We start from the raw sequence: 230,686 nt of genomic DNA on the forward strand, positions 1-230,686 counted from the left end.
CATATTTGCTGTCACGGCCACCCCGCACAAGTCAGCAATGACCCTGAATATCTGGCGCTATTCGGTCGCCGCCACGCCGAAGCCGTTGCGCTGTACCAACACGATCACGACCACCAACACGATATTCACGGTGATGTCGTTTGCGAGCACCATCACCATGATTGATATTCTTCTCTTCGCGCTAATGGCGGGCTTGTTAGTGGCCGCCGCCTGCGGCCCCTTGGGCGCACTCGTCACCTGGCAACGTATGGCTTACTACGGCGATACATTGGCACACTCAGCGCTACTCGGCCTCGCCCTTGGCTTGGCGCTGCAGGCCAACCTACAGTACAGCGTTCTGTTTACCTGCCTATTTATCGCCACCGTATTATTCGCCTTGCAGTGGTGGCGGAATATCGCCTTGGATAGCCTACTAGGCATTCTCTCCCACAGCAGCCTGGCCTTGGGCTTGGTTTGCCTGTCATTTATCGACAACCAAAGCGTGGATTTAAACGCCTTCTTATTTGGCGATTTGCTCGCTATTTTGTCGGAAGACTTAGTCAACTTAGCGATTATATGCGCGCTCGTTCTGGCACTACTCTGGCGTTACTGGCCTGCGCTTGTCGCGATCAGTGCACACGCGGAGCTAGCAGAGATTGAAGGACTTGCGGTTAAGCGGCTACGGCTGCTATTGATGCTGATGGTCGCTGCCACCGTTGCTGTAGCAATGAAAATCGTCGGCGTTTTATTAATTACTGCAATGCTCATTATCCCCGCCTCAGCGGCGGCCAGAGTTGCGCGCAGCCCAGAACAAGCTGCGCTACTAGCAACACTTGTTGGCGCAATTGCGGTGTGCGGTGGTTTAGCAGGAGCGTGGTACTGGGACACCCCAGCCGGGCCAAGTATTGTCTTGACCGCGGGGTGTTTATTTGTACTGGGGCAATTCGCGCCGGGGTATCGGCGCAGCAATTAAACCGGAGCCATATTGCGCTCCACGCGGTCTAGTTGTATTCGCGAATAGACAGGAATGCGCGCTTTAGTTTACTGATTTCCAGAGGTGCTTTAAAGAATCCCACCGAGTGCCCTTTTGGATTCACCAATGCAATATTTGCGCTGTGCTCCACCTGATAATTACTGCCGCCACCAGGGACTTTGGTAAACGGAATATTCAGTGACGTCGCAAAGCGGTGGACCTCGAGAAAATCGCCGGTAATTCCCCGAAACGCTGGATGAAAGAAGTCTAAATAGCTGTGCAGTTGCTCTGGCGTATCCCGTGCGGGATCCACACTGGCTAGCCAGATTTGCGTATCGGCCTGTACCGCTGGCTCCAATTCTTGATAAAAAGCCTTTAACTGGGCGAGGGTAGTTGGGCAAACATCCGGGCAGTAAGTGAAACCGAAGAATATTAGGTTCCACTTGCCTTCCATCGACGTTGGCGTGAGCGCTTCGCCACGGTCATCGAGCAAACTGAAATTTGGCAATGTTCGCGGATTCTCATAGAGATAAGCACCCTGAGATTTAAGCTCCTCCGCCGTCATCATTCGCGCGCGGGTCGCGGCGTAAAAAAATCCTGCCACCAGCACAATGCCCATTGCGACAACCGCGAGAACCGTCATTCGGATTCCGCGTTGACGTTCTGCAGCGCCATTACCAGTGGATGTTGTATCGTCTGTCATCGCATTTCAACCTCAAAAATACTCACTGCTGGTAGCAAGTAATGATCTAAAAGCATGATCATAAACAGCGCCATCAGGTAAATAATCGAATATTTGAAGGTCGCCATCGGCGCCTTCGGATTTTTACCCCGCAACAACACAATCGACCAATAGAGAAAACCCACTCCTAAACAAACGGCACCGAGCAAATACAAGGATCCACTCATACCTGTTGCAAAGGGCAGCAGTGTCACCACGAACAATAAAATGGTGTAGAGCAGGGTGTGTAATTTGGTATAGGCAATGCCGTGGGTAACCGGCAGCATGGGAATATCTACCTTGGCGTAATCGTCGCGACGATGGATGGCCAAAGCCCAAAAATGTGGCGGCGTCCAAATAAAGATTATTAGCACCAGTAGCAATGCGTGACCATGCACTTCATTGGTGACAGCGGTCCAGCCAAGCAGCGGCGGGGCTGCACCCGCAATACCACCAATCACGATATTTTGTGGTGTGGCCCGCTTCAAATACAGGGTATAAACCACCGCGTAACCAAGCAAGGAGGCGAGGGTCAACCACGCGGTAAGCGCATTGACCATAATCAACAAAATGGCCATGCCCGCAATACCAATTACCGCTGCAAATATTCCAGCATTACGGTTTGTCACACGGCCTTGAGCAATAGGACGATTGTGCGTGCGGGCCATAACCAAGTCGATCCGACTGTCGACAAGGTGGTTAATAGCTGCTGCCGCCGCGGCGCAGAGGGCGATACCGAGGTTGCCAAATATTAGCGCATTCCAAGGTACCATGCCGGGCACCGACATAAACATACCGATCACCGAAGTAAGCAACATTAACAAAACAACATTGGGTTTACAGAGTTCGTAATAATCCCGCCAGGTCGCTGCCAATTGTGGCTGTGTCATACTCGAACTCCCTCACGGTTAACCACCGCTGTAAATACCAAGTAACTGATGGTCACTTGGCTAAGCAATAAAATTGCACCGACTAAATTGTGTGCAACCGCCACGCCTATCGGGAAGCTAAATTCAATATTGCTAATGCCCAACGCAATTTGCACAATCAAGATCATTAACATGCCCGTAGCCGCCGTGCGAGCCTGTGCAATACCAAGCCCACGTAATTTGAAAAACAGAAAGATTAAATACGCGGCTGTCACCATAGCGCCGATTCGGTGGCTGAAATGGATCGCCACCCGTGCCGCGTTATCCATGGTGCCACCCAAATAGTTCGGTCCAATATGCTGCGCTATGTTAAAGCCCTCACGAAAATTCATTGGCGGCAACCATGAACCTTGGCACCGCGGGAAATCCGGGCAGGCGATGTCCGCATAATTTGCGGTAGTCCAACCACCAAGGGCAATCTGACAAACGACAACAACTAAACCCATCAAAACTAAGGGTTTTAGAGCCTGTAACTTAGCTTCACTTATCGCCGGTATTTGCCAGTGCTGATTATTCAAACGCAGGGTCAACAGCCACAGCAAACTCAAGGTAGTGAAGCCGCCGAGAAGGTGGGAGGTAACAACTTGCGGCCACAACTTTAAGGTGACCGTCCACATACCAAACATGCCCTGTAATATGATAAACGCCAATATAAACAAGGGCAGTTTTAGTGGCTGTTCTGGTTTGCGCTGACGCAAAGAAAAAACGACTAGACCAATCGTTAACAGTCCAAGGCTCGATGCCAAATAGCGGTGAATCATTTCCGGCCAAGTCTTATCGTGCTCCACCGGCATATCCGGGAATGCTTCATTGGCACGCGCTACTTCATGGTCAGCAGTTGGCCACAGCACATGGCCGTAGCAGGTTGGCCAATCGGGGCAACCTAAGCCTGCATCGGCCAAGCGCGTGAATACCCCCATCGCCAAGACAATTACTGCGACAAAGCAGGAGAAGAGCGCTAGACGGAATCCTGCTTTGCGCTGCGCTGCGGTGTTAAATATAGCCATCGTTCTCTACCGTGTATTCTTTTGCTAGCAGTTTTGCGCCAACTATTTGATCAGGCGCCCCATATCTTTAAGCACATCCTTACCCAAACTAGTCAGGGTAAGCTGCTCCATATCTGCCGCGCGATAATACATCATCACCCAGCCCATAGGGTCTACTATGTAAAAAGTACTTGAATCAAATGGGTTAATATCAAGATTCTTCAAGTTGCGTAAGAATACTGAGCCATCAGCCTGTAGCACGGTCATATCACTGTGCTCAGCTTCTAGGAAATCACGTAATTGCGGCGATAACGGGCCATCGGTTGCAAGATAAATACGCTCAACGCGATCCACTTTTTTACCCATCGCGGTATGAGTCTGGCGAGTGAGGTAGAGCATGCGCTCGCAGGCATCCCGGCAATCACGGCCACCAACAACCATAAATACCCAGCGAGACTCGGCGCGGTTAAACAGAAACTCACTACCATCGCGAAGCGCCGGGTGTAAATCACCGAGCTGCATTGGCGGATTAATAAGCACACCGCGGTTAACCGTTGTGAAGGAAATAATATCTTGCTTAGCGAGATAAAATACCGCGCTGGAGAGCAGAATTACGGCAATCGGAATAGTTAATATAATGGTAAGCAGTTTTTTACTGCGCTTGGTTTCGCTCGGTAAGGTCATTGATCTTCGCTCTCTTTGCTTTTACGTCGCTTCAGCAGTTCGCCTAAATTACTGTTGCGAAAAATAAATATCAGCCCCAGTGCTAGCGCCATGGCAAACCATTGCACTGCATAGCCGGTATGTTTGGCTGGTGTTACATTGACGACCATTCGCTCAACTTCAAGGGCGCCATCACTCCCTTCCACTAGCCGCAAGGTCGTTGGCAATAGCGTCGGGAATTCGCCGTTCAAGTCATCAAGATCTAGCCATTGCTTACGGCGAGGCCATGAATCCGTTACAAGCTCGCCGCCTAAACTAAATGCCTTTTCTGTATTGCGGTACAACTCACCATGAATTTGGAGCCGAGCACTGGGTATTGCGACCCTTGGTAATGTTTGCCGCGATGGGTCACCTGCAAGCCATCCGCGATTGACCAAGAGCTCGCGACCATCAGCTAACGTAAAAATCGCCATTATCTCATAACCGAATCGACCATGAGAAATCCGGTTATCCAACAACCAATAACGCTGGGGGTCAAATTCGCCGGTTGCGGTTACTGGCAGGTAATTTTGATATTCAGTGACGTTTCTTATTGCGACAGGTGCGAGATTCCGTCGCTGCTCAAAATCGGCCAATAATGCAGCTTTCTCGTCAGCCCTGCGCAGCTGCCAAAATCCCAAACTCAGTAGAATCGGCAAAATCAGTACAATCGCGAGCACGGACTTCCAGTCAAACTGCCATTGGAATCTGCTGGGCGAAGGCCGCATTTTTCAAATCCTATTGTGTATACTGCGGCGAACTATTGAAGAGGCTCGCCAGCATGTGGTTAAAGATTGTCATCGTTGTGCTTTTCATCGGGCTAGTAATTAGCCTGTTCAGCGGTTTGTTTTTTCTCATACAAGATAAGGGTAGGACCATGCGCACTTGGCAATCACTGAGTGTGCGCTTGGTACTTGCGGTAATGCTAATGGCATTTATCGTCTATGGTTTTTACACCGGCCAATTGGGCTCAAAAGCACCCTGGGATCAGCGCCATGGACAAGATGCCCCAATCACTCAGCAGGCTCCCTAAAACCCCATATACGACTTGGCCGTTAAGACCTATCTGCAATGCAAATAAACCTTAACGGCCAGCGTTACCATCTCGTCAGCAGTAAATGATTAGAGAATGTAAACAAACAGGAATAAGAAGACCCAAACTACGTCAACAAAGTGCCAGTACCAAGACGAGGCTTCAAAGCCAAACTGGTCATTTGCACTAAAGTGACCTTTGCTGGTTGAGCGCAACCATTGTACCAACAGCATGAAGGTACCCATCGCCACGTGGAAACCGTGGAAACCGGTCAACATGAAGAAGGTGGTACCGTAAACACCACTATTCAGGTGAATGCCGTATTCAAACAGTGCTTCGTGATATTCCATGTACTGTAAGTATAGGAAAGTACAACCCATAGCAACGGTGATAAATAACCACACATTGAATTTCTTACGGTCATTTTTCTTCATCGCCACATGTGCAATGTGACAGGTAAAGCTCGAAGCCAATAGAATAATGGTGTTATACAACGGCAACCAATGGGCAATATGGGCAAAACCGGGGAAAGACAAGTCCTTTTCAGCGCCGGTAAATACACCGTTATTCGCCAAGTGACCCGCCGCTGCTTGCGCCTGTACACCGCCAATCGCATCTTGCGGTGTAGTCAGCATAGGCCAATTGTATTCAAATCCGGGCCACAACAAACCATTCATCGCACCCGCGTCGCCTTCACCAGCCAACCAAGGCCCAGCTAAGTTACGGATGTAGAACAGGGCGCCAAAAAAGGCACCAAAGAACATAACTTCAGAGAAAATAAACCACTGCATACCCAACACATAAGAGTGCTTAAGCTGCGCACTGTTCATGCCTGCACGGTTTTCCCGAATGGTAATGCTAAACCACGTGAACAACGTCGCGGCGAGCCAAATTAAACCAGCAAATAAAATAAAACTGGAATTTGTTTCTTCACCGGGGCGGTAGCTGTTGTCGTTGATAAAGCTGGCTGCACCGAAAACTGTGGTGGTCATACCTATCGACGCGCTTACAGCAAGCTTACTACTGTCGGGTACGTAATATGTTTCGTACCCGGTTTTGCTTTGACCTGCCATTGTTAAGTCTCCATTCTCTCGCTAGAGAAAAACTCTCTTACTTATTTAGACGCCGCAACAGAGTCCTGTTTCGCGGCCATCTCGGTTACATCAAATATCGTGTAGGACAAGGTAATCACGTGGATATCTTCTGGTAAATCGCGATCAATAATAAACTGCAACGCCAAGTCGGCGTCGGCTCCTGCTGCCAGCGGCTGCTGGTTAAAACAAAAGCATTCGGTTTTATGGAAATATTCAGCGGCGCGGGACGGAACAAGACTGGGAATTGCCTGTGACACCATATAACGATCCTGCGTGTTCTTCGCATAATACGTTACATGTGAGGATGCACCGGGGTGTACCTCAACTTGGCTGGTGTTTGGCGAAAACTCCCAAGGCATTGCTTCATTGTTTTGCGCAACAAACTGCACCTTGACGGTACGGTTTGTATCGATTTGACTATCAACTACCGTATATTGCTGGCCGGTTTTACCGTTGATGCCCAACACCTCACAAAGTGCATTGTAAAGCGGGGGCATCACCCACATGGCAAAGGCAAACATGACCACGACCAAACCCAGTAACTTAATACTTAGTTTTGCGATGTTTTTGTCTGTTACTTGCGCCATGTTACACGAGCCTCTTTATTTCACTTCTGGCGGTGTAGTAAAGGTGTGGTATGGCGCGGGCGTGGGCACTGTCCATTCCAATGTTGTACCACCTTCCCAAACTTTTGCGTCGGTAACTGGCTTGCCGTGAGTAATTGTTCTAACGATATTGAACAAGAACAACAGCTGGCTAGAGCCGTAGATAAACGCACCGATGGACGACATCATATTAAAGTCGGCGAACATCAGATTGTAATCTGGGATACGACGCGGCATACCAGCCAGACCCACAAAGTGTTGTGGGAAGAAGGTCAGGTTAAAGCCGATAAACGAGATCCAGAAATGGGTCTTACCCATAGTCTCGTTGTACATCTTACCGGTCCACTTTGGAATCCAGTAGTACACAGCAGAAGACAACGCGAATATCGCACCAGCAACCATGGTGTAGTGGAAATGGGCTACAACAAAGTAGCTATCATGGTACTGGAAGTCAGCGGGCGCAATCGCCAACATCAGACCAGAGAAACCACCAATAGTGAATAAGAATACCTTCGCAATAGCGAACAACATAGGCGTTTCAAGGGTAATCGAACCCTTGAACATGGTGGTAACCCAGTTGAATACTTTTGCAGCTGTCGGTACCGCAATCAACATAGTGGCGTACATAAAGAACAGTTCGCCAGCAATCGGCATACCGACCGTGTACATATGGTGAGCCCATACAATAAACGACAGGAAGGCGATCGATGCTGTGGCGTAAACCATGGAGTCATAACCGAACAGCGGCTTGCGCGAGAAGGTCGGAATAACTTCAGACACCACACCAAAAGCAGGCAGAATGATGATGTATACTTCAGGGTGACCAAAGAACCAGAATACATGCTGGAACAATACTGGATCACCGCCACCTGCGGCAGAGAAGAAGCTGGTGCCAAAGTGAATATCCATCAGCATCATCGTTACTGCGCCCGCCAGTACTGGCATAACCGCCACTAACAAGAATGCAGTAATCAACCACGTCCATACAAACATTGGCATCTTCATGTAAGTCATACCAGGCGCGCGCATGTTTACAACAGTAGCAATGATGTTAATAGAACCCATGATCGACGAAATACCCATAGCGTGAATCGCAAAGATAAAGAAGGTCACGCTTGGTGGCGCATAAGTCGTCGACAATGGCGCGTAGAACGTCCAGCCAAAGTTTGGACCACCACCGTCCATAAACAGGGTAGAGGCCAACATCAAGAACGTTGGTGGCAATATCCAGAAAGACCAGTTATTCATCCGTGGCAAAGCCATATCTGGCGCGCCAATCATCAGCGGAATCATCCAGTTAGCCAAGCCGACAAAGGCAGGCATAATGGCGCCGAAGACCATGACAAGACCGTGCATGGTCGTCATCTGATTAAAGAATTCTGGCTGCACAATTTGCAGGCCAGGCTGGAACAATTCAGCGCGAATAATCATGGCGAACGAGCCGCCAAGTAAGAACATCGCAAAGCTGAACCACAAGTACATCGTACCAATGTCTTTATGGTTGGTGGTAAATAACCACCGAGTTAAACCTTTAGCAGGTCCGTGATGAGCACCCATGGTGTATCCCCCTACTGACCTTTCTTGAATTTGTAAATGTCAACTGGCTGCAACATGTCGCCCATGTTGTTGCCAAACGAGTTGCGCTGGTAAGTGATAACCGCAGCAAGATCAACTTCGTTAAGCTGACTACCAAACGCCGGCATCGCAGTGCCAGGCACACCATGAACAACAACTTCCATATGTCCTTTCAAAGGACCAGTCGCTATCGGGCTACCTGCAATTGCTTTACCAACGCCACCTTCGCCGCTTGCGCCGTGACAAGCTGAACAGCTGCTGGTGTAAACATTCTTACCGCGAGCAACCAATTCATCCAAACTGAAATCTTTCGCCATCAGCTCTTTGATTTCAGCAGCAGCAGCTTGTTTCTCGGCCATCCAAGCGTTGTATTCTTGCTCTTCAACCACATTCACAACAATAGGCATAAAGCCGTGGTTGCGACCACAAAGCTCGGCACACTGACCACGGTAAACACCGGTTTCAGTCGCTTTCGTCCAAGCTTCATTGATAAAACCGGGAATCGCATCGCGCTTAACGGCCAAAGCCGGTACCCACCAAGCGTGCAATACGTCGTTGGCAGTAACTAAGAAGCGAACTTTTTTGTTGACCGGAATGACCACTGGCTCATCGACTTCTAACAAATAGTTAGAACCCTTTTCCTCAGTGTTGGCAATTTCTGCACCATCAGTCAGCAAATTTGAGAAAAAGCTAACATTGTCGCCATTTGGATTGATGTACTCGTATTTCCATTTCCACTGATAACCAGTGATCAAGATATCGAGTTCAGCGTCATCGGTGTCGTAGATTTCGATCAGAGTCTTAGTAGCAGGAACCACCATAATCAACAGGATCAGAAACGGAACGATAGTCCAGACAATTTCCACTTTGGTGTTTTCGTGGAAGGTCGCTGGTTCAGGATGACGGTCTTTACGGTAGGCAAATACCGAATAAAACATCACGCCAAAAACCAAAATGCCCGTTACGACGCAGACGTAGAAAACCCACATATGCAAATCGTAAATTTGATGACCAACCTCGGTGATTCCAGGGGTCATATTAGTTTGCCAACGCGCGCCCTCTTCGGCCCATGCGCCGGTACTAAAAAGGCTTAGCAGCATTAGCACAGGACTAAGCGCCAGCTTTAAAAGCCGTCTCGCTTGTAAATACATCTCCCGTGTCTCCATGTATAGTTGAATAAAGACCCCGCCGCTAAACCTGCAGTTGTTGCTATACACAATATTTACCCCGCCATGGAACGCAATCGCTAAATTGGACTCTGAAACAGGCAAAGACAATTCCTCTCAGCCAGCCTAGCGGCCGAATTAAGGATTTATCTGTTGTTATTTGTGCAGCGCAAACCCGCTTAGAATGCTTTGGGTGCGACAAAACGCCGCAATTATAAACCCGTTGAATACACCAGCGCTACTGTGCTGCACCCTAAAGCACAATGATCCAAGCCTTTGTCGGCATTATTTTCCCGCCATATTACTAACTAAAGTGCTCTGGCGAGCCATCAACCACAAGATATAGACATAAATCTAATTGCAAGCAATTAACATCTCGCGTTAACCCGGCCCTGTTTTTGTGCAATTCACCTGCATCTCGCCTCAAATAAAGGCTTAGATTTGGTGAGAGCGGCGACGCACGCTACAATCCAGCACAATCCAACATTTGAATAGCAATGCCGTATAACACCAATCCTGAGCTAAAAACCGGTATTGCACCCCGCGTGTGGGCATTAGCGTGGCCGATGATTTTGGCCAATCTGTCGGTACCTCTGCTAGGTCTTGTCGACACAGCGATACTCGGCCATCTCAGTGACAGCCGGTACCTAAGCGCCGTGGCCATAAGTACCAGCTTATTGGCGTTTCTGTATTGGGGCTTTGGATTTTTGCGCATGGGCACCACCGGCGCTAGCGCCCAACTTTTAAACAAGCCCAAAGACGCCAACGCCTTATTGTTAAAAGCCGCTGCGCACAGCCTATTTATCGCCCTTTGTATCGGGATCGGCGGATTAGCACTCAGCGATATTGGCCTGCGCCTAATGAACACCCCTGAATCACTGCAGCCTTTAGCGCAAAGCTATTTACATATTCGCCTGTTTAGCGCCCCAGCGGTGCTATGCACCTATGTCATAGTCGGCTGGCTAATAGGCCGGCAACAAACACGCTGGCCACTGATTATCGCAGTCACGACCAATGGCGTGAACATAATACTAGACTGGATTTTTATCGTTGGCCTAGAGATGAGTAGTGATGGTGCCGCGCTCGCCAGTGCCATCAGCGAGTACTGCGGGCTAGGTATTGGTCTCTGGGCCGTGCGCGGCGCGCTAATCGCGAGTTTTAAGCAAGGCCTGCGATACAGCTGGCAATACGGGCCCGCACTAAAGCAGCTACTCAATAACAATGTGCACCTTTTTATTCGAACTGCCGCGCTGTTATTTAGCTTTGCGTTTTTTACTGCGCAAGGCGCTGTCTTTGGCCAAAGCACCTTGGCCGCGAATGCAATTTTACTGCAACTTATGCTGGTCAGCGCCTACGGCATGGATGGCTTTGCCCACGCCGCAGAAGCCATGGTGGGCGAGGCATACTCCCAAGGCAAGCCCAACGCTTTACTAAGAATCTGCCAATGTTGTGCGCGTTACTGCGTCGCCACCGCACTTATTGCCAGCGCACTGTTATGGCTAGGCGAAACCGCTATCCTGGCCCTGATGACCGACATCGACGCCGTTCAACATATCGCCAGCCAGCACTACAACTGGCTTATCATATTGCCATTGCTGTGCGCCCCCAGTTACCTGCTAGACGGTGTTTTTATTGGCGCCCTAAAAACCCAAACCATGCAATGGACGATGCTTGCGAGTGTTGCGCTGGTATATCTTCCGGTATGGCTTATAAGCAAGGAACTCGGAAATCACGGCCTATGGCTGAGTTTCTGCGCCTTTAATCTTGCGCGAAGTATCAGCCTGGGCCTATTTTTTAATCGCGCGATATTGCGGCCCATCGCGGCCCGCTCTTAATTCACTGCAGCAAAATCAATCTCATCAACCCACAGCAAAAAGTCCGTGACGCCCACATCCATACCTTGCTGGCTTAGCAACGTGGTCAACTGGCCTCGGTGGTGGGTTTGGTGATTAAAAAAGTGCTGCAAGACCAAGCCAAAGGGTTTGCAGAAATGAGCGTCTTTACTGTTTTTATAGGCAAAGCGCCGATCAAAATCTGCCTCCTCCAGCACTTCTGTCCATTGGCAGATAGCCGTGTCTAGGTTCTTACGGACCGGCAACAAAGCATCCAACTGCGAATACACAATCTGATTCAATGCCTGGGGCGTTTCTATTAATTCGACCATGTCCAAACAAGTAGCTTCGTTAAATGGCGGCGCAGCAAAGCGCTTCAGCCACATTACATCTGCCACATAAAGATGGTTGAAGGTACCCAGTATCGACTGAAAAAACGCCCCCATATTGCTGCGTAATTGGTCGTCGTCAAGTTTGCAGGCAGCGGCAAACAGCCGCTGATTCATGTCGCGATTATATCGCCCCATAAGAACATATTGCTGCTGGCGACTCATGATTTAACCCTCAAACGCACAACACCCGACGTTTTGACCCATCACCACAAATAACATTAGGTGAATACCTTTGGTATTTAGCACACTAAATTGGCCACCGCGGTTTTGATAAATGCTTCGCTACGCAGCGCTGCGGCGCCCGCCAAATCGCGATTTGGCAAAATCAAAAACAAGTCTGCATGCCGCTCGCCGCCCTCAACCATTGGTAGCGGCTTTATTAAGCCGCTCGCCAGTTCATCGCGCATGGCCACCGCGGGCAGCCACGCAAACCCGACACCTCTGGACACTGCATTGATCGAGGTATCCATGCGACTAACCGTAAGTCTTTGCGCCGCATCTAACCACCCCGAATCCCGTTGGCGCCGCACACCCGAGTCCCGCACCACAATCTGCCGAAACGGCCGCAAGTCACGGTAATCTAATTCCCGGCCCAATAGATGAAGAGGGTGATCGTGCTTGGCCACCGCCATAAACTTGATCCGCATTAAGTGATCCCCCAAAAAACCCGGCGGCACAATACCGGTAATCGCCACGTCACAACGCCGCTCTAGCAGGGCCTCTTCAGCGCCGCTGAGCACCGATTCAATACATTCAATACGAGTATTTGGGCAGTGCGTACTGAGATCATCGAGACAATCCAGCATTACCCCAGAGGGAAACAGCGTGTCACAAACAATGCGTAATTGCGGCTCCCAGCCCGCCGCAACCGATTTCGCGGACTTTTCAAGACGCAGCGCCTCGTCAATCAACGCACGTCCGCGGCGGTATAACATTTGCCCCGCCTCGGTTAGCTCAGCCTTGCGGCCACGAATTTCAAATACGCTCACCCCCAGCTGCTCTTCCATTTTCTGGATGGTGTAGGTCACCGCCGACTGGCTTTTATGCAAAACCTCGGCGGCGCGGGCATAGCTACCTTCGTCAACCACCGCCAAAAAGCAGTGCCACTGCTCAAGACTCGTTCTAGGTCCGCTCATACATCTAAATTCTTGATTGGTTAGGCCAATAAATTGCGCTTTTTAAACAACTTTATCAATAGTTTAATGAGCTCAACAGCACGATATCTATCGCTCAAATAGGAGTCACCCACGATGAAAACGATCCTCCAGATTAATAGCAGCCTTTTTGGCGAACAAGGCCAATCAAGCAAAATGGCTAATGAATTTGTTACTAAGCTGCAAGCGCGTAGCGACGCTAGCAAGCTGCTCCGCCACGACTTACACGCCACGCCCTTGCCACACCTCGACGGCCAGCGCTTTTCCGCATTCACCACCCCCGCAGCTGAGCGCAGCGCCACTCAGCAAGCGGTTGTCGCCGAGTCCGATGCCTTAATAAATGAATTGCGCGAGGCTGACATTATTGTGCTCGGCATGCCGCTCTATAATCTTGGCGTGCCGTCTACCTTTAAGGCGTATATTGATCACGTTGCTCGCGCTGGTGAAACATTCCGCTACACCGCGAACGGCCCGCAGGGTCTATTAGAAGACAAAAAAGTTTATGTTTTTGCGGCTCGAGGCGGAATCTACGAAGGCACTGCAATGGATACCCAGAGCGCCTACATCCGCCATATATTCGGTCTTATGGGTATTCAAGATATCGAGTTTATCTACGCGGAAGGCCTAAGCAAAGGCGGTGACGTCGCTGAGAAATCGCTGGCTGCCGCACAGGCGCTTATTCGCCAGAAAGCCGCGTAGACCAACGAGGTGCAAGACCTGTAAAGCCGTAAAGCACTCGTGTCGATCAACATCAATTTAGGAGCTGCATCATGACTAGCCGTAGCGTATCTCGAATCATTCCGGCCCAAGCCACGTCAGACGGCGCCGGCGTCAAGCTCAAGCGCAGTCTTGGCCAGTCGAATGGTGCTCGCCATGATCCGTTTTTAATGCTGGATGAATTCTTTTCCGACGAGCCCGCGGACTACCTCGCCGGCTTTCCATCGCACCCCCATCGCGGCTTTGAGACCGTCACCTATATGCTAGACGGCCATATGTTGCATGAGGATCATTTAGGTAATAAGGGTCACCTCAAAGACGGCGGCGTGCAGTGGATGACGGCCGGGCGGGGCGTCATCCACTCGGAAATGCCCCAGCAAGAGGCTGGCCGAATGCGTGGTTTTCAATTGTGGATAAATCTGCCCTCCGCAGAAAAAATGCGGCCAGCTCACTACGAGGACATTCCCGCTGACAAGATCCCAAGACTGTCGCTTAATAACGGCGGAGAGGCGGTCCTGATTGCTGGCCAGTGCCAGATCGACGACCAACTAGTGCAGGGTTATATTAATGGCCTCGATGGCCAACACTTGAGCACTGACCCGATCTATATCGACCTCCGACTCAAAGCCGGGCAGACCAGCAAGATCGCTTTATCTGCAGCACACAATGCCTTTGTCTATGTTTATGAGGGCGAGGCCATTATTGGCGAGCAGGTGATTGCCAGCACCACCAGTGCGCTATTGAGTCAGGGCGACGAGCTGTTGATTACAGCCAGCGGTGATACTCGGCTACTATTATTGGCGGCCAGCCCCATTGGCGAAACCGTCGTGCAATATGGTCCCTTTGTCATGAATAGCAGCGATGAGATCGAGCAGGCTATGCGCGATTATCGCGACGGCGTGTTAACCAGCGGCTGATCTCGGATTATAGTAGTGATGAGTTCAGCCATGGAACAAATAGCCGCGGTCGGGAGTCACACGGACTTTGGCTATTAACACTGCGCCATTGCTGAAAATAGGCGTAAGCTATGCTTAGCTAGTGGGCACAGTGATTGCTTTACACAACTCATCACACAAAAGGAGTGATTTATGACAACCTCAATGCTCGTTAGGGACGTGATGAAAACACCATCGCCTGCTGTAAAGCAGGGTACCGATCTCGGCGAGGTCGTAGAAACCCTATTAAAACATGGTGTGTTTGGCTTGCCAGTGATCAATGATGACCGTGAATTGGTTGGCTTTGTCTCAGAGCAAGACTGTATTCATTCAGTACTGGTCAGCAGTTATCACTGCGAGGGCGCACCTATTGTTGACGACGTTATGAGTCGTGAAGTTTTGGCCGTCGACGCGGATTCGTCGATTATCGATTTGGCACAAAAGATGGGCAAGCTCAAACCCAAATCTTATCCCGTAACAGAAGACGGCAAGTTGACCGGCCTCATCACCCGAAGCGCAATTTTAGCGTCGCTATGGGCTAATCGCGCCAGCTGCGACATACCCAACGACAAGCAATAAACCCAAAAGCGAACTAAGCCGCCACCTGAGTGCGGCTTAGCAAGAGAGCAACTCATGCCCAGCAAATTTATTTGCGCGATTTTTTTCAGCCTTTGTTTTGCCAATAGCAGCTTCAGCGCTACCCTGAAAGACCTCCCGTACGGACTCGACAAAGCCCAGGCGCTCGACGTTTACCTGCCCGACACTGAGCTGGCCAGCAGACCAATCGTATTTATGGTGCACGGTGGTGCTTGGCGCATTGGCGACAAAACCAACCATAGCGTTATAAAGACCAAAGTTCGGCGTTGGGTAAAACAAGGCTGGGTAGTTATATCGGCCAATTACCGCCTAATCCCCGCAGCGGATCCCTATACGCAAGCTGAAGATGTTGCCACCGCCCTGGCCTATGTACAAATTCACAGCGCGGAATGGGGCGCTGATGCCAGTAAAATTATACTGATGGGCCACTCCTCTGGCGCTCACTTGGTGTCCTTATTGGCAACAGATAAATCGCTTGGTGAAAAGTTTTCCTTAAAACCGATACTCGGCAGTGTGTGGCTCGACAGCGCCGCGCTCGATGTCATAGAAATTATGCGAAACCCACACTCGCGGTTTTACGACAAAGCGTTTGGCGACTCAGCTGATTACTGGCGAAAAGTTTCTGCTGTTGAATACCTCCATAAAGACATCAAACCCATCGCGCTAGTCTGTTCCAGTCAGCGCGATGACAGCTGCCCGCAGGCTCAGGCCTTGGCAGATAAGGCCACGCAATTGGCGGTGCGCACCAACATCATTACGGTTGACCTCAGCCACCACCAGATTAATGCCACCTTGGGCGACAACACCCCTTATACCTGGCAGGTAGAAGACTTTATGCGCAGCCTCGATCCCGCACTAAACGCCTATCTCAAGCCAACACCTTAACTAAGGCTGTTTTTAGCAATGCAGGGAATTGCCGAAATTGTCGTGCTCACTGCAGGTGCTGGCGCCTGTATTCCACTGGGTGGCTACATCGCCAGCCGCACCCGTATTAAACAGCAGTGGCTAGCACGCGAATTTCGACACGCAATAATAGCCCTAGGCGCCGGTATTTTGCTTGGCGCTGTTGCCATGGTGCTCGTACCCGAGGCCCTACAGCATCTGCACTTTGCCCCGTGGTCGACACTGTTACTGCTCGGTGGCGGCTTACTATTTTATGGTTTAGAACGCTTTTTAGACATACACCGCCACAGTGCGCCGCAATTTACCGGGATGCTACTGGACTTCCTTCCCGAATCACTCGCATTAGGCGGCCTTGCCGCAGCCGGGGCCGACGCTACCGTCTTGCTTGCCCTACTGATCGGACTACAGAACTTGCCCGAAGGGTTTAACGCCTATAAAGAACTCCGCGAAGCCAAATATCCAAGTAATAAGGTACTCATGCTAATGCTTGCTCTCGTGCCACTTGGGCCGGCCGTCGGTTTAGTGGGATACTATTTTCTCGGTGATCTACCCCAAACACTGGGCGCTATTCTCTTGGTCGCCAGTGGTGGTATTTTGTACCTGATTTTTCAGGACATAGCGCCCCAAGTACAACTGCGCAAACACCGCGCGCCACCACTTGCTGCGGTCATTGGTTTTGCTTTGGCCATGTTAGGCAGTATGCTTAGCCATTAATGATGAATAAGCGGACGCGAGCGTTTTTCAACGCGGAGCGGCTCGCGAAAATTCCTGCAATTATCTGTAAACGCAGGGAGCATTATCATCGGCAATTTGGTCGAACATCAACACGCCACCTCACTCATCACAGAGCCTTATTATGCGCTTGTTTGTACTATTACTGTCCGTTACCTGCGTTCTTACGCTTAGCGCCTGCGGCACCTCGAACTACGATCAATCGCGGGAGTGGCGTCTACAAGAATGCGAAAAAATTCTAGATGATCACGATCGCGGCCAATGTAAAACCAATACACCACACTACAAATAATCGAACCTTCGGGTATCGCCAGCATATGCACGAAGCAATGTTGACAGTGAACAAATAGTGCTAAGCTCTGATCCACAGCTCGCTCCGAGCCCCACGTTCACGGCTCGCTCTAACATCACACCCTTGAGGGAAAAACATGGCAGAATCTAAATACGACATCGTGGTATTCGGCGCCAGTAGCTTTGTTGGCGAAATTCTCTGCAATTATCTTGCGGGCTGCAAAGAGGAGCCTGCACTTCGCTGGGCTATCGCGGGACGTTCCGCCAGCAAGCTAGACGCCGTAAAGGCCAAATTAGGGATCAACGATCTCGAGGTAATCATTGCCGATGCCAGCGACGAAGCTGCCTTGCGCAATTTATGCAGCCAAACCCGCGTCGTTACCACAACCGTCGGCCCGTACGCCTTGTACGGCGAGACCCTAGTTAAAATTTGCGCCGAAACCGGCACTGACTACTGCGACCTCACCGGCGAAGTTCAGTGGATCCGCCAAATGGTCGACCGCTACCACAGCACTGCCAAAGCATCTGGCGCGCGTATCGTGAACTGCTGTGGCTTCGACTCTATCCCATCAGATCTCGGGGTTTACTATACCCAACAACAGAGCACAGAATTGTTTGGCGAAAACTGCAACAAAATTCAAATGCGCGTTAAAGCCATCAAAGGTGGATTATCTGGTGGTACTTTTGCCAGTTTGATCAATGTCATGAAAGAAGCCTCCGGCAACCCGGCACTGCGCAAAGAAATAGCCGACCCTTATTCACTTTGCCCTGACGAAACCACTAAAACTCGTCAGGTAAATCCCGGTCTCGCCCAAAATGATACGGCATCGAAGAGCTGGACCATTCCTTTCATTATGGCGGCGATTAACACTCGGGTTGTACAGCGTACAAATCATTTACTGCCGCAGGCCTACGCCAAACCATTCTTATATGACGAAGCCATGCAAGTCGGCAGTGGCCTCGGTGGTCGGCTCCGCGCATCCGCCATGGGCGGTGGTTTAGCTGGCTTTATGGTGACGGCAAGCTTAAAACCCGGACGCTGGATACTAGAGCGCCTATTACCAGCACCTGGCGAAGGCCCAAGCCCAGAAGACCAAACAAATGGCTACTACGATCTGCGCTTTTACGGCAGCACCGCCAATGGCAAAAACTTAATATGCAAAGTCACCGGCGATCGCGATCCCGGCTATGGCTCTACAGCAAAGATGCTCGGCCAAGCCAGTATTTGCCTCGCGCGGGATATCGAAAAAGCCGAAGTCAGTGGTGGCCTATTAACCCCGGCCAGTTGCTTTGGCAATGCCCTGATCGAGCGCCTGAAAGCTTATGCAGGTTTAAGCTTTAGTGTAATTGAGTAAATAATACTTACATCCCGCGCGGTGAATCACGCTTTTATTCGTCATTTTTTTGCAGATAGAGCATCACGCGCGGGGACCTCCTTGCCAATCATTCATAGCTACTGTCAACGCACAGCAGCCCCTTAAGCAATGACCTTGTTACAAAACGCTTTTACGCATTTGTATATCTACGCAGATATACATATAAATTTGCGCTGTAAATTTCAAGGTTACGTACTTGCGTAATTTACAATAGGCACAAAAGGAAATTCTCGGAACCCGAATACAATGGTCAAGCAAGTGGCAAGCACCGACTTTCCCGACTAGTATTTATCTAAACATAATTTAATAAGACCTAAGTTAGGAGTTATAAAAATAATGACTTATCGTGAACTCGGACAATCGATACGGTTCCCAGTCGTTCTGTTATCCGTATTTTTACTTATATCATGTGGCGGTGGCGGTGGCGGTGGCGGTGGCGGTGGCGGTGGCGGTGGCGATGAAACACCGAGTGATGTCAGCCCACAGAAAAAAGCATATTTCATTGACTCTGGCGTATCTGGATTAGAATACAGTTCCCCTAGTTATCAGGGCCTTACTGATAACAATGGGGGCTTTCTCTATAAATCTGGGGAATCAACAACATTCAGTTATCATGGGTTATTGCTTGGAAGTGTCGTTACCGGCGTAAACAGTGCCGTATTTTCTCCACTGGATTTATTTTCCACTACTGATGTGAATAACCAGTCCGTTAAAAACACACTCGTATTTTTGCAATCCCTAGATACTGACCAAATCGCTGGCAACGGCATCAGTTTGACCGGCTTTAGCTCTTCAAATGAACCCGATTTTTCTTCACTAGAAATAAGTAGCGCCACTTTTCAAGATGATCTGGTTTCTGCACTCGAAAGCACCGATAGAACAATACCGTTGATTTCGGAATCAGATGCGCTGGCACATTTTAACAACACAATGATCACCCTAAATGCCACCACTTTCTTGGAGGGACGCTGGATAACTCGAGACGCAAAATATGGCGACGTGAACGCCGTATACACCTTTTCAGAAAACGGCACTTTAATGCTATCTGAATTCGACAACTGTGCGAATAACGAGACGTCTTGGAGCGCAACAGAAGCGCATGCAAAACGAAACTGTACAGAAAGTAGCTATTCAATGACCGCTGTTCTAAACGGGAAAGATCTCGCTATGACAGGAGATAATTTTAGTGATAGCTGCACTATCATCTCTTCTTCACCCTACTTCATTGAAGCAAACTGTGAATTTGAGGGGAGCGAGTTAGGCTCAGAACTAACCAGATTTGAACGCGACATTACCGAGCTAAATAATAAGCTTGTCGCGAATAAATACCGTGAAATTGAAGCGAATACGCTTAGCTACACTGAGCTAACATTTAACCCAGACTTGACGGGATCATATCATTATGTTGATAGCGATGATGTTATTAGCTTGGACGATACCGGGGACTTCGATTGGACAACGAGTTCTTCTGAATTGACTTATTCGGGAGTGGATGGCGCAAATTCAAATTTTGCAGGCACGCTGGCTTTTGGTGAAGATGTGAAAGGCGCATGGAATAATACAACGAGTATTTTAATTCCGGACTTTGACGACCGCCTAATAAATAATTTCTTCAGCTATGGAAGCCTTATATATGTTTACGACGCAATCAATGGTAACTGTAAGTCCCTGTACAATTTCAGCAATGTATTCGAAGGAACTTCTCAGGGGCTGCTCGCAAAACATCAAAATGGCGGAAACAACCAAGATGTATGTGACTCCAGTGGCGGCTTGCGTTCTCCTGACGGAAACTCGCCGGACGATTACACCATTTTAATCAGTGACACGAATAACGGTGCATTTGTGATAGAAAAATCTTCTGATGGTAGTTACCGGGAAATTTGCTGGCCAGTATCTTACTCAACGACATCTGATGCTGGAAGTATCGCTTTTTTAGCTTGCTCGATAAATGAACTACCGTTTACGTTCGAAATTTGGCGGTCTTTGTAACTGCCTAGGCATCCATCGGTATAATTCTCGATGCCTAGACAAATTCTACCCTCCGATGATGAAATCTCCCTATAGCGCAGGGGAGATTTCATTTTATGATTAGCATCAAAAAAGTAAGAAGCTTGCACTCCATTTTCCTTACCAGATCATACGGGACAATCATAAGTTAGTTTTTTGAGTTGTCGCGGATTCAGTTCAACTGTATGTCATGCCTGATATCTCGGCCGCTTTAGTGAATTGAAATCATTAGTTTGGTTATTTGAATTCTTTACGCTTGTTACTAAATTTATACGCAAAAATACGTCTACGCGCGACCTGCTGAACCAAAGAACAAGACGTAGTGGGCTACCAGCGGCTGGTGTAGAATGAAATAACATGTACCGTTGAATGCTTAGAAGGGCAAGTCAAAATCACACGCCACATAGTAGACGTAAAAAAGTGAAATACAACGAGGGTAACTGGGCGATTTGCCCGAAATGCCAAGGACGTGGAAACCGAAACCGAAGGCTTCGCAAAAAAGTGCGGCTGCTATATCTGCAGCAACTAGCTGAGTTTGAAACGCGCAAAGGCGAGGGACCGACGCCTATCCGCCCGAGGGGCCACTTGGAATCGTGCACGCATTGTGCGGGCTGTGGCTTGATTCCCGCTGCAGCCCCCACAACCCCCGATAAAGAAAACTACCCCCACGTCGCGATAATCGGCGGTGGCATCGGCGGGGTCGCACTCGCGGTAGCGTGTTTACACCGCGGCATTCCATTTACCCTCTACGAGCGGGACGGCAGCTTTGATGTACGATCCCAAGGTTATGGACTGACCCTACAACAAGCGAGCAAAGCTATCCAAGGGCTCGGCATTTTCACTTTAAAAGAAGGCGTTATTTCAACACGTCACCTTGTACATACAACGGCGGGCAAGGTACTTGGCGAATGGGGGATGCGAAAGTGGACACAGCCCGGTGCCAAAAAAACGGCCAAACGCACCAATGTGCATATCGCCCGGCAATCTTTGCGTCTCGCCCTGCTTGATCAGCTCGGCGGCAACGACGCGGTGCAGTGGGGCCACCAGCTAGTCGATTTAAAAGAGCGTAATGATGGCGCCGTTGCGTTGAGTTTTCACGCGAACGGCAAGTTGAAGCACGCCAAGGCCGATCTTGTGGTCGGAGCCGACGGTATTCGCAGCGCTGTGCGCGGCTTACTGATTGGCGAGGAGACACCCTTACGTTATCTCGGTTGTATTGTGATTTTGGGCATTTGTCCTTTAGCAGACTTAAACGGCCTTGAAAGTGAATTACTGGATTCGGCGACGGTTTTTCAAACAGCCAACGGCAATGAACGCATTTATATTATGCCCTATGCCGCCGATTCGGTGATGTGGCAATTAAGCTTTCCCATGCCAGAACACGAGGCCAAGGCTTTGAGTGCCCTGGGGCCGCAAGCACTTAAAGAAGAGGCCTGTCGAAGGAGCCAGTGGCACGACCCGATCCCGCAAATTTTAACGGCAACGCAGTTGGCTAAATTATCAGGCTATCCGGTATATGACCGGGAATTACTCACTGCGGAGCAACTGGAGAAAGGCGCGGCGCTGACCCTTATTGGCGATGCAGCTCACCCCATGAGCCCCTTCAAAGGCCAAGGTGCGAATCAAGCACTTCTCGACGCGATTGCGCTGGCTCGGGCAATCGCAAAAGGCTGTGGCGCTTTCACCCAATGGCGTGAAGTGGGAATAAGAAAAAGCGTGTTAGCCGAGTTTGAGGCAGAGATGTTGACGCGTAGTGCGATAAAAGTTGAAGGTTCTGCAGATGCTGCCGCATTCCTACACTCGGATAGTGTACTCCATGAAAGCGATGAACCGAGGGGACGGACTCGAAGCTAGTACGCATTTCCCGCTTTCTGAAGTCGCTTCTATACTACATACTAATAATCAATCTAGTATCATAAATGATCGATATTAAGAGGCTTTAACCATGACATGGAATATATTCGCCAAAACCTCGCTTCTCCTAGTCGCACTTTTTCTCAGCACGACAGCTTATGCCGAACCAGCATGGATTGATGTGCGTAGCGAATTAGAACACCGCATAGACAGCATCAATGGCGATGTTCGAATTTCACACGGAGAAATTGTTCAGGAACTCAGCAAAATCCTTCCTGATAAAAACGCTGAAATTCACTTATATTGCCGTAGCGGCGGGCGCGCAGGAAAGGCCATGGCCGCATTACAAGCGGCTGGGTATAGCAATGTATCTAATGCTGGCAGCATTGACGATGCACGTAATCAACGCGGCCTAAGTCATTAAGGGAGAACCTTATTTGCGCCTTTTCACAAGGTGTTTAATCGCCAATCTGTAACGGTTTGGTGCCGATTTGGCTGTCATCTGTTTGCCAGCTAATCCGGATATCTAGACGCTCTTGATGGCTATCTTGGCTAGCGGTCACCTTCAGTTTTAACAAGCCCTCTGGCGCTAGTAAGATATCGCCATCGTCATCACTAAAACTTAATTTGCCCTTAGCCAAGCCTTTATTAATGGCTTTGAGTAGATCCTGAATGGTTTTCGCGTCTTGCAATGATTCATGACGAAAACTGGCTTTCCCTTGGCGCATATAAACTTATCCTTGCTGTAAATAGCTCGCTGGCTCAAATACTTTGGCGGCGGGGTAATCAGCGCTAATACCAATAACTTGGCCCTGTGGATGCACAATCGTCACCCCATAGCCAATACCATCTAAGCCCTCTTTTTTTCGGGAGTTTCGATCCATAGTGGTATCACTTTCTATGTGCAGCATACCTTGGCGCAACATTAATCTTTGGCCGTTATGACGATTGCGATGACCATGCACTACTGCGTGAATCCCTTGCTGGTAAGCACATACAACGCCCTCATTGGTGAAGGGCAAATCGACTGCGCGGTATTTAGTGCGCATGGTGTTTGCCAGAGGACCGTAGTAAAAATCGAATAGATCATTTTTTATCAATTTCCGGTATTCGCGGTTAAGCCCGCCAAGTCCGCACTCGGCCATGGTCTGAACGACTTTGTCGTCTAGGCCCGCGTGGATAAACAAATATGACCCTGATTTATAGGCGAGCTGCATGTCTCGAAAGAACCACGAAAACTCGCCCTTATTGCTCAAGAATAATTTTCGGCAATGCAATGCTGCGGCGTACACCTCACGCAATGTCAGGCCAACGTTCGCACAGGCTTTTTCAAAGCTGTCCATTTTCTTGCGCATGCGTTCTAGCTCGCGGCGAATCGCTTCTTCGCTAACGCGCTCTGCGGCTGCCAAGGGAAATTCGCTAAACCATTCTGCGCTGGGAAACAGTGCAGTACGACAAGTATCGGCATCAGGAATACTGGCCAACGCCTTTGGGTTGTCACGCAGGTAGAGATCAAACACTTCGCGAAACAACGGCATAACTTTGGCGCCCATGCGCACAAAAAGATGATCAGTTTGCGGGCTGCTCTTTAGTTTCATCGCCCGCAACCCCATAAGCAGGCGCACATCGTGATTACCTGCCAAGATTTTTACTGCCGCGCCCGTTTTAATGAGCTGCCGCACCTTGCGCAGCAATTCCAAATTACTGGGGCCTTTGTCTAAGCAATCGCCGCCAATCACAAACACAGCATCTTTTCCGCGCTTAGTTAAACTCAATTTTCCAGCTGGATTATCTTTGATCGCACCAGAAGCCCGCAGAGAATACATAAACGCATCGGCGTCAGCATGAGGGTCTGCAAAGAAATACACCGTGCGCTTGGGCGCCTTCCAATCACAAACGCTCGCGCCAAATTGCACCGATTGACCTAAGAGCTCGGCATCTGCATTATCAGCGGGGTCTTTACCCAACTGCCACGCCACAACCGCGCTAGGCCGAACTACCGCCGGAGTTGAGTCGCTATCGGGTAGGCGACGATCATTGTCTTGTGGCATAACTCAGCCTGTATGGTGAACACGTATTCTTTAATATTGGTTTATCTTTATATTACATAGAGATGACATTTAAATTACGGTGTGTTGCGCGGCACTCTAATCTTGAACCTCTTCCTTGGCACCACGTAGCTTCCAGCTTCCGGAAAAATGCTGCCAGCGACCAGCACCAAGATGCTCTAAGACGATGGGCTGACAGTGATGCATACTTAAGCCAGCAATATCATCAAACTTCAACACACCTAAATGGTAGGCCGCATGGCGAAATGCCGCGCCATGGCCAATAAAAATCTTTAGACCGTCTGTTGCACTGGTTTGTGGCGATGCCAGCGCATCCATTTGCTGTTGGATATGGCTGGCAACGCGCTGCCCCGCCATCATCAAGGACTCAGCGCCCAGCAGCGGCAATTGAAAATAGCTATTGCACTTCCAATCGGCAGGTAGCGCCGGAAAACGTGGGTCTTCATCAATAATTTGGGCAATGGCATCGACACTTAAATTGGCCGCGCTGCCCAAGCCACGTTCTGCTAGAGCATCATAGCTAGCAAGACTCAACGCTGCGCGCTTGCTTACCTTTTTATTGGCCTGTAGCGCCGCAGAAAACAAGCTTGCGGTTTGCCAAGCTCGCAGTAGGGTAGAGCAATCAATTTCCGCCTCTAATTGCCAGCGATGCTGGCCGCTCAGCGCGGCAAGTACAGCCGCGCCATCTCGCGCTTGATCACAACCGTACTCAGTTAAGGGAAAGCCTTGGTGCGCACTCGGGGTATTCGCAAGTTGCCGGTATTCTCCGTGACGAACGAGGGCGGCAAATTGGCGTGGCATTATCCAACTCCTAGACGTGGCATTCTTCGGTCGCCATTGGCATATTTAATTTCGCCGATAATAAATACCGCGCTGCGCTAAAGTCGCGGCGGCCACACACTTCGTAAACCGGCACACCCGCCAAGGTCTCGAGATATTGCTGTTCATTTATCGACTGCAAATCATCTTGAAAACTACCATCAGCGCGCTGATAAAACGGACCAGATGATTTAACTATAGCCGCAAGTAAATCTCGGCGTTGGTTTAGGTTCACGGAATTTAGTTGGGTTTGCTCGACACTGTCGCCCTGCCAGTTAAGCACAACAAAACCCGCTAAGCGCACTGGCGCATTGCTTATTCGCCCGGCGCCATAAAGTGATTCGATGTCGGCATCGTATTTTTCTTCCAAGTCCCACAAGGTATTTTTGGGCATGGCCAACAACGCAGTTCGTCGCGGCGCTGGAATCATATTTTCTAAGCGCGGATTGTGAACGATGGTACCTGGATTAATACGCGGTAATTTTGGCACGCCAGCCGCGTAACTCGCCAGCGAGGTCACGCCCGGCATCTTTTTAATAAACAAGCGGTCGTTGCTAACAAATTGAATTGCGGGGTTCTCCATCATTTGCAGCATTAAAGTGGATTTACCACCACCAGAAAAACCCGCCAGACCGAAAGCTTGACCATCGCAAACAATCCCCGCTGCGTGACAAATTAGCCAGTTGCGCTGCTGCAGCCAATTCATATATTGGGCAATAATAAAATTGATCACCTGATTGTCGTTGCGTACGCAAGGTCCAGCGGCAAGAAGTAAATCTGTGCTTTGCAAAAACACCATTCCGGTGCGGACTTTGCGCAGCAGTCGCGCATTATCGAGATTGATGTAGCTGTCTTTGCGGCCCTGTTTATTCCCTTCGCGACGCCAATCAACAAACCTCAGGTCTACAGTGGGTTCATCACGGTCAATCGCTATCAGCTCAAGCGGAGCATGTTCAAAAGCAGATACAATATGGCCAAAATAATCAGCTAATATCTCGAGCAAAGTATCGGAATTACTCCGCACCCGCAGGCAGAAATCGCCCATTTTTAAATCTAAATGTCGGGCATTAACGGAGTGGCCACCACAAAGTGTATCGGCAAGGTCTTGCAGTATTTCAGAGTTAGGCATTATCGACGTAGTTCCTTGAGTATATAGTCACTATACGCAGCCGCGGCGTCGATGCCAGCCCCTTCTTGTACCCCACGAAAACCACCAAAGGCTGATACCTCAAAAACAATGGGACCGGTGTCCGTTTCGGCAATATCAACGGTGGTAAAATCCATTTTAAAGGGCGCTTGAGCGCGATGGGCTAAGTCGATTAGCGCTTGAGGCGGCGTATACGCTTCATAACGGCCGCCACTGTGTATAGTGGTATTCCACGCATCACCCTGATTCACCCGTGCATAACAAGCTAAAAATTCGCCGCCCAAAAATGCCAGACCCAAATCTCGACCAGGCAGCGCAATTTTGCGTTGAATATACATCGTGGGATTGCTTGCTTGAAAATCAGCAATCGTGGCGCGCAGCGCACCGTCTGGCAGTGTGCTGTTAATAATACACATACCTCGCGCCTTGGTAGAAAAAAGCGGTTTAAATACCGCACTGCCAAAGTCCCTGACGGTCGCCACTGCACTGCTGAGACTCTCGGTAATCACGGTGTCGGGCATCGGGATGTCGGCCTTGCGCAAGGTAACCGTGCAGCTCAGCCGATTGACCAGGCGCAACATTTGCTCCGCACCACTAAACACCCGAACACCACGATGCTCAGCCATGCGCAATATTTCTAAACGATCGATCGTATTCGGACTGTACTGGGTGCTAATTTTTTTTACTACAATGCCGTCTAATGCGCCAAGATCGACGTCGCCAGCCACTAGGGTATTACGGCGTAAGTCCAAAGATACTTCGGCCATATCAATTAGCAGCCGGTAACCGGTGCGCTCGGCCAGGGCATCGGCCAATACTTCACTAGACCATTTTCCAGGAATGCCAATAACGGCAATTTTTAGATCATGCACGAAAAATATCCTTTACCGCCAGGCTATAACCCGACATCTGTTTAGGGTCTAGGGCCAGCAGCTGCTCTAGCAAATAGCGCGCGCGCAAAAACATGCTGCGGGCAAGGCTCTTATCAAGAATAAAGCGGGTTGAACTGACAAATGAACGCGCTAAGCCGAGTGTTAGACGTAGATCAAAACTGTCGTCTTTTTGCTCCATGGCATAGCGTCGACTGCTCTCATAGAATGCCGTCGCTACGCTAAGAATACGCTGACGATGTTCAACATCTAAAATTTGTAACCGGTAGTTTGATACCATAAACACGGAGATATCTTGCACATAGTCAGTGTAGCGCGAACGGTGTAAATCGATAAAATTAATACGCTGCTCTAGCGGGTCATAAATAATATTATCGATATTAAAATCGCCGTGAATATACACAGCAAACGGCGCTTTTAACTCGCATTCAAATTCCATGGCACGGACCAGCAACTGGTTGAACGAGGCGATTTCTAAACCGCACAGTTGCATATCGCTATGCCGAAACTCAGGGTGAATAGTGTAGACATCGGGTAGTCGCACAGCCAATTGCTGCATGAAATTGGCAGCAATGACTTTTTTGCTGTGGGTTTCCTGCCACACCGAGCGCAAAGTCATCTCCAGATGCTGCAGAGCCTCATTGATTAGCGCTGGCGACTCATTAAGTACGATCTGCTCGAAAGTGAGGCCAGGAAGATGTTCAATTAGCAGAGCGGCTGATTGGCCGCGCTTTTGATATGACAAAATTTTTGGCGCGAGGCCTGGGTAAATTGTATTCCAGCTATCAAGGCCTTTGCGCTCACCCTTAAGCTTGCGCTTTTCACCGTCCTTAAAAATACCGAGAAAATCATCTTCGCTTGCAGACGTTGTAATTGCAGAAATAGCACTGCCAGATCGGGTTTCCGCAATAGCCTTAATTTTTAACTCATTTACGCGTTCACCAACAGCCATACTCTCTATGCTGGCCTGTAAGGTATTAAAACGTTCAAAGTTTACTGTTTGACCAAGATTAGCCGAAATAATCGCTTCGCTGATATCTAACAACACATCGCCCATTTGTTCAATACTATGGGCCACAAACAATGAGCAAATAATATCGTTGGTATTGTCTTTTTGCTTCAACGCGGCGACATGGAAACGCAGTAATTTAAGGTAATCCCGGTCAAGCTTGCTTTCAACCTGAGCAATTTTTAGTGCAAGATCACTATCGCTTTCTAACACCGCTTTTTCAATTAGATCCAGGCCACGTCGCAAACGCTCTAACATGGCCTGACAATCTTCGGCTGCGAGTATTTCCCTGTTATCCACATAGGATATTTGCTTTACGCAATCGCGGCAGAGTTCAGCGATTCGATCTAGCTCACCGGCAGTAAATTCTACTGCGTGCAGTTTATGCACAATAATATCATTTTCAACACTGCCACTTAATTGGCTGCGGCAACTGCGGTGAATACGCGATTTTAAATTGTGGGCATAGCCGCTGCGATCAAATATTCTTCGCGCTAATGGCGCTTCCGGTGCGGCGATATAGCGATGTAATTTGGCCAACTGAGAATCTACTTCAATAATCAGAAAGCGGAAATTATCACTAATGCTTTTACTCAGTGGCATACTGAATTATCGCGAACAACAGCGCTATTCAAAACTAATGGCCTCATGGACTTACAATACTCTTACATCAAAAAATTTGGGTTCATTTTGAAGCAATCCTGCACGCCTGTCTGTTACAAAAATGTGACAGACAAGCTCTACCGGGCATTGATACGACGATGTTTTCCACTTTACCTGAAACAGTCATATTTTAATTGGATAATACCTTTCTTTTGCCCGCAACTTACAAAACGTCCAGAGAAACGAGTTCATGCCAAGCGTAAAAGTGACAAGGAGCGTCGATATTCCTGATTTATTGCGGATAAGTCGCTACTACAAAATGCCAGAACTAGGACCAAAACTGCTGTTTTTTAGTGGCGGCTCCGCGTTGAATGGTTTATGCCGCGAGTTAAAAAATTACACACACAACTCGATTCATTTAGTCACACCCTTTGATTCTGGTGGCAGCTCGGCCAAGCTAAGACAGGCTTTTGCGATGCCGGCTATTGGCGATTTGCGCAGCCGCTTAATGGCCTTGGCAGATGAATCCGTACTTGGTCACCCTGAAATTTACACCTTGTTTAATTACCGGCTTCCTAAAACCGGAAGCAACAAGGACTTACAGCTCGAATTGCGTCAGTTAGCGCAGGGTTTGGCGCCACAAATCGTGGATATTAATAACCCTATGCGCCAGCTTATTTGCAACTACCTGCAGTTTTTTTGTGATGCTATGCCCAAAGAATTCGACCTGCGTGGTGCCAGTATTGGCAATCTGATATTGGCTGGTGGTTACTTAAATAATCAGCAGTATTTAGACCCTATTATTTTCCTATTTTCTAAGCTGGTCAATGTACAAGGCACAGTACGCGCGGTGGTAAATGACAATTTACATCTGGGCGCGGTACTGCGTGATGGCACGGAGATTATTGGTCAGCACCACTTAAGTGGCAAAGAACAACCACCGCTAAGCTCCGCAATTGAAACCCTGTTCCTCTCTAGCAGCCGCGACCAACAGCAAGTAGCGAGTCCTAGTTTGCGTAAAAAGAACCGCAAACTGATCGCCACTGCCGAGCTAATCTGTTTTCCGCCCGGGAGCTTTTACTCTAGCCTAATCGCAAATTTAATACCCAAAGGTGTAGGCCGCGCAGTGGCCGCCAATGACTGCCCTAAAGTGTATATTCCCAATTTGGGCTACGACCCAGAACAGATCGGGATGACCCTCGAGGGCATGGTTTCCGGCTTATTACAGCAACTACGCAGGGATTTTGAGGGAGAGGAGATCGAGGGTCGCTTGCTCGATTTTATTATTATCGACAGTAGGAACGGCGACTACCTTGGGGAATTATCGAAAGCATTTTTGCAGGCGAACGATATCGTGCTTATCGACCTTAAATTAATAAGCAAACACAGTGCACCTTACTACGACAATCAATTGCTAGTGTCAGCGCTGCTGTCTCTAACTTAACACAACGAATTCAAATACTGGTCCATCAAGCCTAGCGTATCAACCAAACGTACCCGCGTCCCGCTCACTGACCCAAAGGAGTGCTTCGTCTTTTTGCAGAGCAGTAAAATGTTCTATCTCTATATTGGGAAAGACACGCGTTATTAGTTGAGTACCGCGATTAAACCAGCGCGGTTCACCCACTATCGCCGTACGCGTGAAACGATTTATGTATTTGGCTAAGAACTTAAATTCGCGCAATAAGCCTCGTATGGTAAAGCCGTCGAAATGTTCAAGCTCAATAAAAACACCTAAATATTCTTCGCTCGCAATCTTGTTCTCAACCTCGGCCAGTATTGTTTCAATATCAGTGTGGTTTACCTTGCCGGATACCCTAACACCCACAACGTGAGTAAAAGGAAGCGGTAACAGCTCCAGCATTTTCTATTCCTCCATAAATTAGTTACTGCAAGTATAGGCAAGTTAAAGCGAAAAGCGTTCCTAAATTATTAACTTTCGCAATTAGGCATTCCGCGCAAAAGCGCGGTTAATGGTCATTGCGATCACGGCCATCGCGAGGGTCGATTAACGACACCACGTGGATCTCGTCCTCGTGCGCTAGCGCTTGTTCCCCGACGCGTGGTGTATTGACCCTCGTTGCCGGCTCTTCAATTTTACCGGTGTCGTCACGAATAGATTCCTTAAAACCACAGCGCACACATTCCCGAATTTGTTCAAGATCCGAAATTCGGTACATGACTGTTTTGTCCATTTCTGCGCACTTAGGGCAGACTGCGCCAGCAATGAATCGACGTTGATTAAATACGGTGGCCATCGAATTAAACTCCTTTACCTGCAGTAATGCCCGCGTGACGTAGCAGGGCATCGTTCGCTGGCGCCCGACCCCGGAAGTTCTTAAATAGCACCGCAGCCTCCTCTGAGCCGCCGCGTTCGAGTATTTCCTGACGGAATTTTTCACCGACCTCGGGATTCATCACGCCTTGTTCCTCGAACAAAGAAAATGCATCGGCAGACAAAACCTCCGCCCATTTATAACTGTAGTATCCTGCGGCGTATCCACCAGCAAAAATATGCGAAAAACTGTTCTGGAAGCGATTAAATACCGGCGGCTGAAACACGGCCACTCGCTCACGGATTGTTTGCAGCACTGCGTCTACTTCACCTTCACTGCTTATGTCAGCCTGCATATGCAAACTGAAATCAAACAAAGAGAACTCGATCTGCCGTAGCATTTGCATCCCGGACTGAAAGTTTTTAGCAGCCAATAGCTTATCGAGCATATCGACGGGCAGCGCTTCACCGCTTTGGTAGTGTGCGGAAATATCCGGAATCACCGACTTTTCCCAGCACCAGTTTTCTAAGAACTGGCTGGGCAGTTCTACGGCGTCCCAGGCCACGCCGCTAATACCCGACACGCTGAGGCAGTCGATTTGGGTGAGCATGTGGTGCAGGCCGTGACCGAACTCATGGAAGAGAGTGGTCACTTCATTGTGGGTAAGCAGCGATGGCCGCTCGCTAGTCGGCGGCGAAAAATTACACACCAAAAACGCCACAGGCTGCTGTACCGTGCCGTCATCCAAGATTCGCCGACCGCGAGCGTTGGCCATCCACGCGCCACCACGCTTGTTATTGCGGGCGTATAAATCTAAATAAAAATGCGCCAGGATCTCGCCGCCCCGGGAAATTCGATAACACTGGCCGTCGTCGTGCCAGAGATCGACAGCGTCGACGGCTGCAATCTCAATATCAAAAAGCTGACCGCTTATTTTGAATAGGCCGTTGATAACTTTTTCTGCGGGGAAATACGGGCGCAACGCTTCTTGGGAGATTGCGAAGGAGGCTTCTTTTAATTTTTCACTAAAATACGCCACATCCCAAGCTTGTAAGTCGCTGACGCCGTGACCAGCAGCAAATACTTGCAACTCAGCGAACTCACGCTCAGCCATTGGTTTACTCGCTACAGCCAGCTCTTCTAAAAACCCAATAACCTGCTGATTCGACTCTGCCATCTTGCTCGCCAAGGAGTAGGCAGCGTAATTACTGAAACCCAATAACTTTGCCTGTTCTTGGCGTAGCTGAAGTATTTCTAGCATCAGCGGGCCGTTATCCCACTTGCCCGCTTGGGGACCAAGTGCCGAAGCGCGCGTTACATAAGCCTGATAAAGTTCTTCGCGCAAGGCGCGGTTATCCGCGTATTGCATAATCGGCAAGTAGCTGGGAATGTCCAAACTCAGCCGATAACCGCTATAACCCTTCACGCTGGCCGATTCTCGGAGATTATCCAGTACCGTCGCGGGCACGCCGGCCAAATCCGCGGCGGATTCAATATGTTTTTCCCAGCCGTCGGTGGCATCAAGTACATTGTTAGAAAACGCGGTCGACAACTCACTTAAGCGCTGAGCGATGGCCGAAAAGCGCGCTGCATCGTCGCCCTCCAAGGCGACCCCTGAAAGGGTAAAATCGCGGAGCATATGGCGAATGGCCTGTTGGCGCGGGCCATTTAAAGCGGTAAATTCTGCGCTGTCAGCCAGTTGTTTTACTCGCTCAAACAACGGCCGATTCTGACCCATTTCACTGTTATAAGCAGTAAGCAGTGGTAGGCAGGCGCTGTAAGCACTGCGCCAAGCGTCGCCGCTCAATACACTGTGACAGTGACTTAGGGGCGCCCAAAAGCGACCAATTTGGTCGTCGATCTCTTCAAGCGGCGCCATTAAATTCTGCCAGCTCGGCTCAGCCGCGCAAGCCACTACCGCTGCGACACTTTGGCGCGTGGTATTTAGAAGCGCCTCACAATCGGCGGCTAATTGCTGGGGGTCGAGACTGGAAAACAACGGTAAACTATTGGCAGTCATAACAACTGAAACCCTGTAATAATGGCAGATAATGCGCCCAGTGTATCAAATCCAGTGGCCGCTTAACGCCTGTATTTAAGCCGATACCGCGAATAACGGACGGCGCATAAACCCTAGGGAAGAGATGGAGACAAATTGATGACTTACAAGGCCCAAAATTACGTGCGCCGCTTTGAAGAACACCAGCCCAAACTTGCCGGTGGGGTTTTTATTGATCCCAGCGCGGTGGTGATCGGTGATGTTGAAATTGGCGCCGACAGCTCGGTTTGGCCCAATACCACAGTGCGCGGCGACATGCACCGCATTCGCATTGGCGCGCGCAGCAGTATTCAAGACAATAGCATTTTACATATTACCCACGCCGGCCCCTACAACCCTGAGGGTTTCCCTTTGACGATCGGCGACGAGGTGACGGTTGCCCACAGCGTGACCTTGCACGGCTGCACAATCGGCAATCGAGTATTAATCGGCATGGGTAGTATTGTGATGGACGGTGCGGTAATTGAAGACGACGTGGTGATTGGGGCCAACTCGCTAGTGCCACCGGGCAAACGCCTAGCCAGCGGCTGGCTCTATGTCGGCAGCCCCGCCAAGCCAGTACGTGAACTCAGCGAGGGCGATGTTAAGTACTTTAGCTATAGCGCCAACAATTATGCCAAGCTCAAAGACCGCCATATTGCGGAATTGAACCGGGATTAAAACTAGACCGAATGAGGGGTGTTAAAACACCCCAGCGTCGTATGCTAGGTAAGCAATGTAGGCAACGTAGATACACAGCAAACCGCCGCCTTCGAGGCGAGTGATGCGCCGCGCTTTACTCGGGCTGCGCGCCACCAAAAAGAAAATTCCGGTTAGCAATAACATTACAGGGTAATCGCGGCTCATTACGGCTGCGTCTATAGGTCCGGGTGCTAATACGCCGGGAATCGCCATTACGCCAAGCAAGTTGAATAGGTTAGAGCCAACCACATTACCAATGGCAATATCGTGCTCATTCTTGCGCGCTGCCGCCACCGAAGCCGCTAGCTCGGGTAGGCTGGTGCCAATTGCCACTACAGTCAAACCGATAATTAAGTCGCTCAAACCAAAGAAGTGGGCAATATCTACCGCCGACCATACCAATAAGCGCGCAGAGCCAATCAACAGCACGAGACCAAGTAATAACCAGCCCAAGGCCGCTTTAATCCCCATGTCTTTGGGTATCTCTGCTGCAAACTCTGCTTCAATACTGTCACCACTGCTGTGTTTCGCTTCCCACAGCTGGCGGACTATCACCGCAGCAAAACCAAACAGCAAAATACTGCCGTCCATCAGGCCAAGTTCGCCGTCGCGCAGTAAAAAATAGCCACCGAGCATAACGATAATCAGCAGAGGAATTTCCCGGCTAATCAACTTCGACTGCACATTTAAGGGAATAAGCAGAGCGGTAAGACCCAAAATCAGCGCAATATTGGTGATATTGGAACCCAGGGCATTACCCACTGCCAAGCCAGCTTGGCCGTCACTAGAGGCAATAGCCGACACCAGCATTTCCGGCGCGGAGGTACCAATACCAACAACCAAAATACCGATCACCAGTGGCGAAATTCCCAATATATTGGCTGTCGCCGACGCCCCCAGCACAAACCGATCTGCACTCCAAACCAATAACACCAGCCCAACAATCAGGGCTACTACGGTTAATAACATAAACTAAATTCCTAGCCTTGGGGTGTACTTAAGCGGAAAGAGATTGGCGCATCATTTCTATGACCGGCTTGGTGTCCGGGCGCACGCCGCGCCAAATACAAAAAGATTCTGCCGCTTGCTCAACTAACATCCCCAAACCATCTGACACTGCCCACGCGGTTTCGCCGGCAGCCCATCGCATAAACGGTGTGGGGTTAGCGCTGTACATCATGTCGTAGGCGCAGCCATCATTGCTGAGGATATGCGAAGGCAGTGGCGGCAGATCACCACTCATGCTCGCGCTAGTGCCATTAATAATTAAATCAAACTGACCGCTGGCGAGATCGGCATAGCTACATCCGGCGATTGAACCCAACTTTTCGAACTGCTGAGCCAATTTTTGCGCTTTATCTACCGTGCGATTGGCAATAAGGATTTGCGACACGCCCTTTTTGAGAAGCGGCCCTAAAATACCTCGCGCGGCGCCGCCAGCACCAAGCACTAGAATGCGCCGCCCTTGTAATTCCCAACCCAGATTATCGTGAATATCTCTGACCAAGCCGACGCCATCGGTATTGTCGCCATAGATACTGCCGTCGTCTTGAATCGCGAGGGTATTCACCGCACCAGCACGGCGGGCGCGGCCACTGAGCTGATCGGCAAATTCAAAGGCATCTAACTTAAAGGGCACGGTGACATTTAAGCCTTTACCACCATGAGCAAAGAACTGCCCAGCCACCTCTGCAAAGCGACCAAGTTCGACTTTGTGCGCACGGTAATGCAATTTTTGCCCCGTTTGCTCAGCAAAAGCCAGGTGAATCTGCGGCGATTTACTCTGCTTAATGGGGTTCCCATACACCGCATACTGATCTAATTTATCCATAAAAAAGGGTACAACCTTTTATTTTAGGTATCGGATTCCGATATTTCATACTGCTTGCCCTCATTGTGGGGCCAGCCAATCTCGCACCGGCAAAAACACTGACGTCAGTGCCGCTTCCGGACTATTCTCATCAGGTTGCCAATTATACTCCCATCTCACCAGCGGCGGCAGGGACATCAAAATTGATTCCGTGCGGCCACCACTTTGCAGGCCAAACAAGGTGCCGCGGTCACACACCAAATTAAATTCAACATAGCGGCCGCGACGATAAAGCTGGAAATCACGCTCGCGCTCACCCCAAGCGGTGTCTTTTCGACGCTGAACTATGGGTATATAGGCCGCGGTGTAGGCATTACCAATCGCCTGCATAAACTCAAAGCAGCGCTGAAATCCGCCCTCATTAAGGTCGTCGAAGAATAGACCACCCACCCCCCGCGCCTCTTGACGATGGGGCATATAGAAATACTCGTCACACCATTTTTTGTAACGTGGATAGACCTCGTCACCAAATGGCGCACAAGCGTCAAACGCCGTCTGGTGCCAATGACGACAATCTTCTTCAACACCGTAGTAGGGGGTTAGATCGAAACCGCCGCCAAACCACCACACCGGCTCTTCACCAGGCTTTTCAGCAACAAAAAAACGCACATTGGCGTGACTGGTCGGCACATGCGGGTTGAGGGGGTGCATCACCAACGACACCCCCATTGCTTGATAACTACGACCCGCTAGCTCCGGCCGATGCGCACTCGCCGTACCCGGCATTGCGTCGCCCTGAACATGAGAGAAATTCACACCGCCTTTTTCAAATACCGCGCCGTCGGTAATCACGCGGCTGCGACCACGGCCCCAATCGTCTTCAACAAAATCAGCTCGGCCATCAATCGCGCTTAGCTGCTCACATATACGGTCTTGTAATGACAAAAAAAACTGTTTTACTGCTTCAATATCAATACCTTGCATTGTTTCTCCCCTGTGACTACTTGCCACACTTAATCAAGCACCACGCAAATACTGCCCGCTAAGGGCGTCGCGAATACCAGTGGGCTGCGCTAAGCCGCCAGTACGACCAGGTAAATAATAATCAATCGCCGAGCGGAAATAGCGTTGCGCATCGGCCTGACTCCGAGCGGGCTCAAGCCCAGCAGGGTTCGCCGAAGTCGACACGAGACAGGTATTGGCCGCCTGACATAAGGCTACGGTGAGCGGATGATCACTGACGCGAATCGCCACACTGTGATGATCACCGCGAATCCACTCTGGCGCCCAAGCGAAATCTGGCACCACCCACGTATTTGGCCCGGGCCAACTGGCGATTATTTTTTCTTGCACCTCTTCCGACAGCAGCGGCAGAACACCCTGAAACCGCGAGACGTGGTCGGCGACCAACACTAAACCTTTCGCGGGATCTCGCTGTTTTAATAGCAATATCCGCGCCACGGCGGAGGCACTCCAAGGCACACAGGCCAAGCCCCACACGGCTTCAGTGGGATGAGTAATAACTTTACCGGCACGCAGCAGAGCTGCTGCGCGACGCAGACGATATTGGGCAGGTCGATGCATCATAGATAATCCACAGTATGGGCAATCGCTTGTAATGACCGAAACGGAACGCGGCCAGAGTATACAGGCTTTTAAGGCAAGAATTTTGAATAAATCATGACCGCCGGACACACCCGCTTAACGACTACGCTGCCAAGCGCCCCGGAATTGCTCAACCCAGCCGTCGACCTCAAGGTCACTGAGAATACTCAGCAATTCCGCGATCGGCAAACCTAGGTCTTGCGCTAGGGTATCAATATCAATGGGATCATAGCCAAGCGCGCGGTATACAGGGGAGTCAGTCTGAACGTCCAAATCCGAGTAAGTGTCGTCCGAGGCCGCAGCTCCGCTAGCACCGGCCCCATCAAACCAAGCACTGAGCTCTTCTAAAATATCATCGAGCTGCTCCACCAGTTTGGCGCCCTGCTTAATTAGACTATTACAGCCACGACTCGCGGGATTGTGAATTGAACCGGGAATTGCAAATACCTCGCGATTTTGCTCAAGCGCCTGTCGCGCCGTGATTAAAGAGCCACTGCGCAAGGCAGCCTCCACCACCAACACCCCGAGACTCATTCCGCTAATTATTCGATTTCGGCGCGGAAACTGATGGCGCAGAGGCGGACTCCCTAGCGGCAACTCGCTTATTAACAGGCCCTCATGGGCAATTTGTTCATACAGCGCTGCATTGCTCCGGGGGTAGCACTGATCTACACCCGTTCCCAATACCGCGATAGTGGACGCGCCGCCAGTCAGTGCGCCGAGATGCGCGGCACCATCAACCCCTAGCGCCATACCACTGACGACGGTTAAGCCAGCACGGCTCAATGCATTGGCGAAGGCCTGTGCATCGCCGCGGCCAATTCGACTAGGGCGCCGACTGCCCACCACCGCAAATAACGGCTTATTCAATAGCTCACGCCGACCACGATAGTAAAGCAGCGGCGGGCCATCGTAGATTTCTTTCAGTAGGGCGGGGTAGCTGTCGTCGTGCCAACATAGAACATCGACATTGGCCTTGTGCAGCGCTGCAGCAATCTCCTGCTCGGGGGTGTTTCTCGCCAATACCTTTTCTAAGCGATCGAGGTGTTGGCGGCTTAATTTCAGCGCAGCGAGCTCCGCCTGCGGCAGGTCGAAAATATACCGTGGATGGGTAACGCGACTAATTAAGCGCCGGAAATTAGTTGGGGGTAGTTTTAGCGTTTGCTGAGTTAACAGCCACAGGCAGGCAAAATGTTCCACTGTCGCATCCTTGCGATCAAAAAAGCGGCCTGATGAAACAGGCCGCCGATGTATGTCCCTATGGGTTTTTAACTTTGTCGCCCACTTTTAGAGGCTCTTCCGCTTTTAACACCAAGGCATAGCTTACCTTTTCAAAGCTGCGGAATACCATGAGTAAGCCGGCACGCACATCCGGCGCTTTAACCCGCTCATTGGTAACCGGGTCAGTTACCACCACACCCGTCGTGTAAATTGCCATCACATCGCCGGGCACAACCTGATTGCGCTCACCTAAATTCAAGGTCACCACGTCCATGCTACCAATTTGGGTTAAACCACCCTCAACCGCAACAATAAAGCCATTGGTATTATCCGCTGGCGCCTTAGGCTCAAACCGTGCGTGCAACTGCCGCACTTCAAGTGGCATAAAGCGGTCAGCGCGACGAATCTCTTGAGTACTGCGGTTCAAGGTCAGTGTGGCCACGTCTTTTTCTGTCGCCAATAGGTTCGCCGTCCCAATATCAATGGCTTCAACACCGAGTATTTCACTCGTTAGCGGATCTTGGTAAACCTGACCCCGGCGATAGATGCCGTAGGTTTCATCGCCGCTGAAATCGCCGCGACCCAACACTTGGTCGCCTGCGCCAGCAACAATATTGCCGCGCTTGCCAGCCAACACATAGGGCGCAGCGGCCAATTCGGCATCGGTTACGACTCTACTACGCGTAAGGAAAGGGGCGATAACATCTAGCGGTATCGCTGGAATAGCGTCTTTGATGTCGGAAATGCGCATTTGCGGTGTGAGCTTCACAATACCGTCGTTAGGCCCAGGATTACGCACCAGCACTGGCTTACCGTCGATCCACATCAGTTTTAACACGTCACCGGGGTAAATTAGGTGCGGATTTTTAACCTGCGGGTTGTAATGCCAGAGTTCCGGCCAATACCACGGGTCGTTCAAAAACATCGCTGAAATATCCCACAAGGTATCGCCCTTAACCACGACATACGTTTGCGGATGTCCGGCTTTCAAAGTGAGCACATCGCCAGCCTGGGCAAACGCCATCAGCAGGCCTAGACATACTCCCATTACCGTGTTCTTCATAATCACTTCCTATAGCACTCTGATCTGGTCGCCAATCGGCCTGCAAAATCGCAAGAATCAGGCATTTATTAAACGCTCGCTGTATAATATAGAGGATACTCTGCAACAGGCGAATGATTTGTGGAGTGTAATGTGCACTCAATCATCATCTTAGCAATACTTACACAACTTACACGAGAAATGGTCACAAACTGTTATGGCTGTACTTGAAATCCTCGAATTTCCCGACCCAAGACTACGTACCGTCGCAAAACCGGTCAAAACCGTCGATGATCGCATCCGCAAGCTGATCGACGACATGTTCGAAACCATGTACGACGCCCCCGGTATTGGCTTGGCCGCCAGCCAAGTCAATGTACATGAGCAAATCGTGGTAATCGATACCAGCGAAGATCGCAGCGAGCCACTGGTCTTTATCAATCCAGAAATTAGCGTATTGGATCAAGACACCTTTCAGTACGACGAGGGCTGCCTGTCTGTACCAGGCTATTACGAAACCGTAGAGCGCCCACAACACGTGCGGGTAAAGGCCCTAGATCGCAATGGCGACGCCTTCACCATTGAGCCTGAAGGGCTGCTGGCAGTGTGTATTCAACACGAGAATGATCACCTACTTGGCAAGTTATTTGTTGATTACATCTCACCGCTTAAGCGCAACCGTATTCGCAGTAAAATGGTCAAACTTCAGAAGCAAAAAGCCGCGGACAAACCATGAGTACATCGCCTTTGCGACTAGTGTTTGCCGGCACGCCTGAGTTTGCCGCGCGGCACTTACAAGCGCTGATTGATGATGGTCAGCACCACATTGTCGCCGCGTATACCCAACCAGACCGGCCCTCCGGGCGCGGTAAAAAAACCCAGCCCAGCGCGGTCAAACAATGTGCTACAAAGGCGGGAATTCCGGTATTTCAACCGATCAATTTTCGCGAAGCCGCTGACCGCGAAATCCTCGCCAGCCACAACGCCGACCTAATGATTGTGGTCGCCTACGGCCTGCTGTTGCCGCAAAGTGTACTCGATATTCCCCGCCTAGGCTGCGTGAACGTTCATGGCTCCTTGCTACCGCGCTGGCGCGGTGCAGCGCCGATTCAACGCGCCATTGAAGCTGGTGACCAAGAAACCGGTGTGACAATTATGCAAATGGATGCCGGTCTCGATACCGGCGCCATGCTCAGTAAGATCAGCTGCTCGATTGGCCCAACAGACAGCGCCGCTGACTTGCTAGAGCGCCTTGCCGATTTGGGCGGCGCCGGTTTGATCGACACCATAACCGCACTTGCTAACGGCCAAGCCCGGCCTGAAGTACAAGATAATACGCTCAGTAACTATGCCCCCAAGATAACGAAGGCCGAAGCCGAGATAGATTGGCGCTTAGATGCCATGAGTGTGGACCGTAAAATACGCGCTTTTATTCCGTTTCCGATTTGCTATACCCGCTTCGCCGCCAGTCGCCCGGATGAGCGTATAAAAATCTGGCGCGCCCAAGCAGAAAGTAAGCACGCACATGGCCACACCGCTGGCGTCATTATCAGCGCCGACAAGGCCGGTATATTGGTGGCCTGTGGTGACGGCTGTCTGCGTATTCTGGAACTGCAAATGCCCGGTGGCAAAATTCTCGCGGCAAGAGATGTGCTAAATTCCCGCGCCGAGCAATTTGCCCCCGGCACCTGTTTTGCCAACCAAGGCGCAGTATGAAATGTCCTAGAGTTGCGGCGGCGCGCTGCCTCGCCAGTATTGCCCAAGAGGGCAGCTCGCTGTCTCGACAATTGCCACGAGGTGAGCAAGATCTCGACCCCGCCCAACGGCCACTCTATCGCGAGCTATGCTACGGTACGCTTCGCTACTACTGGCGTTTGGATGCCGCGCTAAAGCCGCTATTCAGTAAGGGCCTTAAGCCCAAAGACAGTGATGTAAAAATGCTGATTTTAATCGGCGCCTACCAGCTTTTTTACACCCGAATTCCACCCCACGCCGCCATCAACAGCGCCGTAGAAGGCTGCCGCAGTCTCGGCAAGAAATGGGCGGCTGGCATGGCTAACGCCATACTGCGCCGCTGTCAGCGCGAACAAGCAAGCTTATTTGCCGATCTAAAACCCGCTGTGGAAGCTGCGTTTCCGGCCTGGCTTTATCAAGCACTCGCCAAAGCGTGGCCTGATCAACTTGCTGAGATTATCACCGCCAGCAATGCGCATCCGCCGTTTTGCCTGCGCCTTAATCGCCAGCATCACGATCGTGATGCCTATTTGCAAAAACTGATTGAACTCGATATGGCAGCCAGCCCCTGTGAGTTCGCCCCCTATGGGATTCGTCTTGAGCAAGCCTGCGGAGTAGATAAATTACCCGGCTTCAACGAGGGCCATATCAGCGTCCAAGACGAAGCCGCGCAATTGTGTACCGAGTTACTCGATTTACAGCCCGGCCAGCGTGTATTAGATGCCTGCGCTGCACCCGGCGGTAAAACCGGCGCCATCCTTGAGGCCCAACCGGCGTTAAGGGAGCTGGTCGCCCTCGACATTGATGAGCATCGTCTGGATCGAATCAATGAGAATTTACAACGCTTGCAGCTCAAAGCCAGCCTTGTTGCCGCGGATGCTGCCGACCTCGACAGTTGGTGGGACAACAAGAGCTTTGATCGCATCTTACTTGATGCACCCTGTTCGGCGGTCGGTGTTATTCGTCGCAACCCGGACATAAAGCTCAACCGCATGGTGAGTGATATTGCGCCGCTATGTCGTTTGCAGGCGAATTTACTCGAAAAGCTGTGGCAGTGCTTAAGTCCTGGCGGCTTATTTGTGTACGCAACCTGCTCATTACTACCCGCGGAGAACGAGGAGCAAATAAGTGCATTTCTCAGTCGCGAGTCTAGCGCTGAACTGATGCCCCTCGATGTCACGTGGGGCGAAGACCGCCAGGGCGGTCGGCAGTTATTTCCCCAGGAACAGGGCCACGATGGCTTTTTCTACGCTCTGTTACGGAAAAAACGGTAAAAGTGGCCATTGAGTGCCACACTAGATGAACACACAATTAGTGAATAACAGCGACTGCGCAGGCGATAGCGAACAATGAAAATCATAATTCTTGGTGCAGGGCAGGTCGGCGGTACCTTGGCGGCAAACCTGGCCAGTGAACACAATGACATCACCGTAGTAGACAGAGACCCTGAGCGGCTGCGCGAACTACAAGACCGTCTTGATATTGGCACGGTAACCGGCCAAGCCTCGCACCCCGATGTCCTAGAGCGCGCCGGCGCCGCCGATGCCGATTTATTGATCGCGGTAACCAATAGCGACGAGATCAATATGATCGCCTGTCAGGTCGCCTACACCTTGTTTCGGACCCCAACCAAAATTTCCCGCATTCGCTCCAACGCCTACACCAGAGTTGAAAAGCTGTTTGGCAATGAAGGCATTCCAATCGATGTTTTTATCAGTCCAGAAGAACTGGTTACCCAATACATTAAGCGTTTATTGCAATACCCCGGCTCATTACAAGTGCTGGACTTTGCCGACGGACTGGTGCAGCTGGTCGCCGTAAAGGCCTATTACGGCGGCCCAATGGTCGGCAACGAATTAGCGGCGATTCGCGATCATATGCCCACCATCGACGCCCGGGTTGCCGCTATTTTCCGCCGTGGCACCGCGATCATGCCCAGCGGCGATACGGTCGTAGAAGCAGGCGACGAAGTGTTTTTTATTGCCGCCAAAAAGAACATTATGCCGGTAATGAGTGAATTGCGCCGCTTGGATACGCCGTATAAACGCCTAGTCATTGCAGGGGGCGGTAATATCGGCGAGCGTCTAGCAAGGGCTGTTGAAAGTCGCTATCACGTGAAAATCATTGAGCGTAGCTACGACCGTTGCCGCGCCTTGTCAGAGCAATTATCGAAAGCCATTGTACTCCACGGCAGCGCGTCGGATCACGACTTGCTCGCCCAGGAAAACATCGAAGAGACCGACGTTTTTCTTGCCCTTACGAATGATGACGAAGCGAATATTATGTCATCACTGCTCGCCAAACGAATGGGCGCGAAAAAAGTCATCACCCTAATTACTAATCCCGCATACGTGGATTTAGTACAGGGCGGCGATATTGATATCGCCATTTCTCCCCAGCAAATAACGATAGGTAGTTTGCTTACCCACGTGCGGCGCGGCGATATTTACAATGTTCACGCCCTGCGACGCGGCGCTGCCGAAGCCTTAGAAATTATAGCCCACGGTGATAGCCGTTCGTCTAAAGTCGTTGGCCGACGCTTAGATGAAATCGTTCTACCTGAAGGCGTTAGCATTGGCGCCCTAGTCCGCGGTGAAGAAGTGCTTATCGCTCACAGCCATTTACAGGTGGAGCCAGAAGATCATTTAATTTTATTCCTTGTCGATAAAAGTAAAATTAAGTTAGTCGAAAAACTCTTTCAAGTCGGGTTTAGTTTTTTCTAATGACTAACTTCTCAGTAAAAGGTACGCCATGCACCTGAGTATTATTTGTCGCATAATCGGCATGCTGTTAATGATATTCAGCCTAACCATGGCTGTTCCCGCGGTGCTGGCTATTGTCTTTGGCGACGGCGCGGTAATGGCCTTTGTATGGGCTTTTGTACTGACCTTTTGCAGCGGGCTATTACTGTGGATTGGCAATCTGAAACAACGCCACGAATTAAGCATTCGCGACGGTTTTTTGGTTGTCTCTTTATTCTGGACGGTACTTGGCCTTTTCGGTGCGTTACCTTTTTATCTCGCCGAGAGCCCCGGGCTTTCGGTCAGTGAATCGGTCTTTGAATCCATTTCCGGGCTCACCACTACCGGCGCAACGGTCATCACAGGCCTTGATGACTTACCTATTTCAATTTTATTTTACCGCCAATTTTTACAATGGCTAGGTGGAATTGGCATCATCGTTATTGCGGTTGCCATCCTGCCCATACTCGGCATTGGTGGCATGCAGTTGTATCGAGCCGAAATACCGGGACCAGTCAAAGACAACAAACTAACGCCCCGCATTACTGGCACTGCCAAAGTCCTGTTCTTAATGTATCTATCCCTAACGGGCGTCTGTGCACTCGCGTATTGGCTAGCCGGAATGAGTATTTTTGATGCCATTAGCCATTCGTTTTCCACCGTAGCGATTGGTGGTTTTTCAACCCACGACGCCAGCATGGGGTATTTTGATAGTCCGCTGATTTTAATGATTTGCAGTGCGTTTATGCTTTTTGCCGGCATGAGTTTCGCTATACACTTCCACGTTTGGCGGGCCCGTTCACTCAGGCATTACTTCCGGGATTCAGAGACCAAGTTTTACTTATCCGTGGTCGGCATTGCGATCGCTATTATTTCGATTTATTTGTTTACTAGCGGTACCTACAATCTTAACGACAGTATAGTTCACGGCATATTTCACACAGTATCAGTGGCAACCACCGCCGGTTTTGGCGCCGAAGACTTCTCTATTTGGCCAAGTTTTTTACCTGTTGCAGTGATAATGCTGTCATTCATGGGTGGCTGCGCGGGCTCCACCGGTGGCGGTATGAAAGCCGTTAGGATTATGTTGGTCGCCAAGCAAGGCATTCGCGAAATGAACCAGCTAATTCACCCTAATGCGGTTATTCCCCTAAAAATTGGTGCTCATCGCGTTGAAGCGAAAATCGTAAGCGCAGTGTGGAGTTTTGTCGGCGTATATATGATTTCTTTTATCATCATTACCTTGGCAATGATGGCCTGCGGACTCGACTCACTCACTGCATTTTCAGCGACCGCCGCTGCGATCAATAATATGGGGCCAGGCTTAGGTGACGTTGCCGCAAGCTACCGCAGTGTGAGTGACACCGGAAAATGGATTTTGTGCTATGCGATGCTACTTGGCCGCTTGGAGATTTTTACGCTACTGGTATTGTTAATGCCCGCATTCTGGCGACGCTAGGCAATGGTTAATCATCTCGCAGCCGCAGATAGTAGAGCCAAATGGAATCAACGGCACCAGCAGCGCAGCATGCCAGTGCCTGCGTGCAGGGTACTGCAGGAACATTGCGACTTACTACCCGCCAGCGGAACGGCACTAGACCTCGCCTGCGGCTTAGGCGGCAATGCTGTCTTACTCGCCAAGTCTGGGCTATCTTGCACGGCACTGGATATCTCTGATATTGCCCTTATTCGCCTGTACGATTATGCCCAAGAGCAAAAATTATCCATCCATACAGAACTAGCGAATATCGAAAATGACGACTTCACCCTAGCGCCGCAGTGTTACGATGTTATTGTCGTAAGTTATTTCCTTTATCGGCCTTTATTCTCGGCACTCGCCGCTGCGCTAAAGCCCGGTGGCTTATTGTTTTATCAAACTTTTGTAAATGCCGGTGTGAAGGATCAAGCTGGGCCCAAGAATAAATCCTTTTACTTGAGTGAAAGGGAATTACTGTCACAGTTTCAAAATCTAGATATAAGATATTATTGTGAACGTGCAAATGACGACGGCCTTAATGCAAGTACGGTAGCGGAATTAATTGCATGCAAACCAAATGCGCTAAAATCACTGCAGTGAGAAATCACTTTTATTTAGCTAGGTAAACCATGGGTTATCTTGTTCTGGCAATTAGCTTGTTAATTTCTGTCGCACTTGCGGCAGCGAGCTATTTCGGCCTTAAAACAGACTATCAACCTGCACTTTTGGCCTTAGCGGTACTCACTAGCTGTACTGTATTGTTGAGCTTTTCTTTCTGTATATACCTCGAGTTACAGCGCGGACGCACGCGAAAAATACTCGCTGAGAATCGGAAACTAACATTGCTTCTTGAGCATGGTTCCTCTGCAATGCTACTGCTCAATACTGATTTAGAACCCGAGTACATCAATTACCGCCATCCCAGTATCGAAAAACTTGGGCTTGATCATTCTTCACATGCTTTCGACATAATGAAATGGGAAAAGTATGTGTCAGCCGAAACGAAGGCACTAATTCGCGAGGCTATAGATGATGGCCTTACCTGGCAAGGCGAGCTATGGTTCGGTGACGCAGATCAAGCCCAATACTTGCAAACGACTATATCGCCCGTCGTGAATAGCGAAGACCAGCTCCGCAAGATTGTAGTCTGTTGCGATGATATTTCCGAACACAAAGCCATTACTGATCGTCTGTTTATTCGCGAACACTATAATGTTTTAACGGGCTTACCTAACCGACAATTTGCACTGCGCAGCTTGCATTCTGCGATCGATAAATGCGCTGCGTCAAAACATGAATTTATTATTGTTCATATTGACTTGGATCGTATTCGCTATATCAATGAATCCCTCGGTCATCATATTGTCGATAAGATTTTTATTGAAACAGCAGAGCGCCTACGCCGCTGTGTTCGTGACGAACATATTCTCGCTCACCTTGGTGCTGATGAATTTTTAATCCTACTCGACGCCAGTAACTGCCATGATGAAGCCAGTATTCTTGCCGAAAGCTTGTGTGATCGCTGTCGTTCACCCTTTTACATTGAGCAACATGAAGTCACTATTTCTGCCAGCATCGGCCTCAGTCAATATCCACAGGATGGTAGCGATGGCAACACCCTAATGCGCAGGGCTGAAGCGGCCATGTTCAATGCAAAAAGTCAGGGCGGCGATCGTTTTTGTTTTTACAATGAAAGCATGAGTGATCAAGCTGATCGACGCTTAGAGTTAGAGAACCAACTCCGTCATGCCATTACTCGCAATGAATTTGTATTGAATTATCAACCAGTTATCAATCTTCGCAATAATCAACTGGTGGGTGTTGAAGTACTTTTGCGTTGGCAAAATAGTGAACTTGGTAATCCCGGACCCGATGAATTTATTCATATTGCCGAGCACAGCGGGCAAATTATCGCGATTGGCACCTGGGTTCTAGAACAGGCCTGCCAGCAGGTCATGACTTGGTCGCGCGCCGGCTTTCCGGCGTTGAATGTCGCGGTGAATATTTCCAGCAAGCAGTTTATTGACGGCGATATACTGGCCAGTGTTGATCGTGCGTTAAAGCAAAGTGGCTTACCCGCTGCGCAGCTTGAGTTAGAAATCACTGAGGGCCTGCTACTAAACGATACCCCGGCTATTCGCGATATCTTTAAGCAGCTCAAGGCTCGCGGCGTACACCTGTCGCTTGATGACTTTGGTACTGGGTACGCGTCCTTAAGCTATCTTAAACGTTATCCCTTCGACACCCTTAAAATCGACCGCAGTTTCGTTAACGATATCGACAACTGCCAAGACAGTATCACGCTAACCAATGCGATTATTGCCATGGCTCATAGTTTCGACATGCGCGTTATTGCTGAAGGCGTTGAAAACTTGAATCAACGCCGCATTCTCCGCGAACGCCATTGTGATATGGTTCAAGGCTACCTCTATTCCCCCGCCTTACCCGCCGATCAATTTTTAGAGTGGGCAAGCCGTTACGGCGAAATGCAGTATAGCAGGCACGTATAGTACAAATACCTACGGTAGTCGTCGGCCTTGCAAACACAACTGTGTTTATATACAGTACAAGCAACCGATAAATACCGTTCAACAAGCAGACGAGGTGGAGTATGGCGGTAGTAGCGAAGTGGATGTGTGACAGGGACAACAGTATGTTTGACAACAAAAAAGATGCCGACGCCTATGACAAAATGCTGGAGCTGGCTGAAGGTTTTACCGCCTTGCTGCAAGAACATATTCCTGGCGTAGACGAGACCCAAGCTGAGGAATTTGGCATATTCCTGTCTAAGAACAAAGAAGCGGTGATGCTTGCCTGTAAGGGCAGGGTAGAAGCGCTAGCTGAGATCGACAATGACGCTGCGCCCAGCAATGTTAGCCCCTTGGCAGCGCAAGCTTAAGCTCACCGTTTTAATAAGCGTAGCCCAATCGCTACGCTTTTGTATTACTGCGATTAGCCTATTTAGCCCGACTGTCTTTAATCAGCTCGTATGCCGCCTGTATTTCTTGCGCCTTCTCTGTCGCTATTTTCATCATGTCTTCAGGCACGCCCTTGGCAATTAATTTGTCTGGATGGTGCTGACTCATTAATTTTCGGTAAGCGCGTTTTATTTCAGCATCGCTCATCGACTCAGTGACACCAATCGCTTTGTAGGCCGCCGCAAGTTCGCTGGCACTATTCTGGCCAGATCGCTGACCACCGCCAGTGCCGCGCCCATGAAACTGACGCTGAGCCATAGCCATCTCGAGAAGGCGCTGAAATTCCCGCGCAGACACACCAAGATACCCTGCAACCCGCAACAGTATGTCCTTTTCGGCGGAATCAACTTCACCGTCGGCCAAAGCCATGGTCAATACCGCTTCCAAAAGCATTTGTCGTAACAATGGCTGAGTTTTTGCCACCAACAAAAAATCAGAAATCTGCGGCGCCAATTCGAAATCGTCAGCACTGCCTTCTTTAAAACGCGTTATTGCCTCGGCACGGCGCGCACCAGTCAAACCAAACTGCGCAATAATCGCTTCTGCTTGAGCAACTTCAGATTCACAAACCCGACCGTCGGCTTTAGCAACGTGTCCCATTACCCTAAACACGGTGTCGAACAACACGCCCTGAATGCGCTCGCGTTCGGCGCCATAATTAAAGCCCATTGCTTGTTTAAGGCCGCGATCAAAGAATACGCCTACACCAAAGCCCAATAGCGCAAAAAGTGGGCCGCCCATCAAAAAGCCCAAAAACGCGCCTATAAATTTCGCCATTACCATCATTCCTATTAAATCTGAGGGCCGATCATAACAAGTCGCCATGGCTGTCGGCTAGAATCATCCATAGCCTTAGCCCACAGCCTCGCAACTCTGTATAATTCCCGTCTTTGTTAAATCTATGGGGAAGACCGTGAGCAAGGCAGACGTCAGCACCTTTCAAGGGCTAATCTTGGCATTGCAGCAATACTGGGCCGAGCAAGGCTGCGTGTTATTACAGCCACTGGACATGGAAGTGGGTGCGGGCACCTTTCACCCCGCCACCTTTTTGCGCGCTATTGGTCCAGAAACATGGAACGCAGCCTATGTTCAGCCTTGTCGTCGACCTACTGACGGTCGCTACGGCACAAACCCCAACCGCCTGCAGCACTATTATCAGTTCCAGGTCATTATGAAGCCTTCCCCGGCCAATATTCAGGATCTGTATTTGGATTCATTGAAAATGCTCGGCATTGATCCCCAGGTTCACGATATTCGCTTTGTAGAGGATAACTGGGAATCGCCAACCCTCGGCGCCTGGGGTCTAGGCTGGGAAGTTTGGCTCAATGGAATGGAGGTGACGCAGTTCACCTATTTCCAGCAAGTCGGTGGCCTAGAATGCTATCCGGTTAGTGGGGAGATCACCTATGGCCTAGAACGTATTGCCATGTACCTCCAAGGCGTAGACAGTATTTACGATTTAGTTTGGACCAAAGGCCCGGCGGGCAATGTCACTTATGGCGACGTTTTTCATCAAAACGAAGTTGAGATGTCGCACTTTAACTTTGAAGAGGCGGATGTCGAGCAGCTGTTCAAGCAATTCGATCACTGTGAATCCGAAAGTCAGCGCTTGATTGAGAAAGGGCTTCCGCTGCCTGCTTACGAAATGGTAATGAAAGCCTCACACGCGTTTAACCTATTAGACGCCCGGCATGCGATATCGGTCACTGAGCGCCAACGTTTTATACTACGCGTGCGCAGCTTAGCGCGCGCAGTAGCGCAAGCCTATTTCGATGCGCGCCTAAAACTCGGCTTCCCGCTGGCACCAGAACATCTGCGTGACGAAGTGTTGGCAGCTGCTGCGGAGAACAAATAATGAGCACACGTGATCTATTAATTGAAATTGGTACCGAAGAGCTGCCACCCAAAGCGCTTAAGGGTTTGTCCGCGGACTTTAGCACAAGCATCAGTAATCAACTGAACGAAAGGGCTCTAGGTTTCGCGTCGCTGAAGAGTTTTGCTACTCCTCGCCGTTTAGCCGTACTTATTTGTGATTTGGCTGAAACCGCAGCCGATCGCAAAATAGAAGTCTGGGGGCCACCAGCGAGCGTCGCCTTTGATACCGACGGTAATCCCAGCAAAGCAGCCCTAGCATTCGCAAAGAAAAACCAACTCGATAGCAGTGATCTCAAAAATCATATAGCGAACGATGGTAAGCAAGACAAACTCTGCCTTCGCAGCGTCGTTAGCGGTGACCAAACCACAGCGATTGTTGCACAAATCACCAATACCGCATTAGCGGCATTGCCTATTGCAAAGCGCATGCGCTGGGGTGCGTCGCGTGCTGAATTTGTCCGACCGATACACTGGCTTACCATTGTGTATGGTGAAGAAGTTATTGGTGAAACGATTTTTGATTTACGTGCGGATCGCTTAAGCCGTGGTCATCGCTTCCATTGCAATGAAAGTTTGTCGATTACTAGCGCAGCAGCCTATGAGGCAATTTTACGGGACCAAGGCAAAGTAATCGCAGATTACGATACCCGTCAGCAAGACATACGCGAGCAGGTTACTAAACTCGGCGAATCACTAGGTGGTAAAGCTATAATTGATCCAGATCTTTTAGATGAAGTAACCGCACTTGTTGAATGGCCCGTGGCACTGGCAGGGAGCTTTGAGGAGCGCTTTTTGAAAGTACCACCCGAAGCGCTTGTTTCATCAATGAAAGAGCATCAAAAATACTTCCATGTTACAGATTCTAACGGCAAACTTATGCCGAACTTTATTACCGTTGCCAATATAGAAAGTCGTGACCCACAGAAAGTAATCGACGGCAACGAGAGGGTTATTCGTCCGCGCCTAAGTGACGCCGCGTTTTTCTTCGAAACGGATTGTAAAACCAGTTTGGAAACCCGTCGCGAAAAACTACGCACGGTTGTTTTCCAGGCAAAGCTTGGCACTATCTTCGACAAGACTGAACGCGTCGCGTCGTTAAGCGCTGCTATTGCAAAACTTCTTAACACCGACCCGAGTAGTGCGGTGCGTGCGGCGAACTTATGTAAGAGTGATCTGGTTACCGAGATGGTACTGGAGTTTGACGACCTACAAGGGATTGCTGGGTACTATTACGCGCTAAACGATGGCGAAGCAGAGGATGTCGCGCTGGCAATGAATGAGCAGTATATGCCGCGCTTTGCCGGTGATGTATTGCCACAAACCCTCACTGGCACTATTGTCGCACTAGCCGACCGACTCGATACCATCTGCGGTATTTTTGGAATCGGCCAAATCCCAACTGGCTCAAAAGATCCTTTTGCATTGCGACGCGCCTCTCTTGGTGTTCTGCGATTGATCACGGAAAACGGTCACGATCTCGATTTACAACAATTAATAGACCTCGCCATAGCGCAGCACAGCACCATTACGCCTAGCGAAAAACTAAGTGCTACGGTGCTGAGTTATATTCTAGAGCGTTTGAAAGCAGGTTACGAAGACAGCGGCATCGCCACCGAAGTCTTTATGGCCGTTAGTGCCAAACAACTAAGCAAGCCCTTGGACATAAACCAGCGTGTTAACGCGGTACAAGCGTTCACAAAGCTAGCAGAGGCTTCCGCGCTTGCGGCCGCGAACAAACGGGTATCCAATATATTGGCCAAAGTGCAGGGTCAAATTCCTACTCAGATCGATGAAAATTTATTAGTCGAAACAGCGGAACAAACCCTGGCGCAGCAACTCAATAAACAGCAAGCTACGGTGATGCCATTGTTTGCCGAAGCACGCTTTGAAGAAGGTCTAAAGTCACTCGCTAGTCTACAATCAGCCGTTGACGACTTCTTTGACAAAGTCATGGTAAACGCGGAAGACCCGGCGCTTAAGAATAACCGCTTAGCGCTTCTTTCTCAGCTCCAGGGCTTGTTTCTCGAGGTCGCAGATATATCCCAGCTGGTTACTGCTAAATAGCCAGCACTGCCCTTGTATAGCGTAAGTCAGTACAAGGGCAGCTGCCGTAAAAGGGTATTTATTTAAGGTTTATGGACAGGATTCTTAATGACGCTTTTGGCAAACTCAATCTATGCTCTACGGTCAGCGCTGTTTTTTATCGGCTTTGCCGTAGTCACCATTTTTATCAGTACTAGTGGAATACTATTCACCTGGTTTCTACCATTTCACATCCGCGGTCGGTATTTTGTATTAGGGAATGCCGCCATCATATTTTTACTTAGGGTGTGCTGTGGCGTTAAAACCGAGATTCGCGGTCAGTTCCCAACTCAAGGCCCATTTGTCGCTATGGCCAAGCACCAAAGCCAATGGGAAACCTTTTACTTACAGTGGCACTTATTTCCAGTAGCAACGGTAGTGAAACGCGAGCTTTTAAACATTCCATTTTTCGGCTGGGCACTGCGCTTTATGAATGCCATCGGCATCGATCGCAGCAACCCTAGGGCCGCTATGCGCCAAATAAGTGAGCAGGGCCTTATTCGTCTAAAAAACAATTACAGTCTGCTTATTTTTCCAGAAGGTACCCGAACTTTACCCGGTGTACGGGGCAAATACGCCCGTAGCGGCGCGAGCATCGCCATCGCGGCGAACGCGCCAGTAGTGCCAATCGCCCACAACGCCGGTTTGGTATGGCCAACAAAAAGTATGTTAATCCGTCCCGGCACCGTCACCGTTGTAATAGGGGAGGCCATTGCCAGTAATAATCGAGAAAGCCGGGAATTAACATTAGAAGTGGAAAACTGGATAGAGGATCAATGCGCTAAAATATAATCGCGGCAATCTAGTTAATCAAAGCTATAGCCCTATACAAAAAAAGCCCAGTCTTTAGCTAAGACTGGGCTTTTTTTGTTATATCAAAGCTTAAATATCGAGGTTCGCAACCTTCAACGCATTGGTCTCAATGAACTCCCTGCGAGGCTCAACATGATCACCCATCAAGGTGGTAAAGATTTGATCTGCCGCTACGGCATCTTCAATCGTTACCCGCAGCATACGTCGCGCATCTGGGTCCATGGTAGTTTCCCATAACTGCTCTGGATTCATCTCACCCAAGCCTTTATAGCGTTGAACATTTAGTCCACGCTCTGCTTGCGCCATTAACCAGGTAATTACCTCTGAGAACTCGGTAACCTCAAGGCGTTTTTCACCGCGCTGGATATAAGCGCCGTCTTCAAGTAAGCCATTGATACTGTCACCTAAGCTGAGTATCGCTTGATAGTCAGCAGACTTGAAAAAATCACGCCCGAAGAGGTAGTGATCACTTACTCCGTGGGAAATAATATCCACGCCAGGCAAGAAGATGTGCAGCTCTGGGTCTTCCATTATCCGCACATCGTAGCGGTGCTGTTGATCTTTTTGTTCGAGCTCAACCGTTACTTCAGCTAAAGCTTCACACCACGTCGCAACCAGGGCTCGATCAGCTAAATCTTCTAATGACAAACGCGGTAAATAAGTTAGCTCACGCAATATACCGGCAGGGTACAGGCGGGATAGTCGGCTTATTATTCCATCGATTTTACGATACTGGGTGATCAACTCTTCGAGACCAGCACCATTTATAGGCGCCGCTTCTGGGTTGACATATAAGGCAGCACCTTCTAAGGCATTCTGCGTCAGGTAGTTCGCAAATGCCGGTTCGTCTTTCAAATACTGGTGCTGTTTACCACGACCTATTTTAAACAGTGGCGGCTGGGCGATAAATATATGGCCATTTTCGATTAATGACGGCATTTGTCTAAAGAAAAAGGTAAGAAGTAGGGTCCGAATATGCGATCCATCAACATCAGCATCCGTCATAATAATAATGCTGTGGTAACGCAATTTCTCGAGATTGAATTCGTCTTTGCCTATTCCACAGCCTAGTGCCGTTACGATAGTGCCGACTTCTACAGAAGAAATCATCTTATCAAAGCGCGCTTTCTCAACGTTTAAGATCTTACCTTTTAGTGGCAGTATCGCCTGGGTACGGCGGTCGCGACCCTGTTTCGCTGAGCCACCAGCAGAATCACCCTCGACCAGATACAGTTCAGAAAGAGCGGGGTCTTTCTCTTGGCAGTCGGCAAGTTTGCCGGGTAGGCCGGCAATATCCAAAGCACCTTTACGGCGTGTCATTTCGCGTGCTTTACGAGCAGCTTCGCGCGCGCGCGCGGCATCCAACATTTTTTGGACTATTAGCTTTGCTTCATTTGGGCTTTCCATAAGGAAGTCGCCAAACTTAGCCGTCATCGCCTGTTCAACAATCGTTTTTACCTCACTAGATACCAATTTATCTTTAGTTTGAGATGAAAACTTAGGATCCGGTACTTTCACAGAAACTACCGCTGTCAGGCCTTCACGGGCATCGTCGCCAGTCGTAGCAATTTTTGCCTTTTTCGCAAGGCCCTCGCGCTCGATATAAGTATTCAGATTCCGTGTTAAACCAGCGCGGAAACCGGCTAAATGTGTACCGCCGTCGCGCTGAGGGATATTGTTTGTAAAGCAATACAGATTTTCTTGGAAGCCATCATTCCACTGTAGCGCAACTTCAACCACAACACCGTCCTGCTCGGTGGTGAAATGAAACACCTTATTAACCGGTGTTTTATTAGTGTTTAAATACTCAACAAATGCGCTTAAACCACCTTCATAGCAAAAATTTTCATTCTTACCATCACGCTCATCAAGTAATTCAATTTTGATCCCGGAATTAAGGAAGGCTAATTCCCTAATACGCTTGGCTAAAATATCAAAATGAAATTCAATATTGGTAAACGTCGCGGCTGACGGCTTAAAGCGAATTTCAGTACCTGATCGCTCTGTATCACCAATGATCTTCAAGGGCTCTTGAGGAACACCGTGCTTATATAGCTGTTCGTGCACTTTACCGCCACGACGAATCGTCAGCATCAGTTCCTCAGAGAGTGCATTAACAACTGAAACCCCTACACCGTGTAAGCCACCAGAAACTTTATAAGTGTTGTCATCAAACTTACCGCCAGCATGAAGAACGGTCATGATTACTTCGGCAGCCGTTACACCCTCGTCGTGCATTTCTGTGGGTATTCCGCGACCGTCATCCGTAACCGAAACGGACTCATCAGCGTGAATAATGACCTGTATCTTACTGCAATGCCCCGCAAGCGCTTCGTCGATAGAGTTATCAACGACTTCAAACACCATATGGTGCAAGCCTGATCCGTCATCGGTGTCCCCAATATACATTCCGGGGCGTTTCCTTACCGCATCCAAGCCCTTAAGTACTTTGATGCTTGAAGAATCGTAAGCTCTATTCTCTGTCATTTATAAAACCTCGTACGCCTGTAAAATCAGGCAAGAACTTATTGTTGTTCTGCAGCACAAGCTGCCAATTCATTTATCTGGAGAACATTTATCGCTTGTAAACCCAATCTAGGAGCTTACTTGCTAATATCAGTTACCGCTCAAACCAAAGCTTCAACGTTACCGTGTTCCACGTGAAACCTTTTTAGTGAGCGTCCACCACACCAATCATCGCGCAAATCACTTGCTTTGACTGCCGTCGCAAACACCTGAACATCTAACTCAACTAACGCTGAAAACACGGCACTGCAGCGCCCCTCATCCAATTCTGCCGCTAAATCGTCAATCAAAAACACTGTCGGTATGCCTTGGCTTAACAGTACTTTTGATTGCGCCAACTTCAAGGCACATACTATTGTTTTTATTTGGCCGCGCGATAAAACCTCGCCCGCTCGCAATCTTCCACACCGCAAATCAATATCCGCACGATGGGGCCCATTTCTCGTGAACCCAGATTTTAAGTCTTGCGCCAAATCTAATCGCAATGCCTCAGCAAAACTTACTGAGTCAAAGTCTTTCCAGCCGCCGCTAAACTCCAAGCTAAGTGCTGGAACACTCTGCGCGACAGCCGACGGTTTATCATCAGCAGAGGGGAGCACACAATTCGCCAAAAGCTGGCGATAAACCCCGTCAAATACGGCCGCCAATTCTTTAAAATGGCGCAGCCGAGCAGCTGTAATTAACGTCGCTGTCGCAGCTAATTCAGCGTCCCACGGCGCTAAGACCGAGGCCTCTATATTACCACGTCTGAGCAGAGAATTACGCTGTTGTAACGCCTTCCTATAACGTGGCCACAACTCATAAAACCCTGAATGTTTCACGTGGAACACTCCCCAGTCTAGAAACTGCCGACGTACGCCTGGGCTACCTTCTAACAACTCAAAACTAGCAGGGTTAATAACTTGGACGGGAAGCACTCCAGCTAGCTCACCCACTGAAGCCAGTTTTTCACCATTAACTTTAACAAGAACCAAATCTTGGCGCGAACGACGAACACCTATCGAGCTTAATGTGTCCGAAGACTCCGTAGCAGGGCTAAATTGAGTATCAAACTCGCCACGAACTGTTAACGAATCCTCGTTGAAGGAGATAACTGTTTGCATTTTTCTAGATCGAAAGGAGCGCGTTAGCGCTAAAGTATGTACCGACTCAAGAATACTGGTCTTCCCACTACCATTGAGACCATGAATGAAATTAAAATCATCAAGGTTCTGCATTGCAGTAGCTTTCAAATTTCTAAAATTATGAATGCTGAGTTTACGTATGCGCACTTAACAAACACCAGCTATAAAACAAAAGGGCCCGAAACAAAAACGGGGTAGAGCGGAGCTACCCCGAATTTTCGTGATACTAAAACAAACCAAAAAAAAGCTAAGATCAAGGCAGACTCGATAACAACCTTAAAGCCGCATCGGCATAACAACATACTGACAATTACTACCATCTGCTTCCGCTTCTTCAACTAATGCCGAACTATTCGCGTCAGACAGAGAAAATTTCGCGGTCTCACCGTGTATGGCCGATAGAACATCGAGCAAATAACTAACATTAAAGCCTATCTCTAGTGTTTCGCCCTGATAATCGACCGCTAGCGTTTCCTCCGCCTCTTCCTGCTCAGGGTTATTCGCAACAATACGCAGCTCGCCGCTGCTAAGCAGCATTCGAATGCCCCTGTATTTTTCATTCGACAGAATGGCTGTACGCGCAAACGCCTGCCTCAAATCTGCCCGCGAACCTAAAACCACCTTAGTACTGCCGCGTGGCAAGACACGCTCATAGTCAGGGAACTTGCCGTCTATTAACTTTGAGGTGAATGTAAACTCCGTGGTGATAACCCTAATGTGGTTACTGCCTACAATGACTTCCGCTTCTTCGTTTTCATTTATGAGTAAGCGCGCAAGCTCGACGACGCCTTTGCGTGGCACGATCACTTGGGTCGTTTGGTCTACATCTATATCACCGGCGAATGTTGCCATCGCTAAGCGGTGCCCGTCTGTTGCAACCATACGCAACTGATCTTTAGTCAGCTCAAACAACATCCCATTGAGATAATAGCGCACGTCTTGCTGCGCCATCGCAAAACTCGTACGCTCGATCAACCGCTTTAAATCGCCCTGTTTTAGCCTAAAGGCTTGCCCACCTTTAGCTTGCTCGACACTTGGGAAATCGTTAGCGGGTAGGGTAGAAAGCTGAAAACGACTACGACCCGACTTAAGGATTAATTTCTGATCATCTAATTGAAAACTAATATCAGAACCATCGGGAAGGGCCTTACAAATATCAACCAGCTTCTTTGCCGGAATCGTAATTTCACCAACGCTCTGAATAGCGTCTTCGGCCAAAATAACTCGACCTATAAGCTCTACTTCCAGATCAGTACCGGTTAAGGCTAGCTCTTGGCCAGTTAAAACTAACTGAACATTCGCCAAGATTGGCAGGGTTTGCCGGCGCTCAACAACACCCGCCACTAGATTTAACGGCTTTATTAACGCTTCCCGCGAAATCGAAAATTTCATGCTCTCGGTTCCTGTTCCTTTTCATAAATATCAAGGTTAGTGGCCTTAAGATTAATCCCACCAACAACACCCGACCATAGTCTTACTTTATTATATAAAAGCACTTTAAGACATCAGCTTGTGAGTAGACGAATCAAATTTTGATAATCTTCTCGCATATCCCCATCTGTTTCCCGCAGTTCTTTAATTTTCCTGCAGGCATGTAGCACAGTAGTGTGATCTCGGCCACCAAACCCCTCACCAATTTCGGGCAGGCTATGGTTTGTTAACTCTTTCGAAAGCGCCATCGCAACTTGCCTAGGGCGCGCCACCGACCGACTCCGCCGTTTCGACATCAAGTCTGCCATTTTAATTTTGTAATACTCCGCAACAGTTCGCTGAATATTATCCAAGCTAACTTGCTTGTCTTGCAGAGCCAATAAATCTTTTAAGGACTCTTTGATAAGCGGAATATCGATTGGCTTCGCCATGAAACGCGAACTCGCAATTACGCGTTTGAGCACACCTTCTAGCTCACGTACATTCGAGCGCACCCGCTGAGCGATGAAAAAAGCCGCATCAGAGGGTAAATCGGTTTTATCTTGCTCAGCCTTTTTTAAGAGTATCGCAACGCGAGTTTCAAGCTCTGGCGGCTCAACAGCGACTGTTAACCCCCAACCAAAACGAGACTTTAAACGCTCCTCTAAACCCTTTATCTCTTTAGGGTAGCGGTCACAGGTTAAAATCATTTGTTGACCACCCTCAAGAAGGGCGTTGAATGTATGGAAAAATTCTTCCTGCGAACGATCTTTACCAGAAAAAAACTGAATATCATCAATCAGTAAGGCATCGACTGAACGGTAATAACGCTTAAATTCGTTTATCGCGTTTAATTGCAGCGCCTTAACCATATCCGCAACAAAACGCTCCGAGTGCAAATAAACCACCTTTGCATTGGGGTTCTGTTGCATTAATGAGTTACCAACCGCATGCATTAAATGGGTCTTACCCAGCCCAACACCACCGTAAAGAAATAAGGGGTTGTAACCGCGGCCAGGATTACTGGCTACTTGACTAGCAGCGGCTCTCGCTAATTGGTTCGACTTGCCCTCAACGAAGGTATCGAAGGTATATCCTTCCATCAACGAACTTTGGTGACGTATACCGCCTTCAACCTCAACCTGGCGATTGCCGCCAATTGACTGTGGAGAGGTAATAATTGCCGGCGAGACTGGTTTCACCAAATTGGAAGCTGGCTGCGATGGCGCCGACGACTGGCTCGATGGCGCCCCAGCGGAGAATAACTCTCTATTTGCGCCGCTACCCGAAGAGGCCGGCATAGCCACATTACGCGGAGCTACACTGCGACCCGACGATAACTGCCTATCAATAACACCTAATTCAACCACCATTTTACGATCAGGTGGTGACAGCTCAGTCACCAATTCCAATATCCGAGCAAAAAAGCGATCACTCACCCAATCTCTAACAAAACGATTCGGCGCAGAGAGCGAAATAAGATCCCCAGCAAGTTCGACCTGCAAGGGTCTAATCCAAGTATTAAATTGCTGAGCTGGCAATTCGTCTTGCAAATGCGCAATACATTTCTGCCACGTAGCTTCCGACAACACTGTTCTCCAAGTTCGCTTTGAAAATTAAAACCTGCGTATTTCTTACTTTCGACGCAATTATTTATGCTCGCGACGGGTATCCGTAAACGGTATTACACTTGTTAACAAACCCATTTTTATAGTGAGCCATTCTACCGTTCAATAACAAAGTTATCCACACAATACCCATTTTTTTATTTAAGAGGAAAATAAAAAATCCTTCTTATTCAACATGATAAAGAAGGTAACATCCCAAATTAAGGCAAACACGACACAAGTATTTCTCTGTGGATAAAGTTGTTTCCTGGCTGTGGATAAGCTCTTAGTAATCTGTGACTGCTTCATTCACATGAAAATAACACAATCCACTTACCCAACTGCGACAAATCATTGCTATTAAAGGCAATGTCCACTAAAATTCGCGATCCGATTTTTCGCTGTATTGGGTCTTTAAATCCAACACAGCGCCGACTGATGCGTCGGCTAATTTAGCCAAGGTTAAAGATCATGAGTAAAAGAACATTCCAACCAAGCAACCTGAAAAAAGCCCGCAACCACGGTTTCCGCGCACGCATGGCTACTAAAAACGGTCGTAAGTTGATCAACCGCCGTCGTGCCAAAGGCCGCGTTGTACTGTCAGCTTAATTTAGATTTGTAATATCACTGGCAAGGCAGTGAATTTTCAATTTGAAAAAACACTGCGCTTGTTAAATGCCAGCGAATACCAAGCGGTGTTCGATGAGTCACGCCTGAAAGTTTCTTCGGCTGAGATCTTATTCTTGGCTCGAAAAAACGATCTTGATCGACCACGACTCGGCTTGGTCATAGCAAAAAAGAACGTGCGTCTATCTGTTCAGCGAAATAGAGTGAAACGCAATGTTCGCGAAACCTTCAGACTGTGTCAGCACAAACTGCAAGGTATTGATGTTATCGTGCTTGCTCGGCGTGGCCTTGACCAGCTTGATAACAAACAAATGCAAGAAATCTGTAATCAGCTCTGGCATCAATTAGAAAAACGAGCTGAGAAGCGCTTCCGTCAGCGAGAGGGTTAAATACTATGCAGCGGTTGCTTATCGCCTGCATTACGTTCTACCGCCTGTTTATCAGTCCTCTGATGGCTCCGCATTGCCGTTTTTATCCCAGTTGCTCACACTACGCCATAGAAGCAATTCAGCTCCACGGCGCTAGGCGTGGCGGCTACTTAGGCATTAAACGCCTGCTCCGTTGCCACCCCCTTAGCAGCGGCGGCTACGATCCTGTACCATCCTGCCACTGTCATTCAACCGAAACCAAACTTTCAAGGCATTCAAGCAATGATTGATATTCAGCGCTATCTCCTTATCGCCGCCATCGCTGCCCTCTCTTTTATGTTATTGATCGAGTGGAAGAATTTTGAGGGGCCTGAAACCATTATTGCCAGCGCCCCAGCGGCAAACAAAACTGTGTCACCAGTTACCAGCAGCAGTGACAGCGACTTACCCATATTGAGCCAAGATGCCGCAAGTACCAGCTTACCTGAGACGACCGGCACTAGCAGCGGCTTCGTTAACGTCAGCACCGATGTATTAAATGTAAAAATCGATCTCCATGGCGGTGATATCGTTTACGCCGGACTGCCCGCGTATACCGCAGATCTTGAGTCAGACGAACCGTTTGTCATTCTCGAGAGTAATGAAACACGAGACTACATAGCCCAAAGCGGTTTGATCGGCCAAAATGCGACGGATACCGCCAAAGGTCGTCCGCAATTTAGTAGCAAAATCGACAGCTACGAGCTGTCCGAAAGTAACGATAGCATCAATATTGATCTTCACTATCAGTACAGTGATCAAATCAACATCGTAAAACGCTTCCATTTCAAACGTGGCGAATATCTGATCAATATTGAATACCTGATCGACAATCAAAGCGATTCGGTATTCCAAGCGAGCTTCTTCGGTCAATTAAAACGAGGAAACAGCACAGACCCAAGTGTCGACGGTGAAGGTGGCATGTTCGCGATGAAGCCCTTTATGGGCGTCGCGTATGCCGACAACGAAGATAAATACAGCAAATTGGCTTTCGGTAAAATGAAAGACAAGCCCTTGAAAACAGCTGTAAATGGCGGCTGGATTGGCATAATCCAACACTATTTCTTAAGTGCTTGGATACCAAACCCTGATAGCGTTAACGAACTAAGCACCATCGTAACCAAGCAAGGTATTAATATTGCCCGGGTTACTAGTGCAGCCGTTACTGTTCCCGCCAACAGCCAAGGTAGCGTTGCATCCTCCTTTTACACTGGCCCGAAAGACCAATACCGACTACAAGAAATCTCACCTGGCCTGGAACTTACCGTCGATTATGGATTTTTATGGTGGATTGCCCAGCCACTATTCTGGCTACTCACTAAAATTCATGGCGTGCTCGGCAACTGGGGCTTTGCCATTATCGGCTTAACCATGCTCGTAAAGGCCGCCTTTTTCCAACTCAATGCCAAGGCCTTTACCTCTATGGCCAATATGCGCAAAGTTCAGCCAAAGCTCGTTGAACTTAAAGAGCGCTATGCCGACGACCGTCAAAAGCAGTCTCAGGCCATGATGGAACTTTACAAGACCGAGAAAATTAACCCTCTTGGCGGCTGTCTACCTATGGTCGTCCAAATGCCGGTATTTATGGCACTGTATTGGGTATTAATGGAAAGTATTGAATTACGCCATGCGCCGTTTATTTTGTGGATTCAAGATTTATCGGCAATGGATCCGTATTTCATACTGCCACTGATTATGGGCTTGTCGATGTTTATTCAGCAGCGCCTAAACCCACCACCACCAGATCCAATGCAAGCCAAGATAATGCAGTGGATGCCGGTGGTTTTCACCTTCTTCTTCCTGTTCTTCCCAGCAGGCTTAGTATTGTACTGGGTCGTTAACAATACCTTATCTATTATCCAGCAATACTTCATTACTAAACGTATCGAAAAGAGTGGGCTTCCCACCCGCTGATTGCACATTATGCAAAACAGCTACCAGGATACTATTGCAGCAATCGCGACACCGCCCGGTAAGGGTGGTGTCGGCATCATTCGGGTGTCTGGTCCCAAAGCCAAAGAAATTGGCCAACGCATATTGGGCAAAAAAGACTTAAAACCTCGCTATGCTCACTACGGCAGTTTTCTCGAAGCCAGTACCGAGGGCCCAAAGGCTCTAGATCAAGGCATCGCACTCTACTTCCCCGGTCCTAATTCCTTTACTGGCGAAGATGTACTCGAACTACAAGGTCACGGCGGGCCAGTGATACTTGATTGCCTGCTCCGCGAGGTCATCAGCACCGGTGCAAGAATGGCTCGACCTGGCGAGTTCTCAGAACGCGCGTTCCTCAATAATAAAATCGATCTCGCCCAAGCTGAAGCAATAGCAGATCTTATCGACAGTGCCTCAGAACAAGCTGCGCGGCAGGCATTACGCTCACTGGAAGGCGAATTCAGCAAAGAAATTAACTTACTGGTGGAAGCCATCACTCAGCTTCGTATTTATGTCGAAGCCGCAATCGACTTCCCAGAAGAAGAAATCGATTTTATTAGCGACGGCCGCGTCAGTAGTGAATTAAGTCTCATAAAACAGAATCTCGAACGCGTCTTTGCCTCCGCTAAACAAGGCAGCATCCTACGTGAAGGCATGACCGTTGTAATCGCTGGTAAGCCAAATGCCGGAAAATCAAGTTTACTGAACGCGCTTGCTGGCCGAGAATCTGCCATTGTTACAAATATAGCCGGCACCACTCGAGATGTACTCCGTGAGAATATTTTAATCGATGGCATGCCCCTACATATTATAGATACCGCTGGGCTAAGAGATAGCGATGACCTTGTCGAACAAGAAGGTATCAAGCGCGCATGGGCAGAAATTGCCAAAGCAGACCGAATACTACTCGTGATTGATAGCCAACAAACTTCAGTAGACAATCACGAGATTCCCGCCGACTTACAGCCCTTCATTGGCCAAAACAAACTCAGTATTGTTTATAATAAATGCGATCTTTCTGGCCATAAAATAGCAATAGACAACAGCGATGTTTGCCGTATATATCTCTCCGCAAAGCACGCGGATGGCATCGATCTACTCCGTGAACACCTCAAAAGCTGCGTTGGGTTCAATGACGGCGACACCACATTTATTGCTCGCCGCAGACATATAGAAGCACTCACAAAAGGTCGAGAACATATTCACAGCGGCGAACAACAACTCATCCACTACAACGCTGGCGAACTATTAGCCGAAGAATTACGACTAGCCCAGCATGCATTAGCAGAAATCACAGGCGAATTTAGCTCAGACGACCTTCTCGGTCGAATTTTCTCCAGCTTCTGTATCGGTAAATAAGCACAAGCGCATACATCCAAGCATAGTCAAAATCCTACTTTTAACGCTACACTTAATGCTATTGAAATCGTTAAGGACAGCAGATGTTCAGTGGCAATAATAAATACTATATCCCCTTAGCTATAGTCGTATTAAGCGTAGCAACACCACTCCAGGCAGATTTTCTTTCCAGTGATGATCTCCCCATTGTATTAACACCCGCTAGGCTGAAGCAAAATCGCAGTGACGTTCCTGCAAGTGTCAGTGTTATTGACCGGGAAATGATAAACGCATCCGGCCTACGCGAAATTCCAGAACTCTTCAGGCTTATTCCAGGCACCTCAGTCGGGGCACGAGACGGCTGGAATTACGTAGTGAGCTACCACGGCAGCAATTACCGCGACTCGCGGCGTATGCAAGTATTAATCGACGGTCGCTCCGTTTACCAAGCCGGTCTTGCCACTGTCGACTGGAACGACATCCCAATCACAATAGAAGACATCGAACGAATTGAAGTAGTACGTGGGCCATCTACCGCCAGTTACGGCGCAAACGCCTTTCTCGGGGTAATTAATATCATTACACGACACCCAGCAGACATCGCCTATTTACAAACCAGTATCCAGCGGGGCACAGAAAATACCGAAAACTACAGGATAAGTCACGCCGACGAATACCTTGGAGGACACTATCGAGTAACGATCGCCAGTCGCCATGATGACGGCTTCGATAAAAAGGAAAACGGCGAACAGCGACTCGACAGCAAGACTCTTCAACTCATTAATACTCGCTACGAGCGTCAAATAAACAGTACGAGTCTTAGTCTAAATTTAGGCTACAAAGAAGGGCGAGTAACAGATGACTTTTCAGATTTGGATGTCACCCCCCCAGACACCTACGTCGATGATTATTATTTTTCGTCAAGGATTGAAACCGAACTATCCGTTTTTCACCATCTGAAAATTCAATACGACTATTCCGGCCAGCAAGCAATTCACCGCTGGACAGCAATGATTCCACCTTACTATACTAATTTACAGGACAATCCTGCGCCATTTATACTCGTCGACGCCAACGAAGATATTCGCGTTAATCGTCACGACATCGATATTCAAGACACCTACGTCTGGAACAAAAGTTTAACAAGTGTCGCCGGCGTCCACCTAAAGCAATCCAGAGTAAGCTCAGAGACTTACTATGGTGGCACACTAAAAAATAACAATTACCAATTTTTTTACAATATAGAAAAAAAATTATCAGAAAAATTTACAGTGAACAGCGGCGGATCTTATGAATATGAAGAAAATATTGGAAAAAACTTCTCACCGCGATTATCACTTCATTATCATCTAAATCAAAACAGTAGTTTCCGCTTTATTTATTCTGAGGCAATAAGAACTCCCGATTTATTAGAAACATCGGCGGACTGGACGTATACCGGCCGCAATGTAAGGCCAGCCAATGGTGGGCCAACTACCGCGGTGCTACTCCAATCAGCAGAAGGTAACCCAAATTTAGAACCTGAGTTAATACAATCGCGAGAAATAGGGTATTACGGAATTTTTAAAAATCACAATCTACAATGGGATATCAAGCTGTTCAGTGATCATTTAAAACAACTAATGTCGAATTCCATATCCCTTGAAAGATTTGACCCTATTAATGATAGCTACCTAAAACAGCGTGGAATAGAAACTGAGATTGACTACCGCCCAAGTAATAAATGGCTTTTCCACGCCAGTTACGCGTACATAAAAGATGAATCAAACACAGCAACAGAAACCTCTTTCACACCACGAAATTCCGCTAGCGCCTTATTAAGTTATAAATACACACCAAGTATCCAATTTTCATTATCAAAATACTACGCAAAAGAAATTGGCACATCAGGTAATAAATTCTCGCGAACTGACTTTAAAGCGAGTAAAACATTCAATTTAGCAGGCAGTGAACTAGAGTTAAGCTACAGTGGTCAATATCGCAACGACGACGACAGTGAATTACTAAGAGACAATATTTACACATCAAAACTACGACAACTAGTATCGATAGAATTTAGCTACTAAGTATTGCAAGGGTCAGGGATACGCCTCTTGAAAAATTTATTCTATGGAATAGCGCTATACCTAATTTTGATACCACAGGCTTATACACAAAATCAAAAGCCAGTGGTAGACCTTATTTTGCCTGCCGAAAACTCAGAATTAGAATACATATCAACGAAACTATCTGAAAGCCCATATTTCATTGTTAATAGTTATATAAACTCTATTCCCGACACCGATCATCGAGGGGAAATACTTTTAATCATCTCTGATAAACTACTTCCTCTATTAGAAAATGAAACTTACTCGGCAAAATTCGCACTTTACGTAAATTCAATAAACTACCAAAAATATAATTACAATAAAAGTGCTGCTATCTACTCAGATCAACCATTGCATCGCCAGCTATCTTTACTAACTAAAATAATAAGTCATAAAATTACAGTTGGCATCCCTTATGAAAGCGATGATTATAAAAAACAAATTGAGTTAGAAATAAATAATTTCAAGGAAATTGATTTCCTTATTGTAAAAACAGAAACTAATAAACTTAGATCAATAAACAAAATAATTCAAAAAAGCGATGTTATTCTCGCCACCTCAGAAAGCAGTATCTACAATTCACAAAATATTAGATCGATATTACTAAGCAGCTATCGCCACCAAAAACCGATCATCGGCCCAACTGAAGGATTTGTTAAGGCTGGCTCACTAGCATCAGCGGCAACAGATTCGGATCAGTATATTACTGAAATAATTAGCATGATTAAAAATTATTCAGAGAGCGGTTTAATACCTGAATCTAGGCATCCAAATAGTTTTAGTATGAAATTTAATTTAAATGTTGCTGAATCACTCGGAATAAATATTCCGAAAAAGATACAAACAACCGACAATAAAAGGATGACTGATAAATGAGGCTCAGTCATTACTTCGGTAAAAACACAATATTCAAACAAATTTTAGTCGCGACATTAAGTCCAGCTTTAATTATCTTTTTGGCCTTGTTTGCTTATTCACTATTTGCCAGATTACATGATGCTACCCAAAGCCAGAATGAAATCGCGAATCGTATTGCTGAGAATATCGCTGCTGTTAGCGAGCTCGCAATTATTAGCGGCGACGACGCTCAACTTTTGGATATTATGCAATCAGCACTGGATAACGATATAACGTCAATTACTATCTACAATGCGGAAACTAAAAAACACCTTATTCTTAATAACGACCAGAACAAAAATACTAAAGAAAATGAGTTAACCGTTCCAATAATTCAACACAGCATTCCTTTAGAAGATTCAATAACAGGAGAAAAAACAGGAGCCTTAGAAGAAAGGTTAATAGGTACCGTTAGCCTAAAGCAATCTCGTAACAAATTAATTCTATTGCAACAACAAATCATCAAGGTATCTAGCTTAATCGCATTAGTATCTATATTAGTGTGCATCAGTTTTGCTTGGTTTATTAGTCGACGATTTTCTAGACCTCTTGCAGAAATAAATAACTTTACAAAAAAAATTACAGCAGGAAATTTTTATAAGAAGATTGAAAATATCAGTTCCGGCGAACTCGGCGAATTACAAAGTCATATAAACAACATGGCAATTAGCATCGAACAACAACAACAGGAATTACAAAGAAATTTAGAAAACCTTAAAACAGCCAAAGAAGAAGCAGATAAAGCAAATTTAGCTAAAAGCCAGTTTCTCGCTACCATGACGCATGAATTAAGAACGCCACTGAACGGTGCTCTAGGGATGATGCAGCTATTATCAACGACCGAGCTAAATGCCGATCAAAATCATTATTTATCAATAGCAAAAGAATCAAGTGAGCTGCTTTTAAATATCGTCAATAATATTCTCGATTATTCAAAGATAGAAAAAGGTGAGCTACAGCTGCAAGAGGTCTACTTTAATATTATCGAGATCTTTGACAACATCCTCACGCCACTACGCTATGAGGCAGAGAGAAAAGGGCTCACTTTTACAATACATAGCGACCCTCAACTAAAAAACACCTGTGTATTAGGTGACGATATTCGTCTTCGGCAAATACTACTCAACTTGGTCGCGAATGCCGTTAAATTTACTCACCAAGGCCATATCAACATAAGCTTGAAAGCAGTCGACATTGGCCAAAAGCGGATATCCCTGGAGCTAATTGTGAGCGACACCGGTATCGGTATTAATGAGGCCGACCAAAAAATTATCTTTGAAAGCTTCAGGCAAGCAGATGGCAGTCATCGACGGCAATACGGCGGTTCTGGCCTTGGCCTGGCTATCGTTCGCCGCCTTTGTGAATTAATGAACGCAGAGATCTCTCTATCGAGTAGTGAAGGCAAGGGGTCAGTCTTTACACTTCGATGGTCCTGCCTTTACAAAGAGGTTGGCGATCGTAATCTCCAGAAAATCGACGAAGAAGCGCTTTTTACTGGCAAAAAAGCACTTATTGTCGAAGATAACCCTATAAATCAGCTCCTAGTCGACAATATTTTACAGCGCTGGGGTATGACAACCGTCACTAGCAGTAATGGCGCAGAAGCAGTGATTGCAGCAAATAATCAACACTTCGACGTTATTTTAATGGATCTACAAATGCCAATAATGGATGGCTTTGAAGCAACAATCGCCATTCGGAGCCAGGAACAGCAGCAAAGAACACCGATTATTGCCCTAACTGCGAATAACTTTAAGGACGATAGTGACCATTGTTTCCGAGTCGGTATGGACGATTTCCTTAGCAAACCGGTATCACTAAGCAATTTTAAGAAGAAAATGCAGTTTTGGTTAAGCCAAAGGCTTGGGACAAGCACTAATGAAGATGTGGATAAAAGAGCTGAATAACCGTCATTATTCACAGGTGATTTCAAAAGAGAAAGTTGTCCACATTTCGTCCACAGACCCTCCCCATGATCCTGACAAGCTCCTTGTGGATAAAACACCGACTTATCATTTCAAAAAACCATTAAATTTCAACAGTTTAGTATACTTATCAACAAAATAGCGCTTCTTAATAACTACATTAATAATAAAGAACCTAAGATATATTACATATATATACATATATATTTATAAACCAATACATTGATTAAATTTTCACCAATTCATTGCAGGTCTCAGGGATACCCGTATAATTTCGCCTCTTCTCGTTTCCTCAAAAATAAGGTGTTTCGTGGATTATCCGCAGCATTTCGATGTTATTGTCATTGGTGGTGGTCATGCCGGTACTGAGGCCGCACTCGCAGCCGCACGTATGGGGTGTGCAACCCTGTTATTGACCCACAACATCGAAACCCTCGGTCAAATGTCCTGTAACCCAGCGATTGGTGGAATTGGTAAAAGCCATCTCGTTAAAGAAATCGATGCGCTGGGCGGCGCAATGGCGAAAGCGACCGATCTTGGCGGTATTCAATTCAGAGTATTAAATGCCCGAAAAGGGCCAGCGGTTCGCGCCACACGCGCCCAGGCTGACCGCGTTTTGTATAAAGCGGCAATACGTACCATCTTAGAAAATCAGGCTAATCTCGCTATTTTCCAGCAAGCGGTCGATGATCTGATAGTAGAAAATGATGAAATACGGGGTGTGGTAACCAATATTGGCCTTCGATTTTTTGCTAAAAGTGTCGTGCTTACAGCAGGTACCTTTCTTGGTGGCAAAATACACATTGGCTTGGATAATCACAGTGGCGGTCGAGCGGGTGATCCACCATCCTTAGCCCTAGCATCGCGATTAAGAGAATTACCTTTTCGGGTAGATCGGCTAAAAACGGGTACACCACCACGAATTGATGCAAAAACCGTTAATTTTGACGGCCTCGAAGCGCAGTGGGGCGACACTCCACGGCCAGTAATGTCGTATTTAGGCAACCGTAATCAACATCCCGAGCAAGTATGTTGCTGGATAACCCACACAAATGAGCGGACACACGAGATTATTCGTGGCGGCCTTGACCGATCTCCCATGTACACTGGGGTTATCGAAGGTATTGGCCCTCGCTATTGCCCTTCGATTGAAGACAAAGTACATCGCTTTGCCGATAAAACCGGTCATCAAGTTTTTATCGAGCCAGAAGGCTTAAATACCCACGAGCTTTACCCTAACGGCATCTCCACGAGTCTGCCCTTTGACGTGCAATTAAATTTAGTACGCTCCATCAAAGGTTTTGAAAATGCCCATATGACCCGCCCGGGTTACGCCATTGAATACGACTTTTTTGAGCCAAGGGATTTAAAATACTCCCTAGAAACAAAATTTGTGAAAGGCTTATTTTTTGCTGGGCAAATAAACGGTACTACTGGCTATGAAGAGGCCGCGGCACAAGGCTTATTAGCGGGTGCTAATGCTGCCCTGTTAGCGCAAGGCAAAGAAGCTTGGTGTCCCCGTCGGGATGAGGCCTATATCGGTGTCTTGGTCGACGATTTAATTACGATGGGTACCAAAGAACCTTATCGAATGTTCACATCCCGCGCCGAGTATCGCTTGCTCTTGCGTGAAGATAATGCAGATCTACGCTTAACTGAAAAAGGCCGTGAACTCGGCTTAGTGGACGATCAACGCTGGGCCGCTTTTTCAGCAAAACGCGAAAATATTGAAATTGAACGGCAGCGATTGGCTGAGTGCTGGGTCCAGCCTGGTAGCAGTGAAGCAGCTATTTTGGCTGAAAAAATCGATAAGCCATTAAGTCATGAATACAATTTGCTCGACCTACTGAAGCGACCAGAATTGAAATACGTCGATCTGGCGCCGTTTGCCCATGGCGAAATAGGCACGGTTGACGAGCAAATAGCGGAACAGATTGAAATTGGTGTGAAATACGCGGGTTACATCGACCGTCAGCAACTCGAAATCGACCGTTTACGGCGTTATGAAGACACATGTCTACCTGTGGATTTTGATTACAGCATAATCGAAGGCCTATCTAACGAAGTTAAGCAAAAGCTCGGCAATACCCGGCCGCAAACCTTAGCGCAGGCTTCCCGCATACCGGGCGTTACCCCTGCAGCGGTGTCCTTACTGCTTATTTATTTAAAGAAACGCGGTTTGTTGGACAGGAAATCAGCCTGAGTGGATGTTTTAGAAAAGACCCTAATAGCAGGAATTGAGACACTTGGTTTAAATGTCTCTGCTACCCAAAGATCGCTTCTGCTAAGCTATGTTGCCTTGCTCCACAAGTGGAATAAAGCGTATAACCTAACGGCAATCCGCGATCCCGAACAAATGGTTACTCGCCATATACTTGATAGCCTGAGTATTGCGCCGTTTATGGCAGCGAAACATTGTTTAGATGTGGGTACTGGCGCGGGTTTACCAGGCATACCGCTTGCGATTCTTTTCCCAGAAAAGCAGTTTTCACTGCTCGACAGCAACGGCAAGAAAACGCGATTTTTGATTGAAGCAAAATTACAGCTCAAATTAACAAATATCAGTGTTCATACCGACCGGGTTGAAGGGTTTCATAGTGAAGCGTTATTCGACGGTATCGTGTCGCGGGCCTTCGCTTCACTGAAAGACATGGTGAATGGCTGTGAAGCCCTGCTCAGCCCAGACGGAAAGCTTTATGCAATGAAAGGCATTTTCCCGGAAGGGGAGTTGAGTCAATTGCCAAAACACTTTATCGTCGAGCATTCACACGCGCTGTCGGTGCCTGGCGTAGAAGAAGCGCGGCACTTATTGCTCATTGGCCGGCACTGATTAATCTGCCTATCACACAAACAACAGGGATATTCCGTGGCCAAGGTATATGCAATTACCAACCAGAAAGGTGGCGTGGGCAAAACCACGACCACCGTTAATCTGGCCGCGTCTCTGGCTGCAACCAAACGCAAAGTTCTTTTAATTGATCTCGATCCCCAGGGTAATGCCACCATGGGCTGTGGTGTTAATAAAGCGCAACTAAGCCATTCGGTATACGATGTTTTGGTCGCAGGCCGCAGTATTGCCGATACCGCTGTTGCCGCGCCGGACTGTGGTTTCATGGTTTTGCCCGCAAACCAAGATCTAACCGCTGCTGAGGTTGAGCTTTTAAACGAAATTGGACGCGAATTTCGGCTACGTGAAGCCCTAGTGCCAATCCTGGATGATTACGATTACATTCTAATCGACTGCCCACCATCTCTTAATATGTTAACAATCAATGCCTTAGCAGGATCCCTTGGGGTTATTATCCCCATGCAGTGTGAATACTACGCACTAGAGGGCTTAAGTGCGCTGATGACAACGATTAATCGCGTAAAGCAGCTGATTAATCCAAAACTGGAAATTGAAGGTATATTGCGTACCATGTTCGACGGTCGCAACAGCCTTACTAATCAAGTTACCGACGAGTTACGGCGTCATTTTGGCGAAAAATTATACAGCACGGTTATCCCGCGCAATGTCCGTTTGGCCGAAGCGCCAAGTCATGGCTTGCCAATTCTCTTTTACGATAAGCAGTCGAAGGGGTCGTTGGCCTATTTGGCTTTAGCGGGTGAAATATTGCGGCGCGCTGGCAAAACCGAAACCGCCAGCGATGTGAGTGCAAACGAACAGCTTGGACATAGTCATGGTTAAAAAAAGAGGTTTGGGTCGCGGCTTAGACGCCTTATTGGGTGAAGCCTCGACACCGGTAAGCATACAGCCGGAAAAAGTTAATGAGGCGCCGTCAGCTGCGTCAGCCGCCGATGATAAAAAAATACCGCTCGACGGCAGTTTGCGAAATGTCCCGATTGAATTCATGCAGCGGGGCCGCTATCAGCCGCGTCGCGATATGCAGCCTGAAGCACTAGAGGAACTCGCCAACTCGATCCGCTCTCAGGGAATAATGCAACCAATTGTAGTTCGCCCAATCGATGGCGGTCGCTATGAGATTATTGCGGGTGAGCGTCGCTGGCGTGCTTGTCAATTAGCAGGATTAGACACGGTTCCGGCATTAATCCGCGAAGTCCCGGATGAATCCGCTGCCGCGATGGCGTTAATCGAAAACCTGCAGCGTGAAGACCTAAATCCCATGGAAGAAGCTTTAGCCATGGTGCGTTTGCAGAAGGAATTTGAATTAACCCACGCTGAAATAGCGCAGTTGGTTGGGAAATCGCGGACGACGATTACAAATTTACTGCGCCTAACCGGCCTGCGGGAAGAAGTTCAGACCCTACTTGAGAATGGCGATATTGAAATGGGCCATGGCCGCGCTTTATTGGGGTTGCCGCAAGATGAGCAGTCCGCGGCGGCATCCACGGTTGTCAGCCGCGGATTATCAGTACGGCAGACCGAAGCGCTAGTGCGTCGCTTAGTTGATGAAAAAACCAGTAGCAAACCGACCAAAGCATTGGATCCAGATATAAAACAATTGCAAGAGAGCCTGTCCGAACGATTAGGCTCCCCTGTGGCGATTCAACACAGCGCAAAAGGCCGCGGTACGGTCAGTATTAAGTACAGCAGTCTTGATGAATTAGACGGTATTTTAAATCACATTAAATAGCGTATTTAGTGTGCACCATAATAGAGCTACACATTATATGGTGTTAATAATGCGGATTAGAGGGTGTGAAAGAGGATAAATTCTTGATTTCTATGATTAAAATAGATTTCGTGAATATATGACTTTAGTACCATACGCACTGAAATTGGTTGAACATTAACCATATTGCACCTATAATTCGCCCCGCTTTTTGGACAAGCAGTGCAGGCTTAAAATCAGCCTATTTAAGGCAGTGATGGTGGCAATATGACAGCAGATCGACAGCGGAAAATCCCGCGCACTGCTCATCAAATAGCCAGACCGCCACTGCTGAAAATATACGGATTACAAATTGCAGTTGTGCTTTTGGCCAGTGTCACAGCACTCCCCCTAGATAAGGTTGCGGCCTATTCTATTGTGATTGGGGGAATGATTTCCGTTATACCCAATGCGTATTTTGCGCGCCAAGTATTTCGATACACAGGCGCGGCTTACGCACGCGAAGTCACCCAGGCTTTTTACCGGGGTGAGTCGGGGAAATTTATAACGACACTGGGTTTATTTGCGGCAACATTCGCTTTTGTAAGACCTTTGCAGGTGATTGTCTTATTTTTAGCATATCTGATCGTTATGCTGCTGAACGCGGTATTGCTCGCTACGCATAGGCGCGGTGTACAAACAGCGTAAAAATTAGCTCAACGCATTAACATTTACGAGAGAGACACATGGCAGCTGAATCACAGTCTACCGTTGGTTATATCCAGCACCATCTTACGAATTTAACGTACGGCAAGCTTCCGGCTGGCTACGAGCGTTTAGATGAATCAGGACATGTTCACGAAGTATTGACGACAGATACTTGGACCCTCGCTCACAGTGGCGCTGAAGCGTCAGATATGGGCTTCATGGCAATCCATGTAGACTCAATGCTGTGGTCTATCGGTCTAGGCTTTCTGTTCTTAATGTTTTTTGCTCGGATTGCTAAACGTGCGCACAGCGGCGTACCGCGCGGTGCACAGAATGCGATTGAAATGATCATCGGCTTTATCGATAGCACAGTAAAAGACGGCTTTCATCACAAAAACGCCATGATCGCGCCAATGGCATTGACCATCTTCATGTGGATTCTTCTGATGAATACCATGGATTTGGTGCCTGTCGACTGGATTCCCGCGTTTATGGCTTGGGTAACAGGCAATCCGCATTTCTTCTTTAAAGTCGTGCCGACCACAGACCCGAATGTGACCTTGGGTATGGGCTTTACGGTATTTGGTTTGATGGTATATTTCACTATCGCCAAAAAAGGCTTTATGGGTTTTGTGAAGGAGCTTACCCTGCACCCTTTCCACAGCCCCAAGTGGTATGTGAATATTATTTTGATCCCGATTAATTTCGCACTTGAAGCGATCTCGTGGATCTCAAAGCCTATTTCTTTAGGTCTGCGACTGTTCGGCAACATGTACGCAGGTGAAATGATCTTTATTCTTATTGCAACTATGTTTGGTGCGGGTTTAGTACTAGGTATATTTGCTGGTGTTTTGCAGTGGGCGTGGGCAGTATTCCACATCCTTGTAATCACCCTACAAGCATTCGTCTTCATGGTGTTAACCATCGTCTACATGGCAACGGCACACCAAATTGAAGAAGAAGACCAGTTTCACTGATTACCATTTTTATTAACTTAAAGTTGAAAGTAGGAGAACTACCATGGGTTTAGCACTGATCGCTGTTGCTTTGATGATTGGTTTTGGCGCACTGGGTACGGCCATTGGCTTCGCTATCCTCGGCGGAAAATTGCTTGAAGGTTCAGCTCGCCAGCCAGAATTGGCTCCAATGCTACAAGGTAAAATGTTCCTGATCGCCGGTCTGCTCGATGCAGTTCCAATGATCGGTGTTGGTATCGCAATGTACGTTCTGTTTGTTGTTGTTCCTGGTCTGCCTGCTTAATTGCTCGCTACGACAAAACATAGACAGCAAATTCATACAGCAGAGGTATCGGCGTGAATATTAATCTCACACTGATTGGACAATCGATCAGCTTTCTGTTCTTTGTATGGTTCTGCCACGCTTTTGTGTGGAGTGCCCTTCGCAAAGCAATGGACGAGCGTGAAAAGCAAATCGCTGATGGTTTGGATGCCGCAGACCGCGCTGGCCGTGATCTTGAGTTAGCTCAAGAAAAAGTCGCCAAGCAGCTGCGCGAAGCGAAAAGTGAAGCAGCAACTATTATTGATGCTGCTAACAAACGCGCTAGCCAAATCGTTGAAGAAGCTAAAGACGTGGCACGTGCTGAAGGCGAACGCCTGAAAGCCGCCGCCGAAGCCCAGATTGAGCAAGACGTGAATCGCGCTAAAGAACAGCTGCGCTCACAAGTTGCTAAACTGGCCTTGGTCGGCGCGAGCAAAGTGCTGGAAGCATCTATCGATGAGTCTGTTCATAAAGACATGGTCGACAAGCTGGCAGCAAGCCTGTAAGCGGAGTTGATCATGGCGGAATTAAGTACAACAGCTAGACCCTATGCCAAGGCAGCTTTCGAGCACGCTTTGGCGTCTTCAGCATTGGCCGAGTGGTCAATTATGCTGAATACCGCAGCAGCAGTTGCTCAGCAACCGGGCGTTCAAAAAGTATTGAGCTCCCCGGCAATGACAACCGCTCAGCAAGCACAGGCATTTATAGATATCTGTGGTGATACATTTAATGCTGGCGGCGAAAATTTCATCAAGATACTCGCAGAGAACAAGCGACTGAGCCTGCTTCCAACAATCAGTGAATTGTTTGAAGCGCAGAAGGCGATTCAAGAAAAAACCGTGGATGTTGAAATTGCCACCGCGTTTGCCTTGGACACAGCCTCTGAGCAGCGTCTTGCCGAAGTTTTAACTAAGAAATTGGCTCGCCAAGTGAATGTTCACTCCCATGTAGACGCCAAGTTAATCGGCGGCGTGGTGATTAAAGCAGGTGACTTGGTGATAGATGGCTCGGTGCGCGGTCGCTTAGCGAAACTCGCTGAAGCATTAAATTCCTGAGCGTTTAAAGAATAGGATTGAGGAACAGAGCATGCAGCAACTGAATCCATCCGAGATTAGCGATATTATCAAACAGCGCATCGACAATTTAGATGTGTCTGCGCAGGCCCAGAATGAGGGCACGGTAGTATCGGTATCTGACGGTATCGTACGCATCCACGGTTTGACCGATGTGATGTACGGCGAAATGATCGAGTTTGAAGGTGGCCGTTTTGGTATGGCACTTAACCTTGAACGCGATTCGGTCGGCGCCGTAGTATTGGGCGACTACCTTGGTATCGCCGAAGGCCAGACTTGTAAATGTACTGGTCGTATTTTGGAAGTGCCGGTTGGTCCGGAATTGCTTGGTCGCGTTGTAGACGCACTGGGTAACCCGATCGACGGTAAAGGCCCCATCAACGCAAAATTAACCGATGCAATTGAAAAAGTTGCTCCAGGTGTAATTTGGCGTAAGTCGGTAGACCAGCCAGTGCAGATCGGTCTTAAAGCTGTTGATGCCATGGTGCCAATCGGTCGCGGTCAGCGCGAACTGATTATCGGTGACCGCCAGATCGGTAAAACAGCAATTGCTATCGACGCTATCATTAACCAGAAATCATCTGGTATTAAATGTGTGTACGTAGCGATTGGTCAGAAAGCCTCTTCTATTGCCGCCGTTGTGCGTAAATTAGAAGAGCACGGTGCAATGGACCACACAGTGGTTGTTGCGGCGACAGCTTCTGATCCAGCTTCTATGCAGTTCATCGCCCCCTTCACTGGCTGTACTATTGGTGAGTACTACCGTGACCGCGGCGAAGATGCATTGATCATTTATGATGATTTGACCAAGCAGGCTTGGGCCTACCGTCAAATCTCCCTGTTGTTACGTCGTCCACCGGGTCGTGAAGCTTACCCTGGCGATGTATTCTACCTCCACTCTCGTCTACTTGAGCGCGCTGCCCGTGTTTCAGAAGATTACGTAGAGAAATTCACCAACGGTGAAGTAAAAGGTAAAACAGGTTCATTAACGGCTCTGCCTGTTATCGAAACCCAAGCGGGTGACGTTTCAGCATTCGTACCGACCAACGTTATCTCCATCACCGATGGTCAGATCTTTGTTGAAACCGATATGTTCAACTCAGGTATTCGTCCTGCGATGAACGCCGGTATTTCGGTATCGCGAGTTGGTGGTGCAGCACAGACAAAGATTATTAAGAAATTGTCTGGTGGTATTCGTACTGCATTGGCTCAGTACCGTGAATTGGCAGCGTTCTCTCAGTTCGCATCTGACCTAGATGAAGCGACAAAAGCTCAGCTTTCACAAGGTGAGCGTGTTACCGAACTGATGAAGCAGAAACAGTATAGCCCCCTCAGCATTGCTGAAATGGGTCTGTCATTGTACTGCGCAAACGAAGGTCACCTGAAAAACGTTGATGTTGCTAAGATTCTCGATTTTGAATCAGCAATTTTATCTTTCGCCAACGCCGAATACGCTGCGGTAATGAAAGAAATCAACGACAGCGGTAACTGGAACGCAGAACTGGAAGGCAAGTTCAAAGAACTCGTTGAAAAGTTCAAGGCAACTCAGACTTGGTAAGACGTTAAGCTGCGCGTAAGCGCAGCTTTTCTGCTTGAGGATTGTTGAATCATGGCAGGTGCAAAAGAGATACGCACCCAGATATCCAGCATCAAGAGCACGCAAAAAATCACTAGCGCCATGGAAATGGTTGCGGCGAGTAAAATGCGTAGAGCTCAAGATCGCATGGAATTGGGTAAACCCTACGCACGGCGCATGCGCGCGGTGGTGGGTCATATCGCCAATGCTAATCCAGAGTACCGTCATCAGTATATGACTGAGCGGGAAGTTAAGCGCGTCGGTTTCGTCATTGTTTCTACAGACCGCGGCCTGTGTGGCGGCTTGAACACCAATGTGTTTAAGAAAGCGATCAAGGCAATGAAAGGCTGGTCTGACAAGAACGTAGAAATTGATTTGTGCTTAATCGGCAGCAAGGCTGGGGCATTTTTCAAGAGCTACGGTGGCAATGTTGTTGCCGCTGCAAAAGACATGGGCGAAGCGCCCAGCGTTGCTGATTTGATTGGCAGTGTAAAGGTTATGCTCGACGCTTACGGTGAAGGCAACATTGACCGCCTGTATCTGGTTGGTAATGAGTTTGTGAACACTATGACTCAGAGCCCATTTGTAAGCCAGTTGCTGCCTCTGGAAGCAGAGCAAGATGACAGTTTAAAGCATCACTGGGATTATATTTACGAGCCCAGCCCTGAAGAATTACTGGAAGGCTTATTGACTCGCTATGTTGAGTCACAGGTTTACCAAACAGTGGTTGAGAACGGTGCCTGTGAACAGGCTGCAAGAATGATCGCGATGAAGAACGCGACTGACAATGCCGGCGATATTATCGACGGTCTGCAGCTGGTTTATAACAAAGCACGTCAGGCAGCTATTACCCAGGAACTGTCAGAAATCGTGAGTGGTGCAGCGGCGGTATCGTCGTAAGTATTTTCACCACTGAAACAGAATTTGATTATTTAAGGTTTTGAAGAGGAACCGGACATGAGTAGCGGACGTATCGTACAAGTTATCGGCGCCGTTATCGACGTGGAATTTCCACGCGATGCGGTACCACAGGTCTATGATGCACTGTTGGTTACTGACAGCGGTCTAACCCTGGAAGTGCAACAGCAATTAGGAGACGGCGTAGTTCGCACCATCGCCCTCGGTTCTTCTGAAGGATTGCGTCGTGGTCTGGACGTTAGCAACACTAACGACAAGATCAGAGTACCTGTAGGTATTGAAACCCTCGGTCGGATCATGGACGTTCTTGGTAACCCCATTGACGAATGTGGCCCCATCGGTGAAAAAGAGCGTATGCCGATTCACCGTAAGGCGCCGGCCTACGAAGAATTAGCGTCATCTAACGAGTTGCTGGAAACAGGCATCAAAGTTATCGACTTGGTCTGCCCGTTCGCACGGGGTGGTAAAGTAGGTCTATTTGGTGGTGCTGGTGTTGGTAAAACCGTCAACATGATGGAATTGATCAACAACATTGCAACCGAGCACAGCGGTTTATCTGTATTTGCTGGTGTTGGTGAGCGTACTCGTGAAGGTAATGACTTCTATCACGAGATGCAGGAAGCCGGCGTTGTAAACGTTGAAGACTTCAGCAAATCTAAAGTAGCGATGGTTTATGGTCAGATGAACGAGCCACCGGGTAACCGTTTGCGCGTTGCACTGACTGGTTTGACCATGGCTGAAAAATTCCGTGACGAAGGCCGTGACGTACTGTTGTTCGTTGACAACATCTATCGTTACACCTTGGCCGGTACCGAAGTATCTGCACTGTTGGGCCGTATGCCTTCAGCGGTAGGTTACCAGCCAACACTGGCAGAAGAGATGGGTGTTCTTCAGGAACGTATCACCTCTACTAAGACGGGTTCTATCACTTCTATCCAGGCGGTATATGTACCGGCGGATGACTTGACTGACCCATCACCAGCAACCACCTTTGCTCACTTAGACTCAACTGTTGTATTGAGCCGTGACATCGCTGCTAAAGGTATTTACCCCGCGGTAGATCCACTGGACTCAACGTCACGTCAGTTGGATCCACTGGTTATCGGTACTGAGCACTATGAAGTGGCTCGCGGCGTACAGAACGTTCTGCAGCGCTACAAAGAACTGAAAGATATTATCGCCATTCTCGGTATGGACGAATTGTCAGAAGAAGACAAAACGACTGTTGAGCGTGCCCGTAAAATCGAACGTTTCTTGTCACAGCCTTTCCATGTTGCTGAAATCTTTACCGGTAGCCCAGGTAAGTACGTGTCTCTGAAAGACACCATTATTGGCTTTAGCGGTATTCTGAACGGTGACTACGATCACCTGCCAGAGCAGGCTTTCTACATGGTTGGTACTATCGACGAAGCAATCGAGAAAGCGGCTAAACTGTAAGCTCGCGCAAGCGAGCTTTACGCCTGAGAGGCTAAAATATGGCTATGACTATTCATTGTGACATCGTTAGTGCTGAAGCAGAGTTGTTCTCTGGTCGCGCTAAGCTGATCGTTGCAAACGGTACTCAGGGTGACCTGGGTGTGACTTATGGTCACGCGCCGTTGCTGACATCGCTTGAGCCCGGCCCAGTACGTATTGTGCAGGACAACGGCGAAGAGCTGATCTTTTATGTTTCTGGTGGTTTTCTTGAAGTACAGCCCAACGTGGTTAGTATTCTTGCAGACACCGCTATCCGCGCTGGCGACCTCGACGAGGCTGCAGCATTGGAAGCACAGAAACACGCTCAGCAAGCAATGCTGAATCAGAGTGGTGATATCGACTACTCTCGTGCAGCAGCGCAGTTGGCAGCAGCAACTGCTCAGCTCCGGACTTTACAGCAAATCCGGAAAACACTGAGTAAATAATACAGCTCTGCTGTATTAAGAAAAGGGCGGCTCTGGCCGCCCTTTTTCGTTTCCGTTACTATTTGCCGCTACAATAAAGTATCAACTGCATATCGCGCTGGGATAAGGGCTAAACAATGACATTAGAAGTGGTGATATTAGCGGCCGGGCAAGGTAGCCGGATGCGTTCAACACTCCCAAAAGTACTGCATCCCATAGCCGGAAAAAGCATGTTAGCCCATGTCTTAGAGCTTGCTAAGGCCGTTGTCAGTTCTCAGACCCATGTGGTTGTCGGACACGGCGCCGACCAGGTTAAAAGCTTGCTAACAAACGCCAATATCAAATGGGCACTGCAAAGTGAACAAAAAGGCACGGGTCACGCGGTAGCACAGGCATTACCGGCGATTAGCGACGACGCGCAAGTACTTATTCTCTATGGCGATGTGCCTTTAACCAGCACCGCTACAATCGAACAGCTTATTTCTCGCGATCCTTCGTCGCTAGGAACCGAGCAACTTAATCTACTTACGGTGGAATTGCCGAATCCTAGCGGATATGGGCGTATCGTTCGCGATAGCAATGGCGATGTAGTCGCTATTGTTGAACAAAAAGACGCGAGCGCAGAGCAGGTTAAAATAAAGGAAGTTAACACCGGGATTATGTGTGTCACTGCGACCGCCTTAAAGCGGTGGCTACCGAAGCTCAGCGCTGATAATGCCCAAGGCGAATACTATCTTACCGATATCATCGCGATGGCAGTGAGCGACCAAGTCGCAATCAATGTCTGCCACGCCGCGGATGCAATGGAAGTCCAAGGCGCGAATAATCGAGTCCAGCTTGAACAGCTCGAACGCTATTACCAAAGGCGCTACGCGACACAACTCATGATTCAAGGTGCTAGCTTAGCTGATGCCGGCCGTATAGACGTACGGGGCAGTGTTGAGACGGGTAACGACGTCTATATCGACATCAACTGCGTATTTGAGGGTAAGGTAGTGATTGGCGACAATGTCCGCATTGGCCCAAACTGCCTGATAAGCGACTCGACCATAGCAGCCAATGCCGAGATAAAGGCCAACTCGGTGTTGGAAGGTGCGATTGTTGGAGAGGGGTGCAGTATTGGGCCCTTTGCCCGATTGCGTCCTGGTAGCATTCTCGCCGCAGAAGTTAAAATTGGGAATTTTGTTGAAACTAAAAAAGCCAATATTGGTATTGGCAGCAAGGTTAGCCACTTGAGTTATATTGGCGACGCCGAGATTGGCCCCGACGTTAACATTGGCGCGGGCACAATCACCTGCAACTACGACGGCCTAAACAAGTTTAAAACCACGATAGCTGAGGGCGTATTTGTTGGCTCAAATACCGCGCTTGTCGCACCGGTATCGGTAGGTAAATCCGCTACAATTGGTGCCGGCTCAGTCATCACTGGCAATATTGCCGAGGGTGAATTGGCGGTAGCACGAAGCAAACAACGTAATATAAGTGGTTGGCAACGGCCTAAAAAACTCCCCCGCGATTAAATGATTAATTAAGGAAACCAGACTATGTGTGGCATTGTTGGCGCGGTCGCGCAACGTGAGGTTCCTGGAATTTTGCTCGAAGGTCTATTCCGTTTGGAGTACCGAGGTTATGATTCTGCGGGCATGGCCGTTATTACAGCCAACGGGAAAATAGACACACGTAAAGAAGTTGGCAAGGTACACAAACTCGAAGAAGAGCTTCAATCCAGCTCATTATTAGGACACGTCGGGATCGCCCATACCCGCTGGGCGACTCACGGCCAACCGTCCGAAATCAACGCACATCCCCACTTATCAGGAGATATCGCCCTAGTACACAATGGTATTATCGAAAACCACGCCGAACTGCGCCAACGTTTAGAAAAACTCGGCTATAACTTTGTCTCACAAACAGACACTGAAACCATCGTGCACTTGATGCACTATCACTATCAACAACAGGGCGATTTACTCGCCGCCTTGCAGAGTACCATCCCAGAGCTAGAAGGCGCTTACGGTTTAGCGGTTATTCATGCCAGCGAACCGCAACGCATAATCTGCGCGCGCAAGGGCAGTCCTTTGGTAATTGGTGTTGGTATTGGTGAGAATTTTATCGCCTCAGACCAACTAGCATTACGGCAAGTAACCGACCGTTTCGTGTACCTCGAAGAAGGTGATATCGCGGAAATTTACACAGACAAATACATCATTCGCGACCCAGATTTTAATTTGGTGTCGCGTGATATTACGCAAATAGATACCGCGGCGGAAACAACTGACAAGGGCAATTATCGCCATTACATGCTCAAAGAAATTTACGAGCAACCCGCAGTAATACAGCGCTCACTATTGGGTCGACTTGGTGCTAAGAAAATATTGGCTGAGGCCATGGGTGCTAGGGCTGAAGAAATTTTAAAGACCGTATCATCTATTCAGATCGTTGCCTGTGGTACCAGCTACCACGCCGGTATGGTTGCCAAATATTGGATTGAAGGCTTGGCTGGCGTACCGTGCCGAGTGGAAGTCGCCAGTGAATTTCGCTACCGGAAATTTAAAGTCCAAGATAACACCTTGTTAGTTACCATCTCCCAATCAGGCGAAACCGCAGACACCTTGGCAGCGCTTCGTCTGGCCAAAACTCTCGGCTATTCAGCAACGCTAACAGTGTGTAATGTGCGACAGAGTTCGTTAGTTAGAGAGTCAGATTTATACTTGATGACCGAAGCGGGGCCAGAGATCGGCGTAGCTTCTACCAAAGCATTTACAACACAATTAGTCGCATTGCTATTTTTAACTGTCGCCTTAGGTCGTCATCATGACATGACCGAAGCGGAAGAAAATGAAATAGTTAGGGCGCTGCATCAGTTGCCCAACTTACTCACCGAAACATTGGAGTTAAATAAAAGTATTCAGAGAATGTCGAACGCCTTCGCCGACAAACACCACGCGTTATTCTTGGGCCGTGGCGCGCAATGGCCAATAGCGATGGAAGGTGCACTTAAACTCAAAGAAATATCTTATATTCATGCAGAAAGTTACCCAGCCGGAGAATTAAAACACGGACCATTGGCCTTGGTTGATGCCGATATGCCGGTTATAGCGGTGGCGCCAAACGATGTACTTTTGGAAAAATTAAAATCAAATATAGAAGAAGTCCAAGCCCGCGGCGGCCAGCTCTTCGTGTTCTGCGATAAAGCCGCAGGATTCACCGCCGCTAAAGGAATGGATATTATCGAACTCCCTCATGTTAGCGACGCTATTGCCCCCATCATATACACCATTCCGCTGCAGTTACTTTCCTACCATGTGGCAATACTAAAAGGCACAGATGTCGACCAACCAAGGAATCTTGCAAAATCGGTTACGGTTGAATGAGTTAATAGTTAAAAAATAAATATTCAAAACTAAATGAACTGCCCATTGCTAATAAAATAATTTAAAACAACGATGGGCAGTATAAGATATTTATTTGAAAAACATTAGATAGCTATACTGAGTACGACTTTAAGTGTCTTATCTATTTTTTATAAAAATATAATCTTAGAAAATTTCTTGTTGAATGATAAAAGCCAATCCTTTGGTTGGGGTTTCAAATCCCAAGTTCTGATTTAATTAAAATATATCTTAAAAGTGCGGTCTGAATTACTTAAATGCATTCAAGCTAAAATACCAGTCTTGTTGGATTCGACGTACTCACTAAGGTATTCATCTCAATGGAATTTTCCCCAACACCGGCCGAATCACGACAATAAGAGGCAAGCCAATGACTGACCACACTACATTTTCGAGCTTTCGATATGAGGTTAAATCCTATGTCGCACATATTGTTTTGGACAGGGCTGAAAAACGAAACTGTCTGACTCGGGATTTTTGGTATGAGCTGCCACAGGCTGTAAAACGCGCTGAAAGAAATCCAGATGTTCGCTGCATATTGCTTCGCGCTGAAGGCAGTATTTTTAGTTCCGGTATCGACCTCGGGGTGCTAGACGGTTTAAAAACGATGGGTGATGGTCTGGAGTTTTCGCGAAAGGCCGATCATTTACGGCGTACGGTGTTGTCGCTTCAGGATTCTGTTTCCAGTCTTGAAAATACCCGCTTGCCGGTGATCGCTGCTATTCAGGGCCTATGCATTGGTGGTTCACTTGATCTGGTTTGTGCAGCAGATATTCGGATTGCAGAAACCGGTGCCAGTTTTACGCCCATGGAAATGGACCTAGGTTTTGTTCCAGACATGGGCACCGTGCAGCGCTTAACTGCGACGCTGCCTTACGGCGTAGTGCCAGATTGGCTGTTGGATTGCAGAACGCTTTCTGGGGAAGAGGCTAAACCCATCGGCTTTGTGTCGCGGACCTGCGCAAATGCTGCTGAACTTGAAACCATGGCAATAGACTTAGCCGAGCGAATTGGCCAGCGTTCGCCGGTAGCCACAATGGGTGCCAAAGAGATTATGAAATTTACTAGGGACCACGGTATCAGCGCTAGCTTGCGCTATAACGCTGCTTGGCAAGCTGGGGTTTTTCCTGGGGATGATATCGACAAGTGTATTGCTGCGCGACAAAACAAAGCATTGCCAACTCACGAGGGCATGGCAGATGATTTGGCCTTGTTTGGTATGGAAGATTCGGGATCACGCTAAGTAGCGCTGTGCGCTTAATAGAGCAGATAGCAAAAGGCCGGGGAGTCCCCGGCCTTTTGCTTAGTGTAAGCCTCCTATTTAAGGTTGCTGTTGCTCATCTTGTAGTGGCCCGATAATTTCTTCCAAAGCGGCTTGATAGGCCTCTGGATCTAAATCTTCGGGTGGGGAGGCCGCATAGGCGGCGATAGCGGCTTTTACGCGAGCATTGAATTCGCTAAGCGTGCTGATTTCACTGATTGGTGAAGGGCTAATGTCAGGTGGTGCACGGTGTAGCGTGGCTTGCTCGTAGTCGTAAGCAATGCCAATACCGGTACCCTCGTCGAACTGGCGAACAAATATTTCCATGCCGCGGGGAACGCCAACGGAATCATCGAAGCCGACCGGCACAACGATGGAACCCATTTGTGTGGTAGAGCCAAAGTCACAGGTTCTGCCGCCACTGGGGCCAGGTGAGAAGACCAAAGCATCCACACTCACGGTACCGCCATCATCTCCAATGACGGGATCGCCGTTAATATCTTTAACTACATCCATTTCTGCGGTGACATAGGCGCGCATATTAACGATAGCTTGTAACTGAGCTTCTGTTGCAGCTTGGTTGGGATCACCCAGAGCAGTTAAGGCGAAAAGCCCTGCCGTTCTAGGGCCAACCCGGCCTGACTCGACAATGCCTTCCAGTCCGTAGCACTGGTCGTCGCGGTCGTGGGCTGATTCCTCGCCATCAATAAGAACAGCCGTGCTGCTTACGCAGCGGCGTGCACTGGTGCCACCTTCAGATTCAAACATGGCAAAGTATTCGTTCATATCGTAATGGCTGGAGCCGGCACTTAGTGACGAATAGTTGGGAAGGTAAATTGGGTATACCTTGGCACCCAACTCTTCCATTTTTGCTACCGCTGCGGCGATCAGTTCGCCCTGCGTACCGGTTCCCGCCGCGTCAGCATTGCCACCGAGGTCGCGGACAATTCCGATATTGCGGCCAGCGAGTCCGTGTAAATCGCGATCTAAGAACTGTGCATAACTTTCTGGGCGTTGTTCAGCAGGGAAGGCCGCCGCTTTGGGGTCGCGAGAATCATACTTGCCCATAGCAGTAAGCATCAGCGCTGAATCGGTCACGGTGCGTGTCATTGGTCCACCGGTATCACGGCTGTGCGCCAGTGGGTAAATACCGTGCTGAGAAACAACACCAAGACTTGGCCGGATACCAACGAGTCCACCTACCGAAGACGGATGTCTAATCGACTGACAAGTATCAGAACCCGTGCCACCCAGCGCGAAGTTTGCCGCTAGCGAAGCACCAGTACCAGAAGAGGACCCAGCAGGGCTCTCGGAGGTATTGTAAGGATTGCTTACCTGAATGGCGCGAGCAGAGAAGCCAGTGGTGAAGTAGGCGAACTCATCTTGGTTGGCTTTACCAAGTATCAAAGCCCCTGCTTCACGCAAGCCATGAACAGAATTGGCATCAACACCTGCCTGGTGTCCTAGCATAGAGTAGGAACCTTGCGTTGATGGGTAATCAAAGGTGTCGTAGTTGTCCTTTAGCAACACCGGCATACAGTGCAGGTAGCGATCGCCAATACCACCATCGCTCGCATACAGCTCATCTAAAGCCGCTGCTTGCTCAAGGGCATTGGGCATAATCGCCAGCACGCCAAAAATGGGTAGGCCGCCATTGGGTTGTGGATTGTCGTTATAGGCAAGGATACGGTCGATGTACATCTGGGTGATATCAACACAGCTTAAAGCTTCGCCGTTTTCATTCACTTGCACGCCGGCCAAAGCCTCGTGGACATCGGCTGTGGTTGCTTCTACTAAATGAAACAAGTCATCGCGAACACCGTCGTTGTCATCGTCAATATCTTCATTATCACCAATACCATCGCCATCAGCGTCGGCAGTCTCGGTGCTGTCATTGGGGAAGGCATCGCTGTTGTCACCAACGCCGTCCCCGTCAGAGTCTTTGGTTTCTGACGCATCTTCAGGAAAAGCGTCGGCGTTGTCGCCCACACCGTCACCATCCGTATCGCTAGTCTCAGTTGAATCGGTCGGGAAAGCGTCTTGGCTATCTGATACGCCGTCGCTATCAGAGTCAGCGAGTAGAGGATCGGTGCTGAGTGCCTGTTCATCAGCGTCGCTTAGACCGTCATTGTCATCATCTTCGTCGGCGTTGTTGCCAGTACCATCGCCGTCAGTATCGACCGATTCAGAGTCGTCTTCCGGGAAAGCGTCACTGTTGTCGCCAACGCCGTCACTGTCAGTATCTTTGGTCTCAGTTGAATCATTAGGGAAAGCGTCGCTATTGTCGCCAACGCCATCGGAATCCGTGTCTACTGACTCAGAAGAATCGGTCGGGAAAGTGTCTTGGCTGTCTGAAACGCCGTCGCTATCTGTGTCGGCGATTAGCGGATCGGTGCCGAGAGTTTGCTCATCGGCGTCGCTTAGGCCATCGTTGTCGTCGTCGCTGTCAGCATTATTGCCGATGCCGTCACTGTCGGTATCGATCGTTTCGCTAGAGTCAGTCGGGAAGGCATCCTGGCTATCTGAAACACCGTCGCTATCAGAGTCAGCGCGCAGCGGGTCAGTGCCGAGAGCCTGCTCGTCAGAATCGCTTAAGCCATCGTTGTCGTCATCGTCGTCACTGTTGTTACCAATACCATCCCCATCGCTGTCTACTGATTCAGAGTCATCTAAAGGAAAGGCATCGTCACCGTCAGACACACCGTCTGAATCGCTATCAGCAAGCAGCGGATTAGAGCCGTTGTCGACTTCATCGCTATCGAGAACACCATCGTTGTCGTCGTCCAGATCACAGGCGTCACCACGGGTGTCGCTGTCGGTATCTAGCTGATTGGCATTCGCGTCGGCGGGGCAGTTATCCACGCCATTTTTAATGCCGTCGTCATCGCTATCTTGTTCAGCCTCCGCAAGCGCGCAACCCTCGGCGTCTACATCTAGTCCCGCTGGGGTATCTGGGCAAGCATCTACCGCGTCATTTATGCCGTCATTATCTGTGTCCGCGCCACCATCAAAGTCAAAGGAACCGTCGGACAAATCCTTGCGCGTTTTAGCTAAGTGCTCGTCTGCCGCGATTGCAGAGATTAAAGTGCGATCATCATTATTTGCTTCTTGTGCAAATGCACTGGCGCTGGATGAGTCAAAGTCTGCAGGGTCGACATCAAAGTCGGCAAGTGCCATGTCGAGTGAAAGAGTTTTATCAATCACCAGTGAAGATAGGCTAATACCGTTGTCTGGGTTGCTGTCTTCATCAAGGGTCAGCAGAACGCGGGCAATATTGGTTTTGGCGTTTTCTGAGCCGATGAGATCGTCTAAGGTTATAAACTCGCTGCCAAGGGCTTCACCTATTTTCAGTGATCCTAGGAAGAATGAAACCGTTTGCCCTTCCAAATAATCAAAATTACCGCCGATGTCTGTGAGGGGAAGATTTGCATCAGCGGTCGAATTTGGTGCAAGGGCATAAAAGATGCCCTTAACTGGTGAGTCAATAAGCTGGCCAGTGGTCGCCTCGCCATAATCTATGCTTCCGTCTGGGGAAGAACTTCCGCCACTACTGCCACCACAGGCGGTCAAAAAAATACTTAAGCTACTAACAACTAAGATATGGCGCATTAATCTACTCCGTTACAACAAGATACGGTGACGCAAGTCGGTGAGAACAGACATTAAAGTCTATAAGTTACATCTAAGCAGGTTTTGTGCCATAGCGCCGCTACACAGCGGTATCGCGATAATACGATTAACCTTGCCGTATATTGGCTTTGTCAGCTTTTACTGGAATATTGGCTGGTAAGGGCTTGCAGAATGCAGCGCTGAAATCACAACGCAGATACAGATACCGTTCGGTATAAAACAGACAACGCACCGGTGTTGAATTAGGCTTCCGCAGCCCACTAAGTGATTGCCTCTGGGACAGTTCAACCGCAAAGCGGCTGCAGGTTATCTACCTCTTCCAAATAGTTATTTTACGAACACTTAGGCGCAAAGCATTTCCAGTGGCGAGCTGGTAAACTGCTTCGCCAAACAACGCTTAGCTTGGCAGATCATGGCTCCCTTGTTCCGTAATCCTTTTATTCTTTTATGTATCGTCGCTTTGCTTTGGGGTGGCAATGCCGTGGCCGGTAAATTAGCGGTGGGTCATGTGTCGCCAATGCTGTTAACGTCGCTGCGTTGGCTGTTTGCCTGCTTGTTTATTGTGCCTTTTGCGTGGCGCGACGCTAAGCGCGAATGGGCTGTTATTTGCGAACACCGGCTTAAATTGTTTTTGTTGGCGGCTTTGGGTTTCACGGCCTTTAATGCGCTGTTTTATTGGGCCTTAAATTACACCAGCGCGATCAATGTGACCATTGAGCAGTCTGCGATGCCCTTGGTGGTGTTTTTGGGCAATTTTCTGTGGTTTGGTTTACGGCCGGTAAAATTGCAATTGCTTGGCTTTAGTTTGACCTTGTGTGGGGTCCTCATTACGGTTGCCCACGGCCAGTTGTCGAGTTTGCTAAGTTTAGATTTAAATCGCGGTGACGCGCTTATGTTAATGGCCACGGTGCTCTACGGTGGTTATACCGTGGCATTGCGATATCGGCCACCGCTACATTGGCGCAGCATGATAATGATGTTAGCTTTGTTTGCCTTTGTATCATCGCTACCTTTTAGCGCCTATGAGTATTGGGCAGGCCATGCGGTGTTACCCGACGCCCGAGGTTTTGGCGTGGTCTTGTATATTGCGATATTTCCCTCACTCATCGCGCAATCCCTATATATGCGCGGCGTAGATTTGATCGGCGGAAATCGTGCAAATTTATTTATTAATTTGGTGCCTGTGTTTGGCTCACTGCTTGCCGTTTTAATTCTGGCAGAGGAATTTAAGACCTACCACTTTCTTGCTTTAAGCCTCGTGGTGGGTGGTATCTTGCTGGCCGAGCAGGGCGTTAGACGATCTACAGGCCGTGCATAAATGGCCTTATTCACTTACAAAGAGACATTGGGTATTAAGAATTTAAGCACACACACTATCGCCAGTGACGCGACTTCTGACCCGACAATAAGTTGTTCTAGCTGCAAGGCATCGTGTTGTCGTTTAGAAGTGATGTTAATAACCGAGACCGGCGTGCCTGAGCAATATATTCAGCGTGACGAGTGGGGTGGTGAGGTAATGGCGCGGCTAGACGACGGCTGGTGTGCGGCCTTGGACCGACACACCATGTTGTGCTCTATCTATGAAAACAGGCCGTTCATTTGTCGAGAATTTGCCACCGGCTCCTACGAGTGTTTAAACGAGCGTGAACCGATCGACGCCTAAAGTATAACTAAGTGATTGGGCAGCTCATTCTTTTTGCTCGTCGCGGGAATCTGGCGCTGTAGTTCTACACCGCAGGCCTCTATGCATTCCACAAATCCCTTGGCAACATCGCCACGGCGAACCTGTTCGGTAAACTGCTTAACAATACTTTCCCAATAGCTGTCGGGTATCCGCGATGAGATACCGCGATCGACCAATATTTCGACATAACGCTCGGCTTCGGACACAAAAATTAATATCCCGGTTTCGCCGTTGGTGTGGTGTAGATTTTGTTCCAAAAATTGCCGGCGCGCCAAATTACTTGCCCGCCAGTAGCGAACCTGCCGGGGAATAAGCCGGTACTGTAGCGCCGGTATTTGAAACAGCAGCGCAAGGCCAATAAACAAAACCCACTGACTCAGAATAAGTTGATGTGGGCTCAGCCACTCTGGGTAGTAGTTGATTGCGCCGGGCACTAACAGACCAATAAGGCTGGCCCACAGCAGTGGAATATAACGGTAATCGTCGGCCTGCCGGGCCAGCACGGTGACCAGCTCGGCATCGGTATTGTTCTCGACACGCTGGATCGCATCGGTGAGTAACTGCTGTTCTTGGGTATTAATTAGCGACATAGTGAATTCCGTATTAGCTCTCGAGTTTCAGTATCTTGGCCTGGGATCGATTAGGGCTTTACCAGCCACCCGATGCACCGCCGCCGCCAAAGCCGCCGCCACCGCCGCCGAAGCCGCCACCTCCAAAACCACCGCCGCCAAAGCCGCCACCGCGACCACCTAATGCTGCGCCGAGTAAGGCGCCACCCAGAAAACCACGACTACCGCGGCCGCCGCTCATCATCATAAAGAGAATAACCAGCAACAGCAGGCCACCCAGTTTTGGCGGCGATTTTTTCCCGCTTTGCTGGGCTTTCGGAATTGCCGGGGTTTTGCCGTCAATAATAAGCACCATGGCCTCAACCGCGGCCTTTACGCCGCCGTCAAAGTCGCCGCTTTTAAATGCCGGGGTTAAAATTTGCTGAATAATTTGCGCGCTGCGCGCATCGGTCAACAAGCCCTCTAAGCCGTAACCAACTTCAATGCGCATCTTGCGTTCTTTCATCGCAATAATCAGCAGGGCGCCATTATTGGTATCTTTTTGACCAATGCCCCAGTGGCGGCCCAATTGAAAGCCGTAGTCGCTAATTTCATAACCCTGTAAGTCGGGCAGGGTAACAACCACAATCTGATTGCCAGTGCGTTGCTCCTGCGCGGCCAGCTGTTGATTCAGGTTTTGCTCGGTGGCGGCAGACAGCAGCTTGGCATTGTCGACCACACGGCCACTAAGCTTGGGAAATTCCGGCTCGGCGGCGAGGGCAGACAGGCTGAACAGCAGGCTGCATACGAGTATTAAAGGCGTTAGAAATAAGCGCATTAAAAGTTAACCTGGGGCGCTTCTTCCGCCTTCGGTGCGGTGGCTTTAAAGGTTTCACGCTCTTTTAGCTCGCTGTACATCATGCTGTGCCAGATTTTGCCGGGAAAAGTGCGAATCTCGGTGTTGTAACGGCCTACCGCCAGAATAAAGTCGCGGCGGGCAACGCTAATGCGATTCTCGGTGCCTTCCAGCTGCGACTGCAGCGCCAAGAAGTTCTGGTTGGATTTTAAATCGGGGTAGCGTTCCTGAACCATCATCAAGCGGCTTAGCGCGCCGCTGAGTTTGGCCTGGGCCGCCTCAAACTGCTGCAGTTTCTCTGGGTTATCTAAAATGCTGGCATCAACCTGCATGGAGGTTGCCTTGGATCGAGCCTCAATCACGGCAGTGAGGGTTTCCTGCTCCTGTGCGGCAAAGCCTTTCACGGTAGAGACTAAATTGGGGATAAGATCGGCACGGCGTTGATACTGATTTTCAACCTGCGCCCAAGCGGCTTTGGCCTCTTCGTCTAAGCGGGGAATATTGTTAATACCACAGCCGCTGAGTAGTAGGCTGGCAAAGAGCAATATAAGCAGTGCGTGACTGCGGCGGGCAAAGGACGATGTAGCTGCTTGCATGATTCAGGCCTCAAGGAACGAACAAGCCCTCATGGTAACACTGTCGACGCACACCTGCAGAGAGCGGCATTTGCCCAACGCTGCAGGGAGTGTATTACGCCACGCGGCGCAGACGCTTTCTGCCAGTGGCGGGCGCTTTGGGGAAGTTCGGCGCCGTTGGCTCCTGCTTGCGCAGTAAATAATCGATGATCGCTTCGCGAATCTTTTGCTCGCCGCCCTCTATGCCCTGATTGCCAAACAGGCGATTAAACTCAAACACATAGGGGTGGTCGCCAACCATGGCAATATCAAAACCGGCGTGGTCAATGTCCAGCGTTTGCGCTAAGTGCAGGGCCAGATTCACCGCTTGCGCGGGCACCGCGCTTTGCTCAATCACACCGCCTTTGGCGACATTATTATAAAATCCTTGGTCCGATTGCAGTCGCCAGTAAGCGCTCACTACCGTGTCGCCGATAATAACAACGCGAATGTCACGGTTTATGGGCAAGTATTCCTGCACATACAAAACATCGGTCTTTTCCAAATACGCGCGCCACTCGGCGCGGTTTTTTATCAACCAAACACCGCTGCCCTGAGACGCCTTGGGAAGCTTAGCAACGAAGGGCAGAAGCATAAGCTCCCACAACGCCTCCGCGTTACTGGGCGTATTGGCCCGAATCTCGGTATGGGGCGTATTCGCTGGCGCGACCATCTCAAAGGCGCGAGTCATCTCAATTTTATTGTGGCCAAGCAGGTAACTGGCTTGGCTGGGGAATACCCGCGCTTTAAGGCCGTAAATCAAGGCGTTGAGCTGCCAGTACTCGGGGTATAAAACCCAATCGGCGGCACTAATCTCGTCGCGATGCTTAAAAATCTGCTCGGGTTTTAACTGCTTAGTGTCGTTAAAGCCAAGGGTGCGAAAAATATCGAATGAAATCCATGCCATGATTGACTACAGAAAATTGAGGAGCGCCTTTATACGGTCTAAATGCATATTCGACAATATGCCCAAATTGGCATTTATTGGCTTTGCCGCAGGGGGTGACCAAAAACTCGCTGTGCGAGTCACCATAGCGATGGCCAGACACCTAAGTCTCGTCATTGTAAGTGTCACGTATCGTCTTCTGAACTCCCGTACCGTCATTCTGAACTTGATTCAGAATCCGCATACCACCGACGTAATTCATACCCCCATATTAGATCTTAGATCAAGCTTGTTATCTCAAAGAATATCGATCAATAAATGGTGAAAATACTGGCTTTCCATTAACAAGCTGGCCATTATTTATAGGGGACGTAAACCCCCTAAAGCCCACCCCATCACTGACCCTAAAAGGAGTATTTATGTCAGAGGATTCCGTACCAACCGTTTCAGTCGAGCTATCAGACTACGATAAAGCCGCTAAACAAAATGCTATTATTGCCTACGCCTTAATGTTGTCTGGATTCTTTTTTGGTCTTACATGGCTCATTGGCGGTATTTGGGCAATGATCAAAAAGGCAGATGCGCAAGGCACAATATTTGAAGACCATTATTCAAATGCCATCAAAACCTTTTGGATCGGGCTCTGCCTCACCATTCTAGGTGGCATTTTAGTCATGGTGGGCGTAGGTGTGATCATTTTAATAGCCACAGCAATCTGGACGCTCTACAAATTAATTAAAGGCTTGGCTCGGATTACATCAAATAAATCTTACGCCAATACCTAGCCTGTCTACGCATAGGGGCGCTCCGCCCCTTTTCCTCAGAAATTTCTAAAAAAGGAAATATGATCAGGAGAAACGAATGTTTAGCAGAGATATAGGGAAGTCGTCTTCATTTGTCCGGCACTCGCGAATAGCGAAGCAGTCATCTTATTGAATCCCCTAAAATTTTTTAATCAACGTTAGAGCCCGCACATTGATAGGGGGCAAAGTGATATATGCCCTGAGTCGTAATAAATAGCCGCTCACCAGGATGAAGGAGCATGAATGAATTTTGATAGCTTTTGGGCTGACATAGCTGCCACATTGCTTGGTGGTGTTGGTTTAACTTTTCTGTTTTTTGTTGCTAGAGAAAAGTTATTTTCTGTGCCGGAGATTACTGGTCGGTGGTATATGGAGATGGTTAAAGTTAACACTGCATACAACCCATATAAAGACATGACTCTAAGGTACGTAATAATGATCTGGCGAGAAGGAAATACTCTAAAGGGCACCGCAGAAAAAATATACGAAAATTCTTCTACAGGCGAGAGAGAGTTTGTCGGAAAGAATAGGACTAGAGCAATTATAGAAGGGTATATAGAAAAAACTACCTTGGCAAGGATAGGGTATATCTTCACTCTGTCGAGAATGGACATGGTCGTGAATCCACGAATTTCTATGATCTATTGGTTAAATCTGAGTCAGAAATGATCGGGGCTTATAATTCAATGGTTGCTAATCAAGACGGTACGGCAAGGTGTCAAAGGGAACCATTTTGAAATTAGTTTATTTTCTTATAACCATCCCTATTGAGTTTATAGGCCGGATCTTGTTGGTATTAAATTTTTTTCAGTTAAAAAATAAATTAGAGAAATATGCTGAAGTAGTAGACCAAAAAAGTATTGAAATTCCTGAATTCTATACCGAATATCTGGTTGTGGCAGAGGATCACCGGTCAAGGTTCCATTGTGGGATTGATCAAGTTGGTATACTTAGAGCCATTTATAAGAGATTGTTTACCGTCGAAATACAGGGTGCTAGTACTATTGAACAGCAGTTTGTTCGTGTCGTAACAGGCGACTACTCTCACTCTCTCCAAAGAAAATTTAGAGAGCAACTATTGGCAGTATTTCTTGCGAAGAAGAAAACTAAAATTGATATAGCAAAAGTATATTTGGCTATCGCTTATTATGGCTATAATTGCGAAGGCACTACTGGAATTGCTAAGCTGGTCGGAAGTGATCTTCGACTTGCTTCTGAGGATCAGGTCATTTCAATAATGGCTAGGTTAAAGTATCCAAAACCATCAGCTAATACAGCAGTATGGCAAGAGAAGATTACACAGCGAGTATCCTACATTAAAAAAAGGCACCAGCTAGCAGCTAGCAAGTCAAGGCAGCGGACGCTGCACGCCGCTGCTTGAGGTGTTGAGTGAAAACAATTAAATACTGAGAATTATAATGACTGAAAAACTAAGCCCCTCTGCTTTAAACGCATTAAAAATCGCGTTTACCTATATGCCAAAATCGATTGAAGTCACTAAATATGAGTATGGTGATGGCTACCAGAAAGTATTAGATCACATTGAAACAGTGAGAGAAATTTTGCTGATTAACGACGTTGACCCTGACGAGGTTTATGGCGAAATAAACCCAGAGAATACGCCTAACTCTACTTACTAGTTGGCGAGTAGCCGTTTATTCATTAAGCCATCGAGCGAAAATATGACGGATACGATCATTCTGCATCACTATGAGAACTCGCCTTACGCGGAAAAAATTCGGCTGATGTTCGGTTTTACTAATACCCGCTGGCATTCACTACAGTCACCTGTTTATCCGCCCCGGCCGAATGTCGATCCTTTAACGGGTGGTTACCGCCGAATTCCGGTAGCGCAGATTGGTGCCGACATTTTTTGTGATACCGCACTGATTGCTCAGGAAGTGGCGGCTTTAACGGGTTGCTCACCCCTCGATCCCGCATCAGCCGAAGGCGATGCTTTGGCCTTGATGAAACAGGCGGAAGAGGAGGCATTTTTTGCGGCGGTCGGAGCGGTGCCGCCGCTGCGCCTGCTGGGCACCATGCTCAGAAGCTTCGGCCCCATCGGCACTTACCGATTTGCCAAGGACAGGTCTAGCTTATTACGCGGCGGTACACGTCGGCCACCAGCGGCGGCCAAGGCGGCGGGTATTCTGCAGTCTTTGCTCGATGCCCTAGAGGCGAGGTTAGCGGAATATCCCTGGGTCGGGGGCGATGCGCCAACGGTCGCGGATTTCGCGTGCTACCACCCGCTGTGGCTTCATGTGAGTTGCAACCGAAAGCCCTTGGCGGCCGGTGCAAACGTTCAGCGCTGGTACAAAGCAGTCGAAGAGTTGGGGCACGGCCAACGTAAGGAAATAACACAGGCGGAGGCGTTTGACGTGGCCAGATCAGCGGAGCCTCGGGCACTGCCCAGCAGTACGGAGCATGGTCTGCTGCAAATTGGCCAAGTGGTGCAGATTGCGCCAATGGACTACGGCGTGGTGCCAGTCACCGGATCGCTAGCGGCGGTAACTGAGACTCGAATTATTGTCGCTCGCCAGAGTAGCGAGTTTGGAACACTGCATGTTCACTTTCCGCGCGCGGGTTATTCCCTCGCGGCGGAATAAGCCACTGTGTTCCGTAACAAATCCCTCAAAACAGATGCCAGCGTTACTGGCGCCGTGTAGCGCGAGTATTCGGCTTCACAAAACATCCGGCCTGCCACATCGCCAAGGAGTTCGTTGTGCCCACAGTAGATAACCGCGGTATTCAAATTCACTATGAAGTTCACGGCAGCGGACACCCTGTTGTGCTTATCCACGGCGCCACCGTAAGTTTTAAGCATAACTATGCTGATTTCGGCTGGATCGAATCGCTGACCGGTGCTGGACTGCAAGTGATTGGCCTTGATCTTCGCGGGCATGGTCAGAGTGGCAAACCGCATGATTTTGAGTCCTACGGCACGGCGAATCTTGCCAGCGATGTTATCGCCGTTCTTGACCAACTTTCATTGCCGCGTGCGTCTCTTGTTGGCTACTCAATCGGCACGGCGGTTGCCCTGCACTTGCTGCAATCCGCGCCTGATCGATTCGATAGCGCCGCGCTCATCGCGACAGGAGATGGACTGATTGGGCATCTTCCCTACACCTTCGCCAATATTCTTCCTGCCTTGCAGGAGGTACTTATTCGAACCGAATTCCCCAAGGACCTGCCCAAGCACTTGGCAATGTACTGGAACTTTGTTGCTGGAACGGCTGGCGATTGGCAAGCATTACGGGCACTAGCACAGTCTAACTATCCGCCTTTATCGAAGGAAGATGCCTCGGCGATACGGGTCCCGACGTTGGTTATTAGTGGTCAAGACGATTTGGTCCTTGGCCGAGGCCCCGCGTTGGCGCAGGCCCTTGGCAAAGGGCAATACCTTGAGGTGCCAGGCGCCGACCACTTCTCACTCTCCGTAGATCCCGGCGTGAAAGCGGCCGTTGCCCAGTTCTTGCTGCCCGGCGTCGCCGAGCAGTGAGGCCTAGCGCGTGGTGGACAGGCTCAGAATTTAACTTGCACTTCTAGGCCATAAGTCCGCGGCTGTCCGGCAAGGTATTGGTCAAATCCAAAGCCCGCTTGCAGGTTAATCGCGTAGCTGTCGTACTCTTCCTCCAGTAGGTTTTTACCCCACACGGACACGCTATAGCTGCCATCGTTGGCGTACCAGCTCAGGCGGCCGTTATACAGCCAATAGGCGTCTTGACGAATATTGTCGTAGCCGTACTGATCGTTATAGGCGCTATACCACTGATCGTCTTGGAAGTTGGCATTGCCATTCACGCTTAAATAGCCGTACTCAGTAATCAGTAGGTCGTAGTCGGCCGAGATACTGAAATTGAGTTTTGGCGCCGAAATTAATTCATTGCCAGAAAGGTCCACGCGGTCTTCTTGGTCGGCAATGGTTTCGGTATTGGCGAGGGTAAGCTCGGTGTATTCGGTGTCGAGCAAGCCAATGGCCGATTGTACGGTTAGGCGCTCAGTGAGGCGTGCCCAGAACTCCGCTTCCATGCCCATTATTTGCGAGCCACCGGCGTTCTCTAAAAAGTTGGAAATGCCCACTACGTTTATAAATTGTTGATTGGTGTAGTCGTATAAAAACGCGGCGGCATTTAAGCGCATGCTACCGTCGTTCAGGTCGGCCTTAAAACCCACTTCATAGGCGTCAATATATTCGGGTGAGGCGTAGGCGGTTTCCAGTGGGCGTGGTTGGTAATACACACCGCCGTTATAACTGCCGGCGCGGTAGCCGCGGCTGGCGCTACCGTACACCATAAAGTCGTCGTTAAAGCGGTAATCCAGACCTATTTTGCCGGTCACTTCTTTTTCTGGGGCGTTTAATTCCGGTGCCGAATCTAGCGTATACGCGCCGTGGGTGTAACCCGCACTCAGGTAGGTGGCTAAATCACCGGGGTTAGACAGCAGGTTTTGAATATCAAACACCGTAATGGGTAGGGTGATCCAAGCGTTGTCGACGCCAGTGGTATTGCCTGGCACATAGCTGCCTCTGGGGGTGCCGTCGTTGGCGAGCCGGGAGATATTTAAATAGCTTAATTTACTTTCGTCGCGGGTGTAGCGCAGGCCAATGTCCATGCCAAAGTCGGCGCTAAAATCAAAGCGCATTTGGGTATAGGCGGCGGCGCTGGTTTTCTCAGTTTCAAGACGCTGATCAATCATGCCAAAGTCAATCAAGTAGGGAAAAATGGGGATGGTGTCGGGCTTGGCTAAACCGACACGGGCATCGGGTATTTGGTTAAAAATATCGTAGATATTTTGCATGTATAAATCTTCGCTGCCGTAATAAACGCCGGCGATAATATTAAACATACCGTCAAAATTAGAGGTAAAACGCAAATCTTGGCTAAAGCTTAAGGAGTCTGACGACCACTTGATTTCGAGCAGGCCGTTGGGGCTGCCGTCGGTGTCTGCCATTTGGTAATAGTCGGCGTCGAGATAGGAGCTCACCGAGGTAAGTGTGTAGCTGTCGCTGTTGTAATTCACGGTTAATACTGCGAGATCGCTATTGGTAATTAGCGCGCCCACGGCATTCGATTCAGTCTCGTGAAAGTCGAGGTTGCGGCTGCCGCGAGAATAGCCGGTGTAGTCGATAAAGCCGTTAGAATCACCCTCTAGGCCGGTGCCTCGTAAATCGGTGCGGGCTTCATTGCGCGGCGGGGTGCTCAGGGCGTCGTTTTGCGATCGGGTAATTTTCAAGATCGCATCGATCTTGTCATTCACAATCCAATTTAAACTTAAGCGCAGGCCTTTAAAGTCAGTTTGAGCGGCGTTGGTATCTTGGCCAACCACGTTCACATAGCCGTCGTCGCGCTTCATGCTGCCGGCTATGCGCGCTGCTAATACATTGTCGATTAACACGCCTTCGGTACCCGCCTCTAGCGAGGTGGCGCCGTAGCTGCCTAGCCCGCCTTTTACAAAGCTTGCGGGGGCGTCGTCAAAGCCTGGGGTGCGGGTAATAATATTAATCGCGCCGCCAGTGGTGTTTTTACCGTAGAGTGTACCCTGTGGGCCGCGCAGTACTTCGAGGCGTTCAATATCAAAAAAGCTGGCACCGTGGCTGTATACCGGCGCTAAGTAGGCTTCGTCTACATAGACCCCAATCGGGCTGGCTTGGTTAGAACTGTAGTCCGACATGCTAACGCCGCGAATAGAAAAAATCGGCTGCACATCACCGTAGGGACCACTAACCTGCATATTTGGCACTTGCGCAGACACGTCATTGGCGTTTTCAAAGCCGAGCTTATCGAGCATGTCGGCAGTAACGCCGGTTACCGCAATGGGGATGTCTTGGGCGCTCTCACTGCGCTTTTGCGCGGTGACCAGCACTTCTTCTAGTGCTGGCGCTGCAGCGGCTTGGCCAGCGGCGAGCATCGCGATGGCGCTAACGCTACTATTGATTAAAAGACGGGTATAAAAAGGACGAGCGTGATTGTAACGAGCCACAGATTTCTCCTCGGAATAGCATTGGAATAGTGCGCGAGTGCAAAAACGACCTAGTCGCCACGCGCGATACTGCCAGTTCTGCCTATTTATTATTTATCATCATTTAGCTGCAAGCCTCGGGGCTGGCGACATTAGTGTAGGCGAAGCACAGTGTAATTGATAAGCTATGTAGAATTTCGGACATTTATAGCGCCTCGCGGACAATATCAACGCGCGGCGTACAGGAACGGAATTCATTACCTTATCTGCCATCCATACGTCGCTAAGGCGTACGCAGATTCCCTAGGTGAGTATAAATATGAAAAGTTGGGATTTTTGCCGGAGTATCACCAGTGTTCAAATCTTGGTGGCGCTTGGCCAGGAGTACGGCGCGCCTTTGGATCGCCTGCTGTTGAATACCGCCTTAGACCAACAGAGCCTAAGCAACCCCGAAATCGTGGTCGAGGCCAGTGCCGAAATGGCGGTGGTGCGCAATCTACTCCGCGAGTTACCCCATGTGCCGAACTTAGGTCTGCTCGCGGGTGAACGCTACCTGCTTTCTGCTTATGGCATTTGGGGCTTTGCCTTGGCCAGCAGCCCCACCGCGCGCAAAGCGGTAGAGCTATCGCAAACCTACCAAGAGCTGACCTTTGTTTTTTCTGGTTTTACAGTAGAAGAGCAGGGCGAATACGCCATTTTGGTATTTGATAATTCAGATGTACCTGCTGACCTCAGCCTGTTTTCAATTGAGCGCGAACTCCACGCGGCAATGATTATTATCCGCGAATTGATTGGCGACGCGATGGGCGAGGAGTGGGTTAAATTCCAACATCCCCGGCCTGAAAACGCAGACGTATATGAACAGTGTTTTCATGGCCGTGTGGAATTTTCTGCTGAGCGTAATGAGCTGCGGTTTCCGCGCAGTGCACTCGACAAACCCCGAACCTTTGGCAATCTAACTACGGCGAGTTTGCTCGACAAACAATGCTCAGAACTTATTGCTAAACGCAGCGCGCGGCGGGGTTTGTCTGGCAAGGTTCGCGATATTGTGTTGCGGCAAAGGCCGATGTCGATGGACATGGAGCTGGTGGCGGACGCGCTGTGTATGACCTCGCGCACCTTACGCCGTAAATTGGCGCTAGAAAAAACCTCGTTTCGCCAGCTGGTCGACGAAGTCAGACTCAGTCTTGCCGAAGAAATGCTCAGCGGAACGCGGCTCAGTGTTGAACAAATTGCAGAACGCCTTAACTACGCAGACGCATCGAGTTTTTCGCAGGCCTTTAAACGCATGAGCGGGCAAACGCCCGGCATGCTGCGCAAGCAGGGCGAAAGTTTGCCGTCATAATTAGGCGTCGGTTTCCGCCGTCGTCGGAATGGCATCTTTCACGGGAATAAAACTCATTGCACGTTCTGCTAACGCGGTAATCGTGAGGCTTGGGTTTACGCCGAGATTTGCACCGAGCATTGAGCCGTCGCAAACATAGGCATTGTCGTAGCCGAACAAACGATTTTGACTATCGATCACACCCGTCTCTGCCGAGCTGCCCATGCCACAGCCACCCATGCAATGGGCGGTGGTGGGAATATTAAAAAATAATTCCGACACCATACTCGCGCCAATGCCATCGAGTTGCTTGGCACTGTCCGCCACAAATTTATTGGCCGCGGGAATGAAGGACGGAATGGGCTGCCCCTCAGTTTGTAAAACCTTGGTAAAAGGAAAATACCACGGCCGGCGATAGCGCATATTTAAATGACCGTCGATGGTTTGCATGCACAAAAAGATAATGGTTTGCTTGGCAAAACCGAAGGGATTACAACCGCGCAGGGTTTTTATGGGGTGGCGCAGCAGTGAACCCAATAAGGTAAAAAACCACAGGAAGGTGCGGCCAATGCCCGGTGTACCGCCAGTAAGCGGGGTAAATAATAAGCTCAGCAAGTCGTGACCTTTACCGTAGCGGGTGGCTTCGATGTGAGTGAACTCATCTAGGTAAAACCCTGAGCCAATGGCAACGCCCTTCGACATGTCTTTACCACCGGGGAAACGCAGTGCCAGTAGCGATTCCGCATTGGTGCGCACTCGATTGCCAAGCTCGTCAGAAATTTTAGGCATGGCGCCGGACTGTTTCAGCTTAAACAATAATTCTTGGGTGCCCAAAGAGCTGGCGGCAAAAATAACTTTTTTAGCAGTAAAGCGGTTACGATTTTTTGCAAAAATCGCCGTGCCATGTTGCGTAAATACCTCAAAGCCGTCTTTGCCATCACTATTGTTCAAGGGCCGAACATCGCTAACCCGTGTTTGCTCATGAACCTTGGTGCCCTTGGCCTCTGCAAGGTAGAGATAATTTTTGTCTAGGGAATTTTTGGCGTTATGCACACAGCCGGTCATGCAACTACCACAGCCTATGCAGCTGTGGCGCTCAGGACCTTCGCCGTTGAAGTAGGGGTCTGGGTAGCGCTTGCCGCCTTGAGTATCGTCGGCGTCGCCAAAGAACACACCAACATCGGTGGTGTAAAAAGTGTCGCCGCGGCCCTGATGCTCAGCCATTTCTTTAAGGGCGTGATCGGCTGCCGCGAGGCGCTGGTTTTTGTTTACGCCAAGCATCTTTTTAGCTGTTGCGTAGTGCGATGGCATAACGCGTTGCCATTCATCTAGGCCACGCCAACTGCCGTCGGTCCACACCGATTCAGGCGGCACTAACAAGGTGTTGGCATAGGTGACTGATCCGCCACCAACGGCATTGCCGTGCAACACCATCACGTGACGGAAAAATCGTAGGCTGAAAAAACCGCGTAGTCCCAGTAAAGGCCGCCACAGAAAATTCCACACCTTCCAGTTTGTTGAGGGTATATTCTCTGGGCTCCAGCGTCGGCCCATTTCCATAACGCCAACACGATAGCCTTTCTCGCTTAAGCGCAGTGCCGAGACACTGCCGCCAAAACCAGAACCGATAATAATCACATCGTAATCGTAGTGCTGACTCATGTACCTGCCTCTACGCTTGATTTAGAAAAGAGGTAATCCGACTTTTTAAAGTCGCGATTTCGACGCCGAAAGCTAAAGGTAAATCCCGGCCAAAGCTGGGTTATTTTCCCTGAGCGGTGCTTATACCAGCTATCGCAACCGGTGGCCCATACCGAGCCACCAAGGCGCGTTTGCAAATCTTGATTATAGGCTTGTTGCACGTCTTCGCGAACTTCAACCGCCGTTGCAGATACCTCGCTTGCCGCCGCTAAAACGCGGCTTATCGCTGCAATCTGCGTTTCTATCATGTACACCATGGAGCTATGGCCCAAGGTGACATTGGGGCCAACAATAAAGAAAAAGTTCGGAAAGCCATGCACGCTGGAGCCAAGGTAGGCTTCTTCGCCATCGGCCCAGACATCAGCGAGTACCCGGCCATCGCGACCGTGAATCATTGCGGCAATGGGGTTTTCAGTGGCGTAAAATCCGGTGCCAAAGATAATGCAATCCACCTCACGCTCGCTGCCGTCTTTGTTAATAATACTGTTCGGCGTAATTTCCTTAATACCTGTGCCCACTACTTCAACATTGGGTTTTTGTAGCGCGGGATACCAGTCATTGGAAATTAATATACGCTTGCAGCCAATTGGAAAAGTCGGTGTGAGTAGGGTGCGCAAGGTAGGGTCGGCGACCTGCCGCCGAATATTCCAGCTCGCGGTAATGCGAAACAGTTTCATGAGCGCGGGATGCAACACCATACCTAGCACCCGCATCTCGTTCTGGCAGTAAATTTTTCCGCGCAGCAATTTACGGGTAATGGGCAGGCGTTTAAACAACCACTTTTCAAAGCGGTGGTAGGCGCGGTCTTTACGCGGAAGAATCCAGTTTGGCGTGCGTTGATAAACGGAAAGTTGCTCGGGTGCGTCGGCAATTTTGGGTACAAATTGAATGGCAGACGCGCCTGTGCCAATTACCGCAACACGCTTTCCCGCGAGCGAGTAATTATGGTCCCAAGTCGCGGAGTGAAAGTGATGCCCGGCAAAGCGCTCTACGCCGGGAATGTCTGGCAGCTTAGGTTCGGCCAAGCCGCCGTTACCGCAAATAACAAATTGTGAGCGGAAATTGCCGCCGCTGGTGTTAATAATCCACTGGCCGCTGTCCTGCTGGTAGTGAGCTGCGGTGAGGGTATGAGAGAAGCGGATATGGGGGCGCAGATTCCATTTGTCGGCGACATTCTGTAAATAGGCTTCTAACTCGGGCTGCGTTGGGTAAACCCGCGACCACTCGGTATTGGGTTCAAAAGAAAATGAGTAGAGGTGCGAGGGCACATCACAGGCCGCGCCGGGGTAGCGATTGTCTCGCCAGGTACCGCCAACATCGGTGGCCCGCTCAATAATGACAAAGTCCTCAATCCCCATCTCTTTTAAGCGAATTGCCATGCCCAAACCGGCAAAACCAGTCCCGACAATCACAATGCGGGTTTCTAAACAGTTGTCAGCGTTTTCTCGTGCAGATTGGGTCATATCGGCGGCCTATTATTGTTCGGGCGTATAGGGAATCTTAAGCGTCCATCTTAGCGCCGGGCAAAATAAGCACCATGCGCCTTACGGACATAACTGTAGAATTTCGGACATTTGCTCTGGCCAGAGCAAAATAGGGCAACCTAAGGTTTAACGTCATACCGGCCGCCGAGCTGGCATCCATTTAATGGCAGTGAGTTAAAACAGTGAGATAGGGGTAGGTATCTAGTTAAGCGAAGGTGAGTTTTACGGTTGTCGTTTTAAAAAGTCTTGCTGGTCGATAATGCGTATATCGCCCAGCGTCTTCTGAATTACTTCAGCTGCTTAATAAACGCATCAGACTCTTTGATGGCTTTTTCCATGGCGCCAATTAACTGCTGAACATCACGGTCGATACCGGCAAGTTCACCTTTAAGGGCGCCAATCGCCGAGGCGTTCAAATTGTGTTTGAGGTACAAGACATTGTCGCGCAGTGCGTTGAGGACCGGCGCGATGGTTTTCTCGGCGCCGCGCATGGATTTGATCAGCGCGGTGTACTGGCGCTTGGTGGCTTGCAGTTTGTTGGCGCTGTCTGCGCGAAGACGGGCATTGCTGTAGAGCTGCAGTTCGTCTTGCCACTCGTCAAACAGGGCTTCGGCGACGGACTCTACTTTGTTAATGCGCTCGGTCACTTCTTCGGCGGCGGCTTCGCTGTCTTCAAATTCGCTATTCAGGCGATTGTAGTGGTTCTCTAAATTGCCGCCGTCAAAGCTCACCACAGATCTAAACTCCGTTAGCGCGTCTTTGAATTGTTCCTGGGCTTCTTCTTGGGCCTCTTTGGCTTCGCCAACGCGATTGACCAAAATATCACGTTTGTGAACACCCACTTTCTCCATGGCGTTGTAATAGGTGGATTCACAGCCGCTGACGGAGATCATGGCAGTGATGGTAAGCAGTAGCATTAATACGCGCATGGTGTGTCCTGAGGCATTATTAGTATCGGTGCTAATGTTAGCCTGCATGGCGAGGTGCCGCAAATACCGTCGGCAATAAGCCGGTACGGCGCGGCACTAACGTTCAGTTTAAGGCTTTGAGTCTGGGGTATTGGCACCGGCTGCCGCGCTTATCTTCTCGTCGTCAAACACCCCTAAACGCCGCGCTCGCTTCGCCCATAACTCCCGGGCAAGGGTTTGCATATGTTCATTGGTGTCGGTCTCATCAACAATTTGCATGCCGATCATGGTTTCGATGAGATCTTCGACGGTGACCAGGCCCATAACACTGCCGTATTCGTTAACCACCAGCGCCATTTGCACACGGGTTTCGATGAGATTTTGCAGTAGCTCGGATGTCAGTAGGGTTTCGGGTACAACGAGCAAATCCCGTCGCAAGCTGCTCAGCGGCGCATCAGGGGTGCGCGTCATTGCCTGCATCAGCTCATCTTTGCGTATATAGCCGCTAATATTGTCGGCGTCTTCGCTATAAATCGGAATCCGTGAAAAGGGAATGTCTTCGTCGCCGTCGAGTATGGCTTTCACACTGGTGTTTTCTTCCAAGCTGAAAATGACCAGTCGCGGCGTCATGACGTCTTTGGCTTGCAGTGAGCGAAAGCGAATTAAGCTGGTCACCGCGTCCGATTCTTCCTGATCCAGAATACCTTCGCTCACCGCGACTTCGGCGAGGGCGACAAATTCTTCACGGCTAATCGAATGTGTGTGCGCACTCCGTGACATTAATTGGGTGATTCCCTTGGCCATTACGACCAGTGGATACATCGACCACACCACAACGCGCAGAATACCAGCGCACAGTGGCGCAAGTTTTCGCCAGTACGATGCACCGAGGGTTTTTGGAATAATTTCAGAGATAATCAAGATCAGCAGGGTTAATACTGCGGAAATAAGGCCGAAATAGACTTCGCCAAACAACATCGTTGCTTGCGCGCCAGCCCCGGCAGCACCCACCGTGTGGGCAATGGTGTTTAAGCTTAGTATCGCCGCAAGTGGTCGGTCGATGTCAGTTTTATATCCGCGCCACAGCATGCCATTGCGACTACCGCGCCGTTCTTCGGCGGCGATATATGAAGGTGTAACACTCAGTAATACCGCCTCTAATACTGAGCACAGAAAAGACACCCCTAAGGCAATACCAATATAAACCAGCAATAAAATCATACTAATACCAGCGATTAAACAGGACTAGATTGCCGCATTAGGGGGCAGCAAAGTCAAGTGTTTCGGTGGCGCGGATTGCGATCTACTTGATCTAGCGTAAGTGCTGCGGCGAAATTTTCGACTAAGCTGAATTGTTACCGTAGAAAATACCTGAAAAGGGCAAATTATGTCAGAGAGCTATACCGTTATTGCAACGCTATTGGGCGGTCTTGGCCTGTTTTTGCTCGCAATGGAATTAATGACCGACGGCCTCACGCTTGCCGCCGGCAAGTCGCTGCGGCGGCTGTTGAGCAATTGGACTAACACGCTGATTCGAGGGGTGTTCTCTGGCATATTGATGACCGCAATCGTGCAGTCATCCAGCGCCGTGACGGTTGCTGCGTTAGGCTTTGTAAACGCCGAGCTGCTTAAAATGCGTCAAGCCTTGGGCATTATTTATGGGGCGAACATTGGTACCACCATGACCGCCTGGTTGGTGGCGATCGTTGGCTTTAAGCTCGATGTTCATGCCTTTGCCTTACCCGCCATCGGGATTGGTGCATTTATTATGCTGGCAAAAGGCAAGGGCCCGCGCTTAGGAATTGGCCGCGCGATGGTGGGCTTTGGTTTGTTCTTCCTTGGCATCTCTACCTTACAGCAGGGCTTTGAAGGGATCGTTGCTAATTTCGACCTTGCTACCTTAACACTGGCGGGCAATGCCGAAGTCGCGGGCTATCTGTTAATCGGTATTGTGATGACCATCCTTACGCAATCATCCAGTGCGGCAATTGCCATCACTATATCTGCCGCGTCGGCGAATATGATCGGTATCTACGCCGCCGCTGCAATGGTAATTGGCGCCAATGTTGGCACAACGTCTACTGCGGTATTGGCATCGCTTGGCGCAACCCCGAATGCCAAGCGACTGGCGACCGCCCAAGTAATTTTTAATATTGGCACCGCTATCGTCGCACTGTTGCTCTTACCGGTGTTGTTTTACGCGGTTGAAGCCGCGCGAGATATGATGAAACTTGCGCCCAATATTGGCGTGTCACTGGCGTTGTTTCACACGGTGTTTAATTGCCTCGGTGTTTTACTTGTACTGCCGTTTAATAATTTACTGGCCACTTTTTTAGAGAAGCGCTTTGTTACGGTGGGGGAATCCCTCGCCAAGCCAAGATACCTTGATAAAACCACCGCTGCCGCGCCAATGCTTGCGGTGAATGCCTTAATACTCGAGCTCCAGCGCGCCGCTGGCAATATTGGTGATGCGGTAAAGCAAACCTTAGATACGAATATTTCGAATGACGCCCTTGAACAGAAAATAAATGCGATTCATCAGCTTTCAAACACCATCTCTAATTTTATTGTGAACTTAGAGCGGGCTTCTTTAAGCGACGAAATTACTCAGCAATTGTCTGGCTTGATGCGTGTTGACCAGTACTTTATGAGTTGTGCGGTCGTTTTAGAAGCCGCGCTCGAAATGCGAAGCAAGCTCGGGCGTTTGCCAAATGTGAATTTGGAGCGGGAAATAGAGGCCTACAGAAATAAATCTAGTGAGTTTCTAAATTCCGCGATTAGTGCCGACTCAGAGCTGTATTTTGAAAAATTAGAGAATAATTATCACGAGCTTAAAAGTGAGCGCGATGTACTAAAAGAAAATCTGCTGACTACCGGCACGCGCGGTTTAATTAGTTTAGAGCAAATGATTAATGCTATCGACTTTATCACCGAGATTAAGCAACTCAATGAGCAGTGGTACAAAGCGATCAAAATATTGGCACGTTTAGAGTGTGACACTCGTCAGCGAAATCCTGAAAACGCAGAGGAAGCTGCCGAAGATATAGACGCACTTAATACCGATGTAGCGAGCTAAGCTTGATGAGCCGGAGCGTCGCTACGTGGTGAGAGCTACTTCTGTGTTTTATCGCCCCAGTGGCGCTGCATCTCAAAGTATAGAAATGATGCCGTCCAGGTGATTAGCACCAATCCGGTTAAAGACTCAACGCCGGTTAAATAACGTAAGCCGCCATTGGGTTGAATATCGCCAAACCCGAGGGTAGTAAACACGGTGAATGAGAAATAGCCGCAGTCCATTAATGAGCCGTTAAAATTACCTTCTAAATGTCCCCACGCATCTGCGCGGTTCATTAAATAATAGGCAATTGCGAATATCCAAATTTCTAGGGAATGTGCGATCAATGCGCCGAAAACACCCACCACTATTCTGTAGCGGTGCTGTATGCCCATTTTTGGAATAAACAGTGTTATGCGATACAGAAATTCATAGTGAACAATAACGGATATCGCAACAACAAAAGTATTTATCAGAAAAACAGAGATCATCACTATTCACCAAAATTGCTACTTACGGTCAAACGTATTATTTCGAGATATACGCTAAGTATAGGGTAATCGGCGTGGCTTAAAGCAAAGAAACGGAAATTGATTTAAAAAGCGCGTTATATGTTCAGGGCAAAACTTAATAAAACCCGTTTACCGGAGTCAATTCTCGACACGCTGTGGGCGTGCATATCGGGGCGGAATAAATAAATTCGGTCCCGCAAATTAATAATGCAATGTGCGCAGCTAAATACGCCACCGGCGCGAGGGGTACGCAAGACAAAATTGAGTTTGTAGTATCGGCCCTGCTGTACCGGATCTATGTGGTCTCGTACGCTGTGGTTTGTGGGGTAGGTGACATAATTAATAGAGAACACTCGGCTACTAAAAATCGCGCGGTTTTTGACCTTGGTGTTCATTCCCATTGCTAAGCCTTGTTGACTGTTATTTCCGTATTAGCGGAGCGCCGCAACGCAGCGATGTATATGAGACAGCCTATACACGACGTTTGCTCAGTATAAAGAGGGATATACCGCCCAGCACCGCAAGTGATGCTAGGGCAAAGCGCAGTGTTACGGCTTCGTCTAAAAGCAGCACGCCGCCGAGGGCGGCGATTATGGGTACGCTTAGTTGAATTGTTGCCGCGCTGGTCGCGGGTAATTGGGGCAATACCAAATACCACAAGGCATAGCCTAGCCCAGAGGCTAAGGCGCCAGATGCCACTGCATAGACTAGCCCTAAACTGCTGGTGTTTTCGCTGTTACCCAGCAGTAAAAAGAGCAATAAGGCGAAGGGAATGGCACGAATAAAATTCCCGGCGGTCGCGATTGTTGGTTCGCTGGCTTGCCGACCAAGCAATGAGTACAGCCCCCAGCATACGCCCGAGCCGATCATGATAACCGCGCCGAGTAGTGGCGGTGCCTCAATGCCTGGCAGCATAAGCCATACCAGACCAGCAAAAGCGACGGCAATACCAATGAACTGGCGGGCGCTAAGGCGCTCGCCGGACCACAGGCCATAGGTGATCATTGTGGCTTGCACGGCGGCAAATAAAAGCAATGCGCCGGTTGCGGCACTGAGGCTGATATAGGCAAATGAAAAGGCGGCGGCATAGCCAAATAAGGCGGCGCCAGATAACCAACTGCCCCCCAAACGGTAACTACGGGTTCTAATGAGCAGCAACAAGGCAAGAAAAACTGCGCCGGAGGCTATTCGAATGAATGTGAAACTTGCCGCGCCGATGTGATCTTCAGCTAATGCCACCCGGCATAGTATTGAGTTGGCTGCAAACGCTAACATGGTAATGGTGGTTAGCAGCAATAATCGCAGGGGCGGCATTGTGTACTCCAAATTAGCTAGCGTTGAGATGCAGAAAGCGGGGAGTATAGAGGACCGCGCCAAAGATTACAGACTAGCGCGCTCTTTTACAGAAAGCACCATTGGAATCACAATTGGTTCGCCATCTGCGGTGAACAGCGGGGAGTGTTTATATTTGCCGCCGATTCGCCCAGAGAGCAAGATCCCAGCAAAACGAAACAATACGCCTGCTAAGCCACTCTGCTTAGGCTTGGGCTCACCGAGCGCTGTATTCACATTGACAATAGCGATGTCTTTACCAAAATCCGCGTCCATCTTAGATCGATCTAGGCAGGCGTGAGCGATACCGACAAAACACAGTTTTGGATTGCTAAGGGTATTGCCAATTGGTGTGTTGCAGCACGAGGCATACCAGCGGAACAGGCCTTTCTCACTTAAGCGCACTATCGCCAGATGCTCCTGTCCTTGGCTAATGCTCAGGTGCTGTTGCGCCATTTGTAGGATCTCGGTACCGCCTTGCGAATCTATAATACCGTCGCCACCGAGATAGTGAGCAAAGGCGCGGCAATCGCTGCAGTAACAGCTTATGCGGCTACTAATACCTGAGCTATCAATTTGGCCGCGTAGGGCGCCGCACTTACATTTAAGCTGATGCATTGCTTTATCCGTCCTAATTTTAAATGTGGCGATTACGTCCTTTTAAACGACTAGGCCAAGTTCGGTAGAGATGATACTAGGCCACGCCGTCTTTCAATGCCCACTCAACTAAGGGCAATTGATCGTTGCCAAAATACAGACGTTGGCCGTCGCCAAAGGGAACAAAAATACTCGGTGAGCCAAAGGCGCCCCGGGATATCGCCTCATCCGTGTTGCTTCGTAGTTGGTCTTTTATGTTTGGGTTTTGTGAGAGCGCCAGCAGGGTCTTGCCATCGAGGCCGAGTTCATTGGCGATCTCGGTCAGAACATTGGGGTCATCTATATTGCGTTGCTCAGTATAATAAGCGTCAAACGCCGCCGTCATAAACCGAAATAAGTCCGTTTGTTTACCCTCTAAAGCACAGCAAAACCGCATGGCATTCACTGAGCGTAGCGGGTGATGGACTGAGGGAAAGTTCATGGTAACGCCGGACCAAGCAGACCAATCCATTAGCGACTGGCCTAATTGCTGCCACTTTGGGCTGGCCATATTATTTGCCCGGGCTTCGACATAGGCCTCATTCACATTGTTGTGAACACCACCGACTAAAAATGGCCGCCAAATAATAGTTGCGCCGTTTCGTTTGGCAAGTGGCTGAATATTGTGAAAGGCCAAACAGGTCCACGGTGAAGACAGATCAAAAAAGAACTCTATTTCTTTTGCCATTGTAAAATTCCCAAGTCACCAAAATATTATGAAATTAGAAAGCTGGTGTACTGCGCTGGAGAAACGTTGATTGTGAGTAAACCATGTTATTCGTTTTGTGGCGTTACTAGCAACCACTGCCGCGCACCGCTGATGCTGGCTCGAAATCGGCGGTCTCAATGCGCTAAATTGTGGTGTTGAGGCCTGGGGAAGAAGCCGACGTTCGGCGCGCCGTGAATATGTCCGTTTAAGACGCTTGTTAAGTACTGATGACCGTAAATACACCGCTAGCTCGCGCAATACGTTTTGTATTGACAATAAAATAGCAATTCGCGAACGCCATTTTACGACCCACTTTTTGTACGTCGGTTTCTATGATAATCCAATCACCCAGTTTAGCTGATCCAGCATAATCTATAGTGAGACTTGCCGTCACGATTGGTACGGGCGTATCGCCTGAAAAAGCGGCGTTGTAGCCAAGCGCAATATCGGCGAGACTACTAAAAACACCGCCATGTACTAGCCCTCTGGCATTACAATGCTTATCTTCAGCTCGTAACCCTATTACTAATCCATTCTCCGTTTTCTTATTATATATTGGGCCTAATAATTCCAAGTATGGACTGCTTCTGAAAATTGGCTCAAATCCTTCTGGGGTATTACTCATAGTTTATATTCCATACGCATAATGATCGACGTTGCGGTGCAGCGGATAAATCCCGCTTTATGTATAGTCACTTGCACGTCTCTAGGCTTTTTTGCCTGCGCTCGGTGTCTCTATATTGTTTAGATCAACGAGATTCCATGGCATATCTTTGTGACGGTAGATGCGTTTTTTGAGATTTGGATAATCGCCAACATCGTGGTCTAGGCGTTGACCAACAACAATGCATTTTAAAATAGCAGTGCCATTGTTGCGCAAGGTATGTGCCTTGCCACCGGCGCGATAACCGATAAAATCACCTGCCGCTATCGCAAATGTTTCGTCGCCAATTTGCGCTTCAGCGCTCCCTTCTAGAACAAAAATACATTCGTCTTCGTGGTAGTGCCTGTGGAACTCAGTGGACTCGTGGCCAGGCTCAATTTCAATAATATGAAAGCTAAATCCCTTTAGCCCAGTTAGATCGCCAGGTGATTTATTTACGCGCTTGGCGTTGTTGTTCAAAAAGTGAGTTTTAGAGATGCCACTAAGTTGCGCTATTTCTTCTTTGGTAACGAGGTATTTGTCCATGATGCTCTCCTTCCTTCAATCTTCCTTCAATCTTCCTTCAACCTTGCTTGGCGCCCAGTGGCGACGCTTTCAGGGCGATCGCAAATGCCTAGACAGGATTTTTTGAATTGCCCTTGATCCCTTCACACGCTAGCGATTCAACGCTATCAGCCGCCGATAGCGTGTGCAAGCGTGGTAAGGCTGCGTTTGTTTCTGAAAATCGCGAGTTATTGACCGACCGTTCCAAAACATATAGGCTGGCGCAACGTTGAGGAGACCGCGATGGCTAGACCGTTACAATTTGACCGCCAACAAGCACTGGATGCCGCCATGCAGGTATTCTGGTTGCATGGCTTTTGCTCTAGCTCCCTGCAGCAGTTACTCACCGCTATGGAGATCAATCGCGGTAGTCTCTATGCCGCCTTTGGCGATAAGGTCGGGCTGTTCAAAGAGGTGATTGATAAGTATCAATGCACTATGCAGGCGGTGGTATTTGAGCTATTGAATAATGAGGACGACCCAGCGCAGGGTATTCGTGATGTATTTGAAGTTACCTTGTTTTGTTTACCAGAAGACGCAATGGCCTTGGGCTGCTTATTGGTTAACACCGTAAATGAACTTTCGCCTATCGATATTGAGCTGAGTAATCTTGCCTCCGCAAAATTGGCCTTGGTAGAGCAGGCCTTCATTAACGCCTGCGCACGCGCTCAGGCCCAAAATCAAATGAGCAAAGCCGTAAGCGCAGACGACGCCGGCAAAATGTTAATGAACACCATGATCGGCTTGCGCGTGCAGAGCCGAGGTGGCGCGAGTGAAGCGCATCTGCGTCAGAGTATTACCCCCTTACTAACTATGTTGATGCCGAGCTAAAAACCGTCATTAACACTCAACAGGAAATGGCAATGGACCGTTTAAAATCAGTTTTTATTTCGGCGTGGATGAGCATACTTATGGTGGGTGCCGCACGCAGTGGGTGGCTTCTATATAAAGACCCAAGCCTCACCGCGTGGTACTGGGTGTTACTCGGCATGCTTGCCCCCTTACTGTTTTTTGCCTGGGTATTTGGCGCCAACGTAGCACGCACTCAAACTGCCACCAAAGTTATTTTTGGCATAACAATCCTGGCGCTAATCGCTACCGTTTTATCCACAGGCGCGAGCCCAGAGGCACTGGCTTGGGTTCTCGTTGTTGGGGTTATTGGCACGGCATTGTATGAGTGGTGGTATTCCAGCTTTGGCGGCAGAAGTACCGACATCCTCCGTGTCGGCCAAACACTGCCGGCATTGGAATTTACCAACGCCGATGGCGCCGCGATCAAAACCGAGTCATTGAATAAACCAATGCTCATGATTTTTTATCGCGGCAACTGGTGCCCATTGTGTATGGCCCAGATTAAAGAGATTGCCGGGCAATATCGTGAACTGGCCGAAAAAGGCGTGGAGATCATGCTGATCAGCCCACAGTCCCAAAGCCACACCGTGAGCTTAGCGCAACGTTTTGAAGCCCCCATGAGCTTTCTGGTCGATCAAGACAACGCCATGGCCAAACGCCTTGGCATAGCCGCCGAGAACGGCCTGCCCTCAGGTTTACAAGTACTCGGCTACGACAGCGACACCGTAATGCCCACCGTTATCATGACCAACGCGGCGGGCAAAATATTGTTTGCAGACCTTACCGACAACTACCGCGTTAGACCGGAACCCGAGGTGTTTTTGCAGGTGTTTGCCCAAGCGGGAATTTAAAGGTACATATTAGCGGGTAACAAACTACTCTAGGCTAGCGAGCCAGGTGCGGCCACCCAATCTCCGCTGCTGGCTTAGGTTCCAATTCGCGCGCTCGATTAAATGCGGCGCTGGTGCGGCCGGATTGTATTTAAGAGGGCTGGGTAGACTAGAGGCCAGCAGCGCTGACTGCCAGTTAGACAATTGCGCGGCGGGAACGCCAAAATGATGACGGCTGGCGGCGCCCACGCCAAATACCCCGTCGCCCCATTCGGCGATATTTAAATAGACTTCTAAGATACGCTGCTTGGGCCAGCACAGCTCCACCAGTCCGGTGAACCAAACCTCTAAACCTTTGCGCAGCCAGCTGCGGCCGGTCCACAGATACATATTGCGAGCAACTTGCTGGCTAATGGTACTCGCGCCGCGCAAGCTGCCACGACGTTCACGCTCGGCAAAGGCTTTCTGAATAGCTTTTAAATCGAAACCGTAATGCTTAGGGAAATTTTGATCCTCAGATACCACCGCTGCGAGCGCCGCATGGTGGGGTATTTGATCCCAATTCAGCCACTGCTTATTTAGGCGATAGCCCGTGCCACGCTGATCCCAGCTGCGTTCTAGCATCACCATACTTATTGGCGGATCGATCCAGCGAAACGGTAAAACCACGGCGACGCTGAACAGCACCAAGACCAATAAAATGCGTCCTATAAATCGCCCTATTCTGATTCTACCGGCCATGAGCTATCCCACATGTGAGCTTAAGCTCCCTGTTTTAACAGGGAAAGTTCTGAATAATACTACCGCATGTTCTGACGAAATTTTCGGCTATTGGTTTCACTGTAGTCCAGTTAAAGTGTCCATGCGCGCGTTGTTAGAGCCTGTGGTTTTGCTAGGGTTCGCTGAAAATGGATGCCGGATCAAGTCCGGCATGACGAGAGGTGTACGCTGATATCGTTTTATGAGCCACCACTCATCCGTGTGATATTTCTTATTGAATAACACGGCGAACGGAGGTGTGCCGCCGCCGTCATCCCGGATTTGATCTGCTACCCATATTGATTTCGCGGTGCAGCCTTGCAGCGGCATTCGATTCTGAGTCACGCTCATAACGCCGGTGTACCACAGCCGTCATACCGGACTTGATCCGGTATCCATTTTGATTTTGATGCGAATGGCTACAGTAGCGCCACTGCCGCTATTCTGCTTTTACACAAACATAAACAGAGTTAGTCGACTCGTTATTTTGAAAAGGGTTATAAAAAGAAACGACATGAGAGGCGACGCTTCCAAACACGGTTTTCAGTAAGGCTTCGAAATTGGCTTCTGGCAGATTTTGCGACCACATGGCAAACACGCCCTTGGGTTTCAGTTGGTCAGCCATCTGTGCGAGATTTTCGGTAGTGTAAAAGCTCGCGTTGGCAGCGTTCAGGAATTCGGTGGGGGAGTGGTCTATGTCGAGCAGTATGGCGTCAAACTTTCTGTCAGTATTGTCTGGGTCAAAGCTCGAACGAGGATCGGTGGCTAGATCAAAGAAACTGCCGAGCACATAGCGGTTGCGTGCATCGGCGTTGAGTATTTTTCCCAAGGGCACCAATTCATCTTTATGCCAGCCGATAACCGTGTCGAGGGCGTCTACCACCAACAGTTCGCTGATTCGCGGGTCTTTTAATGCAGCCACTGCGGTATAGCCTAAGCCCAAACCGCCAACAACAACGCTAAGTGCCTCGCCTTCTGTAGCGGCTAAGCCCAAGGTAGATAAAGCCTCCTCGGCGTCGACAAACATACTCGACATCAAAAATTCGTCGCCTAACTTCACCTCGTAAATGTCTCGGTCGCCGAACGCAGGCATACGACGTTTACGCAGTGAGATTTCGCCTAGAGGCGAGTCTTGGCTATCAATTTCTTCAAATAAAAGGGGCATGGTGAATATGTCCTAACGAGCTACGTGGCTCAAATCTATTTTCATAATTGCCTAAACTAACATAGTTCAAAGAGCTGACCGAATTCTGCCATTGCCAATATTGAATACGCTATTTCTTTAAAAACCGATGGCGCGGCAAAAGGTCCGGTCCGTCGTACACGCTTTTTATATCAGATACCGAATAGACTGCGCTCGGATCAAGTTTGGTTATTAAGCTAATAAGCGATGCGATATTGCGTCGCTTCTCTATAATAAACAGCACTTCAATTGGGTGGGCTTCACCCATATCACCGTCAACCGAAACAACTTTGAATCCTGTCTCACGTAATTTATCGGCCAAAACATCGCGGTTGAATGAAATACAGCGAATAAGTTCTTTGCCAATCGCAAAGCGACTTTCAATGGTAATACCGACATAGTTACCCACTGCAAAACCGCTGGCGTAAGCCACCGCAAGATACCAGTGGTCGAGATTGGTTAACACCTGTCTTGCGGCGATTAACCAGATCATGATTTCGAAAAAGCCGATGAAGGAGGCCAGCAGTTTGTTGCCGCGAAAAACAACAATGGTGCGAAACGTACCAAGTGAAACATCCGCAACCCGAGCAAAAAAGATTAACGGTACTAGTAAAAACGGATAATCAAGCAAGAATTCCATACAGATAGCCCCTTATTGGCGGCCAGTGAAACATAAAGCCTAGTACAAGGGCAGACAAACCGCCGCTAGGTTTTAATGCGTGATTGAATCTAGCTATGCCGCCCCGTGAATTGGCGGCATAGCTAGATCGCTAGCGATACTCCATTCGCGCGGACATCCGGTTAAACAAACGGGGAAAGAAGCGTTTTATGGTGGGTGCAAGCGCGCTAATACCCTTGCCAACGACAATTTCGTCCTGATCTTTAAGCATGGCTTTAATAATATCTTGCACGCACTGCTCTACGGGCATGCCGTTGATAATCGACTCGTCGTCCTTATTCTGGGCCTCGCCACTGCCATTCAAGGCATTAACCGCGATATTGGTTTTAATTGAACCGGGGCAAACAGTAAGACATTGAATACCCTGCTGGGCGGTTTCTGCGCGCAGGCAATCCATAAAACCGACTACCGCGTATTTAGAGCCAGAATAACCGGTGCGCAGTTTAGAACCGACTTTACCAGCAACGCTGCTAATACTAACAATCATCCCCTGTTGCTGTGCAATCATGCTCGGTAACAGCGCTTTGGTCATCGCCACTGTGCCAAGATAATTTACTTCCATTAGCTGCCGGTACACCGACAGCTCGGTATCCACAAAGAGTGAGCGCTGGGAGATACCGCCGTTATTAATTAAAACATGCACGGGACCGATCTCGGCTAATTGCGCTGCGACCGCGTCTAGCAGATTGTCTGCATCAGCTAAATCTAAGGGCACAACCCAATGACGGCCGAGTCCACCAGGCAGTGACTCTGCTAAGGCAATCAAGGTATCTTTGCTGCGAGCAGACAGCACCATTCGTGCGCCGCGCTCAGCGAGCTGTTTGCATAGCTCCATGCCAATACCTGAGCTCGCACCGGTTACCCAAATGGTCTTATTATTTACTTCCATTATTTCCTCGCGAATTATAGCTGTGCCTAATGTCGGTCGCCGTAGCAATTTGGTCTAGATGTTAACGTTGTTATACACCAAGGCTTGCTTGCTTTGAACAAGCTAAGGCTAATTCGTGCAAGCGACCCGGCAAATCACAGAGGTTCGGATTTATTAAGCTTTGGGGGAATTGCTGCAGCAGACAAATTCAGTGAAATAGCTCAGTCCGCTGAAGTTGCTACAGGGTGTTACTGGTACACACGCCTTTGCGGAGCAAGGACTCAAACTGTTCTATCGGTACTGGTTTGCTGAATAAATAGCCTTGGAAGGCTTCGCAGCCGTAGGATAAAAGCAACTGGTGTTGTTCCTCTGTCTCAACGCCCTCAGCGATAACTTCTATGTTCAGACTGTGTGCCATGGAAATGATGGTTTTCACAATGGTTTTGTCACTGCTGTTGTTCACAATATCGCTCACGAACGACTGGTCAATTTTGAATTGGTTGAGAGGTAATTGCTTTAGGTATTGCAGCGACGAATAGCCAGTGCCGAAGTCGTCCAGTGAGAACTGAACGCCAACGTTTTTCAAGGCGTTCATTGTGGCCACCGTAATATCAATGTCTTCTTGCAGGAGGCTCTCAGTTAATTCCAGTTTCAATAAGTTTGCAGCAATGCCGTGACGTTCCACGGCGGCCTGCACTTGCCCGACAAAGTCGCTCTGACGAAACTGCAGCGCGCTCACATTGATGGCAAGGCTCAAGTCACGTGTAAGCTCATCATTCTGCCACTCGCCTAGCTGCGCGCAGGCCGCATCCACTACCCATCGACCTATCGGTACGATAAGGCCGGTAATCTCGGCTAGCGGAATGAATGTAGCTGGCGGGATGAGTCCGCGCTTGCGGTGCGGCCAACGAAGTAAGGCCTCTGCGCCAACAACCTGCTTGGCGTCGTTCATCTGGATCTGGTAATGCAATTCAAAGCGCGAATGTTCGACGGCAATGCGCAACTCATGCTCAAGGCTGGCTCGCACATTGATAATGTCCTGCATATCTTGGTTAAAGAAGCGCAGCGTATTGCGGCCGGTTTGCTTGGCGTGATGAATGGCTATTCCGGCCTGTTTTAGCAGCTCTTCAGCTGAAGTCGCCTCATGCCCAAAGAAAACCGCACCCATACTCACGGTGCCACGGTATTTATGAAGGTAGAGCTGGTAAGGCTTTTTTAGGGCGGCAAAGATGTTGTCGCTTACGGTCTTTGTCTTCGCCGCTGCTTCGATCGCGCATTCGTGGAGATCTTCCAGAATTAGAACAAACTCATCATCCCTAACTCTGGCCAGTGTATCGCCGTCGTTCAAGCAAGCTGCCAAGCGCTGTGCAGTCTGCTCCAGAAGCAAGTCACCGTGGCCATAGCCAAGGGTGTCGTTAAGGTCTTTAAAATTATCTAAATTGATAAAAATAACCGCGCTCTGGGCACCTTTGCGTAAACTCGCTGCTAGCGCGTGCTGGAGTCGATCTACCAATAGACGACGGTTGGGCAATCCCGTCAGTGGATCATAAAATGCGAGGGTGTTGAATTCGGCGGCGCGCTTATCTTTCTCTTCGTTTTGAAACGCCAGCTCTGCGTTGGCAATGGTCAGCTCAGCAGCGCGCTTGCCTTTTTCTTCATTCTGAAATGCGAGTTCGGTGTTGGCGGTGGCCAGTTCGGCGGCACGCTTGCCTTTTTCCTCATTCTGAAATGCGAGCTCAGTGTTCGCAGTAGCGAGCTCGGCGGCGCGCTTGCCTTTCTCGGCGTTCTGAAACGCGAGTTCAGCATTGGCTATGGCCAGCTCGGCAGCGCGCCGACCTTTCTCGGCATTTTGAAACGCGAGTTCGGCATTGGCAATCGCCAGTTCGGCAGCACGTTTCCCTTTTTCGGCATTTTGAAAGGCCAACTCGGTATTGGCTGTTGCCAACTCTACTGCGCGCTTGTCTTTTTCTTTGTTCTGAAACGCCAACTCAGCGTTGGCTGTAGCCAGCTCGGCGGCGCGTTTACCTTTTTCTTTATTCTGAAAGGCTAGCTCGGAATTGGCGATGTCGAGTTCCGCGGCGCGCTTATCTTTTTCTTTGTTTTGAAAAGCCAGTAATGAATTGGCGATGGCCAACGCTGCGTTGGCAGAGGCGAGTTTTGCTGAACGTGGCTTACTACTTTTGATATTCACAATTGTACTCCGCGTCGTCACCCAGTGGTGTCGCCGCTAAAGACATTTACTATCCTTATAACGTGGCTCCATGCAAATCATGGAAAAGTGGTACTAGGATGGAAGTCGGTACACATTACCGCATAGGGCTCTTTGCGAGCGCGAAAACTGAAGAATGACACCACCGAGTATTCCTTTCGGCGGCCATTGTATAAATGATCATACAGAGACTGACATCATGCCGACTATACGCAGTGACCGCAATCATTAAGGGACGATCCCAAACGTTTAGCATATTGATTGCCCCATAACAGCGGCGAAAGGCCCACGCCATAGGAAAACGAGACAATCACCATTTTTTAAAATAACGCTAAATTAAATCGTTAGGTTATTGAATTCAGGTGATTACTTTGGTTTTTTACGCAAAACATGCTGATGATGCGAGAAATTATCACCCTTGGCGAGGCGGTCGTAGAGCACCACATTGACCGTGGCGGCCAAATTCATGCAACCCTCAGTGGGTATATAAACGATGTCTTCGCAAAAATCGGTGATCTCTTTTTTAAGCGTGCCGTCTTCTGGTCCAAATATATAAAAAGCCTGAGCGGGGTGCTTATAGGTGGTCAGCGGCTTAGCGCCATCGATTAACTCAACGGCCACCGGCACACAGCCTAGTGGAATGACCTCTTTAAGATCCTTGACGCCAATAAGGGGAATAGTTTCATAGGCGCGCTGAGTGTCGGTGTAAAATGGCTTGGCGTAGTCGTAGCGCGTGCCAGTGTAAAACACTGAGTTAACACCATAACAACCCGAGGCGCGCATTACTGAGCCAATATTCTCAGGTGACTTGGGGTTGAATAGGCCAATACAGACGTAGTTTTTTTTCATAGGGTTTACACAGTAATATTCGTTCAGTGTCGATAAGCTAGGGTTGAGTTATGGCGTTATTATAGCGCGGCTTTAGCGACAGCAGTAATGAGGGCATTTTATTAGTTGATGTTGCAAAAAAGCGGGTGGAAGTTTGCGAGAGTGATTTTGCAGGAAACGCTCCTCAATGGCATCTAGTCTATACTGCAAGCCTGCCATTGCTATTGATCTTAACGACCAGAATCTCTATGACTACTAATCAAACTCCGCAAACCAGCACGCCCTCGCTTATAGCCTTAATCATAGGGCCGGCTATACTCGCCCTAACAGTGTTGCTACCCGCGCCCGCGGGTATGAACCCAGAGGCGTGGCTAGCCCTTGGGGCGGCGCTGTGGATGGCGATTTGGTGGGCCACGGAGGCTGTGCCGATTCCGGCGACGGCGTTATTGCCCTTGGTCTTGGTGCCGGTGTTGGGTATAGGCAAGGTCGGAGATTTGGCCGATGCCTATGCTAATGGAATTATCTTCCTATTTTTGGGTGGCTTTTTACTGGGTTTGGCCATGCAGCGCTGGGCTTTGCACCGCCGTATTGCCTTGAATATTTTACTGGCGGTGGGTCAACAGGCTAAGCGTCAGATCGCGGGCTTTATGATTGCCACGGCATTTTTGAGTATGTGGGTGAGCAACACGGCCACCAGCATTATGATGCTGCCCATTGGTTTGTCGGTGATTAGCTTTTTGCCTGAGGGCAATGGCGGTGAGCGCCGTCGCTTTGCGGTGGCATTGCTGTTGGCCATTGCGTACAGCGCCAGTATTGGCGGTATAGCAACCTTAATCGGCACGCCACCCAATGCCATGCTGGCGGCATATTTAAAAGAGAATCATGATATCAGCATCGGTTTTGGTCAATGGATGATGATTGGTCTGCCGGTGGCGGTGGGTATGTTGTTGTTTACGTGGTGGTGGCTGTGCCGCAAGGGCTTTGCTGGTTTAGAAACCAGCGGCAGTCGCGATTTACTTTACGCTGAATTGCAAAAGCTTGGCCCCCTGAGCGGCGCTGAGGCGCGGGTGTTGTTAATCTTTTTAGCCACGGCGGCGGCGTGGATTTTTCGGCCGCTGGTAAATGACTATTTGCCGGGTGTGAGTGATACGGTTATTGCGATGACGGCGGGGCTGCTCCTGTTCACCGTGCGTTCTGGGGGAACGGATTCTACGGCCCTGCTCGACTGGGAAAGCGCTGAAAAATTACCTTGGGGCGTATTGTTGTTATTTGGGGGGGGCTTAGCTTTAGCCACCATGATTAAAAGCTCGGGTTTGGCGAGCTGGCTGGCGCAGAACTTTTCGCTGCTCAACGCGTGGCCTCTATTTGCGGTGGTGCTTGTGATTGTCACGGTGATTATTTTCTTAACGGAGATCACCAGTAATACCGCAACCACCGCCACTTTTTTACCGCTGCTTGGCGCGCTAGCGGTGGCGCAGTCGGTGTCGCCAATGTTGTTTGTGGTGCCCGCGGCGATTGCGGCGTCTTGCGCCTTTATGATGCCGGTGGCAACGCCGCCCAACGCTGTGGTGTTTGGCAGCGGTGAGTTACGCATAAAAGATATGATGCACGCTGGATTCCTATTAAATCTTTTTGGTATCGGCTTGGTGAGTATTTTGGGTTACTACATTGTTCTCGCGGTGTTTATTACTCGTTAAATTATTATGTTATTGAACAGAAATTTCTATTTGGAGAGTGGTAAATGAATATTGCAATTATGTGCATTGGCTTGCTTGGTGCATTGTGTATTTTTATGGGAATAGCGGTGACGGTGCAGCGAATCAAGAAAAAACAGGGTTCAGGTTGCCCCACAGACCCCAAAGATTCCTTGCACAAATACATTCGTGCTCATGCCAATACCATCGAGTTTGCACCGGTACTTATGGTGCTTATGTATATTCTGAGCCAATCACAAATGGCCGCTTGGGTGCTGTGGTCAATTATTCTCGTTACCGTGTGCCGCTTTTTCTTGGTCGCGGGTTTAATCTTTCCCAGCACGATGTCGCGCCCGAACCCCATTCGCCAAATAGGCGCAGGCGGGACGTATATTTTTGGCTTGGCGTTGTGTGTAGCGGTTTTGCAGTTGGCAGCGGGCTGAGGGCAAGCTGAAGGTCTGAGGTCGGGTGCATTCCGCATCAGATCTCAGACGCTTGAGGTCTGCCCCGCTCTCTAAATATCCCAACTCGGCGTTGAGCTTACTTTCTTCTCTTCACTCGCTGTGACAATGCTTTGCACACCGAGATGATGCGATAGAAAAACATGCCCGCTGAGGTGTTTTATAAACTCGGTGTGGGCGAGTACATCCATGACCGGGCCTTTCACTTCTGACAAATGCAGTTCAATGCCGCTGTCTTTGAGGCGCAGGTTAATGGACTCCAGTACCTCTAGGGCGCTGAGATCGACTTCGTTAACGGCGGTACACATCAGGATGACGTGCTGGATACCGGCATTGGCGTCGACTAACTCGTAGATTCGGTCTTCGATAAAACCGGCGTTGGCAAAGTACAGGCTTTCATCAATACGTAGCGACAGAATATTGCTGTGGGTGATGACTTTGTGGCGGTTGATATTGCGATAATGCTCGGTGCCGGGCACTTCGCCAACAACGGCCATATGGGGTACAGATGTTTTGTATAAATGCAAAGCCAGCGAGGCAAATACGCCACAGGCAACGCCGGTTTCTACACCCAGTAATAAGGTCACTAGTAGGGTGGTCATTACGGCGATAAAGTCACTGCGGGCATAACCCCAGGATTTTTTAAGGATGGAAAAATCGACCAACGACAGCACCGCCACAATAATCGTGGCCGCCAATGTGGCCTTGGGTAAAAACGCCAAGTAGGGCGTGAAATACATGGCGGCGGCACCGATGCCCACGGCGGTAAACATACCTGCCGCAGGTGTAACGGCGCCAGCGTCAAAGTTAACAACTGAGCGGGCGAAGCCGCCGGTAACGGGGTAGCCACCAGAAAAAGACGCCGCAATATTCGCGGCGCCGAGGCCAATGAGTTCCTGATTAGGGGTAATCCGCTGGCGTCGTTTCGCCGCCAAGGTGTGACCGACGGAAACCGATTCAACGAAACCGATGATTGAAATAAATACCGCCGACATCATTAACTCCCGCCAGGCATCGTGGCCCAGCTTGGGCATTTGAAAACTTGGCAAGCCGGTGGGCACTTCACCGACTAACACCACGCCTCTACTGCCGAGGTCGAAATAATATGCGGCGTAGCTGGTGGCGATAATCCCTAACACCGGGCCAGTTTTGGCTAACATGCCTGCGGCTTTGTCGCTAAGGCCCGTGCGCATGAGTACCGGCTTAAGGCCGCTACGTACCCAGAATAAAAAGATCAGGGTGGGTAGCCCCACCGCGACGGTGGTGAGGTTGGTAGTGCCCAATGATTCGTATAAAGAATGCAGCAGGGCGAATAGATTTTCGCCGTCGGCTTTTATACCAAGAATATGTTTGAGCTGACTAAAGGCAATGATAATACCCGAGGCGGTAATAAAACCGGCTATTACGGGATGGGATAAAAAATTAGCCAAAAAGCCCATGCGCAATATGCCCATACCAAGCAGGAACATACCCGACAAGAACGCCAGCAAGAGCGCAGCTTCGATATAGCTCACACTACCCGCGCTGGCAATGTGGCCAATGGCTGAGGCGGTCATCAGGGACACTACGGCAACCGGACCAACCGACAAGGTGCGACTGGTGCCAAATACGCCGTAGGCGACCAGTGGCAACATGCTGGCGTACAAACCCATTTGCGGCGGCAAGCCTGCGAGTAGCGCGTAGGCGAGCGACTGGGGAATAAGCATAATGGTGACGATCAGTGCCGCCAGCAAATCACTGAATAGCACCTCGCGATCGTACTCTTTTGCCCATGTAAGAATGGGTAAGTAGTTTTTAAGCGCAGTCAAATTCAATGCCATTCCCCTAGGCTTCGTCATTCATGGTGGGTTTTACCAACCACTCTTTGCCCTTGAGCATACCTTGCCAATAGATGGGTGGCAGCAATTTCTCTTTTAGGAACCACGCTGCGCGGCTTGGTTTTGTGCCGTCGACAAGCCATTTAGGAAAGCTGGGCAATAATTTTCCGCCGTAGCCAAATTCCGCCAATACAATTTTGCCGCGCTCTACTGTCAGTGGGCAGGAGCCATAGCCATTGTAGTGGGCAACTTGGTGATTGCCGCGTATATCTGCAATGATATTGGCGGCCACAACAGGCGCTTGCATCCGCGCTGCAGCAGCCGTTTTCGCATTGGGCGCGTTGGCAACATCACCTAGCGACCAAATATTGCTGTAACGTTTATGGCGCAAGGTATTTTGATCGACGTCTACCCAACCGGCGTCGTCGACCAGCGGGCTGCTGCGAATAAAGTCTGGCGCAGTTTGCGGTGGGCAAACGTGGATCATATCGAATTCACGGCTGACAATTTCAGTATTGCCGTCGGCAGTGCTAGTTTCAAAGTAAGCGGTTTTTTTGTCGCCGTCGATGCGTACTAGTTTGTGGTTAAACTTGAGTGCGGATTGGTATTTCTCCACGTATTTCATGAGTGCAGGCACATAGGCGGCGACACCAAAGAGCACGGCACCGGCATTGTAGAACTCAATGTTAATTTTGTGTAAACGCTGATTTCTAAACCAATGATCGCCAGACAGGTACATGGCTTTTTGCGGCGCGCCAGCGCATTTAATCGGCATGGGCGGTTGGGTAAATAGGGCGCGACCGCCTTGTAAGTTGCGTACCAATTCCCAGGTATAGGGCGCTAGGTCGTAGCGGTAATTTGAAGTTACGCCATTGCGACCTATGGTTTCGCTCAAGCCTTCGATGCCGTCCCAGTTCAGTTTAATGCCAGCAGCAACCACAAGCCGGGTGTATTTTATGAGGCGACAGCCTTCCAAGGTGACGGTATTGCTCTCTGGGTCGAAGGCGGCAACTGCCGCTTTGATCCATTCGGTCCCCTTGGGTATGAGCGAAGCCATGTCGCGCATCGTTTGCTCAGGTGTAAATACGCCTGCGCCTACCAAGGTCCAACCGGGTTGGTAGTAATGCTTGTCGGCGGGATCAATGATTGCAATCGACAGCGAGGCGTCGCGGCTTAGCAAGCTGGCGGCGGTGGATATACCCGCTGCGCCGCCACCAACAATAACAACATCGTAGCTGCGCAGTGCGTCTAAATCGCCAGCTTTGCCGGCGATGCGTGCGGCAACACCGCTCATATCGTAGCCTGCCGCTTTGGCGGTGGCGACGATGTCGGCGAGTGCTAACTTCTCGGCCTGACTAAGTGCCCAGAGCGTGGTCGAGCGCATACCGCTGCGGCAGTAGGCGTGAATAGCGCCGCCATTATTGAGTAAGTGGCCAAAGGTTGTCGCGTCTTTATCGCTTACCTTGCCGGTTGTCACTGGCAGGTAGTGGCATTGAATGTCGTATTCTGCGGCGGCCTTTTGTATTTCAGAAAACAACGGTTGATCGGCGCCTTCGCCGTCTGGGCGATTGCAAATAATAGCGCGGACGCCACGCTCTGAGAGCTCGCCAATCTCGCTGCTTAGCAGTTGCGCAGAGACACTTAAATTTGGGTTTAAGATTTTAATGTTCATCGTAACTCCTGTTCGTGAGGGCGAGTATTGGCGGCTTTAAAGTAAGTTCAAGGGCAGCTTTAAATAGACAACATCATTGGTGTCAGCGTTAGGCAAGTGACCGGCGCGCATATTTATTTGTAGCGATGGTAAGATCAGCCTGGGCATGCCTAAGGTGGCGTCGCGTTTTTCGCGCATGGCAACAAAATCAGCTTCGCTTACACCTTGGTGAACGTGAATATTGTGTTCGCGCTGTTTTTTTACCGTAGTTTGATATTCAACGTCGCGGCCATTGGGCATGTAGTCGTGGCACATAAAGAGGCGGAGATCATCGGGCATCGACAAAATGCGTTGAATCGATTGATAAAGAATTTTGGCGTCGCCGCCGGGGAAGTCGGCTCGCGCACTGCCACCGTCGGGCATAAACAAGGTGTCGCCAATAAAGCCGGCGTCACCCATGATGTGAGTCATGCAGGCGGGGGTATGGCCCGGTGTGTGTAAGGCGTGACAGCGCAACTCGCCAACCATATATTCGTCGCCGTCGTTAAACAGTTGGTCGAACTGAGAGCCGTCGCGGCAGAAGTCGGTGCCTTCGTTAAAGATTTTGCCAAAGGTGTTTTGCACGGTGGTTATCTCCGCGCCAATACCGATTTTACCACCGAGTTTTTCTTGAATATAAGGTGCTGCAGATAGGTGATCGGCGTGCACGTGGGTTTCAATGATCCACTGCAGTTCTAGGTTTTGGCTGCGAATGTAGTTAATGATTTTATCTGCGCCATGCAGGCTGAGACGTCCTGCTGCGTAGTCGATTTCCATTACCGAATCGACCACCGCGCAGGCGTTGCTTGCTGGGTCTTTTACCACGTAGGAAAAGGTGTTGGTGGGTTCATCAAAAAACGCCAACACGTTGGGCTTAACTGAAAGCTCAGCTTTAAACGGTAACTTCGACATAATATTAATCTCCATTCTAAATATTATTCATACGACAAGGCTGTCGCCTTGCCATGAAATATTCGGTAAACAAAAAAGGTGTAAACCAAAATGGCAGGCAAGGTAATCACCACGCCAACTAAGGTGAACTGCAGTGATTTCACCGACGCCGCTGACTCCCAAATAGTCAGTCCGCCAATAATAATGTCGGGGAAAATACTGTAAGCCAAACCCAAACTCGCCATTAAACAAATCGCTACCGTGCAGGCGTAGATAAGCCAACTATAGCCGTTGATAAGTATTTTGGGTTTGTTTAGCGTGATTACGATCGCGCCATAGCACAGGGCAGAAATCAGTGGAATCGGCATTAAGAACAGAGCATTGGGTAGGGTGAACCATTTTTCGGCAATACTGCTGCTTACCAGCGGTGTGGCGATCGACACCACAAAGAGGCCCAGGCCCATTGGCCAAATGGCCATGCGCGCCCATCCAATGGCTTTTTCGCGTAAGGCGCCGTCGGTTTTCATCAGCAGCCAGCCGGAGCCGAGAATTAAGTAGAGCGCGGGCAAGGTCATGGCGATGAGGGCCGAGAACAATAAGCTAGTGGTGCTGTTTTGTAAGCCGGTGATATAGGCGCCAAGCATCCAGCCCTGTGCAAGCGAGGCAATGAGCGAGCCTGCAAAAAATGCCTTATTCCACAGGCCGCGCCGGTGATCGCCCGCTTTAACGCGCAGATCAAAGGCCACGCCGCGCAAGATTAAACCCATCAACATGATGGTAACGGGCAAATACAGGCTGGTGAGAATGATGCCGTGGGCAACCGGAAAGGCGATGAGCAATACGCCAACGCCAAGTACAATCCATGTTTCGTTGGCGTCCCAGAACGGTCCGATGGACGCGATCATCATGTCTTTTTCATCTTCTTCGGCCAGTGGCACCAAGAGGCCCACGCCAAGATCGTAGCCGTCGAGAATGACATAGATCAGCAGTGCCAATCCCATAATGCCCATGTAAATTATTGGTAGCCAATATTCCATTGCTCAGGCCTCCTTGTTGTTGGCTTGGGGTGTGCCGATAGCGTTTAGGCTTAACGACGCGGCGGGTTTGCGTGACAAATTGCGTACTGCGCCAATATACGAGGCCAGCAAAAAGCCGTAGAGCAATATATAGCCGACCAAGGTCCCGCCGACAGTGGCGCTGCTGTGATCAGCAACCACGTCTTGGACTTTGAGCACGCCGCTAACAATCCACGGTTGGCGGCCAATTTCGGTAACATACCAGCCGGCCAAAACCGCGACCCAGCCTGAAAAGGTCATGGCCGATAGGGCGTATAGCAGTGGCTTGGTCGGGATGTTTTTACCCCGCATTTGCCACGCACCCCACCAGGAAACAAGCAGCATTAGGCCACCCACTGCCAGCATCACCCGGAAGGACCAAAACACAATAGCAACCGGCGGATGCTCGCCTTCAAATTCATTCAGGCCTCTAACTTCGCCTTGGGGGTCGTGGGTTAGGATAAGGCTTGCCGCGTAGGGCACTTCAATCGCGTAACGGTTGGATTTGCTTTGTTCATCGGGCAGGGCAAAAATTGTAAACGGCGCGCCGTTCTCGGTTTCCCACACCGCTTCCATTGCCGCGATTTTAGCGGGCTGATGTTCAAGGGTATTTAAGCCGTGAAAGTCACCGACGAGGATTTGAATGGGCGCAAGTACAGCGGCCATCATGACGCCGGTTTTCATTACCTTCCACGTGGCTGGGCCGTCGACATTGCGCAAGGCGCGCCATGCGCTTACACCGGCAACCACAAAGGCGGAGGTCAGCATGCAGGCAATGAGCATGTGGAAAAAGCGGTAAGGGAAGGACGGGTTGAAGATAACCTCCATCCAGCTGTCGACCATGACCACGCCATCTTCTAGGTAGTAGCCGGTAGGGGTTTGCATCCACGAGTTAAGGCTGAGAATCCAAAAGGCCGACAAGGTGGTGCCAAAGGCCACCAGAAAAGAACTGATTAAATGCATGCGGTTAGACACGCGATCTTTGCCGAATAGCATGATGCCGAGGAACGAGGCCTCGAGGAAAAATGCGCTCAATACTTCATAACCTAAAAGGGGGCCGGCGACGTTACCGGCTTTTTCCATAAATCCCGGCCAGTTGGTGCCAAATTGAAAGCTCATGGTAATGCCAGATACCACACCCATGGCGAAGGTGAGGGCGAAGATTTTTACCCAAAAGAGATAGGCGTATTCCCATGCTTTGTCGCCAGTTTGTGTAAAGCGCAGGCGAAAAAACAACAGTATCCACGCCAAGCCAATGGAAATAGCGGGAAACAAAATGTGAAAACTGATGTTGGTGGCAAACTGAATACGCGCCAAAACAAAGGGATCGAAATCCATATTCATCCTCCTGGATTATGTGGCAGGCCTCGGGCGTGCGCTATGTGGCCTGTATGCCGTCCAATACTGACAATTACATGATGGAGAGCAAGGCCGGTGCCAGATCGTGGCGGTCGATCATGCTGATTTATAAGATATTGTTTTATATCAATAAAGTATTATTTCTAGGTGAGCTCAGTAGCTTTGCGCTAGTAATGCCCAGTATTAATTGTCATTATTGGCAAAATACTTAGACAAAATTGACAAAACTATGCAGTTGATCGCAAAAGATACTGATAAAAATGTCGCCCATATGCTGGACGGCTTCGCCTATCCCGCGATTCTGGTGTCGGCCGAGTATGAAATTTTGGCGACCAATGAGCTCTACGCCACCACGTTTGGCGAGATACCTCGCGATCGTGGCTCGCGCTGTTATGAAGTGTCTCACGGTTACCGAGTGCCCTGTGATCAGGCCGGTGAAAGCTGCCCCTTGGCGGCGTGCAAAAGCTCGGGGGTAAAAGAGCGGGTTATGCACATTCACACCACTTCGCGGGGCAAAGAATATGTCGATGTTGAAATGCTGCCTATCAATGGCGAAGACGGTGCGCTGCAATATTTTGTCGAGATTTTAAAACCCGTCAATATTGCCAGTGCCGAGTTCAGCACCGAGAATATGGTGGGTCGAAGCCCGGCGTTTAATAAATTAGTAGAAATGATTAATTTGGTCGCCAGTCGCGATACCTCGGTGTTGCTATTGGGTGAGTCTGGCACCGGTAAAGAGTTGGCGGCCAAGGCAATTCACGACGCCAGTCCACGACGAAGTCGGCCGCTAGTGACGGTCGAGTGCGCGGGCCTTACCGACACCTTGTTCGAAAGCGAGTTGTTCGGCCATGTTAAAGGCGCGTTTACCGGTGCGGTAACAAATAAGCCAGGCTTGTTAGAGAACGCCGAGGGTGGCACTTTATTCTTAGATGAAATCGGTGATGTGCCGCTGGGCATGCAGGTAAAGTTATTGCGTTTGATTGAAACCGGCAGCTATCGCGCGGTGGGTAGTACCCAGCTTAAGCGTGCGCACTTTCGTCTTATTTGCGCCACTCACAAAAACTTGATGGAGCAAGTTGCGCAGGGCAGCTTTCGTGAAGATCTCTACTACCGAATTAACGCATTTCCGATTGTATTACCCCCGCTGCGAGAGCGTAGCGAAGATGTTGGCATAATAGCAAAATCCATTTTAGGCAAGCTGAGTCCCGATGAAAAATACCGCCTGACCGACTCGGGTATTAAAATGCTCAGTGCTTGTCACTTTGCAGGCAATGTTCGAGAATTGCGTAATGTTTTGGAGCGCGCCACTATTTTTGCGAACTCCAATATTATTGATCTTAAGGTACTTGAGCGGTGCTTATTAGACACGGCGCCGCGTAACAAAATAGCAGAATCCGTCGTTTGGCAAGATTTGAAAACCCAAGAGGCGCGTTACTTAAATGACTTACTCAGTCATTGCCAGGGCAATAAAGCGCAGGCGGCGAAGATTGCGGGGATTAGTCTACGGTCATTTTACCGGAAATTAGATTTAGTGCGTGGCGACTAAATTACAAAATCTAACGGGATATATTTGCGGGTGCAGGGATAGATGATTACCTTAATTAAAATTCTATTTTTTGGCGGCGCAAGCTTGCTTACCCCAAAGCTGGTTGACTTAGTTGATAGCACAACACTCATTCAGCTCGCCGAGCCGATCAGCGCAATCACCGAACACGCGGCGTTAGAGATTGATGTGAGTTCCTATATTGTGGCCGACAATGAAGATGTTGCCGAAGAAGAATTTGTTCAAGTGTTTCCTGAGGCCTGCGTGAGCGCTCTGCTACACTCTAAGTATGGCGTGTCAGTCTATTTAGATCAGGTGGAAGGCATTTGGCTTAACGGCCAGAAATTACTGCGCTTGAGCGCGTCTACTGGCGTGCCGATTGGCGATAATTTCAATCGGCTTGAATTGCATGTGTGCAAGGAAATTCGGAAAACTACCCTGACGTGGCATAACCACGAAAAACCACAGTTCTTACGTTAGATGATTAGAATAAAGAGGTAGCTGGTCATGTACAGCGAGGCAATGCTGTTGTGTAACTTGTTGTTTGGCTCCATTGGCTTAGGGTATTTTATTTATGGCCGCAAGCAGGGCAATAAGGTTGTTCTGTATTCTGGTGTCGCCCTAGTGCTATATCCTTATCTGTTTAGTAGTGTTATTACTGTTGCGATTGTGGGCTTGCTGTTGATGAGTGTGCCGCGATTTTTACCCTGATACGCCGAGCTTTTTGGAGCTATTATGCTTGAAGTTATTCACAATTCTGGAAATCGTATTGATATCGCTCTCAACGGCAAAATTGACGCCGACGGAATGACAGCTGCCTTAGATGCCTTGATTAAAGAATCCGAAAATATTGAGGACGGCGTAATGCTATACCGCATCGAAGATTTTCAATTCCCATCGATCGCAGCGATTGCAGTAGAATTTGCGCGAATGCCAAAAATGCTAAAGCTAATGAAAAGGTTCAAACGCTGCGCGGTACTTAGCGACAAAAAATGGCTTAGACAACTCAGTGAAATTGAGGGGAAGTTGTTTCCCAATATCGAGATCAAGGCGTTTGAGTTTAATGATTTTGAGCGAGCCGAACTGTGGCTGAACTCAGAAGATTAATACTCGTTTTTCACGAATCTAATCGCGCCTTTGTGCAATGACGTAAACGTGGTTCTCTGGGAATTGATCAAGTTCAAGATGCATAATCGAAAGCCCCATGGTTAACAGTGTTTGGCAGTTCTCTTGGATACCAATTGAGCTGTAGTAAAAGGTGTCGTTATGCCATTGGTCAGTATGCTCGCCGTAGTCATCACCAAAACTGTAAATTAGTACGCCTTGTGGATTTAATTTCCCACACAATTTTTTGAGCACGGGCGTGTGCATGTGAAAGGGTAAATGAAACAAGCTATCCCACGCGACGATGAAGTCGAAGGCCTCGCTACTTTCCCATTCATTAATGTCAGTATGTATAAAGGGTTGTTGAGGGTGGTTTTGGCGTGCGATTTTAATCATCTCGGCGGATACATCTAATCCCTGCACCGAATAGTTTTTGTTCTCCAAGATGCGAATAAATCGCCCGCCCGCCCCACAGCCAACATCCAGTGCTTTCCCGCCATCGGCACGAAATCCGAGTGCCCGTTCGAGCTGTGCTATGCCGTAATGTGAACCGTGGTGCTGGGTATGCCACCACTGGGCAATATTGTCGTATTTTTTACCAAGTATGTTCGGGTCCATATTCCTAGTCTCTGAGAAATAATCCGTCAATCACCCGCGGCGCTGAGAATGGCTGAATCCCTAGGAATTCAGCGCTTGATGATTTTCTCGCAGTCGTGGGTCGAGCAATCGCAGTGGTTTGCAGAAGATAAAAAATGCGATGGCGACCAAGATCACTAAAACACTGGCCAGTGAAACGGCAGTGGTTACCCCGTAGGCGTCGGCGACCATCGACATGGGGAGGGTACCCATTGGCGTTACGCTGAACGACATCATCATAAAACTAGAGATGCGGCCGCGCACTTCGTCGGGAACCATCATCTGGATCGAGGAGTTGTTTAAGGTATTGAATACGCTGGCAAAGCCATCGGCGAGAAATATCATTGGCAGCGCCAGTAAAAACCAGGGGCTGTTGGCAAAGGCAAACAGGGCGATACCAAAGCAGATGATCGAGGTCATCATTCTGGGGAGTCGTGGTTTGGTTTTGCCGAGGCCGGCAACATAGAGTGCGCCAAATAGGCTGCCCGCGCCGCCTACCGCGTACATTAGCCCTAAGCCAGAGGGGCCAACTGGCCAAACTTCATTACTGAAGACAACCAATAGTGATTGAAAGGGCAGGGCGAGAAACATCGGAACAATACCAAATAACAGCATGCTCAGGATGAGGCGGTTATCGGTAACGTAGCGAAAGCCCTCCATCAAATCGTTCACCACTGATTTTTGTACTTTTCCGTGGTGAGACTGGCTGTGCTGCACGCCAAACAGACAGCATAGCGCGACGATATAAAGAATAACGCCTGCTGTATATGCGCCAGCAAGGCTGGTAATAGCGACGATAACACCGGCCAAAGTCGGCCCCAAAATACGGGTAGCGGCCATGCCGCCCATGGATAGCGCCATGGCGTTTTGCAATCCTTGCTTGCCAACAACGTCAACCACAATGGCTGTTTGCGCGGGCATGGTTAGAGGGATTACGCAGCCCATTAACGCGGAGCTGCAGAGCAGTTGCCAAAACTCTAAATTGCCGGTGACAAACAGGCTGAGTATGCTTAGCTCAGCGAGTATTAATACACTTCGGCCACACATAATGAGGCGTCGGCGCTCAAAGCGGTCTGCCATTACGCCGCCAAACGGCGACAGCAAAAACATGGGTATGGCGACGGTAAAACTGACTAATCCGAGGTAAAAGGCGCTTTGCGTCAACTCGTAGGTAATCATTGAGCGCACCAATATTTGTCCCTGCATGGCGAGCATAAACGTCATATTACTGGCGAAGAGCCAGCGATACCGAGGATTCTGGAAAGAAGTAAAAATACCTCTCGATGCGGTCTTCGTCATAATAAATCGATGTCGTCAGTGAGCCGGAACCGGGCTGTGCGGTATACAAATAATAACCCGCTAGTTTGACAGGCTAAGGCGCGGCAGTCGAAATATCTTTCAGTGCTAGCTCTGTTAATCAGTCACGACGGGAATTGCGTGGGGTATAGGACGCTGATTTGCGCTCCGGCATTTCTATGACTACTGTCAATAGAGAGCATCAATACAGTAAAACTATCATGCCAATCGAATATTATGATTTTAGACTATTGTCTGATGTTGTTATGGTGGTGCTGTACCGAAACAAATGCCTTAGGCGTGGTCAGAGATGACATGCGCCTTTGCGATAGTAAGAACCACAGGGCTTATTCCCTGATCACTTCTCCCTCGGTGGGCGTATACAGCCGAGGAGTTAAAGACCAACACCAATACATTGGAGAGAACTATGAGCGCAAATAACAATGATTCTGGCAGCACGGGTAAATGTCCCTTTATGCACGGTTCGCGAACGCAAGTTGGCGGCGAGAGCACCGCAAATCAAGACTGGTGGCCGAATCAACTTAATATCAAAATCCTCCACCAGCACGCCCCCAAGAGCAACCCGCTGGGTGCCGACTTTAACTACGCTGATGAGTTTAATAAGCTCGATCTAGCCGAGATCAAGCGCGATCTCACCAATCTCATGACGGACTCCCAAGACTGGTGGCCAGCCGATTACGGTCACTACGGGCCATTCTTTATCCGTATGGCCTGGCACAGCGCAGGCACCTACCGTATAGGCGACGGCCGTGGCGGTGCGGGCGCAGGTGCCCAGCGGTTTGCGCCACTGAACAGCTGGCCCGACAACGGCAACTTAGATAAAGCGCGCAGATTGCTGTGGCCTATAAAGCAGAAGTACGGCAATAAAATCTCCTGGGCCGACCTGATGATTTTGACCGGCAACGTGGGGCTGGAATCCATGGGTTTCGAGACTTTTGGTTTTGCGGGTGGCCGTGCCGATATCTTTGAGCCAGAGGAAGACATCAACTGGGGTGCCGAGCGTGAGTGGCTGGGTGACAAACGTTATAGCGGCGAGCGCGATCTAGAAAACCCCCTTGCTGCAGTGCAAATGGGTTTGATCTATGTCAATCCAGAAGGCCCCAATGGTCAGCCCGACCCCCTTGGCTCAGCGCGGGATATTCGCGATACCTTTGCGCGCATGGCCATGGACGATTATGAAACCGTTGCCCTCGTTGCCGGTGGTCATACCTTTGGTAAAACCCACGGCGCCGGTGACCCAGACAAAATGGGCCCTGAGCCAGAAGCGGCAGCGATTGAAGAGCAGGGCCTAGGCTGGAAAAATAGCCATGGCACCGGCAAAGCGGGCGATACCACCACCAGTGGTTTAGAGGGCGCGTGGACGCCAACGCCAATCGAATGGGATAACAGCTATTTTGATACCTTGTTCGGCTATGAGTGGGAACTGACCAAAAGCCCTGCGGGTGCCCAGCAGTGGACCCCAAAAGGTGACGCCGCCAAAAATACCGTGCCTGATGCGCATGACCCAGAAAAACGTCACGCACCAATGATGTCGACGGCGGATATTGCACTGCGCGAAGACCCCGCGTACCGCAAAATATCGAAGCACTTCCATGAAAATCCGGCGGAGTTTGCCGACGCCTTTGCCCGCGCGTGGTTTAAATTAACACACCGCGATATGGGCCCCGTGGCGCGCTACCTCGGCAGCGAAGTACCCGCCGAGGAACTGATTTGGCAAGACCCACTGCCAGCGGTAGAGTATGAACTGGTGAACAGCGCCGATATTGCCGAGTTAAAAAGCAGTATTTTGGCTACGGGTTTGTCGGTGTCTGAACTGGTTGCAACCGCATGGGCTTCCGCGTCTACCTTCCGTGGCTCTGATATGCGCGGCGGTGCCAATGGCGGTCGGGTTCGTTTAGCGCCGCAAAAAGATTGGGCGGTAAATCAGCCCACGCAATTAGCGAAGGTCTTGCGCCAGCTCGAAGCTGTGCAAAGCGCATTTAATGCGGCGCAGTCGGGCAACAAGCAGGTGGCGATTGCTGATCTAATTGTACTGGGCGGCGTGGCGGCGATTGAGGCGGCGGCACAACGCGCTGGACACAGTGTCAGCGTGCCCTTTACACCGGGCCGCAGTGATGCGTCGCAGGAGCAAACCGATGTCGACTCTTTTGCACCATTAGAGCCGGTCGCCGACGGCTTCCGTAATTACCTTAAAAAGCAGTACAGCGTCAGTGCCGAGGAACTGCTGGTCGATAAAGCGCAATTACTGAACTTGAGCGCGCCGGAAATGACCGTGCTGGTGGGTGGTATGCGGGTGCTTAACGCCAATATTGAACAAGCGCAGCACGGCGTATTTACCGACAAGCCTGAAACCTTGAGCAACGACTTCTTTGTGAACCTGCTGGATATCCAAACCACTTGGACGCCAACAGAAGATGCAAATGTCTTCGAGGGCCGTGATCGTAAAACCGGCGCAGTGAAGTGGACCGCAAGCCGCGTCGACTTGGTGTTCGGCTCTAACTCACAGCTGCGAGCAACGGCAGAAGTCTATGGCAGCAGCGATTCTCAAGCGCGGTTTGTGCAGGACTTTGTCGCCGCTTGGGCGAAGGTGATGGATGCTGATCGCTTTGATCTAGCTTAATTATTAGGGAGAAAAATTCGGGCATGGCGATAAGCGCTGTGCCCGATTTTTTGGTATGGACTAAAGTGTGAGTCAAGCGCTGGATTTTATTGTCTAAGACCCGCTGCATAGGAGAAATGTCATTTCGAATTTGGCGATCGACGTAGTTCTCGTGTTGAGCACTACTACAGCCACTAGGAAATAGTATGGCCACCTTCAAATTAACACGTGGTTTCGTCTTGCTAGCGTTGGCGATGCCGGTCACCTTTATATTCACACCTGTACATGCCCACGACATTAGCGAACAGCGTATTCCTGCAAAAGAATGGCGCTTGTCTGAGCAATTAAGCGTGTCAGCTGATTTTATTAAATTCGATAAGGACAAAGTCTATTTGGCTGACAATCATCATCAGCTTTTGTCTTTTGATTTGTCTGAGTTTTCACGTGCTGATCAAGACTATATTTTACACAAGAATGAGCAAATTAAAGCGATTAATCAGTTGGCATTAAGTCGAGTACCAGCAAGGCAAAACATGACGACCGCCCATAGCGCTGATTTAACAAGTAATATTAATAAAACCAGCGTCCCCGCCAATGATATTGCGTTTCTAACGTCGATATTCTCTAAATTTGAAAATGTAACAACGCGTCATGACAATAAATATTTCTATATTGAATCCAATGGCATTCCCACTCATGAAATGATGACCGGTATTACCAGCTGGCAACAACAAGTGCCAATTGATCATGACTATTCCGGTGATAACAGCTGGGCCATACCACTGCGTCCAGAATTGGCAGAAAAGCCATTATCAACGCAAAAAAACTTTATGAAAGGTGCGATCGCAATCGGTGTGAATGGCATCCCCATTTTTAATCCACTCAATAATCGTGGTGAAGATGCCTTGGCGTTTGGCGAGCTGGATAACTGGGGCGGTCATTCTGGGCGAGCTGACGATTACCATTACCACATTGCACCAACTCACTTACAGTCACAAGTTGGTGAAGGTAAGCCCATTGCTTATGCGCTAGACGGCTTTCCTGTATACGGCCCTGTCGATGGCGTGCCTCGCGGAGAGCTAGATGAATATCTAGGTAAGTTTGCAGAAGACGGTAGTTATGAGTACCACGCAGTCTCTGAATTCCCGTATCTCATTGCCGGTTTGCGCGGCAAAGTCGATATTAATCCACGGACCAAAGCGCCTGAAAACGAAATTGCCCCGCAAGCGCATACGCGTGGTGTTCGTCCAGACTTACAGCCCTTAAGAGGTGCCGTGATTACCGGTTTTAAGATTATTAGTCCAAGACAGTACAGCCTAAGTTATACGCAAAATGGTAATCCGTATCAGCTTAATTACAGTTGGGGCGAGGGCGAAAGCAGTAAAAATTATACCTTTGATTTTGTTGGTCCAAATGGTACACGCACTGAAACCTATCGCCGCAAATAGGCTAGGGATCTACGCTAATTTAAGAAATTTAGGGAAACAGAATGAAGCTTCCACTGATAGCCACTATATTAACCGCTGCCTTTATTGCCGCGTGCAGCCAAACAGATCTAGCTGCTACCGTAGCCACAAATAGCTATGAGGGCAGCGCGAGTCTTAGCCGTGGGCTTGCCAAAACAGAAATAGAAAATGTGTATGTGTGTGAGCGAGGTCGTAAAACCGACATTGGCTCGATAAACTCAAGTGATGGTAAAACGTGGACTGTGCCAGCGGCAACACATTTATTAGATACGGAATTTCCTATCGCGTCTGATTTAAATAATCCCTGTAATGGCAATTCATACCACACCGCAATCGAGGCCCTAGGCAAGCTTGATGGTTCAGATATTATCGAAGTGAATGCTGACGGCGAGGTGTACACCGCCTATATCTTTGCAGATAACTATTTCGAAATGTATATCAATGGCATTGCCGTTGGCCGTGACCCCGTTCCTTTCACTCAATTTAATTCCAATATTATACGTTTCAAGGCAAAGCCACCGTTCACTGTTGCCATGCACTTAGTAGATTGGGAAGAAAATCTAGGCATAGGTTCAGAAAGTAATAGAGGCTCACAATTCCACGCCGGTGACGGTGGTGTCGTCGCTGTTATCAAAAATGAGGGTGGCAAAATAATTGCTAAAACAGATGAAAATTGGAAAGCACAAACTTTTTACACCGCGCCCATTCGCGATTTAGCCTGTGTTAGCGAGTCTGGCTCAAAACGTCTATCTAATAATTGCAGTACAACTCCTAGCCGTGAGCAAAATGGGTCTGCCGATTATGCATTGCACTGGGCATTGCCCGAAAATTGGCAGCAAAAAGACTTTGATGATTCTAACTGGCCAAGTGCCACGAGCTATACTAATAACGAGATTGGTGTAGATAATAAACCTGCGTACACCAATTTCACTGACATTTTTGATGACACCCAATTAGATGCGCTGTTTATTTGGTCATCAAACGTGGTACTCGACAATGAAGTGATTGTGCGTTATCAGGTAGACGGTTTATAAAGACTAAGCACACAGTTATTTACATGGATAAATAAAGATAGAAATTTAGTAGGCAATCCACAGTTTGTTTATCGCTATATTGATATTGCAATACAGGCTAATATGTTTCTCTACTCTTACCGTTGTGAAGCCCGATCGCTGATGGCTGAATTAAATGCCCACTCAGAGTTTCGTTCCTACAGCGGTCGAAGGAATACCAAATTAATTTTGTGGTCTGAATTATGGAATCCTATTCAAATGAACAAGTTTCCCTCGATAAAATGAAATCCTTACACCTATCATTTTTTGTCGTTTGTACGCTCACTCTCTTGGTATTGGCTGGTTGTTCGAACAAGTCTGTAGATGAGCCTGCAGAGCACCGTGTGCAGAAATCGCCGGTTGACTTATTTATGCCCGGCGCGCTTGCACAAGACGTTGAGATTGTGGATTGCACTCTGTCGGATGGAACGCTCACGTCTTGCTACAAGATCACCGTGGTAGGCACACCCACTGACCACAAGGTGGGGCCTTTTTGCCCGAGAACCACCTCGGCGACAGCGGATGAGGTCGGTATCTGGCTGGACGGTGAAAAGCTCTACGACGTAACCGGCGAATTTATTCTTAATCTGCCCACAATCTACAACGACGATCATTGGATGCTCCACGACGCCCAGGGAGATGTTCGCGTAACCAAGACCAAGGAGGCGTTTGAGGCGGCTGCACGGCCTGATGTAGCTGAAGAGTATGAGAATTACTGCGTTGAAGGACGCATGGAATGGCTCGAAGGCGGAAAGCCCGTCACGACCACCGTGCAGATCCCTATTTCTCCGGTAGCGATGGACGTTCCTACCCCAGCCAGAGCGCCACTCGGGGTGACCTTCAACGGCGTTCGCATTGACGCGGCTGCCCCCGTCGATGCAATTCTTGGTGCGTACACCATCGCTGCATTCGACGACTGTGGAGGCCACGTGAATCCCTTTGAGGGTTATCATGTGCATGCGGCAACCGGTTGCGGAGAGGTAGGTGAAGCGCTACAAGGTGAAACGCCAGCGTTCGCGATCGCGATGGACGGCTACCTGATTCACAGCGGCCAAGACCGTGATGACTTAGACGCGTGTAACGGGCACACCACTGAGGAATATGGCTATCATTATCATGCCCGTCCCGCTGAACTCAATGGCGTCTTAAGTTGCTATATGGGGGCGATTGTTCAGGGTGCCCAGGGCGAGCCGCCGCGCGGTGGCCCTCCTGGTGGTAGGCCTCCGCGCGGCGCAGGACCAGCCCCTGCGGATGCGGGTTCTGCGCCCCCAGTGCCGCATGACCATCATTAGTGTCATAAGTCGGTGCGTCAATCATTCTGATAGCGGAGATTTCCGATGCCGCGTTCTGAATATCTGAGACAAGGCCCCATACGGTATCGGGCTTAGCTGCGATCTGTGTCGTGCGTTTTGCGAGCAATGTGATAATTTAGGCTCCTCTCACTTACTCCCAGAAATCATCGCTAAGTCTCAGGTAGACGTTTCAAGTTCAGCGATATTCAACGCCACCAACACACTGTGTGGCCGATGCAATGCGCTTATTATAAATTTCCATGAGCAAAGTAACTCGTCATGCCGGACTTGATCCGGCATCTGCTTTGGTAAGCGTGAACGGCTTGGTTGGTATTAGATTCTGTATTTAGTGCAGATTGATGCTGTGGCATCTGGCTTCTGTTGTGATGAGGCGGTCATGCCGTATTTAAATCACGGCATCTTCTTTCAGTTCTACTAGGCGATCATTCGTTATTCCAAGCAGTGTCCTTAAAATTTCATCGGTGTGTTGCCCGAGTTTTGGCCCCGGCCATTGGGTGCCGCCGGGGGTGCCGACTAATTTTGGCGCCATGCCGGGAATGGTCACCGAGTCGCCGTCGACGTCGATTTTTTCAAATAAACCCCGCGCCTGAAAATGCGGATCTTCGGCCATGTCTTGGGCATTGTAAATTGGGCCAACGGGGACGCGCACGGCTTCTAGCTGGTCGATGACGGCTTGTATTGAATGCTGTGAACACCAATCGGCAATGGCGGTGTCGATCTTCACTTGGTGAATAACCCGACCGGCGTTGTCGCTCATGGCGGGATCGTTGGCAAAGTCGTCGCGGCCAATAGTGGTCATTAGCCGCTTAAAGATGGAGTCGCCGTTGCCACCAATAATGACGTATTTATCGTCGCTACAGCGGTAGGTATTGGTGGGCACAATGCCGGTGAGGGTGGTGCCAGAAGCTTCGCGGATAATGCCTTCGGCGGCGTATTCGGGCACCACCGATTCCAGCATATTGAACATGGTTTCGTAGAGGGCAACATCGACAACTTGGCCTTTGTGTACGCCGCGCTCTTTGGCATTGAGTGCCATGAGTATACCGATAATGGCATGCAGCGAGGCAATGCTGTCGCCCAAGCTGAGGTTGGGCCGTACCGGCGCTTCGCCGGGAAAACCATTTAAGTGACGAAATCCGCTAATGCCTTCGCACACCGAGGCAAAACCGGGTTTGTCGGCATAGGGGCCGGTTTGGCCGTAGCCAGAGATGCGGGTGTAAACCAAATCGGGATTCTTGGCTTTTAAGTCGTCGGGGCCGAGATGCCATTCTTCCATCACACCGGGTCGGAAGTTCTCCACTAATACGTCGCAGTGTTCAGCAAGACCGCGCACCAGTGCTTGGCCATCGGGGTGACGTAAGTCGACGGTAAGGGATTTTTTGTTGCGGCCAATGCTATACCACCACAGCGAGGTGTCGCCCTTCATGCTGCGCCAGCGGCGAATAGGGTCGCCAATACCTGGTGGTTCTATTTTTATAACCTCGGCGCCAAAGTAGGCGAGCATGGCGGTGGTGAAAGGGCCGGCGATGAGTTGTCCGAGTTCTAGAATGCGAATGCCCTGAAGCGGGCCGGTGTTGGTATTTACTTCTGTCATTGTGTTGCTCTTGTTATGGGCGGTTGCGGCCGAGCTGATCGTGGCTGGAAACCCATTCGTCAGAGACGATGGCCGCGGCGAGGGAGAGGTCACCAGCCAGTACGGTGGCGCCAATTATTTCTGTTAATTTACGGGCTTTACCCTGGCCATAGCAGTCCATGATCTCTAGGCATTCGCGCTGGGTTGGCAGGCCGGTGCCGCCACCATAGCTGGCACAGATAATCGAGGGCAGGGTGACTGAGTAATACAAGTCACCGGCAGGGGTGAGGTCCATAAAGGCAATGCCAGTGTGGGATTCCACAACGTTGGCTTCGTCTTGGCCGGTGGCAATAAACATTGAGGCTATGCCATTGGCTGAGTGCGGGCCGTTATAGGCGGAGCCCGCCAGTATCGAGCCAAGGATAGTGCGCTGGCGCAGGCGTACCATGCGCTCAGGGTCGGCGCGCATCAGGTCTTTAAGTACGTCTTTACTGATCGTCGCTTCCGCAACCACTTTTTTACCGCGACTGTGCAACAGGTTCATGTGAGAGTGTTTTTTGTCGGTTTCGATTCCACAGGAAAGCGAGAAATTTTCAATAACGCCAGGGTAGTTACCCAGTATCCACTGACAGGCTTTATGGGTGGCCTTGCCGGTCATATTCTGCCCAGCGGCGTCGCCGGTGCTGTAGTTAAAGCGCGTAAATAATTTATTGGCGATAACCCAGGATTGAATGTTTTGTAGCTTACCAATCGAGGTGGTGCTCTCTGCCTGTGCGCGAATTGCGGCTAACTCTTGTTCGAGCCATCCTGAGAAGTGCAGGGCTTCACGAGCGCTGGCAAACTCGAACAACGGCGCGCGCTGCATGGATTCGCCAGTGACCGTTACGGTGGCGCCACCGGATTCTGAAATTACGCGCATGCCTCGGCTATACGAGGCAATTAAAGTGCCTTCAGTGGTCGCCATGGGCACGTAAAAGACCCCTTGCGCATGTTCGCCGTTAATTAAAAATGGGCCGGCGACACCAACGGGCATTTGCACCACGCCAATAAAGTTTTCGGCATTGCCTTCGACAAGGCTTGGGTCAATAGAATAATGGCCGGTGTGTTTGAGGCTGACGCCGGTTTCGGCCTCAATAAATTCCCGCCGTTGTTTGGCTGCGGCTTCGGAATAATTATCGTCTTTTATGCGAGGTATGGGTTTGCGTATGCTCATGTTTGTTTCTCTTATTATTGTGAAAAGTCGACGGTGATAAACGGAAGTCCGGTTCTGGTGTCAGTCGAAAATTAATAACTGACTTGTCAGCAGATTATCGGTGGGAGGCAATTTTCCGACTTCCGACTTCCGACTTCCGACTTCCGACTTCCGACTTCCGACTTCCGACTTCCGACTTCCGACTTAAGCGGCAATCTTGGTGGTTTCTCCTTCGCTGCGGGCAATAATTACTGCTGCGCAGGAGTCACTGAATACGTTTACGGCTGTCCGCAGCATATCGAGTACACGGTCGGTAACTAAGAGCAGGCCAATGCCTTCCAAAGGCAGGCCAATTGCGCCGAGAATAACCGAGATCGCGACTAAGCTCGCGGCGGGAATACCGGCAACGCCAATGGACGTGAGCAAGGCGATCATAACAATGGTGAATTGCTGAACAAAGCCAAGTTCTAAACCATACACCTGGGCAATAAACATGGCGGCGACGCATTCATAAAGCGCGGTGCCGTCCATATTGACCGTCGCGCCCAGCGGCAAGACAAAGCCGCTAACTTGTTTGGAAACACCGGACTCTTCCTGAATACTTTTTAAGGTGAGCGGCAGGGTTGCTGAGCTGGATGCCGTTGAAAACGCGGTCAGCAGCGCGGGCGTCATGGCGGCATAGTGTTTTTTGGGGCTAACGCCGCCCACATAGCGGAGCAGCAATGGCAGGGCGACAAAGGCGTGAATCATCAGTGCCAGTAGCGCGGTAAAGAAAAACAGCAGCATGGGTTTGAAGGCGGCAAACCCAGTAATAGCAACGGTTTTGGCGACCAGACCAAACACGCCGAGGGGCGCGAATTTCATTACCCACATGGTGATGGCGGTCATAATATCCATGACGCCCTGCCAGAAATGCATCAGGGTGGACGCGTGTTCCGATTTGCTGCGGGCCAAGAAAAAGCCAAACAATAAGCTAAAAAAGATCAATCCAAGCATTTGCCCGTCGGCGGCGGCGGCCACCACATTGGTCGGCACCATGCGCACAAATACTTGCACAACATCGCTCATACCGCGGCCTTCGACCTTGGCTAAGGTGTCGGTGAGTTCTGGGTCACTTGTGCTAATAGAGGCGGCCAAGGCCTGATTGTCGCCACTGCCGGGGGCAATGACATTGACCACTGCCAAGCCGATAAGAATGGCGATTAAGCTGCTACTGGCGTAAAACAGCAGGGTTTTTCCACCGAGTTTTTCGAGCTTATCGCCGCCAACACCCGCCATGCCGCTAATAATAGACGACACCACCAATGGCACGATTAGCATTTTTAAGGCGTTGAGAAAAATGGTGCCGAGGAAGGTGTATACGGCAATAAACGACAGGCCGCCAATATTTGCGCTGGGGCCGCCTAAAACTCCGGCCAAGACTGCAAGGAGAATCGCGATGGCAATTTGCCAGTGCAGAGGAATATTGCGCATGGGCTATTTACTCTTTGTTATCAGTGACTGAGTGTATAGCGTTTAACTTTAGCATGGCTATGTCAGAAGTTGCGTCCCTGACACCACATTACACTCAAAACTTGAGTGTAATGTGGTTTTCTATTTTTCGCGCGATGTTAAGTGGCAGCGGGACGAATAAATTAAGCCTTTGTCGCTGTTCCATAGTACATATAGCCAGCGATTCGCGGTGCGTCATCAACATAGCACTGCTCTAGGGTCTCTATTTTAAAGCCGCAACTGGTGATGAGATCGGGGATGGGGCGATTGAGGTGACAGCCACCGGCCAGTTTCTTCCACACTGGGGTGACGCGGTTTTGCCAATTTTGAATATTGCGGTCTGGCGCCAAGCCGTGCTCGCAGAACAGTAATTTACCTCCGGGCTTGAGTACGCGACGCATCTGCTGCAAGGCCTGCTGCCAGTCGGGAATAGTACAGAGGGTGTAAGTGAGCAATACCGTGTCGACGCTATTGTCTTCCAAAGAGATGTCTTCGCCGTTTAACGTTAGCCATTTTACTTTAACGTCGGCTTTTTTAAGATTGCCTTGGGCCTTTTTACGCATGCCTTCCGAGGGTTCGAGGCCCCACACAAAGTCGACGTTTTCGGCTTTATAAAAGGCGAGGTTGATCCCGCTGCCCATGCCTACCTCAAGTACTACGCCGGTTGCGAGCGGCACGATTTTGGCACGAAGCGCCATGACGGGTGGGATTGAGCACACTTTGTCGATGACGAAGGGAAGTATTTTATTCTCGTAGAAACCCATATTGTTCTTCCTATAGCGCATTTCGGCGCTGCCTAAAATTGATATGCGAGTATTCCACAATATCGCAGATTGACAAGATATGTTTTCATTGTGAACATAACTGCACAAATATTAATAAATGTGTTTTTAGATGAATTCTCGACGAATGTCTTTGCCGGGGAGTCATATCGGTTTCTTATTAGTGGTGAATCAATGAAATATCCTCGTATTCTTGTGCTGGGCCTTGCGGCTTCTCTTGCTGCCTGCGGTGGTTCCAGTAGTTCGTCGTCGGGTTCATCGAGCGCGTCGACCTACGTAACGGAAGCTTTTACGACTGACGCCGCAACGGATTTGGCCGCCTTTGAGATTGCTGGGCCAATGGACATTAACCCTATGTGCGTGCAAGACACCGCGTCTAATTTGCCCCTGCCGGAAGGTTTGCTGGTGTATAAGTCGGGCGAAGAGCCAACGAAGCTCGTGGTATTTGCTCACGGTATTGGCCACACGGTGCGCCAAAGTTGGTTGCCACACATGACCCGCGAAATTCGTCTCGCGCAAAAATTTGAGAATAGTCCTGGTGGCGTTGCCTTTGTTGCCACGGATTATCGTGACAATTTGGGCTTTCCCACTCTGCGTGGCGCTCACGACACCATTGCTGCCACCCTGCATGCCATGAAGAAGTTCCCCAGTATCGAAACGGTATATATGTTCGGCGTGTCGATGGGTGGCTCCATTTCTGGGACCGCGATTGTCGAGTCGACCGCCGTGACGGAGGATGGCAGCTCGCTATACGATTATTGGCTGGATGTTGAGGGCGTAAGCCAGTTGATCGAGACCTATACCGAAGCGGCCGCGGTGGCGTCAATGTCGGAAACTGCTGCGCAGGCGCAAGCTGGAATTGAGCGCGAAACCGGTGGTAATCCGCTGTTGTGCCCGCTGGCGTATCAGCGTCGCTCACCCGCATATCACGTGGCAGAAATGCAGCTGGGCGGATTGCGTGCGGCTACCGTCGTGCACGCGATAAACGACGGCCTGGTTCCCCACAATCAGGGCCGAGTAATGGCCTCGGGTTTGACTACGGCTGGTATTCCAACGCAATTTTTTACCGTTGTTGGTATTCCCGAGTACCAAGATCCGGGTACTACAGGCACCGGTACCTTGGGCGCGGGTGACCTCGATCCCTACCTAAATCTAGCGGGTCATGGCTCTGAAGCTCAGGCATACCACCCGGTGATGCGAGTGGCGTTTGAGAATATGCGCAAGATGCTCGACGGCACCTACAACGAAACAGTGCCGTATTTTGAGTGCGTGATTGACCCGAATATACCCACAGACAGCTGTGTTGTAGATCAAGCACAGCCTTAATACCGCCAATGAATAAGCGCTGAGCCTTTAAATGGGTACAGCGCTTATTTTGTAACTTCATTGACCGCGCTAAAAGTCGGTGACTATACTCAGTTTTTAATAGTCCCCAATTTTGGCGCCAGTTCATGGATGAGAGTATACATTTTCGTGCCTTTGGCATTACTGATGTCGGTCAAGTGCGCGAACACAATGAAGACGCTATCGGCCTTGTGGTAGAGCAGGGCTATATGGTCGTCGCCGATGGCATGGGCGGTCACAATGCCGGTGAAGTTGCGAGTGCGATCGCGATTGATGAAGTACGCCAATATCTTTCCCTTGCTAGCCGACCTGAGCCTAGCGCCGAAAATGCTATCTATTCCCTCGAAACCCTCCATCTGCGCGACGCGGTGATTACTGCGAATAACGCGATACTTGAGGCAGCCAAGCGCGACGACGCGCGCAAAGGCATGGGTACAACCCTTGTGGGGATGCAGTTTAGCGGTAATCGCGCGGCCATTGCCCATGTTGGGGATTCGCGCTTATACCGCTTTCGTGAAGGGTTTTTGGATCAACTCACCACTGACCACACTCTGGTTCAAGAGTGGCTGACGCGTAAGCTGTACACCGAAGAAGAAGCGCGTAACGCCAAGAACAAAAACGTGATTACGCGGGCGCTTGGCTTGGTTGAAGACCTAGAAGTCGATTTATTGGAAGAACTGGTTCGCAGTAACGATGTATACCTGCTGTGCTCAGATGGCCTGAGCGGTATGCTCGAAGACGATGAAATTGCCAAGGTGCTCGGTGAGCATGGCAAGGAACCGGAAACGGCAACAATGTTCCTGCTAAACATGGCGAATGCAGCCGGCGGCAAGGATAATATTTCTATTATTATAGTGTGTGTCGACGAGGTGGTCGCCGGGCAAGACGAAGCGTCAGACGAAACGCTTGACTGGTTCGACTAGGTAAATAGCTCAGTAACGGATAGGAATTATGGCAAAGCTGGTTCTCAGTTTTCAGGGTAGAGTGATTGAGGATTTTCCTCTCGACAAAGAGCGGGTCACGATTGGCCGGGCGGCTGACAACGATATCTGCATTGAAAATCTTGCGGTGAGTGGCCGCCATGCGGCCGTAGAAACCTTTAATAATGATAGTTTTTTGGTCGATCTAGGCAGCACCAATGGCACGACAGTGAACGGCAACCCCGTCACGCGCCATGCTCTGCGCAGCGGCGACTACATCACTATTGGTAAGCATTCACTTACCTATCACGGCGTCCAACGTCCTGCAGAAGTAGACGATGAGGTCGAAAAAACCATCGCAATTCGCCCCGCGATGCGCAGCACCGAACCGGCGCCAGTTGCCATGCTTGGGTATTTGCGGGTGCAAAATGGTGGGGCTGCCGGCCGAGAAATGGTACTGAGCAAAGCGCAGACCAAATTAGGTAAAGCGGGCTTGCAAGTCGCGGCAATTAGTCGACGTCAGCAAGATTACTATTTGGAGCATATCGAAGGCCAAGACGGCCGTACCCCGATTATTAACGGTGTGCAGATTGGTTTACAGCCACGAAAATTAGAGCATGGCGACACCTTGGAAATCGCCAATACCCGCTTGGGTTTTGAGTTGCGGCCAGAATAGTACCTCGCGGGCTATTAATAAAACCGTGAAGACATAAAAAAAAGGGGAGCTATCTAGCTCTCCTTTTTACGTTTGCTTGTCGCTCGCCGTGTGAAATTGACCGCGTTTACACCGCGCGGTAAAGTTAAAACTCAGTTTTTTTGCTTCACTTTTAATAGAGTCCTCATTTAAATGCCAGTTTTTCTCTTGAAAACCAAGCCGTTGGTGCGTGTTTTATTCTGTGTGCTGTGCCTGACTTTTATTTCAGCGTACACAAGCTCTACCTATGCAGACAGTAGCGATATGAGGGCGAACTTAGAGCGCAAGAACGAGTTGATTATTCAGGCCTTGATTGAGAGGGGAGAGTTAAGCGGCGACGCGCCGGACCCTGTAATGATAAATACACTGCGCACCTATGTAGCGAATATTGCCGATGATCAACTCGAAAAGACCTTAGCGGATATTGAAAACGGGCTTGCTTCGCTAGAGGAAGAGATTGCGCAGTTGAAGGCATCTCCTCAGGTTGCTGAAGATGCTAAGGGTGAGGACGGCGACGTGGAGAATTTACGCAGCCAATTTTATGAGCTGTATTCAAGGTGCAGTAACATATTTAAGCGGTATAAAAAAAGGTCAGTCATTTTTAAGAGTAGTCCCTGCTCAGAATATGAAGATCGCGTTGAAAGTAGGATATGGAATGCAGACGGTGAGCGAGAAAAAATAGTGGTATACCAAGAGGGTGTCATTACCCTTGGAGAAATAACAACAAAAATGGCGAAAACAGAATCTGCCGACTTAGAACGCATTTACGAGCAAGTTAAATCCTTTAATGCGAGGCATGCCAAGTTACAGGTGCTAGCGGCAGAGCGCGAAAGCATAAAGCAGAGCATGGCGCCTATTATTGAAAATATGAATGAATACCAAGCTAAAGCAGAATCGTATATGGACGATGCGAACTTAAATTGTAGGGCAGAGCCGGTTGATTTTGATTGTGGAAACCGATGTGAACAAAGAGTTAAAGATCCCATTTTTGGCACTTATCGAAATGAACCGGATAGGCAGTGTTTAGAGAGTTGCAACTATCAGGAACGACGTGCGACAGATGATCTCAATGAACAAATTGACGAGTGTATTGATGAACGGGATTGGGCTAAAGAGAAGTTGGAAGATATAGAATCTAAATACAATAGCGAGCGAGCGCGTGGATTGGCTTTGTCCAATCAGCACGATCAGATCAATGATGAATTAAAATTGCTTATCGATAGGAATAAAGAAGTCGTTGTGGAATTGGATTCGTTTTTAGGTAAATTACCCCCCGATATTTTTTATGCCATGGGTGGTGAGTTTGGAATGTACGGAGTGAATTCTACGTCGTACCGATCAGATTAAGCCGGCGTTTTCCCCTTGTGCTAATCCTCAGAGCGGATCCCCGTTCAATTTGGGTGAACTGGTTAAGCGCGCTATATATTTAAAGAATGGATAAACTAGCGGCTGCCTAGGAGGCAGCCGCTACAAGTAAAAACCTTAAGGTATTTTACTAAGGCATAATCGCTGGCAATTGCTTTTGCAGGGCCATTTTTTGCTTGGTGCCTTCACCCGTTAAGGCGAAGCCCAACAAGTCGCCATTGCTGGCGACAAAGCGCGCAACCACGTTCAGGCCGTCTTGCTCAATTTCCCAGCTACCTTCCGCATCGCGGGGGGCAGGGCTAACAGTCACTGGGCAAGCTGGGGTTTTGATGGTTACTGGCATAGCGGGGTAGCTAACTTCAGTTGCTTCGCCGGTCAGGGTTTTTGCCAAGGCGCGTGCTTGGGCCATAAGCGGGGCAACGTAAACCAGAACGTGGCCTGCCACTTCCGCGCAATCACCCATGGCGTAAACATTAGGTGCACTGGTTTCGAGTAGGCGGTTGGTCACTATACCGCGGTTCACGGCAATGCCGGATTCCTGCGCCAAGGCGATTTGTGGGCGAACGCCAACAGCGGATAAAACCAAGTCGCAGCTAATGGTGTCGCCATTGTTTAGGCTAACCGCCAGTGCGCTGCCAGCTTTGTTCACTTCGGTGACCAGCGGGCCAAAATGGAATTTCGCGCCTTTGGCTTCGAGTCCGGCTTGCACCGCTTTGCCTGCTGCTTCAGGTAGCAGGGTCGGAATACAGTAACCGAGTGGGTCAACCGTCTCGATCTCGATGCCACCGTTGAGCAGGTCATTGGTAAATTCACAACCAATCAAACCGCCGCCAATAATGCAGACTTTTTTGACGTTGTTTTTGGCAACGGCAGTGCGGAAGTCGTCATAGTCCAGCAAATCGTTAACTGAATAAACATACTCGAGGGCGTCACCTTTGATGGGTGGACGAATAACGTCAGCACCGAGCGCCAGTACTAATTTTTTGTAGTGAACTTGGGTGGCTTTGTCGCCAATAGTAATTGTTTGCGCTGCGGTATCGATGGCAGTGACTTTGGTCAGCGTCCACACACTGGCGTTAAGATCTTCACCCATGCCGCCGGCGTCTTTCTGTGCGAGGCCATCGGCGTCCATGTTTTTGGTAAAGCCGGTAGACAACATGGGCTTAGAGTAGGCGCGGCCGTCGTCGGCGCTTATCATAATGATCGGGCTTTCTTTGTCGTGTTTGCGAATTTCGCGAACTAAGCCATAGCCCGCTAAGCCGGTGCCAATCACGACGATTGCCGCTTCAGCGCTGGCTGAGGCGGGCTCGTCATGGTGTGGCAGGTCGCTTTCCTCCGACTTTTCGATCATTTCAAAGTCTTCTTTACCTACACCGCAGTCCGGGCATAGCCAGTCATCGGGAATGTCTTCCCAGCGGGTGCCCGCGGCGATTCCGGAATCCGGGTCACCCGTGGCTTCGTCGTAGACCCAGCCGCAAACAATACATTCCCATTTACTCATTCGTATACATCCTCTAAGCACAGCGCTTCTAATTGGCGAAGCTTAAGTTAAAAGTCCCTATATATCATGGTCCATTTGGCTGATATTGGAACTTGCAAGTCGCAGGTGAATCACGCATTCTGCCGCCACACTTTAGTAAATAGTGCTGCATAATTTACGGCCGAATCCGTATAATTTCTTATTCACAATACTGGAAGGCCGCTATTGTACGCTTTTCAAGCAACTCGATTCCAGACCGCTGAGCCACATTGGTTGAGCTGTAAGCATATTGCGGGCGTTAAATTGCCTGCAAGCGATGCTCGGTGGCTGCTGGACACCGGTTCGCTGACGGCGCATTTGCAGCGCGTTTCAGCCGGCCAATTTCACGTAGAGGTCTTGTCTCAGCGCTGGGCGTTGCCGCGTTTGTCTGAGCGACGGTTACTGGGTATGGGCGACCGCAACTGGGGTTTGATTCGCGAAGTTGTGCTCTGCTGTAGAAACGAGCCCTGGGTCTTTGCCCGCAGTGTACTGCCAGCTACATCGTTGGTTGGGCGCCTTGCGCGACTGCGACATCTCGATAATCGGCCCTTAGGCCATTTGCTGTTTACCGATCGCTCGATGTCTCGCGACCCCTATGAAATTTGTCAATTGCCCGCCGCTAGCCTGCCTGTAGGTATAAGTCCGGGGTCAGAGGTAATGCTGTGGGGACGCCGATCACGGTTTTTATTGAGCCAACGCCCTATCATGGTTAGCGAAATATTTTTGCCAGCTTTTTGCCCCTGGTAGCACTTACGGTATGGACGCTTGGTGCTGGTATACTCAGTATAAAGTCCGAGCGATTGAATTATGCAGCAGCTAACTAGCCACATTCAAAAACAATATCCCCAATACCTTGCCTTGATGCGGGTCGACCGCCCGATAGGTACCTATCTGGTACTTTGGCCAACACTGTGGGCACTGTGGCTCGCTGCCGAGGGCTTGCCAAGCTGGCATGTCCTGTTTATTTTCATTGCGGGCACCTTTCTGATGCGCTCAGCGGGCTGTGTTATAAATGATTACGCTGACCGCAAGATCGACGCGCATGTGAGTCGCACCAAACTTCGGCCTTTTGCCCAAGGCTTGGTGAGCGAGAAAGAGGCGCTGATTTTATTTGCGAGTTTGTGTTTGCTGGCCTTTGTGCTGGTGTTGTTTACGAATCAATTAACGGTATTGCTGTCTTTGGGCGCGGTCTTGTTGGCCGCTTGCTACCCCTTTATGAAGCGTTACACCCATTTGCCCCAGCTGGCTTTGGGCGCGGCGTTTGCCTGGGGTATTCCCATGGCATTTGCTGCACAGACTGGAGCCTTGCCGCCAGCGCTGTGGCTGCTGTATATCGCTGTGCTGATTTGGACCCTGTGCTACGACACCTTCTACGCCATGGTTGACCGCGAAGATGACCTGAAAATTGGCGTTAAATCGACGGCAATTTTGTTTGGCGACGACGACATTACCATCACCGCGATGCTGCAAGTCTGCGTAATCATTGTCATGTTAATGGTGGGTGTGCGCTTTGGTATGAGTTTTATTTACTACGCCAGTTTAATCGCCGCCAGCGGTCTGTTTGTCTACCAGCAGCGGCTTATTCGCTATCGCGTTGCCGATGACTGTTTTAAGGCCTTTTTAAATAACAACTGGGTGGGCGCCGTTATTTTTGCGGGTATTGTGCTGCACTTTATGCTCGCCACATGAGAGTTATTTGATGCTTGATGTCGAGTTTATCAGCGCGATTTCTGTGCTGGGGTCAGCGCAGTGGAATGCCATTGCCGGCCTTGACTACCCCTTTACCCGCTATGAATTTTTACATGCTTTGGAAACCAGTGGTGCGGTGGCCGCCGACAAAGGCTGGCAGCCCCACCATATTGTCGTGCGGCGCGAGGCGGATATTATCGCGGTGATGCCGCTGTATATTAAAACCCATAGCTATGGCGAATACGTTTTTGATTGGTCGTGGGCTGAGGCATATCAGCGCCATGGCCGTCCTTACTATCCCAAATTATTAGCTGCAATTCCTTTTACGCCGGCGACTGGGCCTCGGCTTTGTGTGGCCGACGAGGCCGAGCGTGAAGAAGTGATGCAGGCCCTCGCCTCGGTGCTGCCCGCACACGCAAAGGAAATGAATGCTTCATCGGTCCATATTTTATTTTCTAAACCTGAGATATCGGCGTTGTGGCAGCAGCAGGGGTTTATGCAACGCAGTGGGCCGCAATACCATTGGTTTGATCAGGAGTATGGGGATTTTGAGGGGTTTTTAGCGAGTTTTAGCTCGCGTAAGCGCAAAACCTTGCGCAAAGAGCGGCGGGTGGTTGCCGACCAGAATCTTGATTTGCAGGTTTTAGTCGGCAGTGAAATCAGTTCGGCGCAGTGGCGTTTCTTTTTCCACTGCTATCAAATGACCTATGCCAAGCGCAGCGGCCACGGCGGTTATTTACCCGAAGCCTTTTTCACACAATTGGCGGAAACCATGCCAGAGCATTTGGTGATGGTGCTCGCTAGCCATGAGGGCGAAGCGGTGGCTGTGGCGCTAAATTTTCGCGACCAGCACACTTTGTATGGACGTTACTGGGGCTGCGTGCGGGAATATGAATTTCTGCATTTTGAGGCCTGTTACTACCAGGGCATTGAATATTGTCTGCGCGAAGGCTTACGCCATTTTGATCCCGGCGCGCAGGGCGAGCATAAAATTCAGCGCGGATTTACGCCGATTTCAACGTACTCAAATCATTGGCTGGCCGATGCGGACTTCTCTGTTGCGGTGGCGAAGTTTCTCAAAGATGAAAAGCTGCACATTGCTCAGTATTTGCGTGAGGCCAGTGAAATGTTGCCATTTCGACGTGGCGACGATTAAGCTCGCCGCCACGATCGGGGTTATTGTTGGGCGTTCTTAAGGACGCGCTCAACATAGAGTAAGCACAGTATGGGCAGGATATAACTGGTGCCGATTTGTGTGAGCACGATGATTTCAGTTAGTGACCACTGAGCGTCGCTGCTGACCCAATAGAACATAATGGGCATGGCAACAAAAATAAGCGTGGGAAGATAGCGCCATAAATAATAGGCCATACTGGAGGCGGCTTCGCTGTCGGCGCGGCGGTAGCAATAAAAGGTTATCAGTACCACTAAAATACCAATAACGAGCACGTAGTTATTGCCGAGCAGATCACCCAGCAAATTTAAGATAGCGCCGAACACCATACTCAGTAAGCTGATGTTGACGAGTGCCCGTAAATTACGCAGCTTTTGCCGTTCCATATTCCGTCCAATTATTTTCTATTCGTTTTTACAGTGTAGCCTAGGGCTTTAAACCATACTTGGTGGTCATTCATTCGCTAGGCGTTAATGTCTTTGACCAAAAGCCCGTATTTTAGTGCCGACTCCGGTAAGGGTTGATCCAGTGGAATTTGCACGCGGTGGCCGGAACCCGGCGCGGCATCGATGGCTTTACCGTGTTTGTCGCTAAGGGTTTTAAGCTGGAAGCGGGTATTGCCGCCGGGGAGCATGAGTTCCAAGGTGTCGCCAGTAACAAAACGGTTTTTAACATCTACGGTAATCACCGAGTCTTTGGCGTCGACCACTTCGCCAACAAACTGTTGTTGCTGGGCATTGTTCAGGCCCATTTCGTAGTTTTGATATTCCTTTGGCGGGTGACGGCGGTAAAAGCCTTCGGTATAACCACGGTTGGCGAGGGTGTCGAGCTCGTCCATTAGATGCATATCGAAGGGTTTGCCGTGGGCGGCGTCGTCAATGGCGCGGCGATAAACTTGGGCGGTGCGGGCCACGTAATAGTGGGACTTGGTGCGACCTTCAATTTTTAAGGAGTGCACGCCCATCGCGGCAAGGCGTTCAACGTGCTGCACTGCGCGCAAATCCTTAGAGTTCATAATATAGGTGCCGTGCTCGTCCTCGTAGGCGGGCATGAATTCGCCGGGCCGTTGGGCCTGCTGCAATAAAACTGGTTCGGTGACAATGGCTGGCTGAGGTTCTGGGATGAAAGTTTGCACAGGCTCAGGAGGGCGCACTGCGACGATGTCACCCGTTTCGTCTTCCTTGGCCTCGTGGGCTTGATACTTCCAGCGGCAGGCATTGGTGCAGGCGCCTTGATTGGGATCGCGGTGATTCATATAGCCGGATAACAGGCAGCGGCCGGAATAGGCAATGCACAGGGCGCCGTGAACAAAGACTTCAATCTCCATTTCTGGCACGCGCTGGCGAATTTCTTCAATTTCATCCAGTGCCAATTCGCGGGACAGTATCACCCGCTGAATACCATTTTGATGCCAAAACTTAACCGCCGCCCAGTTAACGGCATTGGCTTGTACCGAGAGGTGGATGACTTGTTCAGGCCATTTTTCGCGCACCAGCATCATAAGGCCGGGGTCGGCCATAATGAGTGCATCTGGGCCCATTTCAATCACCGGCTCTAAATCGCGCAAATAACTGCGAATTTTGTCATTGTGCGGGGAAATGTTTGAGGCGAGATAGAATTTCTTACCCTGGCTGTGGGCTTCTTCCATACCCGTGCGCAGCGTGTCTAGATCCTTAAATTCATTATTGCGCACCCGCAGGCTGTAGCGGGGCTGTCCGGCGTACACGGCATCGGCGCCGTAGGCGAAGGCGTAACGCATATTGCGCAAACTGCCGGCGGGAGACAGGAGTTCAGGGATCATGGTGGTGACTGCCTTGGGCTAGAGAGTGAAATCAGAGTGTGTATGGTATCGCAAAGCGCCTTTTTCTGCGCTATTGGTCAAAGTGCCAGCGGAGGATACACTCATGCTGGGTATTTGAGGTGCGGCGGGGCGTGAATTTGCAAAAAAGTTGTGGTTGGCAGGGTTTAGTGTTTTTGACCGGTCTATTTCCGATTGTGAGTGGCGCGGCAGACGTCGACGGACACTATTACCTCAAAGCGGGGCTGGGCGGCGTGTGGTCGTCGAGCAAGGCCGTAGTCGATGAGCGTAGCAGTGGCGATTCAGGCTTGTTGTTTCCTCAGCCCAGCACGGGCGATCGCTATCATCTCGACTATAGCGCTGATAGTGCGTATCAAATCGCGATAGGCCGAGGCGTTGCCGAGCATTGGCGGCTAGAGGGTGGTTATTTTGATGAGGGGCTTGGCCTTAAAGGCAGCGCAGGCACACGCATCAAAAAATTAGATCGTCGCGGCGTGAACCTGTCGTTGTTGCGCGATTTTAGCCTGTTGACGCCGCTCGTGCAGCCTTACCTCGGCGCAGGGCTGGGCGCCGCACGCGCCAGCCTGGCTGGAGAAACGCAACGCCAGTGGACGCTGCACATGTCGGCGGGGGTGGCGCTGGTCTTGTCGCCACATTGGCTGTTGGATTTGTCTTACGGGTATGAATTTTCTCAAGATATCGATATTGAAACTGCAGACGAAGCGTTTGATAGCGGATTGCGGGCCCAGCGCTGGCAGTTGGGTTTGCGTTATCAGTTTGCGCCGCGCGCGCCAAAAATTGCAGACAGCGATGGTGATGGCGTCGCCGATGTGAATGATCGCTGTCCACAGACATTCCTTGGCGCGGAAACTGACCTTTATGGCTGCGCCGATAGCGATGGTGACGGCATTATTGACTCACTTGATCGCTGCGCGAATACGCCACCGGGAAGCGAGGTCGACAGCAATGGCTGCATGGACAGCGATAACGATGGGGTCAAAAATAGTGCGGATCGTTGCCCCAATAGTGAACCGGGTGAGCGGGTATTGCGTAACGGCTGTGCGGCCCGGCAAAGCGTTGGCTTGGAGAGCATTCGATTTGCGGCCGGCGGGACTGAGCTTAGCGCCGAAGCGCGAGCTCATTTAATGGCTATATCGGCGGTAATGACCACGTCGCCGGAATATCGCTTGGCAGTTCAAGGCCATAGCGACGACCGTGGCGGTGACGAGGTGAATTACCGTGTATCCCGCGCCCGTGCACTGGTGGTGCGAGATGCATTAATTAGTTTGGGGGTTGCCGCGGAGCGCATTGATATTCATGCCTTTGGCGCGAGCATGCCGCTTGCAGATAATGGCAACAGCGAGGGACGCGCTCGCAATAGGCGGGTGGCGTTTAGGGTAATTCGCCCCAAATAGGGGGTTTTAACAGGTCGGCGCTTTACCGAAATGCAGTGCCGGTTTAGCATGTAGGTCTGCGTAATCGTTAATTGTGCACGCTTTTTTAATGATATTTTGCACTACTATGGACTAGTATTGCGCAAGTGAGAAAACCCACTCGCTGAAACTGCTCGGTTTCCGGCGAGAGGTATAACTTTAATGATCAGGGGATGTTTATGAGTAAGCAATGGAAATCTGCTCTGGCTGCGGGTGTGATTTTAGCATCGGCAACTGGTGTGGCAATGGCTGAAGCCGAAAAGGAAAAAGGTTACTACCTTGGTGGTAATGCTTTTTACAACAATGTATTCGATGCTGACGGTACCGCGACAACTACTAGTGCTGGTGGTCTTGGCCCACTTGGTGATATTCCAGTTGTTGGTGATCTGCTCACTGGTTTGCTCGGTGCCGGCGGTGGTGCAGCGAGCACTAACTTTGAAACAAGCTATGACGACGACTTTAGCTATGGTTTAACTTTCGGTTATAAATTTGAAAGCCCATACCGCGTAGAGTTTGAATACCGCGTAGGCGAGAATGACATCGACAGCATCAGTGCTGGCGGCGCATCAGCTTCTGCCAATGGTTCACTTGAAGTGACTTCCATGATGGGTAACCTCTGGTATGACTTCTCTGCCGGCGAGCGTCTGCGTCCTTATATCGGTTTTGGTTTGGGTCAAGCCAACCTCGATGTGGGTGATGCTGATGATGACGTGATGATTGGTCAGTTGGGTGCAGGTGTTACTTATTTCCTAAGCCCCCGTTTGGCGCTTGATGCGGGTTACCGCTACAGTGTTTCAGAAGATGCGACTTTCTCATCGGGCTCAACTAAAACTGAAACTGAATACAGCGCACAAAGCCTGCTCGTGGGCTTACGCTATAACTTCTTTGATGCCCAGTACGGCGTAAAAGATGCGGATGGCGATGGCGTTTCTGATGAACTTGATCAGTGCCCAGGCACGCCACGTGGCGTTCAAGTAGACAGCGTTGGCTGCCCACTCGACGGTGACAACGACGGTGTTGCAGACTACCTTGATCGTTGCCCTAACACCCCAGCTGGCGCCCAAGTTAATGCGAGTGGCTGCCCACTAGACGGCGATAACGACGGTGTTGTTGATGCTGACGATGCATGCCCTGACACTCCAGCGGGTCAAGCGGTAATGTCTAATGGCTGCGCGAAAGATCAGGCAGTAATTCTACGTGGCGTAAACTTTGAGCTAAACAGCGCACAGTTGACCATGAATGCTGAAACCATTCTGAATGGTGTTGCAGAGACCTTGGTAAGTTCACCTGGTTTTGAGGTTGAACTTCAGGGTCACACCGATAGCACTGGCAGTGACAGCTACAACATGAACCTGTCGCAAAACCGCGCTAAATCAGTAAAAAGCTACTTGGTTAGCAGTGGTGTTGAAGCCAACCGTCTGACCGCTCGTGGCTACGGTGAAGAGCAGCCTATTGCTAGCAATGACACTAAAGTTGGCCGTGCAGAAAACCGCCGTGTTGAACTGAAAGTGGTTGGTGACAATAGCGATGTTTCAGTTGAGCCGATGATGTATGACGAGCCTATGGTTGAAGACGCAATGGTTGAAGAGCCAATACTGGATGAGCCAATGGTTGACGAAGTCATGATGGAAGACCCCATGATGGACGAGGAGCCAGCGGCTGAAGCAGCGGCAATGGAAGACGACTACATGAGCGAAGAGCCTGTAGTAGAAGATGAGTACGAGTACGACGCTTCTGAAGAAACTGACTACTAAGCTTATTATTGACGCTTAATAGTCTAGAAAAAACCCGGCCAATGCGCCGGGTTTTTTTATGCCTGTATTTTTTGTTTATGTATAGCGCCGGTGGCTCAGGCAGCCTGAGATTGCCAAACTAATAGGCGATTATTTGCGGGCATCGCGTGGTCGGCCTGCAAGACCAATCCGATTTTTTCCGCCAAGGTGTTAACTGCCTCAAAATCGCGAATTCCGCTCTGGGGGTTGCGCTGTTTAAGCCATTGGTCAAAACCGGCATTACTCGGTGAGGTGTACTCGCCGTGATAATTAAAGGGGCCGTATACGCAAAGCAAGCCGGTCTCCTTCAAGCTTTTGCGCAAATGCGTAAATAGCAATTCCACTTCATGCCAGCTCATAATATGTAAGGTATTGGCCGAATAGATGGCGTCAAAAGCGGGTTGCGGCCAGTCTACGTCTCTGGCGTCTAGCGCCAATGGCGGCGCGAGATTGTCGAGCTCGGCATCGTTTAGCCAGGCGTTTATGCCGTCTAAGTTCTCGCGGCGATCACTGCATTGCCACTGAACGGCGGGCATATTCGCGGAAAAATATACGGCGTGCTGTCCAGTGCCGCTGCCAACCTCCAGTACTCGTTGATCAGGGCTTAGCAGTGGTGAGAGTATGTCTAAGATAAAGGACTGGTTGTTTTCACAGGCTTGTGAGAATGGCTTGGCTTGATTCATGGTTAATTCCCTTTGAATTATGCTTAAATCGTCGCGTGGCGGACATTGGCAGCTTATCCTCGTGCCGCCAAGTGTAACGGCTTTTTCAGGAGTACAACAATGGCCTATTGGTTGATGAAATCGGAACCAGATACCTTCAGTATCGACGATCTGCGTGAGCGACCAAATGGCACGGAACATTGGGACGGCGTTAGAAACTATCAGGCGCGCAATATGATGCGCGATCAAATGAAGATGGGCGACAAGGTATTCTTTTATCACTCCTCCTGCCCACAACCCGGTATTGCAGGTATTGCCGAGGTTGTTGCCGAGGCCTATCCCGACGATAGCGCGCAAAATCCAGAGTCGCGCTATTTTGATCCCAAAGCCAGCCCGGACGAGCCGCGCTGGTATATGGTCGACGTCCGGTTTGAACGAAAATTTAAGCGCGTGATCTCGCTGGCAGACTTAAAAGCAGAGCCAGCGTTAGGTGAAATGAAATTGGTCCAGAAGGGCAGTCGCCTGTCGATTATGCCGGTTACCGCCGAGGAGTGGCGTCAAATCTTATCGATGGAGTAGCGCCGACTACTCGGCACCGTCTCTTAGAAAAACCCATTCTCTGGCCGTAGACTGCTCTGGGCTAAAATAATAGCCATCGCAGTCAAACTGTTTAAGCCTGTCGACGTTTTTAATGCGATTTTTGATCACATAGTTCGCCATTAAGCCGCGTGCTTTTTTGGCGTAAAAACTGATGATTTTGTGCTTTCCGTTCTTAAAATCTTTAAAAACTGGGGTGATGATGTCGGCGTTTAAAGCCTTGGGTTTGATCGCGCTAAAGTATTCATTTGAAGCAAGGTTGACCAAGATCTGGGATTTAACGGCGGCCAGTTGGAGATTTACCGCGTCGGTAATCTGAGTGTCCCAGAATTGGTAGAGATTTTTACCGGCGTTGTTTTCGAATTTGGTACCCATTTCCAGTCTATAGGGCTGGATCAAATCCAGTGGGCGCAATAAACCATACAGCCCAGACAGAATACGCAAATGCTGTTGGGCAAAGGTGAAATCACTTGCGCTAAAGCTGTCGGCGTCGAGGCCGGTATAAACATCGCCGCGAAATGCCAGTACAGCAGCCTTGGCATTGTCTGGGCTAAAAGGCAGCTGCCAGTTCATGAAGCGCTGATGGTTGAGCTCCCCAAGCTTGGGACTGATTTTCATTAAACCGGATATATCGTCGGGGCTGAGTGTTTGTAACTGCTCGATCAGCACTTGCGAGCGCGGCAAAAAATCAGCTTGCGTAAATTTTTTGGTGTGCGCGGGGTTTTCAAAATCCAGGGTTTTGGCTGGAGAAATAAGCAATAACATAGGGTGTCCTGTGAAGCTAAGTTCAAACCTGTAGCAGTGCCTGCCACCAATTGAGTGGGTCGCCGGTCTCGGGATCGTAGACATTGCCGTAGACCCACTTGGCTTGATCACTGTTGGCCCATTTATTCAGCAATTCTTCAATACTGCTAAACCCAACGCCGAAGTGAATGCTATAGGCAATTGCGCGATCGGTTTTAATGTCCATGCTTCCGCCAAGCTTTTCTATTTCTGCGGTGAGCTGGACTTCAAGATCTTCATTGGGCTGACGTAAAAATACCCGCACACAAAGATTGCCGCTGTGTTCAATTAAGCTAAACCGGCCGCGTGCATCTTCGTTGATTTTTACGGTGTCGAGCGCCGCGAGTCCGCGAACAAAAAGCGGCGATTTGAGGAGTCGGTATTCACCAGCATTCGTTAGCGGTGTGGCGAGGACTTTCTCAAAAATCGGCTGGTTATTTCCGGGATGGATGCCGGCAAATAATTCTAGCAGGGTTTCTTGGTCGGCGAAGGGGGCCTGATCTGTCATAGCGCTTTGGAATTCACATTAGCATGGGGAGGCAATGATACCGATTTTACGTGCCCAGATCACGGTATGATCTGGACCTTGGGGCGGATTGTAATAGGCCGATCTCAGCGACTGGCGGCGGGCATTGAAAACTGAATGCCAATTGGCGGTGGAATGTAGTGGCTGTTTGGGCGTTCTGCCTGACCAATACTGATCAGCTTAAAACCGCCCTGAACATAGAGTACGCCGCGGTCTGGCTGGTCTTTGAAACTGTTCTCTAAGGCGAGCAGTTTATTGCCGCGATCATTTTTCATGGCGCTGGCAAAGCGGCGAAAGAACTGGCGCAGGGCGTCGCTAGCTTGTATCACCACGGGACTGTCAGTTAACACGGTGCGATAGGTGTTCGCGCCATCGCCGGCAATATAAAGGCGTCCTTTGAAACCAGCAATATCGCTAAATTCCTTGGTGGGCTTGAGGCTGACCGCGTGGGTGTCGGGAATATCGATGGTTTGGCCTTGCTGGGCACTGGCGATTACCTCGGCCATATCGTCGACATTCATCACGACTTGCGCACTGCCTTGGCTGATAATCGCGGTGGCTTGGTCGCCGTTGATAATGGAATACCCCTGCGAGCCACGGTCAACGCGGATATGTTCATCGTCGCGGTAGCTGAGGACCACGGTTTCAGAGCCCATGGCATAGCGGGCAATAATGTCGGCGCTGCAAACGCTCGCGCTGGTCGCCAAAACAAGACTAAGAATAATAGAGCGCATAGATTCTCCAGGTCGAAATTCGCGGCAGCGGCATTAGAATGGCTATAATGAGGCGCTTATTCAGGGATGCCAGTCAGTGAAACAGTGTGTAATTTTAATCGATTCGTTTACCGAACGTTTTGGACGCCTATTGGCGTATTTAATTCCCCTCATGATGTTGGGTACCGCCGCGGTAGTCATTATGCGCTATGGCTTTGGTCAGGGCATGACGGCGTTGCAGGAGTCGGTAAATTATTTGCACGGCACGGTGTTCATGCTGGGGGCAGCTTACACCCTTAAGCACGGCGGCCATGTGCGGGTCGATATTTTCTATCAACGCTATTCTAGCCGTAGCAAGGCATGGGTCGACAGCATTGGTTGTATCGTTTTCCTTTTGCCGCTCTGCGGTCTTATTTTAATTACCAGCTGGGAGTTTGCCGGGAATGCTTGGGCGATTCGTGAAACCTCGGTGGAGCCGGGCGGTTTGCCATTTGTCTATTTATTGAAATCCTTGTTGCCGCTCATGGCGATTAACCTCGCGTTGCAGGGCATTGCCGAGTTGTTGCGAAATATCCAAGTGCTGATCAGTCAGGAGGCAAGCCACCATGCTGATTGAGCTGCTGCCTATTTTAATGTTTGTGGTTATTTGCTTGGTGTTGATGCTCGGCTACCCAGTGGCGTTTAGCTTGGCGGGTACCGCCATGATATTCGCTGGTATTGGTATTGCGTTGGGCCATTTTGACGCCTCGTTTTTATCGGCGCTGCCTAACCGCCTGTATGGCACCATAAGTAATGTCACGCTCATTGCCGTGCCGTTATTTGTGCTTATGGGTGTGTTGTTAGAGAAAAGTCGCCTAGCGGAAGAGTTGCTCGACAATATGGCGGCGCTATTTGGTCGCCGTCGTGGGGGCTTGGGCTTTTCTGTTATTTTGGTGGGAATGCTATTGGCAGCCAGCACTGGGATTGTTGGTGCCACCGTGGTCACCATGGGATTGATGTCATTGCCGACGATGCTCAGCCGTGGCTATGACCCCAAACTGGCAACAGGCACAATTTGCGCGACGGGCACTTTGGGTCAGATCATCCCGCCGTCTATTGCCTTGGTTTTATTAGGCGATACTTTATCGAGTGCATATCAGCAGGCGCAGTTGGACTTGGGTGTCTTCAGTCCCAAGACTCTGTCGGTTGGCGATTTATTTATAGGTGCTTTGGTGCCGGGTTTGTTATTGGTGTGTTTGTATTTGCTCTATATGGGCTTTGTTGCCATCCGTCAGCCGGAGCGGGCTCCCGCCGCCGAGGACTTAAACCCGCCACCACTTGGTGCGTTAATTAAAGGTTTGCTACCCCCGATTGGACTCATTATGACGGTATTGGGGTCAATTCTGGTAGGTGCTGCCACCCCCACCGAAGCGGCGGGGGTGGGCGCGTTGGGCGCAGCACTGATGGCGGCGGCTAAAGGCCAGTTGAACTGGGCGCGCTTAGGTGAAGTGGCTCGCGACACATTAAAAGTCACCTGCATGGTGTTTATGATTCTTATTGGTGCCGCAGTGTTCTCTCTGGTGTTTCGCGGTTTCGGTGGTGACGAACTCATTCAGCACTTTTTTGATGGACTGCCCGGCGGGGTCGTTACCGCCACGCTTATTGTCATGGTGGTGATATTTTTACTTGGGTTCATTCTCGACTTTATTGAGATCACCTTTGTGGTGGTGCCAATCGTGGGGCCGATACTACTGGCGATGGGCGTCGACCCAATTTGGTTGGGTATTATGATTGCCCTCAATTTACAAACCTCATTCTTAACACCGCCATTTGGTTTTGCGCTTTTCTACTTGCGTGGTGTGGCGCCACCGTCAGTATCCACCGCGGATATTTATCGCGGCGTGGCGCCGTATATTGGTTTGCAATTGCTTATGCTATTTTTATTGGCCTGGTGGCCGGCGTTAGCGACCTGGCTACCGGCCTTTGTTCGCGGGCAATAAGGGGTTTGCCCGCTATACCCGTGGCTTTAATAATGCTATACACGTCATTGACAATGCCGAATAGTGCACGTTAACTATGCGGCTTTAAATAATTCCAATTTTAGAGAGACAATTTTATGCGTGACATCGACGACACGCCAAAGCCCGCGGGTGAACTCGCCCTACTGACTATCGCCATGCCGGCTGACACCAACGCCAGCGGTGATATCTTTGGTGGTTGGCTTATGTCGCAAATGGACCTTGCTGGCAGTCAAACTGCAGCGCGTCGCGCCGGCGGCCGGGTGGCTACCGTGGCAGTCGATTCAATGGCATTTATGACGCCTGTTAATGTGGGTGCGGCAGTCAGTTGCTACACCGATATCGTCGATGTGGGACGTAGTTCTATTCGGGTTCGGGTCGAAGTCTGGGTCACCAATAAACACCAATACGAGCCAGCCAAAGTAACCGAGGGTGAATTTGTGTTCGTGGCAATTGATGGTAATGGCCGCACAAGAGTGGTTGATTAATACCGCCTTGTTTTAGAACACAAATAACGCCATCTCGGCCTGCTAGCTTACGACAATAATGGAGAATAATAATGTCGATGCTGAATAAGGTCTGCTTAATTACCGGTGCCAGTAGTGGTATTGGCAAAGTCACGGCGCTGGCCTTGGCGGCAGAGGGTGCAGAATTATTTTTGCTGTGCCGCAACCGCCAAAAGGGCGAGGCGGTATTGGCAGAAATTGCCGCTCAGTCGCCGGAGAGCAAAGCAACGCTGCTCGTAGGCGATCTTGCCAGTCAGCAGGATATTCGCCGGGTAGCGCAGTCCTTCTTAGATACAGGTAAACCGCTGCACCTCTTATTAAATAATGCCGGGGTAATGAATACCAAGCGCAAGACCACTGCCGAGGGCATTGAAGAAACCTTTGCGGTAAATCACCTAGCGTATTTTTTACTTACAGATTTGCTGCTTGAGCGAATTAAAGAAAGTGCGCCAGCGCGTATTGTTAGTGTGGCGTCAGAGGCGCACGCGTTTGTGAAGGGCGTGCAATTTGACGATATTGAATATAAAACCACGCCTTACAAAATATTCAAAGTGTACGGCCACTCCAAACTATGCAATATTCTTTGGACGCGCTTATTGTCGAAAAAACTCGAGGGCAGCGGTGTAACAGCCAATTGCGTTCACCCGGGTGCAGTCGCTACGCATCTCGGCCATCAGGACAATGTCTTGATGGGTAAAATTGTCGGCGGCATCACGAAGTTATTTTTTAAAACGCCGGAGCAGGGAGCGAAAACCTCCATTTTCGTCGCCACCTCACCAAGCTTAGATAAGACCAGTGGCGTGTATTTTGCTGATTGTAAACCGGGCAAAATTAAACGCTGGGCCAAGGACGATGTCGCGGCTGAGCGTCTATGGGAAATCAGCAAAGAATACGTAAAAATCGCCTAAGTCCGTGCTGAACTTGCGCGGTGATCAGAGATCCCGCGCGTTGATATACGCTTGTTCCGAGATGTGGTGATACTCTTTGGCATCTTCCATAAACTGCTTCCAGCTTTTGTACACTCGGCCAGTTAGCTCGTCGGTTTTTGATAATTCCAATAGATATTCGTCCGATACCGTATGCAGTTCGCGAAGCACGTCGTCGGGTAATTTGCGCAGTTGCACTTTATGCTTTCCCACTAATTCTTTGAGCGCGGTATTATTGCGTGCGGTGTATTCGTCGAGCATATCCGCATTGGCATAGCGGGCTGCGGCTTCAACAATGGTCTGCAAATCTTTGGGTAATGCCTCAAACGCGCCCTTGTTGATAATCAACTCAAGGGTCGAGCCCGGCTCATGCCAGCCGGGATAATAATAATACTTAGCCACTTCGTGAAAGCCAAAGGCCATATCATTTGACGGTGCTACCCATTCAGTGGCGTCGATCACCCCAGTTTGCAGCGAGGTATAAAGCTCGCCGCCGGGCAGGGTTACAGCGCTGCCGCCAAGGCGGTTCCAGACTTCCCCGCCGGAGCCGGGAATGCGCATCTTCAGGCCCTTTACGTCCTCAATGGAATTAATTTCTTTATTAAACCAACCGGCCATTTGCACACCAGTGTTGCCGCCGGCCATGGGTATTAAGTTGAACGGCGCATAGGCTTCGCGCCACAGTTCCATGCCGCCGCCATGGTAGAGCCAGCCGTTCATTTCTTGTGCGGTCATGCCAAAGGGTACGGCGGTGAAGAAAATTGACGAAGGTAGCTTGCCCTTCCAATAATAGGCGGCGCCATGTCCGGCTTGGGCGCTGCCGGCGGAGACGGCGTCAAACACACCCATAGCAGGAACGAGTTCGCCGGCGCCATAAACTTTAATGAGTAGGCGCCCTTGGCTCATGGCATTCACAATGGTGGCAAATTTTTCTGGCGCCGTGCCAAGGCCAGGAAAGTTTTTGGGCCAAGTGGTAACCAGCTTCCAGTGAAAAACTTGTTGGCCGCTGCTACTCTTTTGAAGTTCACTGCGGCTGTGATCACGGCTGCGTTCACCTACATACAGCCAGCTCATGCTGACCAGCGCAGCAAGCAGTACGAGAATGATCAGCGGCGTATAATTATTATTGGGCTTCATGGTCTTCCCTATTTATAAATCTGTCTTACAAAATATCTCACAAAAGCTGCAAATTGGCGTATTGCAGCACCAGCCATTTGCTGCCCTCGTCTTCAAAATTAACTTGCACGCGGGCGCTGGCGCCTTGACCTTCAAAGCTGAGAACCACGCCGGCGCCAAAAATACTGTGCAATACCCGCTGGCCGAGGGCAATGCCCATCGCCGCGGCCGAAGCCTGTTGAGACGTCGTTGCGCCGCTTTGTGCATAACTGCTGGGGCGGCTAACGGTGTTATTAATTCGCACCTCATCTATCAGCTCGTTGGGAATCTCACGAATAAACCGCGAGAGGCTGTTAAAGCTTTCCTGACCGTGGAGGCGGCGAGACTCGGCGTAGCTTAAAAACAGTTTTTGCTCGGCGCGGGTAATGCCCACATAGGCTAAACGCCGCTCTTCTTCGAGTCGTTCAGGATCTTCCATCGACATTTTGTGAGGGAAGAGATTTTCTTCTACGCCGACAATAAATACCGCGGGAAACTCCAGACCTTTGGCCGAGTGTAAGGTCATCAATTGCACGCTGTCTTCGTGCTCATCGGCTTGTTGGTCGCCGGCATCTAGCGCAGCTCTGTCGAGAAAGGCGCGCAGTGGCTCAACGTCTTCTTCTTCCGGCTCAAAGGCAGCGGCAGCGGTGATTAACTCGTGTAAGTTTTCAACCCGGGCCTGACCTTTTTCGCCTTTCTCTTTTTCGTGAAAGGCCAGCAAGCCCGAGCGATCAATGGCGATATTAATCTGTTCATCAAGGGGCTGATCCCGGCACTGTTCGGCTAAATCTTCGATCAGGGCTAGGAAGCCGCGCAGGGCGTTGCCGGCACGGGCGGGCAGCAGACCATTTTCGATAATTGCTAAGGCCGCACGCCACAACGAGGTCTGATGCTCGCGCGCGTACTCTCGTAGAATCTCCACGGTACGCGTGCCTATGCCGCGAGTGGGGGTATTGATGACTCGTTCAATGGCGGTGTCATCGTCGCGCAGTTCAACAATGCGTAAATAGGCAAGGGCGTTTTTGATTTCAAGACGATCGTAGAAACGCTGGCCGCCGTAGATGCGATAGGGCAGGCCGGCACGAATCAGATACTCTTCCAGTATCCGCGACTGAGCATTGCTGCGGTATAAGACGCCAATATCGCTGCGCCGGTAGTCGTCGCGAACTAGCTCGGCAATGCGGTCGGTGAGGAAGCGCGCTTCGTCTTGTTCATTAAAGGCGGCAAACAGGGAGATTTTGTCGCCGTCATCGCCCTCGGTCCACAGCTCTTTGCCTAGGCGCTGGCTATTATTGGCGATCAGCGCATTTGCGGCTTTAAGAATGGTGCCAGTAGAGCGGTAGTTCTGTTCAAGCCGCACGATATGGGTGTTTTCAATGTCTTTCGAAAACTGCTGAATATTTTCAATGCGGGCGCCGCGCCAGCCGTAAATCGACTGATCGTCATCGCCCACGGCGGTCATGGCCATACCCTTGCTGGCGAGTAGGCGCAACCACGCGTATTGCACGGCGTTGGTGTCTTGAAACTCGTCCACCAATACGTGCTTAAAGCGCTGCTGATAATGATCAAGAATTGCTGGATTGTCCCGCCATAGCTCCAGCGCCCGTAACAATAGCTCGGCAAAGTCGATCACGCCTTGCTGGCGGCAGATCTCCTCGTAGCGGCGGTAGACCTTAAGCATGGTTGTTAGATAAAGGTCGCCACCAAAATCATCGATGTGCGCGGCGCGGCGGCCCTCATCTTTGTGGCCATTGATAAAGTATTGCGATTGGCGGGGCGGCCAGCGGCTGTCGTCCAACGTCAGCTCGCGGTGAATACGCTTGAGTTGGCGGAGCTGGTCGTCGCTGTCCAAAATCTGGAAGTTGTCGGGTAGGCCCGCTTCACTAGCGTGCGCCTTGAGCAGGCGATGCGCTAGACCGTGAAAAGTGCCTACCCACATGCCGTGGTTTAAGCTGCTGCCCAGCAAGTTTTCAATGCGCCCGCGCATCTCTTTGGCGGCCTTATTGGTAAAGGTTACCGCCATAATACTGTGGGTCGACAGCCCCTCTACCTTAATTTTCCAGGCAATACGGTGCACCAGTACCCGGGTTTTGCCGCTGCCAGCACCGGCAAGTACGAGGGTGCCAGGGCTGTCGGCGGTCACCGCGTCGCGCTGAGCGTCATTGAGTTCATCAAGAATATAAGATACGTCCATGGCGCGGTATTCTACTGGGATTAGCCGCCGCTGGCACCGCTAAAATGAGATTAGCGACGAGTGAGCAGCAATATTAGTGATGAACGCTATTTTGGCGGGATTAAATGATGGTGTAGCGGCGAGCGATATTGTCGCTGAGAAATAAGAAGCCGCTAGGCACCATGTCTGCTGGGACATAATATCTAGCGGCTCAGTGGTACAGATATCGTTATGAGCTTATTGTGGGCTCGGCCCTATGAGGTCATTTTTTAACGGCTATTTCCTCACTAATTGGTCCTTCATCTGCAATACGCGTAAAGCTAGCTTCAACGAGTACATCGGCGAAATCTTCTTGGCCGGCGGGGCTTTTGCTATCAATTAACACACTATTTGCCGCTCCTTTAACGGGTGCGATGTTGAGAAACCACTTGTCGTCAAATTCATCGGTCTCGGTGTAATACAGGGTGCCCGCAGAGTTCACCTCCCAAACTAAGGTGGTAACGTCATCTTCTTCAAAGGTCACGGTGCCGGTGCGATCTGCCTTGAGCTGGACGCTGAAACTTTCAACGAAACCCACTTTGTCGTGATAAGACGGCGAGGTCGTGGTGACCTGCCAATTGCCAACTAAATCTGCCTCATCAAAACCGACGCCACGGTTCACTAGGATATCGACTAGGTTTTCACCGTCACCAACGAGGGTGGTTGCAAAGGTTCCTACTCTGCTTAAAAAGAATTCACCATCTAAGTCTATTATCTTTAAATCACCCCAACGTTTTACCTCTAATGTAATGATGTTGTCGCTCGGGTCGGTTTTATTATATAGGCCGCCATCACCGTTGCTTTCCACACTGGCGGTGAAGGTAGAGCTATTTTCAGTGGTGGAGAAAGTACCAAACTCACCTGATAGGGCTTGTGGGCTTGCGGGACCACCATCATCATCGTCATAGCTTTCTTGGTTATTGGTGTGAGCGATAACGTACTCGGTGTTAGATAGAAAGGTTAGTACATTTAGGCTATCTATGTCGGCTTCATATAGCTGCCATGCACCTTCTAGCGAGTTGTTCAGATTTTTAACACGACTAAACGCGACTGTGCCGCTATCGGTGTCGGTAAAATTGAGCGTTAGAGTGTCGCCGGTGACGCTGGCCTTTGATACTGAACTTCCCTCATCGTAAAGCCCACCTGAATTATCGGACTCGTCGATCAACGAAGTGCTGAATGCACCGCTCTCAATATCCCAAGTGTAAGTACCATATTCGACTGACCCTGCGACTTGGTCACCGTCGTCAGTATGCTCATGAATAATGACGTATTCGTTTCCTTCGACGAATGTCAGCACATTGCGTTTGCCCTCGCCTTCACTGTATAGCCAGCTGCCGAGAATTTGTGCTTCTTGTGCGCTTTGGAAGTGTGCTTCAGCCTGCTCTGCGCTGACGAGTTGGATACCATCTCCAATGGTATCCAGTATTGCTTGCGCTTCGCTGTCGAAGTTGGCGCTTTCTAAATCTAGGGTGCTGTCTTTGAACGCGTTTTCCGCTTCAGCAGAGATTGAAATGCCATTGTCGGGATTATTGTCGTCGTCTAGCGATTGCAATAGCTGCAAGATATTAGTGCGAACTTCACTACTACCTTGGGCGAGGTCAGTTGGGGTGATTTGTTGCGTTGCGCTGATGCTGGGGAACTGGAGGTCGCCAATGGAGAATACAATGGACTCGCCCTCGCGGTAGTCGAATTCACCTAAGGCGTTGGTCAGGCCCTGCAAGCTATCAGTTTGGTATTTAACGCCGTATACCGGGCTGTCTGTGAAAATACCTGTAAGGCTGTCGCTGGGCGTGCCGGAGCCACCGCCACCACCACCACACGCGGTGACAAGAAATATACAGTTTAAACCAAGCAATTTTAATTTCATTGTAGCTACCCCATAGCCTTATGTTTTTAGATCAGAACTAAATGAACACGCATAATTTGTGTCAAGTATGAGACTAAGGTCTATTGCTCGAGATGGCCTCCCCAATATTGGGGGGAGGCGCTATATTGTTGTTGCTTGTGTGGCTTAGCGGTGAAAAGCCACCAATACGCTTAGGCTGAGTTACAATGAAGGGCTTAAATCAATAAAACTGAGCTGTCGGAGTTAAATTTGCGACCGAGAAATATCATCCGGGCCATGGAAAGCAGCCGCGAGCAAATGCGCCGTTCTGAGCGCAAAGTAGCGGACTATATTCTTAAAAACCGCAAAGAAGTTATTCATATGCGGATTGTCGATCTGGCCCAGGAAGCGCATGTTAGCGAGCCAACTGTGGTGCGCTTTTGCCGGGCGGTGGGCTGCGATGGCTTTCAGAATTTTAAGGTATCGTTAGCCCAACATATTGCGCACAGCCCAGACTACGAAGAATTTAGCTTTGGCGACGAAGACTCGGCGCGGCAATACACCTTTAAGGTCTTCGATGCCACCATGGAAGCCTTTAAAAAGGTTCGCGACAATATTGAGATTACGGCGATTGAGGAGGCCGTGGCATTACTCAGTGCGGCGCGGCGCGTGGAATTTTACGGTTTTGGCGCCTCGGCGGCGGTCGCTACCGACGCCCAGCACAATCTATTTCGTCTGCAAATTTCGGCCAGCGTGTATTCCGACCCTCATGTGCAGGCCATGTCGGCGATGTCTTTGCAGAAAAATGATGTGGTGGTGGCAATTTCCCAGTCCGGTCGTACTCGCGCGCTGCTGGAGGCCATTGCCTTAGCTCAGCAAAGTGGTGCACCGGTGATCGCTTTGGCACCGTCGGGCTCGCCAGTGGCGGCGCTTGCTGATCTGGCCATTGCGATTGATGTCGATAAAGACGATGGTGACTACACACCGCTGCCATCGCGGCTTGCCCATATGGCGGTTTTGGATATTCTCGCGGTGGGTATCTCGCGCAGCAAAGCGGGTGTTAGGGAGCATTTAACGACAATTGAAAAAGGCTTGCAGGCGCTGCGCACGGAATCTAAAAACGGTGGTCTATAGCACTGCCTCAGGATGGATTGCTGGTTTGGTTTTGGGAGTAGGCTATTCAGTGCTAGATCGAGTAACAAGGCGTAATCGACAGTGGCCACGATATCTTCGTGCCTGGTGTTTAGTCTTGCCATTGCTGATTAGCGGCTGCGTGAGTTATCAAAGCAGCGATTTTGTCCAAAATATTGATCAGCGTTACCAAGCAGGGCAATACCTGGCTGCGGCCGAGGCCGTTGAGCAGCAATTGGGCTTTATGGATGTTAAAACGGGGGAATTGCAGCCGGTAGTGGCGCGCTCGGGCGAGGTCTTATTGCACTTGGAAGCGGCTGAAAACTGGCGCTTGGCAGGTAATCCGCGGCGGGCAATTGCCCACTACGACGCGCTAGAAAACCTATTCAAAGACAAAGACGTGCAGGGCAGCGCGCGCAAGCTTGGCGAAAATGTCGGCGCGGCCTTGGTGAACGATGCAGTTCGCTCTTATGAGCCGCCACCTGCCGAGCGAATTCTCACTAATTTCTATAAGGCGCTAGCATTTTGGTCGCTGGGTGAAAAAGACAATGCCCGCGTTGAATTTAATCGTGCTAATGAGCGGGCGCGTATAGCGGTAGAGCGCTACCAAGACATGATTAACGAAGCCGAGCGGGAAAACCGCGAACGCAGCGGCGACGCCTATCGCAATCTGCAGTCGTCGGGAGTGAAAAATGCCCTGCGCCAGAATTTCCCGAATATGGATCAGTGGCAGGTTTACGATAGCTTTGTAAATCCCGCAGTGGCGTATATGAACGCCATGTTTCTGGCGGCGGGCAGTGGCAGTGATATTGGCCAAGCGGAGACCTTATTAACGCGGGTCAATGGCATGGTGGGTGGCCACCCAATCATCGCCCAAGATTTATTAAATATACGTGAGCGCGGGCGTTTGCGCGGCGGCGTGCCGCAGCGCTGGATTGTTTTTGAGAGTGGCTTAAGCCCTGTATATGGCGAGAAGCGATTTTCGATTCCGTGGTTTACGATGAATGCGTTTATTCAGGTGACGGTGGCGCTACCTGAATTAGTCAACCGGACTAGCCGAGGCACCGTAAACGGTGTGGCGTTGGCGAATCAGACCGTTGAATTTTTGCCCTTGGCGCGCATGGACAGAATCATGCAAACCGAATTTCAAAAGCGTTGGGCGGCAACGGTAAGCCGCGCAGTGGTGTCTGCGGCCAGCAAAGCAATACTGCAAGATCGTATGGCAAAGGAATTTGGACCACTGGGTAATTTCGCGGGCATGATATACGCCAATGCTAGCGCCTCGGCAGACACCCGCGGTTGGCACGCGATGCCTGAGCAGTGGTCACTGGCGAAGATGCCCGCCACCCAAATAGCAGAACTGCGAATACCCTACGGTAGTGGAATGGCGACGACGATAAGTTTGCCCGCCAATAAAGATGTGCTGATCTATATTAAGCAGCCAAGCTCCAACGCCGCGCCCTATGTTGAGTTGTTTTACTTATAAGAGGAATCATCGATGACAATATTGAAACGGATTATGGTGGTTATAAGTGTGGCCTTAATGCTTTCGGCATGCGGTGGCTTGCGTTACGGCGATAATGCGCCGCCGTGGGCTGCACACGTCGCCTATGACGGTCGATACCTGGACATCGTCGACCTCCGAGAATGGCCTGATGCTGAAACTGGGACCAAGTTGATGCTGCGCGCTGAATCAAAAGCCATGAGCACCGTGCGAATTTCATTCCGAGTGCTGTGGTACCAGGACGACGGTCAGCCAATAACAACCGTGCTGGGCAAATGGCAGGAACGCACCATTGAACCAGGTCAAACGGTAGAGATTGTGCAGAGCGCTCCGGGGCCAGAAGCTGTTGATTATCGTTTTGAAATCACCGAAAAATAAAGGGGTAAATACATGAAGAATTTATTCAAAGCCTGCGCTATGGCGTTGGTACTATCGGGTTGCGCTAGCGGCGTACAGATTGTTGATACAACTAATGACACCGCCGACTCAGTAATGGGTTTGGAATACCGCGATTTTGAAAAGGCGGCAGGTGAAGCGGTGCAATCGATGATCGCCAGTGGCTCGGTAAGCAAGCCCGGTGGTGGCCGCTACATATTGGCAATTGGTCGTATGATTAACGACACCATGCAGCGTATTGATACCGACCAATTAGTCAAAAAAATCCGGATTGAACTGCTTAACTCCGGGAAGGTTATGGTAACCACGGCAGTGGCCTTCAATGGCCCCGAAGATGAAATGAGCTATACTGCTAGAGAGTTGCGCGGTAACAGTGAATTTGATCAGAGTGGGATTGCCGCCAAGGGCCAGCTCCAAGCGCCGGATTTGTCTTTAACCGGGAAAATTTTACAGCGCAATCACGCGATGGGTCGCAATAAAACCCAAGTGGAGTACTTCTTTCAGTTGAGCTTGACCGAGATAAAATCAGGCTTGGCGATTTGGGAAGGCGAAACCCCGATTGTAAAACGTGGCTCGGCGAAATCAGTAAGTTGGTAATCGCACATCGCAAAGGCCCTTGGTATTAGTATTGTGAAATAGTGCAGTGCAGATCAACACTAAGCACACTTTATTTCTGCGTGTGCTTAGTTATCTAATGTATATAAGCGGCTTTATGTAATCGTTAGCCATATACTAAAATTCACGGTGCGGAGCCTTATCGCAGCCATACGCTAAGAAAAGGGGGACCCACTGCGATGACGAAAATGCAACACAAGCAAAAATCTCGTGCTGTTTTTTTGTTTATAACATTATCCCTTTTTTCGCTAATAGTGAGCGGGCTGTTATACAGCCATTATAAAAATAACTTACACGATAGTAGCTTAAATGATTTGGAAACAATTAGTGACCGGAATATCAGTGTCTTAAGTCACGAGATTGATCAGCTGGGCTTCGTTCTTTTTGATATAAAATTAGGTATTATTCGCCACCATCTACTGGCGCCGCCACAGGCACTTAATCGCAAAAATGTAGAAGATTTTTTGCTTGGCTACACCGCTAAGAACAGCCTTATCTCCCAGATTCGTTGGATAGATGAAAAGGGTATGGAAAGGGCGCGGCTGGATCGCCTTACCAGAGCGGGCTCAAAGTTTACTTCGGCAGAAGTTTTACAAGATAAGTCCTCACGTTATTACGTCTCAGAAGCTAATTCAGCTGCGACAGATATTATCTATATTTCGCCCATTGATTTGAATATTGAGCAAGGGCGTGTAGTACAGCCTTTTCAGCCGACACTTCGAATGGTGATTCCCACGCGCAATGAAGAAGGCCTGAAGGACGGCATTATTGTATTAAACATCGATTTAACAACAATTTTTGAAAAAATATACGCTTCAACTCGCGAGGGCATGGTGTTCCGCGTTGTTGACTCATTAGGAAGTCTGATAATAGACACAGATAGCCCGGATGAAGCCTGGGCTTCATTGCTGGGGATGTCGGCATCTGCTCAAGGGGTCCGTGATACCCATCTAAAGAGTCTGATAACGCGCGCCGATGCAAATATCGCAGGTAAATACGTCGGTCCCGACGAAACCCTTGAGCGTCTGAGTGGCTTGCTTAACTCCGGTCAGCGTACTTATTACATCCACACCTACCTCAGTGATAATTTTCTAAAAGGTATAAGTCGCGAGGCATTGATTTGGCGACTGCCAGTATTGCTTTTGCTTCTGCTGTTCTCCGCGGGTGTTGCTGTTTATGTCTATACTTATGATCGCAGGCTCCAAAATCTTAATGCAAAGCTTCAGTTGCAGATTGAAGAAGTGGAAAAGGTAAACCTCTACAAATCAACATTCCTTGCGAATATGAGTCATGAAATTCGCACACCGTTAACCTCGGTTATCGGCCTCCTCGATATTATCCGCCGAAATCCCGATGGCGAGGGCCTCAACCAAAACCTAGCTTTAGTGAGTACCGCGGCACGAAATTTACTGTTATTGATTAATGACATTCTTGATTTGACTCGGATTGAGTCTGGTCATCTGCATCTTGAAATAGGCGAGTTACAAATAGATGCACTGGTAGATCATTCCGTGGGGTTATTCGCGAGCGAGGCCGAAACTAAAAAGCTTGAATTAATCTCGGAAGTTGACCCTGAACTGTCAAGTTTGAGTTTTACAGGTGATGCTCTGCGCATCCAACAATTACTAAATAATTTAATTGGCAATGGGGTAAAATTTACCGCCAAAGGTGGCGTAAATATACGAGTTGAGCTCTGTGAGATATCTGACAATATCGCAACAGTGCGTTTCTGCGTTAGCGATACGGGGATAGGTATCGACGCTGCAGAGCTTGATCGACTCTGCGAACCCTTTGTACAGTCTGATGTATCGGTAACGCGTCGCTACGGTGGCAGTGGCCTAGGCTTATCCATTACCAAGCATTTGCTCGATCTAATGACTAGCCAGCTTCAGGTTAAAAGCCAGCTTGATGCGGGGTCTAGCTTTAGCTTCGTGTTAAAACTGCCCGTGGCTGCAGAGAGAAATGCTGAAGTAGGTAAATTGCGTCAGGAAGTACCGAAGAAAATTTTAATCGTTGATGAGAATCCTCGAATTTGCGAAGTTCTCGACAAAATGTTTTCTTATTGGGGTTGCCAGACAACGGCGCTGCACAGCAGCGACGAAGCCTACTATGCAGTTGTTGAAGGCGCGGACGGCGGTGAACCCTTTGGCCTACTTATCGTAGATAAGCACTTGAGTAAATTAGAAGGTGTTGAACTCATTGAGCGTATCAATAGCTGTTTGGATGCTAAGGGCCATGCGCGACCTCCAGAGATTCTGATGGCGCTAGAGGCGGACCGTCAGTCCATTGCCGGCATTCCTGAATTAGAAGGCGTATCCGTTTTGCAGAAGCCGGTGACCATGTCACGTTTACTGGAAGCACTGGGTGGTCAGAACGTTATCTCGGTGGTGGGCGGCGAAGCGGAGCCCGATGTAGTCGCTATGCTCATCGCCAGTTTAGCAGTGAAGTTGAAGTCCGCACGACCACCAAGAATTTTGCTTGCCGATGATAATTCGTATAATCGGGTTTTACTGGAATTACTTTTTGGCAGCTTTGGTCTGACTGTGGTTTTGGTTAACGATGGCCTCGAGGCCCTGAATAAAGTACTGGAAGGTGGCTTTGACTTAGTTTTTCTGGATATCCAGATGCCAGTCATGGATGGTTTAACTGCGACAAGGAGAATTCGAAGCCATTACTCTGCAGAGGCTCTACCTGTGTTTGCCGTGTCGGCAGCAACATTTGAGAGTGATATTGACGCTGCGAAGGCGGCGGGCTTCAATGCGCATATCGCTAAGCCAATTAATGTTGAGAATCTGTTGAGTTTAATTTTGCAGTATTGGGTACCCATTGCGAACTCACCGCTGATTGAAAATAGCTCGACTAGCAAAACTAATGAAAACAACGACGCTATAAGTGGCTTGTTCGAACTTGCTGAGTTTGATTCAGAGAATGCGATTTATCAACAAATTGGGCCTTCCGGGTACCGACGGGTTGCGACGGCATTTGTGAAAGACATGGAAAGTGAACTGGCGCGGTTTTCGTCGGCGACGACCATGAGTAGTGAAGACCAACAGCGATTTTTACATCGATTAAAGGGCGCCGCGGCTTCAGTGGGGGCGACGACACTGGCCAAGCTTAATGCGGAATTGAGCCAGCGAATTGCCGAGGAACCCAATACCTCAATAGCACCTTTGTTTGAGGCGATTGATCACACTATAAAAATACTGCGGCGCTATCTTGATATTATTGGCGAAGAAACATGAGGTCAGCCGATCTTCAGCTTAGGTGGGCGCCGTGTCGCCGCGAAGATTGATATGATGCTCGGTTTTAATGTGCGCATTTACCCGCATCAATACGCGATACGGACTGGCGGGCTTGGTTATAAAATCGACCGCGCCAGCTTGGAAGGCTTGCGCCTCAAAGACCAAACCTTCAAATCCGGTTAAAAATATCACGGGAATGTGTTTGGTTTCTTCGCGGAATTTTATGGCTTTGCAAACTTCAAAACCTGACTGATCAGGCAGATCGACATCCAGCAGTATCAGATCGATATTATTCTTTGCGAGGCAATCTAGGCCAGCTCGCGCAGTTTCCGCCATAAATAATTGGCAGCCATGCTCCAAAATTACACACAGTGATTCCAGTGAAGCCGGCTCGTCATCGACGATGAGAATGTTCGCACCTTGTTTTGTCACGTAAACCTCTTGAATAGGGATCAAACGAGGGTTGCTCGTTTACTATCGCCTTCGCCTGTGATTATAGTCGATTTTTAGCGTTCCGTAAGACTGGTCCCTTTAAGCGTGTTTTCGGTGGTATTGCAGGACTTTATCCTTGGGCATCGCTTCTGAAAACAACCAACCTTGAGCCAGAACACAGCCGCGATCAAGTAGAAAGTGAACATACTCTTGTGATTCAACACCTTCACAGATAATCCGCACATTTAGATTGTGCAGGAGTTGAATTAGTCCGGTAAGAATCTGCGCATCTTGGGAGTCGTCCTTGGTGATCGATTCCAGAAATACGCCGTCAATTTTGACTGTCGAAAACTCAATTCGCTTCAGCGTGTAGATTGATGAGTTCCCCTTGCCGAAATTATCCAGTGCTAAGTGAAAGCCGAGATCAGTTAAGCGTTTGAGATTGCTGAGAATTACGGGGTCGCGGTCAAAAACCAGTGGTTCGGCAATTTCAATATGCAATAGATTACGAAAATCAGCGTCTCGCTTCGCAAAAAGTGTCTCGATATGGGTGATTAACTCATCGGAGCGCAGTTGAATCGCCGACATATTCATGGCTACTTCAGTTGTTGAATGCATGCGGTTGAGAATACCGCACAATTGATAGACTTGTGTTGCGACCTGCATCCCTAATTTTATCATCAGTGGATCGTTTTCTATCACCGACAGAAAGTTGCCGGGTAGGCGAATATCGTGTTCGCTCACTACCCATCTGGCTAAGGCTTCAAAGGAAATAACCTTGCCAGTGAGTAAATTGTGAATAGGTTGGAAATAGGTTTTGATATCACCGTCGGCAATGGCTCGCGCTATCTGACGGCGTTGTTCCACTAATGAATAAGCTTGCTGTTGAACTTCCTCATTATAAAAGCAGCAGCAATTTCGCCCCGCTTTTTTCGCCAAATACATTGCACTGTCGGCGGCCTGAAGAAGCTTCTCTGCGGAGACAGCATCTTCAGGGTAACGGGCAATACCAATACTCGAAGTGCACTGGTAGCTGAGGTCCTTCAGTTTGAAGGGTTCTGCGAGCGCGTTAATCAATTTATTGCTTAATACAGTTAAGGTTTCTTTTTGCAGATTCCCGCGTAGCAGTACTACGAATTCATCTCCTCCGAGCCGCGCGACAAAGTCAGTCGCTTTTAAGGTGTTCTGCAATCTTCTGCTGACATTGACCAGCAACTCGTCTCCGTAATCGTGGCCATATTGGTCGTTGAGTTCTTTAAATTTATCGAGGTCGATAAAGAGTAAATTCAATTTTTCGCCATTGCGCTGCGTCTCTGCGAATATTTCAGAAAAGTAGCGATTGAATGCCAATCGATTGTGGAGATTGGTGAGGGAGTCGATCTCTGCACTTTCTTTGAGTTGGGCCTCAAGGATCAGTTGATGGCTTATATCTTCAATGATATTGACCACAAAATAATCGTCGCTGTTTTCCTTCGCGACGGTGCTGGAGTTTAATGATGTGTAAAATACCTCTCCAGAATGAGCCACGTTCGCAACCCGGCCGGTCCATGAACCCAATTGCTCCAAATTAAGCTTTATTTCGTCTTGGCGTAGAGTTTTGCTGGGGTTGTCGTAAAGGGTGATCTCATCACATCCGACGATTTGTTGTTCAGCGTATTTGAACATCCGGCAGAAAGCCGGGTTTACCGCAGTAATTTTGCCTGCACTATTCGAGACGTAAATAGCTTGTTGAGTATTGGTAAAGACGAGGCGATGGGTATTGAAGTCGGCATCGGCGAAATTCTGAGCGTCAACGATAAGAAGGTTGAGATGAAACTGACGAACACCATTTTCAAAGAAAGTTTCTTTGTAGAGTAAACAGCGCCGAGCCTTGTTTAGACATACCACGCGTAGCTCCAGCGGCTCATGGCCGGAGGCGTCTATCCAGTCCAAAAATTCGGTGGTACCCCGTTTGATATAACGAAGCAGATTTGCTCTGTTTTTTCCTTCTTCACCACTTAGTAGTTTCGGATTTATTTCCCGTAAGGCGGCCGTATTGGCATACAAGATCCAGTATTTTTCATCAATAATAAGATACGGAGTAGGGTAGCGATTGTGGTTGCCATCAGCGCCGATGGTAGAAGATGCAAGGCGCAGACCTTTGCGATCTCCTATACGCCGATTAAAGACAGGGTTCTGTCGCATCATATATTCCTATTCCGCCGCGAAAAACGTCACCAGCATTTTGCTGGCATAGCCGGTGGTGTCGTCGAGATCGTAAACGGTATGGTTGGCGTACACCGGTGTAAAACCATTGGGGTCTCGCTTCTTAAAGGCATACTTGCTGGGGTAAGTCGCACCCGGTGATCCGGTTCTAACGCGGTCAAAATGCTGTTTTATTTTCGCTACTTCGTCGCCAGCAAAAAGGTTGAAGAAAGCTTCACCGCTAAAGTCTTCTAAATCGGCTAGGCTAAAGCCAAACTGCTGAGTGAGAGTTGGATTGACGTATTCAATGTGCTCGTCAATGAAATTGTAAATGTAGGCGCAATTCAAGCTACTGGTAAGAATGTAATTGATCTTATCCTTGTAGGCGCTGGTGTTTTTCTCGTAGTGGGTTTTTTCGGTAATGTCAGTCATGGTACCCATGACCTTGGTTGCCTGTTTCAATTCATTAAACGACACCACGGCGTCGAGGGAAATTACCTTAACCACTTGATCAGTGCCGCCAACTTTAAAGGTGATAGGTAGCTTCACCTGTTTGATTAGCATTTCTTTCATCTGGGTTTCGAGGCGATTGCGATCATCGGCGTGAACCAGGCCGATAAAAGCCTCGAAGGAGGGCTGGTAGTCGTTGTCGTCGAGATCAAATAAGGCAAAACAGCCCTTACTCCAGGTAAGTCGGCGATTTTCAATGTCCCACATCCAAGATCCACTGAGGCCAATTTTTTCTGCTTCGTGTAACAGGTTATTGGCTTGCATTAGGTCTGTACGCAGTACCTGAAGTTCGCTTTGCTGTTGTTCTTTTTCCTCATAGGCCATGCGCAGTTCGGCGTAGGCGGTCTGCAGCTCTTCATTGGTAGATTGTAATTCTTCGTTGGTGGTTTCCAGTTCTTCGTTAGAGCTTTGCAGCTCTTCATTGGAGCTTTGCAGCTCCTCATTCATTGCTTGCATTTCTTCGTTTGAGGTTTCTAGCTCCTCGATCACGTTTTGCAATTGGTCACGGGTGCGGTTGAGTAGGCGTTCCTGCTCCTTTACAACCTCGGTACTCACATTTCCTTCTATATCCTTGATACTAGGCAGGGCAAAGGGACGTTCAATATCGGTAAAGATAACGGTGAGTCTGCCCAGCGGCGGACTGCGATCGACCCTGACCAGCATCATTCTTACCCAAACATTGTCGTCTTTGAGCTTAATGTTCTGATAGCCTGTGTCGACAAAAGACTTGCCTGTGTCGATTTCGTGAAGTGAAGAGCGCAGTTCAATTCCCAATTTCGGGTGAAAATTTTTGAAAACATTATTGCTCGGAATGCCCTGGCTTCGCACCAGTAATTCATTGTTGCCCTCGCTGAATATAATATCTTGATTTTCATTTATTAGAAGGGCATTTGGCAGTACGCGGTCTTTAAGCGCGTCCATGATTAGCGCACTGTAATCCAGGTCTAGGCGTTTTGCTGGCGTTAAGGACTGGCGCTCTACCGCCGGTGTGGGCTCGATATAATCGGGAATTCGGCGGCTGGGTCTAACTCGCTCGGGGGGCAAGGATTTATTGATCAGTACTGCCTGATAAAGTTTGGCAGCCTTTGATATTACTCGGTACTGTTCTTGGAATAAGCCTATGGATTCCGAAATACCCAAAAGCAAAAGACCACCAGGATTAAGGGCGTAGTGAAAGGTGGGCAATAACATTCGCTGCAATTCGGCAGTGAAATATATCATCAGATTGCGGCAGGTAATCAAATCTAGCCGTAGAAACGGTGGATCTTTGTTAATGTCGTGAAGCGAGAAAATCACCATCGCTTTAATCGACTTTATGACCTCGTACTGGTCGCCGTTAACGGTAAAAAACCGGGTTTTAATTTCTTTAGGTAAATTTTGCAGTGCGCTTTCGGGGTATGAAGCTTCTCGGGCAAAACTAATGGCCTGTTCGTCGATGTCGGTCGCAAAAATCTGAATTTTATATTCGTTTTTCTTGTCGCCAAGGATGTCGCTGATGATCATTGCCAGCGTATAGGGCTCCTCGCCTGTAGAGCAGCCCGCCGACCACACTCGAATAATTTTATCTGTTTTGGTGGCTAGATACAGTTGCAGCTCACGGCGCAAGGTTTCGTAGGCGCGGATATCTCGAAAGAAGGAGGTAACACCGATTAGCATATCGTTGAAGAGAAAAGTAACTTCTTCTCGATGATTGCTCAGATGCTGAAGGTAGTCTTCGGACTTGGCTATTTTGAGCGAGGTCATGCGCCGATCAATTCGCCGCAATATGGTGTTTTCTTTATAGAGACTGAAATCGACTTTGGAGTGTAATTTTAGTTGGCGGATTATGCCGATATAGGTTTCGCGGGGAATGTTTTTGTCGTCAATAAGCGTCCGGTCCCGCGGAAACATAACAATACTTTTCAGCTCTGCGCCGATCTGCTCTGGCGACACAATAAGGTCGACATTGCCAGAATTGATCGCAGAATTGGGCATGCCGTCGTATTTGGCGGTATTGGGATCTTGAACAATGCCAAAGCCATTTTCGGCTTTAATCGCGCGTATACCGCGGCTGCCATCGCTGCCGGTGCCAGACAGAATAATGCCAATAGCATCATCGCCTTTGTGGGTGGCAATTGACTCAAACAACATGTCGATCGACGGCCGCGGGGTGCGCCGGGCTTCAACATAGCTGGTTAGCACGATCTTATTGTCGCGAGATATCTCAATATTGTGGTTGGGCGGGCAGATATAGAGGGCATTGGCGCGGAGGGCCTCGCCATCGACGGCGGTAAATACCGGAATGGGTGCGTCTTTCACCAGTAAATCAACCATCATGCTTTTGTGTGATGGAGACAGATGCTGCGCCACAATAAAGCTCATATTGGTGTCGTCAGGCAGATTGGCGATCATAATCTGCAGGGCTTCGAGCCCACCTGCACTAGAGCCGACGCCAACAACTGTCAAAGGTTTAGCCGCGGTTGGCGGGGCTAAATCCTTGGATTTGGTGGTTTCCGTGTCCTTTTGCATTTTATCTACCTTGATGTTGCCGGTGTAGTCCACCACCGATAGCAGAAAACCGCAGACTTTGGTGCTGTGAATCCGCTGGGCTAGGCCATGTATTTGCTAACGACGCTGCGCGTGTTTACGCCAGTGTCGCAGCCCTGCTTGTTGTGCTACTTGGCGTGAGGGCGATTAGTATCGCATTTCGGGGTCGTGATACGGTTCGACCGTGAAAGCGTTCGATGTTGAAAATAACATCATCTGCCAAAATAATTTACAGACGACCTTTAAGTATACGTACCCCAGTCATTGAGAGTATAGGTAGTTCCCGAGGGTCGGCCAGTCTATTAGACGCTATTGTGCGGCTTAATTTTGGGCGGGAATAATAAACCGGCGCCAACGTAGAAAGGGCGGGCCGTTTGTTGTTGGAAGTTGTTTAAGACGTCGGTTCGGCGTCAGTGCTAAGAATCGTTAGGGCTGGCAGCTATGTTGACCCGCGTGCCGTTTAAGCGCGGTACCCGCGACAGAGGGTCCACGTCAGTGTTTGAAACTAAACGATTGCGGTTTACACCACCATTGTATGTCCCCTCTCCCGTTATGGGATCAAAGGTGCGGTAGCCCCAGCCGTGCTCCATTATCGCGACACCACAGCGAATATCCTCAGATAATTTGACCTTGGCGGTGAGGCTAGCCGTTGCTGAGGATACGATAACGGTTTCGCCGTCGTTCACGCCAAAAGTCTTGCCATCGGCACGGTTTAGCTCAATGGTGTCGCCACACATCTCATGTTCTTTCATGCCGGTCATGCTGGTTTCTACTGACCAGGAATTCATCATTTTCATCCGGCGGCGACCGATAAGTTGCAAGGGGAACTCGGCGTGGTCGTCATCGATTTCGTTGAGGCGTTCACTCAGTGTGGCCATAAATATTTGTGGTGCGGTATTAACCTTGCCGTTCTCAGTGGTGAGTTGTTTGAAGAGCGTGCCGAATTTCGGCCTTGTTAACACATCTCCTATGCCGTGTTCGGCATTTTGTATGTCTTTCCATTTGAACATACCGCCCGAGTGAACTAGAGCGCGTGATAGCCACAGCGGAGACAAACCGTGGTTCTTGTTACCAGTCCATTTCGATAATTTGACGCTGGCCTTAACCACTGGGTTTAGCCAACTTTTGCCCATGACAAAGGGTTTGTTCATGGCGAGGCAGAGGTCGCGCAAAAACTCCCATTCAAAGCGCATACCCTCGGCGAGGGGCACCGCCGCACGCATCATCTGGGCACGCGGGGCGGGACTCAGTGACTGCAGCAGAGGGTTTATTTCGGTGCGCTCTAAAAAATGGTCACCGGGAATCAACCAGTCGGCGTGGCGATGGCTTTCACGCTGGAATTGGTCAATTACCACAAAGCACTCTAACTGCGCTAATGCGGCGTCGAGTTTGTCGCCGTCTGGCCCAGATATCACCGGGTTGCCGCTATTCATAATAAGCGCGCGGATTTGACCATCGCCCGGCGTGGTAATTTCATCGGGTAGCTCGGCTAAGCTATGCGAGCCCGCCACGTTTTTGTTGTTGCGGACCCGGCTGTGAGCATTGGATTTTGGAAATAGCGCATCGCCAGCCGAGAGAAAATCCAGAATACCGACGGAATAGTAAAGGCCGCCTTCAGCCTCAATTCGATTGCTAATGAGGTTTAAAATTTGCACCAGCCATAGGCCCAGTACCCCATTGCGACCCTGGCTAATGCCGGTGCGGCCAACCGCCATGGCGCGGGGCGCTTTGGCGAATTGTTCGGCGAGATGATAAATGGTGTCTGGGTCGACATCGCAACGACGGCTGAGCGCGTTTACGTCAGCGCTCTGTGCCAGCGCCTTTATCTTCGCTAAGCCGTCCAGTTGTTGGGCCTGACCGATGTTGTCCCAGCCTTCGTCGAAGATAATTTTAATCATGGCCAGTACCAGAGCCCAATCCGACTCAGGTAGCGGTGCGATATGTTGACTGGCTTTGGCGGCACATTCGGTAGTGCGGGGGTCGACGACTACTAATTTGGCGCCAGCATTTTTGCGTGCCAATACGCGCTTCCAGCCGTCGGGGGCGTAGCCGATCCAGCACATGCCACTAATTTGTGGGTTGGTGCCGATCAGCAGAAAGTAGTCGCAGTAGTCGATATCGGCTTGCAGGCTAACCCAGGGGTTGCCGTACATATTTTCAGATACCACATGCAGTGCATTTTGATCCACCGAGCCAACCCAAAACCGATTTTCAGTGCCAATAGCGTCTAACAGCATGGTCTGGAATAAGGCACTGCCAAAATTAAAGCCATTGGGGTTGCCGGTATAGCTGCCAAGCGCATTGGCGCCGTGCTGATCGACGATGGTGTTAAAGCGGCTACTGATATCGGCAATAGCTTCCTCATAGCTTTTTTCCACATAGCGGTCACCAACTCGTTTCATGGGTTTGGTGATGCGCTTGGGGTGCCGTAAGGCCAGATGCGATTTGGCACCTTTAATACAATAGTCCCGCCAGCTAAAGGTATTGTCCTTATCAGGTTCAATTTTAATGACTTGATTATTCTCAGAACTTACCTTCAGACCGCAGGCCTGCTCGCAAATGCCACATACCGTGTAAGTGGTTTCCATCTCGCTCTCCGAGTCACTTTATTGTTATTTATTTGGCTGTAACAGCGATGCTGCCGATCTCAATACTAACGCTTCGGTCTATAGTGTCAACAGGAAACTATTTCCAATATGAAATAGTTTTGGGGATGCTATATTTTATGCGTTGAGTCGCTAAGTTAATTTTCTTAAGTGTTCCTTAAAAATTGGTCATTACGCTACAAGCATGAAATTGTGATGTGAGGGCGCAAATATGTACTCAACTCAATCAGCTTTGACCAATACCGAATTCAGCGCAGCAGCGACTAGCCAGCATGGTGAGTCCTCTGAAGATAGTGCGCCGCGCCTCAGTGTCATTGGTCGTCGCGCGCTGTCACGACCCGACACCGAAAGCTATATTGCCCAGAAGTTTGCAAGTAGTTATGGCGCAATATTGCGCGAGTTTTTACCCTATTTGTTGGAACTGCGCACTGCTAGCGGCCTAGGTGGCGCGCTCGGCATGCGCCGCGCCACTCCCGGCCAGCCCTTGTTTTTAGAGCGATATTTAGATGCGCCGGCCGAAGGTATATTGGGTGATTTACTTGCCAGTCCAGTTGAGCGCGGCAGTATGGTCGAGATTGGCAACTTGGTTGCCACGTGGCGGGGAAGTAGTCAGATGCTGTTTATTGCACTTGCAGCCCTAATTGTTCAGGTCGGAGCAGAGTGGGCTGTTTTTACCGCCACCCCAGAAGTGCAAAAGCTATTAGCCCGTCTAGGTGTAAAACAGTATGTATTAGGCAAGGCAGAGGGCAGTAAACTCGGTGAGCAGTTGGCTGACTGGGGAACTTACTACCAAAGCTCGCCCTCATTGGTGGCAGTAAACGCCGTACATGCATTGAATATTTTTGCCCGCCAGCCCATGTCGAGTATGTTATTAGCCAGCTGCAAGTACCAAATTCAAACCAGCTGCAACAGAAATAACATAGGCTCTTTATATGAATAAATTGATAAGCGAATTACGGCGCACTGCCCTTGTTGCGGGTGACCGTGTGGCACTTTCCGGCGAACACGAGCAATTCACCTACACTGGTTTAATTGTCGCGGTTGACAACTTGGCCGAGGAGCTAAGCCAGCGCGGGGTGCGCCGGGCCGCGTTAATTGCCGACAATAGCCCAGCATGGATAGCTGTTGATTTGGCATGCTTGCAGGCTGGCGTGGCACTTATTCCCATTCCTGCCTTTTTTAGTGCGGAACAACTAGAACATACCTTGACGAGCTGCGGGGCAGACACTTTGATAAGTGATCGCCGGGCAAGTGATGCGCAAATAGCGTCGGTACTGGCTGGGTCGACGGCGACGAGTGCGTTTGAAAGTCAGCCGCAGTTTCGGCTTTGGTCGCTAGCAGTGGCAGATCAAGCGGCCAGCTTGCCCCTAGGTACAGTGAAGCTGACTTATACCTCTGGCTCCACCGGTGCGCCAAAAGGGGTGTGCCTCTCTGCAGACAAGTTGTTCGCTACAGCGGCGGCGCTTAATACGGCTTTATTGGCGACGCCATTGCAGCGCCATTTGGCGGTGTTGCCACTGGCAACTTTGTTAGAAAATGTGGCCGGGGTCTACGCCGGCTTACTGCGGGGTGCGGAGGTGATTTTGCCGCGCGTGCAAAGTTTGGGTTGGGCGGGTAGCTCCGGGATGGAGATTAGCGATTTGACCAGCTGTATAGATCATTGGCAGCCCGACAGCGCTGTTCTTTTGCCACAAATACTCAAGGGATTGATCGCCATAGCAGAACAAGGCCATTGGCAGCCGCCAACGAGTTTGCAGTACTTGGCCGTGGGCGGCGCGCGAGTGGCACCCGAACAAATAAGCCAAGCGCGGGACCTCGGTTTACCAGTTTACGAAGGTTACGGCTTGTCGGAGTGCGGCTCCGTGGTCAGTTTAAACACCCCCGCCGCCGAGCGAGCTGGGTCGGCGGGTAAAATTTTGTCTCACTGCGATGTGGACATTAGTGATGGCCAGGTAATGGTTAAGGGCAATGTTTACCTTGGCTATCTCGGCGGCGCTGAGCTTGATTCCAACGATATATTGGCCACTGGCGACATAGGTGAATTAGATGACGAGGGATTCTTGTGGCTCAAGGGGCGCAGCAAAAACCTGCTGGTGAGCAGTTATGGCCGAAATATATCGCCGGAGTGGCCCGAAAGTGAATTACTGGCGTATGCGGGTGTTGGTCAGTGTCTTGTGATTGGTGACGCCGAGGCCTACTGCAGCGCGCTAATTTTTGTTACACCCGGCTATAGCTACGAGGATATTGGTCGCTACATCCGCGAGTGTAATCAGCGCCTACCAGATTATGCGCAAATTCGTCGCTGGGCGGCTCTGCCTAAACGGTTGACTGTCGCAGACGGCATGCTGACCGCCAATGGCCGGATCAAAAGAGATGTCATATTACATACCTACCCAGAATTGGTGGCACATTGTTACCCCGGTATTGTTTACCCCATAGGCGGATCTCAGCGTGCTTTTACCCCCACCCAAACAATGAACAGCCAAACTGATATCGATACCTAAGACCGTGGCAGTGGAGAGTAGTATGAATTTCTATGATCGCTTGCAAGCAGAAACCCGAGATGACCGCGAGGCGCTGTACAAGGTTCAATTTATGCAGCGCGGCGCGGCTGGTGAACTGAGCCTGCGCGAGTACATCGCGTTTTTAAGTCAGGCCTACCACCATGTTAAACACACGGTGCCCTTGCTGATGGCCTGTGGCGGCCGTTTGCCGGCCGATTATGAGTGGTTGCGTGCGGCGGTGGCGGAATACATTGAGGAAGAACTGGGGCATCAAGAATGGATACTCAACGATATTCGCGCCTGTGGTGGCGACAGCGAAGGTGTTCGCCACAGTGCGCCGGCACCAGCGACGGAATTGATGGTTGCCTACGCCTACGACAAGATAAATCGCGTTAATCCAATTGGATTCTTCGGCATGGTCCAAGTGCTTGAAGGGACGAGTATTGCCGTTGCTGATCAGGCCGCCGACGCCATTCAAGCGACATTGGCGTTACCGAGCAAAGCCTTTAGTTATTTAAAATCCCACGGCGCCTTGGACGTGAGTCATGTTGAGTTTTTTAAGGATCTCATGAACCGTATCGACAAGCCTGAAGATCAGGCTGAGATTATTCGAAGCGCAAAAATGTTTTACCGCCTCTACGGCAATATTTTCCGTGAACTGGGTAATATCGCGCCGCTGGCTAATGCCGCCTAAGATCCGTCTTTCAAAAAGGGATTAACCATGACAGCGCTCAACATTGTTTTAAGTGGTGCCACCGGCGGTATTGGTCGCGCCATGGCGCTGAATTTCGCGAATGCGGGTCATAGTCTAATCTTATTGGGCCGAAATACTGATGCATTAGCTTCCTTGCGCAATAGCTTAGTGCAGCCTGAGCGCCATCACATTTTACTTGCTGATTTAAGCAGCGGAACAGCGATTGCTGGGCTCGCCGCTGACGTGGCGGCAATTGGTCCGGTGGACGTATTGATTAACAATGCGGGTGTCGCGGGGTTTGGTTTATTTAGCGATCAGCAGGACGACGTCTTGGAGCACATGCTGCAGCTAAATTTATTGGCACCAATGCGCTTATGTCGGGCTATTCTACCGATGCTAAGCGTGAGCCCCCATGCCTGTATTATTAATATTGGCTCCAGCTTTGGCAGTATTGGCTACGCTGGATTTAGTGCTTACTGCGCCAGTAAATTTGGTTTGCGAGGATTCACTGAGGCGCTACAAAGGGAGCTGGCGGACCAGGCAATCGCGGTACACTATCTTGCGCCACGGGCGGTGCGTACCGCGATGAATAGCGCCGCTGTGGTCGCCATGAATACCGAGTTGGGTAATAGCGAGGATGAGCCGGAGCTGGTCGCCCGTGCCGTATTGCAATTGCTCACTCAGCGCCACAGCAGTAGCCGCTATCTCGGTTGGCCGGAAAAATTGTTTATCCGTTTAAATAGCCTATTTCCGAATGTGGTGGCGAACGCCCTAAAAAAGCAGCTGCCAATAATAAAACGCTACGCCAAGCTACAGAGTGATGTCGGGTCGGCCTAATTCGGCTAGTGTTAGTATGGCTACACCGATTATGCAACGCTTGCCAAGAGTGAGTTCCAATAATGCGTTTACTGCTAATAGAAGATGACGAATCACTCGCCCAAGGTATGTTGACCGCCCTGCATCGTGCCGGCTACGCCGTTGACCATGCGGCTAGCGGCGCCGTTGCGCGGCGCTTTTATGAAGCAGGTCAGCTGGATCTGGTTATTTTGGATTTAGGCTTGCCCGATATCGATGGTCTCAGTCTCTTAGTCGATTTGCGTAAAATTCAGGCCGGTATACCGGTACTTATTCTCACTGCTCGGGATGCCTTAAGTGACAAAATTGCTGGCCTCGATGCTGGCGCTGACGACTACCTCACCAAGCCCTTTGCCTTTGAAGAATTGCTAGCCCGTATTCGCGTATTGTCCCGGCGCAGTGGGCAACTGCGCGAGACTGAAATGCACATAGGCAATGTTAGTTTGAATATTGCTAGCCACGAAGTGCAACTCAATGGCGAAGTGCAAAAGGTTTCCCGTCGGGAGTTTGCAATATTGCGGGCCCTAGCCGACCGTCCAGGCCAAGTGTTTAGTCGCGAGCAATTAGAAGAAAAACTCTATAGTTGGGGCGACGAAGTGAGCAGTAATACAGTTGATGTACACGTGCATAATTTAAGAAAAAAATTAGGCCACTCGGTAATTAAAACGATTCGCGGGGTAGGTTTTATTTTGGGCGATAGCGAATGACATCGCTGCGCCGCTTTTTGGTGATCAGCGTTTTGTCGGCGCTGATGCTGGTGAACTTTATCGCTGCCTTACACGGCTACCGGGCCAGCATGGCCGAGGCCGAAAGTCTATTTGATCAAAAACTCAGTGAAATGGCCGCCCAGTTTGCGGCCATGCCCTTGCCAGATTTTGAGTCGCCGCCGTCGGCCGATGACCAGCAAATGGTGTTCCAGATATTTAGCGCCAAGGCCAAATTACTATGGCGCTCCAGCCATGCGCCAGCGGAAATAATTAGTGACGAGCTTGGATTTGGCGAACATAATTTTAATGATTATCGCTGGCGAACATTGGTCTACGAAAACCCAGATAGTGGACGGCGGGTAGTCGTCGCCGAGCGAGTAGACCAGCGTTATCGTTTGGCCGAGAGCGTGATATTAGAATCTATTGTGCCAGTGGTATTGATTTTGCCGGTGGCAGGAATTTTAATTTGGCTTATTATCGGCCACGGTCTAAAAAGCTTAGATGTGTTGGCCAAAATTCTTCGTCGCAAATCCCCAGATGATTTTGGTGCGGTCAAGGTAGACGGCGCGCCAGTTGAACTTCAGCCCGTTATCCAATCGGTAAACTCGATGTTGAGCCGCTTAAGTGCGTCCTTTGAGCGGGAGCGGCGCTTCTCCGCCGACGCTGCACATGAACTACGTACGCCAATTAGTGCAATAAAAATGCATCTTCACAATATTCGCGAAGAATTACCCAGTGGTAGTGAATCTTTGGGTAGCCTAAGCAAAGATGTCGATCGCTTAGCGCATTTAGTGGACCAAATGTTGCTATTGCATCGTACAACGCCAGATCACTATCCCGCTAAATTTGAGCAAATTTCTTTGGAAAATTTAGCGCGCGAGGCCATTGCTGAATGCTATACCGACTTTGCGCAAAAGCAACAAACCATCGAGCTTGACGGTGACGTCGCGAGGGTCGACGGCGATCGATTTGCGTTGGGAATTTTGTTGCAAAACCTGCTGAACAACGCCAGTAAATATACTCAGCAGGGTGGCCGCATTGAACTGATTACACAAACCAGGGGCGCGCAAGTGTGGCTTACCGTCGCGGATAATGGGCCGGGTATTTCGACCGAGGCGCAGCGCAGAGTGTTTGAACGATTCTATCGATTAGGAGGTGATCGCCATAGCTCTGGGGCCGCAGGGTGTGGTTTGGGTCTGTCTATTGTCGAACATATTGCGGAATTGCACGGGGCAAAAATAGTGATGGCAACAGGTTTGGATGAACGGGGCTTAGCGGTCTCCATTGTTTTTCCAGTGTCTCTCACTGCAGGCAAAAATTCGCAAGCAAGCTTAGGTGCAGGAAAGTCACTGCGACGTGGAAGTAGGGAGGAGGCCCAATGACAACATGGAGAGGCTTTGTGCTAGGCCAGGCAGTTACACTGTTACTTTTGGCGTCGGGCTCGCCGGCGAAGGCAGACAAGCCAAGCTTTGATTTGGGAATTCGCGAGCATTTATTTATACCGTCGGAATTGCACGTGCCGGCAAATACCAAAATAAAACTCTGGGTACGTAACCACGATACAACACCCGAAGAGTTCGAAAGCTATGAGTTGAATCGCGAGAAAGTGATCCTTGGTGGTCAAAAAGCCCTGATATTTATTGGGCCTTTACAGCCGGGGACTTACCCATTTTTTGGTGAATTTAATCCCAAGAGCGCCCAGGGAAAGATCATTGCAGAATGAAAAACACAACGAGTAAATTGGCATGTTATTGACCAGCGTCGTTATTGTAATTCGCGAAGTACTCGAGGCTGCTCTGCTCGTGAGTATTTTACTGTCGATGTGTAGGCAGCTCGGGCTTAGTCAAGCTTGGTTTAAATGGGGATTGTTAGCGGGTTTGCTTGGTTCAGTGGTGTATGGTCGGCAAATGGCTACCATCTCCTCTGCTATGGATGGCGTAGGGCAGGAGTTGAGTGATGCTGGAATTCAAATACTCATCTATCTCTGTTTACTGTATTGCTGTCAGAAATTGGTTTTTCTTTACCATAGCCGTCAGCAGGCAACGCCGGTGTTATACGTCGCCATGGCCACTGCCATCGCACTAGCGGTGATTCGCGAAGGTTCAGAAATCTACATTTATCTTTCGGCATTTCAGGGCAAGCAAGAATCTCGTCTCGGCTTGTACAGCGGCTCTGCAATAGGGTTTGGTATTGGCTTTAGTTTCTGCGCCTTATTCTATTACTGGCTACTGAGTTTTAAGCCGCGTCGCGCTGTCGTATTGGGTAGTGTATTACTCAGTTTGGTGGCCGGCGGCATGATTTTACAAGGCGGAAAAATGTTAATTCAGGCCGACTACCTGCCAGACGGCCAGCTTTGGGACAGCAGTGCTTTTCTTCCAGAAGACGGATTACTGGGTCAACTGCTTTACGCCATGGTAGGGTATGAAGCATCGCCAGCACCAGTGCAAGTAGCGATCTACCTTTTATCGCTTAGCCTCATGTTGCTGGCGCTATTTCTGCGCTATCGGGCCGGCGCCAGCGTTAATATGGAAGGGAAGTAATGACAGCCGCTAGCAGAAAAATACCGTATTGGAGTGGGATGGTAATCACGCTGCTCTGCGTGCTCAGTGGCCCGATACTGGCTGATGGTTTGGCTGTTGATAAAATTTACGCGCCCTACGTGAACTTACTAGAGAAGGAAGTAGAGTATCGAATAAGTCGCGCCGAGGGTGGCGTGCAAGCGCCAGATGGCGTTCTAATTCAACGCCTCGGTTTTGGCGCAGCAGTCAGCGATACCCTCGCCTTGGAAGCTTACATAATTGGTCGCGGCGACGACGATGCCGCTAGTTTTAGTGGCTATGAACTTGAAGCCCGCTGGCAACTCACGGAGCAAGGTGAGTATCCGGTAGACTGGGGTGTGCTACTCGAATACGAAAACAGCCGCGATAGCGACGTTGAAGAAGTCGCGGTTAAGTTACTGGCGTTGCGAGAGTGGCGCAGCTGTATCTTCACAGCAAATGGCGGTTTAATTTACGAAGACAGTCAGGTCACTGGCGATGAGTTTGAAACCAGCTTCTCGGTTCAGGCCCGCTACCGCTATCAGGCCTATTTGGAGCCGGCGCTGGAATTTTACGCCGCGGAAGATTATCGCGGTATTGGCCCGGTATTGGCGGGCATGACACGCTTAAGCACCACCGATAGCGTGCGCTGGGAAATCGGTAGTATTGTGGGCCTAAATGAAAGTAGTGCGGATTATACGGTACGTTTTAAGCTGGAGTATGAATTTTATTAGCAGATATCGGTTGCAATCAGCAGTAACAGGCAACGCTGTTTTCTAAAGAATATAAAGACTACTCGTGTAGCAAGTAGGCAACGACTACTGCTCGGTAGTATGCTCAACAATAAGGATAGTGCCATGATGACTCTTTCACAGCTATGCGAATTTCTAGGTTGGGCATCGCTAATCAATATAGTTTATCTGTTATTGGCGACGATAGTTATTGCAGGACTAGGGGGTAAAATAGCGCTTATTCATAGCAAATTATTTAAGATTAATGATTTTGATCTTAACGAAAAATATTTTGACTTTCTGAGTAGCTATAAGATTATGACCTTGGTGTTTTTCGTGGCACCGTATCTCGCATTGAAAATAATGGACCAGTAATTTTTACTTGGGTATTTAGAGATAAGCTATGGAATTTGAAAAAAATAGTGAACACTGGTCAAAAAGTTTTAAAGGTTTAGATTTTTCAGACATACAAGTACAAACGGTTGAATTTGATGGCTGTACATTTGAGCAATGTAATTTTAGCGGCGCGATCTTCAGTCGATGCAATTTTGTTAATTGCGAGTTTACTAATTGCAATTTAAGTGTTGTTAAAATGGAGTACAGCAAGTTTTCTGATGTTTGCTTTCGTGATTCAAAGCTAGTTGGTATTGATTGGACCAAAGTGGCTTGGCCTCGCTTGCTCTTTAGTTCGCCGGTCAAGTTTTATAAGTCGATACTTAATGACTGTTCGTTTCACGGGCTGTCGCTACCCGATTTAGTCTTAGAGGAGTGTAGAGCGCATAATGTTGACTTTCGCGACGGTGATTTCACTAATGCGAATTTCACTTACAGTGATCTCTCTGGGTGTTTCTTTGCCAAGACAAATTTAACGGGCGCGAATTTCTCCGAAGCGACTGACTACGATATCGATATCTACCACAACACCATTAAAAACGCCAAATTTAGTCGTTACGAGGCTGTTCGACTTTTGGATAGTCTCGAAATTGAGTTGGTGGATTGAATGCATCCTGCTTCCCTAGTAGCCTAATAAGGCAAGATGAAGAAGACCGCTGATGGTCACAATGATAGTTTGTCGGAACAATACTATGTCGAAGAAAGTACTGCAATTTGAATACGAGAAAGAAACAAAAAACAGTGTTCGTTATAAAGAAGTCCCCGATGAAGGAACCGCTCCCATCGTTGGCACTTTGTATGTCCAGAAGTGGTTTGCTGGAAGTAGTCAATCTATTGAGATCACAATTGAGAAAAAAGACTAGTGGGAAAACAGCTAATCTTGGTTGTTCCACTACATAAGGCGGCAGAATAGGAATTTACAATGGAATACTTTACCGAAGCATTCAGAAAATACGCCGAGTTTTCGGGGCGGGCGAGCCGAAAAGAATATTGGATGTTTATTCTGGTTTATTTTCTTATTTATATCGCGATTGCAGTAGTAGATTATGTGTTGGGCACGGTATGGCTGGCATCTTTGTTTTCTTTAGTTGTGTTATTGCCAAGTATCAGTATTACTGCGCGGCGTCTTCACGACACGGGCCGCTCGGGTTGGTGGCAATTAATTTATATTGTACCGCTAATCGGTATCATTGTGATGCTCGTATTTCTTTGTCAGGAAAGTGTTGGCGATAATGAGTACGGGCCGGTACTCGCGATTGAATAGCCTTGAGCTATAGCTGGCGTAATGGCTGATTATCACTGAATTTGTAAGGCGACTCGGTTTTACTGAGTTGCCTTAAAGTTTTCGCGCACGGTATAGCGGAAAAATACTGGAAAGGTATTCTTGACGTAAATTTGTTCCTGCATCATATACTTTGGGCTAACCCCGCGGCTTAATTTAAGTATTACGCCGCGGGGTTCAATGCGATATACCTCGCCTTCAATTTCCTCGCTGTGATGGTCATGAAACAGAATATTGCCACTGATGGTTTCACCGATTTCCAGTGGTACACTCGGCTTTGGCGCGATTAAAAGCCCCTGCTCTGAGATTTCGAGCACTTGGTACGCGGTGTCTTTGTCGACGGTTAAGGGCGGTTGCGCCGCTCTTGGGTAGGGCAGCCGGAAGAAACGTCTAAGATTTTTCATTTTATCATTCATGATACTTTTGTAGTCGATTTTTCTGCCGGTGTCGACTATTTTGGCAATGCTTGTTTGTCCCTTACCCTACACCGAGGCGTATACACTGCGTCCAGACAACCAGCGCTGAATCAGCGGGTCGACATGCTGCGGGTGTTTTTTGAGTATGATTTGGGCTTGCTCGCGCACAGCATCTAAGAGATCGTCGTCGCGTTGCAAGTCGGCAATTCTAAAATTCATTAGACCCGTTTGGCGGGTGCCCAGCACCTCGCCGGGGCCGCGCAATGCTAAATCTTGCTCAGCAATTACAAAGCCGTCGTTGCTGTCGCGCAGGGCGGCTAAGCGTTCGCGACCATTTCGCGACAGCGGCGTTTGATAGAGCAATACGCAAAAACTTTGCTGACTGCCGCGGCCGACGCGACCACGTAATTGATGCAGCTGAGCGAGGCCGAGGCGCTCGGCGTTTTCAATAATCATTAGTGAGGCATTGGGCACGTCGACACCGACTTCGATAACCGTGGTTGCCACGATTAAATCGAGATCGGCTGCTTTGAACTCAGCCATAACCGCGGCTTTTTCTTTGGGTTTCATGCGGCCATGTACTAAGCCAATACGCAGCTCTGGCAGGGTTTCTTTAAGCAGCTCCCAACTTGCTTCCGCAGCCTGGGCTTGGAGTTTGTCGGATTCCTCTATAAGGGTGCACACCCAATAGGCTTGTTGTCCGCTGGTGCAAACGCCGCGCAGTCTTTCCATCACATCGCCGCGCCGGTCATTGGCTAATACCACGGTATTGACTGGGCTACGGCCCGGTGGCAATTCGTCGATAACCGAGGTGTCGAGATCGGCGTAGGCGGTCATGGCTAAAGTGCGTGGGATAGGGGTGGCGGTCATGATGAGCTGATGTGGCTGACCTACATTGGCCGCAGCTTTTTGCTTAAGCGCCAAGCGTTGGTGAACACCAAAGCGGTGTTGCTCGTCGATAATAACAAGGCCGAGGCGGGCAAAGGCGACATCTGCTTGAAATAAAGCGTGGGTGCCAACCGCAACGTGGGCGCTATGATCGGCAATCGCCTCGCTTTGCGATTGACGCGCCTTGCCTTTTAATTTGCCGGTAAGCCACGCTACGTTTAAACCCAGTGGTTCAAACCACTGACTAAAGCTGTGGTAGTGCTGTTCGGCTAATATTTCGGTGGGCGCCATTATCGCAACTTGATAGCCGCTGCTCACCGCGCGCAGTGCGGCCAGTGCTGCGACAGCCGTTTTGCCACTGCCAACGTCGCCTTGTACCAAACGCAGCATGGGGGTGTGGCTGCGAAGGTCCTTGGCAATTTCTTTCGCCACGCGCTGTTGTGCACCTGTTAGCGTAAACCCTAAACCTTTCAAAAAATCGCGCTGTAAGTTTGTCGGGCCGTTTAATGCTGGCCCGCCGCCGCGCTGGGTTTCTCGTCGTAGTTCCTGCAGCGCCAAATTGTGGGCGAGTAGCTCTTCAAAGGCGAGGCGACGTTGGCTGGGGTGAAGGCCTTCCTGCAATTGGCTAATGGACGCGTCGCTGGGGGGGTGATGTAAATAGCGCAGCGCCTGGGCCAAGGTCCACGGGCTGCTGCTCAGTGGATAAGGCAGTGATTGACTGGGCAGCCATTCGGTTACGGGGTGGTGGTCCAGATACTGTAGCGCTTGATCGCAGAGTTTGCGCCAACTGGTTTGGGCAAAGCCTTCGGTGCTAGGGTAAATAGGTGTGAGGCGTTCCTCAACGGCAACTGGTTCGTCGCCCCCGAGTACGCGGTATTCGGGGTGATAAAACTCTAGGCCGCCACTGCCGCGCCGGGGTTCCCCAAAACAGCGCAGACGGGCGCCGGGGATGAGTTGGGCTTTTTGGGCAGCGCTAAAATGGAAAAAGCGGAGGGTTGTGGTGCCGCTGCCATCTTGGATACGGCACACCAAGCTGCGCCGGCGACCAAAGGCGATATCGGCGACCAACACTTTACCCTCAATTACCACGTCGGTACTGAGTTGCAGTGCACCAATAGGGGTAATGCGCGTGCGATCTTGGTAGCGCAGTGGTAAATGGAACAGTAAATCCTGGATACTATTTATGCCCAGTGCGGCGAGTTTTTCCTTGAGTTTGGGGCCAACGCCTTTTAAAACGGCAATACCGAGTTGATGCAGCGCGACGGTGGCGGGCTGAGATTTGCTCGGTGGCTGGTTCATCCGCGCTTTTTGGCCTTGGCTTTCGGTTTAGCGGGTGTTTGCGCAGCGGGCAGGTTTGTTAGCGCCGTTGCCGCGGTTTTGATGGCCCGGCTGACGACATCCACCGCTTGGTGGCGAGGGAAGCTAGCTCGCCACGCTAAGGCGACGGTGCGTGTTGGTGCGGGATCAACAAAGGGGCGGGTACATAATACGCCGTCGCCATAAGGCGCCACTTGGGCGGCCGACAGGGGTAAGATTGTTATCCCCAGCTTTGATACCACCATGTGCTTTAGGGTCTCTAAGGAGCTGCCTTCCACCACCGATTGCAGCAGGCGATCGCCATTGGCAAAGGTTTGACGTAGGCCCGGGCAGGCGGCCATGACTTGATCGCGGAAGCAGTGGCCCTCGCCCAGTAGCAATACATTCTCGTTGAGTAAGTCGTCTTGGTGTAGCGCTGTTTTACTCGCGAGTGGATGGTCGCAGGGCAGTAATACCACAAAGGGTTCTTCATAGAGCGGCTGGGTGACAACATCCGGCTCATTAAATGGCAGGGCGACAATAATCGCGTCGAGCTGGGAGGCGCGCAGTCGTTCTCGTAACACGCCGGTGAGATTCTCTTCAATATACAGTGGCATTGCCGGTGCATATTCGCGAATAAGCGGAATGCAGCGAGGGTAGAGGTACGGCCCAACAGTGTGAATGGCGCCAATTGCCAGTGGTGTGCCTAAGGGGTCGCGACCTTGGTTTGCCAGCTCGCGGATATGGTCGGCCTGTTCAAGCACGTAGCGGGCTTGACGAATGACTTGTTCACCGACCGGCGTGGTTTTAATTTGGCCGCGATTACGTTCAAACAAGGAGATGCCAAGTTCGTCTTCTAATTTTTTAATGGCGACGCTTAAGGTGGGTTGGCTAACAAAGCATTTTTCCGCGGCTTTGCCAAAATGCCCTGAATCTTTCAGGGCAAGTATGTAGCGCAATTCGGTAAGCGTCATAAAAAAACCTTCTTTTAAAAAACAGCGGTTAGTTGCCGAGTTTAATAGTTAATAGCTATGACGCTCAATACTACCCTGCCGCGCTAAAAAGGCAATTTATACTTTTGACTCCGGCGCTTACATTACTCCGGCAGCCGCAATAGCAATTTGCCAATATGGGCGCCACTTTCCATGCGGGCGTGGGCGGCGGCAATATCTTCAAACGGGAATACCTGGTCGATAACCGGCTTTATCGCCCCCTTGCTGTATAGCGGTAGCACCTGTTCTTCGATTTCTGTGGCCATTTTCGCCTTTTGCTCAGCACTTTGGGCGCGCAGCGTAGACGCGGTTAGGGTTAGCCGTTTCATCAGTACCGGCAAAAAATTTAGCTCGGCATTAAAACCGGCTTGAAAGGCAATAAAGACTATTCGGCCATCAGCGGCGGCCAGCTTAATGTCTTTTTGCACATAATCGCCGCCAACCATATCGAGAATAACATCCATACCGTGCTCGTTAGATGCGTCCGCGAGGAGGGTTTCAAAGGCTTCAGTTTTGTAATTGACGGCCTTGATGGCACCGAGATCCTCACAGGCAATGCATTTAGCTTCGCTGCCGGCGGTGGTATAGACTTTTGCGCCCATAGCCGTTGCCAAGCTTATCGCGGTGGTACCAATACCGCTGCTGCCGCCGTGAACAAGAAAGTGCTCGCCAGCTTGCAGTTTTGCGCGCTGAAAAACATTGTGCCAAACGGTGAATAAAGCCTCGGGTAGCGCGGCCGCGTCGAGTACTGATACACCCTTGGGAATTGGCAGGCATTGGCTTGCCGGCGCCACGGTGTAATCCGCGTAGCCGCCGCCATTGCACAGGGCGCAAATCATATCGCCTACCTTCCAGCGACTAACTTCGGCGCCGACCGCAACCACTTCGCCAGAAACTTCTAAACCCAATACAGGGCTGGCACCTACCGGTGGTGGATACAGGCCATAACGCTGCATTAAGTCTGGGCGGTTCACGCCGGCGCCAACAACGCGGATAAGAACTTCATTGGCTGCGGCCACCGGCATCGCCTCGGTGTCGACACTCAAATGGTGGTCTTCTTGATTCACTGCGACAATACGTCGCTGGGCGGGAATCCTTGGCATGGTAGTCCTCGGTGTCAAAGTGCTAAGCTCTGCAACGAGCCAGATAATGGCCACGCAAAACCAGCAAAAAAATAAGTGAGGCCAGTATAGCGAAGACTGCTGTCGCTGGGCGAATATCTACTGAAGGTGACAATGGCATGGTTCTAAATGACGAAATGAGCGGAGAAAAAACGCTGCTTATTGTGGGCTGTGGCGATATTGGCAATGGTCTAGCCGAGCGGTTTTTGCCACTCGGCTGGCAGGTGCAAGGTCTGCGACGTAATACCGCAAAGCTTGCGAAAGGGGTTACTGGTTTGGCGGCGGATGTTTGTGATCCCGCGAGCTTGGCCGCACTTGGTCCACTGCAGGCTGATTATATTGTGGTGACATTAACGCCTGCCGGAAACAGTGCAGCGGGCTACGCTGCGGTTTTTGAGCAGGGCGTGGCGAATGTGCTGGCCGCGATTACGAGACCGCCAAAGCGAATTTTCTTTGTTTCTAGCACCGGGGTGTACGCCCAATGCGATCACGAAATTATCGACGAGAACAGCCAAACCCTGCCCGATCGTTTCTCAGGCCAAAGTCTTTTAAAGGGTGAGCAGGCGATTGCCGCCAGTACTTGGTCGTTTAGCAATATTCGCTTCGGCGGCATTTACGGCACTGGTCGATTTTATATGTTGAACAAAGTATTGGCTGGCGGTTGCGCACCAGCGGAGCCGCTGCACTACACCAACCGTATTCACCGTGATGATTGTGTCGGCTTTATCGCGCATTTGATTGAGGCGGCGGAGGCGGGAGAGACGCTAGAAAATTGCTATGTTGGGGTAGACGATGAGGCTGCGAGTATTCAAGATGTACAAGCGTGGCTAGCTGCAGAAATGGGTGTGGACTACGCGAGTACAGGTGAACCTATTGCGCGCACCGGCAGCAAGCGCTGTCTAAATCATCGCCTTCGCGATAGCGGCTACGTTCTAAAATACCCCACATATCGCAGTGGCTTTGAACCGGTACTGCGCGCCTGGCGAGTCAGTACCGATAAAAACGCACTGATTAAAGTGCGAGTATAACTTCGACTTCAATCAGTGCGTCGCGCGGTAAGGCGGCAACCTGCACACAGGCGCGAGCGGGATAAGGCTCGGTAAAAAACTTAGCCATCACCTCGTTAACTTGGGCAAATACGCTGAGGTCAGTTAAAGAAATATTCACTTTAACGGTGTTGTTCAAGCTACCGCCACTGGCGTCCGCCACAGCTGAAAGATTGTGGAAAACTTGGGTAGCTTGCTCAACAATCCCGCCTTCAACCATGGTCATGGTCTCGGGAACTAAAGGAATTTGACCCGACATATAAACAGTATTGCCCACCTTCACGGCTTGGGAATAAGTACCGATGGCCTCTGGGGCGTGCAGGGTGTTGATGTATTCTTTGGTGCTCATGATAGCTCCTAGTTATTTAGTCAGATGTCGGGAGTCGGGTGTCTGATGAAAAACCAGACCGTGCGGATGCGTCTGACATCAGACCCCAGACGTCCGACTTTCCTTAATGCCTTTCCCGCGTTACCTTGATCACCGCCGGAATGTTTCTAATGCGGCGCATAATATTGGCTAAATGCACTCGTGAGCGCACACCAACCACAAGGTGAATGGTGCTGATTTTGGCGTTTTCGTCTTCCACACTAATTTTTTCTATGCTGCCGTCAGCACCGTTAACCCGGGTAGCCAACACAGCAATTATGCCGCGCTGTTTGCTTAATTCTATCTTCATCTCCACGGAGAAGTCGCGGTCGATATTTTCGGCCCAGCTCAGTGGCACCACGCGCTCGGGCTGGCTGCTTAATTCAATGCTGTTGTGGCAGTTTTCGCAGTGGACGACCACGCCCTTCTCGGAGCTAACGATGCCAATAATGTGGTCGCCGGGAATGGGGTAACAGCAGCGAGCGAAGTTGACCAAAAAGCCTTCGGTACCATGTATCACCATAGAATGACGTGTTGGCGGTGGTCGCAGGGCATCGCCATCGGCAATATTGTCTCGCAGATTGAGGAGTTGACGCGCGGTTAAATAGGCAACACGGTTACCCATGCCAATTTGTTCGTAGACATTATCTGGGGTTTTGGCGTGGGTGGTGTCAACTAACTGTTGTATATACTTGTCTTCAAAGTTAACAAGATCTTCGTTCATGCTGGCCAACGCGCGTTCTAACATGCGCTTGCCTAGGGTGAGCGCTTCGTTTTTACGCTGGTATTTAAGGTGGTGACGAATACCGGTGCGGGCCTTGGCGGTGACCACAAAATGTAACCATGCGGGATTTGGTTGTGCGCCGGGGGTGGTGATAACTTCGACTGTTTGGCCGCTTTGCAAGGCTTCGGATAAGGGCGCTAAACGGCGGTTAATCCGGCAGGCAACACAGCTATTGCCGATGTCGCTGTGTACTGCATAGGCAAAGTCGACGGCGGTAGCGCCAGCTGGCAGCTCCATAATGTCGCCGCGAGGGGTAAAGACATAAACCTCGTCGGGGAAGAGGTCTATTTTTACGTTCTCGATAAACTCCAAGGAATCGCCAGCCCGTTCCTGCATTTCCAGTAGGCCTTGCACCCATTGGCGAGCGCGGGCATGACTGGAATTACGCTTGGGTTCTTGGTCGTTGCTTTTATAGAGCCAGTGCGCGGCAATGCCGTTGTTGGCCATTTCTTCCATTTCGTGGGTGCGGATCTGAATCTCGATCGGCACGCCTTCTAGACCAAATAATACCGTGTGCAACGACTGGTAGCCGTTGGCTTTGGGGATGGCGATGTAATCTTTAAACTGTCCTGGCACTGGTTTATATAAGCTGTGTACACAGCCCAATACCCGATAGCAGCTGTCGACGGAGTCGACCACAATGCGGAAGGCGTAGAGATCCATGATCTCTTTTAGCGACTTTCGCTTGTTGCGCATTTTTGTGTAAATGCTGAACAAGTGCTTTTCGCGGCCGATAACATTGGCGTTATGGCCTTCTTCCGTCAGGCAGTTCTCAATACTTTCTTTAATACTGGTGATGGTCTTTTTGCGGTCGCCAAAGCGGGTGGTGATGGCCTTGCGGATGCGCCGGGCGCGCATCGGGTACATGGACATAAAGCCCAGGTCTTCAAATTCAACGCGAATATTGTGCATACCCAAACGCTGGGCGATGGGCGCGTAAATCTCTAAGGTTTCTCTGGCGATGCGGCGGCGTTTATCTTGAGGCATGGCGCCAAGCGTGCGCATATTGTGCAAACGATCGGCAAGCTTAACCAAAATAACGCGGATATCTTTGGCCATAGCGAGGGCCATTTTTTGAAAATTTTCGGCTTGTTGCTCAGCTTTAGATTGAAACTCAATACGGGTCAGCTTAGAAACACCGTCGACAAGCTCGGCGACAACTTCGCCAAATTGGTCGCTCAGGCCCTGTTTGGTAACGTGGGTGTCTTCAATAACATCGTGGAGCATCGCGGCCATCAGGCTTTGAACGTCCATGTGCATTTCGGCAAGAATACCGGCAACCGCTAGGGGGTGAGTTACATAAGGCTCGCCGCTGCGGCGGTTTTGACCTTCGTGGGCTTGCTCGGCGTAATAGTAAGCGCGCCGAACCTGGTTGACTTGGTCGACGGTGAGATATTCAGCAAGGGAAATAGTAAGGGCGTCAATCGATCCAGCCGGCACTTTGCTAGCGCTATTCGGATTGAAAAAACTGTATTGATGCATCGACGCCCCTTTCAGACGCGAATTACAGTGACGCGGCGCCCAATTCAGCGCCCAGATCGATTTCTGGATCGTCGTCTTGGGGGTTGGCGGCCATCACCTGCTCGCGAGTGATTTTGCCTTCGGCTAGCTCACGGAGCGCAATCACTGTTGGTTTGTCGCCTTCTTCCGCGACCAGTGCAGCCTTGCCGCCAGTTGCGAGGGCGTGAGCACGTTTGCTCGCGACCATCACTAATTCAAAGCGGTTATCGACAGCTTGTAAGCAGTCTTCAACAGTAATTCGAGCCATGATGTGTTTCCTACAGACTAAACAAAATCAGCGCACAAATTGCGCGCTGTTAATTACTTTGCAGTCTAACAAAAAGAAGTGGCTTATGACAGTAGCGCGCGAAGTAGCTTGGCATGACGGTCCTGCTGTTTATCTAATTGCAGGCGTCGGGCGCGGATAATTGACTCTAAGTCGGCGAGTGCCACATCAAAATCATCGTTAATCACCACGTAATCCCCCTCAACGTAGTGCGACATCTCCGCCACAGCGGCGTCCATGCGACGCTGAATCACGCTGTCGTCGTCCTGGCCGCGATCAGTAAGGCGCTCATTTAGGGCCTCTCGTGACGGCGGCAGAATGAAAATAGCGATCGTTTCCGGCATTAAGCGGCGTACTTGCTGCGCACCTTGCCAGTCGATCTCCAAAATAACGTCTTCGCCGCGGGCCAGCTCAGACTCAACCCACTGCTGCGAGGTGCCATAAAAATTATCAAATACCTGAGCGTGTTCTAAAAAAGCCGCCTTGCCCAGCATCTCGTGAAACGTATCGTGGCTGATAAAGTGATAATTCACGCCATCTTGTTCGCCGGGGCGCATGGGACGCGTGGTGTGCGATACCGACACACTAAGTTGTGCAGTCCGCTTGAGCAGCTCCGCGACCAAACTGGTTTTGCCGGCCCCAGAGGGCGCTGAAATGGTATAGAGCGTGCCTTGACTGTGCATAGCGACGGGGTTGTCCTCTTTATTGTGTTCGCGGTGCTGCCGCGCTCGTTAGGTTTTAGATTATACGGCCAGTTTAGCAAAGCTTAGCGGAAGCGGGAGCTGCAGTTTAGTGAAATTAAGTCGCTGTAGGAAGTCGGTCATTTCGGCATTTAATTTTCACTCGATGTTCTGGATCTGTTCCCGCATCTGTTCAATCAACACCTTTAACTCTACGGCAGCCTGTGTGCTTTCAGATACCACCGCCTTTGATGACAAGGTATTGGCTTCGCGGTTGAGCTCTTGCATTAAGAAGTCGAGGCGGCGGCCGCTGGCGCCGCCTTTGCTAAGTACGCGGCGCACTTCTGTTACGTGGGTGTCGAGGCGGTCGAGCTCTTCATCTACGTCAGCTTTTTGGGCGATAAGGGCAATTTCTGCTTCTAGGCGCTCGGGGTCGAGTTCAACTTGGAGTTCGGCTAGGCGCTGCTGGAGTTTTTCGCGTTGGGCGATAACGATGCTGGGCATTTTGCTGCGAATATCGCCGACGATGGCGCTGATGTTGTCTAGGCGCAAGGTGATGAGGTCGGCGAGGGCCTGACCTTCGCGCTCGCGATTGGCAATGTGTTCGGCGAGAGCTTGTTGAAATCCTTCAAGCAGCTGACTGCTAATGGCGTCGCCGTCAACGCTTTGAGGTTCTAGTACACCGGGCCAGCGCAGTAGTTCAAAGACATTTATAGGCGCAGCGTGGGCGATATCGGATTTGAGTTTATTGGCGGCGTCGAGGATTTGGCCTGCGAGCACATTGTTGAGTTGTAGCTCCTGTTGCTGGCTGTGAAGTTGGATTTTTAGGGCGCACTCGACTTTGCCGCGTTGCAGGCCTTTGCGGAGTGCATCGCGGAGGCTGGGTTCGAGGTTGCGCCAGCTCTCAGGTAGTTTAAACGACAGTTCCAGGTAGCGATGATTGACTGAGCGCAGCTCCCAGGTGGCACTGCCCCAAGGGTAGTCGGATTGCTGGTGGGCAAAAGCGGTCATGCTGCAGGTAGTCAATGTCTTCCCCTTGCGAATAATTAGAATCACCATTCTAAACTTTTTAGCGTTGTTCTTCAGTAGCGATTTACTTTTGTTGCTTGTGTTGGTCGGTGAGAAGTTTGGGGCGGGGCTGGGTTGGCAGGTATAATCCGCGTCACTCTTATAAACGCCAATGGAATATGATGATGACACGACCGAGCCAGCGCGCCAGCGATGAAAAACGTCAGGTTACAATTACTCGCAATTACACCTGCCACGCGGAAGGCTCTGTGCTAATTGAAATGGGCAATACCAAGGTGATTTGCACCGCGTCTGTACAAAACAGTGTGCCGGGCTTTTTGCGTGGTAGCGGCCAGGGCTGGGTAACGGCAGAGTACGGCATGTTGCCGCGTTCAACCGGCAGCCGTATGGATCGTGAGGCGGCGCGAGGCAAACAAAGCGGCCGCACGCAAGAGATTCAGCGTTTGATCGGCCGCTCACTGCGTGCCTCGATCGATTTGAAGATGCTGGGCGAGAACACTATTTACTTAGATTGCGACGTTATTCAAGCCGATGGCGGTACCCGTACGGCGTCTATTACCGGTGCCTACGTAGCATTGTCGGATGCCGTGGCAAGCCTGCAAAAGCAGGGTTTGATCACCGGTAACCCTCTGCAGCAGCAAGTGGCCGCAATTTCGGTAGGGGTTTATCAGGGTTTGCCGGTACTGGACTTGGATTACGCCGAGGACTCCAATGCCGAAACCGATATGAATGTGGTGATGGACGATAAAGGTGGGGTGATTGAGGTGCAGGGCACAGCCGAAGGCGCAACGTTTAGCCGCGCTGAGATGAATGCGATGATGGATCTAGCAGAAAAGGGTATTGCAGAGCTTATTGCCGCTCAGCGAGCGGCGCTGGTCTGATTGATGCAGAGAGCCTTTAAAAGGGGCTCTCTGGCAATTCAAAGTCATAATCCATAATCACGGGTGCGTGTTTGCCAAACTGCTGAACCTTGTAAATGGCGCCGTACTCTACGCGCGGTGTCATGTGCTCAGAAGTTATTTGGTAGTCTACCCGCCAGCCGTTAGTGCCGGGCTCGCCATCGGGCCACCAGCTAAATTCGTCGGGATCATTGTTAATTAGGCGGAAAGCATCTGAGTATTGCTGTTCGCGAAACAGGCGATCCAGCCACTGTTGTTCTTCTGCCAGACTACCGGGCTTGCCGTGATTACCGCGAATATCTTGGATATCGATGCCGCGATGGGCGATATTCCAGTTGCCGCAGATGATGAAGTCACGGCGTTTATTGCGCACTTTCGTCAGGTGATTGCCGAATTGCTCGAAAAACTGATTTTTACGAATTAGACCAGCGCTGTCGCCTTCTTCGGCGGTGGGAGCCAGTAAGCTACCAATGCTGATATTGTCGAAGTCGGCCTGAATATAGAGGCCGTCCATGTCAAAGTCTAAAAACCCCAAACCCGTCATGATTGCTTTAGGGAGTTTGCGACAATAAATGGCTACACCGTTGTGTTTGCCGTCGGCAGCATCAAAGAAGTAGGGGTTGTAGTCGCGCGGAAAGTAAACGTCGTCGCGTAATTTGTATTCGGCAATGCCCAGATTCTGGATGCATATAATGTCGGCATCCTGTTTAACGACCCAGTCGAAAAAGCCTTTTTTTGCAGCATCTACAATGCTGTCAGCGCAAAAGCTGATGATTCTCATGTGTTTCCTATCGTGTCGATAACGAGGCCGTGGTGACCAAGCTTTTAGCATTGAGGTAAGTCGTTATAGCGAGTCAATACGCCAAACCTCAATACAAAAGTGGCGTTCAGCAATAGCGTGGCTGAATTTTCGATATAAACAAGGTGTTAGACTACAATGAAACCCTATTGACAACAATCACAGTAGGGAATATCTGTAAAAAAACACCGGATTGATAGCCGAGGTTCAGTATTTTTAAGGACTTTTGCCGGCATTTCGTGTCGTAGGTGAGGTTTTCCTCATAGCTGGGTAAAATAGCCGGCTACCTACTCGAACTATTGGCTATTGGACGTATTGATGAGCATTAAACCCTATCAGCAACAATTTATTCAGCAGGCAATTGCCAGCCAAGCCCTGTGCTTTGGCGAATACACGCTTAAATCTGGGCGTGTTAGTCCCTATTTCTTTAATGCCGGACGTTTTAGCAGTGGCGGGGCGCTGGCCGCACTGGGTCGTTGCTATGCCGACGCCATCATCGCGTCTGGAATTCAGTTCGATGTGCTCTTTGGCCCCGCTTATAAAGGTATTCCCTTGGCGGCGGCAACGGCTTGTGCGCTGGCCGAGTATCATCAGCGTGATGTACCGTATGCCTACAACCGCAAAGAAAAGAAAGACCACGGTGAGGGTGGCAGTCTTGTTGGTGCTCCGCTCGTTGGACGGGTACTGATTATTGACGACGTTATTACTGCGGGTACGGCCATTCGCGAAGCTATTGCTATGATTACCGCCGAAGGCGCGAGTGTTTCGGGTGTAGCTATTGGCCTTGACCGTCAGGAACGGGGGCAGGGTGAGCGCTCAGCAATCCAAGAGCTTGAGCAAGATGCCGAACTGGCAGTGGTAAGTATTGTCGGATTAAACGATATTGTGGCTTATTTGTCGCAGTCGGCTGGCGACGATGATCTAGTTGCACGTATCAATGCGTATCGTGAACGTTATGGTGTTGCTATATAAATAGCGTATTTAGTGACGTAGTGTCCTCGGGGGATAAAAGTATAGTGATTGTGGCCCGCTTTTTAATGGTATTAGCGCTGTGCTGGTCTGGCTTCTATGCGGTTCAAGCCGAAGCTCAGAGTATTTACTATCGCTATCCTGGCCCAGATGGAACCGTGGTGATCGATACCAGTGTTCCGCCTGATGCCGTGCCCCGGGGTTATGACATTATTCGTCTCGATGGCACCGTCGTTAAAACCATTGCGCCAAAATTGAGCGAGGCTGAGCGCAAAGCCCGCGAATTGGAATTTGGCATTGAAGAGGCCAGAGCGGCAGCCGATGCTAAAACGCGTAAGTGGGACGAGTCGCTTTTATTGCGTTATAGCAATACCCAAGATATCGACGTCGCAAAAAAGCGTGCGCTTAACGATATAAAAGTAAGGATTTCGATCTTAAAGAGTAATCTCTCGGTAATTAAGCAGCAGGTTTATAGCAATCAGGCCGAGGCTGCCGAGCTGGAACGCCGCGGACATAAGGTGCCCAGCGAGCTTACCGACACGCTCGCGTCTCTGCGTCGCGAACTGACTACCACAGAGCAGCACATCACGGCGCGCCAAGAGGAGTTAGAGCAGGTTGCCACCAACTATGAGCGCGACAAAGCGCGCTTTGCAGATTTGCAAGAACAGGTGGAGTTGCGTCGGCACTATTACGCTAAACCCAAGAAGTAGCCGCCACGCGCCGACGAGATAGATTAATGCGATATCACCCGCATTAATCTAGTATTGAATTCACTCCGTCCTGAATCTGGCTTTTAGGTTTAGCGAAATATCGTTTCACTCAGCAGTTGCCACTGCTCGTCCCAATTGTCAGTGGGTAGGCGTTTAAAGTCGCTGCGCACAAATTGGCCTATACGACCTTCGGCGGCGGCAATTAGGATATTGGCCGTGCTATTCGCAGTGATCCGGGTGCGTAGGCCTTCACGGATTTCTGCTTCGCGTAAAATTTGTTTTAGCTGGGTCTCGAGACGGTCGTAAAACTGCACGACTCGGCCCCGTAGGCGCTCGTTTTCGCCTGCCAAGGCATCGCCATTAAAAATGCGCGTAATGCCAGGATTGCGCTCGGTGAAGGTGAGGAGCAGTTGCAGTATCTTGGCGATCTGCGCGAGGGCTTGTGCTTCCTCGTTCAGGATCATACTGACCCGGCTGAACACGGCGTCTTCGACAAATTCTATTAAACCCTCGAACATTTTGGCCTTGCTCGGAAAATGCCGATACAGTGCCGCCTCAGACACCCCCACTTCTGCCGCTAACTTAGCTGTGGTTATGCGGGTACCGGGCTGGGTTTCGAGCATTTTGGCAAGTGCTTGAAGGATTTCTTCGCGTCGGGATGGACGTTTATTCATAGGGTGTAGATGACCTTGTGATGCTGGGTTAAGTGACCCCGGGTTTAATCGAGTTCACTCTGGGTATTGGTGATCAGGGTGCCAACGCCGGTGTCGGTGAAGATTTCCAGCAAAACGGCATGCGGTACGCGACCGTCAATAATATGCGCGCTTACCACACCCGCGTTAACCGCCGACAGTGCACAGCCGATTTTCGGTAGCATGCCACCATAAATGGTGCCGTCAGCAATAAGTGCATCAACCTGTTCGGTGCTCAGGCCAGTTAATACCTTGCCAGACTTATCGAGAAGCCCTTCGATATTGGTGAGTAACATCAGCTTTTCGGCTTTGAGTACTTCGGCAACTTTGCCTGCTACCAAGTCGGCATTGATATTGTAAGAGGCGCCGTCTGCACCTACGCCAATCGGCGCGATAACCGGGATGAAATCGCTATTCACCAGCATATCCAAAACTTCAGTGTTGATTTTTTCGACTTCGCCGACGTGGCCGATATCAATAATTTCAGTTTTAGCTAAGTCTGGGGTGCGCTGAGTAACTTTGAGTTTTTTGGCGCGAATGAGCTGACCATCTTTGCCGGTAAGGCCGATGGCCTTGCCGCCATTGCGGTTGAGCAGAGACACAATTTCTTTGTTTACCGAGCCGCCTAAGACCATTTCGACCACGTCCATGGTGGGGGTATCGGTGACGCGCATCCCGTCAACAAAGTGGGATTCAATGGCTAGGCGTTTCAGCAAGTCGCCAATCTGTGGGCCGCCGCCGTGAACCACGATAGGGTTCATGCCGACCAACTTCATTAACACGATGTCGCGCGCAAACTGCTCTTTGAGCTTGTCGTCGATCATGGCGTTGCCGCCAAATTTGACCACAATCGTTTTGTTGGTGAAGCGCTGGATGTACGGAAGTGCTTCAGTAAGTACGCGGGCGACATCCCCTGCGGCGGTGCGACTCATAGACATAGCGGAATCTCTTGCGGTCGGTGGCGGAAAAAGACGCCTATTAAAGACTATCTGCCAGCTTGGGATCAATCCTTGCCAGCAAATCCTTGAAATCATTCTGGATTCGGCCCAGTGCGGCCTCGCTGTCGGCTTCAAACCGTAGTGTAATGGCCGGACCGGTGTTGGAGGCGCGTATTAAGCCCCAGCCGTGGCGAAAGTCGGCGCGCAGTCCGTCGATTTCAGTGAGGGTTACCTCAGCAAAATCCTGGTTTTCGGCAAAGGTTTCAACAATGGCAAATTTGCGGTCGTCGTCGACCGGAATAATAATCTCTGGACTACTGAGCATGGAGCGTTGGGTGTTGAGAGAGTCGTCCATGCTGCGTCCAGCAAGGGTGAGTATTTCTAATAAGCGCGCGGCGGTGTACATGCCGTCGTCAAAGCCATACCAGCGCTCTTTGAAGAAAATATGGCCAGAGAATTCTCCACCCAAAAGCGCGCCAGTCTCGGACATTTTGCGCTTCATATAGGAGTGGCCGCATTTCCACATGGTAGGTTGGCCGCCGTGCTCAATAATGAGTTCAGGTAATAGCCTTGAGCATTTGACGTCGAACAGTATTTCGGCGCCGGGGTTGCGTACCACCATGTCTTGGGCCAAGACCATCATTAGTTGGTCGGCCTGCGGGCATTTTCCTCTTGCGGTTACCACGGCAACGCGGTCGCCGTCGCCGTCAAAGGCGATGCCGATATCGGCGTGATTTTCTGCTACGGCGGCGCGCAGCGCGGCGAGGTTTTCGAATACAGTAGGATCCGGCGGGTGGTTGGGGAAGTTGCCATCGGTTTCGCAAAATAGCGGGATAACTTCACACCCTAACTCTTCAAATAGCGCGGGTGCAATGTGGGCTGTAGCGCCATTGCCGGCGTCGATGACGACCTTCAGGGTTTGGGCGATGACGACGTCACCGCAAATACGATCGATGTAGCGCTGCTCGATACTGTCGTTAGTTAAACCGCCTTGACCCTGTTCAAAGTCTTGGCTTTCGATGCGCTGGCGCAGGCCTTGAATATCTTGGGCGCTTAAACTTTGGAAATCGAGGCTGATTTTCATGCCATTGTAGTGACTGGGGTTGTGGCTCCCCGTGATCATTATGGCGTTGCCAATATTAAAGTATTGGCAGGCATAGTGAAGCATAGGGGTGGCGAGCAGACCGAGGTCAATGACGTCTACGCCGCTATTGAGTAGGCCTTTCACGACCGCTTGGTGAATTCGCGGGCTGCTTAGCCGGCCATCGCGACCAAGTAGAATTTTACTTTGCGCGCGACTTAGCGCTTCGCTCGCGACCGCGCGGCCAATGGCTTCGCAGCTGCTGTCATCGAGTTCGGTATCGGCAATGCCGCGTATATCGTAAGCACGGAAGCAGTTGACTGCGAGCGGCTTGGACTTTCTTTTAACGCCTTGCTGTATTTCTGCAAGTGGTGGCGAGCTGTCTGGCGCAGGGAAGTTGTGACGATGAACCGCGACATTGCCGCGATTAGCCGCTAATTTTTTCGCTAGCGCCTTTTCTAAGTCAATAATCTCAGTTTGTGCAGATTCTTCTGGACTGATTTTTTTGGGTGCAGGCACTGCGGGCTTTGGCATGCGGAAGCCGCGAACAAAAAAGACGGCATGGCTTGCCGATATAGCGGCAATACAAAACATGCAGACCAGCCATAAAAGTGTGCTGTCTGAGCGTAAATGCTGCACTGTTTGCGGCTGTGGATATACCTGTAGGGTCCAGCCTGGAACAGATAAAGCCCTGCTTTGCATTGACTCAGGGTAATCCCGGTTTGCTGGTCGAATAACAACATCACGCCGGGTTTTGTAAGTTTGAATCAGTTCGTTGGTGACGGTATTGCCGGCAAGGCTTTTCAGCATTTTCTCAAAATATTTGGTGCTAAAGCTAACGATAATCGCGCCGTGTTTGTCGACCTTGGCAACGAAGGAAATAAACCAGTCTTTTTTATGACTGTAGGCCTCAATTACAATGCCGTCGCTATTCAGGCTTTTGCGCAGCATATCTATTTCGATATTGTTGCGCAGCCGTGCAGTCTCGCTGCGTTCGTCGGCGATACCCTGGGGGCCAATAATAATAATTTTGCTGTCGACGGCTTCGGGGAAGGCGCGTTGCAGTGCCTGCTCAAACTCGCTTCGCGCGGCGAGGTCCTTGGCGTTAAGGGCTTTGCTGAGTTCGGTATTGTCAGTTTGCTGGGTGATGCGAGCGCTGAGCTGGGCTATTACTTCACGAATAATGACGCGCTGATGATCGGCACTATTGGCGGTCACGGTAGTTATGCGCTGGCTTAGGGCCCGTGGCTCCTCAAAATTTTGAATCCAATAAAATGCGGCGCCAACGGCGCTAATGCTGAGGATGGCCGAGATAACGATGTCGCGTTGTAGTACTGAAAACCGCGATGCATTTTTAAGTGTTTCTGGAATCGTTTTTGATGCTTTTTTACTCATCGCAGCTTTGGTGTCGTCCTGATGGTTTTAATACTTATAATGGAAGGCTACAGGCAAGCTGTCTAGCTCTGTACGTTAAGAAATTGCTGAGCTATCAGCTGGATCAGCTGTGCGGCCAATTGGTTCTTGCCCATTTGCGCAATGTTCTGCTCGCCGTTAGCGGTTAAAACCGTCACGGCATTGTCGTTGGCATTGAAGCCGATACTGGTGTTAGCAACGTCATTGGCCACGATCATATCAAGCTTTTTACGTTCGAGCTTGCCTCGCGCATAGCGGAGCAAATCTTGGGTCTCGGCGGCAAAGCCAATGGTAAACGGGCGCAGGCTGTGACTTGCAACAGCGCTGACTATGTCGGGATTCCGGACTAAATCAATGCGCATACTGTCATTGTCTTTTTTAATCTTTTGATCGGCGCAATTATTTGGCCGGTAATCGGCAACGGCAGCGCAGGCAATAAAAATCTGGCACTCGCCCATCATCGCCATCGCGGCGCCATGCATATCTGCTGCGCTGATAACATCAATTCGTTTAACGCGATCTGGGCAGGGCAGGTTGGTGGGGCCACTTATTAACGTCACCTGTGCGCCGGCGTCGGCAGCGGCGCTGGCTAAGGCGTAGCCCATCTTGCCGGAGCTGTGGTTGCTAATATAGCGCACTGGGTCAATTGCTTCCCGGGTTGGGCCTGCAGTAATGGTTAGCTGTACGCGGTCCAATAGGCGGCTATTAAACAGGCCTGCGCAGTGTCGGGCCAAGTCTTCGGCTTCTAGCATACGGCCGGGGCCGATATCCCCGCAGGCCTGCTCGCCGGCGGCAGGGCCCAAAAGCGTAATGCTGCGGTCTTGTAGTGTTTTGACGTTGGCTTGGGTGGCGGCGTCCCGCCACATGCCCTGATTCATTGCTGGTGCAAGCGCGATAGCGGCGGGGGTGGCAAGGCATAAGGTGGTAAGTAAGTCGTCGCCGCGGCCATTGGCGAGTCGGGCCATAAAGTCCGCCGTGGCCGGGGCGACAAGAATAAGATCTGCCCAGCGTGCTAGTTCAATATGGCCCATACCGGCTTCGGCGGCGGGGTCGAGCATAGTGGTATGCACCGGATTCCCTGATAGTGCCTGCAGGGTGAGCGGCGTAATAAATTCCATTGCGGCGGCCGTCATCACCACCCGCACGTCGGCGCCATGGTCTTTTAAACGGCGGATCAGCTCTGCGCTTTTATAGGCGGCTATGCCGCCGGTGACGCCCAATAGAATATGTCGGTTGCTCAGTTGTTTCATGTTGCGGTGTCGTCATCGCTGTGTTTGCCGGTATTATGAAGATTATCGGCGCTGGCGACCACCAGTGCAATAAATCGTATGCTCACCAAGGAGGGTGATATGGCGATCACGGATTGGCCTGCAGATGAGCGGCCTCGGGAAAAGCTATTGCAACGAGGTGCGCATGCCCTCGCTGACGCGGAGTTGCTGGCAATATTTTTACGCACCGGTGTGAAAGGCAAGTCAGCAGTTGATTTGGCGCGGGAGCTGTTAGCTGATCATGGCGGTTTAAGTGCGTTAATGGCCGCTAGCCAAGAGCGCTTTTGCCGCTCCCACGGTTTGGGTGATGCTAAATTTGTACAGCTGCAGGCTGTTGTCGAGATGTCGCGCCGTTATTTGGCAGAGGATCTGCGTCAGCGGCCGGTCTTTGCCAGTGCAGCGACCACGCGCCAGTTCCTATTGGCTCAGCTCCGCCAAGAGGTACGGGAAGTCTTTGCAGTATTGTACCTAGATAACCAGCATGGCCTGCTTCTTTACGAGCCGCTCTTCTACGGAACGATCGATGGCGCTGCGGTGTATCCGCGAGAAATCGCCCGTCGCGCTTTGGAGCTGCACGCGGCGGCGTTGATTGTGGCCCATAATCACCCCTCCGGCGTGGCCGAGCCTAGCGACGCCGATGTGCGGATCACCAAAAGAATCCGCGAGGCCCTAGCATTACTGGATATCCGCCTATTAGACCACTGTGTGGTGGCCGGTCCAGAGGTGATTTCCTTGGCTGAGCGGGGCTTGCTCTGAGTAAAATTTTACAGTAAAACTTGCGTGCTTAGGCCCCTTCTGGTATAAAGTCGCGCTCCATTTGGGCCGTGTCCGGGATTCACATCTTCTTAGGACTCCCGAGTATAGGTAAACGCGCGGCGGCCCGGTTTGAACCTGATTTTATAAACCTTTTGCACCGCGCATGCGGATAAAGGTTGAAGAGGCGACTATCATGTCTAGAGTATGTCAAGTTACTGGCAAGCGTCCGGTAACCGGAAACAATGTATCACACGCAAAAAACCGCACCCGTCGTCGTTTTTTGCCAAACCTGCACAGCCACCGTTTTTGGGTTGAAGCAGAGAAGCGTTTTGTCACTTTGCGCGTTTCTAGCAAAGGCATGCGTATCATTGACAAAAAGGGTATTGAGGTCGTTTTAGCTGACCTTAGCGCCCGTGGCGAAAAATTCTAAGGAGTCTGCTCATGGCTAAGAAAGGCGCAAGCGACAAAATCCGTCTGGTTTCCAGCGCGGGCACAGGTCACTTCTACACGACCACTAAAAACAAGCGTAACACCCCGGATAAATTTGAATTTTCAAAATACGATCCAGTGGTACGTAAGCACGTGATGTACAAAGAAGCTAAAATCAAGTAACTCGTTATTGAGTTGATTTTTAGTATTCGAAAAAACCGCGCATTGCGCGGTTTTTTTATTGCTGCCGATATATTGTTGTTTCGGTGCAGCTTAGTTGATCACCCGTAGATTGTCTTCAACATTGCTAACATAGTCAAAACCCTTGGCAATTTCGATTGCTAAGTCGTGGGCTGTGTCGCTCCTAACTGTGCCAGTGAGCATCACTTTACCATTTTTGGTGTCTACATCGATGGCAGTGGCTTCAATGTTATCGTTGGCCGCGTACTTAATATTAATGCCTGCTGTCGTGCTCAGGTCGTGCCAAGTGCGGCTAAATTTTTGACCAGCGCGCGCGGTTTTGCTGGTGTATTTAGGGTCGACTTCAATTCTATTGTCGACTGATTTTACGCCGTCGACATTTTCAGAAATTTGCCCGGCCAGATCTTTTTCTATTTCGCTGCTTACGGTGCCGCTCAATATAGCCGCAGACTTATTAACGGTGGTGTCGATCTCGAAATTATTGAGTTCGTTATTGAGCATGAGTGCGGTTTCGATTTTTCCGTCTAGCCAAGCATCATTCGTTTTTCCCTGCCAGTCGTTGGCTAATACGGGAGTAATACTAACTGTAGAAAGAACAATGGCGCTCGCAAGTGTCTTTTTAAAATTCATATTTTTCTCCTTGATTTCCGGGTTACGTATTTGAGACGTACTTATGATAATTTATTTTTCAATTCATAAAACTGACGTTCGGCCTCGTCTTTTGCTATTCCGTATCGTTCCTGTATAGCGCCGATAAAGCGCTCGTTATTTGCTTGTGCCTGACCGATTTCGTCGTCAGTTAAATCGGCCCATTTTTCCTTGATATGACCCTTCAACTGCTTCCACTTACCTTCTGTGATATCGTGATTCATAATTTTCTCCAGTTGGTGAAAGGTATTTCGTTATTAATGTAAACGAAAAACCGCTAGAAACGGGGAGGTTTTCCCCGTAGTACCTGAGCAATCATTGAAATAGCAAGTAATGCCAAGAAAACAAAAAATAATATTTTGGCGATGCCCGTTGCTGCGCCAGCAATGCCGCTAAAGCCTAGCGCAGCTGAAATAAGGGCGATGACTAAAAAAATGAGTGACCATTGCAGCATAGTGACTCCTGTTTTATTGCAGTATTAATAAACAAAATATTATTTGTTGTAGTAACTCTGACCATCGTGGTGGGCTTAGTTCAAAAAAACATTTTTCAAATAATAAAAAATCTTATATTTCTCGTTGCTGTCGAAATTTCTAAATTATTTAAAAATGTCGGAGACATTGATGTGGGAAATATCAAATTGTCGAGTTATTTTTACTCAGAAAATAATCATAAAAATGTCGATGGCGCAGCAGTGTGCGGACATGAAGACATTGATCTCGCTGAGAAAATCACAGGTAGCAGTGGTTCAGCGTTTAACGCAAAAAATTAGCCGACAACAATACCGGTAGGTGCTTCGTCGGCGATCTCTGCGCTATCGTCGCAAACTTTTGGATACCAGCGTATCTGTTGGCTGCGTTTGGCGCTGGAGAGGGTTTAGGTTTGTGAACTGATTGTACAAGGAGGCGCTCAGACCTAGCAGCATAAACGCGACGTGGCGTGATTTGCCGCCGCATACTGATCGCACTTGTGGAGCAAGTACTCAGGCCAAACGGCTGTTATTATGAAAAATCACAAGACGAGCCGAAGCGATTAGGTCTGCGCGGCGGATGAATCTTCAAGGTGTTTGCTCAAGTTAAAGCTGATTAGTTGCTTGGTGTTTAAACAGATTTCCGTAAAGGCAGTATTGCTCTTGCTGTATTTGGGCCACAGACGCGTGTCGCCATCAAGGTAGTGCGCGAGTGCAATGCTGATGGTCACGCCGTGGGCAACGATAACCGCATTGTCGTTGGGGTGCTTGGCGATAATCTCATCTACTGCGGCAACGATGCGCTCGCGGACCATATCCTGAGACTCACCATTTGGCGCAGCGAAGTGGGGGTCGTCAATAAGCTGCTGAACGACATTGCCTTCCTCTGTCAATTCGACAAACGTTTTACCCTCCCAGTCGCCTAGATGAAGCTCCATTAATCGCGGGTCGTGTATAACTGACAGATTAAATGTTGATGCAATGGCTTCGGCAGTGATACGCGCTCGTTGCAGGGGGCTGGTATAAATGACATCGGCACGAAGGTATTGCGGGAAATAAGCGCCTAATAGTTGCGTTTGATTATAGCCTTCGTCCGTTAGTGCTGTATCGGTGTGGCCGTGCCATACCTTATTGATATTGGCAAAGGTCTGGCCGTGGCGGACAAAGCAGAGTCGGCCTGAATATGGCTTGGTCATGAGGGCTACCTGTGTAAACGTGGTGTGGATTATATCGCGGTTTACAACAGGAGGTTTACACCGAGTTGTATTTCCAATGCTTTAGCCTCCTCCCAATCGAGCGAATCGCTGCGTAAGCCAATATTAAAATATTCACCGGATAGCCCTAGGCCCCAGGCGGCGCTACGCAAATCATAGTTAAGCTGCCAAATTTTATTTTGCCAGCGTGTTTGATAGCCGATGCGCGGGAAAATGTGTCGATCATAGGAAAATAATTCACTGTTTAGTTTGCCCCTAGCGTTAAGCTGATAGCTGGCTCGTAATGTATAACGCGCCGCCAAACGCTGGGTTTGATCGCGGTACCGCTCCACGCCGCTGACGGTGGGTTTGGTGTCGATTGTGCCGTTTTGGTCAAAGGAAATGTTGTCGGTATTTGCAGTGGCCGTGGTGTAGGTAAGGTCTCGGTATTGGATGAACGACAGGATATCGCGGCCGCTAAAATTAATATCAATCGTTTTATTTAATTGCCAGTTAAGATCAATATCGAGTGAAGCGCCGTGGCCGTCGCTGTCCTCTTCAGGTCGGTCCAGTAAAGTGTCACGGCTATAGCCGTAATTGAGGTAGAGCTGAGCTTGATAGCCGTCTTCAAGGGTGTTTAATTGGCCTTTTAAGTAGCCGTCGGTGGTATGGGTTGCACGCAAGTAATTAAGTCGTGTTTTTAAAGAGAGCTGCTCATTAAATTCGTAAAAATAGGCGGCACTTAAACCCCAGGCACGAAGGTGGTTGGGACGCAGGTAAACATCGTAATGCGTGTTTTGCGGCAGGGGCAAATCGTTGCGCTGTAAATAGGTCAGCTGGCCGGTGTCTTTATTAAATTTCAAATAATAGTCATAGCGATAAAAATAACTAAATTCAAAATTATTTTTGCGTACACCTACTTCAGCTTGATTGTGAGTAAAGGCGTACTTGCCAGATTTTAAAGGCGCACCATCAAGGTCGTGAATCATCTGTTCTATGGGTGCGGCGGGGCTGTAACTGCTACTTTCGATCTGAGAGTAATATTCAGTGTCTAAGGTGGTGGCAAAGCTTAGTAGGGAATAACTGCCAATAATAAGAGCGATAACGGCGCGCATACTGAATTTCCACGAGGGATCTTAATTAAAGTGACGGGATAAAAAAGGGAGGCAAAAGCCTCCCTTAAGCATGCCAATCGTACTTACATGAGCGTTTCAAAGCTACCGTCCGAGTAGCGAACTAGCGCTGCACCTGAATCGTCACCCACATCAGCGAACTTCTCATCATCGACACTAATGGTGCCGCTTACGCTGGTTTCGTTATCGACTTCGGTTTCAGTCAATACTAGCGTCACATCATTGTGATTACTGATGGTTACCGAATCGCCGCCCTCGTAAGCCAAGTTAAGTTGCTTGCCACCGTAGATTAAATCGAGGCTGCCTGCGCCGCTCTCTAACCCAGTGCGGTTGGCACTAAAGTTCACATTGATGTCATCCGCGACCCCAGTCAGATTGATATCAAAAATGATGCTTAAGCTAGCCATTGCATAGTCTTGCTCGGTCTCTTCCTTGCATTCGTAAGTGAAGGTGTAGGTGAAACCGTTCTGATTGTTATAGCTATCAATTGATTCACAGCTTTCATCGATATTGCTTAAGCTGGCCGCTAGTGTGGCGCTGATAACGTTGTTACTGCTGTCACTAAACTCACCGGAAAGGGTGATGTCCAGGCCATCGATCATAAAGGTTTCGGTATACTCTTCGGAATCGCTGTAATTTACCTCGCCAAAAGAGTTGTCATATTCACCTTGGTCAGAGTAATTAAGGAGATCAAGTTCAATACTCATGTCGCCGGTAAAGGATACAGGGTTGTCACCACTCTTTTGCGATAGAATCACGATAAGATTGGCTGCAGCATCTTCTACTGTGACAGTGTCGTCCCACGTTTCGTTGTAGCTGGTCAACGTCTCCGTTTCCGTGCTCTCGTCGCTGTAACTAAATGAGCCGTTTAGTGATGAGCCTTCTTCAATTGAAAGTTTGGCCGAACTGCTTTCTGCACTGCCAGACACGCTGAGATCAAAGCTGGCAGTACCGGCGCTTTCATAGGTTGTGCTGCCATCAGTATTCTCAGTCGTGGTGGGGTCTTCTTCATTGATGATAGTGCCGTTCACCGCGTTTAAGGCAAGTGCAACAGTGGTTTCGCCTACGCTCACGTCCTGGTTAATCGTATAGGTTTCGGTGTCGCCGGAAACACTGATGCTGACGGTAATACCATCGGTAGTCGATGTGCTTGGCTTGGTGCCTTCCGCATCCTCATATTCAGCAACGGCATTGGCTATGGCGTTTATAGCAAGGCCCATGGCTTCGGCGACGATGTCGCCATCATCGGCAAATACCTGTGCGGCAAGCTCAACTTGATCAGCAAAAGCAGCTTGATTTTCAGTGATAACGCCAGCGTTGGCAAGGTCGCGCACTTGCTTGACAAAGGCTTTAGTGGCAATAAGGCCGTCGCTGCCGAGGTCGTCGGGAATATCGCCTTGGCTAGCGGTGGTGCTACCATTTTGTTCTGCATCGAGTTCTGCTGCGGTGATATCGGTATCGGCGCTTTCCAGTTCTTCGCTATTGATACCATTGTTATTCATTGTGTTGATAAGACCCAGTGCCACTTCTAATAATTCTTCAATGGTCACTGCTGTGGATGCAGTGGTCTCCTTGTCGGCCATACCCCCATTCTTAAATTGATTGCTTAATGTCGCAACTGCATCCTCGAGTGATAGACCAGAATTTCCATTTAAGGTGGCGGCAATGGCGGCAGCGGCTTTTAAATTATAGGCAAGTGCGTCCTTTGACGCGCTGCTGACGGCATCGGCATTGGTGATATCGACAATCGCTTGACTGATAAGGCCGCCGCTTATACCTAGGCGGTTGGCAATTTGTGCATTAGATGCCAGTGCGGCTGCTGACGGTTGGGCACCACTAGCTACTTTTTGTAGCGTCAGCTGCGACGCGATGTCGGTAAGTGGTGTAACGTTGACTGTGACCGAGCCTGAATCAGCTTGCGGCAATGTCGCGGCCATGGTGAAGGTGGAGGCCAGTGGGTAGGTGTCGCCGAAAAGTACCGCAGTGCCATTTACGGTGCCGCACTCGGCGATGTCGCAGCGCATCGTTGTGCCGTCGACGGCACTAATTTCAATAAAGAGTGGGGTGCCTTCAGTATAGCTACTGTTGAGTGTCAGGCTATACGTGCCATCTTCAGCGGTCACCGCTGGCTCGGCAAGTGGTGTGGCCCTATCTACTGTGCCGTCGGCAGCAATCGGGTAGGCATTCACGGTGCCGCCAATAATAATGCCTTTGGACGTTGTGCCGCCAACGCTGTTTGACGCAGTAGATTTGCTGCTGTCGCTACCGCAGGCAGCGAGGCTTGCGGCAATGGCCAAGGGAAGTAGGAATTTTTGGAACTTAGGAATTTGACGCATGGAACATCTCCTTGTTTACCTATGTCGGCAGTATGTCACTGCGGTTAACATCCCTATAAAACATTGGACTCCTGCCCAAAGTACTAACACTTCAATGTGTCCGCGTTGGTCGACTAGGTAATTATTGATTTTTATGAGTAGTGGTGCGGTGTAATCAAGAGGAATAGCAATGAGCAATCAAAAGAAAACACATTTTTATTCGCGAGCGATAAAACACCTCAGCGCTATTAAGGTTTAGCGGCTAAGTTTGGCAAATTCAAGTATTTCTAGGAATTAGTTGGCCAAAGCCTTAGCCGCAGTAGCGCTGGATCATCGCTTGCAATACATCAATCGTTGGCTGAATTTGATCTAGCGCCATAAATTCGTCGGGCTGGTGGGCTTGGTCAATTGAGCCTGGCCCCATAACAATAGTTTGCAGGCCAAGTTGTTGAAAAAATGGCGCTTCTGTGGCGAAACCTACAGTGCCGGCAGGCTGTCCGGTCAGTTGCTCTACCAGTGTCACTATGTCGGAATTTTCCGGCTCTTCGTAGGCCGCTAAGCCTGGCATTAAGGCGCGTAAGCCGATATTAATGGCGCGGCGTTCTGCCACAGGGGTGAGCACTTTCTGAATCAAGGCGTCGAGTTCGCCGTTGTCCATGCCGGGGGTGGTGCGAATATCAAAATGCAGTTCGCATTGCCCGCATATGCGGTTGGGATTGTCGCCGCCGTGAATACAGCCAAAGTTCAAGGTCGGGGTTGGTACGCTAAAGCCGGGGTGTTGGTATTTTAGCGCCAATTCTTGCCGCAGTTGCATCAGGCCACTCATAACCTCATGCATGGCATCCATGGCATTGTTGCCGAGCAGCGGATTGGAAGAGTGTCCAGAGCGGCCGGTGATAGTTATGCCCTTCATCACAATGCCCTTATGGGCGCGCATAGGCTTAAGGCCGGTGGGTTCGCCAACAACGGCATAGCGAGCACCGGATACGTCGGCGTGAACCAGGGAGCGCGCGCCGTCCATACTGCTCTCTTCATCGGCGGTGGCCAGAATGATGAGCGGCGCATTTAGGGGCTTTTCCAAAAAGGGCTTTAGCGCTTCTATTACGATAGCGAAGAAGCCCTTCATATCGGTGCTTCCGAGGCCGTATAAGCGACCGTCGCGTTCAGTTAAGGCAAAGGGGTCGCTATGCCAAAGTGAGTCGTCACAGGGTACCGTATCGGTGTGGCCAGCGAGCACTAAGCCGCCACTGCCGCTGCCGAGGGTGGCGATCAAATTGGCTTTATTGGGGTTTCCGGCGATAGGCAAAATACGGATAGCGAAGCCGAGGGGCTCTAGCCAGTTGGCCAGCCGTTCAATAACCTTGATGTTGCCCATATCGCGGCTGGGTAGAGTAGAGCTTACTGAGGGGAGTTTGACCAGCTCCGTCAGCATCGACAGAACATTGTTTGTGCTCATAGATTTCGCCATTTATCGCTGTCGCCGCAGGGCGATTGAGAGGATATTGTAGCGAGTCGAGCAAACAATAGCAGCGGTTTGTACTGATATTGTTTGCTCTGCAGGGGCGTCTAAAGAAAAACCTTAGAGGAAGATTCCCTTAAAGATGAAAAAGAACACAATCGCCAAGCCGGCACCGGCTGGCAGGGTGATAATCCACGACATAAATATATTACGAATAACACTGAGGTTTAGCGCAGCGATACCTCGCGCTAAGCCCACACCTAATACCGCGCCCACTAAGGTGTGCGTGGTTGAGATCGGGAGGCCGGTCGCCGAAGCAATAACCACGGTTGACGCCGCGCCTAACTCAGCAGCGAAGCCGCGGCTAGGCGTGAGTTCCGTGATTTTAGTACCCACGGTAGCGATAACCTTAAAGCCGTAGGTAGCCAAGCCAAAGACAATACCACCGGCACCGACCAGTAATATCCAGCTCGGCAAACTCGATTTTGCGCCGATCTCGCCGCCAGACTGAATTACGCTAACGACTGCAGCAACCGGGCCAATGGCATTGGCCACATCGTTTGAGCCGTGTGCAAAGGCCATGGCGCAGGCAGTAAATACCATTAAGACTGCGAACATACGCTCCACACTAGCGAAGCGGAAGCGGCCATCGCCTGTCGATACATCCTTAATACGGCGTAAAAACAGTTGGCCTATACCGGCAACAATAATCCCTGCAATAGCGGAATAGCCTAGGCATTGCTGGAAATTTAAGCCTAAGCCAATGTGTTTAAGGCCTTTGGTCATGGTGACCATGGAGATCATGAAACCTACGAGAAAGAGGTAGTAGGGGATGTACTTCTTGGCGGCTTCAAAGGGGTTTTGGGTGTTCAGAATCAGGCGCTGAGCGCTAAGAAATATACCAAAGGAGATGGTCCCGGCCATTACTGGCGAGACAACCCAGCTGGCGACGATCTGGCCAACCTTGCCCCAGACTACAGCATCGCTGTCGATGCCTACGGCGGCGAAGCCGACCAGCGCGCCAACAATCGAATGCGTTGTGGAGACTGGCCAACCCATCATACTGGCAACAAATAGCCAAACACCGGCGGCAAGCAATGATGACAACATGCCGAAGACCAGTAAGTCGGGACTGTCGGCGACGAAGGCGGGGTCGATAATACCTTTGCGAATTGTTTCGGTCACTTCGCCACCGGCGAGATACGCGCCGCAAAACTCAAAGAGCATGGCGATTAAAATCGCCTGTTTAATAGTGAGCGCTTTGGCGCCCACCGAAGTACCCATTGCGTTGGCAACATCATTGGCGCCAACGCCCCAAGCCATAAAAAAGCCAAAAAGGCAGGCTAAAATAAGCAATAACTGCCCGTGTTCAGCAATAATTGACATGTAATTTCCTTCTGTAAGCTTGTGCCAGCTGTTCAGCGAGCAATAACAATTTGCAGACGCGAGCCTACTTTCTGTGATTTATCAGACAATTCGCCAATTAGCGTGATGGTTTTATACATAAACATCACGTCGACCGGCGGCAGGTCTTTTTCGATGACATAGAGTGCGCCGCGAATTTCAATTTGTAATTTGTCGGCGGAGTGCTCTAGGCGATCCAGCTCTTCAATCATGGTTTCAACTAGGCTGACTTCGCGGCCCCGGAAACCGGTTTCCAGCAGTTCATCGAGCTCTTCTATGGCTTTCATGGCCTGGGCCGAGGTGGCGATCGCCAGCGAAACATATTCGCTTAGCGGCGTCGCCAGCGACATGGGGATCTGCATTTTGCGGCCGAGCATCAAGCCGGCAATATCCTTGCTGCAGTTGGCGATGCGATCTTGCATACTGACCAAATCGAGCAGGTCGGCACGGGGTACGGGTAGGAATAGGTTATTTGGCAGTTGCAGGCGCACTTGTTTTTTGAGTTTGTCGGCCTCGTTTTCGAGGTCAACGATGACTTGTTGGGCCTTCTCAGCCCGCTCCCAGTCGTCGGCTAGTACAGCGTCAATAAAGGGCTTGAGTGCGGCAGCACAGGCTTGTGCCTGTTTCATGTGTTCCTGTATCGGTTCGAATGGAGATTTTCCGAACAGATGGCCCAGCGAATTTAATGGCACAGTGCGACTCCTGTTTATCGTCAGTCGTATAAGTTCGGCGGATTATACTGACCTCGGCCACGGGTAACCAGTTTTTAACAACGCGCTGTTACAGGGGTGTAATTTGCTTGGGACTTGCCATAATGCAAAGGTAGTTCTGGATGCGCGTCACTTGCGGTGAATTATTCAGCGCTGCCCAAATATAACAAGGGGTTAGCTCGGCAATGCAAAGCCAAATCGTGAAAACAGGGCCATTGGAAACCACAGGGCTGGTGCGGCAGTTAATAGCCGATGGCGTTATTGACGCTGGTAGTGCCAAGCGTTTACGAATGAGTCCGCCGCGCAACGGCGACAAAATCCAACATGTACTTAATTATATTGCCGGTGAGCAATTACCGGATCTGTCCCGGCAGGGCCGAGTGCTCAGCATCGATAATCTGCTAGATTGGCTGGCCGGTCACTGCGGCCAAGCGGCAATGCGTATTGATCCCTTAAAAATCGATGTGCCCGCGGTCACCGAAGTCATGTCCTTTGCCTTTGCCCAGCGCCATCGTATTTTGGCGGTCGCCGTTAACGCCAATGAGGTAGTCATTGCCGGTGGCGAGCCATTTGTGAATGCCTGGGAGGCAGATTTACAGCAAGTTTTGCGTAAGCCTATTCGGCGGGTGATTGCCGACCCTGAGTCAATTGACCGCTTCACCGTCGAGTTCTATAGCTTGGCGAAGTCAGTTCGTGGTGCCAGTGGCGACAATAATCGGCGGGGAAGTGCCAGCAACAATCTTGAGCAATTGTTGGAAATCAGCAATTTAAAAGACCTCGATGCCAACGATGGTCATGTCGTGAATATTGTCGATTGGCTGCTGCAATACGCCTATGACCAGCGCGCCAGTGATATACACATAGAACCGCGCCGAGAGCAGGGCAATGTCCGCTTTCGCATTGACGGTATCCTTTATAATGTTTACGAACTACCCGCGACGGTGCTGACCGCCGTGGTGAGTCGTCTGAAAATCCTCGGCCGTATGGACGTTGCTGAAAAACGCAGGCCCCAAGATGGCCGCTTAAAAACCAAGAATCCCGGCGGCGATGAAATTGAGCTGCGTCTGTCGACGTTGCCCACCGCCTTTGGCGAAAAAATGGTGATGCGGATCTTTGACCCAGAGGTATTGCTGCGCAGCTTCGACGAGTTGGGTTTGCGCGGTGAGGACCGTCAGCGCTGGGATGGCATGATTCGCGCCGCCCATGGCATAGTTTTAGTGACCGGCCCCACTGGCTCGGGCAAAACCACCACCTTGTATTCCAGTCTCAAGCAAATTGCTACCTCCGAGGTGAATGTCTGCACTATTGAAGACCCAATTGAGATGGTTGAAGACGCGTTTAACCAAATGCAGGTGCAGCACAATATCAATCTCGATTTTGCCGGTGGGGTGCGGGCACTGCTGCGCCAAGACCCCGACATTATTATGATTGGCGAGATCCGCGATTTAGAGACTGCCGAAATGGCGATACAGGCAGCGCTTACAGGCCACTTGGTCATCTCGACCCTGCACACCAACGACGCGCCGTCGGCCGTCACTCGCTTGTTGGAGTTGGGTGTGCCAGCGTATTTGATTCGCGCCACCGTACTTGGGGTGATGGCGCAGCGCCTGGTGCGAACTTTGTGTCCCCACTGCAAAGTGGCCACTGAGCTAAATGAGACTGACTGGACCACGCTGACTGCGCCGTGGAAAGTCGCGCCGCCAAAACAAGTATTTCATGCGCCGGGCTGTTTAGAGTGTCGGAATACCGGGTTTTATGGCCGTCAGGGTATATACGAAATTTTACCCGTCGAAGGCTCGATACAAGCGGCCATTGGTGACGATATAGAGCTGGATAACTTACGGCGTTTAGCGATGAAAAATGGCATGCGCACCTTGCGGCTTAGCGGCGCTCAAAAAGTCGCCAGAGGCGAGACGACGATTGCCGAAGTATTGCGTGTGGCGCCGCCAGTGCAAACCCAATAATTAGAACGAAGAGGCAATATGACGACAGCAGATAAGCTGGGATTGCGAACAGATGAGTTGCCGGCGGCGCTGCTTGCCGGTGTTGAACAGCGTTGGCAGGGCTTGCTTGAGCACTGTGATAGTGGGCAGTTTCGTGAACAAGGCGAATGGTATAGCCGCTTTATAGGTTCACCTCGACGCGGAGAGCTGCTGCAAGCATTTGCCTGTAGTCCGGCCTTATTTGAAATTTGTGCTCGTCATCCAGATTGGCTGCCGAGCTTAGAAGCCAATGGCTTGCTCGAGAATTCTATCGCCCCACATAGCTGGCGAGAGGAATTGCGCGCTGCCTGTGTAAATTGCGCGACGGCTGAGGAACTTGCGCAAATACTCCGCCAGTTTCGTAATAGGCACTGGCTGCGCATTGTTTGGCGAGACCTAAATCGCCTGGCAGAGATGGAAGAAACCGTTGCTGATTTATCGAATTTGGCTGAAGCCTGCGTAGATGTTGCGCTTGATTTTTTACATCGTCAGCTATGTGAAGAGCGCGGAGAGCCGCAGTCTAAAGCGGGACATCCCCAGCAATTGGTGGTGATCGCCATGGGCAAATTAGGCGCTGGTGAGCTGAATTTATCCTCGGATATTGACCTTATTTTTACCTACCCAGAGCCCGGCAACACGGTTGGTGCGGCGCGCAGTGTGGACAATCAGGAGTTTTTTATCCGTTTGGGTCAGCGTTTGATAAAAGCGCTGGATACCCGCACCGCCGATGGCTTTGTGTTTCGGGTAGATATGCGTCTACGGCCCTATGGGCAGAGCGGCCCGTTGGTGATCAGTTTTGATGCCCTTGAAGAGTATTACCAAGACCAGGGTCGGGACTGGGAGCGCTACGCCCTTATTAAGGCACGTTGTATTGCCGGTGACCGCGTGGCTGGGGAACAATTATTAGATCAGCTACGGCCCTTTGTGTACCGACGTTACTTGGATTTTTCCGCGATTGAATCGCTGCGGGAAATGAAGGCCATGATCCAGCGCGAGGTACTACGCCGTCAGTTGCAGGACAATATTAAGCTGGGCGCAGGTGGGATTCGCGAAATCGAATTTATCGCCCAGTGCTTTCAGCTGATTCGCGGCGGGCGGGAGCCGGCCCTGCAGGCATTGGAATTACAGACCATTTTAGGTGAGCTGGCGCGCCAGCAGTATTTGCCCGGCGAGGTGGTAGCCGAGTTGCACGATGCTTATCGCTTTTTGCGTAATACCGAACATGGTATCCAAGCGGCCCGCGATCAGCAAACACAAC

217 protein-coding genes (2 of these 217 only partly in view) are annotated in these 230,686 nt (G+C 49.8%); 115 read left to right on the top strand and 102 right to left on the bottom strand.

The features are described 5' to 3' along the window. Positions 1-165 carry the final stretch of a zinc ABC transporter ATP-binding protein ZnuC gene (znuC, locus tag ABD836_RS07620; RefSeq protein WP_344934183.1) on the top strand. 591 nt of this gene lie to the left of the window's left edge, so the window shows 165 of its 756 coding nt (coding positions 592-756); its start codon lies beyond the left edge, outside the window; its stop codon occupies positions 163-165. Next, a complete protein-coding gene (locus ABD836_RS07625; RefSeq protein ID WP_344934185.1) occupies positions 158-952 on the top strand; it encodes a metal ABC transporter permease in 795 nt (264 codons plus the stop codon). The genes znuC and ABD836_RS07625 overlap by 8 nt, the downstream gene beginning before the upstream one ends. A gap of 28 nt (positions 953-980) precedes the next feature. Here ABD836_RS07625 and ABD836_RS07630 read toward each other — a convergent pair whose 3' ends face one another. The 5 genes from ABD836_RS07630 to ABD836_RS07650 are packed head-to-tail and all read right to left on the bottom strand — an operon-like array spanning position 981 to position 5,018. Continuing rightward, positions 981-1,655 carry an SCO family protein gene (locus tag ABD836_RS07630; protein ID WP_344934187.1) on the bottom strand — a complete coding sequence of 225 codons (675 nt, stop codon included), beginning with the start codon at positions 1,653-1,655 and terminating at the stop codon, positions 981-983. Continuing rightward, positions 1,652-2,563 (bottom strand): heme o synthase, encoded by a 912-nt coding sequence (cyoE, locus tag ABD836_RS07635; protein WP_344934189.1) that lies wholly within the window; start codon positions 2,561-2,563, stop codon positions 1,652-1,654. Before cyoE ends, ABD836_RS07630 begins: the two co-directional genes overlap by 4 nt. Further along, positions 2,560-3,609: a COX15/CtaA family protein gene (locus ABD836_RS07640; RefSeq protein WP_344934191.1), complete on the bottom strand. Its 1,050-nt coding sequence runs from the start codon at positions 3,607-3,609 to the stop codon at positions 2,560-2,562. The genes cyoE and ABD836_RS07640 overlap by 4 nt, the downstream gene beginning before the upstream one ends. Positions 3,610-3,651: 42 nt before the next feature. Beyond that, positions 3,652-4,272, bottom strand: coding sequence for a hypothetical protein (locus tag ABD836_RS07645; RefSeq protein ID WP_344934192.1), 621 nt, complete (start codon positions 4,270-4,272; stop codon positions 3,652-3,654). Then, positions 4,269-5,018, bottom strand: coding sequence for an SURF1 family protein (locus tag ABD836_RS07650; protein ID WP_344934194.1), 750 nt, complete (start codon positions 5,016-5,018; stop codon positions 4,269-4,271). The genes ABD836_RS07645 and ABD836_RS07650 overlap by 4 nt, the downstream gene beginning before the upstream one ends. A 53-nt stretch (positions 5,019-5,071) precedes the next feature. Here ABD836_RS07650 and ABD836_RS07655 point away from each other — a divergent pair, with 53 nt between their 5' ends. Further along, positions 5,072-5,323 (top strand): DUF2909 domain-containing protein, encoded by a 252-nt coding sequence (locus ABD836_RS07655; RefSeq protein WP_344934196.1) that lies wholly within the window; start codon positions 5,072-5,074, stop codon positions 5,321-5,323. A gap of 89 nt (positions 5,324-5,412) precedes the next feature. Here ABD836_RS07655 and ABD836_RS07660 read toward each other — a convergent pair whose 3' ends face one another. Genes ABD836_RS07660 through coxB form a run of 4 tightly spaced genes read right to left on the bottom strand, consistent with a single transcriptional unit; the run spans position 5,413 to position 9,748 of the window. Then, positions 5,413-6,396 carry a cytochrome c oxidase subunit 3 gene (locus ABD836_RS07660; protein WP_344934198.1) on the bottom strand — a complete coding sequence of 328 codons (984 nt, stop codon included), beginning with the start codon at positions 6,394-6,396 and terminating at the stop codon, positions 5,413-5,415. Between the two features lie 41 nt (positions 6,397-6,437). Continuing rightward, positions 6,438-7,004, bottom strand: coding sequence for a cytochrome c oxidase assembly protein (locus ABD836_RS07665; RefSeq protein ID WP_344934201.1), 567 nt, complete (start codon positions 7,002-7,004; stop codon positions 6,438-6,440). Between the two features lie 15 nt (positions 7,005-7,019). Then, entirely contained in the window at positions 7,020-8,579 is a 1,560-nt protein-coding gene (gene ctaD / locus ABD836_RS07670; RefSeq protein ID WP_344934203.1) for a cytochrome c oxidase subunit I, read from the bottom strand. A gap of 11 nt (positions 8,580-8,590) precedes the next feature. Further along, positions 8,591-9,748, bottom strand: coding sequence for a cytochrome c oxidase subunit II (gene coxB / locus ABD836_RS07675; RefSeq protein ID WP_344935016.1), 1,158 nt, complete (start codon positions 9,746-9,748; stop codon positions 8,591-8,593). A gap of 512 nt (positions 9,749-10,260) precedes the next feature. On the opposite strand from coxB, the gene ABD836_RS07680 reads away from it, so the two are divergent. Next, positions 10,261-11,598 (top strand): MATE family efflux transporter, encoded by a 1,338-nt coding sequence (locus tag ABD836_RS07680; RefSeq protein ID WP_344934206.1) that lies wholly within the window; start codon positions 10,261-10,263, stop codon positions 11,596-11,598. Here the strand turns inward: ABD836_RS07680 and ABD836_RS07685 are convergent. Both ABD836_RS07685 and ABD836_RS07690 read right to left on the bottom strand, forming a co-directional pair. Further along, a complete protein-coding gene (locus ABD836_RS07685; RefSeq protein ID WP_344934207.1) occupies positions 11,595-12,149 on the bottom strand; it encodes a DinB family protein in 555 nt (184 codons plus the stop codon). The genes ABD836_RS07680 and ABD836_RS07685 overlap by 4 nt on opposite strands. 77 nt (positions 12,150-12,226) lie before the next feature. Further along, entirely contained in the window at positions 12,227-13,123 is an 897-nt protein-coding gene (locus ABD836_RS07690; RefSeq protein WP_344934209.1) for a LysR family transcriptional regulator, read from the bottom strand. Positions 13,124-13,237: 114 nt separating this feature from the next. Here ABD836_RS07690 and ABD836_RS07695 point away from each other — a divergent pair, with 114 nt between their 5' ends. From ABD836_RS07695 to ABD836_RS07740, 10 genes are all read left to right on the top strand, one after another. Next, complete coding sequence (locus ABD836_RS07695) at positions 13,238-13,840, top strand: FMN-dependent NADH-azoreductase (RefSeq protein WP_344934210.1); 603 nt, start codon at positions 13,238-13,240, stop codon at positions 13,838-13,840. Positions 13,841-13,911: 71 nt separating this feature from the next. Then, a complete protein-coding gene (locus tag ABD836_RS07700) occupies positions 13,912-14,775 on the top strand; it encodes a pirin family protein (protein ID WP_344934212.1) in 864 nt (287 codons plus the stop codon). Positions 14,776-14,946: 171 nt separating this feature from the next. After that, entirely contained in the window at positions 14,947-15,372 is a 426-nt protein-coding gene (locus tag ABD836_RS07705; protein WP_344934214.1) for a CBS domain-containing protein, read from the top strand. Between the two features lie 54 nt (positions 15,373-15,426). After that, the gene (locus ABD836_RS07710) at positions 15,427-16,275 is read left to right on the top strand and encodes an alpha/beta hydrolase (RefSeq protein ID WP_344934217.1); all 849 of its coding nucleotides are present in this window, start codon (positions 15,427-15,429) and stop codon (positions 16,273-16,275) included. An 18-nt stretch (positions 16,276-16,293) separates the two neighbouring features. After that, the gene (locus tag ABD836_RS07715) at positions 16,294-17,007 is read left to right on the top strand and encodes a ZIP family metal transporter (RefSeq protein WP_344934219.1); all 714 of its coding nucleotides are present in this window, start codon (positions 16,294-16,296) and stop codon (positions 17,005-17,007) included. A gap of 142 nt (positions 17,008-17,149) precedes the next feature. Further along, positions 17,150-17,317: a hypothetical protein gene (locus ABD836_RS07720; RefSeq protein ID WP_344934222.1), complete on the top strand. Its 168-nt coding sequence runs from the start codon at positions 17,150-17,152 to the stop codon at positions 17,315-17,317. Positions 17,318-17,453: 136 nt separating this feature from the next. Then, positions 17,454-18,671: a saccharopine dehydrogenase family protein gene (locus tag ABD836_RS07725; RefSeq protein WP_344934224.1), complete on the top strand. Its 1,218-nt coding sequence runs from the start codon at positions 17,454-17,456 to the stop codon at positions 18,669-18,671. A 357-nt stretch (positions 18,672-19,028) separates the two neighbouring features. Next, positions 19,029-20,681 carry a hypothetical protein gene (locus tag ABD836_RS07730; RefSeq protein WP_344934226.1) on the top strand — a complete coding sequence of 551 codons (1,653 nt, stop codon included), beginning with the start codon at positions 19,029-19,031 and terminating at the stop codon, positions 20,679-20,681. A 603-nt stretch (positions 20,682-21,284) separates the two neighbouring features. Next, the gene (locus tag ABD836_RS07735) at positions 21,285-22,553 is read left to right on the top strand and encodes an FAD-dependent oxidoreductase (RefSeq protein ID WP_344934228.1); all 1,269 of its coding nucleotides are present in this window, start codon (positions 21,285-21,287) and stop codon (positions 22,551-22,553) included. A 91-nt stretch (positions 22,554-22,644) separates the two neighbouring features. Continuing rightward, entirely contained in the window at positions 22,645-22,977 is a 333-nt protein-coding gene (locus ABD836_RS07740) for a rhodanese-like domain-containing protein (protein WP_344934230.1), read from the top strand. A 34-nt stretch (positions 22,978-23,011) separates the two neighbouring features. Here the strand turns inward: ABD836_RS07740 and ABD836_RS07745 are convergent, their stop codons facing one another. The 6 genes from ABD836_RS07745 to ABD836_RS07770 all read right to left on the bottom strand — a co-directional run bounded on the left by ABD836_RS07745 (position 23,012) and on the right by ABD836_RS07770 (position 29,090). Beyond that, a complete protein-coding gene (locus ABD836_RS07745) occupies positions 23,012-23,281 on the bottom strand; it encodes an amphi-Trp domain-containing protein (RefSeq protein WP_344934231.1) in 270 nt (89 codons plus the stop codon). Between the two features lie 6 nt (positions 23,282-23,287). Continuing rightward, the gene (locus ABD836_RS07750; RefSeq protein ID WP_344934233.1) at positions 23,288-24,604 is read right to left on the bottom strand and encodes a metallophosphoesterase; all 1,317 of its coding nucleotides are present in this window, start codon (positions 24,602-24,604) and stop codon (positions 23,288-23,290) included. Positions 24,605-24,700: 96 nt separating this feature from the next. Then, positions 24,701-25,423, bottom strand: coding sequence for a histidine phosphatase family protein (locus ABD836_RS07755; protein ID WP_344934234.1), 723 nt, complete (start codon positions 25,421-25,423; stop codon positions 24,701-24,703). A gap of 10 nt (positions 25,424-25,433) precedes the next feature. After that, positions 25,434-26,570: an HprK-related kinase B gene (locus ABD836_RS07760; RefSeq protein ID WP_344934236.1), complete on the bottom strand. Its 1,137-nt coding sequence runs from the start codon at positions 26,568-26,570 to the stop codon at positions 25,434-25,436. Further along, a complete protein-coding gene (locus ABD836_RS07765; protein WP_344934238.1) occupies positions 26,570-27,460 on the bottom strand; it encodes a GAK system ATP-grasp enzyme in 891 nt (296 codons plus the stop codon). Before ABD836_RS07765 ends, ABD836_RS07760 begins: the two co-directional genes overlap by 1 nt. After that, positions 27,453-29,090, bottom strand: a complete 1,638-nt coding sequence (locus tag ABD836_RS07770; RefSeq protein WP_344934240.1) for a PhoU domain-containing protein — start codon at positions 29,088-29,090, stop codon at positions 27,453-27,455. The genes ABD836_RS07765 and ABD836_RS07770 overlap by 8 nt, the downstream gene beginning before the upstream one ends. A gap of 250 nt (positions 29,091-29,340) precedes the next feature. On the opposite strand from ABD836_RS07770, the gene ABD836_RS07775 reads away from it, so the two are divergent. Beyond that, positions 29,341-30,534 (top strand): GAK system CofD-like protein, encoded by a 1,194-nt coding sequence (locus ABD836_RS07775; RefSeq protein ID WP_344934242.1) that lies wholly within the window; start codon positions 29,341-29,343, stop codon positions 30,532-30,534. A 39-nt stretch (positions 30,535-30,573) separates the two neighbouring features. On the opposite strand, the gene ABD836_RS07780 is transcribed toward ABD836_RS07775, so the two are convergent. The 3 genes from ABD836_RS07780 to ABD836_RS07790 form a co-directional block, all read right to left on the bottom strand. After that, on the bottom strand, positions 30,574-30,954 hold the full coding sequence (locus ABD836_RS07780) for a SpoIIAA family protein (protein ID WP_344934244.1): 381 nt from the start codon (positions 30,952-30,954) through the stop codon (positions 30,574-30,576). 106 nt (positions 30,955-31,060) lie between these two features. Next, complete coding sequence (locus ABD836_RS07785) at positions 31,061-31,348, bottom strand: YheV family putative zinc ribbon protein (protein ID WP_344934246.1); 288 nt, start codon at positions 31,346-31,348, stop codon at positions 31,061-31,063. 4 nt (positions 31,349-31,352) lie between these two features. Beyond that, complete coding sequence (locus ABD836_RS07790) at positions 31,353-33,386, bottom strand: M3 family metallopeptidase (RefSeq protein ID WP_344934248.1); 2,034 nt, start codon at positions 33,384-33,386, stop codon at positions 31,353-31,355. Between the two features lie 138 nt (positions 33,387-33,524). Between ABD836_RS07790 and ABD836_RS07795 the strand changes: the two genes are divergently transcribed. After that, entirely contained in the window at positions 33,525-34,085 is a 561-nt protein-coding gene (locus ABD836_RS07795; protein ID WP_344934251.1) for a gamma carbonic anhydrase family protein, read from the top strand. Positions 34,086-34,106: 21 nt separating this feature from the next. Here the strand turns inward: ABD836_RS07795 and ABD836_RS07800 are convergent, their stop codons facing one another. From ABD836_RS07800 to ABD836_RS07825, 6 genes are all read right to left on the bottom strand, one after another. Continuing rightward, positions 34,107-35,075, bottom strand: coding sequence for a calcium/sodium antiporter (locus tag ABD836_RS07800; RefSeq protein ID WP_344934256.1), 969 nt, complete (start codon positions 35,073-35,075; stop codon positions 34,107-34,109). Between the two features lie 28 nt (positions 35,076-35,103). Next, entirely contained in the window at positions 35,104-35,937 is an 834-nt protein-coding gene (aroE, locus tag ABD836_RS07805; RefSeq protein WP_344934258.1) for a shikimate dehydrogenase, read from the bottom strand. A gap of 60 nt (positions 35,938-35,997) precedes the next feature. Next, positions 35,998-36,900, bottom strand: a complete 903-nt coding sequence (gene hemF, locus ABD836_RS07810) for an oxygen-dependent coproporphyrinogen oxidase (protein ID WP_344934261.1) — start codon at positions 36,898-36,900, stop codon at positions 35,998-36,000. 33 nt (positions 36,901-36,933) lie between these two features. Beyond that, positions 36,934-37,503: a Sua5/YciO/YrdC/YwlC family protein gene (locus ABD836_RS07815; protein ID WP_344934264.1), complete on the bottom strand. Its 570-nt coding sequence runs from the start codon at positions 37,501-37,503 to the stop codon at positions 36,934-36,936. Positions 37,504-37,617: 114 nt separating this feature from the next. After that, positions 37,618-38,721, bottom strand: a complete 1,104-nt coding sequence (gene dprA, locus ABD836_RS07820) for a DNA-processing protein DprA (protein WP_344934266.1) — start codon at positions 38,719-38,721, stop codon at positions 37,618-37,620. A 58-nt stretch (positions 38,722-38,779) separates the two neighbouring features. After that, positions 38,780-39,805, bottom strand: a complete 1,026-nt coding sequence (locus tag ABD836_RS07825) for a LysM peptidoglycan-binding domain-containing protein (protein WP_344934268.1) — start codon at positions 39,803-39,805, stop codon at positions 38,780-38,782. 196 nt (positions 39,806-40,001) lie between these two features. Between ABD836_RS07825 and def the strand changes: the two genes are divergently transcribed. The 8 genes from def to ABD836_RS07865 all read left to right on the top strand — a co-directional run bounded on the left by def (position 40,002) and on the right by ABD836_RS07865 (position 48,635). After that, positions 40,002-40,520: a peptide deformylase gene (gene def, locus ABD836_RS07830; protein WP_344934270.1), complete on the top strand. Its 519-nt coding sequence runs from the start codon at positions 40,002-40,004 to the stop codon at positions 40,518-40,520. Next, positions 40,517-41,500, top strand: a complete 984-nt coding sequence (fmt, locus tag ABD836_RS07835; protein ID WP_344934274.1) for a methionyl-tRNA formyltransferase — start codon at positions 40,517-40,519, stop codon at positions 41,498-41,500. The genes def and fmt overlap by 4 nt, the downstream gene beginning before the upstream one ends. Then, the gene (gene rsmB / locus ABD836_RS07840; RefSeq protein WP_344934277.1) at positions 41,497-42,792 is read left to right on the top strand and encodes a 16S rRNA (cytosine(967)-C(5))-methyltransferase RsmB; all 1,296 of its coding nucleotides are present in this window, start codon (positions 41,497-41,499) and stop codon (positions 42,790-42,792) included. Before fmt ends, rsmB begins: the two co-directional genes overlap by 4 nt. 75 nt (positions 42,793-42,867) lie before the next feature. Continuing rightward, entirely contained in the window at positions 42,868-44,241 is a 1,374-nt protein-coding gene (gene trkA / locus ABD836_RS07845; protein WP_344934279.1) for a Trk system potassium transporter TrkA, read from the top strand. 28 nt (positions 44,242-44,269) lie between these two features. Then, entirely contained in the window at positions 44,270-45,718 is a 1,449-nt protein-coding gene (locus tag ABD836_RS07850; protein WP_344934281.1) for a TrkH family potassium uptake protein, read from the top strand. 3 nt (positions 45,719-45,721) lie between these two features. Then, positions 45,722-46,336: a class I SAM-dependent methyltransferase gene (locus ABD836_RS07855; protein ID WP_344934283.1), complete on the top strand. Its 615-nt coding sequence runs from the start codon at positions 45,722-45,724 to the stop codon at positions 46,334-46,336. A 29-nt stretch (positions 46,337-46,365) separates the two neighbouring features. Then, a complete protein-coding gene (locus ABD836_RS07860) occupies positions 46,366-48,246 on the top strand; it encodes a putative bifunctional diguanylate cyclase/phosphodiesterase (RefSeq protein WP_344934286.1) in 1,881 nt (626 codons plus the stop codon). A gap of 101 nt (positions 48,247-48,347) precedes the next feature. After that, positions 48,348-48,635: a YebG family protein gene (locus tag ABD836_RS07865; protein ID WP_344934289.1), complete on the top strand. Its 288-nt coding sequence runs from the start codon at positions 48,348-48,350 to the stop codon at positions 48,633-48,635. A 58-nt stretch (positions 48,636-48,693) separates the two neighbouring features. Here the strand turns inward: ABD836_RS07865 and djlA are convergent, their stop codons facing one another. Beyond that, positions 48,694-49,491: a co-chaperone DjlA gene (djlA, locus tag ABD836_RS07870; protein ID WP_344934290.1), complete on the bottom strand. Its 798-nt coding sequence runs from the start codon at positions 49,489-49,491 to the stop codon at positions 48,694-48,696. 136 nt (positions 49,492-49,627) lie between these two features. Between djlA and glyQ the strand changes: the two genes are divergently transcribed. The 3 genes from glyQ to ABD836_RS07885 all read left to right on the top strand — a co-directional run bounded on the left by glyQ (position 49,628) and on the right by ABD836_RS07885 (position 53,463). Then, positions 49,628-50,569: a glycine--tRNA ligase subunit alpha gene (glyQ, locus tag ABD836_RS07875; RefSeq protein WP_344934293.1), complete on the top strand. Its 942-nt coding sequence runs from the start codon at positions 49,628-49,630 to the stop codon at positions 50,567-50,569. After that, positions 50,569-52,653, top strand: a complete 2,085-nt coding sequence (gene glyS / locus ABD836_RS07880; RefSeq protein WP_344934295.1) for a glycine--tRNA ligase subunit beta — start codon at positions 50,569-50,571, stop codon at positions 52,651-52,653. Before glyQ ends, glyS begins: the two co-directional genes overlap by 1 nt. 87 nt (positions 52,654-52,740) lie before the next feature. Further along, positions 52,741-53,463 carry a lysophospholipid acyltransferase family protein gene (locus ABD836_RS07885; protein WP_344934297.1) on the top strand — a complete coding sequence of 241 codons (723 nt, stop codon included), beginning with the start codon at positions 52,741-52,743 and terminating at the stop codon, positions 53,461-53,463. 90 nt (positions 53,464-53,553) lie between these two features. Here ABD836_RS07885 and gyrB read toward each other — a convergent pair whose 3' ends face one another. The 4 genes from gyrB to dnaA all read right to left on the bottom strand — a co-directional run bounded on the left by gyrB (position 53,554) and on the right by dnaA (position 60,133). After that, positions 53,554-55,971: a DNA topoisomerase (ATP-hydrolyzing) subunit B gene (gyrB, locus tag ABD836_RS07890; protein WP_344934299.1), complete on the bottom strand. Its 2,418-nt coding sequence runs from the start codon at positions 55,969-55,971 to the stop codon at positions 53,554-53,556. A 140-nt stretch (positions 55,972-56,111) separates the two neighbouring features. After that, the gene (recF, locus tag ABD836_RS07895) at positions 56,112-57,281 is read right to left on the bottom strand and encodes a DNA replication/repair protein RecF (RefSeq protein ID WP_344934302.1); all 1,170 of its coding nucleotides are present in this window, start codon (positions 57,279-57,281) and stop codon (positions 56,112-56,114) included. 129 nt (positions 57,282-57,410) lie between these two features. Next, positions 57,411-58,526: a DNA polymerase III subunit beta gene (gene dnaN / locus ABD836_RS07900; protein ID WP_344934305.1), complete on the bottom strand. Its 1,116-nt coding sequence runs from the start codon at positions 58,524-58,526 to the stop codon at positions 57,411-57,413. 113 nt (positions 58,527-58,639) lie between these two features. Further along, positions 58,640-60,133 (bottom strand): chromosomal replication initiator protein DnaA, encoded by a 1,494-nt coding sequence (gene dnaA / locus ABD836_RS07905; protein ID WP_344934308.1) that lies wholly within the window; start codon positions 60,131-60,133, stop codon positions 58,640-58,642. A gap of 489 nt (positions 60,134-60,622) precedes the next feature. Here dnaA and rpmH point away from each other — a divergent pair, with 489 nt between their 5' ends. The 24 genes from rpmH (at position 60,623) to ABD836_RS08025 (ending at position 85,985) form a co-directional block, all read left to right on the top strand. Next, the gene (gene rpmH, locus ABD836_RS07910; protein WP_219043305.1) at positions 60,623-60,760 is read left to right on the top strand and encodes a 50S ribosomal protein L34; all 138 of its coding nucleotides are present in this window, start codon (positions 60,623-60,625) and stop codon (positions 60,758-60,760) included. 29 nt (positions 60,761-60,789) lie between these two features. After that, positions 60,790-61,167, top strand: a complete 378-nt coding sequence (gene rnpA / locus ABD836_RS07915; protein ID WP_344934313.1) for a ribonuclease P protein component — start codon at positions 60,790-60,792, stop codon at positions 61,165-61,167. Between the two features lie 5 nt (positions 61,168-61,172). Next, positions 61,173-61,436 (top strand): membrane protein insertion efficiency factor YidD, encoded by a 264-nt coding sequence (yidD, locus tag ABD836_RS07920; protein WP_344934315.1) that lies wholly within the window; start codon positions 61,173-61,175, stop codon positions 61,434-61,436. Beyond that, complete coding sequence (gene yidC, locus ABD836_RS07925) at positions 61,429-63,099, top strand: membrane protein insertase YidC (protein WP_344934317.1); 1,671 nt, start codon at positions 61,429-61,431, stop codon at positions 63,097-63,099. Before yidD ends, yidC begins: the two co-directional genes overlap by 8 nt. Positions 63,100-63,108: 9 nt before the next feature. Then, positions 63,109-64,476 carry a tRNA uridine-5-carboxymethylaminomethyl(34) synthesis GTPase MnmE gene (gene mnmE, locus ABD836_RS07930; RefSeq protein WP_344934319.1) on the top strand — a complete coding sequence of 456 codons (1,368 nt, stop codon included), beginning with the start codon at positions 63,109-63,111 and terminating at the stop codon, positions 64,474-64,476. An 83-nt stretch (positions 64,477-64,559) separates the two neighbouring features. Next, entirely contained in the window at positions 64,560-66,521 is a 1,962-nt protein-coding gene (locus tag ABD836_RS07935) for a TonB-dependent receptor plug domain-containing protein (protein WP_344934320.1), read from the top strand. A 27-nt stretch (positions 66,522-66,548) separates the two neighbouring features. Continuing rightward, positions 66,549-67,418, top strand: coding sequence for an ABC transporter substrate binding protein (locus ABD836_RS07940; protein WP_344934322.1), 870 nt, complete (start codon positions 66,549-66,551; stop codon positions 67,416-67,418). Then, positions 67,415-69,346 carry an ATP-binding protein gene (locus ABD836_RS07945; protein WP_344934324.1) on the top strand — a complete coding sequence of 644 codons (1,932 nt, stop codon included), beginning with the start codon at positions 67,415-67,417 and terminating at the stop codon, positions 69,344-69,346. Before ABD836_RS07940 ends, ABD836_RS07945 begins: the two co-directional genes overlap by 4 nt. 328 nt (positions 69,347-69,674) lie before the next feature. Next, positions 69,675-71,567, top strand: a complete 1,893-nt coding sequence (gene mnmG, locus ABD836_RS07950; protein ID WP_344934326.1) for a tRNA uridine-5-carboxymethylaminomethyl(34) synthesis enzyme MnmG — start codon at positions 69,675-69,677, stop codon at positions 71,565-71,567. Next, positions 71,568-72,194, top strand: a complete 627-nt coding sequence (gene rsmG, locus ABD836_RS07955) for a 16S rRNA (guanine(527)-N(7))-methyltransferase RsmG (RefSeq protein ID WP_344934329.1) — start codon at positions 71,568-71,570, stop codon at positions 72,192-72,194. A 36-nt stretch (positions 72,195-72,230) separates the two neighbouring features. Continuing rightward, on the top strand, positions 72,231-73,052 hold the full coding sequence (locus ABD836_RS07960; RefSeq protein ID WP_344934331.1) for a ParA family protein: 822 nt from the start codon (positions 72,231-72,233) through the stop codon (positions 73,050-73,052). Then, complete coding sequence (locus ABD836_RS07965; protein ID WP_344934334.1) at positions 73,045-73,959, top strand: ParB/RepB/Spo0J family partition protein; 915 nt, start codon at positions 73,045-73,047, stop codon at positions 73,957-73,959. Before ABD836_RS07960 ends, ABD836_RS07965 begins: the two co-directional genes overlap by 8 nt. 246 nt (positions 73,960-74,205) lie before the next feature. Continuing rightward, positions 74,206-74,625, top strand: a complete 420-nt coding sequence (locus ABD836_RS07970; RefSeq protein WP_344934337.1) for an ATP synthase subunit I — start codon at positions 74,206-74,208, stop codon at positions 74,623-74,625. A 38-nt stretch (positions 74,626-74,663) separates the two neighbouring features. Further along, complete coding sequence (gene atpB / locus ABD836_RS07975) at positions 74,664-75,602, top strand: F0F1 ATP synthase subunit A (RefSeq protein WP_344934340.1); 939 nt, start codon at positions 74,664-74,666, stop codon at positions 75,600-75,602. 43 nt (positions 75,603-75,645) lie between these two features. Beyond that, positions 75,646-75,885 carry a F0F1 ATP synthase subunit C gene (gene atpE, locus ABD836_RS07980; RefSeq protein WP_008253083.1) on the top strand — a complete coding sequence of 80 codons (240 nt, stop codon included), beginning with the start codon at positions 75,646-75,648 and terminating at the stop codon, positions 75,883-75,885. A 53-nt stretch (positions 75,886-75,938) separates the two neighbouring features. Next, positions 75,939-76,409, top strand: coding sequence for a F0F1 ATP synthase subunit B (locus ABD836_RS07985; RefSeq protein ID WP_344934351.1), 471 nt, complete (start codon positions 75,939-75,941; stop codon positions 76,407-76,409). 12 nt (positions 76,410-76,421) lie between these two features. Then, complete coding sequence (locus ABD836_RS07990; RefSeq protein WP_344934353.1) at positions 76,422-76,958, top strand: F0F1 ATP synthase subunit delta; 537 nt, start codon at positions 76,422-76,424, stop codon at positions 76,956-76,958. 31 nt (positions 76,959-76,989) lie between these two features. After that, the gene (gene atpA / locus ABD836_RS07995; RefSeq protein WP_184462972.1) at positions 76,990-78,534 is read left to right on the top strand and encodes a F0F1 ATP synthase subunit alpha; all 1,545 of its coding nucleotides are present in this window, start codon (positions 76,990-76,992) and stop codon (positions 78,532-78,534) included. 51 nt (positions 78,535-78,585) lie between these two features. Beyond that, the gene (gene atpG / locus ABD836_RS08000) at positions 78,586-79,452 is read left to right on the top strand and encodes a F0F1 ATP synthase subunit gamma (RefSeq protein WP_008253079.1); all 867 of its coding nucleotides are present in this window, start codon (positions 78,586-78,588) and stop codon (positions 79,450-79,452) included. Positions 79,453-79,509: 57 nt separating this feature from the next. After that, positions 79,510-80,907 (top strand): F0F1 ATP synthase subunit beta, encoded by a 1,398-nt coding sequence (gene atpD / locus ABD836_RS08005; RefSeq protein ID WP_344934360.1) that lies wholly within the window; start codon positions 79,510-79,512, stop codon positions 80,905-80,907. A gap of 38 nt (positions 80,908-80,945) precedes the next feature. Then, a complete protein-coding gene (locus ABD836_RS08010; protein ID WP_344934362.1) occupies positions 80,946-81,371 on the top strand; it encodes a F0F1 ATP synthase subunit epsilon in 426 nt (141 codons plus the stop codon). A 116-nt stretch (positions 81,372-81,487) separates the two neighbouring features. After that, the gene (gene glmU / locus ABD836_RS08015) at positions 81,488-82,870 is read left to right on the top strand and encodes a bifunctional UDP-N-acetylglucosamine diphosphorylase/glucosamine-1-phosphate N-acetyltransferase GlmU (protein WP_344934364.1); all 1,383 of its coding nucleotides are present in this window, start codon (positions 81,488-81,490) and stop codon (positions 82,868-82,870) included. Between the two features lie 24 nt (positions 82,871-82,894). Continuing rightward, positions 82,895-84,724: a glutamine--fructose-6-phosphate transaminase (isomerizing) gene (glmS, locus tag ABD836_RS08020; RefSeq protein ID WP_344934367.1), complete on the top strand. Its 1,830-nt coding sequence runs from the start codon at positions 82,895-82,897 to the stop codon at positions 84,722-84,724. 388 nt (positions 84,725-85,112) lie between these two features. Continuing rightward, the gene (locus tag ABD836_RS08025) at positions 85,113-85,985 is read left to right on the top strand and encodes an enoyl-CoA hydratase-related protein (protein WP_344934369.1); all 873 of its coding nucleotides are present in this window, start codon (positions 85,113-85,115) and stop codon (positions 85,983-85,985) included. A 78-nt stretch (positions 85,986-86,063) separates the two neighbouring features. Here the strand turns inward: ABD836_RS08025 and ABD836_RS08030 are convergent, their stop codons facing one another. Then, complete coding sequence (locus ABD836_RS08030; RefSeq protein WP_344934372.1) at positions 86,064-89,612, bottom strand: amidase family protein; 3,549 nt, start codon at positions 89,610-89,612, stop codon at positions 86,064-86,066. A gap of 433 nt (positions 89,613-90,045) precedes the next feature. On the opposite strand from ABD836_RS08030, the gene ABD836_RS08035 reads away from it, so the two are divergent. Together ABD836_RS08035 and ABD836_RS08040 are read left to right on the top strand one after the other, a co-directional pair. Beyond that, a complete protein-coding gene (locus ABD836_RS08035) occupies positions 90,046-90,951 on the top strand; it encodes a DMT family transporter (RefSeq protein WP_344934374.1) in 906 nt (301 codons plus the stop codon). Then, positions 90,952-91,296 carry a YkgJ family cysteine cluster protein gene (locus ABD836_RS08040; protein WP_344934376.1) on the top strand — a complete coding sequence of 115 codons (345 nt, stop codon included), beginning with the start codon at positions 90,952-90,954 and terminating at the stop codon, positions 91,294-91,296. Here the strand turns inward: ABD836_RS08040 and ABD836_RS08045 are convergent. The 4 genes from ABD836_RS08045 to ABD836_RS08060 all read right to left on the bottom strand — a co-directional run bounded on the left by ABD836_RS08045 (position 91,293) and on the right by ABD836_RS08060 (position 94,242). Then, positions 91,293-91,907 carry a TPM domain-containing protein gene (locus ABD836_RS08045; protein ID WP_344934378.1) on the bottom strand — a complete coding sequence of 205 codons (615 nt, stop codon included), beginning with the start codon at positions 91,905-91,907 and terminating at the stop codon, positions 91,293-91,295. The two genes, ABD836_RS08040 and ABD836_RS08045, sit on opposite strands and share 4 nt — an antisense overlap. Positions 91,908-91,965: 58 nt before the next feature. Continuing rightward, the gene (locus ABD836_RS08050; protein WP_344934380.1) at positions 91,966-92,703 is read right to left on the bottom strand and encodes a TPM domain-containing protein; all 738 of its coding nucleotides are present in this window, start codon (positions 92,701-92,703) and stop codon (positions 91,966-91,968) included. Continuing rightward, positions 92,703-93,317, bottom strand: coding sequence for a LemA family protein (locus ABD836_RS08055; RefSeq protein ID WP_344934383.1), 615 nt, complete (start codon positions 93,315-93,317; stop codon positions 92,703-92,705). Before ABD836_RS08055 ends, ABD836_RS08050 begins: the two co-directional genes overlap by 1 nt. 94 nt (positions 93,318-93,411) lie before the next feature. Next, positions 93,412-94,242, bottom strand: a complete 831-nt coding sequence (locus tag ABD836_RS08060; protein ID WP_344934385.1) for an ATP-grasp domain-containing protein — start codon at positions 94,240-94,242, stop codon at positions 93,412-93,414. A gap of 398 nt (positions 94,243-94,640) precedes the next feature. Between ABD836_RS08060 and ABD836_RS08065 the strand changes: the two genes are divergently transcribed. The 6 genes from ABD836_RS08065 (at position 94,641) to ABD836_RS08090 (ending at position 98,523) form a co-directional block, all read left to right on the top strand. Then, positions 94,641-95,006, top strand: a complete 366-nt coding sequence (locus ABD836_RS08065) for a DUF4870 family protein (protein WP_344934387.1) — start codon at positions 94,641-94,643, stop codon at positions 95,004-95,006. Positions 95,007-95,267: 261 nt separating this feature from the next. Further along, a complete protein-coding gene (locus ABD836_RS08070) occupies positions 95,268-95,693 on the top strand; it encodes a hypothetical protein (protein ID WP_344934389.1) in 426 nt (141 codons plus the stop codon). Positions 95,694-95,757: 64 nt separating this feature from the next. Next, the gene (locus tag ABD836_RS08075; protein WP_344934390.1) at positions 95,758-96,405 is read left to right on the top strand and encodes a transglycosylase domain-containing protein; all 648 of its coding nucleotides are present in this window, start codon (positions 95,758-95,760) and stop codon (positions 96,403-96,405) included. A gap of 37 nt (positions 96,406-96,442) precedes the next feature. Next, on the top strand, positions 96,443-96,664 hold the full coding sequence (locus ABD836_RS08080) for a penicillin-binding protein (protein WP_344934392.1): 222 nt from the start codon (positions 96,443-96,445) through the stop codon (positions 96,662-96,664). Between the two features lie 42 nt (positions 96,665-96,706). Next, on the top strand, positions 96,707-97,630 hold the full coding sequence (locus tag ABD836_RS08085) for a glutathione S-transferase family protein (RefSeq protein ID WP_344934395.1): 924 nt from the start codon (positions 96,707-96,709) through the stop codon (positions 97,628-97,630). Between the two features lie 116 nt (positions 97,631-97,746). Further along, complete coding sequence (locus tag ABD836_RS08090; protein WP_344934398.1) at positions 97,747-98,523, top strand: alpha/beta fold hydrolase; 777 nt, start codon at positions 97,747-97,749, stop codon at positions 98,521-98,523. 23 nt (positions 98,524-98,546) lie between these two features. On the opposite strand, the gene ABD836_RS08095 is transcribed toward ABD836_RS08090, so the two are convergent. Then, positions 98,547-101,003 (bottom strand): TonB-dependent receptor, encoded by a 2,457-nt coding sequence (locus ABD836_RS08095; protein WP_344934401.1) that lies wholly within the window; start codon positions 101,001-101,003, stop codon positions 98,547-98,549. A gap of 298 nt (positions 101,004-101,301) precedes the next feature. On the opposite strand from ABD836_RS08095, the gene ABD836_RS08100 reads away from it, so the two are divergent. Continuing rightward, the gene (locus ABD836_RS08100) at positions 101,302-102,327 is read left to right on the top strand and encodes an AraC family transcriptional regulator (RefSeq protein ID WP_344934402.1); all 1,026 of its coding nucleotides are present in this window, start codon (positions 101,302-101,304) and stop codon (positions 102,325-102,327) included. Here ABD836_RS08100 and ABD836_RS08105 read toward each other — a convergent pair whose 3' ends face one another. The 4 genes from ABD836_RS08105 to ABD836_RS08120 all read right to left on the bottom strand — a co-directional run bounded on the left by ABD836_RS08105 (position 102,328) and on the right by ABD836_RS08120 (position 107,620). After that, positions 102,328-103,968, bottom strand: a complete 1,641-nt coding sequence (locus ABD836_RS08105; RefSeq protein ID WP_344934404.1) for a GMC oxidoreductase — start codon at positions 103,966-103,968, stop codon at positions 102,328-102,330. Beyond that, positions 103,965-105,470 carry a flavin-containing monooxygenase gene (locus ABD836_RS08110; protein WP_344934406.1) on the bottom strand — a complete coding sequence of 502 codons (1,506 nt, stop codon included), beginning with the start codon at positions 105,468-105,470 and terminating at the stop codon, positions 103,965-103,967. The genes ABD836_RS08105 and ABD836_RS08110 overlap by 4 nt, the downstream gene beginning before the upstream one ends. A gap of 308 nt (positions 105,471-105,778) precedes the next feature. After that, entirely contained in the window at positions 105,779-106,420 is a 642-nt protein-coding gene (locus tag ABD836_RS08115) for a DUF2959 domain-containing protein (protein ID WP_344934408.1), read from the bottom strand. A 108-nt stretch (positions 106,421-106,528) separates the two neighbouring features. After that, a complete protein-coding gene (locus ABD836_RS08120; protein WP_344934411.1) occupies positions 106,529-107,620 on the bottom strand; it encodes a CNNM domain-containing protein in 1,092 nt (363 codons plus the stop codon). 166 nt (positions 107,621-107,786) lie between these two features. On the opposite strand from ABD836_RS08120, the gene ABD836_RS08125 reads away from it, so the two are divergent. Then, a complete protein-coding gene (locus ABD836_RS08125; protein ID WP_344934414.1) occupies positions 107,787-109,475 on the top strand; it encodes a Na/Pi cotransporter family protein in 1,689 nt (562 codons plus the stop codon). 35 nt (positions 109,476-109,510) lie between these two features. Here ABD836_RS08125 and ABD836_RS08130 read toward each other — a convergent pair whose 3' ends face one another. The 7 genes from ABD836_RS08130 to ABD836_RS08160 form a co-directional block, all read right to left on the bottom strand. After that, positions 109,511-109,945: an ion channel gene (locus tag ABD836_RS08130; protein ID WP_344934418.1), complete on the bottom strand. Its 435-nt coding sequence runs from the start codon at positions 109,943-109,945 to the stop codon at positions 109,511-109,513. Positions 109,946-110,061: 116 nt separating this feature from the next. After that, complete coding sequence (locus ABD836_RS08135; protein ID WP_344934420.1) at positions 110,062-110,367, bottom strand: 2OG-Fe(II) oxygenase; 306 nt, start codon at positions 110,365-110,367, stop codon at positions 110,062-110,064. 70 nt (positions 110,368-110,437) lie between these two features. Continuing rightward, positions 110,438-111,280, bottom strand: a complete 843-nt coding sequence (locus ABD836_RS08140; protein WP_344934422.1) for a DMT family transporter — start codon at positions 111,278-111,280, stop codon at positions 110,438-110,440. Positions 111,281-111,346: 66 nt separating this feature from the next. Further along, positions 111,347-111,916: a DUF6151 family protein gene (locus tag ABD836_RS08145; protein WP_344934423.1), complete on the bottom strand. Its 570-nt coding sequence runs from the start codon at positions 111,914-111,916 to the stop codon at positions 111,347-111,349. A gap of 76 nt (positions 111,917-111,992) precedes the next feature. Next, positions 111,993-112,622: a 2-hydroxychromene-2-carboxylate isomerase gene (locus ABD836_RS08150; protein WP_344934425.1), complete on the bottom strand. Its 630-nt coding sequence runs from the start codon at positions 112,620-112,622 to the stop codon at positions 111,993-111,995. 238 nt (positions 112,623-112,860) lie between these two features. Continuing rightward, positions 112,861-113,268 (bottom strand): PaaI family thioesterase, encoded by a 408-nt coding sequence (locus tag ABD836_RS08155; protein ID WP_344934427.1) that lies wholly within the window; start codon positions 113,266-113,268, stop codon positions 112,861-112,863. 81 nt (positions 113,269-113,349) lie between these two features. Next, positions 113,350-113,832 carry a cupin domain-containing protein gene (locus ABD836_RS08160; protein ID WP_344934429.1) on the bottom strand — a complete coding sequence of 161 codons (483 nt, stop codon included), beginning with the start codon at positions 113,830-113,832 and terminating at the stop codon, positions 113,350-113,352. 261 nt (positions 113,833-114,093) lie between these two features. On the opposite strand from ABD836_RS08160, the gene ABD836_RS08165 reads away from it, so the two are divergent. Then, positions 114,094-114,681, top strand: a complete 588-nt coding sequence (locus ABD836_RS08165; RefSeq protein WP_344934431.1) for a TetR/AcrR family transcriptional regulator — start codon at positions 114,094-114,096, stop codon at positions 114,679-114,681. 32 nt (positions 114,682-114,713) lie between these two features. After that, positions 114,714-115,553, top strand: coding sequence for a peroxiredoxin family protein (locus tag ABD836_RS08170; RefSeq protein WP_344934433.1), 840 nt, complete (start codon positions 114,714-114,716; stop codon positions 115,551-115,553). A gap of 24 nt (positions 115,554-115,577) precedes the next feature. Here the strand turns inward: ABD836_RS08170 and mtgA are convergent, their stop codons facing one another. From mtgA to ABD836_RS08200, 6 genes are all read right to left on the bottom strand, one after another. Beyond that, positions 115,578-116,273, bottom strand: a complete 696-nt coding sequence (gene mtgA, locus ABD836_RS08175) for a monofunctional biosynthetic peptidoglycan transglycosylase (protein WP_344934436.1) — start codon at positions 116,271-116,273, stop codon at positions 115,578-115,580. Between the two features lie 457 nt (positions 116,274-116,730). Further along, positions 116,731-117,456, bottom strand: coding sequence for a polyamine aminopropyltransferase (locus tag ABD836_RS08180; protein WP_344934438.1), 726 nt, complete (start codon positions 117,454-117,456; stop codon positions 116,731-116,733). Between the two features lie 109 nt (positions 117,457-117,565). Continuing rightward, a complete protein-coding gene (locus ABD836_RS08185) occupies positions 117,566-118,114 on the bottom strand; it encodes a DUF2179 domain-containing protein (RefSeq protein ID WP_344934439.1) in 549 nt (182 codons plus the stop codon). Between the two features lie 130 nt (positions 118,115-118,244). Beyond that, positions 118,245-119,042, bottom strand: a complete 798-nt coding sequence (locus tag ABD836_RS08190) for an SDR family oxidoreductase (RefSeq protein ID WP_344934441.1) — start codon at positions 119,040-119,042, stop codon at positions 118,245-118,247. A gap of 217 nt (positions 119,043-119,259) precedes the next feature. Then, the gene (locus ABD836_RS08195; RefSeq protein ID WP_344934443.1) at positions 119,260-121,212 is read right to left on the bottom strand and encodes a putative bifunctional diguanylate cyclase/phosphodiesterase; all 1,953 of its coding nucleotides are present in this window, start codon (positions 121,210-121,212) and stop codon (positions 119,260-119,262) included. 384 nt (positions 121,213-121,596) lie between these two features. Next, entirely contained in the window at positions 121,597-122,079 is a 483-nt protein-coding gene (locus ABD836_RS08200) for an RNA methyltransferase (protein WP_344934445.1), read from the bottom strand. 227 nt (positions 122,080-122,306) lie between these two features. Between ABD836_RS08200 and ABD836_RS08205 the strand changes: the two genes are divergently transcribed. Both ABD836_RS08205 and ABD836_RS08210 read left to right on the top strand, forming a co-directional pair. Then, the gene (locus ABD836_RS08205; RefSeq protein WP_344934448.1) at positions 122,307-123,755 is read left to right on the top strand and encodes an SLC13 family permease; all 1,449 of its coding nucleotides are present in this window, start codon (positions 122,307-122,309) and stop codon (positions 123,753-123,755) included. Positions 123,756-123,799: 44 nt separating this feature from the next. After that, positions 123,800-124,195: an MAPEG family protein gene (locus tag ABD836_RS08210; RefSeq protein WP_344934450.1), complete on the top strand. Its 396-nt coding sequence runs from the start codon at positions 123,800-123,802 to the stop codon at positions 124,193-124,195. Positions 124,196-124,266: 71 nt separating this feature from the next. Here ABD836_RS08210 and ABD836_RS08215 read toward each other — a convergent pair whose 3' ends face one another. Genes ABD836_RS08215 through ABD836_RS08235 form a run of 5 tightly spaced genes read right to left on the bottom strand, consistent with a single transcriptional unit; the run spans position 124,267 to position 131,004 of the window. Continuing rightward, positions 124,267-126,033 (bottom strand): SulP family inorganic anion transporter, encoded by a 1,767-nt coding sequence (locus tag ABD836_RS08215; protein WP_344934452.1) that lies wholly within the window; start codon positions 126,031-126,033, stop codon positions 124,267-124,269. Positions 126,034-126,037: 4 nt separating this feature from the next. Next, entirely contained in the window at positions 126,038-127,702 is a 1,665-nt protein-coding gene (locus ABD836_RS08220; RefSeq protein ID WP_344934454.1) for a bifunctional protein tyrosine phosphatase family protein/NAD(P)/FAD-dependent oxidoreductase, read from the bottom strand. Positions 127,703-127,738: 36 nt separating this feature from the next. Further along, positions 127,739-128,632 (bottom strand): MBL fold metallo-hydrolase, encoded by an 894-nt coding sequence (locus ABD836_RS08225; protein WP_344934456.1) that lies wholly within the window; start codon positions 128,630-128,632, stop codon positions 127,739-127,741. A 23-nt stretch (positions 128,633-128,655) separates the two neighbouring features. After that, the gene (locus tag ABD836_RS08230; RefSeq protein ID WP_344934458.1) at positions 128,656-129,648 is read right to left on the bottom strand and encodes a cytochrome d ubiquinol oxidase subunit II; all 993 of its coding nucleotides are present in this window, start codon (positions 129,646-129,648) and stop codon (positions 128,656-128,658) included. Positions 129,649-129,651: 3 nt separating this feature from the next. Further along, on the bottom strand, positions 129,652-131,004 hold the full coding sequence (locus tag ABD836_RS08235; protein WP_344934459.1) for a cytochrome ubiquinol oxidase subunit I: 1,353 nt from the start codon (positions 131,002-131,004) through the stop codon (positions 129,652-129,654). A gap of 250 nt (positions 131,005-131,254) precedes the next feature. Between ABD836_RS08235 and ABD836_RS08240 the strand changes: the two genes are divergently transcribed. The 4 genes from ABD836_RS08240 to ABD836_RS08255 are packed head-to-tail and all read left to right on the top strand — an operon-like array spanning position 131,255 to position 133,675. Beyond that, the gene (locus ABD836_RS08240; RefSeq protein WP_344934462.1) at positions 131,255-132,571 is read left to right on the top strand and encodes a sigma-54 interaction domain-containing protein; all 1,317 of its coding nucleotides are present in this window, start codon (positions 131,255-131,257) and stop codon (positions 132,569-132,571) included. Between the two features lie 42 nt (positions 132,572-132,613). Further along, a complete protein-coding gene (locus ABD836_RS08245; RefSeq protein ID WP_344934464.1) occupies positions 132,614-133,048 on the top strand; it encodes a hypothetical protein in 435 nt (144 codons plus the stop codon). Between the two features lie 27 nt (positions 133,049-133,075). Continuing rightward, a complete protein-coding gene (locus tag ABD836_RS08250; RefSeq protein WP_344934466.1) occupies positions 133,076-133,279 on the top strand; it encodes a hypothetical protein in 204 nt (67 codons plus the stop codon). A gap of 24 nt (positions 133,280-133,303) precedes the next feature. Beyond that, on the top strand, positions 133,304-133,675 hold the full coding sequence (locus tag ABD836_RS08255) for a SpoIIAA family protein (RefSeq protein WP_344934468.1): 372 nt from the start codon (positions 133,304-133,306) through the stop codon (positions 133,673-133,675). Positions 133,676-133,693: 18 nt separating this feature from the next. Here ABD836_RS08255 and ABD836_RS08260 read toward each other — a convergent pair whose 3' ends face one another. Then, entirely contained in the window at positions 133,694-134,290 is a 597-nt protein-coding gene (locus tag ABD836_RS08260; protein WP_344934470.1) for a class I SAM-dependent methyltransferase, read from the bottom strand. A 60-nt stretch (positions 134,291-134,350) separates the two neighbouring features. Then, on the bottom strand, positions 134,351-135,607 hold the full coding sequence (locus ABD836_RS08265; protein WP_344934472.1) for an MFS transporter: 1,257 nt from the start codon (positions 135,605-135,607) through the stop codon (positions 134,351-134,353). Between the two features lie 424 nt (positions 135,608-136,031). Here ABD836_RS08265 and katG point away from each other — a divergent pair, with 424 nt between their 5' ends. From katG to ABD836_RS08285, 4 genes are all read left to right on the top strand, one after another. Beyond that, the gene (katG, locus tag ABD836_RS08270) at positions 136,032-138,245 is read left to right on the top strand and encodes a catalase/peroxidase HPI (protein WP_344934476.1); all 2,214 of its coding nucleotides are present in this window, start codon (positions 136,032-136,034) and stop codon (positions 138,243-138,245) included. Between the two features lie 185 nt (positions 138,246-138,430). Next, positions 138,431-139,672 carry a YHYH protein gene (locus ABD836_RS08275; RefSeq protein WP_344934478.1) on the top strand — a complete coding sequence of 414 codons (1,242 nt, stop codon included), beginning with the start codon at positions 138,431-138,433 and terminating at the stop codon, positions 139,670-139,672. Positions 139,673-139,713: 41 nt separating this feature from the next. Next, complete coding sequence (locus ABD836_RS08280) at positions 139,714-140,724, top strand: hypothetical protein (RefSeq protein WP_344934480.1); 1,011 nt, start codon at positions 139,714-139,716, stop codon at positions 140,722-140,724. A gap of 221 nt (positions 140,725-140,945) precedes the next feature. Continuing rightward, positions 140,946-142,034 carry a YHYH protein gene (locus ABD836_RS08285; protein ID WP_344934482.1) on the top strand — a complete coding sequence of 363 codons (1,089 nt, stop codon included), beginning with the start codon at positions 140,946-140,948 and terminating at the stop codon, positions 142,032-142,034. Positions 142,035-142,440: 406 nt separating this feature from the next. Here the strand turns inward: ABD836_RS08285 and ABD836_RS08290 are convergent, their stop codons facing one another. The 4 genes from ABD836_RS08290 to ABD836_RS08305 form a co-directional block, all read right to left on the bottom strand. Next, a complete protein-coding gene (locus ABD836_RS08290) occupies positions 142,441-143,649 on the bottom strand; it encodes a CaiB/BaiF CoA transferase family protein (protein ID WP_344934485.1) in 1,209 nt (402 codons plus the stop codon). 13 nt (positions 143,650-143,662) lie between these two features. Further along, positions 143,663-144,841 carry a hydroxymethylglutaryl-CoA reductase gene (locus ABD836_RS08295; RefSeq protein WP_344934488.1) on the bottom strand — a complete coding sequence of 393 codons (1,179 nt, stop codon included), beginning with the start codon at positions 144,839-144,841 and terminating at the stop codon, positions 143,663-143,665. Positions 144,842-145,024: 183 nt separating this feature from the next. Next, complete coding sequence (locus tag ABD836_RS08300; RefSeq protein WP_344934490.1) at positions 145,025-146,293, bottom strand: dicarboxylate/amino acid:cation symporter; 1,269 nt, start codon at positions 146,291-146,293, stop codon at positions 145,025-145,027. A gap of 161 nt (positions 146,294-146,454) precedes the next feature. After that, entirely contained in the window at positions 146,455-147,075 is a 621-nt protein-coding gene (locus tag ABD836_RS08305) for a class I SAM-dependent methyltransferase (protein ID WP_344934492.1), read from the bottom strand. A gap of 192 nt (positions 147,076-147,267) precedes the next feature. On the opposite strand from ABD836_RS08305, the gene ABD836_RS08310 reads away from it, so the two are divergent. The 4 genes from ABD836_RS08310 to ABD836_RS08325 all read left to right on the top strand — a co-directional run bounded on the left by ABD836_RS08310 (position 147,268) and on the right by ABD836_RS08325 (position 151,398). Further along, entirely contained in the window at positions 147,268-148,419 is a 1,152-nt protein-coding gene (locus ABD836_RS08310) for an alpha/beta hydrolase family protein (protein WP_344934495.1), read from the top strand. A gap of 125 nt (positions 148,420-148,544) precedes the next feature. Beyond that, on the top strand, positions 148,545-149,360 hold the full coding sequence (locus ABD836_RS08315; RefSeq protein ID WP_344934498.1) for a Stp1/IreP family PP2C-type Ser/Thr phosphatase: 816 nt from the start codon (positions 148,545-148,547) through the stop codon (positions 149,358-149,360). 28 nt (positions 149,361-149,388) lie between these two features. Beyond that, positions 149,389-150,033, top strand: coding sequence for an FHA domain-containing protein (locus ABD836_RS08320; RefSeq protein ID WP_344934500.1), 645 nt, complete (start codon positions 149,389-149,391; stop codon positions 150,031-150,033). Positions 150,034-150,204: 171 nt separating this feature from the next. After that, a complete protein-coding gene (locus ABD836_RS08325) occupies positions 150,205-151,398 on the top strand; it encodes a hypothetical protein (RefSeq protein ID WP_344934502.1) in 1,194 nt (397 codons plus the stop codon). A gap of 148 nt (positions 151,399-151,546) precedes the next feature. On the opposite strand, the gene ABD836_RS08330 is transcribed toward ABD836_RS08325, so the two are convergent. Further along, entirely contained in the window at positions 151,547-152,917 is a 1,371-nt protein-coding gene (locus tag ABD836_RS08330) for an FAD-dependent oxidoreductase (RefSeq protein WP_344934504.1), read from the bottom strand. 204 nt (positions 152,918-153,121) lie between these two features. Between ABD836_RS08330 and ABD836_RS08335 the strand changes: the two genes are divergently transcribed. The 3 genes from ABD836_RS08335 to ABD836_RS08345 are packed head-to-tail and all read left to right on the top strand — an operon-like array spanning position 153,122 to position 155,780. Further along, positions 153,122-153,682: a chorismate--pyruvate lyase family protein gene (locus ABD836_RS08335; RefSeq protein ID WP_344934507.1), complete on the top strand. Its 561-nt coding sequence runs from the start codon at positions 153,122-153,124 to the stop codon at positions 153,680-153,682. Between the two features lie 60 nt (positions 153,683-153,742). Further along, positions 153,743-154,624, top strand: a complete 882-nt coding sequence (ubiA, locus tag ABD836_RS08340) for a 4-hydroxybenzoate octaprenyltransferase (RefSeq protein ID WP_344934510.1) — start codon at positions 153,743-153,745, stop codon at positions 154,622-154,624. 10 nt (positions 154,625-154,634) lie between these two features. Then, the gene (locus ABD836_RS08345; protein ID WP_344934512.1) at positions 154,635-155,780 is read left to right on the top strand and encodes a GNAT family N-acetyltransferase; all 1,146 of its coding nucleotides are present in this window, start codon (positions 154,635-154,637) and stop codon (positions 155,778-155,780) included. Between the two features lie 20 nt (positions 155,781-155,800). On the opposite strand, the gene ABD836_RS08350 is transcribed toward ABD836_RS08345, so the two are convergent. Together ABD836_RS08350 and trhP are read right to left on the bottom strand one after the other, a co-directional pair. Continuing rightward, positions 155,801-156,184 (bottom strand): hypothetical protein, encoded by a 384-nt coding sequence (locus tag ABD836_RS08350; RefSeq protein WP_344934514.1) that lies wholly within the window; start codon positions 156,182-156,184, stop codon positions 155,801-155,803. A gap of 77 nt (positions 156,185-156,261) precedes the next feature. After that, entirely contained in the window at positions 156,262-157,599 is a 1,338-nt protein-coding gene (gene trhP, locus ABD836_RS08355; RefSeq protein WP_344934516.1) for a prephenate-dependent tRNA uridine(34) hydroxylase TrhP, read from the bottom strand. Between the two features lie 131 nt (positions 157,600-157,730). Here trhP and ABD836_RS08360 point away from each other — a divergent pair, with 131 nt between their 5' ends. Beyond that, a complete protein-coding gene (locus ABD836_RS08360; RefSeq protein WP_344934518.1) occupies positions 157,731-159,011 on the top strand; it encodes an OmpA family protein in 1,281 nt (426 codons plus the stop codon). 197 nt (positions 159,012-159,208) lie between these two features. Continuing rightward, positions 159,209-160,783, top strand: a complete 1,575-nt coding sequence (locus tag ABD836_RS08365; protein ID WP_344934520.1) for an OmpA family protein — start codon at positions 159,209-159,211, stop codon at positions 160,781-160,783. A gap of 95 nt (positions 160,784-160,878) precedes the next feature. Here the strand turns inward: ABD836_RS08365 and ABD836_RS08370 are convergent, their stop codons facing one another. After that, positions 160,879-161,484, bottom strand: coding sequence for a DUF938 domain-containing protein (locus ABD836_RS08370; protein WP_344934522.1), 606 nt, complete (start codon positions 161,482-161,484; stop codon positions 160,879-160,881). A 99-nt stretch (positions 161,485-161,583) separates the two neighbouring features. Between ABD836_RS08370 and ABD836_RS08375 the strand changes: the two genes are divergently transcribed. Continuing rightward, positions 161,584-162,042 (top strand): EVE domain-containing protein, encoded by a 459-nt coding sequence (locus tag ABD836_RS08375; protein ID WP_344934524.1) that lies wholly within the window; start codon positions 161,584-161,586, stop codon positions 162,040-162,042. A gap of 6 nt (positions 162,043-162,048) precedes the next feature. Here ABD836_RS08375 and yaaA read toward each other — a convergent pair whose 3' ends face one another. The 3 genes from yaaA to ABD836_RS08390 form a co-directional block, all read right to left on the bottom strand. Next, positions 162,049-162,825, bottom strand: coding sequence for a peroxide stress protein YaaA (yaaA, locus tag ABD836_RS08380; RefSeq protein WP_344934526.1), 777 nt, complete (start codon positions 162,823-162,825; stop codon positions 162,049-162,051). A 22-nt stretch (positions 162,826-162,847) separates the two neighbouring features. Then, entirely contained in the window at positions 162,848-163,351 is a 504-nt protein-coding gene (locus tag ABD836_RS08385; protein ID WP_344934529.1) for a DUF4265 domain-containing protein, read from the bottom strand. Positions 163,352-163,455: 104 nt separating this feature from the next. Next, on the bottom strand, positions 163,456-164,103 hold the full coding sequence (locus tag ABD836_RS08390) for a hypothetical protein (RefSeq protein WP_344934532.1): 648 nt from the start codon (positions 164,101-164,103) through the stop codon (positions 163,456-163,458). A 76-nt stretch (positions 164,104-164,179) separates the two neighbouring features. Here ABD836_RS08390 and ABD836_RS08395 point away from each other — a divergent pair, with 76 nt between their 5' ends. The 4 genes from ABD836_RS08395 (at position 164,180) to ABD836_RS08410 (ending at position 167,493) form a co-directional block, all read left to right on the top strand. Further along, positions 164,180-164,698 (top strand): TRAP transporter small permease subunit, encoded by a 519-nt coding sequence (locus ABD836_RS08395; RefSeq protein WP_344934535.1) that lies wholly within the window; start codon positions 164,180-164,182, stop codon positions 164,696-164,698. Next, positions 164,688-166,061 (top strand): TRAP transporter large permease, encoded by a 1,374-nt coding sequence (locus tag ABD836_RS08400; protein WP_425583027.1) that lies wholly within the window; start codon positions 164,688-164,690, stop codon positions 166,059-166,061. The genes ABD836_RS08395 and ABD836_RS08400 overlap by 11 nt, the downstream gene beginning before the upstream one ends. A gap of 116 nt (positions 166,062-166,177) precedes the next feature. Next, positions 166,178-166,567, top strand: coding sequence for an acyl-CoA thioesterase (locus tag ABD836_RS08405; RefSeq protein ID WP_008252927.1), 390 nt, complete (start codon positions 166,178-166,180; stop codon positions 166,565-166,567). A gap of 71 nt (positions 166,568-166,638) precedes the next feature. Beyond that, the gene (locus ABD836_RS08410; protein ID WP_344934538.1) at positions 166,639-167,493 is read left to right on the top strand and encodes an SDR family oxidoreductase; all 855 of its coding nucleotides are present in this window, start codon (positions 166,639-166,641) and stop codon (positions 167,491-167,493) included. Between the two features lie 24 nt (positions 167,494-167,517). Here the strand turns inward: ABD836_RS08410 and ABD836_RS08415 are convergent, their stop codons facing one another. The 3 genes from ABD836_RS08415 to ABD836_RS08425 all read right to left on the bottom strand — a co-directional run bounded on the left by ABD836_RS08415 (position 167,518) and on the right by ABD836_RS08425 (position 172,748). Next, a complete protein-coding gene (locus tag ABD836_RS08415; protein WP_344934541.1) occupies positions 167,518-168,648 on the bottom strand; it encodes a TRAP transporter substrate-binding protein in 1,131 nt (376 codons plus the stop codon). Positions 168,649-168,685: 37 nt separating this feature from the next. Next, positions 168,686-170,860: a DNA helicase II gene (gene uvrD / locus ABD836_RS08420; RefSeq protein WP_344934544.1), complete on the bottom strand. Its 2,175-nt coding sequence runs from the start codon at positions 170,858-170,860 to the stop codon at positions 168,686-168,688. A 241-nt stretch (positions 170,861-171,101) separates the two neighbouring features. Beyond that, positions 171,102-172,748, bottom strand: coding sequence for a hypothetical protein (locus ABD836_RS08425; RefSeq protein WP_344934547.1), 1,647 nt, complete (start codon positions 172,746-172,748; stop codon positions 171,102-171,104). Between the two features lie 228 nt (positions 172,749-172,976). Between ABD836_RS08425 and ABD836_RS08430 the strand changes: the two genes are divergently transcribed. The 5 genes from ABD836_RS08430 (at position 172,977) to ABD836_RS08450 (ending at position 179,594) form a co-directional block, all read left to right on the top strand. After that, complete coding sequence (locus ABD836_RS08430) at positions 172,977-173,840, top strand: MurR/RpiR family transcriptional regulator (RefSeq protein WP_344934550.1); 864 nt, start codon at positions 172,977-172,979, stop codon at positions 173,838-173,840. A 115-nt stretch (positions 173,841-173,955) separates the two neighbouring features. Further along, complete coding sequence (locus tag ABD836_RS08435; RefSeq protein ID WP_344934553.1) at positions 173,956-175,323, top strand: COG3014 family protein; 1,368 nt, start codon at positions 173,956-173,958, stop codon at positions 175,321-175,323. Positions 175,324-175,335: 12 nt separating this feature from the next. Beyond that, positions 175,336-175,719, top strand: coding sequence for a DUF1425 domain-containing protein (locus ABD836_RS08440; protein WP_344934556.1), 384 nt, complete (start codon positions 175,336-175,338; stop codon positions 175,717-175,719). Positions 175,720-175,731: 12 nt separating this feature from the next. After that, positions 175,732-176,334 (top strand): penicillin-binding protein activator LpoB, encoded by a 603-nt coding sequence (lpoB, locus tag ABD836_RS08445; RefSeq protein ID WP_344934559.1) that lies wholly within the window; start codon positions 175,732-175,734, stop codon positions 176,332-176,334. Between the two features lie 332 nt (positions 176,335-176,666). Then, positions 176,667-179,594: a response regulator gene (locus ABD836_RS08450; RefSeq protein WP_344934562.1), complete on the top strand. Its 2,928-nt coding sequence runs from the start codon at positions 176,667-176,669 to the stop codon at positions 179,592-179,594. 18 nt (positions 179,595-179,612) lie between these two features. On the opposite strand, the gene ABD836_RS08455 is transcribed toward ABD836_RS08450, so the two are convergent. The 4 genes from ABD836_RS08455 to ABD836_RS08470 all read right to left on the bottom strand — a co-directional run bounded on the left by ABD836_RS08455 (position 179,613) and on the right by ABD836_RS08470 (position 187,834). Further along, entirely contained in the window at positions 179,613-180,026 is a 414-nt protein-coding gene (locus ABD836_RS08455) for a response regulator (protein WP_344934565.1), read from the bottom strand. A 99-nt stretch (positions 180,027-180,125) separates the two neighbouring features. Then, positions 180,126-182,213 (bottom strand): EAL domain-containing protein, encoded by a 2,088-nt coding sequence (locus ABD836_RS08460; RefSeq protein WP_344934568.1) that lies wholly within the window; start codon positions 182,211-182,213, stop codon positions 180,126-180,128. Positions 182,214-182,219: 6 nt separating this feature from the next. Beyond that, positions 182,220-185,228, bottom strand: coding sequence for a chemotaxis protein CheB (locus ABD836_RS08465; RefSeq protein WP_344934571.1), 3,009 nt, complete (start codon positions 185,226-185,228; stop codon positions 182,220-182,222). Positions 185,229-185,662: 434 nt separating this feature from the next. After that, complete coding sequence (locus tag ABD836_RS08470) at positions 185,663-187,834, bottom strand: molybdopterin-containing oxidoreductase family protein (protein ID WP_344934574.1); 2,172 nt, start codon at positions 187,832-187,834, stop codon at positions 185,663-185,665. Between the two features lie 229 nt (positions 187,835-188,063). Here ABD836_RS08470 and ABD836_RS08475 point away from each other — a divergent pair, with 229 nt between their 5' ends. The 13 genes from ABD836_RS08475 (at position 188,064) to ABD836_RS08535 (ending at position 197,537) form a co-directional block, all read left to right on the top strand. Beyond that, positions 188,064-188,792: a thermostable hemolysin gene (locus ABD836_RS08475; protein WP_344934575.1), complete on the top strand. Its 729-nt coding sequence runs from the start codon at positions 188,064-188,066 to the stop codon at positions 188,790-188,792. Next, positions 188,785-190,356 (top strand): AMP-binding protein, encoded by a 1,572-nt coding sequence (locus ABD836_RS08480; RefSeq protein ID WP_344934577.1) that lies wholly within the window; start codon positions 188,785-188,787, stop codon positions 190,354-190,356. Before ABD836_RS08475 ends, ABD836_RS08480 begins: the two co-directional genes overlap by 8 nt. 22 nt (positions 190,357-190,378) lie before the next feature. Further along, positions 190,379-191,050 carry an iron-containing redox enzyme family protein gene (locus ABD836_RS08485; protein ID WP_344934579.1) on the top strand — a complete coding sequence of 224 codons (672 nt, stop codon included), beginning with the start codon at positions 190,379-190,381 and terminating at the stop codon, positions 191,048-191,050. Positions 191,051-191,077: 27 nt separating this feature from the next. Then, on the top strand, positions 191,078-191,887 hold the full coding sequence (locus ABD836_RS08490) for an SDR family oxidoreductase (RefSeq protein ID WP_344934581.1): 810 nt from the start codon (positions 191,078-191,080) through the stop codon (positions 191,885-191,887). Between the two features lie 62 nt (positions 191,888-191,949). Continuing rightward, positions 191,950-192,612 (top strand): response regulator, encoded by a 663-nt coding sequence (locus tag ABD836_RS08495; RefSeq protein WP_344934583.1) that lies wholly within the window; start codon positions 191,950-191,952, stop codon positions 192,610-192,612. Further along, positions 192,609-193,994, top strand: coding sequence for an ATP-binding protein (locus ABD836_RS08500; protein ID WP_344934585.1), 1,386 nt, complete (start codon positions 192,609-192,611; stop codon positions 193,992-193,994). Before ABD836_RS08495 ends, ABD836_RS08500 begins: the two co-directional genes overlap by 4 nt. Then, the gene (locus ABD836_RS08505; protein ID WP_344934588.1) at positions 193,991-194,335 is read left to right on the top strand and encodes a cupredoxin domain-containing protein; all 345 of its coding nucleotides are present in this window, start codon (positions 193,991-193,993) and stop codon (positions 194,333-194,335) included. Before ABD836_RS08500 ends, ABD836_RS08505 begins: the two co-directional genes overlap by 4 nt. A 22-nt stretch (positions 194,336-194,357) precedes the next feature. Continuing rightward, positions 194,358-195,152: an FTR1 family protein gene (locus ABD836_RS08510; protein ID WP_344934591.1), complete on the top strand. Its 795-nt coding sequence runs from the start codon at positions 194,358-194,360 to the stop codon at positions 195,150-195,152. After that, positions 195,152-195,883, top strand: a complete 732-nt coding sequence (locus tag ABD836_RS08515) for a hypothetical protein (protein WP_344934593.1) — start codon at positions 195,152-195,154, stop codon at positions 195,881-195,883. The genes ABD836_RS08510 and ABD836_RS08515 overlap by 1 nt, the downstream gene beginning before the upstream one ends. A 123-nt stretch (positions 195,884-196,006) precedes the next feature. After that, the gene (locus ABD836_RS08520) at positions 196,007-196,255 is read left to right on the top strand and encodes a DUF6868 family protein (protein WP_344934596.1); all 249 of its coding nucleotides are present in this window, start codon (positions 196,007-196,009) and stop codon (positions 196,253-196,255) included. A 28-nt stretch (positions 196,256-196,283) separates the two neighbouring features. Continuing rightward, the gene (locus ABD836_RS08525; RefSeq protein WP_344934598.1) at positions 196,284-196,880 is read left to right on the top strand and encodes a pentapeptide repeat-containing protein; all 597 of its coding nucleotides are present in this window, start codon (positions 196,284-196,286) and stop codon (positions 196,878-196,880) included. Positions 196,881-196,965: 85 nt separating this feature from the next. Beyond that, on the top strand, positions 196,966-197,136 hold the full coding sequence (locus tag ABD836_RS08530) for a hypothetical protein (RefSeq protein ID WP_344934600.1): 171 nt from the start codon (positions 196,966-196,968) through the stop codon (positions 197,134-197,136). Positions 197,137-197,195: 59 nt separating this feature from the next. Beyond that, positions 197,196-197,537, top strand: a complete 342-nt coding sequence (locus tag ABD836_RS08535; RefSeq protein ID WP_344934602.1) for a DUF805 domain-containing protein — start codon at positions 197,196-197,198, stop codon at positions 197,535-197,537. 59 nt (positions 197,538-197,596) lie between these two features. Here ABD836_RS08535 and ABD836_RS08540 read toward each other — a convergent pair whose 3' ends face one another. The 4 genes from ABD836_RS08540 to ABD836_RS08555 all read right to left on the bottom strand — a co-directional run bounded on the left by ABD836_RS08540 (position 197,597) and on the right by ABD836_RS08555 (position 202,250). Continuing rightward, positions 197,597-197,959: a hypothetical protein gene (locus ABD836_RS08540; protein WP_344934604.1), complete on the bottom strand. Its 363-nt coding sequence runs from the start codon at positions 197,957-197,959 to the stop codon at positions 197,597-197,599. A 78-nt stretch (positions 197,960-198,037) separates the two neighbouring features. Next, a complete protein-coding gene (recG, locus tag ABD836_RS08545) occupies positions 198,038-200,158 on the bottom strand; it encodes an ATP-dependent DNA helicase RecG (RefSeq protein WP_344934606.1) in 2,121 nt (706 codons plus the stop codon). Further along, positions 200,155-201,129 carry a hydrogen peroxide-inducible genes activator gene (locus ABD836_RS08550; protein ID WP_344934609.1) on the bottom strand — a complete coding sequence of 325 codons (975 nt, stop codon included), beginning with the start codon at positions 201,127-201,129 and terminating at the stop codon, positions 200,155-200,157. The genes recG and ABD836_RS08550 overlap by 4 nt, the downstream gene beginning before the upstream one ends. A gap of 122 nt (positions 201,130-201,251) precedes the next feature. Beyond that, the gene (locus tag ABD836_RS08555) at positions 201,252-202,250 is read right to left on the bottom strand and encodes an NAD(P)H-quinone oxidoreductase (protein WP_344934612.1); all 999 of its coding nucleotides are present in this window, start codon (positions 202,248-202,250) and stop codon (positions 201,252-201,254) included. 137 nt (positions 202,251-202,387) lie between these two features. Between ABD836_RS08555 and ABD836_RS08560 the strand changes: the two genes are divergently transcribed. Beyond that, positions 202,388-203,296 (top strand): NAD-dependent epimerase/dehydratase family protein, encoded by a 909-nt coding sequence (locus ABD836_RS08560; RefSeq protein WP_344934615.1) that lies wholly within the window; start codon positions 202,388-202,390, stop codon positions 203,294-203,296. Here the strand turns inward: ABD836_RS08560 and ABD836_RS08565 are convergent. The 5 genes from ABD836_RS08565 to ABD836_RS08585 all read right to left on the bottom strand — a co-directional run bounded on the left by ABD836_RS08565 (position 203,280) and on the right by ABD836_RS08585 (position 207,990). Next, the gene (locus ABD836_RS08565) at positions 203,280-203,663 is read right to left on the bottom strand and encodes a RidA family protein (RefSeq protein ID WP_344934618.1); all 384 of its coding nucleotides are present in this window, start codon (positions 203,661-203,663) and stop codon (positions 203,280-203,282) included. The genes ABD836_RS08560 and ABD836_RS08565 overlap by 17 nt on opposite strands. A gap of 103 nt (positions 203,664-203,766) precedes the next feature. Beyond that, a complete protein-coding gene (locus ABD836_RS08570; protein ID WP_344934621.1) occupies positions 203,767-205,947 on the bottom strand; it encodes a RelA/SpoT family protein in 2,181 nt (726 codons plus the stop codon). A 22-nt stretch (positions 205,948-205,969) separates the two neighbouring features. Continuing rightward, positions 205,970-206,233 (bottom strand): DNA-directed RNA polymerase subunit omega, encoded by a 264-nt coding sequence (rpoZ, locus tag ABD836_RS08575; protein WP_344934624.1) that lies wholly within the window; start codon positions 206,231-206,233, stop codon positions 205,970-205,972. Between the two features lie 83 nt (positions 206,234-206,316). Next, a complete protein-coding gene (gene gmk / locus ABD836_RS08580) occupies positions 206,317-206,934 on the bottom strand; it encodes a guanylate kinase (RefSeq protein ID WP_344934627.1) in 618 nt (205 codons plus the stop codon). Between the two features lie 156 nt (positions 206,935-207,090). Beyond that, positions 207,091-207,990 (bottom strand): YicC/YloC family endoribonuclease, encoded by a 900-nt coding sequence (locus tag ABD836_RS08585; protein ID WP_344934630.1) that lies wholly within the window; start codon positions 207,988-207,990, stop codon positions 207,091-207,093. A 134-nt stretch (positions 207,991-208,124) separates the two neighbouring features. Here ABD836_RS08585 and rph point away from each other — a divergent pair, with 134 nt between their 5' ends. After that, entirely contained in the window at positions 208,125-208,841 is a 717-nt protein-coding gene (gene rph / locus ABD836_RS08590; protein WP_344934632.1) for a ribonuclease PH, read from the top strand. A 16-nt stretch (positions 208,842-208,857) separates the two neighbouring features. Here the strand turns inward: rph and ABD836_RS08595 are convergent, their stop codons facing one another. Then, a complete protein-coding gene (locus ABD836_RS08595) occupies positions 208,858-209,640 on the bottom strand; it encodes an exodeoxyribonuclease III (protein WP_344934635.1) in 783 nt (260 codons plus the stop codon). Between the two features lie 336 nt (positions 209,641-209,976). Here ABD836_RS08595 and pyrE point away from each other — a divergent pair, with 336 nt between their 5' ends. Continuing rightward, positions 209,977-210,630, top strand: coding sequence for an orotate phosphoribosyltransferase (pyrE, locus tag ABD836_RS08600; RefSeq protein WP_344934637.1), 654 nt, complete (start codon positions 209,977-209,979; stop codon positions 210,628-210,630). 50 nt (positions 210,631-210,680) lie between these two features. Beyond that, entirely contained in the window at positions 210,681-211,337 is a 657-nt protein-coding gene (locus ABD836_RS08605) for a hypothetical protein (RefSeq protein ID WP_344934639.1), read from the top strand. A gap of 89 nt (positions 211,338-211,426) precedes the next feature. Here the strand turns inward: ABD836_RS08605 and slmA are convergent, their stop codons facing one another. The 4 genes from slmA to coaBC form a co-directional block, all read right to left on the bottom strand. Beyond that, a complete protein-coding gene (gene slmA / locus ABD836_RS08610) occupies positions 211,427-212,011 on the bottom strand; it encodes a nucleoid occlusion factor SlmA (RefSeq protein WP_344934642.1) in 585 nt (194 codons plus the stop codon). Positions 212,012-212,055: 44 nt separating this feature from the next. After that, a complete protein-coding gene (gene argB / locus ABD836_RS08615; RefSeq protein WP_344934645.1) occupies positions 212,056-212,967 on the bottom strand; it encodes an acetylglutamate kinase in 912 nt (303 codons plus the stop codon). 40 nt (positions 212,968-213,007) lie between these two features. Continuing rightward, complete coding sequence (locus tag ABD836_RS08620) at positions 213,008-215,443, bottom strand: phosphomannomutase/phosphoglucomutase (protein WP_344934647.1); 2,436 nt, start codon at positions 215,441-215,443, stop codon at positions 213,008-213,010. Between the two features lie 62 nt (positions 215,444-215,505). Next, positions 215,506-216,711 carry a bifunctional phosphopantothenoylcysteine decarboxylase/phosphopantothenate--cysteine ligase CoaBC gene (coaBC, locus tag ABD836_RS08625; RefSeq protein WP_344934650.1) on the bottom strand — a complete coding sequence of 402 codons (1,206 nt, stop codon included), beginning with the start codon at positions 216,709-216,711 and terminating at the stop codon, positions 215,506-215,508. Between the two features lie 99 nt (positions 216,712-216,810). On the opposite strand from coaBC, the gene radC reads away from it, so the two are divergent. From radC to rpmG, 3 genes are all read left to right on the top strand, one after another. Continuing rightward, entirely contained in the window at positions 216,811-217,485 is a 675-nt protein-coding gene (gene radC, locus ABD836_RS08630) for a RadC family protein (RefSeq protein ID WP_344934653.1), read from the top strand. 193 nt (positions 217,486-217,678) lie between these two features. Beyond that, the gene (gene rpmB, locus ABD836_RS08635) at positions 217,679-217,915 is read left to right on the top strand and encodes a 50S ribosomal protein L28 (RefSeq protein ID WP_008252730.1); all 237 of its coding nucleotides are present in this window, start codon (positions 217,679-217,681) and stop codon (positions 217,913-217,915) included. 11 nt (positions 217,916-217,926) lie between these two features. Further along, positions 217,927-218,097 (top strand): 50S ribosomal protein L33, encoded by a 171-nt coding sequence (gene rpmG, locus ABD836_RS08640; protein WP_008252729.1) that lies wholly within the window; start codon positions 217,927-217,929, stop codon positions 218,095-218,097. 90 nt (positions 218,098-218,187) lie between these two features. Here rpmG and ABD836_RS08645 read toward each other — a convergent pair whose 3' ends face one another. From ABD836_RS08645 to ABD836_RS08655, 3 genes are read right to left on the bottom strand one after another with little or no spacing between them, the layout of a single operon-like run. Continuing rightward, positions 218,188-218,745, bottom strand: a complete 558-nt coding sequence (locus ABD836_RS08645) for a BON domain-containing protein (protein ID WP_344934658.1) — start codon at positions 218,743-218,745, stop codon at positions 218,188-218,190. Positions 218,746-218,786: 41 nt separating this feature from the next. After that, positions 218,787-218,987 carry a CsbD family protein gene (locus ABD836_RS08650; RefSeq protein WP_344934660.1) on the bottom strand — a complete coding sequence of 67 codons (201 nt, stop codon included), beginning with the start codon at positions 218,985-218,987 and terminating at the stop codon, positions 218,787-218,789. Between the two features lie 53 nt (positions 218,988-219,040). Further along, positions 219,041-219,217, bottom strand: a complete 177-nt coding sequence (locus ABD836_RS08655; RefSeq protein ID WP_344934662.1) for a DUF1328 domain-containing protein — start codon at positions 219,215-219,217, stop codon at positions 219,041-219,043. Here ABD836_RS08655 and ABD836_RS08660 point away from each other — a divergent pair. After that, entirely contained in the window at positions 219,209-219,535 is a 327-nt protein-coding gene (locus ABD836_RS08660; RefSeq protein ID WP_344934664.1) for a hypothetical protein, read from the top strand. The two genes, ABD836_RS08655 and ABD836_RS08660, sit on opposite strands and share 9 nt — an antisense overlap. A gap of 260 nt (positions 219,536-219,795) precedes the next feature. Here ABD836_RS08660 and ABD836_RS08665 read toward each other — a convergent pair whose 3' ends face one another. From ABD836_RS08665 to ABD836_RS08690, 6 genes are all read right to left on the bottom strand, one after another. After that, on the bottom strand, positions 219,796-220,428 hold the full coding sequence (locus ABD836_RS08665) for a histidine phosphatase family protein (protein WP_344934666.1): 633 nt from the start codon (positions 220,426-220,428) through the stop codon (positions 219,796-219,798). Between the two features lie 41 nt (positions 220,429-220,469). Continuing rightward, complete coding sequence (locus ABD836_RS08670; RefSeq protein WP_344934669.1) at positions 220,470-221,540, bottom strand: hypothetical protein; 1,071 nt, start codon at positions 221,538-221,540, stop codon at positions 220,470-220,472. 83 nt (positions 221,541-221,623) lie between these two features. Next, the gene (locus ABD836_RS08675) at positions 221,624-223,894 is read right to left on the bottom strand and encodes a hypothetical protein (RefSeq protein ID WP_344934672.1); all 2,271 of its coding nucleotides are present in this window, start codon (positions 223,892-223,894) and stop codon (positions 221,624-221,626) included. Between the two features lie 289 nt (positions 223,895-224,183). Next, positions 224,184-225,329 carry an acetylornithine deacetylase gene (gene argE, locus ABD836_RS08680; RefSeq protein ID WP_344934675.1) on the bottom strand — a complete coding sequence of 382 codons (1,146 nt, stop codon included), beginning with the start codon at positions 225,327-225,329 and terminating at the stop codon, positions 224,184-224,186. 123 nt (positions 225,330-225,452) lie between these two features. Then, complete coding sequence (locus ABD836_RS08685) at positions 225,453-226,718, bottom strand: inorganic phosphate transporter (RefSeq protein ID WP_344934677.1); 1,266 nt, start codon at positions 226,716-226,718, stop codon at positions 225,453-225,455. A gap of 32 nt (positions 226,719-226,750) precedes the next feature. Continuing rightward, on the bottom strand, positions 226,751-227,428 hold the full coding sequence (locus ABD836_RS08690; RefSeq protein WP_425583028.1) for a TIGR00153 family protein: 678 nt from the start codon (positions 227,426-227,428) through the stop codon (positions 226,751-226,753). Between the two features lie 203 nt (positions 227,429-227,631). On the opposite strand from ABD836_RS08690, the gene tfpB reads away from it, so the two are divergent. Beyond that, entirely contained in the window at positions 227,632-229,410 is a 1,779-nt protein-coding gene (gene tfpB / locus ABD836_RS08695) for a type IV pilus assembly ATPase TfpB (RefSeq protein WP_344934680.1), read from the top strand. A gap of 18 nt (positions 229,411-229,428) precedes the next feature. Further along, on the top strand, positions 229,429-230,686 hold the 5' portion of the coding sequence (glnE, locus tag ABD836_RS08700; protein ID WP_344934682.1) for a bifunctional [glutamate--ammonia ligase]-adenylyl-L-tyrosine phosphorylase/[glutamate--ammonia-ligase] adenylyltransferase. 1,667 nt of this gene lie beyond the right edge of the window; 1,258 of the gene's 2,925 nt are visible here — the first part of the coding sequence; it begins with the start codon at positions 229,429-229,431; the stop codon falls past the right edge of the window.

The organism is Zhongshania borealis (assembly GCF_039539625.1).
In the GTDB taxonomy this organism is placed as follows: domain Bacteria; phylum Pseudomonadota; class Gammaproteobacteria; order Pseudomonadales; family Spongiibacteraceae; genus Spongiibacter; species Spongiibacter borealis.

Coding starts and splice junctions, on each gene's coding strand:
- ABD836_RS07775 (WP_344934242.1), top strand. CDS start 29,341: ATGCCAAGCGTAAAAGTGACAAGGAGCGTCGATATTCCTGATTTATTG.
- ABD836_RS08390 (WP_344934532.1), bottom strand. CDS start 164,103: ATGCGCTCTATTATTCTTAGTCTTGTTTTGGCGACCAGCGCGAGCGTT.
- yidC (WP_344934317.1), top strand. CDS start 61,429: ATGATTGATATTCAGCGCTATCTCCTTATCGCCGCCATCGCTGCCCTC.
- ABD836_RS08245 (WP_344934464.1), top strand. CDS start 132,614: ATGATTACCTTAATTAAAATTCTATTTTTTGGCGGCGCAAGCTTGCTT.
- ABD836_RS08190 (WP_344934441.1), bottom strand. CDS start 119,042: ATGGAAGTAAATAATAAGACCATTTGGGTAACCGGTGCGAGCTCAGGT.
- ABD836_RS08490 (WP_344934581.1), top strand. CDS start 191,078: ATGACAGCGCTCAACATTGTTTTAAGTGGTGCCACCGGCGGTATTGGT.
- ABD836_RS07770 (WP_344934240.1), bottom strand. CDS start 29,090: ATGCCACTGAGTAAAAGCATTAGTGATAATTTCCGCTTTCTGATTATT.
- rpmH (WP_219043305.1), top strand. CDS start 60,623: ATGAGTAAAAGAACATTCCAACCAAGCAACCTGAAAAAAGCCCGCAAC.
- katG (WP_344934476.1), top strand. CDS start 136,032: ATGAGCGCAAATAACAATGATTCTGGCAGCACGGGTAAATGTCCCTTT.
- gyrB (WP_344934299.1), bottom strand. CDS start 55,971: ATGACAGAGAATAGAGCTTACGATTCTTCAAGCATCAAAGTACTTAAG.
- ABD836_RS08110 (WP_344934406.1), bottom strand. CDS start 105,470: ATGACCCAATCTGCACGAGAAAACGCTGACAACTGTTTAGAAACCCGC.
- ABD836_RS08115 (WP_344934408.1), bottom strand. CDS start 106,420: ATGCGCGTATTAATGCTACTGCTTACCATCACTGCCATGATCTCCGTC.
- ABD836_RS07850 (WP_344934281.1), top strand. CDS start 44,270: ATGCACCTGAGTATTATTTGTCGCATAATCGGCATGCTGTTAATGATA.
- ABD836_RS07965 (WP_344934334.1), top strand. CDS start 73,045: ATGGTTAAAAAAAGAGGTTTGGGTCGCGGCTTAGACGCCTTATTGGGT.
- ABD836_RS08665 (WP_344934666.1), bottom strand. CDS start 220,428: ATGACCAAGCCATATTCAGGCCGACTCTGCTTTGTCCGCCACGGCCAG.
- ABD836_RS08535 (WP_344934602.1), top strand. CDS start 197,196: ATGGAATACTTTACCGAAGCATTCAGAAAATACGCCGAGTTTTCGGGG.
- ABD836_RS08550 (WP_344934609.1), bottom strand. CDS start 201,129: ATGACGCTTACCGAATTGCGCTACATACTTGCCCTGAAAGATTCAGGG.
- lpoB (WP_344934559.1), top strand. CDS start 175,732: ATGAAGAATTTATTCAAAGCCTGCGCTATGGCGTTGGTACTATCGGGT.
- ABD836_RS08325 (WP_344934502.1), top strand. CDS start 150,205: ATGCCAGTTTTTCTCTTGAAAACCAAGCCGTTGGTGCGTGTTTTATTC.
- ABD836_RS08275 (WP_344934478.1), top strand. CDS start 138,431: ATGGCCACCTTCAAATTAACACGTGGTTTCGTCTTGCTAGCGTTGGCG.
- ABD836_RS08645 (WP_344934658.1), bottom strand. CDS start 218,745: ATGAATTTTAAAAAGACACTTGCGAGCGCCATTGTTCTTTCTACAGTT.
- ABD836_RS08105 (WP_344934404.1), bottom strand. CDS start 103,968: ATGAGTCAGCACTACGATTACGATGTGATTATTATCGGTTCTGGTTTT.
- ABD836_RS08205 (WP_344934448.1), top strand. CDS start 122,307: ATGACTACTAATCAAACTCCGCAAACCAGCACGCCCTCGCTTATAGCC.
- pyrE (WP_344934637.1), top strand. CDS start 209,977: ATGAGCATTAAACCCTATCAGCAACAATTTATTCAGCAGGCAATTGCC.
- ABD836_RS07825 (WP_344934268.1), bottom strand. CDS start 39,805: ATGAAGAACACGGTAATGGGAGTATGTCTAGGCCTGCTGATGGCGTTT.
- ABD836_RS08080 (WP_344934392.1), top strand. CDS start 96,443: ATGACTGAAAAACTAAGCCCCTCTGCTTTAAACGCATTAAAAATCGCG.
- ABD836_RS08180 (WP_344934438.1), bottom strand. CDS start 117,456: ATGCCCCTTTTATTTGAAGAAATTGATAGCCAAGACTCGCCTCTAGGC.
- rsmB (WP_344934277.1), top strand. CDS start 41,497: ATGAAATGTCCTAGAGTTGCGGCGGCGCGCTGCCTCGCCAGTATTGCC.
- ABD836_RS08300 (WP_344934490.1), bottom strand. CDS start 146,293: ATGCGCAATATTCCTCTGCACTGGCAAATTGCCATCGCGATTCTCCTT.
- slmA (WP_344934642.1), bottom strand. CDS start 212,011: ATGAATAAACGTCCATCCCGACGCGAAGAAATCCTTCAAGCACTTGCC.
- uvrD (WP_344934544.1), bottom strand. CDS start 170,860: ATGGACGTATCTTATATTCTTGATGAACTCAATGACGCTCAGCGCGAC.
- mnmE (WP_344934319.1), top strand. CDS start 63,109: ATGCAAAACAGCTACCAGGATACTATTGCAGCAATCGCGACACCGCCC.
- ABD836_RS08265 (WP_344934472.1), bottom strand. CDS start 135,607: ATGACGAAGACCGCATCGAGAGGTATTTTTACTTCTTTCCAGAATCCT.
- ABD836_RS07705 (WP_344934214.1), top strand. CDS start 14,947: ATGACAACCTCAATGCTCGTTAGGGACGTGATGAAAACACCATCGCCT.
- trkA (WP_344934279.1), top strand. CDS start 42,868: ATGAAAATCATAATTCTTGGTGCAGGGCAGGTCGGCGGTACCTTGGCG.
- ABD836_RS08200 (WP_344934445.1), bottom strand. CDS start 122,079: ATGAAAAAAAACTACGTCTGTATTGGCCTATTCAACCCCAAGTCACCT.
- fmt (WP_344934274.1), top strand. CDS start 40,517: ATGAGTACATCGCCTTTGCGACTAGTGTTTGCCGGCACGCCTGAGTTT.
- glyS (WP_344934295.1), top strand. CDS start 50,569: ATGAGCACACGTGATCTATTAATTGAAATTGGTACCGAAGAGCTGCCA.
- radC (WP_344934653.1), top strand. CDS start 216,811: ATGGCGATCACGGATTGGCCTGCAGATGAGCGGCCTCGGGAAAAGCTA.
- ABD836_RS07755 (WP_344934234.1), bottom strand. CDS start 25,423: ATGCCACGCCAATTTGCCGCCCTCGTTCGTCACGGAGAATACCGGCAA.
- ABD836_RS08055 (WP_344934383.1), bottom strand. CDS start 93,317: ATGCAAGCAGCTACATCGTCCTTTGCCCGCCGCAGTCACGCACTGCTT.
- ABD836_RS08060 (WP_344934385.1), bottom strand. CDS start 94,242: ATGGCATGGATTTCATTCGATATTTTTCGCACCCTTGGCTTTAACGAC.
- ABD836_RS08465 (WP_344934571.1), bottom strand. CDS start 185,228: ATGCAAAAGGACACGGAAACCACCAAATCCAAGGATTTAGCCCCGCCA.
- ABD836_RS08620 (WP_344934647.1), bottom strand. CDS start 215,443: ATGAGTAAAAAAGCATCAAAAACGATTCCAGAAACACTTAAAAATGCA.
- ABD836_RS08140 (WP_344934422.1), bottom strand. CDS start 111,280: ATGCCGCCCCTGCGATTATTGCTGCTAACCACCATTACCATGTTAGCG.
- ABD836_RS08585 (WP_344934630.1), bottom strand. CDS start 207,990: ATGGTGATTCTAATTATTCGCAAGGGGAAGACATTGACTACCTGCAGC.
- ABD836_RS08320 (WP_344934500.1), top strand. CDS start 149,389: ATGGCAAAGCTGGTTCTCAGTTTTCAGGGTAGAGTGATTGAGGATTTT.
- ABD836_RS08285 (WP_344934482.1), top strand. CDS start 140,946: ATGGAATCCTATTCAAATGAACAAGTTTCCCTCGATAAAATGAAATCC.
- yaaA (WP_344934526.1), bottom strand. CDS start 162,825: ATGTTATTGCTTATTTCTCCAGCCAAAACCCTGGATTTTGAAAACCCC.
- ABD836_RS08280 (WP_344934480.1), top strand. CDS start 139,714: ATGAAGCTTCCACTGATAGCCACTATATTAACCGCTGCCTTTATTGCC.
- ABD836_RS08670 (WP_344934669.1), bottom strand. CDS start 221,540: ATGCGCGCCGTTATCGCTCTTATTATTGGCAGTTATTCCCTACTAAGC.
- ABD836_RS08365 (WP_344934520.1), top strand. CDS start 159,209: ATGAGTAAGCAATGGAAATCTGCTCTGGCTGCGGGTGTGATTTTAGCA.
- ABD836_RS07865 (WP_344934289.1), top strand. CDS start 48,348: ATGGCGGTAGTAGCGAAGTGGATGTGTGACAGGGACAACAGTATGTTT.
- ABD836_RS08310 (WP_344934495.1), top strand. CDS start 147,268: ATGAAATATCCTCGTATTCTTGTGCTGGGCCTTGCGGCTTCTCTTGCT.
- ABD836_RS08500 (WP_344934585.1), top strand. CDS start 192,609: ATGACATCGCTGCGCCGCTTTTTGGTGATCAGCGTTTTGTCGGCGCTG.
- ABD836_RS07700 (WP_344934212.1), top strand. CDS start 13,912: ATGACTAGCCGTAGCGTATCTCGAATCATTCCGGCCCAAGCCACGTCA.
- atpB (WP_344934340.1), top strand. CDS start 74,664: ATGGCAGCTGAATCACAGTCTACCGTTGGTTATATCCAGCACCATCTT.
- ABD836_RS08070 (WP_344934389.1), top strand. CDS start 95,268: ATGAATTTTGATAGCTTTTGGGCTGACATAGCTGCCACATTGCTTGGT.
- ABD836_RS08565 (WP_344934618.1), bottom strand. CDS start 203,663: ATGAGCACCAAAGAATACATCAACACCCTGCACGCCCCAGAGGCCATC.
- ABD836_RS08165 (WP_344934431.1), top strand. CDS start 114,094: ATGGCTAGACCGTTACAATTTGACCGCCAACAAGCACTGGATGCCGCC.
- ABD836_RS08685 (WP_344934677.1), bottom strand. CDS start 226,718: ATGTCAATTATTGCTGAACACGGGCAGTTATTGCTTATTTTAGCCTGC.
- ABD836_RS08260 (WP_344934470.1), bottom strand. CDS start 134,290: ATGGACCCGAACATACTTGGTAAAAAATACGACAATATTGCCCAGTGG.
- ABD836_RS08025 (WP_344934369.1), top strand. CDS start 85,113: ATGACTGACCACACTACATTTTCGAGCTTTCGATATGAGGTTAAATCC.
- ABD836_RS07715 (WP_344934219.1), top strand. CDS start 16,294: ATGCAGGGAATTGCCGAAATTGTCGTGCTCACTGCAGGTGCTGGCGCC.
- ABD836_RS08485 (WP_344934579.1), top strand. CDS start 190,379: ATGAATTTCTATGATCGCTTGCAAGCAGAAACCCGAGATGACCGCGAG.
- ABD836_RS08520 (WP_344934596.1), top strand. CDS start 196,007: ATGATGACTCTTTCACAGCTATGCGAATTTCTAGGTTGGGCATCGCTA.
- ABD836_RS08405 (WP_008252927.1), top strand. CDS start 166,178: ATGCGTGACATCGACGACACGCCAAAGCCCGCGGGTGAACTCGCCCTA.
- ABD836_RS08460 (WP_344934568.1), bottom strand. CDS start 182,213: ATGATGCGACAGAACCCTGTCTTTAATCGGCGTATAGGAGATCGCAAA.
- ABD836_RS08505 (WP_344934588.1), top strand. CDS start 193,991: ATGACAACATGGAGAGGCTTTGTGCTAGGCCAGGCAGTTACACTGTTA.
- ABD836_RS08040 (WP_344934376.1), top strand. CDS start 90,952: ATGGCCTTATTCACTTACAAAGAGACATTGGGTATTAAGAATTTAAGC.
- ABD836_RS07785 (WP_344934246.1), bottom strand. CDS start 31,348: ATGGCCACCGTATTTAATCAACGTCGATTCATTGCTGGCGCAGTCTGC.
- ABD836_RS07780 (WP_344934244.1), bottom strand. CDS start 30,954: ATGCTGGAGCTGTTACCGCTTCCTTTTACTCACGTTGTGGGTGTTAGG.
- ABD836_RS08255 (WP_344934468.1), top strand. CDS start 133,304: ATGCTTGAAGTTATTCACAATTCTGGAAATCGTATTGATATCGCTCTC.
- ABD836_RS07760 (WP_344934236.1), bottom strand. CDS start 26,570: ATGCCTAACTCTGAAATACTGCAAGACCTTGCCGATACACTTTGTGGT.
- ABD836_RS08515 (WP_344934593.1), top strand. CDS start 195,152: ATGACAGCCGCTAGCAGAAAAATACCGTATTGGAGTGGGATGGTAATC.
- ABD836_RS08440 (WP_344934556.1), top strand. CDS start 175,336: ATGACAATATTGAAACGGATTATGGTGGTTATAAGTGTGGCCTTAATG.
- ABD836_RS08560 (WP_344934615.1), top strand. CDS start 202,388: ATGGTTCTAAATGACGAAATGAGCGGAGAAAAAACGCTGCTTATTGTG.
- atpD (WP_344934360.1), top strand. CDS start 79,510: ATGAGTAGCGGACGTATCGTACAAGTTATCGGCGCCGTTATCGACGTG.
- ABD836_RS08150 (WP_344934425.1), bottom strand. CDS start 112,622: ATGGCAAAAGAAATAGAGTTCTTTTTTGATCTGTCTTCACCGTGGACC.
- hemF (WP_344934261.1), bottom strand. CDS start 36,900: ATGCAAGGTATTGATATTGAAGCAGTAAAACAGTTTTTTTTGTCATTA.
- ABD836_RS07990 (WP_344934353.1), top strand. CDS start 76,422: ATGGCGGAATTAAGTACAACAGCTAGACCCTATGCCAAGGCAGCTTTC.
- ABD836_RS07800 (WP_344934256.1), bottom strand. CDS start 35,075: ATGTTATTAACCGTAGTAGCCCTGATTGTTGGGCTGGTGTTATTGGTT.
- rpmB (WP_008252730.1), top strand. CDS start 217,679: ATGTCTAGAGTATGTCAAGTTACTGGCAAGCGTCCGGTAACCGGAAAC.
- ABD836_RS07970 (WP_344934337.1), top strand. CDS start 74,206: ATGACAGCAGATCGACAGCGGAAAATCCCGCGCACTGCTCATCAAATA.
- glmU (WP_344934364.1), top strand. CDS start 81,488: ATGACATTAGAAGTGGTGATATTAGCGGCCGGGCAAGGTAGCCGGATG.
- ABD836_RS08330 (WP_344934504.1), bottom strand. CDS start 152,917: ATGAGTAAATGGGAATGTATTGTTTGCGGCTGGGTCTACGACGAAGCC.
- ABD836_RS08145 (WP_344934423.1), bottom strand. CDS start 111,916: ATGCATCAGCTTAAATGTAAGTGCGGCGCCCTACGCGGCCAAATTGAT.
- ABD836_RS08315 (WP_344934498.1), top strand. CDS start 148,545: ATGGATGAGAGTATACATTTTCGTGCCTTTGGCATTACTGATGTCGGT.
- ABD836_RS07630 (WP_344934187.1), bottom strand. CDS start 1,655: ATGACAGACGATACAACATCCACTGGTAATGGCGCTGCAGAACGTCAA.
- ABD836_RS07710 (WP_344934217.1), top strand. CDS start 15,427: ATGCCCAGCAAATTTATTTGCGCGATTTTTTTCAGCCTTTGTTTTGCC.
- rpmG (WP_008252729.1), top strand. CDS start 217,927: ATGGCTAAGAAAGGCGCAAGCGACAAAATCCGTCTGGTTTCCAGCGCG.
- glmS (WP_344934367.1), top strand. CDS start 82,895: ATGTGTGGCATTGTTGGCGCGGTCGCGCAACGTGAGGTTCCTGGAATT.
- ABD836_RS08250 (WP_344934466.1), top strand. CDS start 133,076: ATGTACAGCGAGGCAATGCTGTTGTGTAACTTGTTGTTTGGCTCCATT.
- ABD836_RS08495 (WP_344934583.1), top strand. CDS start 191,950: ATGCGTTTACTGCTAATAGAAGATGACGAATCACTCGCCCAAGGTATG.
- recG (WP_344934606.1), bottom strand. CDS start 200,158: ATGAACCAGCCACCGAGCAAATCTCAGCCCGCCACCGTCGCGCTGCAT.
- ABD836_RS08425 (WP_344934547.1), bottom strand. CDS start 172,748: ATGAAATTAAAATTGCTTGGTTTAAACTGTATATTTCTTGTCACCGCG.
- ABD836_RS08215 (WP_344934452.1), bottom strand. CDS start 126,033: ATGGCATTGAATTTGACTGCGCTTAAAAACTACTTACCCATTCTTACA.
- ABD836_RS07740 (WP_344934230.1), top strand. CDS start 22,645: ATGACATGGAATATATTCGCCAAAACCTCGCTTCTCCTAGTCGCACTT.
- ABD836_RS08035 (WP_344934374.1), top strand. CDS start 90,046: ATGGCTCCCTTGTTCCGTAATCCTTTTATTCTTTTATGTATCGTCGCT.
- ABD836_RS07665 (WP_344934201.1), bottom strand. CDS start 7,004: ATGGCGCAAGTAACAGACAAAAACATCGCAAAACTAAGTATTAAGTTA.
- ABD836_RS07855 (WP_344934283.1), top strand. CDS start 45,722: ATGGTTAATCATCTCGCAGCCGCAGATAGTAGAGCCAAATGGAATCAA.
- def (WP_344934270.1), top strand. CDS start 40,002: ATGGCTGTACTTGAAATCCTCGAATTTCCCGACCCAAGACTACGTACC.
- ABD836_RS08030 (WP_344934372.1), bottom strand. CDS start 89,612: ATGCGCCATATCTTAGTTGTTAGTAGCTTAAGTATTTTTTTGACCGCC.
- ABD836_RS08305 (WP_344934492.1), bottom strand. CDS start 147,075: ATGGGTTTCTACGAGAATAAAATACTTCCCTTCGTCATCGACAAAGTG.
- ABD836_RS08525 (WP_344934598.1), top strand. CDS start 196,284: ATGGAATTTGAAAAAAATAGTGAACACTGGTCAAAAAGTTTTAAAGGT.
- ABD836_RS07795 (WP_344934251.1), top strand. CDS start 33,525: ATGACTTACAAGGCCCAAAATTACGTGCGCCGCTTTGAAGAACACCAG.
- ABD836_RS08480 (WP_344934577.1), top strand. CDS start 188,785: ATGAATAAATTGATAAGCGAATTACGGCGCACTGCCCTTGTTGCGGGT.
- ABD836_RS07655 (WP_344934196.1), top strand. CDS start 5,072: ATGTGGTTAAAGATTGTCATCGTTGTGCTTTTCATCGGGCTAGTAATT.
- ABD836_RS08540 (WP_344934604.1), bottom strand. CDS start 197,959: ATGAAAAATCTTAGACGTTTCTTCCGGCTGCCCTACCCAAGAGCGGCG.
- ctaD (WP_344934203.1), bottom strand. CDS start 8,579: ATGGGTGCTCATCACGGACCTGCTAAAGGTTTAACTCGGTGGTTATTT.
- ABD836_RS08240 (WP_344934462.1), top strand. CDS start 131,255: ATGCAGTTGATCGCAAAAGATACTGATAAAAATGTCGCCCATATGCTG.
- ABD836_RS08370 (WP_344934522.1), bottom strand. CDS start 161,484: ATGAATCAAGCCAAGCCATTCTCACAAGCCTGTGAAAACAACCAGTCC.
- ABD836_RS08045 (WP_344934378.1), bottom strand. CDS start 91,907: ATGTCGCTAATTAATACCCAAGAACAGCAGTTACTCACCGATGCGATC.
- ABD836_RS08400 (WP_425583027.1), top strand. CDS start 164,688: ATGCTGATTGAGCTGCTGCCTATTTTAATGTTTGTGGTTATTTGCTTG.
- ABD836_RS08235 (WP_344934459.1), bottom strand. CDS start 131,004: ATGGATTTCGATCCCTTTGTTTTGGCGCGTATTCAGTTTGCCACCAAC.
- tfpB (WP_344934680.1), top strand. CDS start 227,632: ATGCAAAGCCAAATCGTGAAAACAGGGCCATTGGAAACCACAGGGCTG.
- ABD836_RS07720 (WP_344934222.1), top strand. CDS start 17,150: ATGCGCTTGTTTGTACTATTACTGTCCGTTACCTGCGTTCTTACGCTT.
- ABD836_RS08230 (WP_344934458.1), bottom strand. CDS start 129,648: ATGGAATATTGGCTACCAATAATTTACATGGGCATTATGGGATTGGCA.
- ABD836_RS07885 (WP_344934297.1), top strand. CDS start 52,741: ATGACGCTTTTGGCAAACTCAATCTATGCTCTACGGTCAGCGCTGTTT.
- ABD836_RS07860 (WP_344934286.1), top strand. CDS start 46,366: ATGGGTTATCTTGTTCTGGCAATTAGCTTGTTAATTTCTGTCGCACTT.
- ABD836_RS08295 (WP_344934488.1), bottom strand. CDS start 144,841: ATGAGCATACGCAAACCCATACCTCGCATAAAAGACGATAATTATTCC.
- ABD836_RS08010 (WP_344934362.1), top strand. CDS start 80,946: ATGGCTATGACTATTCATTGTGACATCGTTAGTGCTGAAGCAGAGTTG.
- ABD836_RS08530 (WP_344934600.1), top strand. CDS start 196,966: ATGTCGAAGAAAGTACTGCAATTTGAATACGAGAAAGAAACAAAAAAC.
- ABD836_RS08100 (WP_344934402.1), top strand. CDS start 101,302: ATGAAAAGTTGGGATTTTTGCCGGAGTATCACCAGTGTTCAAATCTTG.
- mtgA (WP_344934436.1), bottom strand. CDS start 116,273: ATGGCCGGTAGAATCAGAATAGGGCGATTTATAGGACGCATTTTATTG.
- atpE (WP_008253083.1), top strand. CDS start 75,646: ATGGGTTTAGCACTGATCGCTGTTGCTTTGATGATTGGTTTTGGCGCA.
- argE (WP_344934675.1), bottom strand. CDS start 225,329: ATGAGCACAAACAATGTTCTGTCGATGCTGACGGAGCTGGTCAAACTC.
- yidD (WP_344934315.1), top strand. CDS start 61,173: ATGCAGCGGTTGCTTATCGCCTGCATTACGTTCTACCGCCTGTTTATC.
- atpG (WP_008253079.1), top strand. CDS start 78,586: ATGGCAGGTGCAAAAGAGATACGCACCCAGATATCCAGCATCAAGAGC.
- ABD836_RS08510 (WP_344934591.1), top strand. CDS start 194,358: ATGTTATTGACCAGCGTCGTTATTGTAATTCGCGAAGTACTCGAGGCT.
- ABD836_RS08065 (WP_344934387.1), top strand. CDS start 94,641: ATGTCAGAGGATTCCGTACCAACCGTTTCAGTCGAGCTATCAGACTAC.
- ABD836_RS08655 (WP_344934662.1), bottom strand. CDS start 219,217: ATGCTGCAATGGTCACTCATTTTTTTAGTCATCGCCCTTATTTCAGCT.
- ABD836_RS08570 (WP_344934621.1), bottom strand. CDS start 205,947: ATGCATCAATACAGTTTTTTCAATCCGAATAGCGCTAGCAAAGTGCCG.
- ABD836_RS07690 (WP_344934209.1), bottom strand. CDS start 13,123: ATGAGCGGACCTAGAACGAGTCTTGAGCAGTGGCACTGCTTTTTGGCG.
- coxB (WP_344935016.1), bottom strand. CDS start 9,748: ATGTATTTACAAGCGAGACGGCTTTTAAAGCTGGCGCTTAGTCCTGTG.
- trhP (WP_344934516.1), bottom strand. CDS start 157,599: ATGATCCCTGAACTCCTGTCTCCCGCCGGCAGTTTGCGCAATATGCGT.
- ABD836_RS08120 (WP_344934411.1), bottom strand. CDS start 107,620: ATGATTTTATTGCTGGTTTATATTGGTATTGCCTTAGGGGTGTCTTTT.
- ABD836_RS08170 (WP_344934433.1), top strand. CDS start 114,714: ATGGACCGTTTAAAATCAGTTTTTATTTCGGCGTGGATGAGCATACTT.
- ABD836_RS08290 (WP_344934485.1), bottom strand. CDS start 143,649: ATGACAGAAGTAAATACCAACACCGGCCCGCTTCAGGGCATTCGCATT.
- ABD836_RS08650 (WP_344934660.1), bottom strand. CDS start 218,987: ATGAATCACGATATCACAGAAGGTAAGTGGAAGCAGTTGAAGGGTCAT.
- ABD836_RS08185 (WP_344934439.1), bottom strand. CDS start 118,114: ATGGAATTCTTGCTTGATTATCCGTTTTTACTAGTACCGTTAATCTTT.
- ABD836_RS08385 (WP_344934529.1), bottom strand. CDS start 163,351: ATGACAGATCAGGCCCCCTTCGCCGACCAAGAAACCCTGCTAGAATTA.
- ABD836_RS08675 (WP_344934672.1), bottom strand. CDS start 223,894: ATGCGTCAAATTCCTAAGTTCCAAAAATTCCTACTTCCCTTGGCCATT.
- ABD836_RS07750 (WP_344934233.1), bottom strand. CDS start 24,604: ATGCCACAAGACAATGATCGTCGCCTACCCGATAGCGACTCAACTCCG.
- ABD836_RS07790 (WP_344934248.1), bottom strand. CDS start 33,386: ATGACTGCCAATAGTTTACCGTTGTTTTCCAGTCTCGACCCCCAGCAA.
- ABD836_RS08225 (WP_344934456.1), bottom strand. CDS start 128,632: ATGTCGAAGTTACCGTTTAAAGCTGAGCTTTCAGTTAAGCCCAACGTG.
- aroE (WP_344934258.1), bottom strand. CDS start 35,937: ATGGATAAATTAGATCAGTATGCGGTGTATGGGAACCCCATTAAGCAG.
- ABD836_RS07745 (WP_344934231.1), bottom strand. CDS start 23,281: ATGCGCCAAGGGAAAGCCAGTTTTCGTCATGAATCATTGCAAGACGCG.
- ABD836_RS07730 (WP_344934226.1), top strand. CDS start 19,029: ATGACTTATCGTGAACTCGGACAATCGATACGGTTCCCAGTCGTTCTG.
- gmk (WP_344934627.1), bottom strand. CDS start 206,934: ATGCACAGTCAAGGCACGCTCTATACCATTTCAGCGCCCTCTGGGGCC.
- ABD836_RS07815 (WP_344934264.1), bottom strand. CDS start 37,503: ATGATGCATCGACCTGCCCAATATCGTCTGCGTCGCGCAGCAGCTCTG.
- ABD836_RS08210 (WP_344934450.1), top strand. CDS start 123,800: ATGAATATTGCAATTATGTGCATTGGCTTGCTTGGTGCATTGTGTATT.
- ABD836_RS07935 (WP_344934320.1), top strand. CDS start 64,560: ATGTTCAGTGGCAATAATAAATACTATATCCCCTTAGCTATAGTCGTA.
- ABD836_RS07640 (WP_344934191.1), bottom strand. CDS start 3,609: ATGGCTATATTTAACACCGCAGCGCAGCGCAAAGCAGGATTCCGTCTA.
- ubiA (WP_344934510.1), top strand. CDS start 153,743: ATGCAGCAGCTAACTAGCCACATTCAAAAACAATATCCCCAATACCTT.
- rph (WP_344934632.1), top strand. CDS start 208,125: ATGACACGACCGAGCCAGCGCGCCAGCGATGAAAAACGTCAGGTTACA.
- ABD836_RS08555 (WP_344934612.1), bottom strand. CDS start 202,250: ATGCCAAGGATTCCCGCCCAGCGACGTATTGTCGCAGTGAATCAAGAA.
- ABD836_RS08415 (WP_344934541.1), bottom strand. CDS start 168,648: ATGAAGCCCAATAATAATTATACGCCGCTGATCATTCTCGTACTGCTT.
- ABD836_RS07650 (WP_344934194.1), bottom strand. CDS start 5,018: ATGCGGCCTTCGCCCAGCAGATTCCAATGGCAGTTTGACTGGAAGTCC.
- ABD836_RS07695 (WP_344934210.1), top strand. CDS start 13,238: ATGAAAACGATCCTCCAGATTAATAGCAGCCTTTTTGGCGAACAAGGC.
- ABD836_RS08050 (WP_344934380.1), bottom strand. CDS start 92,703: ATGCGCTTATTTCTAACGCCTTTAATACTCGTATGCAGCCTGCTGTTC.
- ABD836_RS08125 (WP_344934414.1), top strand. CDS start 107,787: ATGTCAGAGAGCTATACCGTTATTGCAACGCTATTGGGCGGTCTTGGC.
- ABD836_RS08155 (WP_344934427.1), bottom strand. CDS start 113,268: ATGAGTAATACCCCAGAAGGATTTGAGCCAATTTTCAGAAGCAGTCCA.
- djlA (WP_344934290.1), bottom strand. CDS start 49,491: ATGGCGAAATTTATAGGCGCGTTTTTGGGCTTTTTGATGGGCGGCCCA.
- ABD836_RS08375 (WP_344934524.1), top strand. CDS start 161,584: ATGGCCTATTGGTTGATGAAATCGGAACCAGATACCTTCAGTATCGAC.
- ABD836_RS08220 (WP_344934454.1), bottom strand. CDS start 127,702: ATGAACATTAAAATCTTAAACCCAAATTTAAGTGTCTCTGCGCAACTG.
- ABD836_RS07625 (WP_344934185.1), top strand. CDS start 158: ATGATTGATATTCTTCTCTTCGCGCTAATGGCGGGCTTGTTAGTGGCC.
- ABD836_RS07945 (WP_344934324.1), top strand. CDS start 67,415: ATGAGGCTCAGTCATTACTTCGGTAAAAACACAATATTCAAACAAATT.
- ABD836_RS07725 (WP_344934224.1), top strand. CDS start 17,454: ATGGCAGAATCTAAATACGACATCGTGGTATTCGGCGCCAGTAGCTTT.
- ABD836_RS07680 (WP_344934206.1), top strand. CDS start 10,261: ATGCCGTATAACACCAATCCTGAGCTAAAAACCGGTATTGCACCCCGC.
- ABD836_RS08085 (WP_344934395.1), top strand. CDS start 96,707: ATGACGGATACGATCATTCTGCATCACTATGAGAACTCGCCTTACGCG.
- ABD836_RS08345 (WP_344934512.1), top strand. CDS start 154,635: ATGCTTGATGTCGAGTTTATCAGCGCGATTTCTGTGCTGGGGTCAGCG.
- ABD836_RS08350 (WP_344934514.1), bottom strand. CDS start 156,184: ATGGAACGGCAAAAGCTGCGTAATTTACGGGCACTCGTCAACATCAGC.
- argB (WP_344934645.1), bottom strand. CDS start 212,967: ATGTCTATGAGTCGCACCGCCGCAGGGGATGTCGCCCGCGTACTTACT.
- ABD836_RS08475 (WP_344934575.1), top strand. CDS start 188,064: ATGTACTCAACTCAATCAGCTTTGACCAATACCGAATTCAGCGCAGCA.
- ABD836_RS08595 (WP_344934635.1), bottom strand. CDS start 209,640: ATGAGAATCATCAGCTTTTGCGCTGACAGCATTGTAGATGCTGCAAAA.
- dnaN (WP_344934305.1), bottom strand. CDS start 58,526: ATGAAATTTTCGATTTCGCGGGAAGCGTTAATAAAGCCGTTAAATCTA.
- ABD836_RS08470 (WP_344934574.1), bottom strand. CDS start 187,834: ATGGAAACCACTTACACGGTATGTGGCATTTGCGAGCAGGCCTGCGGT.
- ABD836_RS08160 (WP_344934429.1), bottom strand. CDS start 113,832: ATGGACAAATACCTCGTTACCAAAGAAGAAATAGCGCAACTTAGTGGC.
- cyoE (WP_344934189.1), bottom strand. CDS start 2,563: ATGACACAGCCACAATTGGCAGCGACCTGGCGGGATTATTACGAACTC.
- ABD836_RS07660 (WP_344934198.1), bottom strand. CDS start 6,396: ATGGCAGGTCAAAGCAAAACCGGGTACGAAACATATTACGTACCCGAC.
- ABD836_RS08135 (WP_344934420.1), bottom strand. CDS start 110,367: ATGGGAATGAACACCAAGGTCAAAAACCGCGCGATTTTTAGTAGCCGA.
- ABD836_RS07645 (WP_344934192.1), bottom strand. CDS start 4,272: ATGACCTTACCGAGCGAAACCAAGCGCAGTAAAAAACTGCTTACCATT.
- atpA (WP_184462972.1), top strand. CDS start 76,990: ATGCAGCAACTGAATCCATCCGAGATTAGCGATATTATCAAACAGCGC.
- rpoZ (WP_344934624.1), bottom strand. CDS start 206,233: ATGGCTCGAATTACTGTTGAAGACTGCTTACAAGCTGTCGATAACCGC.
- ABD836_RS07685 (WP_344934207.1), bottom strand. CDS start 12,149: ATGAGTCGCCAGCAGCAATATGTTCTTATGGGGCGATATAATCGCGAC.
- coaBC (WP_344934650.1), bottom strand. CDS start 216,711: ATGAAACAACTGAGCAACCGACATATTCTATTGGGCGTCACCGGCGGC.
- ABD836_RS08410 (WP_344934538.1), top strand. CDS start 166,639: ATGTCGATGCTGAATAAGGTCTGCTTAATTACCGGTGCCAGTAGTGGT.
- ABD836_RS08130 (WP_344934418.1), bottom strand. CDS start 109,945: ATGATCTCTGTTTTTCTGATAAATACTTTTGTTGTTGCGATATCCGTT.